The organism is Streptomyces sp. Rer75 (assembly GCF_013414305.1).
GTDB classification, from domain to species: domain Bacteria; phylum Actinomycetota; class Actinomycetes; order Streptomycetales; family Streptomycetaceae; genus Streptomyces; species Streptomyces himastatinicus.
The window spans coordinates 4,224,552-4,447,485 of sequence record NZ_CP058693.1; the positions used below are offsets into that span (position 1 = coordinate 4,224,552).

Sequence of the window (222,934 nt, forward strand, 5' to 3'; positions counted from 1 at the left end):
TGCGGCGGGGGATGAGCACCTGCGGATCCTGGCGCTGCTGTCGCGGAAGTTGATGGTTCCGGAGTTCCGGGAGCGGTTGGCGGGGGCTGCGGATGTGGGGGCGATGCTGGGGGTGTTGGGCGAGATCGAGTAGGTGGGGGGTGGGTTTTTCCCCACCCCGCCCCTTCCCGAACCGGGGCTCCGCCCCGACCCCGCCGGGGCTGCGCCCCTGGCCCCCGAGCCTGGGCGGCTGCCCCAAGGTCGGCGAGGGGCCAACCCCACCGACCGGGGCTCCGCGCCCCCGACCGCGCCGGGGCTACGCCCCTGGGATTCCGAAAATGGGCCAGGGACTGCCACCTGGGCCCGATCGCGGCGCTCGCCCCCTCGGGCCCGGGCGGCTGCGCCCGGGATGCCGACGAGGGGCCAGCCCCATGCCGGGCTGCACCCCTGGGCCCGATTCGGTGGGCGGGGCTCCGCCCGCCGGGCCCCGCCGGGGCCGCGCTCTAGGGGGCGTTTTGTCGATCAGGCTGGATCAGCGAGCGGCGTCTGGTGCGGTGCATCGCAAGCCGCGTGAGGAGAGCGGAGCGGCGCTGCGTGCGATGAGCGCGGCGCGAGATGCCGTGCCAGGCGTCGGGAGCCCGGCATGATCGGCAAGACACCCCCTAGGCCTGTCGTAGTGCTCGCCCCCGCCCTCGGGCCCCGGGCGGCTGCGCCCGGGACTCCGGCGAGGGGCCAGCCCCATGCCGGGCTGCACCCCTGGGCCCGATTCGGTGGGCGGGGCACCGCCGGGGCTGCGCTCCTGGACCTGTCGTAGTGCTCGCCCCCGCCCTCGGGCCCCGGGCGGCTGCGCCCGGGGCTCCGGTGAGGGGCCAGTCCTACGCCGGAGGCTGCGGCCCTCGGCCCGGTCCAGTGGGCGCTCCGCCCGCCGGGGCTGCGGCCCGGTCCCCGCATCCGTTCCTGTGCGGTGGGGCTGCCCTCCTGGGTCCGCTGCTACGGGCGTCGGTGCAGCTACCCGCGCGGTCTTGGGCTCCGAACCTGCGAAGGCCCGTGCAGCGTGGCTCCCCCTTAGCCACGCACCGGGCTGTGCCGCCCCCGGACGGTGTGACGGGGTTCCCTTCCGTGGGCTCCGGGCCTTCCTCCGGTGCAGCGTGGTGCGTCCTGAAGGACCGCGACGGGGCGAGCGTCGGGCTCGGGCGGCGGTGTGCGTCCGCGAGCGGGGCTGTCGGTGCCGGGCCCGTAGTGCGATCGCCCCGGCCGGGGGGCGCGGGGCGATCGGGGGGTCAGGTTGTGGCTGGGCGGAGGATGTCTGGTTCCAGGTAGATCACTCGGGCGATCGGGACCGCCTCGCGGATGCGGGCTTCCGCTGCGTCGATCGCGCGGGCCACGTCGGCCGCGCTGTCGTCGTGCTGGACCGCGATCTTGGCGGCGACCAGGAGCTCTTCGGGGCCCAGGTGGAGGGTGCGCATGTGGATCAGGCCCGTGACGGTCGTGCCGTCGACGACCGCTTCGCGGATCTTGGCGACCTGGTCGACGTCGGCTGCCTCGCCCAGCAGGAGGGACTTCGTCTCGGCCGCGAGGACGAGGGCGATCAGGACCAGCAGGGCGCCGATGCACATGGTGCCGATGCCGTCCCAGACGCCGTTGCCCGTCGCGAGGGCGAGGCCGACGCCGCCGAGGGCGAGGATGAGGCCGACCAGGGCGCCGAGGTCCTCCAGGAGGACGACCGGCAGCTCGGGGGCCTTGGCGCGGCGGACGAACTGGGACCAGGTCAGCTTGCCGCGGACCTCATTGGACTCCTTGATGGCCGTACGGAACGAGAAGCTCTCCGCGATGATCGCGAAGACGAGCACGCCGACCGGCCAGTACCAGTGCTCCAGCTCATGCGGGTGCTTGATCTTCTCGTAGCCCTCGTACAGCGCGAAGATGCCGCCGATGGTGAACAGCACGATGGAGACGAGGAAGCCGTAGATGTAGCGCTCGCGGCCGTAGCCGAAGGGGTGCTCGGGGGTCGCGGCGCGCTTGGCCTGCTTCCCGCCGAGGAGCAGCAGTCCCTGGTTGCCCGAGTCGGCCAGCGAGTGCACGCCTTCGGCGAGCATCGACGACGAGCCGCTGAAAGCGAACGCCACGAACTTGGCTGCGGCGATGGCCAGGTTGGCGCCCAGCGCGGCAACAATCGCCTTGGTTCCGCCTGATGCACTCATATGTGCCGAATGTCCCTTCCCGCTCATGGCAGTTTTGCTTGAGCTTTACTGCCGCTACGGCGGGCCATTGTTCCAGCCCGCCGCAGGAGCCTGAATTCAGGCGGTCAGTGTGGCCCGGAACACAGTGCCGTCGCCGGTCACGGTGACCTCCTCGCCCGCCCCGACGAAGGCGGATTCGCCGCGTGCCAGCCGTAGTCCATCGTCACCGCGGAGCGAAACCTCGCCCGCGACGCACAGCAGGATCTGCGGGCCGGAGGAGGACAACCGACGGGGGGCGGCGCCCTCCGCCAGGACGTAGCGGGAGAGCCGGAACTCGTCGATCGGGGTGGTGTACAGCTCCTCGCCGGAGGGGTCCTCCTCGGGGCGCAGTACGGCCGGGGCGTCGCTCTCGAAGCGGACGATGCGGAGCAGCTCGGGGACGTCGACGTGCTTGGGGGTGAGACCGCAGCGCAGCACGTTGTCGGAGTTGGCCATGATCTCGACGCCGAGCCCGTCGAGGTAGGCGTGCGGGACGCCCGCGCCCAGGTACAGCGCCTCACCGGGCTGAAGCGTCACGAAGTTGAGCAGCATCGCGGCGATCACGCCGGGGTCGCCCGGGTAGTGCCGGGCGATGGTGGCGTACGCCGCGTACGCCGGGGCGTGCGGGCCGTCGAGTGCGCCCAGCCGTTCGGCGGCGGCCGCGGCCTGGTGCACGGTCTCGGCGATCGCCTCGCGGTCGGCGGTCAGCACGGCCGTCAGCACCTCGCGCAGGGCGTGCGACTCGGGGTGGGCGTGCAGGATGTCGACGTACGGCTTGAGCGAGTCGACCTCAAGTCCGGCCAGCAGCGCGGCGGCCTCGTCGGGATCGCGGAAGCCGCACAGCCCGTTGAACGGCGTGAGGGCACAGATCAGCTCGGGCTTGTGGTTGGCGTCCTTGTAGTTGCGGTGCGGGGCGTCCACCGGGACGCCGCGGGCCTCCTCGTCCGCGAAGCCCTCCTTCGCCTGCGCGAGGTCCGGATGCACCTGGAGGGAGAGCGGCGAGGCCGCGGCGAGCACCTTGAGGAGGAACGGCAGCCGCGGCCCGAAGGCCCGTACGGCGCCCGCGCCCAGCTCGCGCTCCGGATCGGCCGCGATCACGTCGGACAGCGCGACGGAGCCCTCGCCGCGGTCGAGGCGGGACGGCGCCCCGGGGTGCGCACCCATCCACATCTCGGCCTGCGGCTCGCCGGTCGGCGGGGTGCCCAGCAGTTCGGGGATGGCGGTGAGGGAGCCCCAGGCGTAGGGGCGCACGGTGTTGACGAGGCGGTCCATGCGGTGCGGTTCCTGACTGTCCGGGCGATGGGGTGCCGATTTCCGGCGCGGGCCGCTCATGGCCTCGCGTACGGCCTCAAGTTCTATCCGCCGCAGCAAGCGCGAGGTAAACGGCGGCGAAATCCGTGATGGCGAGAAGTTCGGCCGCGCGCTCCAGCGGGCTTCCCTCGTCCGGTTCCAGCTCGCTGAACCCCGTCTCGTGCGCCAGCGCGAGTTCGCGGGCCGCCGGGACGGCCGATACGGGGCCCGCCGGCTCGTCGTGCAGCAGCACGATCCGGGCGCGCAGCGCCTCCGGCTCCTCCACCCGGTCGCGGAAGAAGTCATCCGGGTCGGCCCCGCCCGCGAAGGCCCCCGCCAGCAGCGTGCCGTGCGCGGCCAGTGCGCCGGGCAGATCGGCTGCGAGCGCGGGGCGCCCGGCGAGCGACGCGAGCAGCCCCGCGAAGCGCCGTCCGGTCGCGGCGGCCACCGGGCCCTCCGTCCACAGCAGCGGGAGCGCCCCGGCCAGCTCGGCCGCGAGCGTCTTCGCGGGGTTGGTGTACGTGGCGATGGCCGGCCCGCAGCGCTCGGCGACCCGGTCCAGCCGGTCGGCCACCTGCTGGAGCGCGGCGGGCGGCGCGGAGATCAGGCCGATCCGGTCGACGAGCATGAGCAGCGGCGTGAGCAGCGCCCACAGCGTGCCGGGCAGGGCGGGGCCGGTGACCTCGTCCGGTGCGGTACCCGGCGGCTCTATGTGCGGCGGGGTGGTGTGGTGGGGGTGCCCGCCGGAGGGGGCGGGCTCGCCCAGAGCGCCTTCGGGGGGCGGGCCCTGGGGCTGCTCTTCGGGTCGTGTGGTGGTGGCGGTCGTGTTCGGGGGCTCGTCGAGTGGGGTCGTCGCGTACCCGGGGCCGACGCCGGGAGGGCCGTACGAGGACGTGGCCAGCGGCACCATCAGGCCGCGCGCCTGCGCCACCGCGCCCGCCAGCGGCGAATGCCCCGGGGCCACCGCGACCAGCGCGCAGCCCCGGCGGTACGCCTGCTCCACGAGGCGCGGCAGCCCCGGCTCCGTACCGTCCGGCGTCGCGATGACCAGCAGGTCCAGCGGGCTCGCCCAGCCGGGCAGCGCCCAGCGCAGCGCGCCGGGAGCCGGTGCGACGCCGGTCGGGCCGATCAGGCTCACCGGGATGTTGCCGCCGCTGAGCGCGCCGAGGAGATCGGCGGTGCAGCTTCCCGCCGCCCCCGGGCCCGCGACCAGGACGGCGCGCGGCCGTCCGTCCGGCTTCAGGTCCGCGACGCCCGCCTCGGCGGCGTGCCGGGCTGCGGTACGGACCCTGGCGCCGGATTCTGCGGCCGCGCGCAGCAGCCCGCGGGTATCGGCCCGGGCGAGGGCCTCCGGGGCGTCGAGGAGGGATTCGTCGAGCATGGAGCTACGGCCTCCGATCGCCGTGGGCGGGGCGGTGCGGGCTGGATGCGGCGTGCGTCGCGTCGTCGGGCGTCGTCCGTCGCTGTCAGGCCGGGCGGCGCGCCTCGTCCACGAGCAGGACCGGGATGCCCTCCCGGACGGGGTACGCCAGACCGCATCCCTTGCCGTCCGTGCACACCAGCTCGGGGGTCTCCTCGGCCTCCTCCTCGCGGAGCGGGGCGTGGCACGCCGGGCAGGCGAGAATCTCCAGAAGACCGGCTTCGAGCGGCATGGGGTGTCCCTTCGGATGTGGTCCAGCCGGACGTGGGTCCGGCGTGGTCAGGGTACCGCCGGGGGTGGCTTCGCCGCGGCCGGTGGGCCGTGCCGGGGCCGCCTCCTGGGTTGCGGGGTGGGGATGTTTCGGGTGGCTCCGCCGACGCTCGGTGGGGGCGCTGCTGGCGCCATTTCCCCCACCCCGCCCCTTCCCGAAACCGGGGCTCCGTCCCGGACCCCGTTGCGGGGGCTCCGCCCCCTGCACCCCCGCCGGGGCTCCGCCCCTGGACCCCGCTCCTCAAACGCCGGAGGGGCTGGGGGTCACCCCCGGAGGAGCTGGGGCCCTGGAGGCACTGGCCGACCGCCCCCGCGGGGGCGCGACAGCGGCCCGGCGGGGGCCCGGGGTGCGGCTAGGCGCGGACCGTGGTCAGGACCTCGTCGCGGACGCGGTCCGCGGTCTCGGGGTCGCGGGCTTCTACGTTCAGGCGCAGCAGGGGCTCGGTGTTGGAGGGGCGGAGGTTGAACCACCAGTCGGCGCTGGTGACCGTCAGGCCGTCCAGCTCGTCCAGTTCGATGCCCTCGGCCTTGCGGCCCTCGTAGGCGGCCTTGACGGCCTCCATGCGGCCGGTCTGGTCGGCGACGGTGCTGTTGATCTCGCCGGAGGCGGCGTAGCGGTCGTACTGCTCGACGAGCTGCGACAGGGGCTGCTGCCCGCCGCCGAGGGCGGCCAGGACGTGGAGGGCGGCGAGCATGCCGGTGTCGGCGTTCCAGAAGTCGCGGAAGTAGTAGTGCGCGGAGTGCTCACCGCCGAAGATCGCGCCGGTGCGGGCCATCTCGGCCTTGATGAAGGAGTGGCCGACGCGGGTGCGGATGGGGGTGCCGCCGTTCTCCTTGACGACCTCGGGGACGGACCAGGAGGTGATGCAGTTGTGGATGATCGTCCCGCCCGGGTGCTTGGCCAGTTCGCGGGCGGCGACCAGGGCGGTGATCGCGGAGGGGGCCACCGGTTCGCCGCGCTCGTCGACGACGAAGCAGCGGTCGGCGTCGCCGTCGAAGGCGAGGCCGATGTCGGCGCCGGTCTCGCGGACGCGGGCCTGGAGGTCGACGATGTTCTTGGGGTCGAGGGGGTTGGCCTCGTGGTGGGGGAAGGTGCCGTCCAGCTCGAAGTAGAGGGCGTCCAGCTCCAGCGGGAGCCCCTCGAAGACGGTGGGAACGGTGTGGCCGCCCATGCCGTTGCCCGCGTCCACGACGACCTTCAGCGGCCGGATGGCGGTGAGGTCCACGAGGGTGCGCAGGTGGGCGGCGTAGTCGGTGAGGACGTCGCGCTGGGTGATCGTGCCGGGGTCGGCGGCGGGCTCGGGGGCTCCGGTCTCGGCCCACTCCTCCACCAGGGAGCGGATCTCGGCGAGGCCGGTGTCCTGGCCGACGGGCGCGGCCCCGGCCCGGCACATCTTGATGCCGTTGTACTGGGCGGGGTTGTGGCTGGCGGTGAACATCGCGCCGGGCAGGTCGAGGTGGCCGCTGGCGAAGTAGAGCTGGTCGGTGGAGCAGAGGCCGATCTCGGTCACGTTCACTCCGAGGGAGGCGGCCCCGCGGGCGAAGGCGCGCGACAGGCCCGGCGACGAGGGGCGCATGTCATGGCCGACGACGATCGCGGCCGCGCCGGTCACCCGGGTGAAGGCGGCGCCGAACAGCTCGGCGAGCGATTCGTCCCACTGGTCCGGGACCACACCGCGGACGTCGTACGCCTTCACGATCTGCGACAAGTCGGGCACAGCCAACCCCTTCTCGAAGTCCTTCTTGGAGGTCTCCACGGACAGGATCCGCGGACGGTGTCCACGGATCTCAAAACCTACCCTTCCGACCTGGGCGGCAACTGTGAGGCCCATCGCGCGCGGCGCGCGTCATGGGCCGCGCGTCATCGGCTCACGGCAGCATCCAGCCCAGCAGGAACGACGACTGCGCGACGACGATCAGGCACATCAACAGCAGCAGCCCCAGGCTCCACGGCAGCACCTTCCGCAACAGATCCCCCTCACGTCCCTTGAGCCCCACCGCGGCGCACGCGATGGTGAGGTTCTGCGGGGAGATCATCTTGCCGAGGACGCCGCCCGAGCTGTTGGCGGCGGCGAGCAGGTCCGGCGAGAGCCCGGACTCGCGGGCGGCGGTGACCTGGAGGGCGCCGAAGAGGGCGTTGGCGGAGGTGTCCGAGCCGGAGACGGCGACGCCGAACCAGCCGAGCACCGGGGAGAGGAAGGCGAGCCCGGCCCCGGCCGCGGCGACGAAGTGGCCGATGGTGGCGGCCTGCCCGGAGAGGTTCATGACGTACGCGAGGGCGAGCACCGAGGTGACCGTGAGGATCGCGTGCCGCAGCTCGCGCACGGTGGCCGCCCACTCCCCCAGCGCGTCGCGCGCGGCGACCCGCAGGACGCCGGCGGTGGCGATGCCCGCGAGCAGGACGAGGGTGCCGCCGGTGGCGAGCAGCGGCAGCGCGAAGAGGTTGCCGCTGACCGGCTCCCCGTCGGGGTTGGCGACGTCCAGGAACGGCCAGTCGACGGTGCGGGTGGCCTCGGCCAACAGGTCCTTGACCGGGCCGATCTGGGCGATGGAGAAGATCGCGACGATGAGCGCGTACGGGGCGTAGGCGCGCAGCACCTCGGGGCGCGGGTCCACGTGGTCCAGGTCGTCGCTGCGCACTCCTGTGAGTACGGCGGCGCGCACCGGCTCCTCGGCGGGCCGCCGGGCGGCGGGTACGGCGACGAGCGCGGCGGCGCCGATGAGCGCGGCGGCGATGTCGGCGAGTTGGACGGAGAGGTAGTTGGAGACGGCGAACTGGGCGACGGCGAAGGCGGTTCCGCAGGCGAGCGCCGGCACCCAGGTCTCGCGCAGCCCGCGCCGCCCGTCGACCAGCACGACGAGCAGCAGGGGGACGACGAGGGCGAGCAGCGGGGTCTGCCGTCCGACGACGGAGGCGACGGATTCCAGCGGCAGCCCGGTGACTTGAGCGAGCGTCACCACCGGGGTGGCCATGGCGCCGAAGGCGACGGGCGCGGTGTTGGCGACGAGCGCGACGACGGCGGCGCGCACCGGGTCGAAGCCGAGCGCCACGAGCATGACCGCGCAAATGGCCACCGGGGCGCCGAATCCCGCGAGGGCCTCCAGCAACGCGCCGAAGCAGAAGGCGATGACGAGGGCTTGGACGCGGGGGTCGTCGGAGAGCCGTCCGAAGGAGCGGCGCAGGACGTCGAAGTGATCGGTGCGGACCGTCATCCGGTACACCCAGAGGGCGTTGACGACGATCCACATGATGGGGAAGAGCCCGAAGAGCACGCCCTGTGCGGCGCTGGAGAGGGTCTGCCCGAGGGGCATCCCGTACGGGAGACAGGCGACGAGGACGGCGACGGCGAGGCCGATGGGCCCCGCGTAGTGGGCGCGCATCCGCACCCCGCCGAGCAGGGCGAGGACGGTGAGGAGGGGGAGGGTGGCGACGAGGGCGGAGAGGGTCAGCGAATCGGCGACGGGCTCCAACTGCTGCACGAACACACGGGCCTCCTGGGGAATCCTGGAAGTCCACATCCGTGATGCGGAAATGGAGGACTCGGGGTCCAGGAATGGTCTGTCCGTGACGAGTTCGCGTCAATGCCCTGGAGGGAAGTGATCGACTGGTGCCGGAAAATTGTCCGCGCGGCGGGCGGGAGATGACGGGCGAAGCGTCAGGATTCCGGTGAGCGCAGCACCCGCAGATGACCGCGGCGGGCCACCTCCCGGGGGTCGGCCTCCCGGCCGCTCTGTCCGCCCCCGCCGACCGAGCCGGACGCTCCGGATCCGCCCGCCGCTCCGGCCGCGCGCTCCTGGGGGCGGGCCGCCTCGCGCACCGCGTTGGCCAGGGCTTCGAGATCGTCGCTGCTCGGCCGGGCCGGACCGGTGTCCACGGCCAGCCGGACGACCTCCCAGCCGCGCGGGGCGGTCAGCCGCTCCGAATGCTCCGAGCACAGGTCGTAGCAGTGCGGCTCGGCGTAGGTGGCCAGCGGTCCGAGAACCGCGGTCGAGTCCGCGTAGACGTACGTCAGCGTCGCGACGGCGGGGCGGCCGCAGGCGGTGCGCGAACAGCGACGTACAGGGCTCACGACGTTGGACGGTACCGCACTCTTGAGCGGGCCGCGACGACTCTCCACCAGCTCACTCCGCCGTGTCGTCCCGGTTCGCCCCGTGCACCCGATACGTGCACTTCCCGGCTGACCAGCGCGGACATCGGGACGGCCGAGAGCCGCCGCGGATGATTCCGGTCAGCACTCGAACCGAGAGGGGTCATCCTCGAGCAGAGAAGCAAGCCAAGAGAAGTCCGTTTATGGACGCAAGCATGGCCGAAATGTTCATTAAGTGACATTGGACATGGCTGTCCAGTAAGCACGTGGCGGGGGCGGGGCGACGGCTACCCTCGTGAGTGATGACCAGGCCCGTACCGTCCGACCAGCCCGAGCCGCGTCCCCGGCGCCGCGATCGGCACGGCCGGGGTATGCGCGGTCCGATTGCGCCGCCCCAGGTACCGCTGTCGGTCAGCCGCGCCGAGTCCTTCATCGATCTTGTGCAGGACTCGGCGGAGCGGCTGGAGAGACGGTGGCCACAGCTGTCGGGAGTCGACTTCACGGTGCTGGAGGTGCCGGTCACCGGGGTCGGCGGGGGTGCCGACGCGCCGTCCGGGCACGGCCTCGACGGCCATCCGCCGCACGGCCCCGGCCTCACCGACGGGTGGGACGGTGAGTCCGTCCCCCTCGGGCGCTTCATCGCGGCGCGCGGCGACGCGCCCGACCGGATCGTGATCTACCGGCGCCCGGTGGAGATCCGCACCAAGAACCGGGACGAGCGCGCCCTGCTGGTGCACGAGGTCGTGGTCGAGCAGGTGGCCGAGCTGCTGGGGCTGGAACCGGAGTCGGTGGATCCGCGGTACGGGCAGGAGTAGGCGGTACGGGCAGGAGTGGGGCGCGAGCCGGACTCCTGCCGCGCCCCACTCACCCCCTAGCGGTTCAGGACCGAGAGGTCCTGCGTCGCGTGCGGGACCTCCACCGTCCCCCGGTCGTCCGGCAGGGACTGGATCGTGAAGGCCGGGACGTCGCCCTCCGGGAGGGACAGCATGCGGGAGGCGTGGACCGGGCCGCCCGAGAGGCGTTCCACGGTCACGGCGTACTGCCCCTTGGCACCGGACGGCTTCGGCGGGGCGACCGCCTTCGTGGTGCCTCCCTTGACCGTGTAGGTCTCACTGGCCGGGGTGCCGCCCCCGCTGCCCGCCGAGGCGGTGACGCGGACCTTCGCGGTGCCGCCCGGGGCGACCAGGGAGAGGACGGAGCCCTTGGTGCGGTTGTCGGCGGCGGTGGCGGAGCGTTCGATGGCGCCGGTGGCGGGGATGAACGCCGTCTCCTGGTCGCTCCCCTTGCCGCGGGTGACCTGGAGCCCGGCGACCACCGGGGTGGCCGGGCCCTCGCTGTCCTCGGGGGCGAGCAGCAGCGAGCCCGGTTCGCCCTTGGTGACGTCGCCGAGGTCGATGGCCGCGCTCATCCCGCTCTTGACGTGCAGGGACTCATGTCCGGCCGGGGTGATCGAGCTGGTGGGCCCCGCCAGCCGCACCTTGAGGTCCGCGTCGTTCGCGCCGGGCGCGAAGACCACCAGCCGCGCCGAGGTGGCGTCGGACGGTATGCCGGGGATCGCGACGCTCGTGGCGGGCACCGCGGAGGCCGGGATCCAGTCGCCGCCGCGCTTCTCGTCGATGGCCTGCACGGCGGCGCCGACCCGTCCGCTGCGGGCCGTCACATGGAGGGAGACATCGGTGGACCGCTGATCGGTGAGGGTGGAGAGCAGGACGGGGACGGTGGACCGGCCCGGGACCGTGATCGACTCGTCGCTGGCGGGCTTGAGGCGGCCGTTCGGGCCGTACATCGTGAGGTCCACCTCGGCCGCCCGGTCGTCCGGGTTGGTCAGATGGACGAAGTCCTGCCGGTCCTTGCCGGTGGACGCTCCGGCGAACCAGAAGTCGGTGTCCGGGGCGGTGCACGCGGTGCCCATGAGGCCGCGTCCGCTGCCCGCGTCGATCGCGGTGGTCTGCTGCACGGTCCAGCCGGGCGCGAGCGGGCCGTCGGCGGTGCCGATGAGCGCGGGGGCGCCCGAGCGGTCGGTGTCGGTGGTGACCGGCGCGCCGGGGCGCTTCAGCGGCAGGACGGGGTCGTTCTTGCCCTTCCCGCCCTGGGGATCGTCCTCCTCCGACACCTCGTCAGGGGTGCTCTCCGCGGGCAGCAGTTCGGCCTTCGCGGTCCCGCCGCCCGCCGCGCCGCCGCCGCTCCGCTTCGGGGTGTACGCGGTGTACGTCGTACGGCTCACGTCGGAGGAGCTGGGCGCCGGGCACAGCAGCGTGGAGCGCTGGACGGGCAGCCGGCTGGCGGCCTTGGCCGCCGTGCCCGCGTCGTCCGACGGGCCGCCGGTGAGGGTCGCCACGCCGGTGACGGCGGCCAGCGCCGCGGCCGTGCCGATCAGGGACAGGGTGGTGCGGTTCATCGCTGCTGATCGCTCCCGTCGCGGCGGCCCTCGGGGTCGGCGCCGCCGTACGTCGTGTCGCCCTGGGCGGGGTACGTGCCGTCGGGGTAGGGCTGCTGCTGGTCGTAGGCGTACGGATCGGCGTACTGACCGGCGGCGTACGGATCGGGGGCGTACGCGTCGGGGTACGGGCCGCCCGCGTACGGGTCCGCCGGGTACGGGGCGTCCTGGTACTGCCCCTGCGGGTACGGATAGCCGCCCGGGTACTGGTCGGCCGGGTACTGCCCGTATCCGGCGTCGGCGTACGGCGCTTGCGCGTCCCACTGCCCGTACGGCTGCGCTTGCGGCTGCTGGTCCGGCTGCGGCGGTACGAACGGCTCCGGGATGAACACCGGCGGCTCGGCGGGCGGCGCGGGCGGCGGGGGCGGCGGGGTCGCGTCGGCTTGCGCGCCGCCGTCCGCCGGAACGTCCCGCGGCGCCTCCGCGGCCTGCGCCGCATCCGCGGCGGCCCGCAGCCGCCGCGCCCGGCGCCCGTCGCCCGCCAGGTCCTCGGCGGTGATGGCGGTGGCGGCGGCCTCCGCCTCGGGCAGGTCGTCGTCCACGTCACGGCGGCGGCCCGGCAGCGCGAGCACCAGCAGGACGACCGCGAGCAGCCCCTGCGCCCAGACCCACGCGGTGTGGGCGATCGGGGTGTCGTACGTCAGGTCGAGCCGCCCGCCGTTGGCCGGGAGTTCGAAGCCCTGTGCCCAGCCGTCGAGGGTCTTCGCCGTCAGCGGCTTGCCGTCGAGCGTGGCCTTCCAGTCGGCGGTGGCCCGGTCGGCGAGCCGCAGCACACGCCCGTCCGCACCGTCCGGGATGGTGGTGTGCGCCTCGACGGGACCGGCCGCCACCGGCACCGGCGCGGCCGACGTCCCCGTCCCTCCCCTGGAACCGGGCGGGACGATGGAGACCCGCGCGACGCGTTGGTCGAGCCGCCACAGGGTGCCGTGGTCGTCCCTGCTGAGCTGGGTGAGGCCGGGCGTCGCGTTCAGCACGCGCGTCATGTCGCGCGGGGCGCCCTGCTGTGCGTACACGTAGCGCACCGCGTAGGCGCTCAGCCGGGTGGTCTGGTCGGCGCCGGAGCCCGCGACCAGATGGGCCACGACGTCGTCGAGGCGGGTGTCGGCGCCGCCCGCGGCGGCGAGTTCGCCGTCGCCGAGCCGGGCGCCGGAGCCGCGCACCAGGGCGTAGTCGGTGCGGGCGTCGCTGCCGGTGAGCACCAAGGTGCGGGCCTGGTCCCGGGTGGCGCTCTCGGCCGCCACGAACGCCGGGACCTGGGAGGGTTCGCGCCGTGACAGCGGGCCGTCCGCGCCGCTGACCATCCAGCTGACGGCGGCGTACAGCGGGGCGGCGGCCGAGGCGACGGCGATGATCAGCGCGACCGGCTGGCGCCAGCCGAAGCTCTGCGCCGCCACGCGCTCCTTGGCGCCCTCGGCGCCGACCACGGCGGCGGTCAGCAGCGCCAGGCCGTAGACGAGGGTCGCGGGCCCCGCCCAGGCGGAGCCGTTGCTGAACGCCGCGAAGAGGAACCCGGTGAGCGCCACGACCCAGGCCGTACGCACCGTCAACTGCCGTTCGCCGCGCATCAGTGCGGCCAGCGCGGCCAGTACGAAGCCGAGCAGCAGCAGCGTGCCGCCGCCCTTGGGGCCGCCGGGGCTGAGCGCGAGCAGGTCCAGGGCGGACGCGGCACCGCTGCCGCTGTCGAGCCCGGCCTCCTTCAGGAAGCGGACCGGATCGGTGAGCAGATCGACCGACCAGGGGGCGAGCACCAGCAGCGGGGTGAGGACGACGGCCAGGAACCGCAGCCCGTACGCCACGAGCGGCTCGCCCTGCCGGTACCGCAGGACGAGCACACCGGCGGACAGCAGCAGCGCGATCGGCCAGACGACCGGCGTGAACGCCATGGTGAACGTCAGCAGCAGCGCGTACGCCCATGCCGCGCGCCAGCTCGGCAGCCTGCCCTTCGTACCGCCCGCCCGGAAGCCGCCCGCGGCGGCCGCCGCCCGCGCCATCAGCGGCAGCAGGACGGCCAGCACCGCGGTGCCGAGCCGCCCGCCCGCGAGCGCCCCGGTGGCGGCCGGGAGGAAGGCGTACGCGACGCTCCCCCACGCGCGCAGCAGCCGGGACTCGACGAGCGGCCGGGAGGCGAAGTACGCGATGAACCCGGCCAGCGGCACCGAGCAGACCAGCAGCAGGGTGAGGGTGAACCCGGTGCTGCCCAGGAAGACCGTGGCCAGTGCGGCGAGGGCGGCGAGATACGGCGGTGCGCTCTGGGTGCCGCCGGTGCCGACCGGGTGCCAGCCGTCGACGTAGCTCGCCCAGAGGTCGGTGACGTGTCCGGGGGTGGGCAGCAGATCGCCGCCCGCGAGCGCGCCGGTGCCCAGCAGCTCCCGGCAGGCGACCAGCGAGACCAGCAGGAGCACGGCGAACAGCACCGGGCCCGGCTTGCGCGCGATCCGCTTGACGCGCGCGAACTGCTCGATCTCCAGGAAGTCGGCGTCGTCGCCGGTCGGCCCGGACTCCACGGCCCCGTGCCGGCCGCCCGAGGACAGCTCGGGCTCCGACCGTCCGCCGATGTTGCTGGCCACCTGCTCGACCGTCGCCCGCACGGTCGCCCCGGAGGGCGGGAAGAGCGGCCGCAGCTCGCTCGCCTCGGTCGCCGGGCGGCCGCGCCGTTTGCGCGCGGCGCTGATTCTCCCGGGCCGCAGCAGCACGCCGGACAGGCCCGTGACCTCGTCCAGTGCCTGGCCCGGCACCTTGCCGACCAGATAGGCGAGGGTGCGCAGCAGGGTGCCGAAGACGACCCGCAGCATCACATAGGGCAGCAGCGCGCCCCGGGTGTTGACCAGCAGGGTGTAGACGGCACCGGCCTTGTCGACGCGGTGCGGGCTGGCCACCGAGCGGCCCACGCAGTCGATGGGGCGCCGCTCGCGCGCGGACGCCTCGGCGTGCCGCAGGGAGGCGTCCGGCGCGATGAGCACCTGGTGGCCCGCGGCGTGGGCGCGCCAGCACAGGTCGACGTCGTCCCGCATCAGGGGCAGCCGGGAGTCGAAGCCGCCCAGCTGCTCCCATACGTCGCGGCGCACCAGCATGCCCGCGCTGGAGACCGACAGCACCGGCCGCACCTGGTCGTGCTGGCCCTGGTCCTGTTCGCGCCGCTCCAGACCGGTCCAGCGGCGGCCGCTGCGGGCGATGCTGACGCCCACTTCGAGCAGCTGCTTGCGGTCGTACCAGCCGCGCAGCTTGGGGCCGATGATCGCGGCCTCGCGGTTGGCCAGCAGCTCGGCGTCGGCGACCCGCAGCAGCTCGTGGAGCGCATCCGGGGCGGGCGCGCAGTCGTCGTGCAGCAGCCACAGCCACTGGATGGGCTCGCCGTGCGGCAGCTCCGGCATGTCGTACGCGTCGTCGCGCCAGACGCGGTTGACGGGGTCCCAGCCGCTGGGGCGCTTGAGGTACGGCAGCTCCTCGGGCCCCAGCACCGGGGCGCCGCGGACGGCCTCGGCGACGGCCGTACCGAAACCGCTGCGGCGCGCCAGGTGCAGGACCCGGTCCTCGCCGAGGGCTTCGGTCAGCAGCCGGGCCGACTCGTCGGCACTGCCGGTGTCGGCGGCGACGACGCCCTGCACGGGCCGCTCCTGGCCGAGCAGGCCGGACAGCGCGTCGGGCAGCCAGCGGGCGCCGTCGTGGGAGACGAGCACGGCGGTGACGACATGGCGCGGGAACTCAGGTGCCGGTTGCGCGGCGGCAAATCCGGCGGAGGCGGCCGGGTGTGGGGCCGCCGAGTGGCTGTGCACGGACATCGAGGTACGGGCCCCGGTTCGCTGGACTGCGGTGGACGAGCCCGCCCCAGGGGGACATTGGCGCGCCTCGGACGGGCCCCCACACTAACGGCTGCGTACGCAGGCGTCCGCCCGCCCGTCACCCGGCCACCACCCCTCATGGAGACGCTTCGCGTCACGGGGTTGATCGTCTACCGACGGGGGACGGACCGCGTGCTCCGCCGTGAGCTGTGCCGATGTGGCCGGACCGCGGCCTTCTTCGTCAGACCGCGGCCTTCTTCAGGCGGCGGCGCTCCCGCTCGGAGAGGCCGCCCCAGATGCCGAAGCGCTCGTCGTTGGCGAGGGCGTATTCGAGGCATTCGGACCGGACCTCGCAGGCCAGGCAGACCTTCTTCGCCTCGCGCGTGGACCCGCCCTTTTCCGGGAAGAACGATTCGGGATCGGTCTGGGCGCACAGTGCGCGCTCCTGCCAACCGAGCTCCTCGTCCGCCTCTTCGACCAGCAGTTGCTGGAACAACTCGGTCATGTGCGCCCCTCGTCTGTTTTTGCGTCCCCGGTGCCGTCCCCGTGCCCTGGTGCCATGGGTCAAACCGGCAGAACGACACGTGTGAAATTACAAGTGCGCCGATCCGGGCCAGTCAAGCCGAGATCTGCTATTGGGCCTCTTATTCACTCTGCGGAACCAAGGCTGCGCGGAAAGTGTTCAAATCGGCCTAAACGCGACACGTTTCCCTCAGCTGTCCCCGGCGTCCCCAGTTCCTCATCGCTCTCACCCGTGAAGGACGCCGTGAACGCCGTTCCCGTTGCACACACGTTCTCGTTGCATCGGGGGCCGATGCTGCGCCACCTCTCCGACTAACGCGGGAACAAACCTTTCTGCCTCCACATCGACCGGATGAGGTGAACGAGGGCCGCCGAACGGGAGATCAAGTTGACAGGAGGGCGGGGACCCGCTGTCCTTGTCCTCATGTCAGTGACCCACGCGCCCCAGTCGACCCGTGCCCACGGGTTCCGCTGCGCCGTGCAGGCTCGCTGTCGCTGTTCCAGCTGTTGATGCCCCTCTGAGCTCCAGCTTTCTCCTCTCGCGTCTCTTTCGCGTCTCCCTGCGTCACCCCGCACAGCTCCGCTTCGCGCACCACCGCGCTTCTCCGCCGAGGAACCCCCACATGAACAGCGACGTCCAGATCGCCGGTGACCCGCTCGCCATCCCGCATCTGCTGCCGCCCGCACCCGCGCACCCCACCACCGTCTCCGGCTTCGCCGGACTCGCCCGTGACATCGCCGCCGACCGCGACGGCTGGGCGCCGCTCGTCCGGTACGACGCCACCACCCGCTGGTACCACCGGCTGCGCACCGGCCCCGGCTATGAGGTCTGGCTGCTCAGCTGGGTGCCCGGCCAGGGCAGCGGAGCCCATGACCACGGGCGCTCCTCGGGCGTACTGACCGTGCTCCAGGGCGAGTTGACCGAGCGCGTGGGGACGAACAGCGGCGCACGGCACACGCTGCGCGCCGGCGCGCAGCGCGTCTTCGCGCCCGGATACGTGCACGACGTCGTCAACGACGCGCTCGAACCCGCCGTCAGCCTGCACATCTACTTCCCCGGCCTGACCGAGATGCCGCTGCACCCCACCCAGACCGCCGGTACGGCCGCGGAGACGGCCGCCCCCGGCCCCCTCGACGTCCTGCGCTGAGCCCGCCCCGCACGGTTCCGTTGTCCGAGCCGACTGCAAGGCCCTCCCGTCGCCCACCACCACCCTCAACGGATCAGCCTTCGGCTGACAGACTGCCCTCCCGTCGCCCACCACCACCCTCAACGGATCAGCCTTCGGCTGACAGACTGTCCTCCATGCGCATTGTGGTTCTGGCAGGCGGCATCGGCGGCGCCCGTTTCCTTCGCGGTCTGATGTCGGCGGTTCCCGACGCCGACATCACCGTCATCGGCAACACCGGTGACGACATCCACCTCTTCGGCCTCAAGGTCTGCCCCGACCTCGACACCGTGATGTACACGCTCGGCGGTGGCATCCACGAGGAGCAGGGCTGGGGCCGGGCCGAGGAGACCTTCGCCGTCAAGGAGGAGCTGGCGGCGTACGGCGTGGGGCCCGAGTGGTTCGGCCTCGGCGACCGTGACTTCGCCACGCACATCGTCCGTACGCAGATGATGAGCGCCGGTTACCCGCTCAGCGCCGTCACCGAGGCGCTGTGCGCGCGGTGGCAGCCAGGGGTGCGGCTGCTGCCGATGACGGACGACCGCGTCGAGACGCACGTCCTCATCGACGACCCCGAGGGCGAGGGCCGCAAGGCCGTCCACTTCCAGGAGTACTGGGTCCGGATGCGCGCCTCCGTGCCCGCCCACGCCGTGGTCCCCGTCGGCGCCGACCAGGCCAAGCCCGCGCCCGGCGTCCTGGAGGCCATCGCCGACTCCGACGTCGTCCTCTTCCCGCCGTCCAACCCCGTCGTCAGCGTCGGCACCATCCTCGCCGTCCCCGGGGTGCGCGAGGCCATCGCCGAGGCCGGGGTGCCCGTCGTGGGCCTCTCCCCCATCGTCGGGGACGCGCCCGTGCGCGGCATGGCCGACAAGGTGCTCGCCGCCGTCGGCGTCGAATCGACGGCCGCCGCCGTCGCCAAGCACTACGGCTCCGGGCTGCTCGACGGCTGGCTCGTCGACGAGGTCGACGCCGGGGCGGTCGACGAGGTCGAGTCCGCCGGGATCCGCTGCCGGGCCCTTCCGCTCATGATGACCGACACCGAGGCCACCGCGCGCATGGCCGCCGCGGCGCTGGCGCTGGCCGAGGAGGTCCGGGCATGAGCGGATCGCCCTCCCGGGAGACGCCCTCGTACCAGGTCTGGGCCCTCCCCGGCCTGCCCGAGGTGCGGTCCGGCGACGACCTCGCCAAGCTCATCGCCGACGCCGCGACCGCCGACGGCCTGCCGGGGCTCGCGCACGGCGACGTCCTGCTCGTCACCTCGAAGATCGTCAGCAAGGCGGAGGGGCGCGTCGTCGCGGGCGACGACCGTGAGGCCGCCATAGACGCCGAGACCGTACGGGTCGTCGCCCGGCGCGGGCGCACCCGCATCGTCGAAACCCGGCACGGCCTGGTCATGGCCGCCGCCGGGGTCGACGCCTCCAACACCCCGGCCGGCACCATCCTGTTGCTCCCCGAGGACCCCGACGCCTCCGCCCGCGCCATCCGGGCCGGACTGCGGGACGCGCTCGGCGTGGACGTCGGCGTCATCGTCACCGACACCTTCGGGCGGCCCTGGCGCACCGGGGTCACCGACGTCGCCATCGGCGCGGCCGGGGTGCACGTCCTGGACGACCTGCGGGGCGGCACCGACACGTACGGCAATGCGCTGAGCGTCACCGTCGTCGCCACCGCCGACGAGCTGGCCGCCGCCGGAGAGCTGGTCAAGGGCAAGGCGGACGGCCTGCCGGTGGCGGTGCTGCGGGGGCTGCCGCATGTGGTGGCCCTGGATGCGGACGCCGACGCCGACGCCGATGGGCCCGGCGCGGACGGGCCCGACGCCGATGGGCCCGGGGCGGGCGGGCCCGACGCGGGGGCGCGGCCGCTGGTGCGCGGTGCCGCCGACGACATGTTCCGGCTGGGCACCTCGGAGGCCGTGCGGGAAGCGGTGACCCTGCGCCGTACGGTCCGCGAGTTCACCGACGAGCCGGTGGACGGCGCGGCGGTGCGGCGCGCCGTGGCCGCCGCCGTCACCGCGCCCGCGCCGCACCACACCACGCCGTGGCGGTTCGTGCTGCTGGAGTCGGAGGAGTCGCGGGTGCGGCTGCTCGACGCGATGCGGGACGCGTGGATCGCGGACCTGCGGGGTGACGGCTTCTCGGAGGAGTCCATCGCCAAGCGGGTGCGGCGCGGTGACGTGCTGCGCAAGGCGCCGTACCTGGTGGTGCCGTGCCTGGTCGCGGACGGCGCCCACACGTATCCGGACCCCCGGCGGAACGCGGCGGAGCGGGAGATGTTCGTGGTGGCGGCCGGAGCCGGGGTGCAGAACCTGCTGATCGCGCTGGCGGGCGAGCGGCTGGGGTCGGCCTGGGTGTCGTCGACGATGTTCTGCCGACCGGTGGTGCGGGAGGTGCTGGGCCTGCCGGAGGACTGGGACCCGATGGGCGCGGTCGCCGTGGGCCACCCCGCCGCCGCGCCCCCGGCGCGGCCGGAGCGGGGCGTGGACGGCTTCGTGGTGGTGCGGTAGCGCTGCGCTCGCGTTGCCGTGGTGGGCCTGGGGTTGTGGGCCCGGGGCGCGCGGGGTGGGGGTGCGCGCCGGTGTGGGGGTTGTGCGGGTGCGTTTTCGTGGTGCGGGGGCGTGGGGGTGCGGTCGGTTCGGTGGGTGGTGCGGGTGCGGGGCCTCCGGGGCAGGGTCCTGGACTCGTATATTTTTTGGCGCCGGTGCCCGGAGACGTGGGGTGGGCCGGAATTGGGCGCCACAAATATACGGAACGTCCAGGACCCCACCCCTGCGACCCCGCCCCCTCCCGCCGTCGGCGGCCATCGGCCGGTGGCTCCGGGCCCGGTCCGGCTCCAGTTCGCCCGGCGGCGGGCGACTGGGCGGGGGTGGGAGCGCCCCCGCCCCCTCCCGCCGTCGGCGACCACCGGCCGATGGCTCCGGGCCCAGTCCGGCTCCAGTCCGCCCGGTGGCGGGCGACTGGGCGGGGGTGGGAGCGCCCCCGCCCCCTCCCGCCGTCGGCGACCACCGGCCGGTGGCTCCGGGCCCGGTCCGGCTCCAGTCCGCCCGGCGGCGGGCGACTGGGCGGGGGTGGGAGCGCCCCCGCCCCCTCCCGCCGTCGGCGACCACCGGCCGATGGCTCCGGGCCCGGTCCGGCTCCAGTCCGCCCGGTGGCGGGCGACTGGGCGGGGTGGGAGACCACCGGCCGATGGCCCCGGGCCCGGTCCGGCTCCAGTCCGCCCGGCGGCGGGCGACTGGGCGGGGGTGGGCGCGACCCCGCCCCCTCCCGCATCGTCGCCGTCACCGGCCCGGTGGCGGGCGGGGGTGGGAGCGACCCCCGCCGGGTCCCGGCCGTGGGCTACCGGGCAGGGCTTAGGGTGGCGGCGTGGTGGGACGTCGTGTGTGGGTGCCTTCCTGCGCGTACGACCTCGCGCGGAACCTCGGTGTGCTCCAGCGGGGGCCGGGGGATCCGGCATTTCGCGTCGACGCGGAGGGGGCGTTCTGGCGGGCCAGCCGGACCCCGGCAGGGCCCGGGACCCTTCGGATCGCGCGGGACGGCAATGGGGTCGAGGCCCGGGCCTGGGGGCCGGGGGCCGAGTGGCTGCTCGACCATCTGCCCTCGCTCCTCGGCGACGACGACGATCCGTCCGCGTTCACCCCACGGCACCGGCTCGTCCACGAGGCGCACCGCCGGAACCCCGGACTGCGGCTGATCCGGACCGGGCTGGTGCTGGAGTCGCTGATCCCCTCGATCCTGGAGCAGAAGGTCACCAGCGACGAGGCGTACCGGGCCTGGCGGTTGCTGCTCCAGCGGCACGGTGAGCCCGCGCCGGGGCCGATGGAGCGCCTGCGGGTCATGCCCGATCCGCGTACCTGGGCGCTGATTCCGTCGTGGGAGTGGCACCGGGCGGGCGTGGACGGCAAGCGCTCGGCGACGATCCTGCGGGCCGTGCGGGTCGCCCGGCGGATGGAGGAGGCCGCGGCCATGGATCTCGACGCCGCGTCACAGCGTCTTCAGCTCGTCCCGGGCATCGGCCCCTGGACGGCGGCGGAGACCCTCCAGCGCAGCAACGGCACACCGGACGCGATCACGGTCGGGGATCTGCATCTGCCCCGCATGGTCGGCTACGCGCTCACGGGGGAACGCGGCACGGACGACGCGGCGATGCTGGAGCTCCTCGCGCCCTACGCCGGTCAGCGGCACCGGGCGGCCCGGCTGATCCTGCTGTCGGGCCGGGCGGCGATGCCCCGGCGCGCACCGCGCTTCTCGGTACGGGACTTCCGGGCGATGTAGCGGGGCGACTCGGGCCCAGGCCAGGGGCCGGGGCCACCGGTGGGGAGTCGCCAGTCGACGGGAGGGGGCGGGGTCGCAGGGGTGGGGTCCTGGACGTTCCGTATATTTGTGGCGCCCATTTCCGGCCCACCCCACGTCTCCGGGCACCGGCGCCAAAAATATACGAGTCCAGGACCCTGCCCCGGAGGCCCCGCACCCGGCACCAGCCACCCCAGCAACCGCGCACCCCAGCAACCGCGCACCCACAAGCAGAACAGCCGCACCAAGCGGTTACTGGTCGGAGGAGAACCGCACCGCGCCCGGCGGGATGTCCACCCCGCACCACACCCGCGCCCCGTCGCGCAGTTCGTTGTCCGGGCCCACCAGCGCGCCGTCACCGACCACGGCCCCGTGCAGCACCGTACGGGCGCCGACCCGGGCCCCCGCGCCGATCAGCGAGTCGCGGACCTCGGCGCCCTCCTCGACGACGGCCCCCTCCAGCACCGTGCTGCCGTCGATGCGCGCGCCCGCGCCCACCCGGGCCTGCGGCCCGATGACCGTGCCGCCGGTGAGCTTGGCGTCGCCCGCGACGGTGGCGGTGTCCAGGACGAGGCGGTCGCCGCAGCGGCCCGGGACGGCCGGGGAGGGGGCGCGACCGAGGACGAGGTCGGCGGAGCCGCGGACGAAGGCCTGCGGGGTGCCGAGGTCGAGCCAGTACGTGGAGTCGACCATGCCCTGGAGGTGGGCGCCCGCGGCGAGGAGCCCGGGGAAGGTTTCGCGTTCGACGGAGACGGGCCGGTCGGCCGGTATGGCGTCGATCACGGAGCGGTTGAAGACGTACGCCCCCGCGTTGATCTGGTCGGTGACGATCTCCTCGGGGGTCTGCGGCTTCTCCAGGAAGGCGGTGACCCGGCCGTGCTCGTCGGTGGGCACGAGCCCGTACGCGCGGGGGTCGGTGACCCGGGTGAGGTGGAGGGAGACGTCGGCGCCGGTCCGGCAGTGGGTGTCGACGAGGGCGCGGATGTCGAGGCCGGTGAGGATGTCGCCGTTGAAGATGAGCACCGGCTCGTCGGGGCCCGAGCGCAGCCGGGAGGCGACGTTGCGGATGGCGCCGCCGGTGCCGAGCGGCTCCTCCTCCGTCACGTACTCCAGGTGCAGTCCGAGGGAGGAGCCGTCGCCGAAGTACGGTTCGAAGACCTCGGCCAGGTAGGAGGTGGCGAGCACGATGTGCTCGACCCCGGCGGCGCGGGCGCGGGCGAGTTGGTGGGTCAGGAAGGGGACGCCGGCCGCCGGGACCATCGGCTTGGGAGTGTGCACCGTCATCGGGCGCAGCCGCGTTCCCTTGCCGCCGACCAGGAGGATCGCTTCCGGCGTTGCTGGCGCTTTGGTCACGTAGTCTCTGCTTCCTGCTCTGGCTCCCCGTGGTCGGCGGCCAGTGTATGCAGAAGCCCGGACCGCGCCTCGTCAGCGCCCCTGGAGCCGGGCGGCTGTGCTGCGTACGGAGCTGAGCTTGCTGTACAGGCGCTGTCCGGGGCACTCGGTGGCGAAGCCGTCGCGGTGTCCGGAGATGACGCGCAGCTTCACCCTGACGCCCTTTTTGTACTTGTTGCCGCCGCCGGACACCAGATGGGTGGTGCCGCGTGGATTCCGGTTGAAGAGGCCGAGTTTCCACGCGGTGAGCTTGGCGATGGCTCTGACGGCCTTGGCGGAGGGCTTCTTGGCGGAGTACGTACCGAGGACGGCGACGCCCATGCTGTTCTGGTTGAAGCCGAGGGTGTGCGCCCCGAGTACGGCTTTGGTGACGCCTCCTGCGCGGCCTTCGTAGATGTTTCCGCACTTGTCGATGGTGAAGTTGTAGCCGTAGTCGCGCCAGCCCATGCTCTGGACGTGGTAGCGGTAGATACTGCGCAAAACGGAGGGAACTTGGGCGCAGGTGTAGCTGTTGCCCGTGACGGTGTGGTGGATGAAGGCGGCTTTGACGGACTTGCTGTAGGCATAACCGCTTTCGCGGATCTTCTCGTTGGCGCCCCATCCGGCGCGGGTGATGATGCGCGGCCGGGGCGCGGTGTGGCGGGCGGCGCTCGATCCGGCCTGGCCGGTGGGGAGTTGGGTGGTTGTGGACGGGCGCGGGGTCGGGGTGGCGGGCCGGGCGGTGGGGTGTGACATCCCCACCGGGGTGCGGGCCGCCGGTGGCATGCGGGATGGCGGTGGGGTGCGGGATGGCGGTGGGATGCGGGCCCGGGTGAGTGGGATGCGGGCCCGGGTGAGTGAAATGCGGACCCGGGTGAGTGGGATGCGGGCCTGGATGAGCGGGATGCGGGCCCGGGTGAATGGGGTCGGGGTGGGCCGGGGGTGGTGCGGGGGCGGCGCCGGGGTTGACGAGTTCGAGGCGCAGCCCGGCGGGGAGGGCGGCCGGTGCGGCGCCGGTGGGCCGGGCGGCGCGGACGCGGGCCTGGACGCCGTCGGAGTCGCCGACCCACAGCGGGGCGGTGCCGCCGCGCGGATGGCCCGCGCCGCCGTCGGAGGCGCCGGGGGCGGGGTCGGGCGCGTCGTCGTGGTACGCCCGGAGGTCGCGCCAGGCGGACCACACCCCGGTGCGGGCGGCACGGGTGCGCACCTGGAAGCGACCGCGGAGGTCGTCGGAGGCGTCGTTCCAGACGGCGCCGACGAGGGAGAAGGGGGGTACGTCGCGGGCGGCGAGCCCCCGGTCGCCGCCGGGTGCGGCCATGCCCCGGTCGAGTGGGAGGCCGAGCGGGCGCAGGGGCAGCGACTGGGTTCCGCCCATGAGGTGGGCGCGGTCGGCCCGGGCCTGTGCGGCACCCAGGGCGGACGGGAGGGTGAGGGCGGCGGTGCACACGACGCCGACCGATGATGCAAGGAATCCACGCATGATGAAAATCCTGTGCATATCGTGACACAAGTGTCTATTCGGACGCGCGGTGAGCGGCCGACTGGAACAGTCGGCCGACCCCCCGGCGGGGCGCGTCGGGCGCGTACCCTTGCGCGGATGAACGCCACCGATCGCACCCCCGCCGACCTGCTGCGATCCGCGCTCGCCGCGGATCCCGCGCGCCCCCTCGTGACCTTCTACGACGACGCGACGGGCGAGCGCGTCGAACTCTCCGTGGCCACATTCGCCAATTGGGTGGCGAAGACCGCCAATCTGCTCCAGGACGACCTGGCCGCGGCCCCCGGCGACCGGGTCGCGCTGCTGCTGCCCGCCCACTGGCAGACCGCGGTGTGGCTGCTGGCTTGTGCGTCGGTCGGGGTCCTCGCGGACGTCGGCGGCGATCCGGCCGCGGCCGATGTGGTGGTGAGCGGGCCGTCCACCCTGGAGGAGGCGCGCGCGTGCTCCGGGGAGCGGGTGGCGCTCGCCCTGCGCCCCCTGGGCGGCCGGTTCCCGCAGCCGCCGCAGGGGTTCGCCGACTACGCCGTGGAGGTGCCGAGCCAGGGCGACCGCTTCGCGCCGTACGCCCCGGTGGACCCGGACGCGCCCGCGCTGGCCGTGGGCGGGCTGGAGCTGACCGGCGCGGAGCTGGTGGAGCGGGCGCGCGCGGACGCGGCAGCGCACGGGCTCGCCGCGGGCTCCCGGGTGCTGTCGGGGCTGCCGTACGACGGCTGGGAGGGGCTGTCGTACGGGCTGTACGCGCCGCTGGCGGCGGGCGGCTCGGTGGTGCTGTGCCGCCATCTGGACCAGTTGGACGAGAAGGGGCTCGCGGAGCGCCGGGAGAGCGAGCGCGTCACGGTGTAGGGGCCCTTCGCCCCGGACACCCCCCGAGGAAGCCCACGGCCCGGCAGTCCGCCCGACCCCCGTCCGGCGGACTGCCGGGCCGAGCCCGCGCGCCCCGGCGTGCACCCCGCGCGATGATCGACGGATACGTACAACCATGTGCGGGGTTCGTATGTCTGTCCCAATGATCGGCCCAGCACGCGAGACCGCTCCCGTCCGCTGCCGGGCGAGAGGCGGGGTGGGAGGACGCGGACGTGACGACTGACGGCCAAGAGCCGGCGCCGAGACCAAGACGCCGCTGGCTGCGCGTGGTCGCGCTGGGCGCGACCCTGCTGGTGCTGTCGGTCGCCGCGACGGGGTGGTGGTTCTACGAGCGCCTCGACCGCAACATCCGCACCGACACCCGGACCGCGGACGAGCTGCGGAAGTACGAGGCCGAGCGGCCGGTGCCGGTGGTGCGCGACGCGCAGAACATCCTGGTGATCGGCTCCGACGACCGGGGCGGCAAGGAGAACGGCAAGTACGGTCGGGACACCGGCACCCAACGCTCGGACACCACGATCCTGCTGCACCTCCAGGCCGGGGGGAAGAGCGCCACCGCCGTCTCCATCCCGCGCGACCTGATGGTGGACGTCCCGGACTGCGACCGGCCGAAGGGCGGCGGCCGACTGGCGGCCCGGTTCACCCAGTTCAACTGGGCGTTCGAGTTCGGCGGCGCGGCCTGCACGATCCGTACCGTCGAAAAGCTCACCGGGATCCGGGTGGACCACCACGTCATCGTGGACTTCAGCGGCTTCAAGAAGCTGGTGAACGCGGTCGGCGGCGTGGAGGTGTGCCTGACCGAGCCGGTCGACGACGATGACGCACATCTGCAACTGCCCTCGGGCCGTCAGGTCCTGCACGGGGAGAAGGCGCTCGGCTATGTCCGCGCGCGCTACTCCATCGGTAACGGCAGCGACACCGAGCGCATCGCCCGGCAGCAGGAGTTCCTCAGCTCCCTTGTGAAGAAAGTGCAGAGCAATGGTGTGCTGCTCAATCCGGCGAAGCTGTATCCGGTGCTCAGCGCGGCGACCTCCGCACTGACCACGGATCCGGGTCTGGACACCCTCAAGGACCTGTACGCCCTGGTGCGTGGGGTGCGGGACATCCCACGGGAAAGGATCGGATTCCTTACGATTCCGCGACAGCCGTATACGTACAACAAGAACCGTGATGAACTCGTCCAGCCCGATGCCGACCGGCTGTTCCAGCAACTCCGCCTGGATCGCCCGGTGTCGGTGACCCGCACCGTCACGGCCACCAACGGTGAGGACCCGGGCGGTGGGGACCCCAAGGGTGTGGACCGTACTCCGTACCAAGGGACCACGGCGGCTCGCGACGTCTGTGGCTAAAGGCCGGCAAAGGCAAGGCCAGGGCTCGTGAAGAATCTCGAAAGGATTGGGCAGATTGCCCAGTTGTAGGGAAGTGGAATTTGTCACCGGCGTCGCTTGACGCGGATCCGGGCGGATAGTGTGAGCGATCCGGTGCGCTCCGAGATGTGACCGCGCACTGTATATGAAGACGGACCGAGCGCCTTGAGGGGGAGGCGCCCGCGTGGCACCGACGGAGGACACAGGCGACCGTGGACGCGCAAGGCCATGGGCGGGACGGTGACATCGACCCCGCCGATCAGTGGGTGTTCGACCCGAACACCGGCAACTATGAGCTGCGGCTGAGCCCCGCAGGGGAGACGGCCTCGGCCGCCGAGCCTCACGCGGCCCCCAGAACCACGGGCCGCCGCCGCGCCCCCGAGTCCGAGCCGCGGGGGCGCAGGCGGGCGGCGGGCAAGCGGGAGCCGGAGAAAGCGGCGACTCCCGCGAGCAGGCGTAAGCCGAAGCCGAAGAAGTCGAAGACGAAGAAGGCGCTGTACTGGGGCAGTGGCACCCTGGCCTTCCTGCTGGTGGGCGGCTCTGCCGCGGCGTACTTCGTCTACCAGCACCTCAACGGCAACATCAACAAGGTCGACATCGGCGAGAACAACGCCGCGGTCACCGACGGGCCGATGAACATCGTGCTCATCGGCACCGACCGGCGCGACGGCAAGGGCAACGAGGGCTACGGTGACGCAGGGAGCGTCGGCCATGCCGACACCACGCTTGTCATGCATGTATCCGGGGACCGGACCAACGCGACGGTGCTGTCCATTCCGCGCGACATGATCACGGACATCCCGGACTGCACGTCCGTGCAGGACGACGGTTCGAAGAAGGTCATCCCGGGCGAGCGCGAGGCGCGCTTCAACACCAGCCTGGGGCAGGAGGGGCGCGACCCCGGCTGCACCATGAAGACGGCCGAGAAGATCACCGGTCTGGACATCACCCACTTCATGATGGCGGACTTCAACGCCGTCAAGTCGATGTCCACCGCGGTCGGCGGGGTCGACGTCTGTCTCGCCAAGGACATCAACGACCCCAAGTCCCACCTGAACCTGAAGGCGGGCAAGCACAACATCAAGGGCGAGCAGGCGCTGGCGTTCGTCCGGACCCGGCACACCGTCGGCTTCGGCGGCGACCTGGACCGGATCAAACTCCAGCAGCAGTTCCTCAGTTCCATGATGCGCAAGATGAAGGGGAACGGGACGCTCAGCAGCCCGAGCAAGATGTGGAGCCTGGCCAACACCGCCACCAAGGCGCTCACCGTCGACACCGGCATCGGCAGCGTCGACAAGCTGGTCTCGCTGGGCAAGGCGCTCGGCAAGGTCGACCTGAAGAACATGACCTTCACGACGGTTCCGGTCGTCGACAACACCGACGGAGCGACGGTGCTGCTCGACAAGACCAAGGCCGAGCCGCTGTTCTCCATGGTCCAGCAGGATGTGTCGCTGACCGAGGTGAAGAAGAAGGAGAAGGCGGCCAAGGAAAAGCAGGCGGCCCGGCTCAAGGGGGCGAAGGCCGATGCGGCGGAGGTCCGGGCCACGGTGCTGAACGGCAGCGGGCAGACGGGGGCCGCCCAGGAGACCCTCGACTGGATGCAGAACACCGAGGGGATGCCGCTCACCAGCAATGGCGGAAACGCTCCGGCAGATCTGGAGAAGACCACTCTGGAGTACGCTCCCAACCAGGCGGACCAGGCGCGCCGGCTGGCCGACAGCATGGGGTTGCCCGCGTCCGCGATGAAGGAAGGTACGAAGGACGCCGCCCCGAAGGCGGAGATGACGCTGACGCTCGGCGCGGACTTCAAGGGCGCGGGCACTCCCATCTCCGCTCCGGCCCAGGCGCCGAAGGACATTCAGAAGGTCGAGGCCGACGACAAGAACGTCTGCGCCAAGTGACCACTCCCGGCCCGTCGGAGCACCCTCGCCCATCGGTCCGGACGAGCACGGAAGTACGGGGAGGGGCCCGATGCGGCAGAGCAGTGTGCGGGGGGAGGGCCGGCGACAAGCCGTGCCCGAACCCCGCAGCACCGGTGAGGATGACGGCCCGCCCGGAGCGGAAGGCCCCGCGTCAGATGGCGCGGGGCGCCGCCGTGGCGGCCGACGCGCGGCGGCCCGGCATGGCGGCCGGGGGTTACGCGTGGTGCGGTGGAGTGCGCTGGTACTCGCCGTACTCGTCCTGGGCGCGGCAGCCGGTGGCTATATCTACTACAACCACCTGAACGGCAACCTGAAGAAGGAAGCCCTCGACCTCGGCGACAGCAAGCTGGGCAAGCCCGAGCCGAACGCCAACGGCCAGACGCCGCTGAACATCCTGCTGATCGGCTCGGACAGCCGTAACACCAAGGAGAACGTGGAGCTCGGCGGCGCCAAGCAGGACGCCGACCGCAAGCCGCTGGCCGATGTGCAGATGCTGGTGCACGTGTCGGCCGACCGCAGCAACATGTCGGTGGTCAGCATCCCGCGCGACACCCGGGTGACCATCCCCCGGTGCACCGACCCGGACGACGGACGCGTCTATCCGAAGACCCAGGCGGCGATCAACCAGTCGCTCCAGCACGGCGGTCCGGGCTGCACGGTGGCCACCTGGAAGGAACTCACCGGCATATACATCGATCACTTCATGATGATCGACTTCAGCGGGGTGGTCTCCATGGCGGACGCCGTCGGCGGCGTCCCGGTGTGCGTGAAGGACAACATCTACTCGCACGACAGCAAGGGCCATGGCTCGGGGCTGCGGCTGACCAAGGGCACCCACTCCGTGAAGGGCGTCCAGGCCCTCCAGTGGCTGCGGACCCGCTACGGCTTCGAGGACAACACCGACATCGGCCGCGCCAAGGCCCAGCACATGTACATGAGCTCGATGATCCGCCAGCTGAAGAAGGGCACCAAGCTCAGCGACCCGGGCAAGCTGATGGACCTGGCGGAGGCGGCCACCGACGCGCTGACCGTCGACCACGGCCTCGGCGACGTCAAGAAGCTCTACAACCTGGGCAACGACCTGAAGCGGGTGCCGACCGAGCGCACCACCATGGTCACCATGCCCTGGCAGTACAGCGCGGACGAGCAGTTCGTGGAGCCCAAGCCCGGTGACGCCGAGCAGACCTTCTCGCTGCTGCGCAACGACACGGCGCTGGACGGCAAGGACAAGAAGAAGCCCGACAAGACCCCGGCGCCCACCGCGCCCAAGGGCGAGGTCCCGGTCGTCGTGCAGAACGGCACCGCCTCCATGGTGTACGGGCCCGTCTCCGGCCGGGCCCGCGTGATCACCAACGAACTGGTCCGGCTCGGCTACGCCAAGGCCGCCGCGAACACGGTGCTCATCTCGCAGGCCGACACCACCGTGTCCTACCCGAGCGAGGCCGAGCAGGGCGACGCGCTCGCCGTGGCCAAGGCCCTGGGGCTGCCCAAGAGCGCGGTGAAGTCCTCGAAGTCGGTGCAGGACGTGACCGTGGTGGTCGGCAACGACTGGCGCGCGGGCACGGCCTACCCGAAGGCCGGGACGACCGAGGACGACAAGACGCCGGAGAGCGCCGACGCCCTCAACGGCGAGGACAAGAAGGCGTGCATGACGGTCAACCCGGACTACACGTTCTGAGAGCACGGCGGAAGGGGCCGGACCACCTGGTCCGGCCCCTTCGTCGGGTACGTGGTGTACGTCTAGCCCTGTGCCACGACCGCCGGACGGCGGCTGGCGATGACCTTCTTGGCGAGCGCCCGGGGGCTGGTCAGAAAGCCCCAGCCCCACGACATGTGCATGGTCGCGAGCGCCAGCGGGATCCGTACCCGGGCCCCCACCGGGAGCCCCTTCCCGGCCGGGAACGAGCCCGCGACGATGGCCGCCAGATAGCCTCCCGGGATCACGAAGCCCCACGGGCTGACGGCCGCGCCCACCACGGCGCCCACCGCGATGGCCACCACGGCGGTCGGCGGGGCGAGGTAGCGCGCGTTGATCGAGCCCTGGTGGTAGCGGGCGACGACGTGCCGCCAGCGCCCGTAGTTCTTGTACTGCTTGGCCAGCTCCCGCACGTTCGGCCGGGGCCGGTACGAGACCTTCAGGTCCGGCGAGAACCAGACCAGCCCGCCCGCCTCACGGATCCGGAAGTTCAGCTCCCAGTCCTGGGCGCGGATGAATTCCTCGTTGTAGCCGCCCTGCTGCTCCAGCGCCTCGCGGCGGAAGACGCCCAGGTAGACGGTGTCGGCGGGGGCCGCCTCACCGCCGGTGTGGAAGGCGGCGTTACCGACGCCGATCTTCGAGGTCATGGCGGCGGCCACGGCCCGCTCCCAGTCGTTCTCGCCCTCGGCGTGCATGATGCCGCCGACGTTCTGCGCGCCGGTCTCCTCCAGCAGCCGCACGGCGGTCGCGATGTAGTCGGGCGAGAGCATGCCGTGCCCGTCGACCCGCACCACCACGGGGTGGCGGGACGCCTTGATCGCGGCGTTCAGCGCGGCCGGGGTGCGGCCGGTGGGGTTGGGCACGGTGGTCACCCGCGGGTCCTCGGCGGCCAGCTGGGCGGCGATCTCTTCGGTGCGGTCCGCGGACGGGCCGACCGCGATCACCACCTCCATCTCACCGTCGTACTCCTGCTCCAGGATGTGCCGCACGGCGTTGCGCAGATGGCGTTCCTCATTGAGCACCGGCATGATCACGGAGACGGCCGGGAGCTGATGCGGGGGCATGGCACCTCGGGGTTTCGGGGGCGGGGCCCCCGGGAGACTTCAGTAGCGGGCCCACGTTACCGCGAATGGCTGCACCGGAACGCGCCGCCCGGGTGGCAGCGGGCGGTACCGGCGGCGTGGGGCGCCGGGGCGCTCATCGTATGGCCCTACCGTGACAGCGGTTCCGACCCGCCAGCGCCCCGCCGGGGCCCGTTCACGGAGGTCTCCTTCGGTGAGTGCACCGGCCCGATCGACGCGCCCGCCCCTCCCCCGGTCCCGCTCCGGCCGCCGCCGTCGCCGCTGGGGGCTGCGGATCGCCCTGTTCGTCGCGTGCCTGGTGCTGGCCGTCAGCGCGATCGGGCACCTGCTGGTCCGGGAGCTGGAATCCGGCATCCACCGGGTGGATGCCTTCGGCGGCCTGGACAACCGGCCGAAGAGCGCGGGCGGCGGCGTGAACTTCCTGGTGGTCGGCACCGACGGCCGGGACCGGATCACCCCGCAGGAGAAGGCGCTGTACCGGCTCGGCGGGGCGCCCTGCCACTGCACCGACACGATCATCCTGGTCCATCTGTCGGCGGACCGCCGCCGGGCCTCGGTGGTCAGCCTGCCGCGCGACTCGTACGCCATGATCCCCGCGTACACCGACCGCGCCGGGAAGCCGCGCCGCGCCCATCCGCAGCGGCTCAACGCGGCCTACGCCGAGGGCGGGCCCAGCCTGACCGTGCGGACGGTCGAGCACGCCACCGGGGTGCACATCGACCACTATCTGGAGGTCGACTTCACCAGCTTCATGAAGACCGTCGACGTGGTCGGCGGGGTGAAGGTGTGCACGGCGAGGCGGCTCAAGGACGACCACACCGGCCTCGACCTGCCGTCCGGCAGCCATGTGCTGAACGGCGGCCAGGCGCTCCAGTACGTGCGCTCCCGCCACACCGACGGCACCTCCGACCTCGGCCGGATCCAGCGCCAGCAGCGCTTCCTGGCCTCGGTGCTCCACCAGACGACGGCGGGCGGCATCCTGCTGAACCCGGTGCGGTTCAACGCCGTCGCCACCACCCTGCTGGGCTCGGTCCGCGCCGACCACGGCTTCGGCGCGGAGGACCTGATGGCGCTCGGCCGGGCCATGAGCGGCCTCACCCCGGCGTCCTCCGAGTTCGCCTCGGTCCCGGTGATCCTGCCCGGGAAGCCGCTCAAGGGCGTCGGCTCCACACTGCACTGGGACCGGCCCAAGGCCGACCGGCTGTTCGACGCCATCCGCCATGACCAGCCGCTGACCAGGCACCACGCGCGGCCCAAGGCCACCGTGGTCGACGTGGCCCCGCAGCAGGTCCGGGTCCACGTACTGAACGGCACCGGGACGGCCGGGCTCGCCCGGCGCGCGGACCGGGCGCTGCACGCCACCGGCTTCGCCACCACCGGCTCCCCCGCAGACGCGGCCACCAAGGACCTGGCGCGCACGGTCATCACGTACGACCCGGTCTGGAACCGCTCGGTGCGCACCCTGGCCGCCGCGCTGCCCGGTGCGCAGCTGAAGCCGGTGCCGGGGCAGGGCGGGGTGATGCAGGTCACGGTCGGCGCGGACTACAAGGACGTGCACCCGGTGCGGACCGAGGACCCGCGCCGGGACCGCCCCGGCATCGCCGCCGTCACCGGCGACGAGGTCACCTGCGCCTGAGGGTGGCGTCCTGGGCCGTTGGCACACCCAGGACGGCGGCTCACTGGACACCGGAGGCGGTGGAGGACCCGTAGGACGCTCCCTACATTCGAGGGGGCGGCCGCGGAGCGGAAGTACGCAGGGCAGGATGGTCAAGTTGAGAAACGAACATGCTCGCCCCTGACGGAGCGACCGGCACGGACACCTCCGAGCTGCCGTTGCCGCCCCCACCGCTGGGCTCGGAGACATCGGGAGCAGCGGATTCAGCCTCGTGCCGCCGCTGCCGGTACAGCGCAAGCTGCTTGTCGAAGCCCTTCAGCGCAGTCCCCTGCTGCGCGAGCTGCGAGCTGACCGACTCCATGGCGTCGGCAACACTGACGCACGTCTCATCCACCCACGCGGTGACCGCGCCCATCTTCCGTGCAAGCGCCTCCCACTGCCGCACCAACGTCGTCTTGCCGACCCCAGAAGGCCCACAGACGTGGAACAAAAGCTCAGGGCCACTTCCCACCTCGGCCGCCAGATTGCTCCGGAACGCCGCTATCTCCCCGTGACGCCCGACAAACCCCTCACGGCGCTTTTCCCGGATCAGCCCCAGTCGTGAGGCACGACCCCGCCCAGCCACTGCATGCCCCCTCGCCCAGCAACGTGACGCCCGACACCGACATTCTGCCCAAGGAGCACCCTGCTGACAGTCCGCTGGCGACAAAAGCGCCCGACAACGCTTCCCTCAACGCGGTTAAGCAGACGCCGAGCGTTTCGCTCCCACCCACACGCGAACGGCCCGCCCCTGAATGCCGGGGGCGAGCCGTCGTGGCACGTGGCTCCCTTACTCGGCGCTGCCGAACTCCCCCGAGGCAGCGGCGGCGGCGAACGCGGACAACGCCCCGCGGGGGAACAGCAGCGCGGGGCCGTTCGGGCGCTTGCTGTCCCGAATGGCCACCGTCTCTGCATCGACGACGCCGCACTCGACGCACTGCGCCCCGCTGTCGCTGAACGAGGACTTCCACCACGTCACAGGGAGGGCGGAGGCGTCGTCTACATGGCTCATGTGTTCTTCCTTATCTCTGCGATCAGATCCGCCGACGACTCAACCGAGAGCGCGGCGGAGGTCAGCCGTTGCCAGGCATCCCGATGCGCGGCGACCTTGTCGCGTTCCTCGACGTACACGGCCGAGGTCAGCCCTTCCATGTGGACGACGTCGAGGTCAGCATGCGGGCCGAACCCCAGAATCGTGAAGCTGCCCAACTGCCCCACATGCAGCGACGCATTGGCGGGCAACACCTGAATGTTCACGTTCGGTCGCTGCCCCATGGCGAGCAGTCGGCCCAGCTGCTCATGCATGAGGCCGTCTACATCCGAGGTCGAACGCAGGGATTGCTCGGCGATGATCGCCCACAGGGCGAGAGGGTCATCGCGGGTGAGCACTGCCTGACGCGCAAGCCGGACCTCGACCAGCGCGTCGACGCGCGCCTCGACCGCCTCGGACATGGCCGTCGCCCGGATGATCTCGCGGGCGTACAAGCCGGTCTGGAGCAGGCCGGGAATCACGCCCAGCTGCCACGACGAGACCGATTCGGCCTCAGCCTCAAGGCTGATCAGATCCTCGTACACAGGCGTGAGGACACCCCGGTACGAGTGCCACCAACCGCGCTGAGCCCCCTCTTTGGTGAGCGTGAGCAGCGCAGCGCGAAGTTCGTCGCTCACCTCCCGGCCCAACTCGACGTACAGATCGAGCAAAGCCTCGACGTCCTTCGCCTTGGCCGGACTCTTGGCCGTCTCGATCCTCGACAACTTCGAGGAGACGAACCGGCCGTGAGACTTCTCCGCGACCTCTTCGAGGGTGAGTTCGCCCCGTAGCGCCTTCAACTTCGCACCGAGGCGCCGACGGCGCACTGTAGGCGCACTCACGTTCGCTCCCTCCGGTCCAATGGCTTGCTCGACAGTCTGCCGTGCCCTTACTTCGGCTGTCACCCGCGCACTTGCCACATCGCGCTCCCATGGCATCGCCATATGCAATTTTCTATGATGTTGTGGAATAGCTTGCATTGATGAGCACTGGGGGAGCAATCTGATGTGACGTAACGCAACTGCTTCGTCACAGCGCTACGGAATCCAGTGCGCGCTGCGGCGCTTTCCCGTGAGGGGACATGCATGATCGAACGACGGCGGGCCGATCTGCCCGCCAGCAGCTCACTGCAAGACGGTCCGCCGCCGATTCTGTTACTGGCGAAGGACCTCGAATCCCCCAAAGCCGCCCGCGAGTTCGCACGTGCGTTCATCGCCTACCACGATCCGGGCGCATCCGAGGACTACGTCGAGGCGGTCGTCCTGGTCGTGTGCGAATTGGTCACCAACTCGGTTCGGTACGGCACCGAACCAGGTGACTCGCTGCGGGTGACGCTCAGCGTCGATGACACTCGGACGCGCGTCGAGGTACGGGACCCCGTACGCCGTCGCCCGCGCCTCCGCCCCGCGTCCGTCCAACGCGACCGCGGGCGCGGCCTGATCATCCTCGACGCGCTGTGCCCCGGCTCGTGGGGAGTGGACGACGCCCCGTTCGGCAAGACCGTGTGGGCCGAGGTGAAGGGGTCATGACCGGGCCCCATCCCACCGCGCCGTCGACCGTCCCCGTCTGACCAGACGTCGAACGGGCCGCCCCGGAGTGATGTGGACCCCGGACCGGCCCGCCGCGGTCGAGCGTACAAGGCGCTCTCCGACACCACGGACGGTATGAGCCATGGCCCCACCGGCCCCCGGTTGTCCCATGACCGCTCCCGTACTGATCACCAATCCGCCCGTCACCGCACCCATCGAAGGGATGAGTATGGACGCGTTAGCCGGTATCCAATCCATCGAGCTGGAGATCACGGGCACCTGCCAACTCCGGTGTACGCACTGCTGCACGGACAGCGGCCCGCAGGCACCCGCCGGGACGATGACCCGCGAGGACTGGTCGCGCGTCATCGCGGACGTGGCCGAACTGGGCATCCCCATGGTGCAGTTCATCGGCGGCGAGCCGACCCTCTCGCCGCACCTGCCACAGTTCATCGACGAAGCCCTCGACACCGGCCTCGAGGTCGAGGTGTATTCGAACCTCACGCACGTACGGCCCTCGCTGTGGGACTCCTTCAGCCGCAAGGGTGTCTGCCTCGCCACGTCCTACTACAGCGACGACAGGGCGCAGCACGAGGAGATCACCCGCACGCGCGGAAGCCTCGACCGCACCAGGGCCAACATCGCCGAAGCGGTCCGCCGCGGGATCCCTCTGCGCGCCGGAATCGTCGAAGTGATCGAGGGGCAGCGCATCGAGCAGGCCACAGCGGAGCTGCACCGGCTCGGCATCAAGGAAATCCAGGTCGACCGCATGCGCAAGGTCGGCCGCGCGACCCAACACGACACGAGCACGCCGACCGCCGCCGAGCTGTGCGGGCACTGTTTCCGGCACCGCGTCTCCGTCTCCCCCGACGGAGCCGTATCCGGGTGCATCCTCAGCCGCTTCATGGTCGCCGGAAACGTCCGCGAACAGCGTCTCGCCGAGATCCTGTGCAGCGGCCGATGGGGCGAGATGATGGCCGCCGTGCCCGAGCCGCGCGGCGGCGCCTGCACCCCGGCCGATTCGAACGATTGCGACCCCGCCCGTACGCCCGCCTGCCTCCCGAAGCATTTCGCGCCTGCCCCTGCTCCCTCTCTTGGAGTTCACGCGTGAACTGGTCAACTCGCGCAGCCGCTCTGGCCGACGCCGCAACGCACCGGCACTCCCGATGGGCGCCGGCCCTCGCCGCCACACCACGGCACCTGTTCATCCCGCGCTGGTGGGAGCGCGGTGCGGACGGCTGGGAGCTGCACGACGGTCCCTCGGACCCGGATCGCTGGCTCGACGCGGCGTACCGCGACACGTCCCTCGTGACCCGCGTCGGCCCGTTACATGCCGACTACGCCACGGCACCCGACCGGCCCCACGGCCGGCCGACGTCCTCGGCCACCCTCCCGAGTCTGGTCGTAGGCATGTTCCAGCATGCCCGCATCGACGATGGCGACCGGCTGCTCGACGTAGGCACGGGAAGCGGGTACGGCGCCGCCCTCGCCGCTCGCCGCCTAAGCGATGAGCAGGTGACGAGCGTCGATGTCGACCGCTACCTGACCGAGGCCGCCCGCAAGCGGCTGAGCGAGGCCGGGGTCGCCCCCACGCTCGACACCGTCGACGCGACCGGGGACCTGCCGTACGACCCCGCGAGCTTCGATCGGATCGTCGCCACCGTGTCCGTGCGCACAATTCCCGCAAGCTGGCTCAGGGTGCTCCGCCCTGGCGGTCGGCTGGTGACCACCATCGCCGGTACCTCGCTCCTCGTCACGGCCGAGAAGGACGACGACGGGGGCGCGACCGGGCGCGTCGAGTGGGGTCGGGCAGGGTTCATGCAGGCGCGCCACGGCGACGACTACCCGCCCGGTGCGGCCGTTCGCCTCGCCGAGGCCGCGGAGCTGGAGGGGGACGACGTCGGCCGTGGTCCGTATCCCGTCGTCGATGTGGCGAACGCATGGGACCTCGCGTCCATGCTCGACGTCGAGACGCCCGGTATCGAGCATGAGTACCGGGAGGACGGTGAGCGGCGGGTCGCGCTCATGGCGCATGCCGACGGATCGTGGGCCCGTGCGACGGCGACCGGGAACGAGCGGCCCACGGTGCACCAGGGCGGTCCCCGCCGACTGTGGGATGCCCTCGACAAGGTCCGCGCCTCCTGGCTGAGCAACGGCGAGCTACCCGTGCGAGGGTCCCGGGTGGACATCACGCCGGACGGCCGTACCTTCCTCGGCCGCGGGAAGTGGTCTGCCGAGCTGACCTGAGCACACCCAGAAACGTCCCCGTCGGGATCTCCCCGGCGGGGCGTCCGCGCCTTACGGCTCCTCGGGGCCCTCCGCGGCGCGGCGGGCGCGGAGCTCCTTGATGGCGCGGCGGCGGGCCAGCCGGTGGGTGCGGCGGATCTCGGCCTCCTGGTAGCGCCGCTTGTCGCGCTCGGTCTCCGGTATGACCGGGGGCACGGGGCGGGGCTTGCCGTCGGCGTCGACCGCGGCGAAGACCAGGTAGGCGCTGCCGACCTGGGTGGCGGGGGTGGATTCGTTCCAGCGCTCGGCCAGGACCCGCACCCCGACCTCCATGGAGGACCGTCCGGTCCAGTTGACCTGGGCCTTCACATGGACGAGATCGCCGACGCGGACGGGCTCCAGGAAGGCCATCTCGTCCATCGAGGCGGTGACCGCGGGGCCCTCGGAGTGCCGTCCGGCGACCGCCCCGGCGGCGTCGTCGACGAGCTTCATGATCACGCCGCCGTGGACCGTGCCGAGGAGGTTGGTGTCGCTGCCCGTCATGATGTGCGACAGCGTGGTGCGGGAGGCGGACGTGGGCTTGCCCGGAAGGTCCACATCCACGCCCTGGGCCTGTTTGGTCATGCCGTCCACCATATGCGGACCAGCTTCTTATCAGCTCTGCAACAGCCATGCCCCGATCCGGCCCCCGCCCTGTATGACAGCGGGGCCGACCAGGCACACTTCCATGCATGAGCGAATGGCCCCAGGGTTGGACCGGTGACCGCAACGACCGGTACGGACGCGGCAGCGGCAGCCCCCAGCCGGAGGGGGCCCGCTCCATGCCGCAGGTACGGCGGGCGGCACCGGGCGGCGGCGGGCAGCAGCCCGCAGAGCCGCCGCTGCCCCCTGAGCTCTCGCCGCGGGGGAACGTACCGCGGCCCTCCCCGAGCTATGACGACTACGGCGGCCACGGCGACGACGGCTACAACACCGGCCAGGTCTACGGCGGCGGCCGTGGCCCCGGCGGTCCCGGCCGCGGTGGTGGACGTGGCGGCCGCGGGCGCCGGGCGGGAGGACCCGTGAACTGGAAGCGCCGGATAACCGTCACCCTGGTCACCCTGGTCGTGCTGCTGCTCGCGGTCGGTATCGGTACGTACTTCTGGGCCGACGGCAAGCTCAAGCGCGAGGTCGACCTCAGCAAGGTCGAGGACCGGCCGACCGGCGGCAAGGGCACCAACTACCTGATCGTCGGTTCGGACAGCCGCGAGGGCATGTCCGCGGAGGACAAGAAGAAGCTGCACACCGGCTCCGCCGAGGGCCGCCGGACCGACTCCATGATCCTGCTCCACGTCGGTGAGAACGGGAACACCATGGTCAGCCTCCCGCGTGACTCCTGGGTCACCATTCCGGCCTTCACCGGCTCGGAGACCGGCAACCGGATCCCGGCGAGCCAGAACAAGCTGAACGCGTCGTACTCCTCGGAGGGCCCGCAGCTGCTCGCGCGGACCATCGAGTACAACACCGGCCTGAAGATCGACCACTACGCGGAGATCGGCTTCGACGGGTTCGCCAAGATCGTCGACGGGGTCGGCGGGGTCGAGATCGACATCCCGCAGGACATGAAGGACAAGAAGTCCGGCAACGATCTGAAGAAGGGCAAGCAGACCCTGAACGGCCAGCAGGCGCTCGGCTTCGTCCGGCAGCGCTACGGCCTCGCGGGCGGCGACCTGGACCGCACCAAGAACCAGCAGAAGTTCCTGTCCGCGCTGGCCAACAAGGCGGCCTCGCCGAGCACGGTCATGAACCCCTTCAAGCTCTACCCGATGATGGGCGCCGGTCTGGACAGCCTGATCGTCGACAAGGACATGAGCCTGTGGGACCTGAAGGACATGTTCTTCGCGATGAAGAGCGTCTCCGGCGGTGACGGCAAGCAGATGAACATGCCCATCTCCAACCCCGGCCTGTCCACTCCCAAGGGCAGTGCGATCCAGTGGGACATGACCAAGGTCAAGCAGCTGGTGAGCGAGCTGAAGAACGACGAGAAGGTCACGGTCTCCAGCAACTGACCGAGGCCGACGTCAAGACGTAAAGACGACCGCCGCCGGGCCGAGCGCCCGGCGGCGGTCGTCTGTTAGGTTCGTCCCGCGCTACGCATTGAAACGGTTCAACCATCCCGGGAAGGAACCGCACCACGATGACGTACCACCGTTCCCGCAGACGCCTGATCACGCTCGCCGCCGCGACGGCCGCCGCGACCGCCACAGCCCCGGCGGCCCTCGCCACGGGCCGCCACCGGGGCTGGACCCGGATCGCCCACGACGACTTCCGCCACGGCACCCGCCAGTGGACCGCCGAGCTGGAGAGCGGCGGGACGGTGCGGGCGCGGCACGGGGTGCTCGACGTCGACGTACCGGGCGGCGCCACGGTCTGGTTCACCCGCGAGCTGACCGGTCCGTACGTGATCGAGTACACGGCCACCCCGGTCGCGGCGGGCGGCCCCAACGACCATGTGACCGACCTCAACGCCTTCTGGAACGCCCGCGACGTCCGCTCCCCCGGCGACCTCTTCGCCACGACGCGCAGCGGCGCCTTCGCCGACTACGACCTGCTGAAGACCTACTACGTCGGCTACGGCGCCAACCTCAACACCACCACCCGCATGCGCCGCTACGTCGGCGAGGCGGGCAACCGCCCGCTGCTCTTCGACCTCACCGAACCGCTGCTCACGCCGAACGCCCCGCACCGGGTGCGGCTGGTGTCCGCGGGGCGGACCGTCCAGTACTGGAGCAACGGCGAGCTGCTCTGCGACTACCGGGACCCCGAGCCGTACACCAGCGGCTGGTTCGGCTTCCGCACCGTGGCAAGCCACTTCCGGCTTGCGGACTTCTCGGTCTGGCGTCCGCGCCACTGACCGGCGGACATGACGGAGGGCGGGGCGCGTCGCGTACGACGCCCCGCCCTCCGTCATGCGTGTTACGGCAGGTTGCGCGCCATGACGACGCGCTGGACCTGGTTGGTGCCCTCGTAGATCTGGGTGATCTTGGCGTCGCGCATCATGCGCTCGACCGGGTAGTCACGGGTGTAGCCGTAGCCACCGAGGAGCTGGACGGCGTCCGTGGTGACCTCCATCGCCACGTCCGAGGCGAAGCACTTGGCGGCGGCACCCTGGAAGGTGAGGTCGCCGTCGACGCGCTCGGAGGCGGCGGCGGCCTGGTAGGTCAGGGCGCGCGCGGCCGAGATCTTCATGGCCATGTCGGCGAGCATGAACTGGATGCCCTGGAAGTCTGCGATCGCCTTGCCGAACTGCTTGCGCTCCTGGACATAGCCCTTGGCGTAGTCCAGGGCGCCCTGGGCGATGCCGAGGGCCTGGGCGGCGATGGTGATGCGGGTGTGGTCGAGGGTCTTCATCGCGGTGGCGAAGCCGGTGCCCTCGGCGCCGATCATGCGGTCGGCGGGGATGCGGACGTTGTCGAGATATACCTCACGCGTCGGCGAGCCCTTGATGCCGAGCTTCTTCTCGGGGGCGCCGAAGGACACGCCCTCGTCCTCTTTCTCCACGACGAAGGCGGAGATGCCCTTGGAGCGCTTCTCGGGGTCCGTGACGGCCATCACCGTGTAGTAGTCGGAGACCCCGGCGTTGGTGATCCAGCGCTTGACGCCGTTGAGGACGAAAGAGTCGCCGTCGCGCACCGCCTTGGTCTTCATACCGGCCGCGTCGGAGCCCGCGTCGGGCTCGGAGAGACAGTACGAGAACATCGCGTCGCCCTTGGCGAGCGGGCCCAGGTACCTCTTCTTCAGCTCCTCGGAGCCGGACAGGATGACCGGCAGCGAGCCCAGCTTGTTGACCGCGGGGATCAGGGAGGAGGAGGCGCACACCCGGGCGACCTCCTCGATGACGATCACGGTCGCGAGCGCGTCGGCACCGGCGCCGCCGTACGACTCGGGGACGTGCACCGCGTGCAGGTCATTGGCCACCAGGGAGTCCAGCGCCTCCTGGGGGAAGCGGCCCTCCTCGTCGACCTCGGCCGCGAAGGGGGCTATTTTCGCCTCGGCGAGCGAGCGGACCGAGTCGCGGAGCATGTCGTGCTCCTCGGACGGTCGGTACAGGTCGAAGTCTGCGTTTCCCGAGGACGCCAAGGTCTTCTCACTCCCCTGTGGTGCTGCCTACTGTGCTAACTACCGTTAAGTAACTGAATTCTAGGGCCGCCGCCTCTCCCCGTATACGTGCCCTATACGTGAGCTACCCGACAAGATGCCGCTGAGCCCTGTCGGGGGCGCCGACTATGCTCAGGCAGCGCATCTGAGACCGACGCTTCTGGAGCACCGCATGGCCCTCAAGATCACCGTGATCGGCACCGGCTACCTGGGCGCGACGCACGCCGCGGCCATGGCCGAGCTGGGCTTCGAGGTGCTGGGCCTGGACATCGTGCCCGAGAAGATCGCGATGCTCTCGGAGGGCCGGGTGCCCATGTACGAACCAGGTCTGGAAGATCTGCTGAAGCGGCATGTGGCGGGCGTCGAAGGCGCGACCGGGCGGCTGCGTTTCACCAGCTCCTACGAGGAGGCCGGGCAGTTCGGCGACGTCCACTTCATCTGCGTGAACACCCCGCAGAAGCACGGCGAGTACGCGTGTGACATGCGTTACGTCGACAACGCCGTGGAATCGCTCGCCCCGCATCTGCACCGTCCGGCGCTGGTCGTCGGCAAGTCCACCGTCCCGGTCGGCAGCGCGGACCGGCTCGCGGCGCGGCTCGCCGAGCTGGCCCCCGCCGGTGCGGACGCCGAGCTGGCGTGGAACCCGGAGTTCCTGCGCGAGGGCTTCGCCGTCGAGGACACGCTGCACCCGGACCGGATCGTGGTCGGGGTCACCAGCGACCGGTCCGAGAAGGTGCTGCGGGATGTGTACGCGAAGCCGGTCGCGGAGGGGTCGCCGTTCGTGGTGACCGACTTCCCGACCGCCGAGCTGGTGAAGACCTCGGCGAACTCCTTCCTCGCCACGAAGATCTCGTTCATCAACGCCATGGCCGAGGTCTGCGAGGCGGCGGGCGGCGACGTGGTCAAGCTCGCCGAGGCCATCGGCTACGACGAGCGGATCGGCAAGAAGTTCTTGCGGGCCGGGATCGGCTTCGGCGGCGGCTGTCTGCCGAAGGACATCCGTGCCTTCATGGCCCGCGCCGGTGAGCTCGGCGCGGACCAGGCCCTGACCTTCCTCCGCGAGGTCGACTCGATCAACATGCGGCGCCGCGGCCACATGGTCGAGCTGGCCCGCGCGACGTGGGACTCCCCGGGTGGCCGGGCAGATACAGCTCCAGGGCGCCCAGGTGACCGTCTTCGACCCCAAGGGCATGGACAACGCCCGCGCCCTCTTCCCGACCCTCGCCTACGCCCCGAGCGCCCTGGAGGCGGCCCGGGGCGCCCATGCGGTGCTGCACCTGACCGAGTGGCGCGAGTTCCGCGAGCTGGACCCGGTGGGCCTGGGCGAGATGGTCGCCGAGCGCCGCATCCTGGACGGCCGTAACGCCCTCGACCCCGACTACTGGCGCGACGCGGGCTGGACCTACCGCGCCCTGGGCCGCCCCATGGCGTGAGCCTCGCCCGTTTTGCCGGGTCCCGGGGCGGTAACCCGGGCCGGGACCCGAGGAGGAGCCATGGTCGTTGCCAAGCTGAACGTCGTCGCCGTCGACTGCCCCGACCCCACCGCACTCGCCCGCTTCTACCAGCAGATACTGGGCGGCGAGATCAAGAACGAGGGTGAGCCCTGGGTCGATCTCTTCCTTCCCGGCGGGGCCAGGCTGGCCTTCCAGGAGTCGCCCGGCCACGTCGCGCCGAGCTGGCCGTCGGAGACCGGAGCGCAGCAACTGCACCTCGACCTGAACGTGGCCGACATGGCGACGGCGCAGGAGCAGGTGCTGGCGCTGGGGGCGCGGGCGCTGGACCTCGACGACGACGGCGGGAAGCGGGACTTCCGCGTCTTCGCCGACCCGGCCGGGCACCCCTTCTGCCTCTGCCGGAGCTGAGCGCAGCGCCCCCGCCGGGTGACGTCCGGCGGGGGCGGCGTCCGTACGCGAGTCCGTACGCACGTCCGTACGCGAGCCGGTTCAGCGGCGGGGGCGGCGGCCCTTCTCCTGCTCCGGCGGGGTCTGGTCGGCGCCCGGGAGGGTGGGCTTGGGGAGGTTCTCCACGTCCTCCTTGGCCTTCTCCAGCTGCTCGGCCGTGTCATCCGGCAGCTTCGGCGGCCTCGTCGCGGCGTGGCCGAAGCCGAAGGCCGAGGTGAGGTCGCCGAACGTACGGCGGCGCCACTCGCTGATGTTGGGCTCCTTGACCCCCGTCAGCCGCTCCAGGAACTGGAGCACCGACGTGTGGTCGAACGCCTCGCCCGCGGCCCAGCCGCCCACCGTCCACGGCGAGACGATGAGGCAGGGCACCCGGAAGCCACCGCCGATGGGCAGGCCGCCCACGAACTCGTCCACGGTCCCGGCCTTCGGGGTGGGCGGCGGCACGTGGTCGAACAGGCCGTCGTTCTCGTCGTAGTTGAGGATGAACACGGTCTTGCGCCACACGTCCGGGTTGGACGCGATGGCCTCGATCTTGGACGCCACGTAGTCGGCACCGGCCGCCGGGAGGTAGTCCGGGTGCTCGGAGACCTCGGCGGTCGGGATGATCCAGGAGACGGTCGGCAGCCGGTCGTTGCGGGCGTCCTCCTCGAACGTCCCGGCGGGGCTGTGCACCATGCCGCGGTCGTACAGCGGGTCGCCCGGCCTGGCGTCCTGGAACTGCTGGAACTCCTCCAGGAGGTTGCAGCCGTAGTTGTCCTCCTCCTGGTAGACCTTCCAGCTGATGCCCGCCTTCTGGAGGCGCTCGGCGTACGTCGTCCAGCGGTACGGCTTGGGCGCCTTGTTCTCCAGGACCGGGCCGCCCTTGACCCCGGCCGGGTCGATGGTGCCCGTCATCCAGTACAGCCGGTTGGGCCAGGTGGGGCCGAAGACCGAGCAGAAGTAGTTGTCGCAGACGGTGAACGCCTCGGCCAGGGCGAACTGGAACGGGATGTCCTCACGGGTGTGGTAGCCCATGACGTACGGCCCGTTCTCTCCGTCGGCCTTGCGGTGGGCCGGGAGCCACTTGTCCATGGCGCCGTTGTTCCACGCCTCGTGCTGCACCGACCAGGCGTGGCTGGTGGAGGGGATGGCCTGGGCGCTGGTGGAGTGGGTGTCCAGGTGGAACGGGAGGAGGTAGCCGTCCGGGTTCTCCTCGTCCGGCTGGTGGAAGACCGACTTGCCGGTGGAGAGGGTCAGGGCGTCCGGGTCGGCGAACCCGCGCACTCCCTTGAGGGTGCCGAAGTAGTGGTCGAACGAGCGGTTTTCCTGCATGAGCAGGACGACGTGCTCGATGTCGTCGAGCGAGCCGCCCTGCGGCGGCCCGGCGGCTATCGCCTGCTGCACGCTCGGCGGCAGGAGCGTCATGGCCGCGCCCGCGCCGAGCGAACCGGCGGCGGCACCAAGGAGTCTACGGCGGGTGAAGTCGGGCATAACGCCTCTTTCCCGTTTCTATGCGTGAGAGATCGTCAGACCGCTGATGACTCTCTCGCTCCGCCGGCGACGGGGAAGAGGCGACTTACGTGAACGATGCATCAACACATCGCAAAGCCACCAAGCCCCGGTAAAGGGGGCGTTGGCGGCTCGTGCGGGGGCGGTTGGTGGCCGCGGTGGGTCAGGCGTCGGGGGCGCCGTCCAGCTGGTCGATGGTCGCGATGGACGGCCCCCGGACCGCGCGCAGCCCGCGCGCCGCGGCCTCGGCGTCACGCAGCACCCGGACGGCGTTCTGCCAGGTCAGTTTGGCGAGTTCGGCCTCGGACCAGCGGCGGTCGAGCAGTTCCGCGATGAGGTTCGGGTAGCCCGCGACGTCCTCCAGGCCGGAGGGGGTGAACGCGGTGCCGTCGAAGTCGCCGCCGATGCCGATGTGGTCGATGCCCGCCACCTCGCGCATGTGGTCGAGGTGGTCGGCGACGGTGGCCGCCGTTGCCATCGGCCGCGGATGGGCCTCCTCGAAGGCTCGCTGCACCTTCTTGGCGGCGTCCGTCAGCTCCAGCGGGTGCAGCCCGTGCGCGCGCATGTTGTCGTCCGCCGCCTTCGTCCAGTCGCCCGCCTCCGGCAGCACGAACTTCGGTACGAACGTGGCCATCGCCACCCCGCCGTTCTCCTTGAGCGCGGCCAGGACGTCGTCCGGGATGTTGCGCGGATGGTCGCAGACCGCGCGGGCGGAGGAGTGCGAGAACACGACCGGCGCCTCGGTCACCCTGAGCGCGTCGCGCATCGTGTCCGCCGACACGTGGGAGAGGTCGACCAGCATCCCGAGGCGGTTCATCTCCCGGACGACCTCCTCGCCGAAGCGGGTCAGGCCGTGCGCCCTCGGCTCGTCCGTCGCCGAGTCCGCCCAGGGGATGTTGTCGTTGTGGGTGAGCGTCATGTAGCGCACCCCGAGGTCGTACAGGGCGCGGAGGGTCGCGAGGGAACAGTTGATGCTGTGGCCGCCCTCGGCGCCCATCAGCGACGCGATCCGGCCCTCGGCGCGGGCCGCCTCCATGTCGTCCGCGGTGAGCGACAGCCGGAGGTCGTCCGGGTAACGCTCGGTCAAACGGCGCACCACGTCGATCTGTTCGAGGGTGGCGCTGACGGCCGTGTCCCCGCTGAAGTCCGAGCGCACGAACACCGACCAGAACTGGGCGCCGACGCCGCCCTCGCGGAAGCGGGGGATGTCGGTGTGGGTGCGCTGCCTCTGGTCGGTGGCGATGTCCAGTTGCTCGAGGTCGTAGCGGACCTGCTCGCGCAGAACCCAGGGGAGGTCGTTGTGGCCGTCCACGACGGGGTGGACGGACAGCAGTTCACGGGCGTGCGCGAGGTGATCGGTCATCCGGGCATTTTCGTACGGGCGGTCGCCGAAGTCACGGCTCCGCAACGCCGTGCGGCGAGCCTGTTCCCCACCCCGCCCCTCCCCGACCCCGGGGCCCCGTTGGGGGCTCCGCCCCCAAACCCCCACCGGGGCTCCGCCCCAGGACCCCGCTCCTCAAACGCCGGAGGGGCTGGGAGTTGCGGCACCTCCACCCCGGCCTCAGGACCGCACCGTCCGACGGAGCGAACGCCCGGGCCAAGGGCACAGCCGAGGGGCCGGGGCGCAGCTCCCGGGGGGGGCGGGCACAGCCCGGGGACCCGGGGGCAACCGCCAAAAGGAGGGCCGGGACCGAGCCCCAGCGGCGTCCGGGGTACAGCCCCGGCGGGGTCTGGGGCGCAGCCCCAACCAGAGGGCAACGGCGCAGCCCCGGCAGGGTCTGGGGCGGAGCCCCGCGAGGGGCCAGGGGCGCAGCCCCTCCGGCGTTTGAGGAGCGGGGGTGTGGGGGCGGAGCCCCCGCGCGGGGGCCGGGGCGGAGCCCCGGGTCGGGGAGGGGCGGGGTGGGGGACGACAGCCGCGCCGGGACGGTTAGCGGTGGGCGAAGCCGAAGGACGGGGGGCCGTCCACCTTGGCTCGGAGGCGCTTGCCCTTTTCCGTGGCCTGTTCGTTCAGCTCGTCCTGGAACTCCCGCATCCGACCCTGGAGCTCCGCGTCGTGGGCGGCGAGGATGCGGGCGGCGAGGAGGCCCGCGTTGCGGGCGCCGCCGATGGAGACCGTGGCGACGGGGACGCCCGCCGGCATCTGGACGATCGACAGCAGCGAGTCCATGCCGTCCAGGTATTTCAGGGGCACGGGGACGCCGATGACCGGCAGCGGGGTGACCGAGGCGAGCATGCCCGGGAGGTGGGCGGCGCCGCCGGCGCCCGCGATGATGGCCTTGAGGCCGCGGGGGGCGGCGTTCTCGCCGTACGCGACCATCTCGCGCGGCATCCGGTGCGCCGAGACGACGTCCACCTCGTACGGGATCTCGAACTCGTCGAGGGCCTTGGCGGCTTCTTCCATGACCGGCCAGTCGGAGTCGGAGCCCATGACGATGCCGATCGCGGGCACAGGAGCGCTCATTCGGTGATGGTCCCTCGGAGGTAGTCGGCGGCGTGGCGGCCGCGCTCGCGGACGTCGGCCAGGTCGTCGCCGTAGGTGTTGACGTGGCCGACCTTGCGGCCGGGCTTCACGCCCTTGCCGTACATGTGGATCTTCAGCGCGGGGTCGCGGGCCATGCAGTGGAGGTACGCCGCGTACATGTCGGGGTAGTCGCCGCCGAGGACGTTGGTCATCACGGTCCACTTCGCCCGGGTGTTCGGCGCGCCGAGCGGCAGGTCGAGGACCGCACGCACATGGTTGGCGAACTGGGAGGTGACGGCGCCGTCCTGGGTCCAGTGGCCGGAGTTGTGGGGGCGCATCGCCAGCTCGTTGACGAGGATCCGGCCGTCCCGGGTCTCGAACAGTTCGACGGCGAGGTGGCCGACCACGCCCAGCTCGGCCGCGATCTTCAGCGCGAGTTCCTGGGCCTGGGCGGAGAGCGCCTCGGAGAGACCGGGGGCGGGGGCGATGACGGTGTCGCAGACGCCGTTCACCTGTATCGACTCCACGACGGGGTAGGCGACGGCCTGGCCGTGCGGGGAGCGCACGACGTTGGCGGCCAGCTCGCGCGCGAAGTCGACCAGCTCCTCGGCGAGGACGGGGACCCCGGCCCGGAACGGGTCGGCGGCGTCCTCCGTGCTGCGGACGACCCACACGCCCTTGCCGTCGTAGCCGCCGCGCACGGTCTTGAGGACGACGGGGAAGCCGTCGCCCTCTTCGGCGAAGCGCGCCACGTCCTCCGGGTCCGTCACGATGCGGTGGCGGGGGCACGGCACCCCGGCCTCGCGCAGACGCTCCCGCATCACGCCCTTGTCCTGCGCGTGCAGCAGGGCCTCGATGCCGGGGCGGATGACGACGCCGTCCGCCTCCAGCGCGCGCAGATGCTCGGCCGGGACATGCTCGTGGTCGAACGTGACCACATCACAGCCTTGTGCGAACGCACGAAGCGTCTCCAGGTCGCGGTAGTCGCCGATGACGACATCGCTGACCACTTGGGCCGCCGAGTCCTGAGGAGTGTCACTGAGCAGCTTGAACCTGATGCCGAGGGGGATACCCGCCTCGTGGGTCATGCGCGCGAGCTGGCCGCCGCCGACCATGCCGACTACCGGAAATGTCACCCTCCAAGGGTAACTTCTCGCCACCACCACCCCTGACCTGCACTTGGATGATCCTCCAGATAGGCAGACCGGACTTGTGTTCGCGGCCTCCGGGCGAGCGTCCCTGCCGCTGGTTAGCATGGGGAGATGTTGTCGATGATGACGAAACGGGGCTGAACGATCACCATGAGTGAACGACGCATGCTCGGCGGGCTGAGCACCCAGGTGGGGCGGCTCGCCCGGGAGATCGCGAAGTTCGGGGTGGTCGGCGGTGCCGGCGTCTTCGTCAACCTCGCCGTCTTCAATCTGGTCCGCAGCGTCACCGAGCTGCCGGTGGTGCGGGCCAGCATCGTGGCGACGGTGGTCGCGACCTGTTTCAACTACCTGGGCTACCGGTACTTCACCTACCGCGACCGGGACAAGCGGGGGCGCACCAAGGAACTCAGCCTGTTCCTGCTGTTCAGCGCGATCGGGCTGATCATCGAGAACGGGGTGCTCTACACCGCGACGTACGGCTTCGGCTGGGACAGCTCGCTCGCGAGCAACGTCTTCAAGTTCATCGGCATCGGCATCGGCACCCTCTTCCGCTTCTGGTCCTACCGGACCTGGGTGTTCCGGGCGATGCCCGCGCGGGAGGCGGTGGAGAGCGCCGAGGCGATCCTCGCGGAGGCGCCGCCCGCCGGGACCACCCGCCGCAACGGCGAGCAGCCGGTCCGCAAGTAGCCGCTCAGACGGGGCGGGTGTCGTCCGCCACGCGGCTCAGGAACAGCGCGAACACCGGCGGATGGGGCTGGAGCAGCTCCAGCCGTCCCCCGTCCGCCTCCGCCAGATCGCGGGCGACCGCGAGGCCGAGGCCGGTGGAGTTCCGTCCGCTGACCGTCCGCTCGAAGACCCGCGCGCCGAGGTCGGGCGGTACGCCCGGGCCCTCGTCGGTGACCTCGACGACCGCCTGGTTGCCGGTGACCCGGGTGCGCAGGGCGACCGTACCGTCGCCGTGCATCAGCGAGTTCTCGATGAGCGTCGCGAGCACCTGGGCGACGCTGCCGACCGCTTGCAGCGCCGGACGCACGATCGCGGCCCTCGAGGCCGACGATCTGCTGGACGACCTGCGCGGGCGCGGCGGAGTTCGTCAGCAGCCGCTGGACGACGTCGGTGAGCCGCTCGACCTGGCCCAGCGCGATCGACGCCTCCTCCTTGACGGTCTCCGGGTCGTCGGTGAGCGTGATCTCCTCCAGCCGCATGGACAGCGCGGTCAGCGGCGTCCGCAGCTGGTGCGAGGCGTCGGCCGCCAGCCGCCGTTCGGCGGTGAGCATCCGGGCGATGCGTTCGGCGCTCGCGTCCAGGACGTCGGCGACGCGGTCCAGTTCGGGCACCCCGTAGCGGCGGTGGCGCGGCCGCGGGTCGCCGGAGCCCAGCCGCTCGGCGGTCTCGGCGAGGTCGGTGAGCGGCGCGGAGAGCCGGTGCGCCTGGCGTACGGCGAGGAAGACGGCGGCGAGGACCGCGAGCAGTGCCACCGCCAGGATGATCAGCATGGTGCGGCCGATCTCCCGGCTCACCGTCGTACGGGACGCCTCGACCCGTACCGTCTCGCCCTGTTCGCCGTGCTCCTCGGAGGAGATGACGCTGCCTTCGGGGCGCTTGCCGATCTCGACGTCCGGGTGGTTCGGGATGGTGATCAGGGCGTAGCGCCCGGGTTCGATCTGCTCGCGCAGCACCTTGTGGGTGACGCCCTCGCCGCCGAGCAGCCTGCTGTCCACGATGCTGACGAGCCGCACCGCGTCCGAGCTGACGCTCTCCTGGGCGCTGTTCTCGATGGTCCGGGTCTCGACGATGACCAGCGAGACGCCGAAGACGGCGATGACGACGAGCACCACGGCGAGCGTGGAGTTGATCAAGCGACGGCGCATGGTCCTACCGTGTCAGCCACCGTCAGCTTTTCTCGAACCTGAAGCCGACACCCCGGACGGTGGCGATGTAGCGGGGGTTGGCGGCGTCGTCCCCGAGCTTCTTGCGGAGCCAGGAGATGTGCATGTCGAGCGTCTTGGTGGAGGACCACCAGGTGGTGTCCCACACCTCGCGCATCAGTTGGTCGCGGGTGACGACCCGGCCGGCGTCGCGCACCAGGACCCGCAGCAGGTCGAACTCCTTCGCGGTCAGCTGGAGCTCCTCCTCGCCCATCCACGCGCGGTGCGACTCGACGTCGATGCGCACCCCGTGGGTGGCGGGCGCCTGGGCCTGGGTCTCGACGGCGCCGCGGCGCAGCAGGGCCCGGACGCGGGCGAGCAGTTCGGCGAGGCGGAAGGGCTTGGTGACGTAGTCGTCGGCCCCGGCGTCCAGGCCGACCACGGTGTCCACCTCGTCGGCGCGGGCGGTGAGCACCAGCACCGGGAAGCCATGGCCCTCGGTGCGCAGCCGGCGACAGACCTCGAGTCCGTCCATCCCGGGCAGCCCGAGGTCGAGGACGAGCAGATCGACGCCTCCTTGCAGACCGGCGTCGAGCGCGGTGGGTCCGTCCTCCCGCACCTCCACCTCGTACCCCTCACGGCGCAGGGCGCGGGCCAGGGGTTCCGAGATCGATGCGTCATCCTCGGCGAGCAAAACTCGGGTCATGAGGTGATGGTAGTCCGCCGGGGTTCACGCACGGGGCGCGCAGGTGACGACGCAGGGAGCACGACCGGCTGCACACCCGTTCGTGATCTATGTCTCACCCAAGAGTGTCAAGTGCGTGTCGTATGGTGAAACAACGTCTGTAGCACTCCTCCGGGACCTTTGGTGGGTTCGACGCGCCGAAGGTCTCTCTCATGCCCGGGCCCGGACATCGGGAGTCAGCGGAACGGACGGAGCCGGCAACGACCAGCACCGAGCCTCGAAAAGGGATGGCCGCCCGGCGCTCAGCCACCCCCACGGGCGCTTCTACGCGCGTCGAAGCGCGGCAGTGCACCCCTGAGCCCTCGTAAGGAACCCCCACATGGCGTCCAGTATGTCGAAGGGCGCGACCGCGCAGGATTCCCCTGCCAGCGGTGGCAAGACCTTCTTCGGCCACCCGCGCGGCCTCGCCACGCTCTTCATGATCGAAATGTGGGAGCGCTTCAGCTTCTACGGCATGAGAGCGCTCCTCGTCGTCTATCTGATCTCCGGCGGCCCGGACGCCAAGGACGGCGGTCAGGGCGGCGGCCTCGGCATGACCGAGGGCAACGCGGTGGCCATCTACTCGGTCTACCTGGCCATGGTCTATCTGCTGGCCATGCCGGGCGGCTGGTTCGGCGACCGGGTCTGGGGACCGCGGAAGACGGTCGTGGTGGCGTCCGGGATCGTGATGGCCGGGCATCTGGCACTCTCCGTCCCCGGCGAGCCGACCTTCTTCGTCGGCCTCGCGCTGGTGGCGCTCGGCTCCGGCCTGATCAAGGCCAACATCTCCACGATGGTCGGCCAGCTCTACGACGGACCGCAGGACCCGCGCCGCGACGGCGGCTTCACCATCTTCTACATCGGCATCAACATCGGCGCCTTCGCCGCCCCGCTGGTGATCGGCACCGTCGGCCAGTCGTACAACTGGCACCTGGGCTTCGCGCTCGCGGCGCTCGGCATGGCGCTGGGCCTGGTCCAGTTCCTGATCGGCACCCGCCACCTCAGCCCCGAGAGCAACACCGTGCCGACGCCGCTGGTGGCGGAGGAGCGCCGGTCCTGGGTGCGCAAGGGCCTGATCTGGACGGCCATCACCGCCGTCTTCTACACCGGCGTGGTGCTCAGCGGTCAGTGGACGCTCAACTGGGCGCTGGTCCCGATCACCCTGCTGGGCCTGATCATCCCGATCGGGGTGCTGGTGCGGATCAAGCGCGACAAGGAGCTGTCGGAGGTCGAGCAGACCAAGGTCAGCGGCTACATCTGGTTCTTCGCGGCCGCGGCCGTGTTCTGGATGATCTACGACCAGGGCGGCTCCACGATGGCCGCCTTCGCCGACACCAAGACCGCGACCACGATCTTCGGTCTGGACTTCCCGTCCTCGTGGTTCCAGTCGGTGAACCCGCTGATGATCATGGCGCTGGCCCCGGTCTTCGCCTGGCTGTGGCTGTGGCTCGCGCGGAGCGACCGGGAGCCGAACACCACGCTGAAGTTCGCCTTCGGCCTGCTCATGATCGGCCTGTCGTTCTTCGTCTTCGTACTGCCGATGCAGGCGGCCGGGGACGGGACGAAGGTCAGCCCGCTGTGGCTGGTGTCGATCTACATGATCCAGACCATGGGCGAGCTGTGCGTCTCGCCGGTCGGCCTGTCGGTGACCACCAAGATGGCGCCCGCGAAGTACGCCAGCCAGATGATGGGCGTGTGGTTCCTCGCCGTCACCGCCGGCGACTGCGTCACGGGGCTGCTGTCCATCGCCGGGGTCGACCTGAGCGGTCCGGGCGTCATCGCGTTGGAGGCGACGGCGGCGGCCCTCGCGGGCATCGCGGTCTTCATGTACCGCAAGAAGGTCGTGGCGCTCATGGCCGACGTGCACTGACACGTACGGAACAGGGCCCGGCCCCGGAACCGATGCTGTCGGTTCCGGGGCCGGGCCTTCTCCTGTCTTTACGCCTTACGCCTCTTACGCCTCTTACGCCCAGCAGCCGTTGACCGTGGCGGCCAGGCCGTCCATGGCGTCCGTGATCTCGGAGTTCTCGGCGGTGGAGTTGTTCTCCACGAAGGAGAACACCTTCCAGCGCCCGTCCTTGCCCTGGGTCACCCCGCTGAGCGCGATCGCGCCGGTCAGGGTGCCGGTCTTCGCCCGCACCTCGTTCACGGCGCACTTCGAGTTCGGGTCGTCGAAGCGCGCGTACTCCGGTCCGAGGGTGCTGCCCGCCTCACCGGCGACCGGGAGGCCCTCCAGGATCGGCCCGAGCGGATACCGATGGCGCGGTTCGGTGGCGTTGTCCAGGATGGCCGCGATGGTGGCGGCCGGTATCCGGGTGGCGCGGGAGAGGCCGCTGCCGTCGTGCAGTACGACGTTGCCGAGCGGGATGCCGTACCGCTCCAGCACCTCCCGGACGGCCTCCGTGCCGCCTTCGAACGTGGCGGGCTTGTGCGCCTTGATGGCGGTCATCCGCAGCAGCGTCTCGGCCATGTCGTTGTCGCTGGTCTTGAGCATCGTACGAACCAGCTCGGCCACCGTGGGCGACACCTTCTGCGCCACCGGCACATCGCCGACGCCCGCCGTCCCGCGCGTGACGTCGCCGTCGACGGCGACGCCCCGGTCGGCGAGCTTGGCCGCGAAGACCTTCCCGGCGTCCAGGGCGGTGTCCGCGGAGAGCTTCCCGTCGACCGACAGGGCGCGGACGGGGGCGACCTGGTGGTCGTAGTAGTAGTCCCGCCAGCCCTCGGCCAGGGTGGGCTCCGGGAAGAGGCTGTCGTCGATGCGGACCTTCACGTTCGTCACGCCCGCAGCCTTGAGCCCGTCGACGGCCGTCCGCGCCATCTCGCCGAGATCGTCGCTGCTCAGGGTGCGGTCGCCGGCGCCGACGAGGGTGAGGGTGCCGTTGCTGTAGACGACCTTGGTGGCGACCCGGTGCTCGGGACCCAGCTCGTCGAGGGCGGCGGTGGCGGTGGCGAGCTTGGCGTTGGAGGCGGGCATCAGGGCGGTCGAGGCGTTGTGGCCCCACATGACCTCGTCCGACGCGGAGTCCAGCACCACGCCGCTGACGCTGCTGCCGTCGTTGGTCAGGCTCGGGTTGTTGATGCGCTCGCCGAGCTTCGCGACCATCGCACGGTCGGCATCGCTGAGCGGCTCCGCGGCGTCCGGGGAGCCGACCGTGGCGGCCGCGGCGGTCTTGCCGGCGGCGAACGACGGCCCGGCGAACATGGCCCCGGCCACCGGCGCGGTTGCGGCGAGCACGAGGGCGCGGCGGGCGGCCGCGTTCATCGCCTTGGGCTTGCGATGCCGGTGCCGCTCGGGAGCATGGGGGGTGGAGGGGGATGCGGGAGCGGTGCGAACGGCGTCCATATGAAGTTCCTGGTGGCTCTGTGGGGGGAGCGACCGGGCGGGTCCCTGACCGGCTCCACGGTGCGCTCGTGCAGGCCACAGGCTAGACGGCGTCGGCTAACGTCCCGCTAACGCAAGCTTGTGGCACGGCGGTTCGCCCCGCCGCACGGGTGTGGGGCGGGGCGAAGCGGGGTCGGTCAGCGGGTGCCGCGCAGCTTGCGCCACGGGGTGAGGGTGAAGATCGCGCCGCCGAGCAGGATCGTCGTACCGGCGATCAGGCCGAGCGCCGTGAGTCCGCCGCGGTCGTCCGAGCCGGTCTCGGCGAGTCCGCCGCTGGTGCCGCTGCCCGAGGTGCCGGTGGATCCGGAGGCGCCGGTGCCGCCGGAAGTGGAGGTTCCGCCGGACGTGGAGGTGCCGCCCGAGGTGCCGCCGGGCTGCTGCGTGGTGTCCAGCTCCAGCGAGGCGCCGGGGTCCTTGGCGGGGGTGCAGGTGGTGGTCGTGCCGAGCGCCTTGACCGTCAGCACGCCCGGGGTGAGCGTCGACTTGCCGCTCGCGCCCGGCTTGTAGGTGCCGGTCAGATCCGGAATCTCGATCGGGGCACCGGACTTGATGGGCTCCTTGTTGGTCGGGCCCTGCACCGCGACGGTCCCCTTGTCCGCGCCACCGACCTTGACCGCCATGGACGGCTTGACCGAGTCCGCGGGGATGTCGGCCGGGCTGTCCATCACGGACTTGCCGAACTTCACGGTCAGGGCGAAGCTGCCGCCGCTCTTGGTGGCGTCGATGCGGACCGGGGAGGTCGCGGTCTTGTCGCCGATGGGTGTCTTGCAGGCGTACTCGACCTGCACCTCCTTGCCGGTGAACGAGTCGTCGCCACCGTCGCCGCCACCGGAGGTGGTGCCGCTGGTGGTGCCGCTGGTGGTGCCGGAGGTGGTTCCGGACGTCGTACCGGAGGTGGTGCCGCCCGAGGTGCTGCCCTCCGTCACCTTGATGGTGGCGGCGGCCTTCACGGTCTCCTTCGCCGTGCACTTGGTGTCGGTCGACAGCGGCTTGCTGACGTTGATGTTGTACGCACCGGGCGTCAGCGTGACCTCACCGGCCTTCGTCAGCTTCAGCTTGGCCGTCATGTCCGACAGCTTCATCGGGCTGTCCTTGGGGATCGCCGGATTCTCCCGCGGTCCCTCCATGGCCAGTTCGCCGGTCTGCGCGCCGCCCACCGTGAGCGTGCCGGTGGGTTTGACGGTGTTCTCCTCCAGGTCGAGGATCGGCGGGTTCTTGGAGGCGGCCTGGACCGTCTTCCACACCACCTCGACCTCGTCGCCGACCTTGGCCGTCGCCGGGGCCTGCACGTCCACGGTCGTGGTGCCCTGCACGGGGGGCAGTCCGGAGATGGGCGGCGGCAGGCACTCGGTCGGGTACGAGACCTCGGCGCCGTATGCGGTGCTCGCGCCGAGCAGCACGCCCGCACCGCCGAGCAGCAGTGCGACGGCCGCCGCACTCACTCTTCGTTGCGTCCTCACGTCGTTCCCTTCGGGTTCGGTCGGTTCTCCTCGGACGGTGCGGAAAGGTGGTGCGTCGGTGTCCCCGGCAGGGTGTCCGGGGTGAACCAGGGCAGTGCGGTGCCGCCCCGCGCCGCGGCGGCGGGAGCGGTGGCCGGGGTGGGCCGACCAGGCGGGGTGGTCGGGGGTGTGCGCGGCCGTACCTTGTCCACGACGGCCATGCCGATGCGGAAGACCGCCGCCGGGACGACGACGCACAGCAGGATCCAGAAGAGGGTGACGCCCCAGGGCCGTCCCACGCCCCACGGCTGTTCGACGAGCACCTTGCGCCCGTACTTGAGCGACACCTGATAGTCGCCGTGCGCGCCCGCCGACAGCTCGACGGGCAGCTTGACCTGCGCCTTCTTCCCCGCCTCGATGGTGCCCCGCCACTGCTGCTCCTCCCAGTCGGGGGCGAAGACGCCGTGCGAGGTGCCCACCTGGAAGACCGGATCGCGGGCGGCGGTCGAGCCGAGATTGCCGACGGTGACGACGAGCCGTCGCTGCGGCGGCGCGCCGAACCAGGTCAGCAGCCCGCTGGAGCCGTCGAGCCGCGCGGACAGCACGCTGAGCCGCTCACCGCCGGTGCGCTGCTCGGGCAGGGGCGCAACCGGATGCCCGGCGACCTTGAACGCCACGTCCGCGGCGGCGGCTTCGCCGGTGACGGTCGCGACATGGACGACGCACGGGCACGGCTTGGGCGGTTCGGCGACCGGCAGCTTCCGGTGGAACGTTCCGTCCGCTCCGGTGGTGACCGCCCTGCCCTCGGCGTTGGCGCAGGAGTTGGTGCCGCCGATCATGTTCTGACCGCAGATGAGCAGGGTGAGCAGGGCGCGCGGCCGCCAGCCGGTGCCCCTCACGGTGATCGTGCCGCCCGTGCCCGCCTGCTCCCGCGACACCGTCACGGCCGGGCGGTCGTCGGCCGCGGCGGCGGGTCCGGGGGGCGGTACGACGAGGGCGAGCGCGGTGAGCAGGGCGGCCAGCAGCCCGGCGTACCGACGGTGGCGCATACCGGTGTTCACGTGCTCGCTCCTGACTCGGTGCCGCCCGTCCGACTCCGTTTGCGTCTGCGGAACAGCCACGTGCCGCCACCGCCCGCCACTCCCAGCGCCGCGGCCGCCGCGGCGGCGAGCAGCCACCCGGGGGCGGCGGTGTACGTGGCCGAGGCCGCCGCGTGCGCCCCGCCGCCCGCGGTGACGGTGAGCTTCACGTCCACCGCGTCGAGGGCGGGGGCGTCCGGCCAGCGCTCGGTGAGCCGCACCCGCTCGCCCGGCGGCACCTGGACGGGGAGGGTGCGGGCGTCCCGGCGCAGCACCGCGCCGAAGAGGCCGTCGGCGCGTACGGCCAGCCGTGGCGTCAGCTCGGTGTTGCCGCGGTTGACGACGGCGTAGCGGATGGCCGCCCCGCCGCCGGACCCGGTCCGTACGACCCGTACGTCCTCGACGGAGAGCGCGGACAGCGTGGCCCCGCTGATCCGCAGGTGCATCCGTACGCCGGTCCGGTGGCCGCCTCCGGTGACGACGAGCGCACCGGAGCGGTCGCCGGGCGCCGCGTCGGGCGGCACGGTGACGGTGAAGGGAACATCGGCGCGGGTGCGGGCCGGAACCCTCACCGTGCGGTCGGCGAACGCGAGCCATGCTCCTTCGGCCCCCTCGCTCCGGAGCCGGAGGGTGTGGGGGCGCTGGTCCTTGTTGGTGACCGAGAGCTTGTCCTGGAGCACGGTGCCGGGCCGCCCCTCCAGGTAGAAGTACGGCCGGTCGGCGGCGTCCGGTGCACTGCCCGCGCCGGGTGCGGGCGCCGCCGACCAGCCGGGCCCGGCGGCAGCGGCGGGCGCCGGGGGCGCGCCCAGCAGCGCCAGGAGAACGGCCAGCGCGGCGGCGATCCGAGCCTCAAGAAAGAGGGCGGCGACCGCGCGTAAGGCGGCTCCGGTACGGGACGGCATGGCCGCGTTTAGGGGGTGGCCCGCCGGCGGCGGGTCAGCCAGAGCGCCCCGGCCGCTCCGGAGAGGAGCACCGTGCCGCCGAGGGTGCCGAGCGCGATGGCGGAGTCGGTGGGTCCGGTCTGCGGCAGCTGGCCGCCGCCGGTGCTGCCCGTCCCGCCGGTGCTGCCGGTGCCGCCCGTGCTCCCCGTACCGCCCGTGCTGCCCGTACCGCCACTGCCGCTCGTGCCGCCGCTGCCGCTCGTCCCCCCGGTGGAATCGGAGCCGCCGGAACCGCCCGCGGCCGTGACGTCCAGGGTCAGCGAGGGCTTGGGGCTGTTGCCCGGCGTACAGGTCGTGGTCGTGCCCAGCGCCTTGATGGTCAGGGTCGAGGCGGTGAAGGTGACCTTCCCGCTCTTCTTGGGGGTGTACGTGCCCGTCAGCGTGCTGATCTTGATGGGCGTATTCGCGGGAATGGCCTTGTCGTTGGGGGGACCCGACACCGACACCGTGCCGGTCTCCGCGCCGCCCAGCTTGATGAGCGCGCTCGGATGCATGGCCCCCTTGCCCAGTTCCACGGGGCTGGAGGAGACGCCCTTCTCGAAGGACATGGTCAGCTTGTAGGCGCTGCCGCTCGGAACGCCCTTGATGTCGATGGGCGATACGGCGCTTTTGTCGCCGATCGGCGTCTTGCACTGATAGTTGACGTCCACCGTGGCCGCGTGGGCGGCCGGAGCGGTGAGCAGTACCGCGGAACCGGCCACGGCCGCGGCCAACGTGAGGGCACCGCCGCGGCCGGCCGCACGGCGTTGTGGTTGGGACACCTGAGATCCCCTCTCGTCAAGCGCCGCAGTCCGAATGTAACTGACGGCACATCAGATCGGGCGCCGACAGTACGCCGGGGACCTTGTCGAGGGAAGACAAAGAGCACGCCGAATCGGCGTGACATGGATGAACGGGGTGCTGCGCCGCGGCCGGAAGAACCGGGCGGACCGGGCGCACCGGTGACGGGCCGCGCTAGAGGGCGCTCAGCACCCGGGCGGAATGGGGCCGGGGCCGTGCTCTTCAGGCGGGCGCGGCCAGCTCGGCCCAGACGGTCTTACCGGATCCCTCCGCGTTCCGCACGACCCCCCAGTCGAGGCACAGCCGCTGCACGATGAACATTCCATGACCACCCGGCCGACCGGCGCGGTGCGGGGTGCGCGGGGCGGGCGTACCGGTGCCGAGGTCCACCACTTCGAGACGGAGCACCTTCGCGTTGCAGCTGACCCGCAGTTCCTCGGGTCCGTCGGCGTGCAGGCAGGCGTTGGTGACCAGCTCGGAGACGACGAGCAGCACATCCTCCGCGGCGGCCCGCTGGTCGGCGGTCGCGGCCGGAAGCCAGCCCCAGTCACGCAGCGCCTCGCGCGTGAAGTCCCGGGCGCGCGGCACGGCGCCGCTGGCCCCGATCAGATGGAGCCTGCGGAGCTGACGGATCCGCCCAGGGGGTGGAGTGGCCGGTGGGGCAGCCGAAGCGGCAGGGCCGTCCGGATCCGGGCCGCGGTCGCCCGGCGGGTACGGCCGGGTGGTGCTCATCAGCGCTTCACCTCACCGATTCACCGATTCAGGGACAAGGGATACCTGATCTCTTCAACAGTTTCAGCCTGTCTCCTGCCCGGCCAAAGCGTGAGAACACCCACTTCTCCGGTACGGCTCGTGTGACGCGGACAACGCCTCGATGACACCCTGCCGACACACCGGAAACAGGAGTGGCGGAGATCACTCGACAAGCGCTGCGTCAAGCGATTCATGGACCGTAAAGACGGCCTCCGCGCCTGTGATCTCGAACACGCGGGCAACGACCGGCTGCATCCCGGCAAGGTGGACCGCACCGCCTTCGGCCTCGGCCTTCAGACGGGCGCCGAGCAGCACGTTGAGCCCGGTGGAGTCGCAGAACTCCAGATGCGAGCAGTCCACGACCAGCCGCACGCGACCCCCCTCCACGCACTGCTCCAGCGGCTCTCGCAGCACCTCGGCGGTGTGGTGGTCCAACTCCCCCGTCGGTGTCACGACCGCGCTCGCCCCGTGGTGCCGAACCTCGACCTGGAGTCGGCCCTTGCTGGCGCTGCCGACCATCCCGCGGTCCATGTGCGCACCTCTTCTGGCGTCTCGTTGCTTTCGATTGCGCGCAATGAACCTTACGCCTTTGACCGGTCCTCCGGTAGCCGAACATTTCGCATAGTTCGGCAAATATGGACAACGTGGACTTGCCACGCACCAGCGAATACGGGTAGGCGTAGTAGGGACACACCCGAACACGGCCCGGCTTTGGAGGCGCCGCTCACCGGAGCAGCACGTCATGGCATCGGCAGCCATATGCCGAGAACGACGGAGGAGACTATGTCACCCCAGCTCGACGACTCGCGTACCGACCCGTCTTGGAGTACCAGGGCCACCGTCTCGTCGACTCACGTACCCGAACAGTTCGTCCCTGATGCGGATGCCCAGGCGCTCGCCGGATATTCCTTCGATGAACTGACCGAATTGTCCGATCTGCCGGAAATCCCGTCGTTTGAGACGGTGAGCCCGGTCGACGCGAGGGCCCTCTCGAAGACGCTCTTCGAGCGCATCGAGGTGCTCGAAGAAGGCACCCACGAGTACGCCTACGTCCGAAACACCCTGGTCGAGCTGAACCTGGCACTGGTCAAGTTCGCCGCCTCCCGCTTCCGCTCGCGCAGCGAGCCGATGGAGGACATCGTCCAGGTCGGCACCATCGGCCTCATCAAGGCCATCGACCGGTTCGAGCCGGGCCGGGGCGTCGAGTTCCCCACCTTCGCGATGCCGACCATCGTCGGCGAGATCAAGCGCTTCTTCCGGGACACGAGTTGGTCCGTGCGCGTACCCAGGCGGCTCCAGGAGCTGCGGCTGGACCTGGCCAAGGCCGGTGACGAACTGGCCCAGCGGCTCGACCGCGCGCCGACCGTGCACGAGTTGGCCGAGCGCCTGGACATCACCACCGCCGAGGTCGTCGAGGGCATGGCCGCGAGCAACGCGTACACCGCCAGCTCGCTGGACGCCCAGCCGGAGGAGGACGACTCCGAGGGCGCGCTGGCGGACCGCATAGGGTACGAGGACCACGGGCTCGAAGGCATCGAGTACGTCGAGTCCCTGAAGCCTCTGATCGCCGATCTGCCCGCCCGGGACAAGCAGATCCTCTCCCTGCGCTTCGTCGCCAACATGACGCAGTCGGAGATCGGCGAGGAACTGGGCATCTCTCAGATGCACGTCTCCAGGCTGCTGTCGCGCACCCTCCGTCGGCTCCGCAAGGGACTGATGGTCGAGGAGTAACGCTTCCGCAGACGGATAAGGGCCCGCCCCCGCTTGCCGGGACGGGTCCTTATTCGTGCCCTCTTGCTTCTCCGGCCTGTTGCTTCTCCGGCCCGGCCTCAGACCAGGGTGCCCGCGCGCCAGACCGCCGAGACCAGCGGTACGCCGGGGCGGTAGGCGAGGTGGACGTGGGAGGGCGCGTCCAGCAGCGCGAGGTCGGCCCGGGCGCCGGGGGCGATGCGTCCCACGTCGTCGCGGCGCAGCGCCCGCGCCCCGCCCGCGGTGGCCGCCCAGACCGCCTCGTCCGGGGTCATCCCCATGTCCCGTACGGCCAGGGCGATGCAGAACGGCATCGAACTGGTGAAGGACGAGCCGGGGTTGCAGTCCGGCGACAGCGCGACCGTGGCGCCCGCGTCCAGCAGCCGGCGCGCGTCCGGATACGTCGAGCGGGTCGAGAACTCCGCCCCGGGCAGCAGCGTGGCGACCGTGTCGCCCTGCGCCAGGGCGTCGACATCGGCGTCGGTGAGATGCGTGCAGTGGTCCGCGGAGGCCGCGCCCAGTTCGACGGCGAGCTGCACACCCGGGCCGTACGAAAGCTGGTTGGCGTGGACGCGTGGGATGAGCCCGCGCTCCTTCCCCGCGGTGAGGACGGCACGGGCCTGGTCGCCGTCGAAGGCGCCCCGTTCGCAGAAGACGTCGACCCAGCGGGCGTGCGGGGCGCACATGTCGAGCATCGGCCCGGTGACGAGGTCGACGTACGCGGCGGGGTCGTCGGCGAACTCGGGGGCGACGATGTGCGCGCCGAGGAAGGTCACCTCGTCGGTGTGGGCGGCGGCGATGGACAGCGCGCGGGCCTCGTCCTCCGAAGTGAGGCCGTAGCCGGACTTGATCTCCAGGGTGGTGGTGCCCTGGTGCAGGGCCTCCACCACATAGCGGGCGACGTTGGCGTTGAGTACGTTGTTCGAGGCGGCGCGGGTGGCGGCCACGGTGGTGCGGATGCCGCCCGCGCTGTAGGCCCGGCCGGACATCCGGGCGTTGAACTCCTCGGTGCGGTCGCCCGCGAAGACCAGGTGGGAGTGGGAGTCGACGAAGCCCGGGATGGCGGCCCGGCCCGCCGCGTCGACCCGGTTGTCAGTGGCGGGTGCTTTGCTTGTTTCACCGACCCAGGCGATGCGGTCACCGTCGATGACGACCGCCGCGTCCTGGATCAGACCGAGGGGGCCTTCGCCGAGGGAGGGGTCGTTGGTGACGAGGCTGGAGATGTGGACGAGGGCGGTCGTGGTGGGCGTCGCGACCGTGTCCGTGGCGGTGGTCATGGTGGGGGTGTTCTCCTTGATCAGCCGGCTCGGCCTGGTCGGCGTGGTCAACCTGCTCGGCGTGGTCAGCCTGGTCGGCCTGGTCAGCCGTGCAGGGCCGCGATGGCTGCGGCCAGTGCTTCGGGGACGCGCGGCACGAGCTGGTGGGCCCCGTCCCGTACGACATGGCGGCCGCCGACCACGGTGTGCCGGACGTCCGCGTTGGTCGCCGCGAATATCGCCGTCTCGGCACCCAGCCGGGGTGGCGGCCCCGCCGTGCGGACCGAGTCCAGCGCGATCGTGGTGAGGTCGGCGAGCGCGCCCACCTCGATCCGGCCCGTGTCCGCGCCCCAGCCGAGCGCCGCGTGACCGTCGGTGGTGGCGGCGCGCAGCAGCTGGGCGGCGGTCCAGTGGCCGCGGGTGCGGGTGTGCAGCCGCTCGTCCAGCTCCATCGCGCGGGCCTCTTCGAGGATGTCGATCACGGCGTGGCTGTCGCTGCCCAGGGACAGCGGTGAGCCCGCCTGGCTCAGCTGGGCGGCCGGGCCGATGCCGTCGGCGAGGTCCCGCTCGGTGGTCGGGCACATGCACACACCGGTGGCCGAGTGGCCCAGCAGCCGGATGTCGCCGGGGGTGAGGTGGGTCGCGTGCACGGCGGTCGTGCGCGGGCCCAGCACCCCGTGGTCGGCGAGCAGCCGGGTGGGGGTGAAGCCGTGCGCCTCCACGCAGGCGTCGTTCTCGGCGGTCTGCTCGGAGAGGTGCACATGGAGGGGCGCGGCCTGCCCCTCGGCCCAGCCGGAGACGGTCGCGAGCTGATCGACGGGGACGGCCCGCACCGAGTGGATGGCGGCGCCGATGCGGGTGTTCCCGTCGCCCTTGAGCGCGGAGACCCGCTCGGCCCAGGCGTCCGCGGTGCCGTCCGAGAAGCGGAGCTGGTGCTGATCGGGCTCCGCGCCGAAACCGGAGGAGAGATAGCAGGTGTCGAGGAGGGTGATGCGGATACCGGCCTCGGCCGCGGCCGCGATCAGGGCCTCCCCCATGGCGTTGGGGTTGCCGTAGCGGCTGCCGCCGGGCGCGTGGTGGAGATAGTGGAACTCGCCGACGCAGGTGATGCCCGCCATGGCCATCTCGGCGTACACGGCACGGGCCAGTTCGAAGTAGCTGTCCGGGGTGAGCCGGTCGGCCACCTCGTACATCAGCGTGCGCCAGGTCCAGAAGGAGTCCGGTGCCCCGCCGTCCGACGGGTTCGCCGAGGCGCCCGACTGCACGATGCCGCGCAGGGCCCGGTGGAAGGCGTGGCTGTGGGCGTTGGCCAGGCCGGGGACGGTCAGCCCGCGCAGGGTGACGGAACCGGCCGGATGCTGTGCGGGGCTCCCGGGCCGCACGGCCTTGATCCGCCCGTCCGTGGCCACCACGATGACCACGTCCGGCACCACCTGACCGTCCAGCCAGGCGTACTCCGCCCAGTAGGTCTGCGCCGTCAGTGACACGCCAACCCCTCCAGTACCTGCGCGAGCGCGGCCACACCGGCGAGGCAGTCATCCTCGCCCGCCGTCTCCGCGGGTGAGTGCGAGACGCCGGTGGGGTTCCTTACAAACAGCATGGCGGTCGGAACCGACGCGGACAAAATGCCCGCGTCGTGCCCGGCGCCGGTGGGGAGCACCGGGACGCCGCCGAGCAGGCCCGACAGCTGGTCACGCAGGTCGTGGGCGAATTCCACGACGGGCGTGAAGGACTCCCGGGTGACCCGGACGTCCACCCCGTCGCGCTGCCCCCGCTCGACCGCCGCGCGCTCGATCTCGCCGACGACGGCGGCCAGGGTCTCCTCGTCGGGGGCCCGCGAGTCCAGCCAGCCGCGCACCAGGCTGGCGATCGCGTTCACCCCGTTCGGCTCGACGCCGACCTTGCCGAAGGTCGCCAGCGCTCCCGCGAGACGGGCCTTCTTGCGGGCCGCGAGGACGGTATTGGCGTACGTGAGCATGGGGTCGCGGCGGTCATCCAGCCGGGTCGTCCCGGCGTGATTGGCCTCGCCGTGGAAGTCGAACCGCCAGCGGCCGTGCGGCCAGATCGCGGAGGCGACGCCCACGGGGGTGTCCGTGTCGTCCAGGGCCCGGCCCTGCTCGATGTGCAGCTCCACGAAGGCGCCGATACGGGCCAGCCGCTCCGGGTCCGGCCCGATCGCCTCCGGGTCGTACCCGGCGCGCTCCATGGCCTGCGGCAGCGTGACGCCGTCCCCGTCCCGGAGCGCGTGCGCCCGCTCCGGGGCCAGCTGCCCCGCCGCGAGCCGGGACCCGACGCAGGCCAGGCCGAAGCGGGCGCCCTCCTCGTCGCCGAAGTTGACGATGGCGAGGGGTTTGGTGGGGTGCGCGCCGCGTGCCCGTAGCTCGTCCAGGGCCGCGAAGGACGAGACGACGCCCAGGGGGCCGTCGAAGGCGCCGCCGTCGGGGACGGAGTCCAGGTGGGAGCCGGTGACGACGGCGTCTCCGGCGGTGGGGTCGCCCAGCCAGGCCCACTGGTTGCCGTTGCGGTCCAGCTCGTAGGTGAGGCCGCGGGTTTCTGCTTGTGCCTGGAACCAGGCGCGGCAGTCGGTGTCCGCGGCGGTCCAGGCGTAGCGGCGGTAGCCGCCGGTTTCCGCGTGGCGGCCGATGGGGGCCAGGTCGCGCCACATCTCGTGGAACGACGCGCCGGTCGTGGGGGGTGCGCCCATTGCCGTCCGAGCCTCCGTTTCGTCGGCGGGTGCGGGCCGGTGGGTGGGTTGTGCCCACCCGTTCCGCCCAGCGGGACGATTGCCCACAACCATTACTCGGATTCCCTCATCGGTACGCGGACGTCTCGCGTCTCCGCTACCTCGTCCGCGCGGTCGTAGCCTGCGTCCACGTGGCGGATCACGCCCATGCCCGGGTCGTTCGTCAGGACGCGGCGGATCTTCTCGGCCGCCAGCGGCGTGCCGTCGGCCACCGTCACCTGGCCCGCGTGGATCGAGCGGCCCATGCCGACCCCGCCGCCGTGGTGGACCGAGACCCAGGAGGCGCCCGAGGCGACGTTGACCATGGCGTTCAGCAGCGGCCAGTCGGCGATCGCGTCCGAGCCGTCCAGCATGGCCTCGGTCTCGCGGTACGGGGAGGCCACCGAGCCGCAGTCCAGGTGGTCGCGGCCGATGGCCAGCGGCGCTGCGAGCGTCCCGTCGGCCACCATCTCGTTGAACCGCTCCCCCGCCTTGTCGCGCTCGCCGTAGCCGAGCCAGCAGATGCGGGCGGGCAGCCCCTGGAAGTGGACCCGCTCCCCCGCCATCTTGATCCAGCGGGCCAGGGACTCGTTCTCCGGGAAGAGGTCGAGGATCGCCTTGTCCGTGGCCGCGATGTCCTTCGGGTCGCCGGACAGCGCCGCCCAGCGGAACGGGCCCTTGCCCTCGCAGAACAGCGGCCGGATGTACGCGGGGACGAAGCCGGGGAAGGCGAAGGCGCGCTCGAAGCCCGCGAGCTTGGCCTCGCCGCGGATCGAGTTGCCGTAGTCGAAGACCTCGGCGCCCGCGTCCATGAAGCCGACCATGGCCTCCACGTGCCGGGCCATCGCCTCGCGCGCCCGCTGGGTGAAGTCGGCGGGCTTCTCGGCGGCGTACGACGCCATCTCGTCGAAGTCCACGCCGATCGGCAGGTACGACAGCGGGTCGTGGGCGCTGGTCTGGTCGGTGACGATGTCGATCGGCGCGTTCATCGCGAGCAGCTGGGGGACCAGCTCGGCCGCGTTCCCCAGCACGCCGATGGACAGCGGGCGGCGGGCGTCGCGCGCCTCGGTCGCGAGCTGGAGGGCGTGGTCCAGGCTGTCGGCGCGCACGTCCAGATAGCGGTGCTCGATGCGGCGCTCGATGGCGCGCGGGTCGCAGTCGATGCAGATCGCGACGCCGTCGTTCATGGTGACCGCGAGCGGCTGGGCGCCGCCCATGCCGCCGAGACCGGCGGTGAGGGTGATCGTCCCGGCGAGGGTGCCGCCGAACTTCTTCTCCGCGACGGCCGCGAACGTCTCGTACGTGCCCTGGAGGATGCCCTGCGTGCCGATGTAGATCCACGAGCCCGCGGTCATCTGGCCGTACATGGTCAGGCCCAGCGCCTCCAGGCGGCGGAACTCCTCCCAGTTCGCCCAGTCGCCGACCAGGTTGGAGTTGGCGATCAGGACGCGGGGCGCCCACTCGTGGGTCTGCATGACGCCGACCGGACGGCCCGACTGGACGAGCATCGTCTCGTCCTGCTTCAGCGTTCGCAGCGTACGGACCATGGCGTCGAACGAACGCCAGTCGCGGGCCGCCTTGCCGGTGCCGCCGTAGACGACGAGCTTGTCGGGGTGCTCGGCGACCTCCGGGTCCAGGTTGTTCTGAAGCATCCGCAGGGCGGCTTCCTGCTGCCACCCCCGGGCACTCAGCTCCGTACCTCGCGGGGCCCGTACGGGTCGCGGTCCTGACATGGGCCGTGCCTCCCTGCCATCGACTGGATCGAGTTATTCACATCATGGCTTTGATGAATATAGCTAGTCAATAGGGGTGGCGGCGGCATACACCCGGGTGGTTCCCCCGGAGAGGCGTGCGCGGAGCGCGGGCGCCAGGACTTAGCGTCCTGCCGTGCCCCTCCCCGCCACCCATCGCGAAGTGCGCCTCGCCGCCCTGCCCCGGCCCGAAGGTCCGCTCACCACCGACCACTTCGAGGTCGTCCACGCCCCGCTCCCGACCCCCGGCCGCGGCCAGGTGCTGGTACGGAACCGGCTGATGAGCGTCGCCGCCGCCATGCGCCCGCTCGCCTCGGCCGACCCCGGCGCCCTCGGCCTGCCGCAGCTGCGTCACCGGGTCGGCGACGTCATGCGGGGCCCCGCCATCGGCGAGGTTCTCAGCGCCCCGCCGGACACCGGCCTCGCCTCCGGCGCCCTCGTACGCCACCACTCCGGCTGGCGCGAGTACGCCGTCCTCGACGCGGACGATGCGCCCCCGCTCGACCCCGACGCGCTGCCCGACCCCGCCGCACACCTCTCCCAGGGCTTCACCGCCTGGCTGGGCGTGGCGCGGGGCGCCGGGGTGCGGCGCGGCGACACGGTGTTCGTCACCGGCGCGGCGGGCGGCGTCGGCACCCTGGCCGGGCAGTTCGCGCGGCTCCACGGCGCCGCGCGGGTCATCGGCTCCACCGGCTCCCGCGAGAAGGCCGAACGGCTCGTCGACGAGCTGGGCTACGACGCCGCCGTGATCCGCGGCGCGAGCCCCATCGAGGAGCAGCTGCGCGCGGCGGCCCCGGACGGCATCGACGTCCTGTTCGACACCGTCGGCGGCGAGCAGCTGCGCGCCGCCCTCGCCCTGGCCCGCCGCAAGGCCCGCTTCGCCATCGTCGGCGCGCTCGCCGCCCAGCTGTCCGACGACGCCCTCGCCACCACTCCGATCAGCACCCTCGCCCTCATCGCCCGCGGCGTCACCCTCCGCGGCATCAGCGGCTACGACCACGCGGACGCAGCTCCGACGTACCTGCGCGAATTCGGCCGCGCGCTACGCGAGGGCGCCATCACCTACCCGCACACCCGCCTGACCGGCATCGCCCAAGCCCCCCGAGCCCTGGTCGAGTTGCTGGAGGGCCGCCACCTGGGCGCGGTGCTGGTGGAGCTGTGACCCGCCGGCCTGGCCCGGGGCGCGGGTCGGGTGGTTGGCTGAGGGCATGACTGCGAACCCGGCTTCGGCTCCGACCCCGGTCCCGGACAGCGCCGCCGAGCGGCGTGAGCGGGCCGTGCGCGCCGCCGTCGAGCAGGGCCTGATCGGCCCCGAGCACCCCGTCGTCGGGCTGCTCGACGTCACCGGCATCCGCGCCGCCGCGGCAGAGCTGCGGGCGGCCTTCGACGAGGTCGTGGCACCCGGTACGCCCGTTCTGCACGCCTTCGCGGTGAAGGCCGCCTCGCTCGTCCCCGTCCTGCGGCTGCTGACCGACGAGGGGCTGGGCTGCGAGGTGGCGAGCCCCGGCGAGCTGGCCCTCGCCCGGGCCGCCGGGGCGGGGCCCGACCGCATCGTCCTCGACTCGCCCGCCAAGACCCCCGCCGAACTGCGCGAGGCCCTCGACCTGGGCATCGCCCTCAACGCCGACAACCCGCAGGAGCTGGCCCGCCTCGACGCGCTCGTGGCCGGGACCCCCACCCGTTCCCCGCTGGGCCTGCGGGTCAACCCGCAGGTGGGCGGCGGCAGCATCGGCGCGCTCAGCACCGCCACGGCGACCTCCAAGTTCGGGGTCGCGCTGCGCGACGTAGGGGCGCGCGACTGGGTCGTACGCGCCTTCGCCGAGCGCCCCTGGCTGACCCGGCTGCACGCCCACGTCGGCTCGCAGGGGTGCCCGCTGGACCTGATGGCGGCGGGCGTCCAGGCCGCGTACGAACTCGCCGAGGAGATCAACGCGTCCATCGGCCGCCGCCAGATCGACACCCTCAACATCGGCGGCGGCCTGCCGGTGAACTTCACGTCCGACGAGATCACGCCCAGCTACCGCGAGTACGCACGGCTCCTCCAGGCCACCGTGCCGGGGCTCCTCGACGGGCGGTACGGCCTGGTCACCGAGTTCGGGCGGTCACTCCTCGCCAAGTCGGGGATGGTGCTGGCGCGCGTCGAATACGCGAAGTCGGCCGGTGGCCGCCCGATCGCCGTGACGCACGCGGGCGCGCAGCTGGCCACCCGTACGGTCTTCGCCCCCACCGCCTGGCCCCTGCGGGTCGCCCCGTACGACGCGGACGGCCGCCCCAAGCGCACGGGCCCCGACGGGCCGGTCACCCAGGACATCGCGGGCCCGTGCTGCTTCGCGGGCGACCTGGTGGCCGAGAACCGGGCCCTGCCGGAGCTGGCGGCGGGCGACCTGGTGGGCCTGCTGGACACGGGGGCGTACTACTTCTCGAACCACTTCGCCTACAACAGCCTGCCGAGGCCGGGCGTGTACGGATACGGCTTCGCACCCGACGGCGATGGGATCCGCTTCGCGGAGGTGCGGAAGCCCCAGACGGTGGCGGAGATCGTGGCGGAAAGCGGAGGCGCGGAGGCCGAGGGCCTGACGGGCCTGTAGCCAGGGTGCGGGTGGGTGCGCCGGGGTTCGGTGGTGGGTGCGGGTGCGGGGCCTCCGGGGCGGGGCCCTGGACCGTATATTTTTGGCGCCGCTGACGTAGAACGTGTGGTGAACGATGAATTGGCGCCACAAATACACGTCAGCGTCCAGGGCCCCACCCCTGCGACCCCGCCCCCTCCCGTCGAGTCGCGGCTCCCCACCGGTGGCCGACGGCCCCCTGTCCACCCCCGCCCGGCGGCGGCCGGCTTCGGCCCCTTCCGTCGTGTGGTGGCCATTGGCCCGGTGGCGGGACCTTGGGGGTGTGGCGGCGAATCCCGCCCGGTGGGGTCGACCCGCGACCGGCCGGGGCTGGTGCCGCCGGGGTGCGGGCGCCGACGAGGCGGAGGGGCGGGGTCGCAGGGGTGGGGTCCCGGACGCTGACGTGTATTTGTGGCGCCAATCGCTCGACGTGCACCACACGCTTCCGACCAGCGGCGCCGTAAATATACGGTCCGGGGCCCCGCCCCGGAGGCCCCGCACCGGCACCACCCACCGGACCAACCGCGCACCCACCCGAGACGGAAAGCCGCACCGGCACCACCCACCGCGCCCCACCCCACGCGGAAAGCCGCCCCGAGGGGCTACTCCACGAACAGCCCGCGCGCGGCCGCCCGCGCGTCGAACTCCTCCAGCCGCGCCTGGGCATCCGGCAGCGCGTCGCACATGGCCTCCAGCAGCACCCGCCCCAGCAGCATCGGCGCGCAGGCGGTGTCGAAGGCCAGCCCGGTCCCGACGGCCGCGGGCAGCAGCAGATCGCTGTGGCGGGCGACCGGGGCGAAGGCGCTGTCGGCGACGGCGACGACGGTCAGGCCGGTTTCGCGCGCGTACTCCAGGCCCTCCACGACCTCCCGCGGATGGCGCGGCAGGGCGAAGCACAGCAGGGCGGTGGCGCCCGCGCGGTGGGCCGCGTCGATGCGGTCGGCGAGCATGGTGCCGCCCTCGTCCAGCAGCCGGACGTCGGGGTGGACCTTGCGCGCGAAGTAGGTGAAGCCCCTGGCCTGGGCGGAGGCGGCGCGCAGGCCGAGGACCGGCAGCGGGCGGGACGCGGCGAGCAGCCGGCCGGCCCGCAGCACCGGCTCGGGGTCGGCGAGCAGGGTGGCGAGGTGGCGCAGGTTGTCGATCTCGGACTGCACGGCCTGCTGGTACTCGTTGTACGCCCCCTCCCCGGCGGCCCGTTCGTCGGCGGCGGGGGCGACGTCGCGCAGGTGCTTGCGCAGCGCGGGGTAGCCGTCGAAGCCGAGCGCGACCGCGAAGCGGGTCACGGAGGGCTGGCTGACACCGGCGAGTTCGGCGAGTTCGACGCTGGAGAGGAACGGCGCGTCGGCCGCCCGCCGCACCATGCAGTGGGCGATGCGGCGCTGGGTGGGGGTGAGGCGGTGGCCCTCGAACAGGGCCTGGAGCCGCGCGGTGCTCCCCGCGCTCGCCGTGCCCGGCGTGTCTCCCGAGGCCGCCGCACCGGCCACGTCCGCCACCCCGTTGTCCGTACCCATCAGTCCTCCTGACCCTCAGCACCATCACGAGCCTCAGCAGACTCAGCAGGCTCGACGCCCTCGCACACCTCGGCCAGCGGGTCCAGCAGACCCACCGCGTCGGCCACATCCTCCGTCAACGGCCGGTCCTCCATCCGCGGATCGAGAACTTCCGCCGCCAGCGCGTAGGCGGCGGCCGCCGGTACCCCGGGCTCCGGTTCCATGCCGCGCTGCCGCAGCGCCCGGACCGCCGCGACCAGTTCGCAGGCCAGCACCTGCCGGTAGTGGTCGGCCACCCGTAGCGTCTGGCGGGCGCCGAGCGAGGCGAAGCTGGCCTGTTCCTCGACGCCGCGGGAGAGCACGGCGTGGCCGAGGGAGGCGGGGTGGGAGACGGCCCGCATCTCGCCGAGGGCCGCGCCCGCGGCGTACTCCAGGATCATCACGCCGGAGCTGGCGGGCGCGGGGTCGCCGAGGAAGGGGCGCAGCCGGGTGAAGTCGGGTTCGCTGAGCGCGGCGAGCCGGGCGGTGGACAGCCGGGCGGTCTGGAGGGCGGCGAGCCGGAAGTGGTCGAGGGCGAGGGCGGCGTGCGCGGCGTAGAAGTTGCCGTGGTGGTACGCGGCCTCGTCGGCGGAGCTGATCAGCGGGTTCTCGGCGGCGGCGTTGACGTCGACGGTCAGCACCCGCTCCAGCGCGTCGGCGGCGTCCAGCGCCGGGCCGTGGATCTGCGGCAGGCAGCGGAAGCCGTACGGGTCCTGTATGCGGCCGAGCGGCGGGGTGGGCCGGGCCGGGGCGCCGATGAGGGCGCGTATGCGGGCGGCGGCGCGGATGGAGCCGGGGTGCGGGCGGGCGAGCTGGACGGGTTCGGCGTACGCCTCGTACGAGCCGCCGACCGCGATCAGCGAGAGCGCGGCGACGGCGAGCGAGGCGGACAGCAGTCGCCGCAGGTCGGCGAGGGCGAGCGCGGACTGGCCGAGGGTGAGGGCGTTGCTGCTGATGAGCGCGAGGGCGTCGTTGCTGTCGAGGGTGATGGGTTCGGGGGCGCGGCGGCCGGGGGCGGCGTCGGTGAGGTCCCAGGGGTGTTCGCCGACGAGGGCGAGCCCGGCCTGGGCGAGCGCGGCGAGGTCGCCGGTGCCGACCGCGCCGAACTCGTTGACCACGGGGTGGACACCGGCGTCCAGTGCCTGGACGAGGGAGGTGACGACGGAGGGGCGCAGCCCGGCGCCGCCCGCGAGCACCTGGTTGGCGCGGACGGCCATCATGGCGCGGACCTCGCGGCCGGGCAGCGGGGCGCCGATGGCACCGGCGTGGCTGCGCAGCAGCCGCAGGCCGTGGTCGGCGTCGGGGCCGACGTCCTCGGTGCGGTTGGCGCCGACGCCGGTGGAGCGGCCGTAGACCCGCCCGGTGGCGGCGAGCCGGTCCGCGGTCTCCCAGGCGCGCTCGGCGAGGGCGAGGGCGCCGGGGTCGGGGGCGGCGGGTAGGTTTCTGCGGTCGGCCAGACGTACGACGTCGGCGACGCGCAGGCTGTGGCCGTCGAGCGCGATGCGCGGTGCGGCGGGGCCGGGGCCGCTCGCCGCGGCGCGCGCCGCACCGGCCGCAGCGCCGAACGCCGTCGAATCCAGCATGTGAGACACCATCCAGGGCAACCCCTCTCGAACCCACCCTTTTCGGGTTAGCCGCCAAGCGCTTTCGTCCCATATTGCGAGCAGAAGTAACCGGCGATTAACGCACACCTATTGACTTCTATTCACTCGACTATGACTGTGCATGACTATATGCAGACAGGGCAAGGGGAAGCGGATGATCAGCTTCAAGCACGTCAGCAAGCACTACCCGAACGGCACGACAGCCGTCGACGATCTCAGTCTCGAACTCCCCGAGGGAGACATCACCGTCCTGGTCGGTTCCTCCGGCTGCGGCAAGACCACCACCCTTCGGATGGTCAACCGCATGGTCGAGCCGAGCAGCGGCACGGTGAGCGTCGGCGGCCGTGACATCCTCGAGGCCGACGCCGCCGAGCTGCGGCGCGGCATCGGCTATGTGATCCAACAGGCGGGACTCTTCCCGCACCGCACGATCCTCGACAACATCGCGACCGTCCCACTGCTGCTGGGCTGGGGCCGCCGCAAGGCGCGGGCGCGCGCCGCCGAGCTGCTGGAGCTGGTCGGGCTGCCCGCGGGGTCCGGCAAGCGCTATCCGCACCAGCTCTCCGGCGGTCAGCAGCAGCGCGTCGGGGTGGCCCGGGCGCTGGCCGCCGATCCACCGGTGCTGCTGATGGACGAGCCGTTCGGGGCGGTCGACCCGGTCGTCCGCACCCAGCTCCAGAACGAGCTGTTGCGGCTCCAGAGCGAGCTGCGCAAGACGGTCGTCTTCGTCACCCACGACATCGACGAGGCGGTCCGTCTCGGCGACCGGATAGCGATCTTCCGCACCGGTGGCCACCTGGTCCAGTGCGCGCCCCCGGCCGAGCTGCTGGCCTCCCCCGCCGACGACTTCGTGGCGGGCTTCCTCGGCGCCGAGCGCGGGCTGAAGCTGCTCTCGCTGTCCACCCTCGCCGACGTGCCGCAGGAGCCCGCCCCCGCCGACGACGGCACGGGCCGCTGGCGGCTGGTCACCTCCGGCCGCGGCGAGCCGCTGGGCTGGCGCGACACCGAGGGCCCGGACGGCGACGAGGCCCCGCTGCTGCCGGTGCGCCCGCTGCGCGACACCGACTCGCTGCTGTCCGCCCTCGACGAGTCGCTGGCCTCCCCCGCCGGGCTGGTCGCCCGGGTGGACGCGGACGGCGTGCTGACCGGGGTCACCGGGCGCGACCGGATCCACGAGCACGCGGGCCGCCGCCACGCCGAGGCGGCTCGTACCGACGCCCAAGCGGCCCGTACCGACGCCTCCGAGACCCCGGACCCCGACGCGAGCGTGACCGCATGACCGTCGACTGGGACTGGTTCCCCGACCACCGGGACGACCTCACCACGCTCACCCTCGACCACCTCTCCACCGCCGTCCCAGCCGTCCTCTTCGGCCTGCTGATAGCGGTGCCGCTGGCGGTCATCGCGCATCGCGTACGGCCGCTGCGCGGCGTCCTCCTGGGCCTGTCGAACGTCCTCTTCACCATCCCCTCCATCGCGATCTTCGTGCTGCTGCTGCCGATCACCGGCCTCACCCGCACCACCGCGATCACCGGCCTCACGATCTACACCCTGACCGTGCTGCTCCGGAACACCGTCGAGGGCCTGGACAGCGTCCCCGCCAAGGCGCGCGAGGCGTCCACCGCCATGGGCGCGCGCCCGCTGCGCACCCTGCTCACGGTCGAGCTGCCGCTCGCCTTCCCGGTGATCATGGCGGGCGTACGGGTCTCCACCGTGATGGCGATCTCCCTCGTCAGCGTCGCCAGCTACATCGGGTACGGCGGCCTCGGCCAGCTGTTCACCGACGGCTTCCAGCGCAACTACCCCACCCCGGTCGTCGCCGGAGTCGTCCTGTCCCTGCTGCTCGCACTGGTCGCGGACGCCGTCCTGGTCGCCATCCAGTGGCTGGGCACCCCCTGGCTGAGGAGGCGTGCCTGACATGATCGAACTGCTACGGAACCTCGGCCGCTGGCTGACCAGCGGCGCCCAGTGGTCCGGGCCCGACGGCATCGCGACCCGCCTCCTGGAACACCTCCAGTACTCGGCCCTCGCCACCCTCGTGGCCGCCCTCCTCGCCCTCCCCGTCGGGCTGCTCATCGGCCACACCGGGCGCGGCGCGTTCCTCGCCATCAACCTCTCCGGCTTCGGCCGCGCGCTGCCCACCGTCGGCCTGGTCACCCTGGTCTTCCTGGCCAGCGGCCTCAGCATGTGGCCCGTCTACGTCTCGCTGGTCGCCCTCGCGGTCCCGGTCATCGTCACCAACACCTACGCGGGCATGGCCGCCGTCGACCCCGAGGTCAGGGACGCGGCACGCGGCCAGGGCATGCGCTGGCACCAGGTCCTCTTCCAGGTCGAACTCCCCCTCGCCCTCCCCCTGATCATGACCGGGCTGCGGCTGGCCTGCACCCAGGTCGTGGCCACCGCCACCATCGCCGCGTACGTCAGCTTCGGCGGCCTCGGCCGCTACGTCTTCGACGGGCTGGCCCAGCGCGACCTGGTGCAGGTCCTGGGCGGAGCGGTGCTGGTCGCCATCCTGGCCATCGCCCTGGACCTGGCCCTGGCCGCCGTACAACGCCTGCTCTTCCGCAACCGCCCCGCCCCCTCCCAAGCGCACTGACGACAGCCCCCAAGGAGACCCATGAACCGCAGGAAACTGCTCGGCGGCCTGCTCGCCGGAGCCTCCGTGCCCACCCTCGCCGCGTGCAGCGGCGGCATCACCTCCCTGAAGGGCGACGGCGCCGGAGGCGGCGAGGGCGGCGGCAGCAGCGCGGGCGGACTCGTCATCGGCACCGCCAACTTCACCGAGAACCAGCTCCTCGGCTACCTCTACGCCGAGGCCCTGAGCGGCGCGGGCATCAAGACGAGCGTCCGCCCCAACCTCGGCTCCCGCGAAATCGTCCTCCCCGCCCTCCGCCAGGGCGACATCGACCTGCTCCCCGAGTACCAGGGCAACCTGCTCCTCCACTTCGACGACAAGGCCCCCCAAACCCAGGCGGGCGACCTCCAGAACGCCCTCACCGTCGCCCTCCCCACCGGCCTCGAAGCCCTCTCGTACGCGGCCGCCGAGGACAAGGACGTCTTCTGCGTCACCCGCGAAACCGCCGACAAGCACGGCCTGCGCAGCTTCTCCGACCTCAAGAAGCAGAACGGCAAACTCGTCTTCGGCGGCCCCGCGGAGGACAAGAACCGGGTCGTCGGCCTGGTCGGCCTCAAGAACCGCTACGGCGTCACCTTCAAGGAGTTCAAGGCCCTCGACGCCTCCGGCCCCCTGGTCAAGGGCGCCCTGAAGAAGGGCGACGTCGACGTCGCCAACCTCTTCTCCACCGACCCCGACATCGAGGCCAACGGCTGGGTCGCCCTCGCCGACCCCAAGGCCCTCATCCCCGCCCAGCACATCGTCCCCGTCATCCGCAGCGCCAAGGCCGACACCAAGGTCCGCAAGGCCCTGGCCAAACTCGGCGTCGCGCTCACCACCCACGAACTGGCCCGGCTCAACAAGCTGGTCGACAAGGAGAAGAAGGACCCGGACGAGGTGGCCGCCGACTGGGCCGCCGACCACGGCCTCACCAACAAGTAGCGGCGGGAGGGTCCGTATGCCCACGTCCCTGATCGAGCAGCGCTCGATCGACGTCGTCCCCGACGCGGAACGCCATGGCACCGCCTTCAGCCAGTTCACCCTGTGGCTCGGCGCGAACCTCCAGATCACCGCCGTCGTGACCGGCGCCCTGGCCGTCGTCTTCGGCGTGGGCGCCTTCTGGTCGGTCATCGCCCTGCTGGTCGGCAACGTCCTCGGCGGAGCCGTCATGGCGCTCCACTCCGCCCAGGGGCCACGGCTCGGCCTCCCCCAGATGATCTCCTCCCGGGCCCAGTTCGGGGTCCGTGGCGCGATCGTCCCGCTGCTGCTGGTCATCGTCATGTACGTGGGCTTCTTCGCCAGCGGCAGCGTGCTGGCGGGCCAGGCCGTCGGCGAACTCACCCACCTCGGCGACACGACCGGCATCATCCTCTTCGCCCTGGTCACCGCCGTGGCCGCGGCCGTCGGCTACCGCCTGATCCACACCCTGGGCCGGATCGCGGGCGTGGTCTGCGCCCTGGCCTTCGTCTACCTGGGCATCCGGCTGCTGGACCGCGCCGACCTGGCCGCCCTCCTCCACGACCGGAGCTTCGACTTCCCGCTCTTCCTCCTCGCGGTGTCGCTCTCCGCCTCCTGGCAGCTCGCCTTCGGCCCGTACGTCGCCGACTACTCCCGCTACCTGCCGCGCACCACCTCCGCCCGAGCCACCTTCTCCTGGACCCTCGCGGGCACCGTCCTCGGCTCCCAGTGGTCCATGACCTTCGGCGCCCTCGCGGCCGCCGCGGCCGGCGACGCCTTCGTCGGCCACGAGGTCTCGTACGTCGTCGGCCTCGGCGGCGGCGCGACCCTGATCACCTCACTGCTCTACTTCGTCATCGCCCTCGGCAAGCTGACGATCAACGTCCTCAACACCTACGGCGGCTTCATGTCGATGGTGACCAGCGTCAGCGGCTTCCGCGGCCGCGCCACCCTCTCCCCGCGCGGCCGGACCGCCTACATCGCCGGAATCATGGTCGCGGGCACGGCGGTCGCCCTCCTGGGCAAGGACAGCTTCCTGTCCTCCTTCAAGGACTTCCTGCTGTTCCTGCTGACCTTCTTCACCCCGTGGAGCGCGATCAACCTCGTCGACTACTACGCCATCGCCAAGGAGCGCTACGACATCCCGGCCCTCAGCGACCCCCACGGCCGCTACGGCGCCTGGCGCTGGAAGGCCCTCACCGCCTACGCCCTCGGCGTCCTCGCCCAACTCCCCTTCCTGTCCACCCACTTCTACACCGGCCCCTTCGTCACCCCCCTGGGCGGCGCCGACATCTCCTGGCTCATCGGCCTCGCCATCCCCGCCGCCCTCTACTGGCTCCTGGCCCGCCACGACACCACCCACGTCCCGGACCGCATGATCCTCACCCCGGAACCGGACCGCCAGGCTCCAGCGCGCTGACGATGCGCTCACGCAGTCCCGCTGCCCGGGGGTCGTCGTAGGAGGCGAGCGCGCGCAGGGCCTCCGCCCAGTGCCGACGCGCCTCCTCCTCCGCCTCTTCCGTCTCGCGCAGCGCACCGGCGAGGCCGTCGAGGGCGAGCGCCGCGTGCCACAGGTCGCCCAGCTCCCGGTGGGCCGCCGCGGCCTGACGGTGGAAGTCGGCCGCCTCGCCGGGGCGCCCGAGCCGCCGGTACGTCTCCCCCGCGCCGTCCCACGCCCGCGCCTCCCGTGCCCGGTCGCCGAGGCGGCGCTGGAGCGAGGCGGCCCGCTGGAACGAGACCAGCGCCTCGTGCAGTTCACCGTTCGCCTGCTGCGCCCGGCCCAGCTCCAGCAGCCAGTACCCCTCCCACATGTGGTTGCGGTGGGTGAGGGCGATGTCCAGCGCGTCCTGTGCGGAACGCAGCGCCTCCTCCGGCTGCCCGCTCTCGCGCTGGACGGCGCTCAGGATGCGCAGCGCGTTGCCCTCGCCGCCCTGGTTGCCCAGCTCGCGGTGCATCTCCAGGGTACGGTGGACGAAGGCCGACGCCTCCTCAGGCCGGGCCAGTTCGTACGTCACCTCGGCGAGGTTCGCCGTCACCACGGCTTCCCAGTGGGCGGTGCCCAGTTCCCGGAAGTGTGCCGCGGCCTGCTCGAAGTGGTCCTTCGCCGCCTCCAGCCGACGCCCCCGCAAATGGATCAGCCCGATGTCGTTCAGCGACAGCGCCTCCCCGAGCCGGTCGCCGCTCTCTCGCCGGGCGGCGAGGGCGCCCTGATGGTACTCCGCACCCTCGGCCAGGCGATGAGACTGCGTGTACGCCATCCCCAGACTCTCCAGAAGCTCGGCCTCCGCCGTACGGTCACCCACCCGACGCGCCGCACTCAGCCCGATCCGGCTCATGGCGATCCATTCCTCGAACGGGTTGAGGAGCATGTGCACGCTCCGCAGTACCGCGGGCAGCTGCCAGGCGATCACATCGAGGCCGGCGTCCTCGGCGGCCCGCGTCGCGGCGAGCAGGTTGCCGCGCTCCGCCTCGTACCACCGCATGGCCTCCTCGTAGCCCCCGAAGGACGCCGGAGTGACGCCCTCACTCAGAGGCGCGAGCGGGATATGGGCCTCCTGCGGGTTGATCCAGGTCTGGGCCGCGTCCGCGGAGTGGAGATACCAGAGCAACACTCGGCGCAACGCCGCCTCGCGGTCCTCGGGCGGCTCCTCGTTCCGCGCCTGGTCGGCCGCGTAGGCGCGCAGCAGGTCGTGGAATTCGTAGCGGTCGGCCCCGGTCTGCTCCAACAGGTGGGCACCGGCCAGAACGTCCAGCAGATGCCGCACTCGCCCGGAGCCCGCGCCCCCGCCCAGTGCGGCGGCGGCCCCGGTGCCGAACTCGGCGCCCGGATGCAGCCCGAGCAGCCGGAAGAGACGCGCCGCCTCCGCGGGCAGCGCCCTATAGGACCAAGCGAACACGGTACGCACCGCCTCGGCTTCCTCGTCGTCCCCCACACTCAGGGCGTCCCACAGGGCTGATTCGTCGCGCAAATCTCTTATCAGGTCGTCCAGCCCCATTCTCGGGTGGCTGGCGGCCCGCTCCGCCGCTATGCGCAGCGCCAGCGGAAGGCGGGCGCAGAGCCGCGCCAGCTCGATGAGCTGATCCCGGTCGTCTTCAGGCCGGTAGGCAGCGGTGACGACGCTCAGCAGAGCGACGGCCTCCGGTTCGTCCAACGTGCTCAGGGTCAGTGTGTGCGCCCCGTCGCGGATGGCCAGCCCGGACAGCCGACTCCGGCTGGTCACGATGACCAGGCAGCCGGGGGCGCCCGGCAGTAGCGGCCGGACCTGGCCCGCGGTGGCCGCGTTATCCAGGATGACCAGCACTCTGCGCCCGGCCAGGAGCGACCGGTAGAGCGCCGCGCCCGCCTCCAGGTCTGCCGGGATCGCCGTCGCCGGTACGCCCAGGGCCGAGAGGAACCGGTGCAGCGCCTCCTGCGGGGTGACCGGCGCGCCCGGGTCGTAGCCACGCAGGTTCACATATAACTGGCCGTCCGGGAAGCGGTCCTGCGCACGGTGCGCCCAGCGCAGCGCAAGGGAGGTCTTGCCGACGCCCGCGGTCCCGGCGAGGACACAGATCCGAACGGATACGGGGTCACCGCCGCCGTCGGTCAGGATGGCGTCGAGCCCTCCCAGCTCTTGACCCCGGTTGACGAATCCCCGGACATCCCCGGGAAGTTGCCGGGGCTTGGGACTGTCGGGGCGGCCGCCGGTGTGGAAGTGGATGCCTCCGCTGATGTCCCGGGCCTGGACCACGTCCCCTGCGGACCCGGACAGTTCGGAATGCGTCCCATGATCCTCGTTGATCTGCTACTCCGGATTCGGTGGTGGCAAATGCGCTACTTCGCGGGCGAAAAAGGACACCATGTCCTCGCCCACGTCGTAGAGGTCTCTGGTGAGCGCGCGGCATCGTGCGGTGGTGGCCTCGTCCAGGTATCGCACCGCGCCGTCGAGAATTCCCTGATCCGAATAGCGGATCCGATACGTCGTGCGGTCGCCGAGCGTCAGCAGCTCCGGCAGTGGTTCGGGGCTCTCCAGCTCGCCGAGGTGCTCGGGGCCCACTACCCGGATCTTCTCCCCGCATTCGGCGCGCAGCCGCAGCAGATGCAGCTCCCATTGCAGATACGGGGCGATCGGCTGCTCCACCACCCGCACCCGGAACAGGGTGATCCGGTGACGTTCGACATCCTGCGAGAATTCCCGCAGATAGTCGCGCTCCTCCTCGATGAGGCGGAGGGATTCCTGCCAGTCGCCTCGGGCGAACGCCTCCCAGCTGGCGAATCCCGGCTCCCTGAAGTGCTGTTGGCGCTCCAGTTTCCATGAGTCCTGGCCGTCGATCGTCCATTGCCGCTCGCGGAAGTCGCGGCGGTAGGCGTCGAGGGAAAGCACTTCGCCCTGGGCGGATTCGAGGCGGGGGCCGTCAAGTCCGAGCATCGGGGATGTCCGGTTTCGCCGCGCTCAGGGTGCTGCCCGGAATGACGACCAGCCGCTCGTCCGGGGCGATGCTGGCGTCCTGGGGGAGTCTCGCCCGGTAGGCCTCGGTGAGATCGCGGCCGATGACCGCGATGTCACCGTTGTCGAGCTGCCAGATGTCGGGACACCCGTCACGCCCTCCGGTGTTCCCCAGTTCGCGCGCCGATTTTCCTAATCGGCGCGCGAACGATGCGGAGGGGTCGGCTTCCCATGCGCGAGCCATCGTCTCTCCACTCATCCGTCGTGGTCACCGAGTGTAGGAACGGCTGTCACTGATGGCAACGGCGAGAGGGCGGCCGAAGATCGGGATCAGGCCGGGGGCAGGAGTTTCTTTTGGGGCTTGCCCATGGCGTTTCGGGGGAGGGCGTCCAGGAAGCGGACCTTGCGGGGGCGTTTGTGGACGGAGAGCTGGGTGGCGACGAAGTCGATCAGGTCCTGTTCGCCGATGCCGTCGGCGACGACGTACGCGACGATCTGCTGGCCGAGGTCGTCGTGGGGGGCGCCGACGACCGCGGCCTCGTGGACGGCGGGGTGGTCGAGGAGGGCGTTCTCGACCTCGCCGGCGCCGATGCGGTAGCCGCCGGACTTGATCATGTCGGTGGAGGCGCGGCCGACGATGCGGTGGAAGCCGTCCGGGTCGACGGCGGCGATGTCGCCGGTGCGGAACCAGCCGTCGTCGGTGTAGGAGCCGGCGGTGGCCTCGGGGCGGCCCAGGTAGCCGTCGAAGAGGGTGGGGCCGGTGAGCTGGAGTTCGCCGATCTCGGCGCCCTCCTCGGCGACGATCCGGGTGTGGATGCCGGTGAGCGGGGTGCCGACGGAGCCGGGGCGGCGTTCGCCGTTCGCGCGGGTGGAGATGGTGATGAGGCTTTCGGTCATGCCGTAGCGCTCGACCGGGCGCTGGCCGGTGAGCTGCTCCAAGTCGCGGAAGACCGGGGCGGGCAGCGGCGCGGAGCCGGAGACCAGGAGGCGGGCGGCGGACAGGGCGCGGGCGGACTCGGGGTCCTGGACGATGCGGTTCCAGACCGTCGGGACGCCGAAGTAGAGGCTGCCGCCCGCCGCCGCGTAGGCCGCCGGGATCGGCTTGCCGGTGTGGACGAGGCGGCTGCCCGTCCGCAGCGCGCCCAGGACGCCCAGCACCAGGCCGTGTACGTGGAACAGCGGCAGCCCGTGGACCAGGGTGTCGTCCGCCGTCCAGGCCCAGGCCTCGGCCAGCCCGTCCAGGTCGGCGGCGACCGCGCGCCGCGAGATCAGGGCGCCCTTGGGCGCGCCGGTGGTGCCGGAGGTGTAGAGGATGAGGGCGGTGGACTCCGGGTCGGGCTCCGGCTTCGTCCAGGCCGCCCGCTCGGTCAGGTCCACGGGCACCGTCTCGATCGGCGCCTCGACGCCGGTGTCGGCGGTCAGCAGCAGGGTGGCGCCCGAGTCGCGCAGGATGTGGTCCCGTTCGGCGGGTCCGGAGTCCGGCGGTACGGGGACCACGGGCACCCCGGCGAGCAGCGCGCCGACCACCGCCGTCACCGTCTCCGCGGTCGCGGTCGCCCGGACCGCGACGACCGGCGCCCCGGCCACCCGGGCGGCCACTGCGCCCGCGGCGCCCAGCAGGTCCTCGCGCGAGAGGTCACGGCCGCCGACGGTGAGCGCGTCGGGGCGGTCACCACCCGGCGCGGCGAGGGAGGTGAGGAGAGGTGCGGTCACGGAACTGACTCCTTTCACCAAGGGCCAGTGGTGCTACCTGTGGCCCCTCTTCCTTTCGGGGGGCTGGCCCTACCGACTTCAGCGTCCCCGAGACCGTACCTTCGGAAGCATGGACGCCCATGACCCGGAGCTGAAAAGGGAACTCGACGCGACCCTCCAGGCCCGCAAGGAGCTGGGCGCGGAGTACGAGTCCGAACTGATCGACGCCTTCCTGGAGAAGGTCCAGCAGCGCTTCAACGATACGGCGGACCGGGATCTGCGGCGGCAGCAGGCCGAGCGTCAGATGGCCGCCGCGCGGGGCGCGCGCCCGTACGCGGGCGGGGACGGGGAGGCGGCGGGCGTGGGGCTCGGCGAGCGGTTCGCCTTCGTCGGGGTCTCCCTGGTGCTCGCGATACCGCTGTCGGCGATCGGCGCGGTCAACGCCGGGGAGTCCGGGCTGCTGATCACCTGGGCCGGGATCGTGGGCGTCAACGCGGTCCACTCGCTGGGCTTCTTCTCCCGGCTCCGGCGCGAACACCGGGACCACCGGGACCGCCGGGAACACCGGAAGTGAAGAGAAAGCGCGGGAACCGCCGCACCCCGGCGTATGCCGAGGGCGGGACGACGGCGGTTCCCGCGAGGGACGCGGTAGGCCGCGTCCCGGGCGACTGTGGAGGTCCGGGAGCCGCTCCGGATGTCCTGGTCGCCGCATCCTTGGGTGTCGGTGTCGTCCTTTCCGACATCCCCTAATCTGCCGGGGCAGTGTTAACGCTGTGCTGCGTGCGCGTGACGCTCACGTACCACTTCGCCGAAGCCCGAACTCCGGCGTCACTTCGTGCCGTTGGCGAGGTACGCGAGCAGGTCCTGACGGCTCACGACGCCCTTGGGCTTGCCCTCCACCAGCACGACCGCCGCGTCCGCCCGGCCCAGGACGGCCATCAGGTCCTCGACCGCTTCGCCCGAGCCGACGTGCGGCAGGGGCGGGCTCATGTGCTTCTCCAGGGAGTCGCCGAGGGAGGCGCGCTGGGCGAACAGGGCGTCCAGCAGCTCGCGTTCCACGACCGAGCCGATGACCTCGGCGGCCATCACGTCGGGGTGTCCGGCGCCGGGCTTGACGATGGGCATCTGCGAGACGCCGTACTCCCGCAGGACCTCGATGGCCTCCCCGACCGTCTCGTCGGGATGCATGTGGACGAGCGACGGCAGCCCGCCCGCCTTGCCCTGGAGGACGTCGCCGACGCGCACGGACGGGCCGTCCTCCTCCAGGAAGCCGTAGTCGGCCATCCACTCGTCGTTGAAGATCTTGGAGAGGTAGCCGCGGCCGCTGTCCGGGAGCAGCACGACGACCACGTCGTCCGGGCCGAGGTTTTCTGCGACCTTGAGCGCGCCGACGACCGCCATGCCGCAGGAGCCGCCGACCAGCAGCCCTTCCTCCTTGGCGAGCCGCCGGGTCATCTGGAAGGCGTCCTTGTCGGAGACGGCGACGATCTCGTCGGCGACGGTCCGGTCGTACGCGCTGGGCCAGAAGTCCTCGCCGACGCCCTCGATGAGGTACGGGCGCCCGGTGCCGCCGGAGTAGACCGAGCCCTCGGGGTCGGCGCCGATGACCTTGACCCGGCCGTCGCTCACGTCCTTCAGATAGCGGCCGGTGCCGCTGATGGTGCCGCCGGTGCCGACGCCCGCCACAAAGTGGGTGATCTTCCCCTCGGTCTGCTCCCACAGCTCCGGGCCGGTGCTCTCGTAGTGGGAGCGCGGGTTGTCGGGGTTGCTGTACTGGTCGGGCTTCCAGGCACCGGGGGTCTCGCGCACCAGGCGGTCGGAGACGTTGTAGTACGAGTCGGGGTGCTCGGGGTCGACGGCCGTCGGGCAGACGACGACCTCGGCGCCGTACGCCCGCAGCACGTTGATCTTGTCGGTGGAGACCTTGTCCGGGCACACGAAGACGCACTTGTAACCCTTGCGCTGGGCCACCATCGCGAGGCCCACGCCGGTGTTGCCGGAGGTCGGCTCGACGATCGTGCCGCCGGGCTTCAGCGCACCGGACGCCTCCGCCGCCTCGATCATCCGGACCGCGATGCGGTCCTTCACCGAGCCGCCGGGGTTGAAGTATTCGACCTTGGCCAGGACGGTCGCCCGGATGCCCTCGGTCACCGTGTTGAGCTTCACCAGCGGGGTGTTGCCGACCAGCTCAATCATCGATTCGTAGTACTGCACGCCTGCTCCTGGTCCGGAATCCGCGGGATCTCCGCGTCGGGACGGCCGCGTCGCGGGCCCTTACCGCCAGCTTATTGCGCGGACCCGCCCTCCGACCCGTGCGGTTGTGGTCGAGCACGCAGGGGGCACCAAGTGGTTAGCAAGGCGTACAAAGGTACAGAAGGCGTTCGGACGGAGGTGGGCTGGACCCATGTCGATGTCGAGGGCGAGGGTTGCGCGGCGGATCGCGGCCGCGGCGGCGTACGGGGGCGGCGGGATCGGGCTGCTGGGCGGGGTGACCGCCGTGCTGTTGCTCACCGAAGTCTCACTGGCGAAACGGATCGTGGGCGGGTCGGAGGAGGCTCCGCCGCGCGCGGACGGCCGCTACGGCTTCGCCTTCGCCCGAAGGACCGGCCAGCCACCTCTGCGGCTGGCCTTTCTCGGCGACTCCACGGCCGCCGGACAGGGCGTCCACCGCCCTAGTCAAACGCCGGGCGCGCTGCTGGCCTCCGGGCTCGCGGCGGTGGCGGAGCGCCCGGTGGACCTGCGGAACGTGGCGCTCCCGGGAGCGCAGTCCAGCGACCTGGAGCGGCAGGTCACGCTGGTGCTGGAGGACCCGGAGCAGCTGCCGGACGTCTGCGTCATCATGATCGGCGCGAATGACGTCACCGGGCGGATGCCGCCCGCGCAGTCCGTGCGGCTGCTGTCGGAGGCGGTGCGGAGGCTGCGCGAGGCCGGGTGCGAGGTCGTGGTGGGCACCTGCCCCGACCTGGGCACCATCGAACCCGTCTACCAGCCCCTGCGCTTCGTCGCCCGCCGCCTCAGCCGCCAGCTGGCGGCGGCGCAGACGATCGGGGTCGTCGAGCAGGGCGGCCGTACGGTGTCGCTGGGCGACCTGCTGGGGCCGGAGTTCGCGGCCAATCCGCGGGAGCTGTTCGGCCCGGACAACTACCACCCCTCGGCGGAGGGGTACGCCACGGCCGCGATGGCCGTGCTGCCGACGCTGTGCGACGCGCTCGGGCTGTGGCCGGAGGAGGCGCCGGAGACGCGCGACGAGGGCATCCTGCCGGTGGCCACGGCGGCGGCCGAGGCGGCGGCGGAGGGTGGTACCGAGGTGACGGCTGCCCGTGGGCCGTGGGCCCGTCTGTTGCGGCGGCGGCAGCCGGCTGGGGAGGGTGCGGCGGAGGGCACCGCCCCTGTCCCCCCGGTGACGCACTGAGAGGGGTTGTTCCCCACCCCGCCCCTTCCCGAACCGGGGCTGCGCCCCGGGCCCCGTTGCGGGGGCTCCGCCCCCTGCACCCCCGCTCCTCAAACGCCGGAGGGGCCGGGATGTGCCGACCCGGGCTGGGGGTGGGGCATCTCCGCCCCGCACCCCGCGCCTCGCTGGGATGTCCCGGCCGGGGCCAGGCGGGGGGGCATCTCCGCGCCCCGGAATCGCGATTCCGGTGGGTGGTGGCGGCGGCTGAGCGTACGCTTAGAAAAAAGAGTTCCGCGTCACAGCACTCGCCCCGTGACCCCCGCTCTACGTGCGGGTAACTTCCCTCACAGTCCGACGTCGCACCCCCGATCCGCCCCCATGGAGCCGTGATGCCCGAAGCCGTGATCGTCTCTGCCGCCCGTTCGCCCATCGGCCGTGCCTTCAAGGGGTCGCTCAAGGATCTGCGGCCCGACGACCTGACCGCCGAGATCATCCAGGCCGCCCTCGCCAAGGTTCCCCAGCTGGATCCGCGGGAGATCGACGATCTGATGCTCGGGTGTGGTCTGCCGGGTGGGGAGCAGGGGCACAACCTGGGGCGGATCGTGGCCGTTCAGATGGGGATGGACCATCTGCCGGGGTGCACGATCACCCGTTACTGTTCGTCGTCCCTCCAGACCTCGCGGATGGCGCTGCACGCCATCAAGGCGGGCGAGGGGGACGTGTTCATCTCGGCGGGCGTCGAGATGGTGTCGCGCAGCGTCAAGGGCTCCTCGGACGGGCTGCCGGACACCCACAACCCGGTGTTCGCCGATGCCGAGGCCCGTACCGCCGCGCGTGCCGAGCAGGAGGGCACCGACTGGCACGACCCGCGCGAGGACGGGCTGATCCCCGACGCGTACATCGCGATGGGGCAGACCGCCGAGAACCTGGCCCGGCTCAAGGGGATCACCCGCGAGGACATGGACGCGTTCGGCGTACGGTCCCAGAACCTCGCCGAGGAGGCCATCAAGAAGGGCTTCTGGGAGCGCGAGATCACCCCTGTGACGACCCCGGACGGCACGGTGGTGGCCACGGACGACGGGCCGCGCGCGGGGACCACGCTGGAGGGCGTACAGGGCCTCAAGCCGGTGTTCCGCCCCGACGGACTGGTCACCGCGGGCAACTGCTGCCCGCTCAACGACGGCGCCGCCGCGCTCGTGATCATGTCCGACACCAAGGCGCGCGAGCTGGGCATCACCCCGCTGGCCCGGATCGTGTCCACGGGCGTCTCCGGCCTCTCCCCCGAGATCATGGGGTACGGACCGGTCGAGGCGTCCAAGCAGGCGCTGGCCCGGGCCGGGCTGGCGATCGGCGACATCGACCTGGTGGAGATCAACGAGGCGTTCGCCGCCCAGGTCATCCCGTCCTACCGGGACCTGGGCATCGACCTGGACCGGCTCAACGTCAACGGTGGCGCGATCGCGGTGGGCCACCCGTTCGGCATGACCGGCGCCCGCATCACCGGCACGCTGATCAACTCGCTCCAGTTCCACGACAAGCAGTTCGGTCTTGAGACCATGTGCGTGGGCGGCGGCCAGGGCATGGCGATGGTCATCGAGCGGCTGAGCTGAGCCGCGTTCCGCGCGGATACACGGCCCGAGCGCGAGTTGTGACCCAATCTCCCCCAGGATGTGACCAACGTCCTGGGGGAGCCCCGTCTCCCCAGCTCAGGGACGGTGGACGGCCCCCTTCCGGGCATGGACTTCGGTCCGCTCCGTAGTGTCCTGCACTGACGCCGAGAGGCGAACCGAGTCAAGCTGAGGTAGGAATTCGGGGGATCGACAGCAACCGGGAGTTACGTCAGTGAGCCCCATGACCCTTGCCCTCCTGCTGGCCGCGCTGGCCGCCACGGCCACCGGCGCCGCCGCGCTGCACACCGCGCGCGCTGTGCGGCGGCAGATCACGGAGCTGCGCGCCGAGCTGGCCGCCGCGGCCGGTCGGGCGGACCGGTCCGGGGAGGACGCCGTCACGGTGCCCGCCGCCCGCGCCACCCCCGCCGCCGAGATACGGGCGGCCGTCGCCGACGCGCTCGCCGAGGAGCGGGAGCGCGAGCTGGCCGAGGCCCGGGCGTTCTGGGCCGCCCAGGAGGCCCGGGACTCGGCCGGGTCGTCCGACGCCCCCTCGCTGCTCGGCGGGATGGCCGGGCTGGGCGAGGACTCCCCGCACGACGCACCGCACGACGCGCAGCTCTTCGTGCCCCGCCAGGCCGATCTGGCCGGTCTGGAGCCCCTGCTCGGCCTGGACGCGCTGGGCCCGGACGCCCGCGACTCCGCCGGGGAGCAGGAGCCGGACGAGCCGATGGAGCTGGAGGTGGGCGCCGAGATCGGCGCGGAGGTCGGCGTCGAGACGGACCAGGAGGCCGAGGCCGTCGAGTCGCCCGAGCTGGCCGCCGCGCGCCGCCGCCACCCCTCGCACCCCGACTTCACGCCCTCGTCGCCGGTCGCCGACCACGACCGGACCGTGGCCCGGCTGACCGAGCTGGCGGACGCCCGTACCCCGCTGGCGGACGTACGCCCCGGCCCGCTCGGCACGCTCGATGTGTACGTCTTCGCCGACGGCACCACGATCTGCATGACCCCCGGCCACCGGGAGACGGCCGAGCGGCTGGCGGACGCGCTCCGCGAGGGCACCGCCCCGGTGCTGCTCGGCGGCTCGGGCGTCTCGGGCGCGTACGCGCTCACGTTCGGCTGCGGGGACGAGAACGTGTACGTCCTCGCCGACCGCGTCATCGCCTCGCTTTAGCGCTCGCAGGCCGGTTGCCTACAGGCCGCAGCGTCCGGCCGCCGCCTCGACGAGCGCCACCGCCTCCGCGGCCCCCGCCTCCGCGGCGCCACCCGGCGCGCGCTCCAGCGCGTGCACCAAATCATGACCGGCCACCGCGACCTGGTCGGCGATCATGAAAATCCCCGCATCCGGCATGATCCGCGGCGGGTTCCCGGGCTCCTCCAGACGCTGGGCCCGCACCGACAATTCCCTCGCCAGAGCCAGTCCTTCGGCCGCCGCGCCCTGGCGCAGCCGGGACTGCGGGAGGGCGCGCAGCCGGTCGGCGAGACGGTCGACGGCAGTCAGCAAAGGGGTCGCATCATCCACGCCGTGAGCGTATGCGCCACCCACGGACTGTTGCCAACGGCCGAACACTCAGGCACGGTGAGCTGAAGGACCCCACCCGGGTGATGGAATCCGGGTCCGGAATGGACGCGTCCGGAGGCGCCGATGTCCCAGATCTTCTCCGACGAGACTCACCGGAACCTACTCTCCCGCATCCCCCAATGCACCGGCCGTGAGATTGCCGACTGGCTGCGCACGGTAGACGAAGGTCCCGCCTTCTTCCGCTTCGAGGAGAAGGTCAGCTGGCTGCGGGGCGAGCACCAGCTCGCCTATGGGCACGCCAAAGCGATCATCCACGAACACGACCTGAGGCGTGCGGCGCGCAAGCTGCTGTAGCCCGCCGCCCGGAGGCAGAGCGTGTACCACAGAGGGGCACGACACGAGAGCGGCTTATGCCGCAGACAGCGAAGGGCCCGTGGAGGCAATTGCCTCCACGGGCCCTTCGGCTGTTACGGGGTCGGCGGGGGCAGTCTGAGGCCCCCGCAGGCCAGTCCCCCGCGCTAGTCCCTGAAGATGGAGATCAGCCGGAGCAGCTCCAGGTAGATCCACACCAGCGACAGCGTCAGACCGAACGCGGCCAGCCAGGACTCCTCGCGCGGAGCGCCGTACCGGACGCCGTCCTCGACCTGCTTGAAGTCCATCGCCAGGAACGCGGCACCGATCACGACGCCGATGATCCCGAAGACGATGCCGAGGCCACCGCTGCGGAAGCCCAGGCCGTCACCGCCACCGAAGGCGGCGAACAGCAGGTTGACCGCCATCAGCAGGATGAAGCCGATGGCCGCCGCCAGCACGAAGCGCTGGAAGCGCGCGTTCACCCGGATGAGCCGGGTCTTGTACGCGGCGAGCACACCGATGAAGACGGCCATCGTGCCGAGGACCGCCTGCATCGGGGCGCCGGCCCAGCGCTCGTTGTACACCTGGCTGATGACGCCGAGGAAGAGCCCCTCGAAGAGGGCGTACCCCATGATGAGCGCGGGCGAGGGCGTGCGCTTGAACGCCTGCACCAGACCCAGCACCATCGCGACCAGCGCGGCGCCGATGCCCGCACCGATGGGAAGGTGCGCGATCCAGGCGACGGCGGCGGCGACGACCACGGTGCCCAGCGTCATACCGGTGCGCATGACGACGTCGTCCATCGTCATCCGGCCGGTCTGCTGACCGGCCGGGGGCGCTCCGTACATCTGCTGGAGCTGTTCGGGCGTCAGGTTCTGCTGGGCACCGGCCGCATAGGGGTTGGCCGGTGCCTGCGTCTGCGCGTACGGATTGGTGCCCGCGTACGGGTTGCCCTGGACTGCGGCGGGGCCCCCGGCCTGCTGGGCCGCGCCGAAGCCGGCGTAGCCGCCGCCGCGGCTGAACCCCCGTCGCGAGAAGACCGGGTTGCTGCTCCTCATCTCACTCCTCCATGGCCGCCCTGCGCGACCTTGACTCAAGAGTAATGGGTAAGCAAAGAAAGCACCCTAGTGCCCAAGGAGGATCTTTTCACGCGTGCCCGGACAGCGCGAGGTCCCCCCGGGAGCCGGTGGGGGGCCGGGCGCGGGCCCTGGTCGCACGGTGGGCGACCGGCCACGCACGCAGAGTGCGCCCACGAGATCTGGAGGTGCCCGGAACCGGACTTGAACCGGTACGCCCGCGAGGGGCAGCGAGGTTTAAGCTCGCCGTGTCTGCATTCCACCATCCGGGCAGCGGCTCACCCTGGGACGTACGAGGTGCGTACTTCCCTCCCCATAGGAGAGCAGCACGAGCCTATCCGGGCCGATGGACCCGAACAGCGAACCACCGGACCGAGGTTGTCTTATTTTATTGGCAACTGAGGGCCCATCAGCAGTGGGTCAGGGTACCCGCCGATGCCGGCGCCCGCCGGACCTGCTTATATGCCCTGTGACCCCTTTGACGGCGGATTGACGCAATCTCGATGCCCCCATTCGGGGGTCCTCTCCTACCCAAGGAGGACTCCGGTCGGGCGCGCGTACGACCCGAGTCGCGCGCAGAACCGGAGGAGCGAGGGATCCCGTCCCCCTTTATGGCAAGGACGATGGAGGGACGTCCCCGGCCGACCGCACCGCACGACAGGAGCTCCGCACCGTGACCACCACCACCTCCGGCGTCGAGACCGCCGCCCGTCCCGCGACGGCGGCGGCCCGAGCAACGGACCTCTCCAAGGTCTACGGACAGGGCGAGACGCAGGTCGTCGCCCTGGACGCCGTCTCCGTCGAGTTCCGGCAAGCCGAGTTCACCGCGATCATGGGCCCCTCGGGTTCGGGCAAGTCGACGCTGATGCACTGCATGGCGGGCCTGGACTCCGTCTCCAGCGGTTCGGCCCGCATCGGTGACGTCGAGCTGACGGCCCTGAAGGACAAGAAGCTCACCCAACTGCGCCGCGACAAGATCGGGTTCATCTTCCAGGCGTTCAACCTGCTGCCGACGCTGAACGCGCTGGAGAACATCACCCTGCCGATGGACATAGCGGGCCGCAAGGCCGACCCGGCGTGGCTGGACCAGGTCGTGGAGACGGTCGGTCTGGCCGGGCGGCTCAAGCACCGCCCCAGCCAGCTCTCCGGCGGCCAGCAGCAGCGCGTCGCCGTGGCCCGCGCGCTGGCCGGCAAGCCCGAGATCATCTTCGCGGACGAGCCCACCGGAAACCTCGACTCCCGCTCCGGCGCCGAGGTGCTGGGCTTCCTGCGCAACTCGGTGCGCGAACTGGGCCAGACCGTGGTCATGGTGACCCACGACCCGGTCGCCGCGTCCTACGCCGACCGGGTGGTCTTCCTCGCCGACGGCCAGATCGTGGACGAGCTGCTGGACCCGACCGCCGACTCGGTGCTGGACCGCATGAAGCGGTTCGACGCCAAGGGCCGTACGAGCTGACGCGAGGCGCGCGTCCGTCACCGCACGCCGCTCACGCCTCCGTACCTCTCACTTCCTCCCCAGGACTGACTTCCATGCTCCGTACCGCCCTGCGCAACGTGCTTGCGCACAAGGCCCGGCTGCTGATGACCGTCCTCGCCGTCATGCTCGGCGTGGCCTTCGTCTCCGGCACCCTGGTCTTCACCAACACCATCTCCGCCGCCTACCAGAAGAGCTCCGAGAAGGGCTTCGACGGCGTCGACGTCGCCATCACCCCGCACAAGTCCGACACCGGCTCCGGCGTCCCCGGCCCCACGCCGCGGCTCAGCCAGCAGGTGCTCGACAAGGCGGCCAAGGTGCCCGGCGCCGCCTCCGCCACCGGTGTCGTCAAGGGCTACACCGCCCTCGCCGACCGGAAGGGCGAGCTGCTCGGCGGCGGCTTCTCCACCCTCGGCGGGAACTACTACCCGGGCCCCGACGGCAAGGACCCGCGGTACACGATGACCGAGGGCCGCGCGCCCAAGGCCGCGGGCGAGATCGCGCTCGACTCCAAGTCCGCCGAGAAGGGCCACTACAAGGCCGGTGACACCATCCGGGTGTCCGTGAACGGCCCGGTGCGCACCGAGAAGATCTCCGGCGTCTTCACCACCGACGACGGCAACGTGGCGGCGGGCGGCAGCCTCGCGCTGTACGACAACGCCACCGCGCAGAAGCTGTTCGCCAAGCCCGGCCAGTTCGACGAGATCGACGTGAAGGCCGCCGCCGGGACCTCGCAGGCCGCCCTGAAGTCCGCGGTCGACAAGGTCCTGCCGAAGGACGCCGAGGCCGCCACCGGCCAGAAGCTCGCCGACGACCAGGCCGAGCAGATCAAGCAGGGCATGAGCAGCATGCAGACCGCCATGCTGGTCTTCGCCGGGATCGCGCTCTTCGTCGGCATCTTCATCATCGCCAACACCTTCACCATGCTGGTCGCCCAGCGGACCAAGGAGCTGGCCCTGATGCGGGCGGTCGGCGCGAGCCGCCGTCAGGTGACCCGCTCGGTGCTGATCGAGGCCACCGCCGTCGGCGCCGTCGCGGCCGTCGTGGGCATGGCCGCCGGTGTCGGCATCGGCGCCGGGCTGCGCTCGCTCCTCAGCTCCACCGGGGCCGTCGTCCCGGACGGACCGCTGATCATCGAGCCCACCACCGTGGCGGCGTCGCTGCTCGTCGGCGTCGTGGTGACCGTGCTCGCCGCCTGGCTGCCGGGCCGCCGCGCCGCGAAGATCCCGCCGGTCGCCGCCATGAGCAGCGTGCACGCCACGCCGACGACCCGCGGCCTGGTGGTGCGGAACACGATCGGCGCGCTGCTCGGCGCGGCCGGTGTGGCGCTGGTGCTGTACGGCTCCGGCCAGGGCATGGACGGCAAGGGCCCGATGGCGTTCGGCGCCGCGGTCCTGGTGATCGGCGTGTTCGTGCTCACCCCGCTGCTGTCCCGGCCGCTGATCGCGGCCGCCGCCCCGGTGCTGCGGCTCTTCGGGATGTCCGGCAAGCTCGCCCGGCAGAACGCGGTGCGCAACCCGCGCCGTACCGCCGCCACCGCCTCCGCGCTGATGGTCGGCCTCACCCTGATCACCGGCATGACAGTGATCGCGGGCAGTGTCCAGAAGGGCATCGACCAGATGGCCTCGGACGGCCTGAAGTCCGACTACGTCGTCAGCATGGGCGGCGCCGGCGGGGCGCCGCGGCCGCTGTCCCCGGACGTGGCCAAGAAGCTGGAGAAGCAGCCCGAGGTCACCGCGGTCAGCCCGCTGCGCAACGCCCCCGCCAAGATCGGCGGCCAGACCGACTCCCTGACGGGCGTCAACCCCAAGGCCATCAAGCAGCTGGTCGGCGTGGACTTCCTCCACGGGTCGTTCTCCGGCTTCGGCGGGCAGAAGGTCGTCGTCGACGACAAGACCGCCGACAGCAACCACTGGAAGGTCGGTTCGGCCATCCCGGTGACGTACCAGGACGGCCGCAGCGCCAAGCTGACCGTCGGCGGTGTGTACGAGGGCAACCAGATGATCCGCGGGGTCATGGTCGACGCCGCCACCATCACCCCGCACATGGCCACCGTCACCGACTTCCAGGTGATGCTGAAGACCAAGGGCGGGGCGACCGAGGCCAACAAGGACGCGCTGACGAAGGCGCTGGGCGAAAACCCGGCCCTCCAGGTCCAGAACAAGAAGGACATCTCCGACAGCATCGCCAAGCTGTTCACCCTGATGCTGAACATGCTCTACGGCCTGCTGGCCATGGCCGTGATCGTCGCCGTGCTCGGGGTCATCAACACCCTGGCCATGTCGGTCTTCGAGCGGTCGCAGGAGATCGGCATGCTGCGGGCCATCGGCCTGGACCGGCGCGGCATCAAGCGGATGGTGCGGCTGGAGTCGCTGGTCATCTCGCTCTTCGGCGGGGTGCTCGGCATCGGCCTCGGCGTCTTCTTCGGCTGGGCGGCCGGTGAGCTGATCGCCACCGGTCTTTCGACCTACGAACTGGTCCTGCCGTGGGGCCGGATGGGCCTGTTCCTGGCGATGGCCGCGGTCGTGGGCATGCTGGCGGCCCTGTGGCCCGCGCGCCGGGCGGCCAAGCTCAACATGCTGGAGGCCATCAAGGCCGAGTAGACCGGCTTGGAGTGACACGAACGGGCCTGATGCGCTTCCCGCGCATCAGGCCCGTTCTGTGTTCGGTCAGCCGCGCCAGTCCCGGGTCCGCAGCGGCAGCCCGGACGCGCCGCTCTCCGGCGTACGGACGGCGAGGATCTGGTTGACGCCGATCCGGTTGCGTTCGAACGACAGGGCCGAGGCGGCCATGTAGAGCCGCCAGACCCGCGCCCGGCCCGGGGAGGTCAGCCGGACGGCCTCCGGCCAGGACCGCTCCAGGTTGGCGACCCAGCGGCGCAGGGTGAGCCCGTAGTGCTCACGGATCGCCTCCATGTCGCGCACCTCGAACCCGGCCTCCTCCAGCTGGGTCACGGTCCGGCCGACGGGGGCCAGTTCGCCGTCGGGGAAGACGTAGCGGTCGATGAACTCGTCCACGTGGTACGCCTCCTCGTCCGGCTCGGGGCGCCGGGCGATCTGGTGGTTCAGCAGCCGCCCGCCGGGGGCCAGCAGCCGGTGCAGGATGGCGGCGTACTCGGCGTACCGCACGGCACCCACGTGCTCGGCCATGCCGATCGAGGAGATCGCGTCGTACGGACCGTCGTCGATCTCGCGGTAGTCCTGCACCCGGATCTCGATCTTCTCGGTCAGCCCGGCGTCCGCGATGCGCTTACGGGCGTACGACGCCTGCTCCTCGGAGAGCGTGATGCCGACCGCCCGCACCCCGTACTCGCGCGCCGCGTGCAGCACCATCGAGCCCCAGCCGCACCCCACGTCGAGCAGCCGCTGCCCGGGTTCCAGCGCGAGCTTGTGGCAGACCAGGTCGAGTTTGGCCCGCTGCGCCTCTTCCAGCGTGGTGTCCGGTCTCTCCCAGTACGCGCACGAGTAGACCATCGAGGGGCCGAGCACCAGCTCGTAGAAGTCGTTGCCGACGTCGTAGTGGTGGCTGATGGCCTGCTTGTCGCGGCGCAGGGTGTGCAGCGGCCCGCGGGTCGCCCCGGCCTCCTCGCGCGGCGGGGCCGGCGGCAGTCCGGGTCCGGCGAGGGCGACCAGATCGCGGACGGCGGTGCGCACCTTCGGGTCGCGCGCGGCCTTCAGGGCCGCGGCGAGGCGGGTCCGGCGCGGGGCCGCGGGTTCGTCCCGCTCCCAGAGCAGCCCGGCCAGCTGGTCCAGCGCCTCGTAGAGATCGCCCTCGACCTCGAGGTCACCCGCCACCCAGGCCCGGGCCAGGCCGAGTTCGCCCGGCTTCCACAGCATCCGGCGCAGCGCCCGGCGGCGCCGCAGGACGAGGACGGGAGCACCGGGCGGACCGGTCTCGCTGCGGTCCCAGGCCCGGATGCGGAGGGGGAGCGGGGCTCCCAGCGCCTCCTCGGCCAGGGCGGCGAGTCGCGCGGCGGCGTGGGTCATCTCGGCACACCTCCATGATGGCAAGTCAGGGAAGATACTCACCACGTAAACACCATGGAACCGCCCATACAGTCCCGCCGACACGTCTGGAAACGGTAAAAAGCGCGCACGCGAAGGGCGCCCGCCCCACGGATGGCGGACGCCCTCGGCGTTTTCTCGGTATTCAGATGTGCCGGATGTTCGGCTGCCCGGTGCCGGGGTCCTGGATCAGGACGCCTTGGCCTTCTCCGCGGCGACCTCGGCGGAAGCCTTCGCGGCGGCGGCCGCGGAGACCGGGGCGGCGGCCTCGTAGAACTCCTCGCGGGGGTTCTCCATGGCGCCGAGCGAGACGACCTCGCGCTTGAGGAACATGCCCAGCGTCCAGTCGGCGAAGACCCGGATCTTGCGGTTGAAGGTCGGCATCGCCATGCCGTGGTAGCCACGGTGCATGTACCAGGCCAGCCGGCCCTTGAGCTTGATCTTCATCTTGCCGAGGACGATCATCGCGACGCCCTTGTGGAGGCCGAGACCCGCGACGGCGCCCTTGTTGGCGTGCTTGTACTCGCCCTGCGGGAAGCCCCGCATGCCCGAGATCACGTTGTCGCCGAGGACCTTGGCCTGGCGCAGCGCGTGCTGGGCGTTCGGCGGGCACCAGGCGCCCTCGCCGCTGGCGAGGTCCGGCACCTGGGCGTTGTCGCCCGCGGCCCAGATGTAGTCGGTTCCCTTCACCTGGAGGGTCGCACCGGTGTCCACGTGGCCGCGCGGGCCGAGCGGGAGGCCGAACCGGGCGAGCGCCGGGTTGGGCTTGACGCCCGCGGTCCACACGATGGTGTTGGAGTCGACCTCGAGGCCGTTCTTGAGCACCACGTGGCCGTCGACGCAGGAGTTCATCGAGGTGTTGAGGTAGATCTCGACACCGCGGTTCTGGAGGTGCTCCAGGCCCCACTGGCCGAGCTTCGGGCCCACCTCGGGGAGGATCTTGTCGGCCGCGTCGACGAGCACGAAGCGCATGTCCTCGCGCTTCACGTTCGGGTAGGACTTGGCCGCGTCGCGGGCCATGTCCTCGACCTCGCCGATGGTCTCCGCGCCCGCGAAGCCACCGCCGACGAAGACGAAGGTGAGCGCCTTGCGGCGGATGTCCTCGTCCGTGGTGGAGTCGGCCTTGTCGAGCTGCTCGAGAACGTGGTTGCGCAGGCCGATGGCCTCTTCTATGCCCTTCATCCCGATGCCGTTCTCGGCCAGGCCGGGGATCGGGAAGGTGCGGGAGACCGCGCCCATCGCGATGACGAGGTAGTCGAAGGGCAGCTCGTACGACTCGCCGACGAGCGGCTGGACGACGGCGACCTTGCGGTCCTGGTCGATGTTCGACACCCGGCCGGTGAGGACCTCCGCCTTGGGGAGCACACGCCGCAGCGGAACCACGACGTGGCGCGGAGAGATGCTGCCGGCCGCAGCTTCGGGGAGGAAGGGCTGGTACGTCATGTACGAGCGGGGGTCGACGACCGTGACAGTCGCCTCGCCGTACCGCATCTTCTTGAGGATGCGGCGCGCCGCGTACAGGCCTACGTACCCACCGCCTACAACGAGGATCCTGGGACGCTCCGTGGTGCTCATGATTCGAGTATCCAGCACCCCCCGAGGGGGACCTCGTGAGCCCCTTCACAAGCAATGTGGGGGTATCTGCTACACTCCGCCGCCCCCGTGACGGACGCCATAGCGCCGCGGGGGAACCGGGAACCGGATCAAGACGTTCCCAGCCCCGCTGAGCAGCGATAGCCGTTGAACGCGTGAGTAGACCACGGGGTTCCCGGGCGGCCCGGGGAGCGGGCCGATCGGCCATGATCGGGCCCGAGTTGATGAACACCGTCACCAATAGCGGCCCCGAGGCGGCCCGGAAGGCGGCCACCAGGCACCTTTTTCATGTGAAGAGTTTCACGAACTCTTTTTGCGGCGGTCCGTGGAAGGCCCCCGAAGGGCCCTCCACAGCCGCTCAGACGATAGCGAACCCGCTCAGGCGATGCTCCAGGCGATGCCGTCGAGGATGTCGTGTTCGCTCACGACGACCTCCTCCGCACCGGTCCGATTCATGATCGACAGCAGCACCAGGGCGCCCGCGGTGATCACGTCGACCCGGCCCGGATGCATCGCCCCGATCGCCGCCCGCTCCGCGTGGGTCGAGGTCAGCAGCTTGGCCGTGATCTCGCCGACCTGGCCGGCGTGGACCCGGGCGTGGTGGATCGCGGCCGGGTCGTACTCCGTGAGCCCCAGCGCGATGGCGGCGACGGTGGTGACCGTACCGGCCAGCCCGACCAGGGTGTGGCCGCCCTCACCGGGGCGGCAGCCGCCGGTGAGCGGCACCGTCTCCTCGGCGAGGTCCAGCGCCCGTTCGATGTCCGCCCTGACGGCCGAGATCTGATCCTCCGTCGGCACCTCGGCGACCTGGCCGTCCACGACGAGATGGCGCTCCGTCAGCCGCACACAGCCGATGTCGACGCTGCGGGCCGCCCGCACCCCGTCGTCGCCGCTGACGAACTCGGTCGAGCCGCCGCCGATGTCCACCACCAGGAACGGACCGCTCAGATGCTCATGGCCGGTCAGCTCCTTGGTCGCCCCGGTGAAGGAGAACGCCGCCTCCTGATCGCCGGTGATCACCTCGGGCTCGACGCCGAGGATGTCCACGACGCCGCGCACGAACTCCTCGCGGTTCTCGGCGTCCCGCGAGGCCGAGGTGGCGACGAAGCGGACGCGCTCGGCGCCCAGCTCGCGTATGACCTCCGCGTACTCCCGGCACGCGGCGAAGGTGCGCTCCAGCGCCTCGGGGGCCAGCCGCCCGGTGCGGTCCACGCCCTGGCCCAGCCGGACGATCGTCATCCGGCGGTCCAGCTCGGTCAGCTCACCCGTGGCCGGGTCGGCGTCGGCGACCAGCAGCCGGATCGAATTGGTGCCGCAGTCCACGGCCGCGACGCGGGTCATGCGGTCTCCTCCCGCTCCGCCCCGACGGCTCCGCAGGGGCTGACGCACGGGCCCTTGCGCCACCACTCGGGCAGCAGCGCGATCGCCTCGTCGCCGAGCGGATTGACCCCGGGACCGGCCGCGAGGGAGTGGCCGACCAGGACGTGCAGGCACTTCACCCGGTCCGGCATGCCACCCGCGCTCGGGAAGCCCTCCAGCACCTCGATGGCGTCGCGGCGCGCGATGTAGTCCTCGTGGGCGGCGCGGTAGGCGGCGGCGAGCTCGGGGTCCTCGCCCAGCCGGGCCGTCATCTCCTTCATCACGCCCTCGGCCTCCAGCGTGCCGATCGCGGACGCGGCGCGCGGGCAGGTCAGGTAGTACGTGGTGGGGAACGGCGTGCCGTCCTCGAGGCGCGGCGCGGTCTCGACGACATCGGGGTTGCCGCAGGGGCAGCGGTGCGCGACGGCGCGCAGGCCCCGCGGGAGGCGGTTCAGCTGCTCCTTGACGGCGGCGATGTCCGCGTCGGTGGGCGCGGTGGGCTCCGTCTGCGGAGGGGGCGTGTCCATGAGGGGAAAGTTCTCTTCGATCGGTATCGGGCCGGGTGCGACCGTAACGAGCGCCGGGCGCGGCGCGTCAGCGGTCCGCGGCGGCGGCCGCCTTCGGCGTGTCCGCCGTGTCCACGGCGTCCCAGAGGTCGGTGTACCAGGGGCGGTCGGCCGCGCCCCGGTCGGTGGAGCGCTCGGCCCGGGCGCCGGGGTCCACCATGCTGAAGCCGGTCTCGCCGGGCATCAGATAGTGCAGGTGCTCGCGGGCCTGCCGCTCGATGTACGCGGGGTCGCGCAACCGGGCCTTCTGCTCGCGCAGCTTGGCCACCTCGGCGCGCTCGCGCTGGGCCTGGCGCCGCTGGTCGGCGATCTCCGAGCGCTGGGAGATGTACTGCCGCATGGGATAGGCCAGCGCGACCACCAGGGAGCAGACGACCAGTGCGAGGAGGGCGGCCCGGCCGGTGAGCCGGCTGCGGCGGCGCTTGATCCGGGCACGGTAGACCCGGGCGGCGGCGTGTTCGCCGAGCGCCTTGAGCCTGGTCGCGGTGGAGAACCGATCCGCCGGCACGTCGCCTCCCCGGTGATGACTTCGCTTAAGTAACGCCGTCCCCGGCCCACGGTACGGGACCGCGGCCGGGGACATGCGTCAGACGTGTCCGCTCCTCGAGGATCGAGAAGCGGTCAGCCCTTGAAGCGCGGGAAGGCGGAGCGGCCCGCGTACACCGCGGCGTCGTCGAGGATCTCCTCGATGCGCAGCAGCTGGTTGTACTTGGCCACCCGCTCGGAGCGGGCCGGGGCGCCGGTCTTGATCTGGCCGCAGTTGGTGGCGACGGCCAGGTCGGCGATCGTGACGTCCTCGGTCTCACCGGAGCGGTGCGACATCATGCACTTGAAGCCGTTGCGCTGGGCCAGCTCGACGGCGTCGAGGGTCTCGGTCAGCGAGCCGATCTGGTTGACCTTGACCAGCAGGGCGTTCGCGGTGTCGTTCTCGATGCCGCGGGCCAGCCGCTCGGGGTTGGTCACGAACAGGTCGTCGCCGACCAGCTGGACCTTGTCACCGAGCTGCTCGGTGATCGTCTTCCAGCCGTCCCAGTCCTCCTCGTTCAGCGGGTCCTCGATGGAGACCAGCGGGTACGCCTCGACCAGCTCGGCGTAGTACGCGGTCATCTCGGACGCGGTGCGGGCCTTGCCCTCGAACTGGTAGACGCCGTCCTTGTGGAACTCGGAGGCGGCGACGTCGAGCGCGAGCGCGATGTCCTGGCCGGGCTGGTAGCCGGCCTTCTTGATGGCCTCGACGATGAGGTCCAGGGCGTCCCGGTTGGAGTCGAGGTTCGGCGCGAAGCCGCCCTCGTCACCGAGACCGGTCGACAGGCCGCGCTCCTTCAGCACGCCCTTCAGGGTGTGGTAGACCTCGGCACCCCAGCGCAGGGCCTCGGAGAAGGACTCCGCGCCGACCGGCGCGATCATGAACTCCTGGATGTCCACATTGGAGTCGGCGTGCGAGCCGCCGTTGAGGATGTTCATCATCGGGACCGGCAGCAGGTGCGCGTTCGGGCCGCCGAGGTAACGGAAGAGGGGCAGGTCGGACGCCTCGGAGGCGGCGTGCGCCACGGCGAGGGAGACGCCGAGGATGGCGTTGGCGCCGAGCGAGGACTTGTCCGGAGTGGCATCCAGATCGAACATCGCCTGGTCGATCAGGCGCTGCTCGGTGGCGTCATAACCGACCAGCTCGGGGCCGATCTGCTCGATGACGGCGAGGACGGCCTTCTCCACGCCCTTGCCGCCATAGCGGTTCTTGTCGCCGTCACGGAGTTCGAGGGCCTCGAAGGCGCCGGTGGAGGCGCCGGACGGGACGGCGGCACGGCCGGTGCTGCCGTCGTCGAGGCCGACCTCGACCTCGACCGTGGGGTTGCCTCGCGAGTCGAGGATCTCGCGAGCTACGACGACGTCGATGGACGGCACGAGGTTCTCCTTCGTATGTGTCTGCGGTAGCAGCATGAGCCTAACCGCACCGAAGCCCCGGCGGGGTGCACCGTGGGGGCGGCGCACCCAGCCGGGGCTCGTTGACTACGGTGTGGCTGATCAGCTCAGGTGGAGCTGCTGGCCGGGGAAGATCAGGTCGGCCTTCTGGATGATGTTCTTGTTCAGCTCGAAGAGCTTCTTCCAGCCGCCCTTGACGTCCTCCGCCTTGGCGATCTTGCCAAGGGTGTCACCGGACTTGACCTTGTACTCGCCGTCGCCCTTCTTGATCGGGCCGCGGGCCTCGTCACGCGCGGCGTGCTCGGGCGCGCTGCGGGGCGCGGCCTTCGGCTTGGCGGACGGGGCCGACTGCGAGGAGTCGGACTGGCTCTGCGACGGGGTGGACGGGGCCGGGGCGGACGGGGCGCCGCCGCTGGTCAGGCCCTTGCCGCAGACCGGCCAGGCGCCCTTGCCCTGGCTGGCCAGGACCTTCTCGGCCACCTGGATCTGCTGGGCCTTGCCGGCCTTGTCGGCGGTGGGTGCGAAGGCGGTACCGCCGTACGCGGCCCAGGTGGAGGAGGAGAACTGAAGGCCGCCGTAGTAACCGTTGCCGGTGTTGATCGACCAGTTGCCGCCGGACTCGCACTGCGCGACCTGGTCCCACTGGGACGTGGTGGCGGCAGAGGCGGACGTCGCACCGATGAGCGGAGTGGCCACAGCGGCTCCGGCGAGGCCGGCGAGCGCGGCGATACGAGTGGCCTTGGAAGGACGACGGTGCTTGCCCTGAGCGTTGGACATGTTCGTTCGTTTCCTCACCGACGCCTACGAGGTGAGCTGTCGGGTTCGGGCGTGAGTTGCCCGGCTGGGTGCGGGGGTCCGCACCCTGCTTCACCCCTAGCCGCTCGGCCGATTCCGCTGGCCTCCCGGCACTTACCTTGGGTCCCCCGCTCCTGCCTTCGGCGCTGGCGCGTCGGTACCGGACGACCGCCGGCAGGACTCGGCGTGACGGTCGACGGTGCTCGCGGTGGCGAGCGGAAAGACGTTAAACACACCTCCGGGAAACGTTCAAACACCCTTATCGCAGCGAAGAGGGCTGTTATCGATCTCACCCGGCCCACATCGGCGCAGGTGGGGCCGGGTGCGGAGAGACCGGACACCTCGGACGCCCCGGAAAATGTGACGAGAGGTATGTCTCACCGGCGCCAGACCGGGCAAATCACCCCGAACTACTGGCTCCTGATGGTGAGATCAAGCCGCTGACCAGGAAGAATGAGATTTGGGTCGGTTCCGATGAGGTTTTCGTTGGACTCGTAGAGCCGACGCCAATCGGCGCCCAATTCCTGCTTTTCGGCGATTGCTGAAAGGTTGTCACCCGGACGCACTGTGTAGCCGCCATCCGTGGGGTTTTCGGCCCTGCCGGCACCGCCGCGCGAGGCATGGTCGCTCGGCCGCTCCCCCGCGTCCCGTTCGCCCCGGTGCTTGCCGGAGGAGCCTTCGGAGCCGCCCTCGGTGGAGGAGGGGGTCGGCGAGGGGTCGGGCGCGCCGGAAGAAGGCGCGCTGGAGGAGGGGGACGGTGAGGGCGCGTCGTCGCCCGGGCCGTCCGCCTCGTCCGAGTCGCCCGGCGTGGCCGGGTCCTGGGGCCGCTCCGGCTCGGTGGACGCGTCGGAGGGCTCCGATGCGTCCGGCGCCTCGCCGGCCGCATCGCCACGGTCCCGGGCGTCGGATCCGTCACGGTCCTCGCGCTCCGCGTCGCCCTGCTGGGAGGGGCGTGCCGTGCTGCCGGGGTTCACGTCCGGGGCGTCGCCGCCGTCGGTCAGCCCGGCGTTCAGCGCGCAGCTGGGCCAGGCGTCCGGGCCGCGGTCGCCGAGGATCGACTCGGCGACGGCTATCTGCTGGGAGCGGCTGGCGAGGTCGGGGCGCGGGGCGTAGCTGGTGCCGCCGTACTTCTTCCACATGTCGAGGGTCAGCTGAAGGCCGCCGTAGAAGCCGTTGCCCTCGTTGGCGCTCCACATCCCGGCGCTCTCGCACTCGGCGACCTGGTCCCACGTGGAGGCGGGGGCGGCCTGGGCGCCGGTCGCTCCGAGGAGCGGAAGGGCGAAGCTCGCACCGGTCACCCCCGCCGCGACGACGATGGCCGGAGCCTGGCGGGGGCGGCGGTGACGTCCGTTCCCGGAAAGCATGCGAATCGCCTCTCGTGTGGGGGCTCGGTTTGTCGGTTGAACATAGCGACGCCACACGATCATCACAAGCCGGTGTATCCCAGGTCACGCCAAGGTCACATGACTGACCGGATGTCACTTTCCCCAGGTCACCGGAAGGGTGCGCAGTCCGCGCATGATGAGCCCGCCGCGCCAGCGCAGGTCGTCCGGCTCCACCGCGAGCCGGAGGTCGGGGATGCGGCGCAGCAGGGTGGCGAGCGCGGTCTGCGCCTCCAGGCGGGCCAGCGGGGCGCCCAGACAGTAATGGATGCCGTGGCCGTAGCCGAGGTGCTGGTTGTCGGTGCGGGAGAGGTCGAGGACGTCGGGGTCGGCGAAGCGCTCGGGGTCGCGGTCGGCGGCGGCGAGCACCACCAACACCGGTTCTCCCTCGGCGATCTGCTGCCCGCCGATGGTCACCGGCTCGGTGGCGAACCGCCAGGTGGCCATCTCCACCGGGCCGTCGTAGCGCAGCAGTTCCTCGACGCCGGTGGCGAGCAGTTCCTCATCCCCTTCTTCTGCTTCTTCCCCTTCTCCCAGGGAACGTTGCAGCCGGGCCCGCTGCTCGGGATGGCGCAGCAGCGCGTAGAGGCCGTTGCCGATCAGATTGACGGTGGTCTCGAAACCCGCGAACAAAAGGATGAAGGCCATCGCGGCGGCCTCGTTCTCGGTGAGATGGTCACCGTGGTCGCTGGCCCGGATCAGATCGGACATCAAGTCGTTGCCGAGCGCGGCGCGCTTACGGTGAATCAACTCGGCCAGATACGCGCGGATTTTCTTCACCGCGCGGGCCACTCCCCCGCGCGGGCCCCCGCCGTGCCGGATCATCGTCCCGGCCCAGTCCCGGAAGTCGTCCTGGTCCTCGCGCGGGACGCCGAGCAGATCGCAGATCGCGTAGATGGGGAGAGGAAAGGCGAACTCATGGATGAGGTCCGCCTCTCCCCGGTCCGCGAAGGCGTCGATGAGGTCGTCGGTCAGCTCGCGCACCCGCGGGGCGAACGCGGCGACGCGGCGCGGGGTGAACGCCTTGGACACCAGCCGCCGCAGCCGGGTGTGGTCCGGAGGGTCGATATTGAGCAGATGTGTCATCAGATCCGCGCGCTGCTCGCCCGGGATGCCCACTTTGCCCCGGGCGTGAGCGGACTCACTATGCCGCTGGGGGTTCTTCGACAGCCGGGCGTCGGCGAGGGCCAGCCGGGCATCGGCGTAGCGAGTCACCAGCCAGGCTTCGACCCCGCTGGGGAGCGTGGTCCGATGCACCGGGGCATGCTCGCGTAGCCAGGCGTAGGCGGGGTAGGGATCAGTAGCGAACTCCCAGGTGAAGAGGGTGGGAGCGGGGGTAGGACAAGGCTGATCGGGCACGCCCCGACGATACCGGCCGCGACCCATGGATTCCGATACGCCACTTATCGGAAGTAAATCCATAAAGCGCAAGTAAAGCCGATTAATGTCGAAGCAATTCGACGACCTTCTCCACACACTCTCCACGATGCGCTCACAGCGCGAGGCGAATGCCCGATATCTGATGCCTGTGGCCATCGCCCGGAACGGCCCTCGGCGCGCACCACTCCGACCTGCGGAACATGCGCTGACGTCGCCCAATGAGGCAAAATGCGGGGATGGCTGAAACAGTGTCAGGTGGTTGAATGGGACTCCGGCACATGCACGGGGCCACCTGCCCCTGGTGATACGATCACCGCGCTTGCCAGGCGAGCCAAGGGCCCGTAAGACACACGGCGATCCGGTAAATCAGCCGAGAGGGTTACCACTCTGAGGAGCACTATGCCGCCAGTTGGGCATATGGAGCCGTGCCGGCGCACCCCTGCCTGTGCGCTGCCCGCGGCAGGGCGAGTGCGGTGCGCCCGGTCCCCTCGGGCGCCGTACGGGCGCTGACTTACCGCCGCCTCTCCATATCACCCGGATTCTTCCACGCACCAACCCTTCAGTCCCTGGCGGTCTAGTCGTTTAAAGAGAGTCTTATGACGCATTACATACAGGATCCTGCGCTCTGGGCCCTGATCGCTGGCACGCCTCTCGCCGCAACCGCCATTATCCGCGGGCGAAAAGCGAGAGCGAAGCTCAGTACCGAGAAGGCGGAACTTGAGAACCGCACCGCCGAACTCGAAAACAACTACGCGGCAGCGGTTCAGGATGCTCAGATACGCTCCGAGGAAGCCACCAAGAGCGCACTGAAGTCCGCCATGCGGACGCTTCAGGGTCTTGCCAACGAACAGCAGCTGGCGATCTCGAAGCTCCAGGACCGCTACGGCGAGCACCACATTCTCCAGGACCTGCTGGAGATCGACCACATGAACTCGCAGTTCGGCCGCCGTGCGCAGTCGATCGCCGTTCTGTGTGACGGCTGGCTGGGCCGTCAGCGGGCCGTCGCCTCCGTCTACGACGTGGTGCGCAGCGCCAAGGGCCGGATCCGCCACTACACGCGCGTCGAGATCCGCTCCCAGAGCAACTTCGCCCTGGTCAGTCGGGCCGTCGAACCGGTCGCGCTGGCCCTCGCCGAGCTGCTGGACAACGCGACCAGCTACTCCGCCCCCGACTCCCCGATCGACATCACCATCCGCACCGTCCCCAAGGGCGTCTGCATCATCATCGACGACGCCGGCGTCGGTATGAACGAGGAGGAGAAGAACCGGGCCGACGAGCTGCTCTCCGCCCAGCGCGCAGCGGGCGTCACGGGTCTGGGGAATCCGCCGCAGTTCGGTTTCGCGGTGATCGGCGTGCTCGCCTCCCGCTACGGATTCACCGTCTCCGTCGACTCGGCCTCTCCCTACGGTGGAGTGCGCGCGGTAGTGCTTCTTCCCGAGGACCTCCTGACCAACATGCCCGAGCCGGAAGAACAGCCCGCACCCCGTACGTCCCCGGCGGACGCCGCCCCCGAAGAGAGCGATTCCACCGCGGGCGGTCTGCCGAAACGCCGACGCAAGGGGTCCATCTCCATCGTGCCGCGATCAGATGAGGCGAACGCCCCTGCCCGGACGAGCGAGGAAACCGCTTCGATCATGGGCGCGTTCCAGCGCGGCACACAGTCCGGACGCTCCGCAAACCCGAACAGGGAAGGGCATGATCCTCAGTGAACAACGACCTGTCATGGATGCTTGACAGCGCCCTGGAAGTACCCGGGGCACGTCACGCGATCCTGGTATCCGCCGACGGTCTGCTGATGGCCCGATCTCAAGAGGTCAAGAAGGACGAGGCCGACACCGTCGCCGCCGCGATGAGCGGCATCCAGTCGCTGAGCCGCACCATGGCCGGCTTCTGCGGTGGCCCTCATATGAACTGGCGTCAGACCCTGGTGGAGTTCGACGGCGGCTGGGTCTTCCTGATCTCGGCCGGCGAGGGCGCGTACCTGGCGGTCTCCTCCGCGCCCGATGTCGACATGGCCGACATCACCTTCCGTATGCAGCAGCTCGTCGGTCAGCTCGGCAAGGCGCTGACCACTCCGCCCCGCGAAACGGGCGTTCAGGCATGACTGCCCCGGAGGAGCAGGAGCCCGAGTCCGCCGGATTAGTGCGACCGTACGTCATCACCAACGGCCGCGGGCTCCCGGACACCGACCAGTTCAATCTGATCACCCTGGTCACCGCTTCCGAACAGAGACGTTCGCAGACGCTCGACCCGGAGAAGCGGAGCCTGCTGGACCTGTGTTCAGGGGGCTATCTCTCGGTTGCCGAGATCGCGGGCCACATGGGGCTGCCGATCGGCATCGTCAAGGTCCTGCTGTCCGACCTGTCGTCGGACGGCTATCTGGTCACGCGTGCCCCGGCGCCTCCCGCCCAGCTCGTCGACGTTTCACTCCTTCAGGAGGTACTGGATGGTCTCCAGGCCCGCTTCGGATGAGGACGTCTATCTGGACGACGCGGTGCAGATCGCGGCCAAGATCCTGGTCGTGGGGCACTTCGCGGTCGGAAAGACGACGTTCATCGGCACCATGTCCGAAATCCCCCCGCTGCGCACCGAGGAACGGATGACGCAGGCCGGTGCGCACGTCGACGATCTGATGGGCACCCGGGGCAAGACCACGACCACCGTGGCCATGGACTTCGGCCGCCTCACGCTCAGCGAACGCCTTGTCCTCTATCTCTTCGGAACACCCGGACAGGAGCGCTTCGTCCAGGTGTGGGAGGACATGACGCGGGGTGCGCTCGGAGCGCTGATCCTGGTCGATCCGGAACGCCTCAAGGAATCCTTCCCGGTGATCGACCTGGTGGAACAGTACGGACTCCCCTATGCGATTTCCGTCAACCACTTCGATGGCACACCTGTCCGTCCCGATGAGGAACTGCGCGAGGCACTGGATCTGCTGCCCGACACACCTGTCGTCACCTGTGACGCGCGTGACGAGAAGTCATCGGCCAATGCGCTGATGGCGCTTGTTCGTTACCTACAGGAACGTACCCGCTAGGAGCACGTAATGGAGACACAATCGGACTTCCCGGTTCCGCCACCGGGCTGCCCTGCCCACCACGGCGGCGAGCGGGTGCCGCTGTACGGGCCCGAGTTCGCGGCCGACCCGGACGCCTTTTACGCACACCTCCGGTCGTACGGGCCGATCGCCCCGGTCGAGCTGTCCCCCGGCGTGGAGGCCAACCTCGTCACGGACTACTCGGCGGCCCTCCAGGTGCTACAGAACCCGGATGCCTTCGCCAAGGATGCCCGCAGATGGCGTGATTTCAACGAAGGCAAAGTACCGCAGAACAGTCCGGTTGTGCCCATGCTGGGATATCGCCCGAACTGCCTGTTTACCGACGGAGCGGAGCATCTGCGGCTGCGCCAGGCGGTGACGGACAGCCTGGCGGGGGTGGACCCGCACTGGCTGAGCCGGCATGTCGAGCAGGTCGCCTCTTATCTCATCGCCCAATTCAGCGCCCGCGGCACGGTCGATCTCCTCAACGACTACGCCAAGATGCTGCCGCTGCTGGTCTTCAACGAGCTTCTCGGCTGCCCGCCGGAAATCGGCGACCGACTGGTCTTCGGTACCTCGGGGATTTTCGACGGCGGAGTCGACGCGGAAAAGGCCAACGAGGAGCTGACCCAGGGCCTGCTCGAACTGGTCGCGCTCAAGCGGCGACAGCCGGGGAACGATGTCACCTCCCGGCTGATGCAGCACGACGCGAAGCTGAGCGACGAGGAGATGATTCATCAGCTCGTCATGCTCATCTCGGCCGGCACGGAACCGCAGCGGAACCTCATCGCCAACGGGCTCTACCTCATGCTGTCCGACGAGCGGTATTCGGGCGGCGGGCTGCTGGTGGAGGACGCCATCGACGACGCCCTCTGGAATCAGGCCCCGATGGCGAACTACGCCCCGCACTATCCCGTGCAGGACACGGAATTCGGCAATGCGCGACTGGCCGCGGGCGATTTGATTCTGATTAGCTTCGCTGCGGCAAATACGGACCCCAAGCTCTCCTCGTCCCGCCAGCTCCTGAGCAAGCGGGCCCACCTCGCGTGGAGCGCCGGACCGCACGCCTGCCCGGCCAAGGACCCCGCTCAGCTCATCGCCGTGGCGGCCATCGAGAAGCTGCTCAACCAGCTCCCCGACATCGAGCTTGCGGTGCCCGCCGACAGCCTGACCTGGCGTCCCGGCCCGTTCCACCGGGCGCTCGCCGCGCTGCCCGCACGCTTCGCCCCGGCGCAGCCCCGGCGGACCGCCGCACCGCCGGCCGGACAGCAGCAGACCCCCTCGGCCACTCCTTCGGTCACCCCTCGGAGCCGCCCCCAGGAAAAGCCGGAGAAGGGTAGCTGGTGGAGCTCCTTCTTGGCGTGGTGGAAGGTGTGACGTTGTCCACAATTCGAACCTATTTCACCCTGAATGAATGTTCAAACAAGGGGGTAGAACCTATCGCGAATTCGCGTGACCCACACATCACTCTCGGTAATTCGCGCGAAAAGAGATAAGCATGCCCGGGGTGTTGGACTTGAAGGAGTCATTGTGGAATCTGTCGCTGCCGGCAGCATTGTCGACCGACGTTCCGTAGTTTCACTCATGTCCCGCCTTCGCTCATCGCGAGGACAGTCGAACCCCTACCCGATCTACGCGGAACTCAGGGCGATGGGAGATGTTGTGCCCGCGCCCTGGGGCGGCTATCTACTACTCTCCCACGATATCTGCGACCACGTGTTGCGCAGCAAGAAATGGGCAACCTTCGACGCTGAATGGCGGGCCCGGCAGGGCGACGTAAATCGCTGGAACGCACCGGCCGCTCGACAGCTCAGCCAAACCCTTCAGGGACTGAATCCGCCGGTGCACACCTTGCAGCGGCGGTCCCTGGGCAACATATTCGACCGATTCACCCTCGACTCCCTCGAGGAACCGGTCTCACGCATCGCCGACACGCTGCTCGACCGGCTCGCCGAGCAGCTGCGCACCACCAAGGAAGCGGATTTCGCTACCACGGTCGGCGAGGAAATGCCAGCGGCCACAATCAGCCACTGGCTGCGCCTTCCGGAATCGGATCACGACCTCCTCAAGTCCCTGACCCACGGTCAGGGACTCGCCCAGGAACTCCTGCCCTCCAAGAGCCAGCTCGTCCAGGCGAACGAGGCCGCCGAGGGCCTGCGCACGTACTTCACCGAGGTCATCCGGGAGCGCCGGCAGGCCCTCGGGGACGATGTCATCTCCGACTGGATCCGCACCTGGGACGAGATCGAGCCGGACCGCGCCGTCGCCGACGAAACCCTCTACCACCTGGTGATGTTCATCGTCATCGCCTCGATGGAGACCACCTCGACCCTGCTCTCCAACATGGTGTGGCTGCTCGATCAGCACCCCGGGAGCATGGCCTGGCTGCGGTCCCACCCCGAGCAGGTGCCGCAGGCCGTCGAGGAGGTGCTCCGCTACGACCCGCCGATCCATCTGACGACCCGGGTCGCCACCGAGGACACCATTCTCTCCGGCTTTCGAATATCGAGGGACGAGGTGGTTCACGTGATGCTCGGCGCCGCCAACCACGATCCGGCACACCACACGGACCCGGACACCTTCGACATCCTCCGCACGGGAAGTCATCTCGGTTTCGGTGGCGGAATCCACTACTGCATCGGAGCGGCCCTGGCCCGGCTGGAGGCCATCGTTCTGCTGAAGTCCCTCGTCAGGCGTTTTCCGACCCTCCGCGTCACCGCTCCCCCGGTTTGGGAGCCGCGCGTCGCCTTCCGGCGGCTCACCGCGCTGAACGTGACCGAGCGCTGAATCCCGCCGAATACGAGGAACCCATGTTCAACGACCTGAAGACCCTGCGCATCACCTGCGACGGACCCGAACTCCGAGTGGAACTCAACGCTCCGGAAACCGGTAACGCGATCAGCGAGGAGATCCTCGACGATCTCCTCGCGGTGCTGGAAGAAGTGCACAACCGGCCGGACATCCGGGTGTTGGTGCTCTCCGGCGCCGGACCCGATTTCTGCCGGGGCGGGGACCGTCATGAATTCGCCGGTCAACTTGACCACGACCCCACCGGATCGGGGCTGCGGACCATCGGCGGGAAGGCACGGAGAGTATGCGACGCGCTCGCCACGACCTCCGCCGTCACCATCGCCCGGCTGCACGGACAGGTCATCGGGGCGGGTCTGGCGCTCGCCCTCTTCTGCGATCTGCGCATCGGCGCGTTCGACAGCCGCTTCCGGCTGCCCGAACTCGCCCTCGGCATCCCGGCCGCCTGGGGCGGCTCCCTGCCGCGGCTGCTGCACGAGGTGGGCGCCGCCAGGATCCGCGAGCTGATCCTGACCGGGAACAGCTTCGACGCCGCCCGCGCGGAACAGCTGTCCGTGCTGCACCGGGTGGTCCCCGAATCCGAACTGGACGACGCGATCAGGGAGTGGTCAAAGCCCGTGCTGCGGCGCTCGGCGGCGGCCCTGCGCACCACCAAGGCCCTGCTGAACTCCTACGCGGCCGCCTCCCGGCTCGGTGACACCACCTTGCTGGACGCCGAGGTGCTGTCGGCCGTGGTCGCTGCGGGGCAGCGGCGCTAGGAGGCACGTCGCCCAGCGGTCAGCCGCCGCCGAACGATCCGCTGCTGCCCTCGCTCCAGGTCTTCCGGCCCTCGTTGCCGCCCGAGCCGGAGGCCCTGGTGCCCGAGCCGCCCAGCTGGTGCGGGCGGCGCCGGACGCCGTCCGGGGACAGCTCCTCGGGCTCCCGGTTCTGCGTCTGGTAGCCGACCCGGTCCTGATCGTCCTGATGTCCGGGACCGTGACCCGCCTGCCGGGCCTCGCGCTCGCTCTCGTTCACCTGCTGCCAGGCACCGGAGCGGGGCTTCGGCTCCTGGGACGGGACCGGTTCGCGGGCCCGCAGCCGTATGCCCCACCAAATGGCCACGATGAGGATCACGACCACCACGATGCCGACGACCAGCGGTGCCGTCCCGACCACCAAGTCGTGGGGCACGGCGAAGTCCATGGCGTACGTATCCATGGCGGCCGGGTACCCCCGTCCGCCCGGTTAACCCGTCCCGCTCAGGCCGTGCCCTCCGCCGCCAGGATCGCGTCCCGGTAGGCGCGGGCCGCGACGCGCAGCGCCGTCTCCGGCTCCACGCCCGCCTCCTTGGCGCGGATCGCCAGCGCGAGCAGCTCGTAGCCGAAACCCTCGCCCTCCGGCAGGGCGACCGCGAGCCCGGCGGTACGGGCGCGGGAGGCGAGCTGGGCGGCGAGGGCGAGCGAGGGCTGACCGAGCGGCACCCCTTCGGTGACCGAATCGCGCTGCTTCTCGGCCGCCTTGGTGCGCAGCCAGTGCTCCTTGACGTCCTCGGCGGTCTCCGCGGCCTCCTCGCCGAAGACATGCGGATGGCGCCGGATCAGCTTGTCCACGATGGCCCCGGCCACATCGTCGACCGAGAACGGCTCGTCCTCGTGCTCCTGCGCGATCCGGGCGTGGAAGACGACCTGGAGCAGCACGTCGCCCAGCTCCTCGCGCAGCGCCTCCCGGTCGCCCTCCTCGATGGCCTCGACGAGTTCGTACGCCTCCTCGATGCCGTACTTGACCAGCTCCTCGTGGGTCCGCGCCCCGCTCCACGGGCACTCCGCGCGGATCCGGTCCATCACCTGGACCAGGTCCAGCAGCCGGGCGCCCGGCAGGTCGTACGAACCGGGCAGCAGCTCCAGGTCCGGCATCGCCTCGCGGCCCGAACCCGCCAGCCGGGCCAGCCCGTCGGTCAGCGCGGACTCGCCGTCGGCCGAGGTGATCACGACGGCGCTGCGGCCGCCCTCCGCGACGCAGTAGTCGACCAGCTCGCGCGCCGCCGGGACCGCGTGCTCGACCTCGATGCCCGCCTCGCGCAGATACGGCAGCTGCGGATGATCGGGGTCCCCGCACAGCACCCGGTCGGCGCCGCGCAGCGCCTGCCAGGCGGGCCAGGAGAGCAGCCCGGGCGCCACCCGGTGGCTGGTGGTGAGGAGGACGACGCGGCCGGTGGCGAGGTCGGCCGCGGGGGCGGCGGAGTCAGGCGTGGTCACCCTTGAAACGTAACCTACGCCGGTTGCTGCGAGGCGGTGGAGGTGCGCAGCCAGGCCTCCTTGGCGAGGACCGCGGTGCCCTTGGTGTCGTCCCAGCTGCCGTAGCGCGGGTTGACCTTGATGGCGAGGTCCTTGGAGGTGCGGGTGAAGACCGCGTTGACCTTGGCGACGCCGAGCTTGCGCAGCAGCGCGGTGCGGGTCAGCTCCATGCGGACGGCGCCGTCGATCTGGTCCGGGGCGATGCCCTGCTCCAGGTAGGCGGCGCGCAGCGCGGCGGCCCCGCCGGACTGCTGCTCGGCGGCGGCGCGGGCGCGCTGCACCGCGCGGCGGCTGACGCCGATCCCGTTGTCCTGGCCGGCCCGCTCGATGACCTTGAACTGGATCATGCGGATGAGGGTGTTCTGGGTCAGCTGGCCGCTGGCGGCCACCAGCTGGTCCGCCCTCGGGGAGCCGCGCTGCGCGTCCCGCACGTCCTTCACCTGGGCCTGGAGCTGCGACTCGGTGATCCGGCCGTCGTCCAGGACGGCGGCGGAACCGGCCCGCGGGGTGCCGCCGCAGGCGGTGAGCAGGGGAGCGCAGACCAGCAGGGCGGACGCGGCGGAGACGGAGAGCGCAGTACGGCGGCGGATCATTGAGCCTCCCGGCAGAGATCGTGCGGCGCGACAAACGATCTGGCGTTGATCGATGGTATGGAGTCGGCGCGGCCTAGGCCACTGCTTGGACAACGATTCACCGGGGTCTTGGTCAGCCTCCGGTCGTGAACAGCCGTAAACAGCCCGTGAACCCGCGCCCGGACCCGCTCCGGACCCGCTTCGGACCGCTCAACGGCGGCATCCCCGGCGACGGTGCAACCGCCCCGCCCCTGTCGCGTATCTTTTCGACCGGGCCGCCCCGCCCCCATGACCCTCACAGGACAAGGACCCCGGATGGACACGGCAGCGACAGCCCCGCCCGGCACCACCGCCGAAGGGGCGACCGCCGCCACGGGCCGTGAACGGCTGCGCACCCGGGCGGCCGCGCTGCGCCACCCTCGGCTGGATCCGTACTGGCTGGCCCTCGCCCTGTTCGCCGCCTTCGCGACCCTGTCGATCTGCCGCTACCGCCGCATGGCCACCATGTCGTGGGACCTGGGCATCTTCGAACAGGCGATACGGGCGTACGCGCACCTCCAGGCCCCGATAGCGGACCTCAAGGGCCCCGGCGCCAACATCCTCGGCGACCACTTCAGCCCCATCACCGCCCTCCTCGCCCCGCTCTACCGGATCTTCCCGAGCCCGGTCACGCTGCTCGTCGCGCAGGCCGCCCTGTTCGCGCTCTCCGCCGTCCCCGTCACCCGGACCGCCGCCCGGCTGCTGGGCCGGGCCCGGGGGCTCGCGATCGGCATCGCGTACGGCCTGGCCTGGGGCCTCCAGCGCGCCGTGGACTTCGACTTCCACGAGATCTGCTTCGCCATCCCGCTCATCGCCTTCTCCCTCGAAGCGGTCATACTCCGGCGCTGGTACGCGGCGATGCTGTGGGCCGCCCCGCTGGTCTTCGTCAAGGAGGACATGGGCGCCACGGTCGCCGCGATCGGCGTCGTCATCGCGATACGCGCCCTGCGCGAGCGGGTTCCGGGCATCGCGCCCCTCGCCGTCGCCCTCATGGGCTTCGGCGTCCTGGGGTCGGCGCTCGCGCTCGGCGTCGTCATCCCCGGCTTCAACGGGGCCGGTTCGTACGACTATTGGGACAAGGTCGGCAGCGGGGGCGGCTCGGACGCCACCATCCCCTTCGTCACCGCGCTGCGCACCCTGCTGTGGGTTCTGCTGCCGACCACCGGGCTGCTCGCGCTGCGCTCCCCGCTGCTGCTGGCCGCCCTGCCCACCCTCGGCTGGCGCTTCGTCTCCCACGACGAGCACTACTGGGGCACGGACTGGCACTACAGCGCGGTGCTGATGCCGGTCGTCTTCCTGGCCCTGGTAGACGCGCTCGACCGGATCGGGGAGAGCCGCCGCGGCTGGCTCGTCCGTTACGCCCGTCAGATACCCGCCGCGGTCTGCGCCGCGGCCCTGGCCCTGACCACCTCACTGCCGCTGGGCGGGCTCGCCGAAGGGGCCACCTACCGCAAGCCGCCCCACGTCGACGCGGTGGAGCGGCTGCTGGACCGGATACCCGACGGCGCGACCGTCGAGGCCAACGTCGGGCCGATAGCCCGCCTCACCAGCCGCTGCCGGGTCTTCTGGGTCGGCTCCACCCAGGGCGTCACCCCGCAGTACCTGGCCCTTGCGGAGCCGCCGGGGCGCACGGTGCGGCAGGAGCTGGCGTACGCCAAGCAGCTGCACCCGCAGGCGCGGTACGAGGCGCTGGCGACCGCCGGGGGCTACTTCCTGCTCCGGCTCAAGAGCCCATCGGCTGCGGGGCGATGACCGCGAACGGTGCGCCCTGCGGGTCCTGCACCAGGGCCATCCTCCCGGCCACCATGTCGAACGGCGGCTTGAGGACCGTCCCGCCCTCCGCCGACAGCTTCGCGACCGTCCGGTCGGTGTTCTCGACGGAGAAGTAGACCAGCCAGTGCGAGGGCGTCCCGGCCGGGGCCTCTTCGCGCAGCGGCTGGAGACCGCCGACCGTGCGGCCGTTCACCGTGAGCCCGTAGTAGCCCGTGGCGTCGCCCTCCATGGCGGTCGTCTCGATGCCGAGCGCCTCCGCGTAGAACGTGCTCGCCGTCTCGCGGTCGCTGGTGTTCAGCTCGTTCCACACCAGCGTGCCCGGTTCGTTGACGATGCCCGCCCCGGGGAACTCCCGCGCCTGCCAGACGCCGAAGACGGCCCCGGTGGGGTCGGCCGCCACCAGCATCTTCCCGAGGTCCATCACGTCCATGACGGGCAGCAGCACGGTGCCGCCGTTGCGGCTGATCGCCTCCGAGGTGGCCTGGGCGTCGGTGGAGCAGAAGTAGGTGGTCCAGACGGTCGGCGGCGCGGGCTGGTCGTCCATCGCCTGCGCGGCCATCACCCCCGCCACCGGCCGGTCCTTCAGCGTGCAGACCGTGTAGCCGCCGACCTCGGCCGGGCCGATCTCCCCGGACCAGCCGAACAGCCCGGAGTAGAAGTCGAGGGCGGCCTGCTGGTCGGGGGCCATCAGATCGACCCAGCAGGGCGTGCCGGGCTCATAGGGAGTGGTGATTTCGGCCATCGGTGCCTCCCGGTCAGACCTCTGCGGTCAATTCTCCCCGGGTACGGCGGGAGCGCCACTCGGCGGGGAGGGCGCCGCCGGGCTCCGCCATGGGCCTTGGCAAGATCTTGACCATGAGTGATCCACGGGGGCAGCACCAGCCCATTCCGCATTCCCCTCCGCCCCAGCCCGGCAACCCCTACGCCCAGCGGTACGGACAGCCGCACGCACAGCCGCACAATCAGCCGTACGGCCAGCCGTACGCGCCGCCCTACGGACAGCCCGCACCGCAGCCCCAGCCGCCCCAGCCGGTGCGCGTCCCGGAGCCGGCCGGTGACGAGCGGCGCATGTTCGCGGCGGCGGTGGACTGCGTCCTCGCCCTCGGCGGCGGTTTTCCCCTCGGCATGGACGTCCTCCCGAAGTTCACGGCCGGGGTCGAGCCCCTGCTCCTGGCCGTGGCCTGCATCTTCGGGCTGTCGATCGTCAACCAGGTGCTGGGCGCCTGGATCTTCCGGGCCTCCCTCGGCAAGTGGATGCTGCGGATGCGCGTCGTGCGCGAAACCGACGCCGGGCGGCCGGGGTTCTGGCGGCTGGTCCACCGCTGGCTGCTCGGGATGACCTGGCTGCCGATGCAGCCGGTGCGCTACCTGGCCTGCGCGGACGGCGATCCGTACGAGGACCACTGCAAGATCCGGTACGTGCGCGTCAAGGACCTGCGGCGGCTGCGCCACCTGCACTGACGGCCCGCCACAGGGCCCCGAAAAGCCGGGCGGCGGCCGGCCCGAAGGCCGACCGCCGCCCGGCGGTGAAGGTCAGACGTGGCGTCAGGCGCCGGTCGCGCTGCCCGCCACCCACTGGCTCCAGTCCATGTTCCAGCCGTTGAGGCCGTTGTCCGGCGACACGGTCTTGTCGTTGGAGTTCTTCACCACCACGACGTCACCGAGCTGGGAGTTGTTGTAGAACCAGGCGCCGTCCGTGTTCGGGTCGTTCGCGCCCTTGGTGTCCGACAGGCCCACGCATCCGTGGCTGGTGTTCTGGCTGCCGAAGATGGACTTGGCGCCCCAGTAGTTGCCGTGGATGAACGTGCCCGAGGTGGACAGCCGCATGGCGTGCGGCACGTCCTTGATGTCGTACTCGCCCTTGCCGTCGTCGTCCGTGAAACCGACCGTCGCACCGTTCATCCGGGTCTCCTTGAACTTCTCGGAGATCACCATCTGACCGTTGTAGGTCGTGTTGTCGGGGCTTCCGGCCGAGATCGGAATGGTCTTGATCAGCTTGCCGTCGCGCACGACCTTCATGGTCTTGGCCTTGGCGTCGACCGTGCTGACCTGCGAGTGACCGACCTTGAACGTGACGGTCTTCTCCTGGACGCCCTTCACGCCCGGCGACGCCTCGACGCCGTCCAGGTCCAGCTTCAGGGTGACGGTGGAGTTGGCCTTCCAGTAGTCCTTCGGGCGCAGGTCCAGCCGGTTGCCGTTGAACCAGTGGCCGACGACCTCCTGACCGGTGCTGGAGGTGACCTTGATGTGGGACTGGACGTCCTTCTTGTTGGTCACCGCCTTGTCGAAGTTGATCGACACCGGCATGCCCACGCCGACCGTCGAGCCGTCCTCCGGCGTGAAGTTGCCGATGAAGCTGTTGGCCGGGGAGACGGTGGTGAAGGACGAGTGCTCCGTGGCCTTGCGGCCGTCGGAGTCCTTGGCGGAGGCGCTGATCTTGTACTGGGTGGACCGCTCCAGCTGCCCGTCCGGCTTCCAGGACTTCCCGTCGGACGATATGGATCCGGCCACGGTGGAGCCGTCGGCCTTGGAGATCATGGTCACCGAGGTGAGCTTGCCCCCGGCGACGGTGACCTTGGTGTCGCGGTTGATGCCCGCGTTGGTCGCACCGGACTTCGGCGTGATCTTGATACGGGCGTCGGAAGCGTCCTTGGCCGCCGCCTCGTCAACCTGCGACTGCCCCTTGCCACCGCCCTTGCTGTCGCTGCTGTCGCCGTCCCCGCCACAGGCGGCGAGAGTCAGTACCCCACTGAGCACGGCGGCCGCTGCCGCCAGCCCCCTACGGCGCTTGCCGTACGTCATCACACGCTTCTCCATTTGCGACTGGACCCCAGAAACCCAAGACCGAACCAGCAAGACCTATCCACCAAGAACGCCTGTACCTTTTGGTCGGTTCCACGCCCAGTAAAACTGTGCGCGAGGCCACTTAGCAAAGACGCTGGTCCAGCTTATGACGCAGCGCTGCGAATCCGGACAAACCATGACAGTCCGGGATTAGTCATATGGTGCGGAGCAGGCTGCCGTACCGGATCGCTACCACCCGGCCCCTCCAGGTCACTACGATCGGGCACACGGGGTCAATTCCCCGCAGCCGCAAGGAGGATGCCGTTGTGTCCGCACGCCGACCGCTGCTGACCGCTGCCGCAGCCGGTTCGCTGCTGTGCGCCCTGTGGTTCGTCCCCTCCGCCAACGCGACGGTCGAGACCGACGGCCCCTCGTCGTCCTCCGGTGCGGCACGGGGCGAGGCCCCGTCCCAGCCCCGGACCGAGGCCGTCCCGGACGAACACCTCGCCGACACCGGCAGCGTGGACGTCACCCCGTACCTCGCCGGAGGCACGGCCTTCCTGGGGCTCGGGGTCACGATGGTGACCGCCTCCGCGCGCCGTACGCGCACGGAGACGTCCTGACCGAGCCGCCCTGACCGTGCCGTCCCGACCATGCACCGTCAGCCGAGCATGCACCGTCAGCCGGCCGTTGCCGTCCTGACCATGCTCCGTCAGGCCAGCGGCCCCGTCACCGATTCGACCGCCTCGGCCAGCCCCCCGGACCGTACGAACGCCTCGGCCGCCGCCAGGTCCGGCGCCAGATAGCGGTCCCCGCCCGGGCCCTCGACCCCCGCCCCGCGCACCGCCGCCAGCACCGCCCGGGTCGCCGGAGCGGGCACCAGGCCCTCCCGCAGCTCGACCGCGCGGGCCGCCGCGACCAGTTCGATCGCGAGGACCCGGGTCAGGTTGTCCACCACCGTGCGCAGCTTGCGCGCCGCCGACCAGCCCATGGAGACGTGGTCCTCCTGCATCGCGGAGGACGGGATCGAGTCGACCGACGCGGGCACCGCGAGCCGCTTCAGCTCGCTCACCAGCGCCGCCTGGGTGTACTGCGCGATCATCAGCCCCGAGTCCACGCCCGGGTCACCGGCCAGGAAGGGCGGCAGCCCGTGCGAACGGTTCTTGTCCAGCAGCCGGTCGGTACGGCGCTCCGCGATCGAGGCGAGGTCGGCCGCCGCCACGGCGAGGAAGTCCAGGACGTACGCGACGGGCGCGCCGTGGAAGTTGCCGTTCGACTCCACCCGGCCGTCCCGCAGCACCACCGGGTTGTCCACGGCGGACGCCAGCTCCCGGTCCGCGACCAGGCGGGCGTGCGCGAGCGTGTCCCGGCCCGCGCCCGCCACCTGCGGGGCGCAGCGGATCGAGTACGCGTCCTGGACGCGCGGCGCGTCGTCCTGGTGGTGCCCGGTGAGCCCGGAACCGTCCAGCACCCGCAGCATGTTGTCCGCGCTGGCCGCCTGGCCGGGGTGCGGGCGGATGGCGTGCAGCTCGGGCGCGAGCACCCGGTCCGTGCCGAGCAGCGCCTCCAGCGACAGGGCGGCCGTCACATCGGCCACGGTGTACAGCCGGGCCAGGTCGGCGCAGGCCATGATCAGCATGCCGAGCATCCCGTCGGTGCCGTTGAGGAGCGCCAGGCCCTCCTTCTCCCGCAGCTCCACCGGCTCGATGCCGTGCGCGGCCAGCAGCTCGGCCGCGGGCCGCACCTCCCCGTCGGGCCCCTCGGCCTCGCCCTCCCCCATCAGCGCGAGCGCGCAGTGGGACAGCGGCGCGAGGTCGCCGGAGCAGCCGAGGGAGCCGAACTCGTGCACCACGGGCGTGATCCCCGCGTTCAGCAGGGCCGCCATCGTCTCCACGACCACGGGCCGCACCCCGGTGTGGCCGGACGCCAGCGTCTTCAGGCGCAGGAACATCAGCGCCCGCACCACCTCGCGCTCCACCCGCGGCCCCATCCCGGCCGCGTGCGAACGGACGATGTTGCGCTGGAGCTGGGCGCGGAGGTCGGGGCTGATGTGGCGTACGGCGAGGGCGCCGAAGCCGGTGGAGACGCCGTACACGGGCTCGGGCTTGGCGGCCAGGTCGTCGATGACCCGCCGCGCGGCGGCCACGGCCGCCAGCGCCTCCCCCGCCAACTCGACCCGAGCCCCGCCACGCGCCACGGCGACGACGTCCTCGGCGCTCGTCCCGGACGTCCCCACCACCACAGTGTGCATATCCATATTCAGGCACCCTAGAGAGTGAATCCCCACGTGTCACCCCGGCCGCCTTTCCCCACCCCGCTCCTCCCCGAACCGGGGCGCCACCCCGACCCCGCTCCTCAAACGCCGGAGGGGCTGGGGGCGGGGCATCTCGGCCAGCGTCCGGGGGAGGGCAGGGCCGACGACGCGGCGCACCGGACGAGACGGGGCGAGGTGCGGGCGAACGCCCGGCGGGACGTGGCTCGGAGCGAAGCCAGGCAGGGCCCGGGAAGCCGGGGGCGGAGCCCCGGTTCGGGAAGGGGCGGGGCGGGGAACAAAGCGCGGCGCGGCAGACCACGGACGCCCGCGGAACGGCGAAAGGGGCGCGGGGCACAACCCCGGTTGGGCGCGGGCCGCAGCCCCGCGGGTGCGGGGGCGGTGCGCCCGGTTCAGGGGACGCGCGGCGCGGTGCGCTATGGGCGGCGGCCGCGGAAGCGGCGGCGTTCCGGGCGGCGGTCCGAGGGGGTGTCGGCCAGGCGGATCACCGGGTCGTCCGGGCCGCCGTCCCGGCCCGCGACCACCGGCTTGAGCGACCGCGCCGCCTTCGCGCGGTACTGGGCCGCGTCCGCGAGGCGGAAGAGGCGGCGGGCCGAGGCCACCGGCCCGATCGGATCGCCCGTCGAGGCGACCCCGCAGGCGACCCCCTCGCCCATCTCCAGCTCCGCGGCCCGCCGGCACAGCTCATCGGCCACCCGCACCACCTCGTCCGCCGGGGGCCCGACCCCCAGCAGGCAGAACTCATCGCCGCCCAGCCGCGCCACCAACGCCCCCGGCAACATCGCCCCGCACAGCGACAACACCGTGCCGAAACGTTCCAGCAGGCGGTCCCCCACCGCGTGCCCCAGCGTGTCGTTGACCCGCTTGAGGCCGTTCAGATCGCACACCACCAGGGTCACCACCGTGCCCTGCTCGCGGTACGCCTCCAGCGCCTCATCCAGCCGTATGTCCACCGCCCGCCGGTTGCCCAGCCCGGTCAGGGGGTCGGTGAAGGCCAGACGGCGGGCCTCCTCCAGACGTTCGGTCTGGGCGAGCCCGGCCGCCGCCACCGAGGCCAGGACGGTCGCGAAGTCCGCGTCACCCCGGTCGAACACCGGACTCCCTGCCGCCCGCGCCACATACAGCTCGCCCCACGCCCGCCCGTGCAGCACCAGCGGCGCGACCACGCACGAGCCGCGCCCGCGCCGCCGCAGGGCGGCGACGCGCTGGTGGCAGTACGAGGCCGGGCCCGGCCCGGTGCCCTCCGCGGTCTCCACCCACGCGTGCGGCTCGCCGCCCGCGGCCCACCGCTCGTGCAGGAACTCCGCGATCTCCGGGAAGTCGTGCACCGGATACGACTCGTCGTCCGGCACCGGCTCCTCCCCCGGCATCAGCTCGCCCACGTTCACCAGAACCCGCAACCGGCCCCGCTCCCGCTCCCACACCGAAACCGCCGCGAAGGTGCCGTCCAGCGCGCGGCGCGCGCTCTCGGCGGCTGCACCCACCGACTCGCGCGGCGTGAGGGCCGCCGCCATCGCCTGCGCGAGCCCCACCACCGCCCGCAGCCGCCGGTCGACCCCTCGTCCCCCGTCGTCCCCGTTGTCGCTCACGTCGGCCTCGCATTCCTCACCGCGCGCACCCACCGGAGGCGCGCGCGTCCGCTCTGCACTCAAGGGTAAGAATGTCGAGGACAATCCGCTTTAGACCGTTCACCCCTGGTATCGGCCGGAGGCGCGGGACCCTGCGGCCCTTACGCCCTGCGGCCCTTACACCCCGGGCCACTCCGGCTTGCGCTTCTCGTTGAAGGCCGCCACGCCCTCCGCACGGTCGCCGGAGAAGGCGATCGTCCGCCACCCCGCGTCCTCGACCTCCAGCCCGGCCGGGAGGTCCAGGCCGTGCCCGAGCCGGAGGGCCCGCTTGGCGGCGCGCAGCCCGACGGGCGAGTTCGCGGCGATCCGCCCGGCCAGCTCCAGCGCGGCCGTACGGTCCTCACCCGGCGCGACCAGTTCGTCCACCATCCCCAGCGCGTGGGCCTCCTCGGCGGGCACCCGGCGGGCGGAGAAGATCAGCTCGGCGGCGCGGGCGGCACCGACCCGGCGGGGCAGCAGCTGCGTACCGCCGCCGCCCGGGATCACGCCGACGGACACCTCGGGCAGCCCCACCACGGCCGTGCGGTCGGCGACGATCACGTCGCAGGACAGGGCCAGCTCGTAGCCGCCGCCGAGGGCGAAGCCGTGCACGGCGGCGATGGCGGGCACGGGCAGCTCCAGCACGCCCGTGTAGGCGGCGCGGGAGACCGGGCGGTGGCGCATCATCTCGGCGTCGGAGAAGGAGTTCCGCTCCTTGAGGTCCGCGCCGACGCAGAAGGCGCGCTCGTGGGTGGAGGTGAGCACGACGGCCCGCACCGAAGCGTCGTCCGCGAGCGCCGCGCACGCCGCCGCGATGCCCCGGGCCATCTCGGACGACACCGCGTTCATGGCCTTGGGCCGGTCCAGCACCAGCTCGGCCACGAAGCCGTCCCGCCGGACCGCGACCCACTCCCCGTACCGCTGCTCACCCATCTCGCACCCTCCCGGTTAACGACCGTGAACCGTTGCCCGGGCTACGTTACCGGCGCCGCCGCCACCGCATCAGGAAGGCCGGCATCGACGGCCGAGGCCGGTCGCCGCCCCCGTCCGCCCCGCCCTCCTCATCGGCGGCCGAGGCCCACGACGGCACCGGCGCGGGCGTTGAGCCCGCCCCCGCGCCTGGGGCCCCGCCGGGGCTCGGGGCCGCACCCGGACTCGGGGCCGCGCCGGGAGCCGGGGCTGCGTCCGCACCGGCGCCCCCGCCCGGGGGCGAACCGGGGCCGGGAGGGGTGGGCTCGCTCGCCGGGGGCCGGGGCGGCAGGTCCCGGTCCTGGGGGGTGGGTGGGAAGCGGACGGGGAGGGAGGTGAGGCCGCGTTGGTAGATGCCGGGGCGCCAGCGGAGGTCGTCCTCCGGGGCCGCGAGTTCCACCTCCGGGAGGCGGTCCAGGAGTTTTTCTATGGCCACGGAGGCGATGAGGCGGGCCGAGCTGCGGCCGGGGCACATGTGGGGCCCGGCGCTGAAGGCCAGGTGGCCGCGGTTGCCGCGGTTGCGGTCGGAGACCCGTAACGCGTCCTGGTTGGCGGCGGCGAAGCTGATCACGATCGGCTCGCCCTCGCGCAGCCGCACCCCGGCCAGGGTGACGTCGTGGCGCGGGAAGTGGACCGCGAGGTTGGCCAGCGGCGGGTCCGTCCACAGCACCTCGTCCAGGGCGTCCTCGACGAGGATGCTGCCGCCGGAGAGGCCGCCCGCGAAGCGGTCGTCGGTCATCAGCACGCGCAGGGCGTTGCCGATCAGGTTGATCACCGGGTCGCTGCCGGAGGCGGTCAGGAGCATCAGCTGCTCGACGAGTTCGTGGTCGGCGAGCCGTTCGGGGTGGGCGATCAGCCAGGAGGTGACGTCGGCGGCGGGCCGGGCGCGCTTGAGGGCGACGAGTTCCTGGAGCGCCTCGGTGATCGTACGGTCGGCTTCCGCCACGTCCGTACCGTCGAACAGGTGCGCGAGCCCGGTGAAGAGCCGGTCCGCGATCTCGCGCGGGCAGCCGAAGAGTTCGCCGAGGACGAGCAGCGGCAGCAGCGCGCAGTACTCGCCGATCAGGTCGGCCTCGCCCGCGTCGCAGAACTGGTCGATCAGGGAGTCGGCGATCCGCTCGACGTAGCCGCGCAGTGCGCCGTGGTCGATGCGGCTGGTGGAGTCGTCGATGGCGTTGCGGTACCGCTGGTGCTCCTCGCCGTCCACCGCGGTGGGCTGCGGCCGGTAGCGGATGATCTGCCCGGCGTGGCTGGTGTCGGGGACCCGGCCCTCGTTCTTCGCCCGCCAGCGCCGCGGGTCCTTGGAGAACGTCTCGGGGCGGCGCAGGATCTCCAGCGCGGTGTCGTAGCCGACGCACAGGGTCGCGGTGACGCCCGGATCCAGCTCCACGGGCGCCAGCGGGCCGTACGTCTCGCGCAGTCGCCGGTAGACGGCGGACGGGTCCTTGGCGAACTCGGGCGTATGGAGGGGCACTGCCGCCCCGGGGCCCGCTTCAGCCGGGTCGTCGATCATGCCGACGTACGCTAGCGGACCGGTTTTCCGCCTCGTGCCGACTTCACCGATTGGTGAGATTCATCAACCGCGGCGGCTCAGCAGCCACGGCTCCACGACCCCGAGCCCACGCACCGGCCGCTGCCACATCGGCTGGAGCGCGAAGCGGTACGAGGGCGGCTCCAGGCCCTCCTTCTCGGCCTTGGCGGCCGCCTCCGCGGCCTCCGCCTCCGACACCGGGGCCTCCCCGGTGTGGCTCAGCTCCTCCGCGAACGCGCCGTCCACCAGGACCGCGTTCTTGGGGGCTATGGAGGTCAACCGGCTCGCCAGGTTCACCGTCGTCCCGAAGACGTCGCCCATGCGGGTCGCGACCGTGCCGAAGGCGATGCCGACGCGCAGCTCGGGCATCGTCTCGTCATGGGTCAGGGTCTCGATCAGCCGCAGCCCGATCTCGGCGGCGATGCCCGCGTCGTCGGCCGCGTACAGCACCTCGTCGCCCAGCGTCTTGATCAACCGGCCGCCGTGCGCGGCCACCAGGTCGGCGGCCGTGGTCTCGAACGCCTCGACCAGCTCGCCCAGCTCCTCTTCCTCCAGCCGCCGGGTCAGCCGGGTGAAGCTCACCAGGTCCGCGAAGCCGACCGCGAGCCGCCGGTCCACCATCTCCGCGTCGTCCGCGGCCTGCACCACCCGGCCGGTCGCGGCGGCGAGCTGCCGCCGGTAGACGTACACCAGGAACTCTTCCAGCTCCGGCAGCAGCAGCTCGACCAGCGGGTAGGTGATCTCGGTCCGGGTCATCCCGGACTCCTGGGGTTCGGTGAGCCCCTCCAGGAACGAGTCGATCTGCCAGTCCGCGAGCCGTGCGGTGGTCTGCCCGGTGGACCGGGCCACCTGGATCGCCATGGGCTCGCTCAGCAGGCCCGCCTCGACCAGACCGGACAGCCGCCGCAGGGCGAGGACGTCCGCCTCGGTGAGCGCCTTGGCCTGGCCGATGTCGGCGAAGCCCATGGCCCGCCAGAAGCGGGTGGCCAGTTCGACGGAGACGCCCGCGCTGCGGGCGGCCTGGAAGGGGGTGTAGCGCCGCTCGGCGCCGAGGATCAGCTGTTCCAGCCGGAGCGCGATGGGGTCCGGGGCGTCGGCGCCGTCCTCCTCGGCTGCTTCGGGGTCCTCGGTGGCCCCGGTGGCGGTGGCGTCGGCGGCCTCGGCGGCCGAACCGTCGGCGGCCGAACCGCCCGCCCGCGCCCCGGCGTCCCGTACGGCCGTCTCCCGTACGGCGGCGTCCTGCCCGGCACCATCCTGTCCGGCGGTGGCTTCTCCGGCGGCGGTTTCCGCGGCGGCGTCCCGGGCACCGTGCCCCTCGGCCGTGCCGGAACCCGCTTCGTCGGCGGTCACCGCCCGCCCCCTGTCCGATCCGTGCGCACTGCCCTTACGTTCCTTCTTCCGGTTCGGCCCGCGGCCGCCCCGAACTGGACGGACCGCCACCACGATACGTCAGGTGTGCCCTAGCTCACTCTCCCCTTCTCTCCGTTCGCCTCCGGGGCGCCTCCAGCCCCTGTCGACGGTCGACCGTGCTCGGCCCCTCGTCCCTCGGAGTCTCCGCGCGCTCTCCCTTACGACAGCGGCGCGCCCCTTCGGCTCACTCTGCACTCCGCCCCTTACTCCTCCCGTGACTACTCCTCCGGCGACGCGGGACGCAGGTGCACGATGTCCCCGGCCGAGACCGGTTCCTGCACCCCGGCGTCCGAGGCCAGCACCAGCCGCCCGTCGCCGTCGATCGCGACCGCCTCGCCGACGGTCGCCCCGCCGCCCGGGAGTTCCGCGCGGACCCGTCGTCCCAAGGTCGCACAGCCCGCCGCGTACGCCTCCTGGAGCCCGCACGCCGCGGGGTCGCCCTCGAACCGTCGCCACTCCCCGTACCACTGCTCGATGGACCGCAGGACGGCCCGCAGCAGCGGGTCGCGGTCGGTGGAGATCGCGTTCGCGAGGGCCAGCGAACCGGCCGTCGGCACGGGAAGTTCACCGGCACGCAGGGAGACGTTCAGGCCGACACCGATCACCACGGCGTCATCAGCCCTTTCGGCGAGGATCCCGCCGAACTTCCGCTCCTCGCCGCCAACCGTCACCAGCAGGTCGTTCGGCCACTTCAGCGCGGTGTCCACGCCCGCCGCCCGGCTCAGCGCCGCGGCGCTCGCCACCCCGGCGAGCAGCGGCAGCCAGCCCCAGCGGGACGTGGGGACGCCGGCCGCGCCGGGCCGCAGCAGAATGGAGAAGAACAAGCCGGACCGGGCCGGGGCGGTCCAGGTGCGGTCGAGGCGGCCGCGCCCGGCGTTCTGCTCCTCGGCGACGAGGACGACGCCCTCCGGGGCGCCTGTTCCTGCCCGGGCCACCAGATCGGTGTTGGTCGAGCCGGTCGCCTGCACCACCTCCAGCTCGGCCCACAGCCCGCCGGGGCGTACCAGGGCGCGGCTCAGGGCGGCCGCGTTCAGCGGCGGCCGTTCCAGGTCCGTCCAGCGGCCGCGTGGATCTCCTGGGCCCCCGGGGGTGTCAGATGGCGTCATACGGGCCAGCCTAGGACCAGGAGGTGTGGCCAACGACGCAGTGCCACCCAGCGGTGGCGCCGATACGCTACGGACCGGTAGCCCAGCCGGCACAAACCCCACCAACCCCGCCCACCACACCGCTATCGCCCCGATCCACAGCGTCACGACCCACAGCGTCACGGTCCCAGAATCCACCCCCAGGACGAGCAGGAGCCGCATCCCGATGTCCGAGCCGGAGATTGCCCCCGAGATTCCAGATCGTCACACCACCGCGGGGAAGCTCGCGGATCTGAAGCGCCGCATCGAAGAAGCGACACACGCGGGCTCCGCGCGGGCGGTCGAGAAGCAGCACGCCAAGGGCAAGCTGACCGCGCGCGAGCGCATCGACCTGCTCCTCGACGAGGGGTCCTTCACGGAGCTGGACGAGTTCGCCCGGCACCGCTCCACCAATTTCGGCATCGAGAAGAACCGGCCCTACGGGGACGGCGTCGTGACCGGCTACGGCACGGTCGACGGGCGCCCGGTGTGCGTCTACTCCCAGGACTTCACGATCTTCGGCGGCTCGCTGGGCGAGGTCTACGGCGAGAAGATCGTGAAGGTGATGGACTTCGCGCTGAAGACCGGCTGCCCCATCGTCGGGATCAACGACGGCGGCGGCGCCCGGATCCAGGAGGGCGTGGTGGCGCTCGGCCTGTTCGCCGAGATCTTCCGCCGAAACGTTCACGCCTCCGGGGTGATCCCGCAGATCAGCCTGATCGTCGGGCCGTGCGCGGGCGGCGCGGTCTACTCGCCCGCGATCACCGACTTCACGGTCATGGTCGACCAGACGTCACACATGTTCATCACCGGACCGGATGTGATCAAGACGGTCACCGGTGAGGACGTCGGCTTCGAGGCGCTGGGCGGCGCCCGCACCCACAACACCACCTCCGGTGTCGCGCACTACATGGGCGGCGACGAGAAGGACGCCATCGAGTACGTCAAGACGCTGCTGTCGTACCTGCCGTCCAACAACCTCTCCGAGCCGCCCGCCTTCCCCGACGAGGCCGACCTGGAGACCTCGGACGAGGACCGGGAGCTGGACGTCCTCATCCCGGACTCGGCGAACCAGCCGTACGACATGCACCGGGCCATCGAGCACGTCCTGGACGACAACGAGTTCCTGGAGACCCAGGCGCTCTTCGCGCCCAACATCATCACCGGCTTCGGACGGGTCGAGGGCCACCCGGTGGGCATCGTGGCCAACCAGCCGATGCAGTTCGCCGGTTGCCTGGACATCGGCGCCTCCGAGAAGGCCGCGCGCTTCGTCCGCACCTGCGACGCGTTCAACGTGCCCGTGCTGACCTTCGTGGACGTGCCCGGCTTCCTGCCCGGCACCGACCAGGAGTACAACGGCATCATCCGGCGCGGCGCCAAGCTGATCTTCGCGTACGCGGAGGCCACCGTCCCGCTCATCACCGTCATCACCCGCAAGGCCTTCGGCGGCGCGTACGACGTGATGGGCTCCAAGCACCTGGGCGCCGACCTCAACCTGGCCTGGCCCACCGCGCAGATCGCCGTCATGGGCGCCCAGGGTGCGGTCAACATCCTGCACCGCCGTACGATCGCGGCCGCCGACGACCCCGAGGCGACCCGCTCCGAACTCATCGCGGACTACGAGGACACCCTGCTCAACCCGTACACGGCGGCCGAGCGCGGCTACGTCGACGCGGTCATCATGCCGTCCGAGACCCGCCGCCACATCGTCCGGGGGCTGCGCACCCTGCGGAACAAGCGCGAGCAACTGCCCCCGAAGAAGCACGGCAACATCCCGCTCTAGGTTCAGGAAGGGCTGTTTCCATGATCCGAATCGTCCGGGGCAATCCCACCCCAGAGGAGTTGGCAGCCGCACTGGCGGTCGTACAAGCACGCGCGGCGGCCGCGTCGGCCGCCGCGCAGGGCGAGGGCGTACCGGAGGAGTGGTCCGATCCGGCCCGCACCATCCCGAGCCGCCGCGTCCCGCAGCCCGGCCCCAAGGCGTGGCGCACGACGTACTGGCCCGCCTGACGGAAATGGTTCTCCGCGCCGTGGCGCCTGAGTACGCGTACTCAGGCGCCACGCGACCATCCGGGCGCACTATCGGTCGCATGCTGTGGTCCGAGCCGCCCGATGAGCCGCCAGAAGATCTACGGCGCGCCCAGGCGATGCTCCGCCGCGCCCGAGCCGTCCTGGCGATCGCCATCATGATCGCCACCTGCCTGCTCACGCTGCACCCCTGAGCCGGGCCCCTGAGCCGGGCCCCTGAGCCCGGCCCCCTGACCGGGGCCGTGGCAGCGCCTACTCTGGGCGCATGACTGCCCAGCGCACCCTGATCCTCGCCTCCGCCTCCCCCGCCCGCCTCGGCCTGCTGCGGCAGTCCGGATTCGCGCCGGAGGTGATCGTCAGCGGAGTGGACGAGGACGCGCTGAGCGCCGAGACACCCGCCGACCTGGCGCGGGTGCTGGCCGAGGCCAAGGCGACGGCCGTGGCCGGTCTTGCGGAGGCCGACGGGGCGATCGTCGTCGGCTGCGACTCGGTGCTGGAGCTGGACGGGCAGGCGCTCGGCAAGCCCGCGGACGCCGAGGAGGCCACCGCCCGCTGGAAGTCGATGCGCGGCCGTGCGGGCGTCCTGCGCACCGGCCACTGCGTGATCGACACCGCGAGCGGCCGCCGCACCTCGGCCACCGCCTCCACCACGGTCCACTTCGGCGAGCCGACCGACGCCGAGGTCGCCGCGTACGTGGCGAGCGGCGAACCGCTGCACGTGGCGGGCGCGTTCACGCTCGACGGGCGTTCGGCGCCGTTCATCGAGGGCATCGAGGGCGACGCGGGCAATGTGATCGGGCTGTCGCTGCCGATGCTGCGCACACTGCTGGCCGAGATCGGCGTGGGCATCACCGACCTCTGGGCCTGAGAGCCTGAAAGAACCTCAGACGGTTCGGACGGCTCAGGCGGTTCAGACAGCTCAGGCGGTTCAGACAGCTCAGGCGGTTCAGGCGGGGCTGGGGGCGTCCTGGCCGCCCTCGGCCTCGGCGGCCCCGCCCCGGGGCGCGCCCTCCGGCTCGTACGCCAGCAGGCTGAGCACCACCAGCCCCAGCACCACCATCAGACACGCGAACGCGGGCCAGCCCACCAGGCCGACCGAGAACGCACCCACCACTCCGTGTGTCACCGCGCAGGTGACGAGGAGGATGCGGCCGAGACGGCCGGGCGCGCGGTCGCGCATCGCCATGCGGAGCAGCACCACGCCGCACAGCAGCAGATAGGCGCCGAAGAGGCCGCCGCCGACCCAAGTGCCCACGGACATCGCGTCGGTGTCCATGCCGCCCAGGGACATCTGCTGCCGGTCCACGACCAGGCCCAGGATCCAGTTCAGCAGTGCTATGCCGACCGCTTCCAGCATCAGCGTCACGGCCGCCACCGCGGCCACTGGTCTGCGTGCCACCCCGCCCACCTCTTCCGGTTCGACATCGCGAACGCTACTAACGGGTAAGCCGCCCCACAAGAGGTGCGCGAGGGGCTCTCGCGCGCAGGACGGTGCGGCAAAGTTTCCGCCCCTCGTTCGTAGGGATCCCACAAAGAAACGTGAAGCTCCCCAGCACGGCGGGGCGGAGATCCTGCCCACAGCACGGACTCCGCCGCGGCCCGGAAAACCGGGCGTACCGTGGAGCGACGGGGGATTCGGCTGTCTGCCCTGGGCAGGGTTAACGCTCCGTGTGGTCAAGCTCACGCCCGAGTCCTTCTCGGCGTGGGGTGTCGCCTGTACCTAAACTCGGCTTGTTTCAAGGAGGGAGCCATCGTGCGCAAGGTGCTCATCGCCAATCGTGGCGAGATCGCTGTCCGTGTTGCCCGTGCCTGCCGGGATGCCGGGATCGCGAGCGTTGCCGTCTACGCCGATCCGGACCGGGACGCCGTTCATGTGCGCGCGGCGGACGAGGCCTATGCGCTGGGCGGTGACACCCCGGCCGCCAGCTATCTGGACCAGGCCAAGGTGCTGGCCGCGGCCGCCGAGTCCGGCGCCGACGCCGTCCACCCCGGCTACGGCTTCCTCTCGGAGAACGCCGACTTCGCCCAGGCCGTCCTGGACGCCGGGCTGACCTGGATCGGCCCGCCCCCGCAGGCCATCCGCGACCTCGGCGACAAGGTCGCAGCGAGGCACATCGCCCAGCGCGCCGGAGCCCCCCTGGTCGCGGGCACCCCCGACCCGGTCTCCGGGGCGGATGAGGTCGTGGCGTTCGCCGAGCAGCACGGGCTGCCGATCGCGATCAAGGCCGCCTTCGGCGGCGGCGGGCGTGGTCTGAAGGTCGCGCGCACGATGGAGGAAGTGCCCGAGCTGTACGACTCGGCCGTCCGCGAGGCCGTCGCCGCCTTCGGCCGCGGCGAGTGCTTCGTCGAGCGCTACCTGGACAAGCCCCGCCACGTGGAGACCCAGTGCCTGGCCGACACCCACGGCAACGTGGTCGTGGTCTCCACCCGTGACTGCTCCCTCCAGCGACGCCACCAAAAACTCGTCGAGGAGGCCCCGGCGCCGTTCCTGACCGAAGAGCAGAACGCCGACCTCTACCGCGCCTCGAAGGCCATCCTCAAGGAAGCCGGATACGTCGGCGCGGGCACCGTCGAGTTCCTCGTCGGCCTCGACGGCACGATCTCCTTCCTTGAGGTCAACACCCGCCTCCAGGTCGAGCACCCGGTCACCGAAGAGGTCACCGGCATCGACCTCGTCCGCGAGATGTTCCGCATCGCCGACGGCGAGGAACTGGGCTACGACGACCCGCAGATCCGCGGCCACTCCTTCGAGTTCCGCATCAACGGCGAGGACCCGGGCCGCAACTTCCTCCCCGCCCCCGGCACCGTCACCACCTTCGCCCCGCCCACCGGCCCGGGCGTCCGGCTGGACGCGGGCGTGGAGTCCGGCAGCGTCATCGGCCCGGCGTGGGACTCGCTGCTGGCGAAGCTGATCGTCACCGGCGCCACCCGCACCCAGGCCCTCCAGCGCGCCGCCCGCGCCCTGGCGGAGTTCCAGGTCGAGGGCATGGCCACCGCGATCCCCTTCCACCGGGCCGTGGTCGCGGACCCGGCCTTCACCAGCGACCCGTTCGCGGTCCACACCCGCTGGATCGAGACCGAGTTCACCAACACCATCGCCCCCTACGCCGCAGCCCCGGCCGCCACCGACGAGGACGAGACCGGCGCCCGGGAGACCGTGGTGGTCGAGGTCGGCGGCAAGCGGCTGGAGGTCTCCCTGCCCGCCTCCCTCGGCGTGGCCTCCGCCCCGGCGGCCGGTGGGTCGAAGAAGCCCAAGCGCAAGGCGGTCAAGAAGGGCGGCTCCGCCGCCTCCGGCGACGCCCTGGCCTCCCCGATGCAGGGCACCATCGTCAAGGTCGCCGTCGCCGAGGGCGACACCGTGGCCGAAGGCGACCTCGTCGTCGTCCTCGAAGCCATGAAGATGGAACAGCCCCTCAACGCCCACCGCGCGGGCACCATCAAGGGCCTGAGCGCCGAGGTCGGCGCCTCGATCACCTCGGGCTCGGTCATCTGCGAGATCAAGGACTGACGCCCCGCCGTACGGCGCAACGTCGTACCGCGTATCCGGGCCCCGGCCGTCCTCCCGACGGCCGGGGCCCGCGCGTTCCTACCCGCGCGCCACGTCCTGCGGGAAGGTCAGCTGCCCGCTCATCCAGCGCAGCGCCGTGGGCAGTTCGCGCCGCCAGGTGCGGAAGTTGTGGCTGCCCCGGTCGAGGATGATCGACTCGGCGCGCATCGGCGGCCTGACGGCGGCCAGGAACGACCGGGTCGCGCCGTAGTTCGACTCGCCCCGGCGGCTGGAGGCCACCAGCACCGACACCTCGGGCCGCGGCAGGTTCCGCAGCCGCCACATCAGATCGTGCTCCCGCATCCGCCGCTCCCCCGCCGGGCCGCCGCCGAACAGGTCCCCGGTGGTCGGGTCGTTGACCACGCGGTAGTCGGGCGAGAGCGCGGCCGCCGCGGAGTAGACCCGCGGATGGCGCATGGCCAGCTGAAGCGCGCAGGTGCCGCCCGAGGAGTAGCCCAGGACGCCCCAGGCGCTGGGGTCATGGCCGATCCGGTAGTGGCGCGCCAGCGCCTCGGGCAGATCCTTCGCGAAGTACGTCTCGGCCCGCGGCCCTCCGGGGACGTCCACGCACTGGGTGTCCCGCGGCGGGGCGATGGTGGGCCGGACCATCACGATCACGGCGGGCTGCACCGCCCCCCGGCGGATCAGATCGCCCGCGGTCTGCGGCACCCGCAGATGCTGGGCCAGCAGGAAGGACCCGCCGGGGTAGCCGCTGATCGCGACGATCACGGGGAAGCGCTGGCGGGCGTACTGACGCTGGAAGTACTGCGGCGGCAGGGCGACGTACGCGGGGTTGGCGACCTGGCTGCGGCGGCCCAGGATCCGCACCGACTCGACCTTGCCGGTCCGCTCCGGCGGCCCGGCGGGCAGCCCGTGCACCCGGTCAAGACCCTGCGGCGGCGCGGGCTGCACCAGGGCCCCGGACGGACCGTTAGGGCCCGTCCCGCCGCCGTGCTCGTCCGAGAGGGCGGCGGGGGCCTCGTCGCCCCGGCCCAGCAGCTCGTCCCACGACCCGTAGAACTGGAAGTGGGCGTTGACCGTGAGCGCCAGCGCGGCGACCATCGCGCACTGGGTCACCGCCAGCGAGCCGAGCCTGCCCAGCCACGCCCGTACGCCCCGCCCGGCGAAGCGCGGCCACAGCCACGTCGTGAGCGCGACGCACACCACGGCGGTGGCGATCGTCACATACTCCAGCGGTCGGCTGGTCAGTCCCATGGGCGTTGCCCGGCGCGGGCGTTGATCCGCATCCGTTTCCCCCTCCTCGCTCGCCGGAGATGACGGTCTCCGTCACCTCGATGTCACCTCATGCCATGCTTGACTTACAGGCAGGTACCGCAAGGCACAGCAGGGAGGACCGCGATGGCGACCGAGACAGCCCCGGCGCACACGCCACCGCTCCCCCGCCCCATGCGCGCCGACGCGCGCCGCAACTACGAGCGGCTGCTGGCCGAGGCGCGCACCGCCTTCACCCAGCACGGCACCGACGCCTCGCTGGAGGACATCGCGCGCCGCGCGGGCGTCGGCATCGGCACGCTCTACCGGCACTTCCCCAACCGCACCGCGCTCATGGGAGCCGTCTTCCAGGGCGAGATGAACGCCCTGCTGACGCGCTCCCGCGAGCTGGCGAAGGCGCCCCAGGCGTGCACCGCGCTGGTCGACTGGCTGCGGGCGATCGTCCACCACGCGAGCACCTACCGCGGACTCGCCCAGGCCCTGATGGCGTGCTCGGGCGACGAGAGCTCGGAGCTGTCCCGCGGCTGCCGGCTGCCGCTGCGCGAGGCGGGCAGCGAACTGCTCGCCCGCGCCCAGCGGACCGGGGCCGTACGGCCGGACGTGGTGATCGCCGACCTGATGCAGCTGACCAACGCCATCGCGCTGGCCGTCGAGCAGTCGCCGGACGACCCGGAGCTGGCGGACCGGCTCCTCGCCTTGACCTTCACCGGTCTCAAGGCGCACTGAACCAGTCCCCCGGCGATGCCCGTCCGGTCCCGGTGACCCGCCCGGTCCCGGTGACCCGCCCGGTCAGCGCCGCCGTGGCGCCAGATCCGCCACCCGGCCACCGCCCGACGACTGCTGCTCGGGCAGCGATGCCGCGCTGCGCAGCTGGGAGGCGCCGGGACCCTGGCCGTGCGGATTGCGGCGCGGCCCGGGCAGCGGCAGCCCGTCCTCACCGGTCCGCGGGGCCGATGAGCCCAGCCGCCCCGCCTGGCGCCCCGCGCCCGACGGGCCGCCGCCCTCGCCACCGGCCGGGCCGGACCCCGCGCCCGGCCCCGTCACCGCGATCTGCACGCCCTGGTCGGCCAGGGCCTGCAACTCGGTCAGCGCGCGGTCGTCCTGGGCGGGTGGCTCGTCGGTCACCAGCCGCGTGATCACATCGGTGGGCACCGTCTGGAACATGGTGTCGGTGCCCAGCTTGGTGTGGTCGGCGAGCACCACGACCTCCGCCGCGGCCTGGACCAGCGCCCGGTCGACGCTGGCCGACAGCATGTTGGACGTGGACAGCCCGCGCTCGGCGGTCAGCCCGCTGCCGGACAGGAAGGCGCGCGAGACCCGCAGCCCCTGGAGGGACTGCTCGGCGCCGCTGCCGACCAGCGCGTAGTTGGAGCCGCGCAGGGTGCCGCCGGTCATCACGACCTCGACCCGGTTGGCATGCGCCAACGCCTGCGCGACGAGCAGGGAATTGGTGACCACGGTCAGCCCGGGGACCCGCGCGAGCCGGCGGGCCAGCTCCTGCGTGGTCGTACCGGCGCCGACCACGACGGCCTCGCCCTCTTCGACGAAACCGGCCGCGAGATCGGCGATCGCCGTCTTCTCCGCGGTCGCTAGATGGGATTTCTGCGGGAAGCCGGACTCCCTGGTGAATCCGCCCGGCAGCACCGCACCGCCGTGCCGGCGGTCGAGCAGTCCTTCTGCCTCCAGCGCCCGCACATCACGCCGTACGGTCACTTCGGAGGTCTGGACGACGCGGGCGAGCTCACGGAGCGACACCGCTCCGTTCGCACGCACCATTTCAAGGATCAATTGGCGACGTTCTGCAGCGAACACGAAACTGACAGTAACGCCAACGACTGTCTGTTTTCAGCAGCTTGCACTAATTAGCAGAAGTTGTTCATCTGCGCGGGCGCAAGCTGCTATAAGGGGCGCACCTCACGCCCCGACGGCCCGTGCGGACTATCCCTCGGACGACTTGCGGGTGTGCAACTGCCGTGCCACCTCGGCGATCGAGCCGGACAGCGAGGGGTACACGGTGAACGCCTTGGCGATCTGCTCCACCGTCAGGTTGTTGTCGACCGCGAGCGCGATCGGATGGATCAGTTCGCTCGCGCGCGGCGCGACCACCACACCGCCGACCACGATGCCGGTGCCCGGGCGGCAGAAGATCTTCACGAAGCCGTCCCGGATGCCCTGCATCTTCGCCCGCGGGTTGCGCAGCAGCGGCAGCTTCACCACCCGGGCGTCGATCTTCCCCGTGTCCACATCGGCCTGCGAGTAGCCGACCGTGGCGATCTCGGGGTCGGTGAAGACGTTCGCCGACACCGTCTTCAGGTTCAGCGGCGTCACCGCGTCCCCCAGGAAGTGGTACATCGCGATCCGGCCCTGCATCGCGGCCACCGACGCCAGCGCGAACACGCCGGTGCAGTCACCGGCCGCGTACACGCCCGGCGCGCTGGTGCGCGACACCTTGTCGGTCAGGATGTGGCCGGACTCCTTCATCCGGACCCCGGCCTCCTCCAGGCCCATGTCCTCGGTGTTCGGAATCGAGCCCACGGCCATCAGACAGTGGCTGCCGGTGATGACCCGCCCGTCCGCGAGCGTGACCTCCACCCGGTCGCCGACACGCTTCACCGCCGCGGCCCGCGAGCGGGACATCACGTTCATCCCGCGCCGCCGGAAGACGTCCTCCAGCACCGCCGCCGCGTCCGGGTCCTCGCCCGGCAGCACCCGGTCCCGGCTGGAGACCAGCGTGACCTTGGACCCCAGCGCCTGGTACGCGCCCGCGAACTCGGCGCCCGTGACACCGGACCCGACCACGATCAGTTCCTCGGGCAGCTCGTCGAGGTCGTACACCTGCGTCCAGTTCAGGATGCGCTCGCCGTCCGGCTGCGCGTCCGGGATCTCCCGGGGGTGCGCGCCGGTCGACACCAGCACCGCGTCCGCGATCAGGGTCTCCTCGGAGCCGTCCGCCGCCCGGACGATCACCTTCCGCGATCCGTCCGGCGCCTGCGCGGGCTCCAGCCGCCCGCGCCCCCGCATGACCCGCGCGCCGGCGCGCGTGACGGAGGCCGTGATGTCGTGCGACTGCGCGAGCGCCAGCCGCTTCACCCGCCGGTTGACCTTGCCCAGGTCCACGCCCACCACCTTGGCCGCCTGCTCCAGCGGCGGGGTGTCATCGGCGACGATGATCCCCAACTCCTCGTACGAAGAGTCGAACGTCGTCATCACCTCAGCCGTGGCGATCAACGTCTTCGACGGCACGCAGTCGGTCAGCACCGACGCCCCGCCCAGACCGTCGCAGTCGACGACGGTCACCTCCGCACCGAGCTGCGCGGCGACCAGCGCCGCCTCGTACCCGCCGGGTCCGCCACCAATGATCACGATCCGAGTCACATGCTCCATTGTCCCGTACCCACACGCTAGGCTCCCGCCCGGGGGTTCGAGTGCGCATCCCGCCACGAACCCGCCACCCCAAGAGCGCTTCCACCCCTCTCCCGTACCCTCTGATCCATGTCGCTCTACGCCGCGTACGCCGGCAACCTCGACGCGCGGCTGATGTCCCGCCGCGCACCGCACTCACCCCTGCGCGGCACAGGCTGGATCACCGGCTGGCGCCTGACCTTCGGCGGGGAGCAGATGGGCTGGGAAGGCGCCCTCCCCACCATCGTCGAGGCCCCGCGCTCCCAGGTCTTCGTCGCCCTCTACGACATCGCCCCCATGGACGAGGACTCCATGGACCGCTGGGAGGGCGTCGGCCTGGACATATACCGCCGTATGCGGATCCGCGTCCACACGCTGGACGGCGAGGAACCCGCCTGGCTGTACGTCCTCAACGGCTACGAGGGCGGCCTGCCCTCCGCCCGCTACCTCGGCGAGATCGCCGACGCCGCCGAATCCGCCGGCGCGCCCCACGACTACGTCATGGAGCTACGTAAACGGCCCTGCTGACGTCCGCTTGCGCGCGGCTGGTGAATTCATCGTGCCGATTGTGGCCGTGCCCCTGTTCTCCCCCGCGGGCCCCGGTTGAGGATGCGGATTGATCTCGATCACCACCACCGAAAGCCGACCTCTATGCCCGTCTTCAGGCGCCGCAAGGGCAGCCGTCCTCGTCTGGTCCCCGAACTCGACGACACCGCCCTCGGCCGGGTCCGGCAACGCCTCGAGACGAGCTGGGTCCGCGGCGAACTCGACACCACGGTGATCGCCCAGGTCTCCCGGGTGGTCGAGGACGCCGGTCAGGACTGGGACCGCAAGGCCCACCGCCTCTCCGTCCTCGCCGCCGCCGCGGGGCGGGCGCTGCCCGGGATCTGGCGGCGCCACCACCCCCGCGACCAGGGAGCCCTGCTGCTGCACGCCTGGTCGGACCTGCTCCAGGCCCAGTCCGACCTGAGCGACGCCCGCGACGCCTGCCGCCTCGCCGCCGAGCTGGTCCCCGCCGACCCCACCCCGTACGTCGTGCACCTGGCCACACTGCGCCGCGAGCGGCGCCCCCACCGCGAGCTGTCGGCCATCTGGCAGGAGATCATGGCCCGCGACCCGTGGAACCGCGAGGCATACCTCCAGGTCCTCGGCTATCTCTCCCCCGACGAGTGCGGCTCCGCCGTACAGCTCCTCGACCTGCTGGACTCGGTCCGGGGCCGCATGCCCGCCGACGCCCCCGCCGCCGCCCTGGAGCTGACCTCGATCGTCCGCGGCCACCAGCGCGCCATGGCCACCGGCGGCATGGAGGCCATCAGCGCCGGGGAGCACTGGCGGCGCGAGCAGGTCGCCTCGGTCCTCGACCAGGCCGCCCAGCACTGGCCCCACCCCGGCTTCCTGCGCCACGCCGCGGCCCTCGCAGACCTCAACGTCCTGGCCTACGCCCTGGTCAAGTCCGGCCGCATGGCCGAAGGCGCGACGGCCCTGCGCGCCACCGGGGGCGTGGTGACCCCCTGGCCCTGGAACGCCGACGGCGACCCCCTGGAACGGTTCTCCCAGTCCTTCGACCGCCTCGCCGCCCCCGCGTAGCGCGCCCGGTTCGCAACGATCCGAACACCACCCATGGACGCCGTCTACGCGCGTAGGCCAGGAGGGGCTACCCTCGTGCGCGTGAACGCATCTGTTACTAGGGACAGCCAAGGCGACCCCGCCGACCCCCACGCCGCCGCCGACGCCGCCGCCACGCGCCTGCGCGAGCTGACCGGCGCGGAGACCCACGACGTCGCCCTGGTCCTGGGCTCCGGCTGGGTCCCCGCCACCGACGCACTCGGCAGCCCCGAGCACGAGTTCCCCGTCACCGAGCTGCCCGGCTTCCCGCCGCCCGCCGTCGCGGGCCACGCGGGCACCATCCGCTCGTACAAGCTCGCCGACAAGCGGGCCCTCGTCTTCCTCGGCCGCACCCACTACTACGAGGGCCGCGGCGTCGCCGCCGTCGCCCACGGCGTACGCACCGCCGTCGCCGCCGGCTGCAAGACCGTCATCCTCACCAACGGCTGCGGCGGCCTCCGCGACGGCATGCGCCCCGGCCAAGCGGTCCTCATCAGCGACCACATCAACCTCACCGCCGCCTCCCCCATCGTCGGCGCCAACTTCGTCGACCTCACCGACCTCTACTCCCCCCGGCTGCGGGCCCTCTGCCAGCAGATCGACCCCACGCTGGAAGAGGGCGTCTACGCCCAGTTCCCCGGCCCCCACTACGAAACCCCGGCCGAGATCACCATGGCCCGCACCATCGGGGCCGACCTCGTCGGCATGTCCACCACCCTCGAGGCGATCGCTGCGCGCGAGGCGGGCGCCGAGGTGCTGGGCATCTCCCTGGTCACGAACCTCGCCGCGGGCATGACGGGCGAACCCCTCAACCACGAGGAGGTCCTCCAGGCGGGCCGCGACTCGGCCACCCGGATGGGCACGCTGCTGGCCCAGGTGCTGGACCGCCTCTGATTTCCGGGGGCTCCGCCCCCGGACCCCCGCCGGGGCTCCGCCCCGGGCCCCGGGTTCCGCTGCGTGGTGGGTGCGGGTGGGTGCGCGGTCGGTGCGGTGGTGGGTGCCGGTGCGGGGCCTCCGGGGCGAGGTCCCGGACCGTATATTTACGGCGCCGCTGACGTGGAGCGTGAAGTGACCGTCGGACGATCGGCGCCACAAATACACGTCAGCGTCCGGAACCCCACCCCTGCGACCCCGCCCCTCCCGCCGTCGGCGGCCACCCGGCCCGAGGCCACGCACCGGCCCTCCCCACGCCGCCGCACCGGTCGGTGACGACCCGACGCCCTTCGACAGGAGGAGACGGCATCGCGCCCGGAACCGGACCGGAGGCCGCAAGCGCCAGCGGGGCCACTCCCACCCCCACCAGCACCACCCCACCGGCCGGTGGCCCCGTACTGCGGGCGCGGGGCGAGGCCGCCCACCGGGCGAACCGGGGCGAGGGTTGGGGCCACCGGCGGGGAGCCGCCGTACGACGGGCGCGGGACGGGGACCACTCCGCGAACCGGAACCGGACCGGAGCCCGGAGCCACCGGCGGGGAGCCGCCGCTCGACGGGAGGGGACGGGGCCGCACCCACCCCCGCCCAGCACCTGCCCCACCGGACCGAACCCCGGGGCCCCGCCAATGGCCGCCGTACCACCGGCGCGAGACGGGAGCCGCCCCGACCGGGCGAGCCGGGACCGGACCGGGGCCCGGAGCCCTGGGCCACGCGCCTGTAGTCGCCAACGATGCTGGAGGGGGCGGGGTCGCAGGGGTGGGGTCCTGGACGCTGACGTGTATTTGTGGCGCCGTGGACTTCCGGCCCACCTCACGTTCTACGGCAGCGGCGCCGTAAATATACGGTCCAGGGCCCCGCCCCGGAGGCCCCGCACCCGCACCCACCACCGAACCCCGGCGCACCACCCACAAAGCCGCACCACACAACAACAGACCGCACCCCCACCCAGGAGGCCCCCCAATGGCGCCCGACCTCATCGACCAGGCCAGCACCTGGCTGGCCGAGGACCCCGACCCCGACACCCGGGACGAGTTGCGCGCCCTGCTCGACGCGGCCAAGCGGGCCAAGCGGGCCGACGCGGCCGAGGGGGGCGACCCCGAGGCCGGGCGCGCGCTCGCCGAGCGTTTCTCCGGCACGCTTCAGTTCGGCACCGCGGGCCTCCGCGGCGAACTCGGCGCGGGCCCCATGCGGATGAACCGCGTCGTCGTCATCCGCGCCGCCGCCGGGCTGGCCGCGTACCTCGCACGGCAGCCGCAGCACGCCTCCGGCCTCGTCGTCATCGGCTACGACGCCCGCTACAAGAGCGCGGACTTCGCCCGCGACACGGCGGCCGTCATGACCGGCGCCGGTTTCCGCGCGGCGCTGCTGCCCCGGCCGCTGCCGACGCCGGTGCTGGCGTTCGCCATCCGTCATCTGGGGGCCGTCGCGGGGATCGAGGTGACGGCGAGCCACAATCCGCCGCGCGACAACGGCTACAAGGTGTACTTGGGCGACGGCTCGCAGATCGTTCCGCCCGCCGACGCGGAGATCGCGGCCGAGATCGCGGCGGTCGGCAGCCTGAACGACGTACCGCGGCCGGACACCGGCTGGGAGACGCTGGACGACGGCATCCTCGACGCGTACCTGGCCCGCACGGACGCCGTCCTGACCCCCGGCTCCGCGCGGGACGCCCGCGTCGTCTACACGCCCCTGCACGGCGTGGGCCGGGAAACGCTGACGGCCGCGTTCGCGCGGGCGGGCTTCCCGGCGCCCACGGTGGTTCCCGAGCAGGCGGATCCGGACCCGGCGTTCCCGACGGTGGCGTTCCCGAACCCGGAGGAGCCGGGGGCGATGGATCTGGCGTTCGCGACGGCCCGCGAGGCGGCGCCCGACATCGTCATCGCGAACGACCCGGACGCGGACCGCTGCGCGGTTGCGGTCCCCACGACCGGCACCGGCTCCGGCACCGGCTGGCGGATGCTCCGCGGCGACGAGGTCGGCGCGCTGCTCGCCACCCACCTCGTGCACAAGCGCGCCCGCGGCACCGTCGCGACGACGATCGTGTCCTCGTCGCTCCTGTCCCGCATCGCGGCCGACGCGGGCCTGCCGTACGCGGAGACGCTGACCGGCTTCAAGTGGCTGGCCCGGGTGGACGGTCTGCGGTACGCGTACGAGGAGGCGCTGGGCTACTGCGTGGACCCGGACGGGGTGCGCGACAAGGACGGGATCACGGCCGCGCTGCTGGTGGCGGAGCTGGCGTCGGAGCTGAAGGGGCAGGGGCGTACCCTCACCGACCTGCTGGACGACATCGCCGTCGCGCACGGCCTGCACGCCACGGACCAGTTGTCCGTACGGGTCGAGGATCTGTCCCTGATCGCGGCGGCGATGCGGCGGCTGCGCGAGCAGCCCCCGGCCGAACTGGCGGGTCTGGAGGTCGGCTCGGCCGAGGATCTGACCCGGGGCTCGGACGCGCTGCCCCCGACGGACGGCCTGCGCTATCAGCTCGCCGGGAGGGACACGGTCCGCTCGGCACGGGTGATCGTGCGCCCGAGCGGCACGGAGCCCAAGCTGAAGTGCTACCTGGAGGTGGTCGTGGACGTGCCCGCGGCCGAGCACCTGCCCCGGGCCCGGGCCACGGCGGAAACGGTTCTGGCGGCCCTGAAGAAGGACCTCTCGGCGGCGGCCGGGATCTAAGCCGTCGGTTCGTCCGGTACGAACGGCATGAACGGTACGAACCGGCTCAGCCGGTACGTCGTCGGCCGCGTCGAGCGCCCGCACAGCGTGTCCACGCGGACCGACGACCAGTCGACGGGTTCACGCCAGGCATGCCCGCACCGCCCTGAGAGCATCGGCCCTCAGATCAGCAGCATGATCACCAGCAGCACCGCCCCGGCCAGCGTCGGCGCGATGACCTCGAACGCCCAGCGCACCTCGGGCTCGCCCTGCGCGCCGTCGCGGCCCGCGTTGGACTCGGCCAGTTCGCGCAGGTCGTCCATGGTCTGGTCGGCCTGGGCGCGGCGGTCCGCCGTCGCGCCTGGGCCGGGCGTACGGCCGAGTGTCGTCGGCGACGCCGCCGCGCGGTTCTGCTGGCGGGCGGCGCGCTTGCGCTGGCGCAGCGAGACGGGGACGGCCCACAGCTGGTACGTCGCGCCGCCCGCCAGCACTTCGCTGGTGTAACTCGCGCGCAGGGTGTCGACGGAGGCCCAGGGGAGGGTGATGGTGCGGAAGGGGTTGCGTACGAGAAGCCGGTCCGCGCCCGCGTACACCGCCGGGCGCACGGTGAAGGCGATCACCACCGGCACCGCGAACAGCAGCCCGGCGAGGGCGAGCCACGGCGTCCGGCCCTCGCCGCGCAGGATGGCGTCGATGCCGAGCCAGCCGCCGAGTCCGAGCAGCAGCACGCCGCCCACGATGCCGCCCGGGGAGCGGTAGACGCGGTCGGCGTACGGGGTGGGCCCCCCATCGGGTCCCCCGTCGGGCTCGCCGTCGGGCTCCCCGTCGGGCTGCGGGGCGGGGGCGGGGTCGTCCGGGCTCGTCATGGGGCCGATTGTGCCCCACGGTTCGGGGCGTTGGGCCTCGGGATCAACACGGTACGAGTACGGATCGTGATCGGACCGGGGCCGGGCCCGATCACGGCCGGGGGGTGACATACCGCTACGCGCGTAGATATGCTCAGGTGGTGACCATGCCCACCACAGTTCCCGCATACGGCAAAGAGGCCGCGGAGCGACTGGCGTCGATGGCGGACGTGACCGCCACCGACAGCGCGCTGCGCCGCTTCCTGCACGGCCTGCCGGGCGTCGACGCGGTTGGCCTCCAGGCCCGTGCCGCGACCCTCGGCACCCGCTCGATCAAGACCACGGCGAAGGCGTACGCCATCGACCTGGCGATCTCGATGATCGACCTGACGACCCTGGAGGGCGCGGACACCCCGGGCAAGGTCCGGGCGCTGTGCGCGAAGGGGATCAACCCCGACCCCACCGACCGCACCGTCCCCGAGGTCGCGGCGATCTGCGTCTACGGCGACATGGTGGCGACCGCGAAGGAGGCCCTCCGGGGCAGCGGCATTCATGTGGCGGCCGTGGCGACCGCGTTCCCGTCCGGCCGGGCCGCGCTGCCGGTGAAGCTGGCCGACACCCGGGAGGCGGTGGCCGCCGGCGCGGACGAGATCGACATGGTGATCGACCGCGGGGCCTTCCTCTCCGGCCGCTATCGGGAGGTCTTCGAGGAGATCCGGCAGGTGAAGGAGGCGTGCGTCCGCCAGGACGGGAGCGCCGCGCACCTGAAGGTCATCTTCGAGACCGGCGAGCTCCAGACGTACGACAACGTGCGCCGCGCGTCCTGGCTGGCGATGCTCGCGGGCGCCGACTTCATCAAGACGTCCACCGGCAAGGTGTCCGTCAACGCCACGCCGCCGGTCACCCTGGTCCTCCTGGAGGCGGTCCGCGACTTCCGGGCCGCGACCGGGGTGCAGGTGGGGGTGAAGCCCGCGGGTGGCATCCGTACGTCGAAGGACGCCCTCAAGTACCTGGTGATGGTCAACGAGACGCTGGGCGAGGAGTGGCTGACCGCGGAGTGGTTCCGCTTCGGCGCGTCGAGTCTGCTGAACGATCTGCTGATGCAGCGCCAGAAGCTGAGCACCGGCCGGTACTCCGGTCCCGACTACGTGACGGTGGACTGATACGCCATGCCCGTTTTCGAGTACGCCCCCGCTCCCGAGTCCCGCGCGGTCGTCGACATCGCCCCGTCGTACGGGCTGTTCGTCGACGGCGAGTTCCGCGAGGCGGGCGACGGCAAGGTCTTCAAGACCCTCTCCCCCTCCTCCGAGGAGGTCCTCTCCGAGGTCGCCCAGGCCAACGCCGAGGACGTCGACCGCGCGGTGAAGGCCGCCCGTAAGGCGTTCGAGTCCTGGTCGGCGCTGCCCGGCGCCGAGCGCGCCAAGTACCTGTTCCGCATCGCGCGGATCATCCAGGAGCGCTCGCGGGAGCTGGCGGTCCTGGAGTCGCTGGACAACGGGAAGCCGATCCGCGAATCGCGGGACGCCGACCTGCCGCTGGTCGCCGCGCACTTCTTCTACTACGCGGGCTGGGCGGACAAGCTCGCGTACGCGGGCTATGGCGCCGATCCGCGCCCCTTGGGCGTGGCGGGCCAGGTCATCCCCTGGAACTTCCCCCTCCTGATGCTGGCGTGGAAGATCGCCCCGGCGCTGGCGACCGGCAACACGGTCGTGCTGAAGCCCGCCGAGACGACCCCCCTGAGCGCCCTCTTCTTCGCGGACATCTGCCGCCAGGCGGGCCTGCCCAAGGGCGTGGTCAACATCGTCACCGGCGACGGATCGACCGGCGCCGAGCTGGTCGCCCACCCCGGGATCGACAAGGTGGCCTTCACGGGGTCGACCGAGGTCGGCAAGGCGATCGCCCGCACGGTGGCCGGTACGAAGAAGAAGGTCACCCTGGAGCTGGGCGGCAAGGCCGCGAACATCGTCTTCGACGACGCGCCGATCGACCAGGCGGTCGAGGGCATCGTCGGCGGCATCTTCTTCAACCAGGGCCACGTCTGCTGCGCGGGCTCCCGCCTGCTGGTCCAGGAATCCATCCAGGACGAACTCCTCGACGCCCTCAAGCGCCGGATGCGCACCCTGCGCGTCGGCGACCCGCTGGACAAGAACACCGACATCGGCGCGATCAACTCCGCCGAGCAGCTGGCCCGTATCCGCGACCTGGCCGACGCGGGCGAGGCCGAGGGCGCCGAGCGCTGGGCCCCGGAGTGCGAACTGCCCAGCTCCGGCTACTGGTTCGCGCCCACCCTCTTCACCGGCGTCACCCAGGCCCACCGGATCGCCCGCGAGGAGATCTTCGGCCCGGTCCTGTCCGTGTTGACCTTCCGCACCCCCGACGAGGCCGTCGCCAAGGCGAACAACACCCCGTACGGCCTCTCGGCGGGCATCTGGACGGAGAAGGGCTCGCGCATCCTGGAGATGGCGAGCAAGCTGCGCGCCGGGGTGATCTGGTCCAACACGTTCAACAAGTTCGACCCCGCCTCGCCGTTCGGCGGCTACAAGGAGTCGGGCTACGGCCGCGAGGGCGGCCGCCACGGCCTGGAGGCATACCTCAATGTCTGAACGACTCTCCGTGCTCAAGACCTACAAGCTCTTCGTAGGCGGCAAGTTCCCGCGCTCCGAGAGCGGACGGGTGTACGAGGTGACCGACTCTCACGACCGGTGGCTGGCCAACGCCCCCCTGGCCTCCCGCAAGGACGCCCGCGACGCGGTGACCGCCGCGCGCAAGGCGTTCGGCGGCTGGTCCGGCGCCACCGCCTACAACCGCGGCCAGATCCTGTACCGCATCGCCGAGATGCTGGAGGGCCGCCGCGACCAGTTCGCGGCCGAGGTCTCGGCCGCCGAGGCGCTGTCCAAGCCCAAGGCCACCGCGGCGGTCGACGCGGCGATCGACCGCTGGGTCTGGTACGCGGGCTGGTCCGACAAGGTCGCCCAGATCGCGGGCTCCGCCAACCCCGTCGCCGGGCCGTACTTCAACCTCTCCACCCCCGAGCCGACGGGCGTCGTGGCGCTCCTCGCCCCCCAGGACTCCTCCTTCCTGGGCCTGATCTCGGTCCTCGCCCCGGCGATCGTCACCGGCAACACGACCGTCGTGGTAGCCGCCGAGCGCGCCCCGCTCCCCGCCCTCTCCCTCGCCGAGGTCCTGGCCACCTCCGACCTCCCGGGCGGCGTGGTCAACATCCTCTCGGGCCGCACCCCCGAACTGGCCACCCCGCTCGCCGCCCACCAGGACGTCAACGCGATCGACCTGGCAGGCGCGGACCCGGCCCTCGCGACCGACCTGGAGAGGTCCGCCGCGGACAACCTCAAGCGCGTGGTCCGTCCACACCCTGTGGACTGGACGGCCGACCCCGGCACCGACCGCCTCCTCTCCTTCCTGGAAACGAAAACGGTCTGGCACCCCATGGGCGTCTGAGCCCGGGGGGCTGGGATGGCGCCCTAAAGGATCATGCAGGTAGTGGTGGCGTGGGCGATCAGGTTGCCCTGGTCGTCCAACACCTTGCCCTCGGCGGTCGCGGTGCGGCGGCCCGCGTGGATGACGGTGCCTTCGGCGGTGAGGGTCTGTCCGTCCGTGCGGGCGGCGCGGATGTAGTTGACCTTGAGTTCGAGGGTGGTGTAGCTCGTGCCGGCCGGGAGGGTGGTGTGGACGGCACAGGCCATGGCGGAGTCGAGGAGGGTGGCGGCGATGCCGCCGTGGACGGTGCCGAGGGGGTTGGCGAAGTCGGGGCGGGTGTCGAGGGAGATGACGATGCGGCCGTGCTCGACCTCGTCGAAGCGCATGCCGAGCAGGCGGCCGATGGACGGGATGTCGGTGGGGCGTTCTGTCTGCACCCAGCGCATCAGTTCCAGACCGGTCATGGCTGCGAGGTCGGTGGTGGTCATGGTCGTTCTCCTTGGTGGTGCCGGGTGCGCGGGCATCGGTGCGGTGCTGGTCAGCCGAGCGGGGTGGCGGTGTCGCGCAGGGTGGCCAGGGTCGGGGCGTACATGCGGGCCTTGATGGTGCCGAGGGTGTCGCCGGTCTTGTTCACCTGGGCCTGGGCGATCGCGATGGCGGTGGAGCGCACGGCGTCCTCGGCGACCGCCTGGTCGACGATGCCGACGGCCGCGGCGTCGGACCCGCCGTAGCGGCGGGCGGTGACCATGGCCTCGTGCGCGGTCTGTGGTGTCAGCCGGGACTGGATGAGGGCGGACATGCCGGGGGTGAAGGGGATGTTGATGTCCGCTTCGGGCAGGCACCAGTAGCCGCGGTCGGCGCGCATGACGCGGAAGTCGTGGGCCAGGGAGAACATCGCGCCCGCGGCGAACGTGTGGCCCTGGAGCGCGGCCACCGTGATGACCGGCAGCGACAGCATCCGCGCGAACAGCTCGTGGACGGAGACGACGTAGTCCTGGTGCTGGTCGGCGTGGGCGAACAGCCAGTCCAGGTCGAGCCCGTTGGAGTAGAACTTGCCCGTGGCGGCGGTGACCAGAGCGCGGGGGCCTTCCGCCTTCTCCACCTCGTCCAGGGCGGCACCGACGGCGGCGATCCAGTCGGGGTGGAAGCGGTTCTCGCCGTCTCCCAGATCGAGGACGAAGACGTTTTCCTGACGGTCGAGCGAGGGCATGACGACTCCTTCGAACTGCGCGGGGATGGCCTTGAGCAGCAGGTCGTGGATCTCGGCGGCGGCAGCCTCCAGCGGAGCGGTGCTCCGTTCGGCCCGGCACATGATCACCGCGCCTTCGACCGCCGCGATGATGAAGGCGCCGAGGCGTCGGCCGCGCTCCTCGGTCAGACCGTGCCGGACGAGCAGTTCGGCGAGGGCTTCCCGCCAGCGGGCGAAGACGGCGGCGGCGGAGCGGGCCAGCTGAGGTGCGTCGTCGTTGGTCTCCACGGCGACCGCCACGATCGGGCAGCCCGCCCGGAAGCCGCTGTCCACCAGCCGGTCGCGCCACAACGCGAAGAACGCGTCGACTGCCTCCACCGGATCATCGGCCTGCGTGGCGGCGTCGATCAGTCCCGCGATGACGTCGCCCGCCAGCGCCACCGCCTCGTCGATGAGCTGCGTCCGCCCGCCGGGAAAGTGGTGATACACCGAGCCCCGCGGGGCCCCGCTGTGGACGAGCACCCGGTCGATACTGGTCGCGCTCGCGCCGTACTCGCGCAGCAGGGCAGCAGCGCTGAGGACCATCCGGTCACGGCTGTCACTCCTGCGCGGACTCACCGCTCACCACCCTCCGAGCTACCTGCCGGTAACTTATGGTGTGCGGCATAGAACCCGCAAGAGGGGTCCAGCGATCCGTCCGAAGGCAGGCCCGCGCGCTCATGGGCGAGGAGGCCGACTTCGTTCCGTGTATCCCTCGCGCAGTGGGCCGCCGAGCAGGGCGAGCACCTGCTCGGCCGCCGCCGCCAAGGGGGCGGGATCGCCGTCTTCGGCCACGGTTCGGTGGCCGTCCAGCAGGGCGCCGCCCCGCGCCGGGTCGGCGCCGAGCAGTCTGCGGGGGAGCCATTTGCCGATGCCGGTCCACGCGGCGTGGTGGTCGGTGAGCAGGTGCGCGGCCTCGCGCAGGGTGGCGTCGGCGAGGGAGAGCTGTTCGATCGCGCCCAGGGCGTCCGGACAGCGGCTCGTGACCAGCCGCAGTGCCTGCGCCACCGGGTCTGCTTGCCGCTTCATCGGCGCACATCCCGCCGGTACGACAGGCCGGGGCGGCCGTCGAGCCTCGTCTCGCCGACGACGGTGAAGCCGGTGCGGATGAGTACGGCCCGTGATGCCGCGTTGTCGAGGGTGGTCGCGGCCCGCAGCGTGGTCAGCCCGTAGCTGTCGGCGGCACGGTCGCACATCGTCCGCACGGCCCCGGTGGCCAACCCCCGGCCCGCGGCACGCTCGGCGATCCGATATCCGAGTTCGGCGCCGCCGTCCGCCACATCCACGAGGTTGATCCGCCCCAGCACCTCGCCCTCGGCGCCGACCAGCAGGTGGAAGTAGCAGAGACCGGCCTCCTGCTCGGCGAGCAGGGCGCGGAGGCGCTCGTCGAAGCGGTGGAAGAAGTCGTCGCCCCGGTCGGGGATGGACGCGGCGAAGTAGGCACGGTTCTCCCGCTCGAACGCGAGGAGCGCGGGGGCGTGGTCCGGGCGGAGCAGCTGTAACTCGGGCATGGAGGGACTGTACGCAACGCCGTGCGCGGCCACGGCGCCCCAAGGGTGCCTCCTCGCCCACACACTCATGGGCGAGGAGGCTCCTTTCAATACCGCTCCCGACCACCGGAATACCGGACCGGCTCCCGGCACCCCGGCGCATCCCCGGGCAACGGCTCACCGTCAAGCGCGTAGCACAGAGCCGCGTGCAACTGCTCCGCCTCCAGCCCAGTCAGCACAAGCGTGACGGGCGCGGCCTGCCCGGGACGGACGGCCCAAAGCGGCAGCTCAAAGCGCCCGTCCCGGCCACGGCGCAGACCGCGCCCCGGTACGGGCCCGGCGCGCACCTCATCCTCGTAGGCGCTCATTCGCCCACCCCCAGCCGCCCGCCCCGGCTCTCGGCGACCCGTAGCGCATCCCGCAACGCCTCACACAGGCACTTGACCAGGAACCGCAGCTCCCGGACACGCACCCGCCGTTCGTCGACCATCGCGCCCACATGCCCCAGGAGTTCGGTCCCCGCCTTGAGCTGCACGGCCTCCATCTCATCGGCAAGCCGCGACAACGGACCGTCGCCGTCCTCGTCCGCCACGAGATAGCACCGCTTTCCTTCCGTTCCCGGCCAGGGCAACAGCCGGGGCCGCACGCTCACCTGATCACCACCACGCCGTGCGGCGGACACAGCAGTACGACGCGGGGGCGAGGCTCCTCCACCGGTCCGCTCTGCATGTCTGCAATCGGCCCGCCCTTCTTGGCGGGCAGCACCAGCCGTAACAGCCATTCCATGGACCGAGCGGTCATCTTCCGCACAGTGGCCTCCTCTTGCCGGTCACGAGGTTCCTCTTGACCGGCAAGCGTCACCGTTCATACGGCCGGGCGTTAGCCCATCATGGGTAGACCCACCGTGGTCGGGAGGAGAGCATCACGTGACGCCACCCACCGCATTAGCGCCCCGCGTACTCGAACGCGACGACGTACGGAGCGCACTCGCCGAACGGGACTTCGGCACGGTGTTTCGGCTGGCCCGGAAGTGGGGCGGCATCAGCTACAACCAGATCGGCGAGGCGTGCGGCATCAAGTCCGAACGCGTGGGAACCGTTGCCCGCGACGATGCGCGCATCACCTCCCTGGCCAAAATCGAGGAGATCGCGGACGCCTTGCGCATTCCCGGCGCGATGATCGGGCTGGCCGCGCGCCCTTGGGAGGCGTCCCCCGCGCCGAGCGCGGCTGCTCCGGCATTGAGGCGCCCCGACACCTCGGGCATGCTGACCCCAGAGCCCGCGCTGTGGGAGGTCGCAGAATTGGCACGCCGCACGCACGCCACCGATGTGGGACCGGCAGATCTGGAAATGATCGCCGAGGGGATCGACCAGCTGTGCCGCGCCTATCCGTTCATGCCCGCCGATCAACTCCACCACCAGACGCGTGCGGGCATCCGCCACGTCACCGACATGCTCCAGGGCCGCACCACCCTGGCCCAGCACCGGGAACTCCTCGTCTCCACAGGCTGGTTATTTCTCCTCGGCGGCTGCCTCGAATACGACATGGGTCAGCGCCAGGCCGCGGAGCTGAGCCGCGCCGCGGCGCTGCGTATCGGGCAGGAGGCCGGGCATGGCGAGATCACGGCGTGGTCGTGGGAACTCGGGGCATGGTTCGCCCTGACCCAGGGGCGGTACGCGGACGTGATCGACTGCGTGAACGCGGGGCACCGTTCCGACTCGACGCACAGCATCGGCGTACAGCTCTACGCCCAGAGCGCCAAGGCGTACGCCCGGATGGGCGACGCACGGCAGGTCCGCGCCACGCTCGACGCGGGCCGGGCCCGCCTGGAGCGGCTGCCCCGGCCGGAACACCGCGAGCACCACTTCGTCATCGACCCCGACAAGTGGGACTTCTACGAGATGGACGCGTACCGCCTGCTCGGCGACGACGAGCGCGCGGCCACTCACGCGCAGGAGGTCGTCCGGCTGGGCACCGCCCCGGACGGTACGGAGATCTCCCCCATGCGCATCGCCGAAGCCCGCCTCACCCTCGGCGTCACCGCCGCCCGCTCCGGCGAGCTGGAGGAGGCCGTCTCGATCGGGGGCCGCGCGCTGGAGACTTCGCGGAGGTCCCTTCCGTCGCTGCTGATGGTCGCCGGAGAACTCACCGGCGAACTGGAGCAGCGATACCCCCACGAGCCGCTGTCCCGGGACTTCCGCGCACACGTGACCCACATCTCCGCAGGCGGTGCGCAGCCGCCCCTTGAAGCCCAGTAGGCCATGCACGAGTTCACTCCGGCATCGGGTGGCCCGTCTCCAGCAGGGTCTTGAGGTTGGACAGCACGACGGCCCAGCCCTCGTTGACCTGTTGCCGCATGTCGGTGCGCGGGTCGGTGCTGTGCACGGTCAGCTTCACCTGGGCGCCGCCCGTCTCTTCGAGGTGGAAGTCGGCGGTGGCGCTGCGGGGGTCCGGGGTGGGGTTGTCGGGGGTGGGGATGAAGCCGACGGTGTACGTGAGGCGGCTCGGCGGGTCGGCATCGATCACCTCTCCGCGCATGAACGGGGCGTCCGCGCCGGCGAATCGGTGGGTGACGGGAGACCCGGGCTGCCAGTCGGACTCGACGGCCACGGCGCCTTCGCCGGAGCCCCACCAGCGCCGGGTGAACTCGGGGTCGGTCAGGGCCTTCCAGAGTTCTTCGCGGGTGGTGGCGATGTAGATGGTGTAGACGAAGTCGGGGCCGGGCGGGGGCGTGTCGTCGGTCATGGTTCTCTCCTCCAGTGCGCTCTTGAGCGAGGTGAGGGCGCCGAGGCGGGCGTGCTCGTACTGGCTGATCCAGCGTTCGTGGATGAGCTGGATGGGCACCGGATTGAGGTAGTGCAGCTTCTCCCGGCCCCTGCGGACCGTGCTCACCAGATGGGCGCCTTCGAGGACGGCCAGATGCTTGGAGACGGCCTGCCGGGTCATGTCGAGGTCTTCGCACAGGCCCTTGAGGGTCTGGCCGTTGCGCTCGCGCAGCCGGTCGAGGACGCGTCGGCGCGTCGCGTCGCCGAGCGCCTTCAGCACCTGGTCCAGGTCCATGGTCACGTCAGGAAAATAGGCAACCATATGGTTGCCTGTCAAGAATGGCCGGAGCGATCCCATGGGTTCATGCGGGGGTGGGGAATGGTTCAGACTGGTGTTCCGTGACCCTTCATCCCGCCTCCGCGCGCGTCGTCCTGCTCACCGGGCCCTCCGGCTCGGGAAAGTCGTCCCTCGCGGCCCGCACCGGGCTGCCCGTGCTGAACCTCGACGACTTCTACAAGGAGGGGGACGATCCGACGCTCCCGCAGCTCGCCGGGGGTGAAGGGGCCGACTGGGACTCGCCGTTGTCGTGGGACGCGGATGCGGCGGTGGGAGCGGTCGAGGGGTTGTGCCGTACGGGGCGGACGACCGTGCCGGTGTACGACATCGCGTCCAGCTCCCGGGTGGGCGAGGAGCCGATGGACATCGGGCGGGCGCCGCTGTTCGTGGCGGAGGGGATCTTCGCGGCGGACATCATCGACCGGTGCCGGGCGCAGGGATTGCTGGCGGACGCGATCTGTCTGCGGGGGCGGCCCTCGACCACGTTCCGGCGGCGGCTGGTGCGCGATCTGCGGGAGGGGCGCAAGTCGGCGCCGTATTTGGTGCGCAGGGGCTGGCGGCTGATGCGGTCGGAGCGCGGCATCGTGGAGCGGCAGACGGCGCTGGGCGCGCACGCGTGCGGCCGGGACGCAGCCTTGGAGCGGATAGCGGCGGCGGGCGCGGCGGATCGCGCCCCCGAGGGCGCACGGACGTAAAGGCGCCTGAAGGGACACGCGAAACGGCGGAGCGCCGCGCAATTGCGGCGCTCCGCCGTGGCATTCAGCCCGCAGCCGGATAAGGCCACCGAAAGGAGCTGTTTACCAGGGGTACATGACGACCCAGCTGCCCTGCTTGACACACTTGAATCCGTCCAGCTGACCCTGCTGCGCCGCCTTGTTGCCCAGCGTCTGGCACTCGAGGAAGGAGTGCGTGTAGTGCGGCAGGAGGTTGGTCTCGGCGGAGGCCGTGCCCGCCGAGACGAGGGGCAGGGCGAGGGCCGCCGTGACGACGCCGGCCGCGGCGAGCGCCTTTGCCCGTCGGGTCTTCTTCATTCGACTCTCCAATTGAGCGCGGGATACACAATTGAGTCATTCCCGCCCCTGCCCGACCACGCTTTTCGCAACGAGATTCCACTGCCGGAATGCGGGCCGACCGGGGCGACGCGGAAGACAGTAGCAGCGCGCTTTACACCGCGAGTGGGGACATCGGAGAGACTAGGGAAATCAAAGAAATGCCGCGCTTTTTGGAACCGGAACTCCCCCGATACGCTCAGGCGCTGCGCGCCGTGCGGGCCAGGAGGGTGATCGCGGTGGCGTTGAGCACGGCTGCCACCGTGACCAGGCCGAAGTAGGAGCCCTCGGTGCCCTCCGGGAGGAGGACGAAGAGCAGGCTGGCCGGTGCCGTGAACAGGGCGGGCACGACCGCCGCGAACGAGGCGTCGTCGTACGGGAAGAAGCTGGCGTCCATCCAGGCCCAGGCCAGCAGTGCGAAGACCACGGCGAGATAGCCGCGGGACAGCCAGTCACCCGCGACCACATCGAGGACGCGTCGCAGGACGTCGCGTGTTTTCATGCGGATCAGCCTGCCGAAACGGGCGATACGGGGGCATGAGTATCCGTACTCAAACCGCTCCGTACGAGCGCACGCGCGAACGAGCCCGGACAGACCGTTCCTACAGACTGAGCGGAGGTGAGTCCTGATGCCAGAACCCACGCTCAGCCGCATGCCCCGAACGGTGTTGGGCATGCTGGTCGCCCGCTTTCGCTCCGCTGCCGGGCGGCACGGATCTCGTCCGTGGTCCGGGAATGCGGGGGCGGGGTCCCTCACGCCGTCGGGCATCCGGTCGGGCCTGGACGGTCCGATGCCCCGCGCGATCGCTCCGGTCGTGCGGGGGCGGTGCCGTCCGTCGCCGGATCGGATGCCCGAGGGCGCGTCGCCCGATCGCGATGCTCGCCGCATCGTGCCGGGAAACCTTGCGCTTGCTGGTGCTCAGGGGCTGCTGCCAGTGCTGGGCGCCCCACCGGGAGGTGTAGGCCGGATCGACCGCGACGATCGCGATGTCCTGCTCGGCGGCCATCGCCACCAGTCGCGCCTTCAGCTTCGCGGTGGGAAAGCGGGAGATCAGGCGGCGGAAGCGCTTGTTGCGGCCGTACTTCTCCCGGCACCGGCCGTCGGTGAAGTCCAGGTCCTCGACCGCGATCGCCCCCGCCCCGGTGGCCCGAGTGTGGTGCAGCAGCCGGGTCAGGGCGTGCCGGATCTGCGCATCCCGGTGCTGGGCGCTACCCGCCAGGTCGTAAAAGAAGCGGCGGGGTTCACCGACCGGGTTGCCGTGCCGGTCCAGGCGCCAGGCGGCCAGGTGATCGTCGTTCATGTCGACGGCAACCACACCCCGGGCCAGCGCGGCTTCCAAGGGCAGGACGAAGGCGGGGGTGCGCTGCCAGGAGGCGGTCACATACCAGCGGCCCCGGAGCACATCGTGGTGGATGCGGTAGGCCACCGCCCGGTTGTTCGTGATCCGGTCCAGCCACTCCTCACGCCGGTGGCGGAACACCACAGTAGCGTCCAGCACATACCGGCCGTGCGGTGCGTTGGCCAGACGGGCCAGCGCGGCCGGGAGTTTGATCGAGAGCCGTCCGGTGGCGGTGATGCGAATGGTTTCGTTGCCCAAGCCCTTGCCGGACTCGCCGTCCGCGGCCAGGAACATCCGCGCCGCTCGCCACTGCTCCCGCCACGCCCGCTCGCTCAGTCCGGCCTGGTCCAAGTGGTGGCGCAGGCGCGCGAGTCTCTTCCCGCCGCGCACCACCCGCACGCGACCCGCCGCCCAGTCCGCCTCCACCCCGGCCAGCCGACCCCGCAGCGCGTGCACGCGACGGGACTTGGCATGCCACTCGGCCCGCGAGTCGTAGCCGCGCGGCAGCCCTTCCCGCTTGTCCGCCTTCGCGCCCAGTGGACGGGCCAGCCGCTCCTGGATCGAGGCGATCTGCTTGCGCAGCCACGCCACCTCAGCTGTCTGCCCGCGCCGGGCCAAGGCCCACTGATCGTGGGTGGCCTTGGTGATACTGCCCGCCCACCGCGCCGACGAGACCCCCGTCAGCTCCCGCTTGCGCACCGCCCAGGTCTGACCGCCGTGCTCCAGGCCCTGCCGGGAACGCACCACGAAATCACCCGCGGCCAGCCCGCCGAGGAACACCCCCACCTCGGCCAGTACCGCCGTATCGGTGTCCGACACGCGTAACCGGGCGCGGATGGCCGTCCCCGTTGGGCCGGGCACCACGAACGGCGCCGCCACCTCCCGCACCCCGCCCAAACCCCTCGCCCCCAGCCGCCATCGAAGACCCTCTCGCCCCGTCCAACGACCTCCACCCGCAGAGGTCACGCATTCGACAGGCGCACTTTCGTTCCCTTGGATCCGAGGCCCGCACGCACGTCGCGGGCCCAGACAGCCTCCCCGGCCGTCCGGACCCGCTCACCCCCGTTGGGATCCCCCGATCCCGTTTCCCCGTTACCCCCCGATTTCCCCCGTTTCTCCCTATTCCCCGTTTCCCCTTGCTCCCGGCGCTCCCCCGAGCACCGGCCCCCGTTTTCCCCTTGCCCTCAGGCGACGAGTTCGCCGAAGGACTCTTCCTCGTCACGGCCGAAGCTGAGGGTGTCGTCCTCGCGCATCCGGCGCAGTGAACGCCAGATGCTGCTCTTGACCGTTCCGACACTTATGTTGAGTATGTCCGCGATCTCCGGGTCCGTCCGGCCCTCGTAGTACCGCAGCACCAGCATCGTGCGCTGGAGTTCGGGGAGCCGGGCCAGGGCCTGCCAGAGCACGGCGCGCAGTTCGGTGCCGCGCATCGCGTCCTGGTCGCCGACCGTCTCCGGCAGCTCCTCCGTCGGGTACTCGTTGAGCTTGCGCCGACGCCAGGCGCTGATGTGCAGGTTGGTCATGGTGCGGCGCAGATAGCCGCCGACCGCGGCCTTGTCGCTGATCCGGTCCCAGGCCCGGTAGGTCGAGAACAGCGCGCTCTGGAGCAGGTCCTCGGCCTCGAACCGATCGCCGGTCAGGTGGTAGGCGGTTGCGTACAGGGAGGCGCGGCGCTCCTGGACGTACGCGGTGAATTCCGCTTCCGCCCCGCTCTGCGTGCGCCGCTCCCCCTCTGCCTCCCTGTACGAGCTGCCCCCGTGATCCCCCCCGGGACCCCCGTTCCCCCCGGGGCCCTCCCCGGCCCCCGAGTTCGCGTCAATGGCCACCATGTACGGCGGCCGCTGACGCCCGGTGCCGCGAGCGCACCCCCGCCCGCTCACGGCACCGGACTTCTCTCCGCTCCGGCCGGCGTCGTGGAGACGCGTGCGAATGACTGCGCTGTTGTGGGTGTAGTGCAGTGTGCTCATGTCGCGCCCCCCGTCGGTGGAGCCTGCTCGGTCGTCTGCTGGCTGCCCGGCCGCTCGTTCCGGCCGGTGCACAGAAGACTTTGCCGAACCAGTTTCATGGCGCTGTCTGCCGACTGTCACAGGCTCGTCACAGGCGATCAAGCTGTTGAATACCCGACGGTCGAACTACAGGCCCCTTGTAGGCCAGAATGACCAACGTGCCTTTCCTGTTGCTGATCGAGGACGACGACGCCATCCGCACGGCCCTCGAACTCTCCCTGTCCCGCCAGGGCCACCGTGTGGCGACCGCGGCGACGGGTGAGGACGGTCTGAAGCTGCTGCGCGAGCAGCGGCCGGATCTGATCGTGCTGGATGTGATGCTGCCCGGGATCGACGGCTTCGAGGTGTGCCGCCGTATCCGCCGCACCGACCAGTTGCCGATCATTCTGCTGACGGCCCGCAACGACGACATCGACGTGGTCGTGGGGCTGGAGTCGGGCGCGGACGACTATGTGGTGAAGCCCGTGCAGGGGCGGGTGCTGGACGCCCGTATCCGCGCGGTGCTGCGCCGCGGCGAACGGGAGGCGAACGACGCGGCGTCCTTCGGCAGCCTGGTGATCGACCGGGCCGCCATGACGGTGACCAAGAACGGCGAGGATCTTCAGCTCACCCCCACCGAGCTGCGGCTTCTGCTGGAGCTGAGCCGGCGGCCGGGGCAGGCGCTGTCGCGGCAGCAGCTGCTGCGACTGGTGTGGGAGCACGACTATCTGGGTGACTCCCGGCTGGTGGACGCGTGCGTTCAGCGGCTGCGCGCCAAGGTGGAGGACGTGCCGTCGTCGCCGACGCTGATCCGCACGGTGCGTGGGGTCGGGTACCGGTTGGACGCTCCGGCGTGAGGGTCGCGGCCGCGTACGCCGGTGCGCACGGGTGGGGCGGAGAGTCGCGGAATTGAGCGGTGTGAGCGAGGAGCCCGGCCGGGCGCGGGGCTGGGCCGCGGGGATTCTGCGGTGGCTCAGCCTGAGGCTGCGGCTGATGCTGGTCTTCGGTCTGGTGGCGCTGGCGGCCGCGGCGTCCGCGTCGGCGATCGCGTACTGGCTGAACCGTGACGCGGTGCTGACGCGCACCCAGGACGCGGCGCTGGACGAGTTCCGCAAGGCGCTGAAGGACGACACCGATCCGCTGCCGGTCACGCCGACCTGTCCCGAGCTTCAGGACGCGGCGGACCGCATGGCGGACAACACGCAGAAGTACGAGGTGCTGCTGGTCACCCGGACCCGGGGCAGCGGCGGCTGTACGGCGGCCTCGGCGCCGGATCTGTTCACCATGAAGGCCGTGCCGGGGGTGCTGCGGAGCGCGGTGGACGAGCGGCGCGCCGCCGAAGGGTCGCAGGCCGCCCCGTACCACCTCTACTGGCAGCGGATCACGCTGGACGGCACCCCGTACCTGGTGGGCGGGGCGAAGGTGAACGGGGGCGGGCCGACCGGCTACATGCTCAAGTCCCTGGACACCGAGCGCCAGGACCTGAACTCGCTCGCCTGGTCGCTGGGCATCGCCACCGCCCTGGCGCTGATCGGCTCCGCGCTGCTCGCGCAGGCGGCCGCGGCCACCGTGCTGCGGCCGGTGCAGCGGCTGGGCGAGGCGGCGAACCGGCTGGGCGAGGGGCATCTCGACACCCGGCTCCAGGTCTCCGGCTCGGACGAGCTGGCCAATCTGTCGCACACCTTCAACCGGGCCGCGGAGCGGCTCCAGAAGCGGGTGGCGGAGCTGAGCGCGCGGGAGGCGTCCAGCCGTCGCTTCGTCGCGGACATGTCGCACGAGCTGCGGACCCCGCTCACCGCGATCACGGCCGTCACCGAGGTGCTGGAGGAGGAGGCCGACGCGCTCGACCCGATGATCGCCCCGGCGGTGCAGCTGGTGGTCAGCGAGACCCGACGGCTGAACGACCTGGTGGAGAACCTGATGGAGGTGACCCGCTTCGACGCGGGCACCGCCCGGCTGGTGCTCGACGACGTCGATGTCGCGGACCAGGTGACGGCGTGCATCGACGCGCGCGCCTGGCTGGACGCGGTGGAGCTGGACGCGGCGCGCGGGATCGTGGCCCGGCTGGACCCGCGGCGGCTGGACGTCATCCTGGCGAACCTGATCGGGAACGCGCTCAAGCACGGGGGCTCCCCCGTGCGGGTGTCCGTGGTGCCCGAAGGTCCGGAAGACGGGGATCTGCTGATCAAGGTGCGGGACCACGGTCCGGGCATTCCGGAGGACGTGCTGCCGCATGTCTTCGACCGCTTCTACAAGGCGAGCGCCTCCCGGCCCCGCTCGGAGGGCAGCGGGCTGGGGCTGTCGATCGCGATGGAGAACGCGCACATCCACGGCGGTGACATCAGCGCCGCGAACTCGCCGGAGGGCGGGGCCGTCTTCACCCTGCGGCTGCCCATGGACGCCTCGCGCCTCGCCTCGATCGAGGACCGGGAGGGCAAGGATCGGAAGCGCGAGCCCGGCAAGGATGACGACGGTGCCGAGGGCAGCCGTAAGAACGAAGGGGGCGCGCCATGAGCCCGCGAGCGACCCGGCGGCCCGCCGCCCTGCTGCTGACCGTCGTGGTCGCGCTGCTGGCGGCAGGGTGCGGCATACGCGGCACCTCGGTGCCGGTGGACGCCGGGGCCGCGCCGTCGCGCGCGTCGTGCCGGGCGCCGGAGACGGGGCGGGCCGCCGAGGGGGCGGGCCGGGTGTCCGTACGGATCTACCTGCTGTGCACCTCACGGATCCTGTCGGTGAACCGGAACGCGCAGCTGTCGGAGAAGAAGGCGCCGATCGAGCGGGTGGAGGCGGCCCGGTCGCTGCTGGAGCAGCTGCGGCAGCCGCCCTCGGCGTCCGAGTCCTCGGCCGGGTTCTCCACCGCGGTGGAGGACTGGGTCTCGGTCGCCGGTCCGGCGAAGGGCGACCCGGACGGGGCGTTGCGGCTGAACCGGCCGCCGGAGGAGCTGCCGTCGTACGCGCTCGCGCAGATCATCTGCACGTTCGCGGGCTCGGCGGCGGCGGACGAGGAGCACAAGGTGGTGCTCGGCGGTCCGGACAGCGACCGGGACCCGCTGAAGCGGTACGAGTGCACCGAGGAGATGCGGAGCCGTCCGGAGGTCGCGGTGAACTCCGGGGTGCTGGTGTCCTGACGGGGTGCTGGTGTCCTGACCGGGTGCGGGTGTCCTGAGACGCCGCTGGTGTCCTGACCGGCGGACTGACCGATTCCCTGTGGTTCGCCGCCTGTTCCCGGACCGTTTCCCGTGACGATCCAGTAACCGACCAGTCGGTAACCCGTTACTGACCAGCGCGGCGCGCGCGGAACCGCGAGCCCGGCCGGTCGCGTCCTGAGATACGTGCAGGGTCGTTTCGGCCGCCGGGCCGCCTTCCGCTACCGCGCCGCGGGTTTCGTTCTCCTCGTCGCTCACCTTGCGTTCGTCTGCTGGCTGACCCTGCGCCCGCTGACCGTGCCGTGGGTGACGGCCGAGACCCTGGAACCGCTGGGCGCCATCCGCGCCGATCTGGCGCTCACCCCGTGGGCCGCGGCCCGTTCCATCGGCGGGGGGCTGCTGCTGCTCGCGCCGCTCGGGGTGCTGCTGCCGCTGGCCGGGGGCCGGGTGGACGCATACCCGTTCGCCTCGTTCGTGCGGACGACCTTCACCGGGGCGATGACGGCCATGGCGATCGCCCTGCTGCGCAGCGAGGTGACCGGCCAGATCGTGAGCGTGGACGCGCTGCTGCTGAACACCCTCGGGGTCGCGCTCGCGCATCTGCTGGTGGTGCCCGCCGTACGGACCCTGGTCCGCCGCCGGGCCGACCGGGTCGGGGGCGCCGCCCTCCCCCGGGAGGAGAGCGGCCGGACGGTGACCCCGACGATGACCAGGGTCGGCTTCGCCCCCTGGAGCGACGCCTCGTCCGGCTCGCGGACCTAGCGTAGAGGTATCAACTCGGGCAAGACGCACCGAGACGGTACGAACCCGATACGCCGAGGAGCCGCCATCATGGCCGCCGCACTGGTACGCCCCCGCAACCACAAGATGATCGCCGGTGTCTGCGCCGGGCTGGCCCGCCGGTTCGGGACGACCCCGACCACGATGCGGGTGATCTTCCTGGTCTCCTGTCTGCTGCCGGGACCGCAGTTCCTGCTCTATATCGCGCTGTGGATCCTCCTACCGGCGGAGGACTCCTACCGCGAGGCCTGGTGACGGCAGTCCGCCGCTGACGACGCGGCCGGGCCGCACACCCGAGGCGGGTGTGCGGCCCGGCCGGGTGCCGGACGGAGGATCAGCCCAGTCGCATGAGGTTGTTGGTCGGCAGGTTCTTGAGCCCGCCGAGCCCGCTGAGGTTGCCCAGCAGGCCCTGCGCCTCGGGCTGGCTGGGCCGGTTGGCGGCGGGGGCGGCGGGCTTGCCGGGGGCCGCCTTGCCGGGGAGTGCTTGCGGGGCGGCGACGCCGACGCCCTGGCCGCCGACGCCGGCTGACGCGCCGTGGCCGTGGGGGCCGGGGGCGCCGGCCGCGGACGCGACGCCGCCTCCGGCCACGAGGGCGGCAGCGCCGAGGGCCATCACGCCGAGGGTCTTGAGGGTTCCCTGCTTCATCAGAAATCTGTCCTTGCAGACGGGGGGCTTGACCGATACGGAAACGTAGCCCTGGCTTTCGGACGCCCGCAAACAGGGAAAAGCGGCCACTGAACGGCCACTGAACCCTTTCCCCGGCCTTTTCTTCCGTCCGTACGATCAGCTGCCCTCGACCGCAGAATCCCTGGTCACAGGGGTGGTCGAGCCCACCTGCCGGAACAGCCATTCGGACTTCAATTCAGCATACCCAGGCTTGATCACGTCATTGATCATCGCCAGACGTTCACCGAAAGGAATGAAGGCCGACTTCATCGCATTAACGGTGAACCACTGCATGTCGTCCAGCGTGTACTGGAACGTCGAGACCAGGTGCTGGAATTCGACGCTCATGCTCGTACCGCTCATCAGACGATTATCCGTATTCACGGTGGCCCGGAAATGCAGGCGGCGCAGCAGCCCGATGGGGTGGTCGGCGTACGAGGTGGCCGCACCCGTCTGGAGGTTGGAGGTCGGGCACAGCTCCAGCGGGATGCGCTTGTCCCGGACGTACGAGGCGAGGCGGCCCAGCGTGATGGAGCCGTCGTCGGCGATCTCGATGTCGTCGATGATGCGCACCCCGTGGCCCAGCCGGTCGGCGCCGCACCACTGGAGCGCCTGCCAGATGGAGGGCAGCCCGAACGCCTCGCCCGCGTGGATCGTGAAGTGGTTGTTCTCCCGCTTCAGGTATTCGAAGGCGTCCAGGTGGCGGGTGGGCGGGAAGCCCGCCTCGGCGCCCGCGATGTCGAAGCCGACGACGCCGAGGTCGCGGTAGCGGTTGGCGAGTTCGGCGATCTCCAGGGCGCGGGCGGCGTGGCGCATCGCGGTGAGGAGGGCGCCGACGCGGATCCGGTGGCCGTTGTCGCGGGCCCGCCGCTCACCCTCGCGGAAGCCGTCGTTCACCGCCTCGACGACCTCCTCCAGGGTGAGCCCCTGGGTGAGGTGCTGCTCGGGGGCGTAGCGGATCTCGGCGTAGACGACGCCGTCCTCGGCCAGGTCCTCGACGCATTCGGCGGCGACCCGGACCAGCGCGTCCCGGGTCTGCATGACGGCGCAGGTGTGGGCGAACGTCTCCAGGTACCGCTCCAGCGAGCCGGAGTCGGCCGCCTCGCGGAACCAGAGGCCGAGCTTGTCCGGTTCGCTCTCCGGCAGCGCCTCGTACCCGGTCTCCCGGGCGAGGTCGATGATCGTGCCGGGGCGCAGGCCACCGTCGAGGTGGTCGTGCAGCAGCACCTTGGGGGCACGGCGGATCTGTTCGGGGGTGGGCTGGTGGGTGTGCTCGCTCGTCATCTGCGCACCATAGCCCCTACGCGCGTAGACCGTCGCGGATAGATACGGAACAGTGACCCGCACGGGTAGTGGACTCCACCCGCCGTTCTGCGATCGTTTTGCCATGGCTCAGCAAGCGTTGCCCGAACGGGGCGCCCGGCTGGGGCGGCCGATGGGCGCGGCCGCCTCGCGGAGGACCGTGCACGGTGTGGTGTTGCTGCTTCCGGGCGGCGATCCGGACGGCGGCACCCGGCGGCCCACCCGGATGTCCGCCGCGGCCGTGCTGCCGCTGGCCCGGCGGCTGGTCCGGGCGGGCCAGGAGGAGGGGCTGGCCGCCCATGTCGTCCACTACCGGTGCCGCGGCTGGAACGGGCCCGACGCGGCCGCGGCCGCCGACGCCGAATGGGCCACCCAGGAGGTCGTACGGCGCTACGGCGACGTACCGGTGTGCCTCGCGGGCCACGGCATGGGCGCCCGTGCCGCGCTGCGCGCCGCCGGGCATCCCGCCGTCGCCTCGGTGGTGGCCCTGGCGCCCTGGCTCCCGGAGCCGGACACGCTGGAGCCCGAACCGGTCAAGCACCTGGTGGGACGGCAGGTGCTGATCGCCCACGGCACGAACGACGAGCGCGTCGACCCCGAGCTGTCGTACCGGTTCGCCGAGCGGGCCAAGAAGGTCAACCGCGATGTGTGCCGCTTCGAGGTGCACACCGACGGGCACGGGCTGAACCAGCACCGCTCCGAGGTCCAGGCGCTGGCCATCGACTTCCTCCTCGGTTCCCTCTTCGCCACCGGCTACTCCCGCCCGGTGGCCGACGCCCTGGCCGCGCCGCCCCCGCTGGGCCTGCGCATGCCGCTGGCCGCGGGCTTCGGCTCCACGCTGCGGCGCTGAGCCGCCGCCGGGCGGGCGCGCGGCAGGCCCGGAGGCCCTGGCCTGAGTTGCGGTGGCCCGTCAGCGGCGTGACGGTGGATGAGGGGGGCGCCCGCGAGGCGACCGCGACACGGCCGTGGGACGACCGCCTCGAAGTGGGCGATGGCACCGCGCCGGTCCGCGGCGGACCGCCCCGTCAGCCTTGAGGCCCGACTCCGCGCATCGGCGCGCGCCCCCACAGCACGGGGGAAGCGCACAGAAGCGGAGGATCCCCATGACGAACGGACCCATGGGCAGGCAGCCCAATGGCGAACATCCCGAGCGGGCCGATGTTCCGCTCATGCCCCACGCCACCGAGTACACCGGCCGGTATGTGGTGCTGCTCGACCAGCGGGAGACGGAACGCGGACTGGACGCGCTGCGCTCGTCCGCAGGGATAGCGTCCGTCGAACGCGTCCGCGGGACCGAGCCCGCCGGCGCCGCCGAGCTGCTCCAACGCCCCGATGTGTCGGTGCTGTTCGACGAACTCGGCGCCGCCGTCGTCGAAGTGCAGCCCGACCAGCGGCACACGCTGGTGACCACGGCCCAGACCGAGCCCACCATCATCGCCGCCGAGCCGGAACGGGTGGTGTACGCCTCGGTGATCACCGAGCCGCAGCGGACGCTGACCGGGTTCTTCCCGACCTATCGCAGCGACGAGGACGAGGTCGACCGGCACACCCGGGCCGAACTCGCCTCCTCGCAGGGCCCGGCCTGGGACGAGCACCAGACCGCCTGGGGCCAGCAGGCGATCCGGGCCAATCTCTCCCATCTGACCGGGCGCGGAGTGAAGGTCGCCGTCCTGGACACCGGAGTGGCCACCGGCCATTCGGACCTGGCCGGGTGCATCGAGCTGGCGGCATCCTTCGTGCCCGGTGAGAGCGTGGAGGACGGCCACGGCCACGGTACGCACTGCATCGGCACCGTCGCCGGCCCCGTCAAGCCCGAGCACGCGCCCCGCTACGGTGTGGCGGGCGAGGCGAGGATCCTCGCCGCCAAGGTGCTCAACAACCACGGCGTCGGCACCGACGGCCGGATCCTGGCGGCCCTTGCCTGGGCCGTCGCCCACGGCGCGCGGGTGGTCTCGATGTCGCTCGGCGCCCAGGTCCAACCGGGAGAACTCTTCCCGCAGACGTACGAGAACGTGGCCCGGCGCGCGCTCCAGCGCGGGACGGTCATCGTCGCGGCGGCGGGCAACGAGAGCCGTCGGCCGGGGTTCGTCGCCCCCGTCGGACGGCCCGCCAACTGCCCCTCCATCCTGGCGGTCGCCGCGCTCGGCAAGGACCTGGCCACGGCGTTCTTCTCGTGCGGCGCCATCAACGGCGAGGGCGGCGAGGTCAACATCGCGGCGCCCGGCGTCGATGTGTTCTCGGCCGCCCCGGGCGATACGTACCAGACCATGAGCGGCACCAGCATGGCGTGCCCGCACGCCGCCGGTGTCCTCGCGCTGATCGCCCAGGGGCATCCGGAGGCGTCGGGGTCCGGTCTGCGGTCCCGGCTGCTCTCCGGGGCGTACCCGCTGCCGCTCCCCGCCGCGGACGTCGGCGCGGGCCTGCTCCAGGCGCCGTGACGGGCCCCGGGCACGAGGCGTCCGGACCGGTCGGGGTGATCGTCTCGGTCGACCCCGACCGGTTCGCGGAGGTCGTACGCGCCGCCCGCGCGGCCGGTCTCGCGGTCACCGGCGAACAGCCCCTGCTCGGCTCGCTGTCCGGCACCATCGCCGAGGACCGCATCCCGGTGCTGGAGGCGGTGGACGGGGTGGAGGCCGTCGACCGGGAACGCATCATCGGCATTCCGCCGCCGGACTCGCCGATCCAGTGAGCGGCCTGACTTTCTGTCGTGAGACGGAGGGTCAGGCCCCCGGGCCGATCCGCCCGCCGGTGGTGTGCCGAAGTGCGGACTCCAGCCGGTCGCGGGCCTCGGTCTGGGCGGCGATCCGTTCGTTGAGGACCGCCAGCCGTTCCCACGCGACGCGCAGACCCTTGTCCGACGGCGGTGCGGCCGCCACATCGCCGTCCAGGCAGGGCAGGAACGCCTGGACGTCGTCGAGGGTGAGTCCGGAGGCCAGCAGGTAGCGGATGTTGCGGACCCGCACCACGGCGCGTTCGTCGTAGACGCGGTAGCCGTTGGGCGCCCGCTCGGAGGAGATCAGCCCGGCCTGTTCGTAGTGCCGCAGCGCACGAGGGGTCGTCCCGGTCGCCTTGGCCAGCTCGCCGATCCTCACCCGTGCCACCTCCGGGGCCACTTCTATCACACGCCACGACTCACGCCACGACCGCTCCGCCGTCGACCGGGAGCACGACTCCGGTGACGAACGACGCCTGGGGCGAGGCGAGTTGGGTGATGGCCCAGGCCACCTCCTCGGGACGGCCGATGCGACCCAGCGGGGTGTGGGCCAGCTGCCATTCCCGCACCGCGGCCCTCCGCTCCGGCGTCAGGCCCTGGTGTTCGCCGATCGGGGTCTCGATCGCGCCGGGGGCGACCGCGACCACGCGGATCCCCAGGGGCGCCAGTTCGACCGCCCAGCTGCGGGTCAACAGTTCCAGCGCGGTCTTGGTCGCCGCGTAGACCGAGCTGCCGGGCCAGGCCCGCTGCCCCACCGAGGTGCTCACATTGACGATCACCCCGCCGGTCGCCTCCAGCAGGGGCAGCGCGGCCTGGGCCAACAGGATGGGGGCGATCACGTTGGTGGCGATCTGCGGGTCGATCATCTCCGGTGTGAGGGTGCCGAGGGCGCCGCTGCGCACGATGCCCGCGTTGTTGACCAGCACGTCCAACCGGCCGTGCGAATCCCGTGCGGTGTGGACGATGCGCTCGGGCTCTCCCTCGGCGGTGATGTCCGCGGCCAGCGGGGTGATCCGCTGGTGACCGGCGGCTGTCTCGTGGAGCGGTTCGGCCCGCCGTCCGACGGCGAGCACATGGGCGCCCTCGGCGGCGAAGGCCCGGGCGGTGGCACGGCCGATCCCGGTCCCGGCCCCGGTGACGACGACGATCCTGCTGCTCTGGGGTGCGGTGCTGGTGTCCATGCCGTGATCGTTCAACCCTGCCGCCAGCGGCAAGGTCAAGCGGCGCCCGCTGCGTCTGAAGTGGCTACTCGTCGGACAGCGTCAGGTCCGGCACCCGCCAGGCGGCGATCAGGAAGGCCAGCAGGATCACGGCGGCGCCGGTGAGGAACACGATCCGCAGGGAGCTGACGTAGCCCTCCAGGAAGGGCTGGGCGACCCGGGGGTCGAGGGTGTGCAGGAAGGCGGAGTCCTCCAGGTTGACCTTGCCGCCGGGGCCGACGGCCGCCTTCAGGGCCTCCGCGTTCGCGGGCTGTTCGGCGAGCTTGCGGTACGCGGGCTGCTGGAGCGCCTCGGTGAAGCGGTCGCCGATCCGCGTCCCCGCGAACGAGAAGAGGATGGAGACGAAGGCGGCGGCGCCCACCGTGCCGCCGTTGGAGCGGAAGAAGTTCACCCCCGCGGTCGCGGCGCCCATGTCCTTCCGGGGCACCTCGCTCTGGGCGAGGGTGGTGAGCGTCTGCATGGCCGCGCCCAGTCCGGCGCCCATGAACACCATGCCGAGGGAGACGTGCCACAGCGGGCTGTCCACGCCCAGCGTGGCGTAGACGACCATGGCGGCCGCGAACGAGCCGATGCCCGCCACCAGGTAGACCTTGAACCGCCCGGTCTTGGCGATCAGTCGGCCGACGACGAGCGTCACCGTCAGGTTCGCCGCGACGGTGGGCAGCGTGGCGAGACCCGCCTCGATCGGGCTCATGCCCTTGACCAGCTGGAGATACAGCGGCAGCGTCGTCATCGCGCCGAACATGCCGATGCCGACGATGAAGTGGAGCGTCGTGCCGAGCCGGAACGACGTGATGCGGAACATCCGCGGCGGCAGCAGGGCCGCGTCCCCCATCCGCCGCTCCACCAGGACGAACCCGGCCAGGCCCAGCACCCCGATCGCGTACATGGCCAGCGACAGCGGCGCGCCCCAGCCCCAGCTGCGGCCCTGTTCGGCCACGGTGAGCAGCGGGACCAGACCGACGGCGAGGGCGGCCGCGCCGCCGTAGTCCAGGCGGTGCCGCACCGGGCGGTGCGGGACCAAGTGCAGCACACGCAGGATCACGGTGATGGCCAGGATCGCCAGCGGCACGTTGATCAGGAAGATCCAGCGCCAGCCGTCGATCCCCAGCAGGGTTTCGCTGCCCGCCAGCGCCCCGCCGACGAGCGGGCCGACGATGCTGGCGCCGCCGAAGACCGCCATGAAGTAGCCCTGGTAGCGGCCGCGTTCCCGGGGCGAGGTGATGTCGGCGACGATCGTCATGGCGAGCGACATCAGCCCGCCGCCGCCCAGGCCCTGCACCGCCCGGAACGCCGCCAGCTCGTACATCGAGGTGGCGATCCCGCACAGCAGCGAGCCGATGGTGAACAGCACGATCGCGGCCAGGTAGACCGGGCGGCGGCCGTGGATGTCGGAGAGCTTGCCGTACAGCGGGGTCGCGAGGGTGGCGGTGATCAGGTAGGCCGTGGTGACCCAGGCCTGGGCGGTGAGGCCGTGGAGGTCGTCCGCGATGGTGCGCAGCGCGGACGACACCACGGTCCCGTCGAGCGCCCCCAGGAACATCCCGAGCACCAGACCCGACATGACGGTGGTGATCTGGCGGTGGGTGAGCCGTACGGGCGGGCCGTCCGCGTCGGGGGCCGCGCCCCGCTCGGTCGTGTCGGAGGTGGTCACGAGGAGGTCCGTCTCTTCCCGGGGGTCGCGTCGTACCGTTCAGCGTGCGGGGCAGGGTTATCCGGCGAGCTTCTCCAGATCGCCGACGGCGGTCTCGATGCCCGGCGTGGCCAGCATCGCCAGCCGTGCCGTACGGGCCCGTGCGGTGATGGCGTCGTCGGCGAGGACGTCCCGGCAGACGGCGGCGATGCCCTCGGGGGTGGTGTCGGTGACGTGGCGGCCGAGGCCCAGTTCCTCGACCCGCCGCGCGTTGGCGTGCTGGTCGCCGAACTGCGGCAGGACGGCCAGCGGGGTGGCGGTGCGCAGCGACTCACGGATGCTGTTGAAGCCGCCGTGGGTGAGGAACACGTCGACGGACTCCAGCAGGATCGGCTGCGGCAGCCGCTCGGTGACGTGGACGTGCGGCGGGAGGCCGTCGGTGTCCAGGGGGACGCCCGAGGTGGTGAGGACGACGGTGCAGTCCTCCAGCCGCGACACGGCGTCGGCGATGCTGCGCAGCGTGGCCGTGGGGTCCGGGAACCCGGGCGGAAGCTCCAGCCCGCCTTCGGCGCCGCCCATCTCCAGCATCTTCGGCATGGCGGTGCCGATGGCGGCGTACACCAGCGGCCGGTCGGTGGGGAGTTCGGCGACCCAGCGCGGGAGGACGGAGGCCCGCTCGACGTCCACGGTCTGCCGGTACGAAAACGTCGGCGGCAGGTTCCGGGCGAAGGTGAACTCCGGCGGTACGCAGTCGACGCGCCCGTGCGGTGCGATGGACAGCGGGTCGTCGTGGGTGGGCAGCCCCACTTCCTCGCGGGTGCCGTTGAGGTACGGCAGCACATCGGCCGGGTCGAGGATGTTGACGGCGCCGGAGGGGGTGGGCAGATGGGGTATGCCCAGCCGCTCGGCGATCAGGCAGGCGCCCATGTCCATGCCGTCGCGCAGGATGAGGTCGGGCTGGAATTCCTTCGCCGTCGGGAAGACGGCCTCCAGGGAGATCTTCGCCCCGGCGCCGGCCATGCCGCGGAACATCAGCCGTCCCATCGCGGAGTGCAGCGCGGCCGTGTCGCCCTGCGGCAGGTTGGCCATCTCGTCGGCGTGCTCCTGCATCCGGGCACGGGGGTCGAGGTCGGGCATGACGGTGCTCACGCGGACGTCGTCATCCTGGAAGACATGTGCCAGGCCGGAGTTGGTGACCACCAGCACCTCGTGTCCGGCCGCGGCGAGCGCGCGGAGCAGGGGCAGCTGGGCGCGCCCGTGGGAGGCACTGCCGGTTGTGGTGCACAGGACCCGCATGGGGTGAACCTTTCTGTTCGGTCGGTTCGGTTACGTGGTCGGGCTGCGTCGCGTACGGAGTCGGGGCGTCGCGTGACGCTCAGCCGCGCGGCGCCAGGGCGGGCGTGCGGCCGACGCCGTACCACCGCAGCCCGGCCCGCTCCAGCCGGACCGGGTCGAGGAGGTTGCGGAAGTCGTGGACGGTGGGGCTGGCGAGCCGCCCGGCGATGGCCTCCCAGTCGAGGTCCCGCAGCTGTGGCCACTCGGTGAGGACGACGCACGCGTCCGCACCGGCCGCCGCGTCCAGCGGGTCGTCCACGACGGTGAGCAGATCGCTGAGGTCGGGGCGGCGGGTGCCCTCCAGCGCCGGGTCGTAGGCGAGGAGTTCGGCGCCGCGCTCCTTCAGGAGCCGGGCGATGGCCAGGGCCGGTGAGTCGCGCAGGTCGGAGGTGCCCGCCTTGAAGGTCAGGCCGAGCAGGGCGAGCCGTACGCCGTGCAGCGAGCCGTCCGCGGCCGCGGACTCGGCGACGATGCGCTCGACCAGCCGGTACTGGTGCTCGACGTTGGTCTCGATGGTGGCCCGCAGCAGCGGGAAGTCCACCCCGGCCTCCTGGCAGATCGTCAGCAGGGCGTGGGTGTCCTTGGGCAGGCAGGAGCCGCCCCAGCCGGGGCCGGGCCGCAGGAACGCGGGGCCGATGCGGGGGTCGTGGCCGATGCCGTCGGTGACGTCGCCGATGTCGGCGCCGAAGTGTTCGCAGAGGGTGGCCAGGTTGTTGGCGAAGGACAGCTTCATGGCCAGGAAGAAGTTGGCCGCGTACTTGGCGAGTTCGGCGCTGGCGGCGTCGGTCAGCACGACGGGCGCGTCCAGCGTGCCGTACAGGTCGGCCACGCGCTGCCCGGCCTCCTGGTCCGCGGCGCCGATGACGATGCGGTCCGGGTGCAGGAAGTCGTGCACGGCCCGGCCCTCGCGGAGGAATTCCGGATTGCTCACCACCGTCACGTCCGGGCGGCCGAGCAGGTCCGCGACGCGCTGCGCGGTGCCGACGGGCACGGTGGACTTGTTGACGACCACGCTCCCCTGCGGCAGGACGGTCCGGATCTCCCCGGCCACCGTCTCGACGGCGGCCAGGTCGGCGGCGCCGCCTGCGCCCATGGGCGTGGGCAGGCAGAGGAACACGACGTCGGCGTCGGCCACGGCGGCCGCGGTGTCCTGGGTGAACTCCAGGTGGCCGGAGGCCACGGTGTCCCGGACGAGGTCCGGGAGGCCGGGTTCGAGGATGTCGACCTCGGCCCGCCGCAGCCGCTGGACCTTCTGGGAGTCGGCGTCCGCGCACACCACGTGGTGGCCCAGGGACGCCAGGCAGGCGCCGGTGGTCAGTCCGACATAGCCGGTTCCGATCACGGCGACACGTCGATCAGACACAGTTGATCTCCCAACCCCTAAGTCATCGATCGTTGACTTATCGATCATCGTGCATGTGCGTTCGACGGAAAGTCAACAATCGATGACAACGATCGGTGACTTTGAGACAGTCGGCAGAGCCTGGAGGATGGGCGACCGGCGACGGGCCGTACTGCGCGAGGAGTTATGGGTGAACGAACCAGCGAACGACCGGACTTCGGGGGCGCCTGCCACGCCCGCTTGCACGCCCGCGCGCAAGCGCAGTGCCGAGCGGACGCGCACCGCCCTGATGTCCGCCGCCGCCTTCCGTTTCGGCCGGTACGGCTACGACGGCACCAGCGTGCGCGACATCGCCGGGGACGTCGGCGTGGACGCCGCGCTCGTCTACCGGTACTTCGGCTCAAAGGAGGCGCTGTTCGAGACGGTGTCGAGCAACTCCAAGGTGTTCGAGCCACTGCTCGACGTCCCCTTGGACTGCGTCGCGGACTGGTTCAGCGCCCTGATCGCCGGGGAGCCCAAGGACGCCGACTTCCCCCACCCCGTGCTCACCGTGCTCCGCTCCTCCAGCCGCGACGAGGCCATCGGACGGCTGCGAGAAGAGCTGACCGACATGTTCAGCAAGCGGTTCGCCGCCCGCCTGGCGGGTCCGCACGCCGAGGTGCGGGCCGAGCTGCTGGTGGCGTGGGTGCTCGGCACCAGCCTGATGCGCGGCACCATCCAGTCCCCCGCACTGGCCTCGGCGGAGAACCAGGATGTCTTCGAGCAGTTCCTGCGGGCCGGGATAGACGTCCTGATCAGCCCGGACGCCGCGAACTTGAGCCGGGAGAACGCCGGTCGGGAAAGCGCCGGCTGCGAGAACGCCGGCCAGGAGGAGGTCAGTCGAGAAGCTGACCGCGACGGCTCAGCAGAAACCGTTTGAAGGCGGCCACCGGAGGCGTGTCGGGGTGGCCGTCCAGCCAGGCCACGCCGATCTCACGGACCGCTCGCGGCGCCGTGACCGTCAGCTCCGCGACCCCCGGGCGGGGCACGGCGGGCGGCGGCAGCAGCGCCACGCCGAGACCCGCGGCGACCAGACCGCGCAGCGTCTCCGCCTCCTCCCCCTCGAAGGCGATCTTCGGGGTGAAGCCCGCCTCCGCGCACAGGGCGTCGGTGATCCGGCGCAGCCCGTACCCCGGCTCCAGCGTCACGAACAGCTCCGCCGACGCCTCGGCGAGCCGGACCCGGCGGCGCCCGGCCAGCCGGTGGTCGTCCGGCACCACCAGCCGCAGCCGCTGCTCGTCCAGGCGGCGGGCGACCAGGTCGGGGGCGTCGGGAACGGGCGAGGTCAGACACAGGTCGAGGCCGCCCGCCCGCATCCGCTCGATCATCGCCTGGCCGTAGTTCTGGACCAGCTGGAAGCGGACCCGGGGGTGGTCGGCGCGGAAGGCGCGGATCAGGCCGGGTACGGTCTCCGAGCCCAGCGTGTGCAGAAAGCCGAACGCGATGCGGCCCGCCGCCGGGTCCGCGTCGGCCCGTACGGACTCGGCGGCCCGGTCCACCTCGGCCAGCGCCCGTTCCACCGAGCGCAGGAACGTACCCCCCGCCGGGGTGAGCGCCACCGTACGGCCGCGGCGGGCGAACAGCGCCACGCCCAGGTCCTCCTCCAGCCGCACCATCGCCCGGCTGAGCGTCGACTGCGGCACCCCCAGCTCCTGGGCGGCGCGGGTGACATGCTCGTGGCGGGCGACCGCGGCGAACTGCGCGAGGCGGGGCGTCAGGGCCGCCGCCCAGGACTCGGCCTCGACCTCGACTGTCACCGGAATGTCGTTTTGGTTGCGGATGCGTGACATAAACGCCCCTGACCTCTGCTCATGCTGTCGTGGATCGATTATCGCGATTTCGTGCATTGGACGCATCAACCCCCGGGTCCTTACCTTCGAACCATGCCTCCCGCTGATACCGGGGCGTCCACCCACAGCCGCGTGGACGCCTCCGCACCGCCCGTCTCTTCTGCACCCGAGCGCATGGCCCCCGGCCGCCCCGGCTACATCCGGATGAGACTCGCGCTCTTCACGGCCGGACTCGCCACCTTCGCCCTGCTCTACTCGACCCAGGCGCTGCTCCCCGCGATCTCCGACGATCTGCACGTCCAGGCCGACCAGGCCAGCTGGAGCGTGTCCGCGGCCACCCTGGCGCTGGCGCTGATGGTCGTCCCGCTGAGCGCCCTGTCCGAGCGGTTCGGCCGCCGCACGATGATGACCGTCTCGCTGACGGTCGCGGTGGCGGTCGCGCTGGTCGTGCCGTATGCCCCCGACCTGGGCTGGCTGATCGCGCTGCGCGCCGTCCAGGGCGCGGCGATCGCCGGAATCCCGGCCTCCGCGATGGCGTACCTCTCCGAGGAGGTCGAACCGCGGGCGCTGGTCGGCGCGATCGGGCTGTTCGTGGCGGGCAACAGCGTCGGCGGTATGAGCGGCCGCCTCATCACCGGCTGGGTCGCCGACGGCCACGGCTGGCGGATGGGCCTCGCGGCGGTCGGCGCCATGGCGCTGGTCTGCGGGATCGCCTTCCGGCTGCTGATCCCCAAGGCCCGGAACTTCTCCCCCGCCGCGGTCAGCCCGCGGGCCCTGGCCCGCACCGTGACCCGGCACCTGTCCGACCCGCTGCTGTGCCGCCTGTACGCCATCGGCGCGCTCTTCATGACCGTCTTCGGCGGCGTCTACACGGTGATCGGCTACCGGCTGGTGGGCGAGCCCTTCGGGCTCTCGCAGAGCATGATCGGCTCGATCTTCCTGATCTACCTGGTCGGCACGGTCTCCTCCGCCGCCACCGGCAAGCTGGTCGGCCGCCTCGGGCGGCGCGGCGCCCTGTACGTCGCGGTGAGCACCACCGCCGCCGGGCTCCTGCTGAGCCTCGCCGACTCGCTGGCACCCGTCCTGCTCGGCCTGGTCCTGATCACCGCGGGCTTCTTCGCGGGCCACGCCGCCGCCTCCTCGGCGGTCAGCCGCACCGCGAAGACGGGCCGCGCCCAGGCCGCCGCGCTCTACCAGACCGCGTACTACGTCGGCAGCAGCGCGGGCGGCACGCTCGGCGCCATGGCCTTCCACGCGGGCGGCTGGACCGGCACCGTCGCCCTCGGCCTGCTGGCCGTCGTCGGCGCCACGGCCATCACCCTGTACGGGACGCGCAAGGCCCGGGTCGAGCAGCGGATGGCTCCCGCCCCGGCCCACGCCTGACACACCTCTCAGCCCGAAGGGGCCGCGCCCGCCACTGTCCGGCGGGGGCGGCCCCTTCGCCCGTTCGGCCTGCGGAAACTCCCCAACCTGAAGACAGCTTCAGGACTTCAGGCTGCGTTCAGGTTCGGTTCGGCAACGTAGTGGGTGTCGGAAGGGCGCGACAGGGCCCACCGGCGGAAGCGAAACCGCGAAACGAACCGGAGGAACGTCCCTCATGAAGGCCACCGCCAAGCGCACCCTCACCCCCCGCGCCGTCGTCCTCGGCACGGCCGCCGCCATCGCCCTGATCGGCGGCACGGGCGCGGCCAGCGCCTTCGCGGACGACGACGGCCCGGCCCCGAAATCCTCGGTCCAGCTGAACCAGAGCGAGCGCCACCTGGACGACACCGCCCAGGACCGCACCCAGGTCAAGGCGGACAAGGTCAGCTACGACCAGGCCACCGCCGCGGCGCTGAAGGCCGTCCCCGGCACCGCGACCTCCGCCGAGCTCGACACCGCCGACCGCAACGGCTCCCTCATCTGGGAGGTCGACGTCTTCGGCAAGGACCACAAGAGCCACGACATCACCGTCGACGCGGGCAACGGCAAGGTCCTGGGCCAGCACACCGACCGCGACGACGACGCCGCCGAGGACGCCCGCGAGACCCAGGCCCTGATCAAGGGCGACAAGACCGGCTACGGCAAGGCCACCGACCAGGCCCTGAACGCCGTCCCCGGCACCGTCACCTCCTTCGGCCTGGACGACAACGACCGCACCGGCGCCACCGTCTACGAGGTCGACGTCCTCGGCAAGGACCACAAGAGCCACGACATCACCGTCGACGCCGCCAGCGGCAAGGTCCTGGGCCAGCACGTCGACCACGACGACAACGACCAGGACGACAACGACGGCGACGACGACTGAACAGCACGCGCCTGACACCTCATGAGCCCGAAGGGGCCGCACCCGCCACTGTCCGGCGGGGGCGGCCCCTTCGCCCGTTCCGGGGGCCGGAATGCGTAAGGCGCCTGGCTTAAGCCGCCTCAGGCCTCATCGGTGGTGTTGAAGCAGCTGACACTGATGACGACGGTGTTGTTGGCAACCGGAGAGTTGTCCCCGACGTTCCCGGCGGTGACGTCACCGTTGATGATGTTGATGTCGCCGGTGGTGACGCTACAGGTCTGGACGCTGACCGGGGGAGGCGGAACATCGTTGCCCGTGCCATTGTGGGCGGCCGCGGTGCCGGTCCCGAGGAGCGCCAGGCTGCCGACGGTCGCGGCCAGGAAGGCCGCCTTCTTCACGATCTGCATGATTCCTCCAGATGAAGCGCAGTCGGATGTCGACTGTCAGTTCAGATTTAAGGAAGAAAATCGTGAAAGGTCATGAGCAAGACGCCGGGATTGATCCACACGGCCCAAGAACTGTCCTTCAGTCACCTCCAATGGCGCAGTGACGCCCGCGGCACGGCGGCCTACCGGTCCTTGGCGAGGGCGACCAGCTCCGCGAAGAGCCCGCCCGCGTGGATGAGTTCGTCGTACCCGCCCTGTTCGATGATGCGGCCGTGCCGCATGACGATGATCCGGTCCGCGAGGCGGGTGTTCTCCAGCTGGTGCGTCACCACGATCGTCATGCGCTCGGCGGCGATGCGCTTGACCTCCAGGAAGATCTGGTGCTCGCCGCGCGGGTCCATCTGCGACGTCGGTTCGTCCAGGATCAGCAAGGGGGTCCGGCGGTACAGGGCGCGGCCGCAGGCGAGGCGCTGCCACTGTCCTCCGGACAGTTCGGCGCCGCCGAAGAGTTCGCGGGCGAGCAGGGTGTCGAGCTGCCGGGGCAGCTTCTCGACGGCCTCCCGCATGCCGACGGCGTCGACGGCCTCCCACACCGGGGTGTCGTCGTAGGTCTTGGGCTGGCCGAGGGTGATGTTCTCGCGGGCGCGCAGGGGCCAGCAGGCGAAGTTCTGGGGGACGAGGGCGGTCCGCGCCCACACCGCGTCGGAGTCGGCGTGGGCCAGATCGGTGTCGTCCCACAGGACGCGGCCCTTGTCGGGGAGGAGGATTCCGGTGAGGAGCTTGGTCAGGGTGGACTTGCCCGAGCCGTTCTCGCCCACGACGGCGAGGATCTCGCCGCGCCGCAGGGTGAGGGAGACGCCGTCGACCGCGGGGTCGTCCTTGCCCGGGTAGTGGTAGACGACCTCGTCGAGGCGGATCTCGTCCACCCGCTCCGGGATGGTCAGCTCCCCGCGCTTCGGGGCGCGGTCGGCGGCCATGTCGAGGAACGACCTCATGTCGGCGAGGTAGAGCGAGGTGTGGAACATCGCGGCGCCGTGGATGACGAGTTGGGAGAGCGCGGCGAGCGTGGCCTGGACGGCGACGACCGCGGTGGCCGCGACGGGCAGGGCGACCCGGCCGGTGGTGGCCAGCCAGGCGAGGGCGGCCCAGGTGCCGAGGAGGAACAGGCCGCCGAGGGCGGAGGTCGCGAGCGCGATGCGGAGCATGCGGGGCGCGGCGGTCAGGGTGCGCTGGTCGATGCGCTCGGACAGGGCCCGGTACCAGTAGACGAGATAGCCGGTCATGCCGTTGGCGCGCACCTCGTCGCCGTACCGGGAGTACGTGGCCCACCAGCGCATCATGCCGCGGACGTTGCGGTCGCCGACGTTGGCGTAGTGGGTCTCGTAGTCGACGCGGGCGGACAGCACGGCGCCCAGACCGGCGGGCAGCACGGCGAGCAGGAGCAGCGGGAGCATCAGCCAGTGCAGGACGGTGATGACACCACTGGCGGCGATCATCCGGACCAGTGCGGCCATGAAGCGCTGCGCGTCCTGGACCATCAGCCGGGTGCGGGTGACGCCGACCTCGGCGGCCTCCTGGCGGTCGGCGAACCCCGGTTCCCCGTACGCGGATGCCTCGACCCGGCACACGGCGGTGACGAGGGCGGTGTCCGCCTCGGACATCAGGCGCGGGGTGATCCGACCGTCGGCGTACGAGGACAGCGCACCGCTGATTCGGCCTGCGGCGGCGGCCACGGCCACGACGACGAGGGCGGGCAGCGCGGCGTGCAGACGTATCGACACGGTGCCCGCGCCGAGGATGTGCGACATGGCCCGCGCGGTGAACCCGAGCACGCAGGCGGCCGCGGCGCCGGTGAGGACCTGACAGGAGAGGAGCAGGACGACCGCGGCGCGGTCGACGGCCCACGCCATGCGCGCGGTCTTCGTCAGCACCGAGGGAAGCCGCGAGCACATCGTGGCGAAACTCGCCTCTTCCAGCGGGTTCTTGCCGTGCTTCCCCTCGAAGCTGATGACCGCCGGTGGTGGAGGGGGTGGCGCTGCGGAGCGTTCGGTCGAGGTGTCGGTCACGGTCACCTGGATCCCTCCTCGTGTCGCCGCCGCACCTGGGTGGTCCGGCGATGCCAGGCTCAACGAGGCAGGGGCTCACTCGAACGCGCGCGATTCCGGACGAAGCGATGGCCCGGGAATGCGGGGCCATCGAACGCGTGGTCGCCCGCCGCAAGGCTTCCGGCCCGGCCGGGGGTGGCCGAAACGCCGGTGGTGGTGACGTGGGTGGCGTACGAGGTTCCGCGGGCGCCGACATCACCTTCACGGTCACCGACCCCCGCTACCTGAAGCACCTCACCCCCGGCCTCCGCCGGCGCACGGCGGTCTGGCGGTAGGGGCCCGCCCGCCCGGGACCGGACAATGGCGCGCATGGTCGTCTTCCGCTGCCGCCGCTGCCACGGCGATGTCACCGCGCCCGTACGGGAGGTGCCGCTGCCCGACGCGGACAGCGCCCCTGCGCCGTACGCGCTGCCGAAGGGCGAGGAGTGCCCGCCGCGGATGCGTCCGGGCACCTTCGCCTACGATCCGCCGGAGGCCGGGGAGCGCGTCTTCCGGCCACAGTTCGCGGGGGCGGCCCTGGGCCTCCGGCGCGCGGGGCTGACCGGCATCGTCCTGGCCCGGGCCGATGTGCGCGGCACCGAATTGATCTCGCTGCGCGGACGGCGGAACGGCTGCTGCGGCCTGGACGGCTGCGACGGCCCGAACCTCGTGTGCCGCGGGTGCTCGGCCGAAGTGGCCACCGAGCGTTCGGACTGCTGGACCCCGCAGGAGGTCGTGCTCGTCCCCGCCGCGGTGGAGGCCGTCGACGGCGAGGGCTAGTGCTTGCGGCCCGTCGCCGCGAGGACTATTCCTTGCGGCCCGTCGCGGCGGCCGTGACGCCGAGGCCGATCATCGTGAGGCCGCCGGCGCCGCCGACCAGGGCGAGGCGCCCGGGAGAGCGGGTGAACCAGCCCCGGGCGGTGGCGGCGGGCAGGGGGTGTCTTGTCGATCAGGCCGGATCAGCGAGCGGCGTCTGGTGCGGTAGCTCGCAAGTCGCGTGAGGAGAGCGCAGCGGCGCTGCGTGCGACGAGCGCGGCGCCGCGAGGTGCCGTGCCAGGCGTCGGGAGCCCGGCATGATCGGCAAGACACCCCCTACGCCCCAGATGCTGTCGGAGGCGAGGGCGATGGCGTTGAAGACCAGGCCGAGCAGCAGCATCTGGAGCGCCACGTGGCCGTCGCCGCGGTCGACGAGCTGCGGGAGGACCGCGGCGAAGAAGACGATGGTCTTGGGGTTCGCCACGCCGACGGCGAACCCCTCGCCCAGGGTGCGCAGGCTGCCGTGGGCGGCGGGGCCGCCGCCGGTGAGGGCGGCGGGGAGGGCGTGGCGTCGGCGTATGGCCTTCACGCCCAGGTACACCAGGTACGCCGCACCCGCCAGCTTGAGCGCCGTGAAGACGAGGACCGAGCGCTCCACGAGCGTCCCGACTCCGAGCGCCACTGCCACGACGAGGGTGTACGCGCCGAGGGTGTTGCCGAGGACCGAGGTCAGGGCGGCGCGGCGGCCCTGCGCCAGCGCGCGTCCGATCACGAACAGCACGCTGGGGCCGGGGACGACGATCAGCAGGAACGACATGGCCGCGAAGGCGAGCAGTCGGTCGGTGGGCGGCATACGGGTCAGCGTAATGACGGACACCGCTGCCGCCCATCGATTTAGCCCGGTGTGAGGTGCAGGCGCGGCCAGGGCGCCAGGTCGGTGAGGAGCTGGCGGTCGTGGGTGGCGACGATGACGGCGGCCGGGGTGCCGAGCAGGGCCGTGGTCAGTTCGTCGACGAGCACGGCCGAGAGGTGGTTGGTGGGCTCGTCGAAGATGATCAGGTGGGGGCGGGTGGCCAGGCGCAGGGCCAGGTCGAGACGCCGCTGCTGGCCCAGGGACATGCGGGCGACCGGGGTGCGCATCGCCTCGCGGTCCAGCACGCCGGTCGCGCCCAGCGGCACCAGGTCGCGCTCGGGCACCGCGCCGCGGACGGTCAGCCGCCCCACGTGCCGGTCGTACACCTGCCGGGCGGTGAACTCCCCCGGCCAGGACGGGACTTCCTGGGCGACCATGGCCACCCGCGCACCGGCGAGGTGGCGCACCGTGCCGCTCGTCGGGGTGAGGGCGTCGGCGAGCACCGAGAGCAGGGTGGACTTTCCGGACCCGTTTTCGCCCGTGATGAGCAGCCGGTCCCCGCCGTCGACGGAGAGCGTGACCGGGCCGGTGAGCCGCCCGGCGACCGCCACGTCCTGGGCGCGGACCAGCGCCGATCCGGGGCGGGTGGACAGCTCGGGCCACCGCAGCGACAGCGGCGGCTCGGGCACGGTGATGCGGTGTGCTTCCAGCGCCTCCCGCTCGCGGTTGAGCGCCTGCACCACCCCCGGCGCCCGCGACTGGCGCTGGTGCTTGCCGGTGCCCTTCGCGGGGCGCCAGCCGGTGCTGAGGCGGTCACGGGCCTGATCGACGGCGACGGTCAGCCTGCGGTGTTCCGCCTGCTGTTCCTCGTAGTCCTGGATCCACCGCTCGCGGTCCCGGCGGCGGCCGTCCTGCCACGCCTCGTAGCCACCGGCGTACGCGCGGGGGCGCCCGTCCTGGGTGGGGTCCAGGTCGAGGAACTCCCTGGCGACGTCGCGCAGCAGGGCGCGGTCATGGCTGACCAGGGCGACGCCCCCGCCGTGGCCGCGCAGGCGGTCGGTGAGGAAGGCCAGGCCGTCGGCGTCGAGGTGGTTGCTCGGCTCGTCGAGCAGCAGGATGTCGTGCCAGGCGCCCAGCAGGCAGGCCAGCCGCACCCGGTAGCGCTGCCCCACGGACAGGGTGGACAGCTCACGGGTCCGGTCGGTGCACGCGTGCAGCGCCTCCAGGGCCATGTCGACGCGCCGGTCGGCGTCCCAGGCGTCCAGCCGTGTGGCGGCCTCCAGCGCGTCGGCGTACCGGTCGTCGGCGCCGTCGGCGCCCCGGGCGAGGTCCGCGGAGGCCAGGTCCAGTGCGCGCAGGGCGGCGTGGGCGCTCCGCAGCGCGTCGGCCGTCAGCGTGCCGACGGTTTCGCCGGAGCGGGAGTGCAGGGCTTGCCGTGCGAGCCCGAAGGTGCCCGCCCGGTGCACCGTGCCGCTGTCGGGCGTGAGGAGACCGGCGAGCACATGCAGCAGCGTGGTCTTGCCGCGGCCGTTCTCGCCGACGATGGCGAGCCGGGAGCGGGCGGAGACGGTGACGGACACGCCCCGGAGGATCTGCCGTGCGCCACGGGTGACGGTGATGTCGTCCGCGCGCAGATGGGCACGGTCACCGACCGGGGCCTGGGAGTGGAGTTCGGTTCGGGGCAGGCTCGAAGAGCCCGCGGGGGGAAGGGAAGACACAGGGTGCTCCGCAGCTCGGGATGGAGCCGGGCAGCATGCGAGCGGCCGCCCGGCGGAGGGCCGGAACGGCGGGCAGGGAGAAGGCTCGGTGCGCCGCCGTCAGCGGCGGGTGCGGAGCTTCAGAGATCCAGTGCCTGTGTACATGCGTACGAGGATACGGGGAAGGGCGCGGCGCGATCAAACCAATTACGCGCCGCGCCCTCCCAGTTGAGGACCTCCGCAGGTCAGGCGATGCGCTCCAGGACGATCGGCTTCGACGTGAACGCGGTGCCCTCCGGGGCGTAGTCGGTGGCGCCGTCCAGGGCCTCCAGCGCGTACGCGAACGCGGCGGGGGTGTCCGTGTGGAGGGTCAGCAGGGGCTGCCCGGCGGTGACGTGGTCGCCCGGCTTGGCGTGGATCTCGATGCCCGCGCCCGCCTGCACGGGGTCCTCCTTACGGGCCCGGCCCGCGCCCAGCCGCCAGGCGGCGACGCCCACCGCGTAGGCGTCGAGGCGGGTGAGGACGCCGGTGGACTCCGCGGTGACGACGTGCTGTTCGCGGGCCACCGGCAACGACGCCTCGGGGTCGCCGCCCTGGGCGGTGATCATGCGCCGCCAGTGGTCCATGGCGGTGCCGTCGGCGAGCGCCTTGGCGGGGTCGGCGTCGGGGAGTCCGGCCGCGTCGAGCATCTCGCGGGCCAGGGCGAGGGTGAGTTCGACGACGTCGGCGGGGCCGCCGCCCGCCAGGACCTCGACGGATTCGCGGACTTCGAGCGCGTTGCCCGCGGTCAGCCCGAGCGGGGTGGCCATGTCGGTGAGCAGGGCGGTGGTGCGGACGCCGTGGTCGGCGCCGAGGCCGACCATGGTGGTGGCCAGTTCGCGGGCGGCGTCGATGTCCTTCATGAAGGCGCCGGAGCCGACCTTGACGTCCAGGACCAGGGAGCCGGTGCCCTCGGCGATCTTCTTGGACATGATCGAGGAGGCGATGAGCGGGATCGACTCGACCGTGCCGGTGACGTCGCGGAGGGCGTACAGCTTCTTGTCGGCGGGCGCGAGGCCGTCGCCCGCCGCGCAGATGACGGAGCCCACGGAGCGCAGCACGTCGAGCATGTCGTCATTGGACAGCGAGGCCCGCCAGCCGGGGATGGACTCCAGCTTGTCGAGGGTGCCGCCGGTGTGGCCGAGTCCCCGGCCGGAGAGCTGCGGTACGGCGGCCCCGCAGGCGGCGACCAGGGGCGCCAGCGGGAGGGTGATCTTGTCGCCGACGCCACCCGTGGAGTGCTTGTCGGCGGTCGGGCGGGGCAGCGCGGAGAAGTCCATCCGCTCGCCGGAGGCGATCATCGCGGCGGTCCAGCGGGCGATCTCCGCGCGGTCCATGCCGTTCAGGAAGATCGCCATCGCGAGGGCGGACATCTGCTCGTGGGCGACCTCGCCGCGCGTATAGGCGTCGATGATCCAGTCGATCTGGGCGTCGCTCAGACGGCCGCCGTCGCGCTTGGCTCGGATGACGGAGATGGCGTCCATGTGCGGAGGGGCCTTTCGTAAAGCGGGCGTGCCGGGCGCTCGTGCGAGGTGTTCCGTGCGAGGCGCCCGGACGTGGTTACGGGGCGCTGATGCGGGCCAGGTCGGCCGGGCCGAACGCGTCCGGGAGGAGTTCGGCGAGCGGGCGGATGCCGGACGCCGTGTCCATCTGGAGCTCGGGGCCGCCGTGCTCCCACAGCAGCTGGCGGCAGCGGCCGCACGGCATCAGCACGGCACCGTCGCGGTCGCAGCAGGTGAACGCGGTGAGGCGGCCGCCGCCGGTGGCGAAGAGGGCGGAGATCAGGCCGCACTCGGCGCACAGCGCGACGCCGTACGCCGCGTTCTCCACGTTGCAGCCGCTGACCGTGCGGCCGTCGTCGACGAGGGCGGCGGCGCCCACGGGGAAGCGGGAGTAGGGGGCGTACGCCCGGGACATGGCGTCCCGGGCCGCCGTGCGCAGCGACTCCCAGTCGGGGTTCCGGCCGGAGGCCGCTGCGGCGGGTGGGGTCATGTGCCCTGTCCCTTCCGGTAGGGCTTGTTGTTGGCCTTGGGCATCCGCAGCCGCTGGGCGGCGAGTCCCATGACCAGCAGGGTGACGATGTACGGGGTCGCCGGGACCAGGTCGTTGGCCACGGTGTCCGTCAGGGCGTACCACAGCACCAGCAGTACCGCGGCGCCGCCGCACACCGCGCCCGCGACGTAGCTCTTTCGGTAGAGGCGCCAGCCCGCCAGGAGGGCGAGTCCGAGGGCCACCAGGAGCAGCAGCGCGTGGACGGTGGCGCCGCCGTTGCGCAGCTGGAGGGCGTCGGAGTAGCCGAAGAGGCCCGCGCCCATGGCGAGGCCGCCGGGCCGCCAGTTGCCGAAGAGCATGGCGGCGAGGCCGATGTAGCCGCGGCCGCCGGTCTGGCCCTCGTTGTAGATGTGGGAGCGGACGAGGGCGAGGAAGACGCCGCCGAGTCCGGCGAGGCCACCGGAGATGACGACGGCCGCGTACTTGTAGAGGTAGACGTTGACGCCGAGGGACTCGGCGGCGGTGGGGTTCTCGCCGCAGGACCGCAGCCGCAACCCGAACGAGGTCTTCCACAGGACGAAGAAGGTGCCCGCGAAGAGCAGGATCGAGACGATGGTCAGCGCGGAGATGTCGGTGACCAGGCCGCCGAGCAGGCCCGCGAGGTCGGAGACCAGGAACCAGTGGTGGTTCTCGACGGTGGCCAGCCCGTCGGACAGGCCCGGCACGGTGAACGACGCGATGTCGTCGACCTGCGGGGACTGCTTGGGGCTGCCGCCGATGTCGGAGAGCGGTTCGAACCAGCGCTTGGCGAGGTAGGTGGTGGCGCCGAGCGCGAGGATGTTGATCGCGACACCGGAGATGATGTGGTCCACGCCGAAGGTGACGGTGGCGATCGCGTGCACCAGACCGCCGACCGCGCCGCCGAGGACCCCGGCGAGGACGCCCACCCAGGGGTTGGTCTGGTAGCCCGCCCAGGCACCGAAGAAGGTGCCGAGGATCATCATGCCTTCGAGGCCGATGTTGACGACGCCCGCCCGCTCGGCCCACAGCCCGCCGAGCCCGGCGAGCCCGATGGGCACGGCCATGGAGAGGGCGGCGCCGATCTGGCCGGAGGAGGTGATGTTCTCGAAGGCGGACGCTTGCGTGGCACCGGCCAGGGCGCGCAGCACGGACAGCGCGACCAGCGTCCCGGCGATGATCAGCAGCACCGTGGCGACGGACATCCGGGGCCCTCGCTTCGGGGCCTTCCCGGGCGCGGTGCCGTCCTTGGTGGCGGTAGCCGTGGCGCTCATACCGCCACCTCCTTCGTGTCGCTCTTCTTCTCGCCCTTACGGGCCTGAGCGGCGAGTTCCGCGCCGACCCGCTGCTGCTGGCGCTTGAGGCCGTAGCGGCGCACCAGTTCGTACGCGATGACGACGCACAGGACGATCACGCCCTGCATGACGCCGACGATCTCCTTGTCGTAGCCCTCGAACTCCAGCCGGTTGGCGCCGCGCTCCAGGAAGCCCCACAGCACCGCGGCCAGCGCGATGCCGACCGGGTTGTTGCGGCCGAGCAGGGCGATGGCGATGCCGGTGAAGCCGATACCGGCCGGGAAGTCGGCGGTGAACTGGTGGGTGTCGTTGAGCAGGGTCGGCATGCCGATGAGCCCGGCCATCGCGCCGGAGAGCAGCATGCTGGTGAGCACCATGCGCTTGACGTCGACGCCGCTGGCCTGGGCGGCGGACTCGGATCGGCCCACCGCGCGCAGGTCGAAGCCGAAGCGGGTGCGGCCGAGGAGGAACCAGAAGCCGACGCCGGCGAGCGCGGCGACGACGATGAAGCCGAAGACGGGGTCGAGGCCGCCGCCGGCCGGGATGGTGAAGAAGTGGCTGGAGGAGGGCAGCGGCTCGGTGGACACGATGTTGGTCTGCTTGTCCAGCTCGGCCAGCCGCCCGTCGACCAGCAGATAGCTGATGAGGATGCCCGCGAGGGAGTTCAGCATGATGGTGCTGATCACCTCGCTGACGCCGCGGTAGACCTTGAGCAGTCCGGCGATGGACGCCCACATCGCGCCGACCAGCATGGCGACGAGGATGATCAGCGGGATCTGCACCAGGCCCGGCAGCTTGAGCGCCCCGCCGACGACGGCGGCGAAGAAGGCGGCGAGCCGGTACTGGCCGTCGACGCCGATGTTGAACAGGTTCATCCGGAAGCCGATGGCCACCGCGAGACCCGCCAGGTAGTACGTCGTCGCCTTGTTGAGGATGTAGACCTGGCTGTCCGCCTTGATGCCGTAGTCGAACATGATGCCGAAGGCATTGAACGGCGCCTTGCCGGTGGCGGCCAGCACCAGGGCGGTCAGGAGGAACGCGGCGACGAGCGCGAGCAGCGGGGCCGCGACCGCGAGGAGCACCCGCTCCTTGTCGAACTTCTTCATCGGTCCTCTCCCCCGGTCGTCTCCGCCGCAGGCTCTTCCGCGGGCTCTTCCGCGGGGTCTTCCGCAGGGGCTTCCGCGGGCTCTTCCGCAGGGTGTTCCAGGTGGCCGGACGCCGCGCCGGTCATGGCCGAGCCCAGCTCCTCCGGGGTGATCGTGGCGGGGTCGGCGTCGGCGACCAGCCGGCCCCGGTACATGACCCGCAGGGTGTCGGACAGGCCGATCAGCTCGTCCAGGTCGGCCGAGATCAGCAGCACGGCCAGGCCCTCGCGACGCGCGGTGCGGATCTGGTCCCAGATCTGCGCCTGCGCGCCGACGTCCACGCCGCGCGTCGGGTGCGCGGCGATGAGCAGCTTGGGGTGGTGGCTCATCTCGCGGCCGACGATCAGCTTCTGCTGGTTGCCGCCGGACAGCGAGGCCGCGGTGACCTCGATGCCGGGGGTGCGGACGTCGTACGCGGCGACGATGCGCTCGGTGTCACGCCGGGCGGCGGCCGGGTTGAGCAGTCCGCCCTTGCTGTTGGGCGTCTCGGTGACATGGCCGAGGATGCGGTTCTCCCACAGCGGGGCCTCCAGCAGCAGGCCGTGCCGGTGGCGGTCCTCGGGGATGTAGCCGATGCCGTCCTCGCGCCGCTTGCGGGTGGGGGCGTGGGAGATGTCGGCGCCGTCGAGGGTGATGGTGCCCGCGTCGGGGTCGCGCATGCCCATGATGGCCTCGACCAGTTCGGCCTGGCCGTTGCCCTCGACCCCGGCGATGCCGAGGACTTCGCCCTTGCGGATGGTGAAGCCGATGTCGTCCAGGACGGCCCGCTCGACGCCGTCCACGTCGGTGGCGGTGAGCCGCACCCCGTCGAGGGTCAGCATCTCGGTGTCGGTGACGGTGGATTCGCGGGTCTCCGGCGAGGGCAGTTCGCTGCCGACCATCAGCTCGGCGAGCCGCCGCGGGTCGGTCTCGGACGGGACGACCGAGGCCACCGTCGTACCGCGCCGGATGACGGTGATGTCGTCGGCCACGGCGAGGACTTCGCCCAGCTTGTGGGAGATGAACAGGACGGTCAGGCCCTCGGCCTTGAGGTCGCGGAGGTTGGCGAAGAGCGCGTCGACCTCCTGCGGGACGAGGACCGCGGTGGGCTCGTCGAGGATGAGGGTGCGGGCGCCGCGGTAGAGGACCTTGAGGATCTCCACGCGCTGGCGGTCCGCCACGCCCAAGTCCTCGACCATGACGTCGGGGCGGACGCCCAGCCCGTACGCGTCGGAGATCTCCTTGATGCGGGCGCGCGCCTTGCCGCCGATGCCGTGCAGCTTCTCCGCGCCGAGGACGACGTTCTCCAGCACGGTGAAGTTGTCGGCGAGCATGAAGTGCTGGTGCACCATGCCCACGCCACGGGATATGGCGTCCGCCGGGGAGTGCAGTTCTACGGGTGCGCCGTCGAGGGCGATGGTGCCCTCGTCGGGGCGCTGCATCCCGTAGAGGATCTTCATCAGGGTGGACTTGCCCGCGCCGTTCTCGCCCACGAGGGCGTGCACGGTGCCGCGTCGCACGGTGATGTCGATGTCGTGGTTGGCGACGACTCCGGGGAACCGCTTGGTGATTCCGCGGAGTTGGACGGCAACGTCTCCGACGTCACCGGCGGGGGCGCCCTTGGGTGGGCTGGCGGCTTTGATGGCGCACTCCTGAGGGGCGGGGGCGTGTAGTCAAGGGGGCGCGCCCAACGGCACGCCCCCCAGGTCCGTCGTCGACGGGGACCGGTTTACTTGTAGGTGTCCGCGACCTTGATCTTGCCGTCGATGATCTTCTTCTTCGCCGCCTCGATCTTCGGCTTGATGTCATCGATGAAGCCGCCGGAGTACGAGAGGCTGACGCCGCCGCGCTTGAGGTCGTAGGACTGCACGCCGTGTTCGGACTTCTTGGTCTTGACGACGCTCTTGATGAAGTCGTAGACCGAGCCGTCCACGTTCTTGACCATGGAGGTCAGGATCGCGTTCTTGTACGGGGCCAGGCCCTTGTCGTAGTACTGGTCGCCGTCGACGCCGATCGACCAGGTGCCCTTCTTCTTGCCGGTCGCCTCGATGGCGCCCGCGCCGGAGCCGCCGGCCGCGGAGAAGATCACGTCGACCTTGTTGGAGAGCATGCCCTCGGCGATGTCCTTGCCGCGGTCCGGCATGCCGAAGCCCTTGGGCGAACCGACCTGGACCCACTGGACGTCGAGGGACGCCTTGGGGTTGGTGTCCTTCAGGCCCTGCTGGAAGCCGCCCGCGAACTTCTTGATCAGCGCGCTGTCGGTGCCGCCGATGAAGCCGACCTTGTCGGACTTGGTCTTGAGCCCGGCGGCCACCCCGGCGAGGTACGAGCCCTCGTGCTCGGCGGAGACCAGGCTGGCGACGTTCTTGGCGTCGACGACGGAGTCGACGATCCCGAAGTCCGTGTCGGGGTACTTCTTGGCGGCCTTGGCCAGCGAGGGGGTCCACGCGTAGCCGACGCCGACGACCGGGTTGTAGCCCGCCTCGGCGAGACTGGACAGCTTGTCGTAGCGGTCGGCGTCGGTGTCGCCGTCCTTCGCGGTCAGCTCCTTGCCCTTGATCTTGAAGTCCTTCAGGGCGCGGTCGTAGCCCTTGGCTGCGGAGTCGTTGAAGGAGTGGTCGCCGCGGCCGCCGACGTCATAGGCGAGGCCGACGCCGGCGTTCTTGCTTCCCTCTTCGGAACTGCTGCCACAGGCGGTGACGGACATTGCGAGAGCCGCGGTGGCGATGCCCGCGACAGCTATCGTGGATACCCGGCGCACGAGGGTCCCCTCTGAATCTCGAAGCGCCTCTCTGCGGCGCTGGCTCCGCCGCATCGTAACGCGCGTAGATCCCAGATAAAGGCCCGCTCCGAAGCCGTTATCGGATCGTCGCGAACCTCTCGTGAAGACTGGATCTACAGGACGTTTCGGTCGAGCAAAGCCGCGGCGGTGAACAGCTCGACGCCCACCGCGATGGCGCCCTCGTCCACGTCGAAGTCGCCCGCGTGCAGGTCGCGCCGGGTGGTGTCGCCGACCCTGCGCACGCCGAGCCGGGCCATCGCGCCGGGCACCTTCTCCAGGTACCAGGAGAAGTCCTCGCCGCCGAGGCTCTGTTCGGTGTCCTCGACCGCGTACGAGCCGCGGCGGGCCACCATCGCGTCGCGCAGCAGCTCGGTGGAGGTCTCCTCGTTGACCACCGGCGGGACCCCGCGGATGTAGTTGATCTCCGACTTGGCGCGGTGGAGGGTGGCGATCTCGTCGATCGCGGCGTGCACCAGGTCGGGGGCGGCGTACCAGGCGGGCAGGTCCAGGCAGCGGACCGTGGCGGACAGCTCGGCGTGCTGCGGGATGACGTTGCACGCGTGGCCGGACTCGACCCGGCCCCAGGTGACGGCGAGGCCGGAGCGGGCGTCGACCCGGCGGGCCAGCAGCGCGGGCACCTCGGTGATCACCTTGGCGGTCGCGGTGACCAGGTCGGTGGTGAGGTGGGGGCGGGCGGTGTGGCCGCCGGGACCGTCGAGGGAGACCTCCAGCCGGTCGCAGGCGGAGGTGATGGGGCCGGTGCGCAGCCCGATCCGGCCGACCTCGACCTTGGGGTCGCAGTGCAGGGCGAGGATGCGGCCGACGCCGTCCAGGACGCCGCCGTCGATCGCGTCGACGGCACCGCCCGGCAGGACCTCCTCGGCGGGCTGGAACAGCAGCCGCACCGGGCGCCGCAGCCGTCCCTCGCGGGCCAGCTCGGCGAGGACCAGACCGGCGCCGAGGACCACGGTGGTGTGGACGTCATGGCCGCAGGCGTGCGCGCGGTCGGGGACGGTCGAGCGGTACGGGACGGTCTTGGTGTCCGGGATGGGCAGGGCGTCGATGTCGCCGCGCAGGGCCAGGGCCGGGGTCACCCCGTCCCAGGGGCCGATGTCACAGATGAGGCCGGTGCCACTGGGCAGGACGCGGGGTTCGAGGCCCGCCTTCTCCAGCCGCGCCTTGAGGGCGGAGGTGGTACGGAACTCGCAGTTGCCCAGCTCGGGGTGCATGTGCAAGTCCCGCCGGAAGGCGATCAGTTCGGCGCGCAGCTCATCGGGGAGCGCGCCGGGCAGTGCCGCGTCGGCGGAAGGTGTGGCATCGGTCTCGTCGAGGGACATCAATTGCTTCACCCAATGAAGCGTAGAACGACCTTGGGGTGGAGCGAATGTCGATCAACAAAAGTTCAACCCGTTCGGGGCGGGAAAGTACCCCGGCCGGTGCATGATCTGCCTAGTCAGGGGGTATAACCCTCCGCTTCTCGGCGAGCGTGTGATCGTTTCGTGAGAAGCGCCACATGGGGTACCCGCCGGCGTTACGACATGGCCAGCGGGGTGTCGGGGGCCGCGGCGGGCGGTACCGAGCCGGGCCGCTGGACGTCCCGGGCGGTGCCGGTGACGCCCGACAGGAACCCCTGGGCGCGCGGGGACGCGTCGCTGGTCAGCCAGGCGGGGTCGACGTCGTACACGGCGACCTTCACCTCGGTGCCCGCGAGCGCGAGCGGCAGGGTGTGCACCACGGTGGACGGGAAGCTCACGATGGTGTGCCCGATCGGGCCGCGCCGCGCTATCAGCTCCAGCGGCAGGTCGGGCCGTACGATCTCCAGCCCCACCTCGTGCGCGACCCGGCTGAGCTTCTCGGCGCTCTCCCGGCGGTGGGCGAAGTAGCGGGTCGCGCCGTGGGCCTCGGCCAGCCCGGCGACCGCCTCCAGGTAGCGCTCCAGGTCGACCACGCCCGTCTCGACCAGCGAGGTGCCGACCAGGTCGGTGCCGCGGGTGAGCCGCGGCGGGCCGAAGCGGGCCCGGGTCCAGGCGAAGTCGTTGGCGGTGACGGTGACCCCGGGGGGCGGTTCGACCGGCATCGAGCTGAACACCTCGACCCGGCGCTTCTGGCCCGGGGTGAGCTTGCGGCGCGCGGTGGCGGAGACCGGCGCGAACGCCCTGTCGAGCGCCCCGCGGCTGTTGCCGCGCCGGTGCCAGCGCACCAGGCGCTCCCCGTTGGCCAGCTGGGAGATGAACTCCATGGTGGCCGTGCCGTCGTCCACCACGACCAGGTCCTTGGCCCGGGTGAGGGTCAGCAGCAGCTGGACGTAGCGGGAGAACGGGTCCCCGATCACGACCCGGGCCGCCCGGCGCAGCGGCCCGCGCAGCCCGCCGATGGTCTTCAGCGGTGCGCCCGCCCCGCCCCGCGCGTCCTCCCAGCGCACCGTGACGCCCTCGTCGCGCGCCAGCTCGGCCATCCGGCGCAGCTGGCCGCGGGTCATCGGATCGTGCGGCGAGAGCACGACGACGGTGAGATCGGTGGGCCTGGTATCCGGTCCCGGGGCGCGCAGGGCGTCCGTGTACGCCCACTCCAGCACGTTGAGGAGCTGGACCGGGCTTTCGACGAAGGCGAGGGTGGTGGCGGACTTCGCGCCGCTCCCGGTCATCACACCGTCCACAGTTGCACCGTCCACAGACCTCTCACCGTCCACAGACATCACACCGTCCAAAGGCAGGGCCCGGAAGCGGCGGGTGTCCCCCGAGAAGTCGAGGGATCCCGCCGCTTCCGGGCGCGGGCCGGTCCGACCGGCCAGGGGCATCACGGAGATGAACCTCAGACCGCGACGGGCTCGCGGTCGGCGGCCTCGGCCTCGGCGACCACACCGGAGACCCGGCGCAGCTTCTTCATCGGGCCCAGCTCGCTCTCGTAGACCTTCTTGACGCCGTCGCCCAGCGACTCCTCGACCACGCGGATGTCACGCACCAGGCGGGCGAGACCCTGCGGCTCGACGGAGGCGGCCTGGTCCGAGCCCCACATGGCGCGGTCCAGGGTGATGTGGCGCTCGACGAACGCGGCACCGAGCGCGACGGCGGCCAGGGTGGTCTGGAGACCGGTCTCGTGGCCGGAGTAGCCGATCGGCACGTTGGGGTACTCGGCCTGGAGCGTGTTGATCACGCGCAGGTTGAGCTCCTCGGCCTTGGCCGGGTACGTGGAGGTGGCGTGGCACAGCAGGATGTTGTCGCTGCCGAGCACCTCCACCGCGTGGCGGATCTGCTTGGGGGTGGACATGCCCGTCGACAGGATGATCGTGCGGCCGGTCGCCCGCAGGGCGCGCAGCAGCTCGTCGTCGGTCAGCGAGGCGGAGGCCACCTTGTGCGCCGGGACGTCGAACTTCTCCAGGAAGGCGACGGCCTCGGTGTCCCACGGGGAGGCGAACCAGTCGATGCCGCGCTTCGTGCAGTGCTCGGAGATGGCGCGGTACTCGTCCTCGCCGAACTCCACGCGGTGGCGGTAGTCGATGTAGGTCATCCGGCCCCAGGGGGTGTCCCGCTCGATGTCCCACTGGTCACGCGGGGTGCAGATCTCCGGGGTTCGCTTCTGGAACTTGACCGCGTCACACCCGGCTTCGGCGGCGGCGTCGATCAGCTTGAACGCGTTCTCCAGGTCGCCGTTGTGGTTGATGCCGATTTCACCGGTGACGTAGACCGGGTTGCCGGGGCCGGCGGTCTTCGCGCCGAGGGTGCGGAGGCGAGAGTTGGAGCTCACTTAAGACAGTTCCTTTCCGAGAATCCACGAGGCGATCTCGCGGATCGCGCCGTCTCCTCCGGGGGTGGAGGTGACCGCACGTGCAGCGCCGCGCACGACGTCGTGCGCACCTGCGACCGCCACGGGCCAGCCGACGAGGCCGAAGCACGGGAGGTCATTGACGTCGTTGCCGACGTAGAGCACGCGCTCCGGCGCGATGCCCTGCTCCTCGCACCACTGCTTCAGTGCGAGATCTTTTCGGTCGATGCCGTGGAGCACGGGGACCTGGAGCTTGCGGCCCCGTGCGGCGACGACCGGGTTCTTCTCCGTGGACAGGATCAGCAGTGCCAGCTCCGCTCGGCGCAGTGCGGCGATCCCGAGCCCGTCGCCGCGGTGCACGGCGACGAGTTCGCGTCCTTCGGAATCGATCAGCACCCTGTCGTCGGTCTGGGTGCCGTCGAAGTCGAGTACCACCGCGTCGATGTCGTCGCGGGTGGGGAGGGCGCCCGGGCGCTCCGCGTCCAGCAGCGGGGCGAGGGCGCGGGCGCGGGCCAGGTCGTGCGGGTCGTCGACCTCCAGCACCCGGGCGGCGTCGGTGCGCACCAGCTCGGTGCGGCCGAAGAAGCGGTGCCCGGCCTCGCGGAAGCCGCGCGCGTCCATGGCGTAGGCGGCGCCGGTCTCCAGGAAGTCCTGGGGGCGGTCCTGGCGGCGCGGGCGGTACGACTTGTCGTGGTTGACGCCGTCGCCGCCGTCCGCGGCAGGGTCGTCGCCCTCGCGCCAGACAAAGCCGTGGAACGGGGCCACGGTCAGCGCGCTGTCCGCGCCCTGCTCGGCGACCGCGCCGGCCACCCCGTCGATGTCCTCGCGGACGATGAACGGGCTGGTGCACTGCACCAGGAGCACGACGTCCACGGGGATGCCGTGCATCGCCTCGTACGCGTCCATCGCGTGGATGACCGCGGCCTCGCTGGTGGCGGTGTCGCCCGCGATGTCGGTGGGCCGCTGGATGACCACGGCGCCCGCACCGCGCGCCGCGGCGGCGATGCCCGCGTCGTCGGTGGACACGGCCACGTCGGTCACCAGGCGGGAGGCCCGGCACTCCATGACGGCACGGGCGACCAGCGGCACACCTCCGACGGCGGCGAGGTTCTTGGCGGGCACGCCCTTCGACCCGCCGCGGGCGGGGATCACGGCGAGCACACGGGGGCTCGATACGGGCATGGCGGCTCCTTCAGCGGATTCGGACATGACGCTCACAGCTCCCCCATCCGCCGGATGACCGGGGCCACGCGCTGGACGCCATGCCGGTAGGCGCCGCGCGCCGCGTCCCGCATGGTGTTGCGTACGACCCGCCGCAATCCGCTGACCTCGGCCTCGTCCGCGGAAGCCGCGCCCGGGCGGGGGCGGCCGTCCGGCTCGAAGCCGTACCGCTCGAGGATTCGGGGCAGATAGCCGGGCGCGGTGGCCCGGGTGTAGTAGGGGGCGAGCGCCGGGAGGGTTTCGGCGGCGGCCAGGGCGGAGACCTTGTGCCGGGCGGCGTCGAACGCGGTCTCGTACGACCCGTCGGCGGCCACGCCCTGGCGGGCGAGCCACTCCGGGTCGGGCTCGGGCCGGTATCCGGCGTCCAGCTCGTCCCACGAGGCCAGACAGCCGGAGCCCAGGAAGTGGTGGTTGCCCAGCGGCTCACGGATCCCGAGGTCGGTGAGGATCGCGGTCGGGATGGAGCGGTGCAGGGACTCCAGGGCGGCCGTGGAGCTGATGGTGACCAGCAGGTCGGTGGTGTCCAGGACCTCGCCCATGTTCCCGTACGCGAGGCGGAAGTTGGGCGGCAGCCCGTCACCGAACTTGGCGATCAGCTTCTGGTACGGCAGTTCCTCGATGTGCGTGGTGTGCTCGCCCGGCTTGGAGCGCAGCTTGACCACGACCTCGCGGTCCGGGTGGCGGCGGGCGTGGTCGACGGCCCGGCGCAGCAGGTACGTACGGTCGGCGCGGTTGTCCGGGACGGACGGCTGGACGGCGAACACCACCGTGCCACCGGGGTACTTGCGCCCCTGCCGGGCCTTCTCGTCGTAGCGGGCGCCGCCGAGGAAGGGCAGCGCGCATTCGGTGACGCTGTCCCCCGTGGTGCCGACGCCGGTGTACACGTCGCGGAACCGGTCCGCGTCATGGCGGGAGTTGGCGAGCACCACATCGGCGCCGTGCCGCAGCAGCAGCCCGTCGGCGAGCTTCTCGTAGACGACGCCCACATAGCCGGTGACGATCACCGGGCGGCGGGTGGCGCCCTGCCAGGCGTGCGCGAGACCGTGCAGCATGGCCTGGACGCCGCCGCCCACCAGGGACAGCACGATCACGTCGTACCGCTCGCGGTCCATGGACCGGACGAACTCGATGCCCGTCACCTCGCGCAGCGAGTCCGTGCGCACCCCGACCTCGGCCAGCTGCCGGACGGTCGGCGTGGCGCGGCCGCGCAGCAGGTAGCCGTCCAGGCGTCGGCCCGAACCCGCTGAACCTGCGGAACCCGCTGTACCCGCGTCCGAAGAATCCGAGCTGTCGGGGACGAGGCGCTGCGCTGTGAGCGCGCCCCATTTCCACCGGGTGTCGGAGTCGGCGAGCACGGCTACTCGCACGGGGGATTTGATACGTGAGGACACGTCGGAGACGCTAGGAAGGGATTCCGATTCACGGCCCAACGCAGAAGCAACAAAGGGTTAACAGCGCGTCGACGAATGGCGAATCGGCTGGCCGGAGCAGCGGGTTAACCGTTCCGACGTACTTCGTTCACCTTGACGTACACCTGCGGTCAAGACGAATGCCGCCCGGCGACCTAGCGTCACCCGCGTGGTTAAGCTCTCCGTCATCGTGCCGTTCTACAACGTGCAGACCTATGCCCCTGACACGCTCAGAAGTCTTCGTGCGAACGCGCGTGAAGATTTCGAATTCATTCTCGTCGACGACCATGCCACCGACGGGACACCGGAGATCCTCGAACGCGCCGAGCGCGAACTCCCGGGGGCCGTCTACATCCGTCATGAGCAGAACGGCGGGCTCGCCACCGCGCGCAACACCGGCCTGGACGCGGCCACCGGCGAGTACATCACGTTCCTCGACGGCGACGACTGGCTCGCGCCCGGCTATTACGAGCAGCTGCTCGCGGCCATGGAGGACCTGGGGTGCGACTTCGTCCGCACCGACCATGTCCAGTGCACCGGCCGCAAGCGCTCGGTCACCCGGGTGCCGCACGGCCTGCGTAACCAGGTGATGAACCCGCGGGACGTGATCCTCCCCGCCGACCGCTCCACCTCGGTCGACTACGCCTTCGCCTGGGCCGGCATGTACCACCGCCGCCTCGCCGACGAGGGGCTTCTCCACTTCACCCACGGGCTGCGCACCGCCGAGGACCGGCCCTGGATCTGGCGGCTGCACCGCGAGGCGCGCAGCTTCGCCGTCCTCGGCCTGCACGGCGTCTTCTACCGGCGCGGTGTCTCCTCCTCGCTCACCCAGATCGGCGATGTGCGGCAGCTCGACTTCATCCGCGCCTTCGACCAGGTCATCGAGGAAACGGCGCGGGACCGCGACGCGGACACCCTGCTCCCCAAGGCCGTGCGCACCTACTGCGCGATCATTTCCCACCATCTCGGAAACATCGAACGCTTCGAGCCGCAGGTGGCCCGCAAGCTGCGTTCGATGTCGGCGGCTGCGCTGAGGCGCATGCCCCAGGACGTACTGAAGGACGCGCTGGATTCCATGGACTACGAGCGTGCCGCGCGGCTGCGGCGAGTGAAGCGCCGCGGGGCGGGTACGGAGGTGGCGGCCTGATGTCCGCGACCCTGACGTACACCCCGCGCAGCGAACGCAAGCGCACCCAGATCTTCATGGCCTCCACCCTGTACGGGGCGGCCACCCTCGCCGCCGCGATCGACGCGGGCAGCGTCGGTCCGGCCGACCGCAGGCTGCTGCTGGTCAGCAACAACGCCGCGACGCCGGAGACCACGCCGGCCGTCGACGACATGCCGGGCTTCGAGCGGCTGCGGCCGCGCTTCGACCGGGTGCTGTCCTGGAACGAGACCATCAGCCCCTTCCACCCCGGCGGCTGGGGCCCGCGCCAGGACGACGCCCCGCTGTGGGAGCGCCATCTGCGGCTGCTGTGGAACCTGGGCGAGGACGACATCGAGCTGGTCCTGGAGTCCATCCAGGTCAACCCGGCGATGGCGATCGCCCAGGTGTTCCAGGGCGCGCCCATCGACGTCTACGCGGACGGGCTGATGAGCTACGGCCCGACCCGCAACAAGCTCCACCCGCTGGTCGGCACCCGCATCCGCCGACTGCTCCACCTCGACCTGGTGCCGGGGCTGAAGCCGCTGCTGCTCACCGAGTTCGGGGTGCCCGCGGAGGTGCTGCCGACCGAGACGTTCACCAAGGTGCTCGCCGAGATCGCCGAGGCCGCCCCGCGCACCGTCGCCTCCGCGGCTGCTTCTTCGACTGAGCGTGTCGGCACCGGCACCGGGCCCGCCCTGATGCTGGGGCAGTACCTGTCCGCGCTGGACATCCTCACTCCGGAGGAGGAGGAAGAGCTGCACGTGCGGATGTTGCGGGGCGCGGTGGCGCTCGGCCACCGCACCGTCGTCTTCAAACCGCACCCCACCGCCCCGGCGCGCTGGTCGCGGATGCTGGAGAAGAAGGCCGCCGAGCTGGGCGCGGAGCTGACCGTCATGGACACCCCGGTCCTCGCCGAGGTGCTCTACCAGCGGATGGAACCGGGCCTGGTCATCGGCTGCTTCTCCACCGCGCTGCTCACCGCGAGCGTCTTCTACGGGCTGCCGGTGGCGAGGATCGGCACCGACACGCTGCTGGAGCGGCTCACCCCGTACCAGAACAGCAACCGGATGCCCGTCACCATCGTGGACGCGCTACTGCCGGACCTGGAGGACCACAAGGCGGTGGCCGCTGGTGCGGGGGCGGTGGACGAGCGGTCCGGCCAGAAGCTGACCGGGCTGGTCGCCGCCGTCGGCTTCTGCATGCAGGCGAAGATCTACCCCGGTCTGCGGCCCGCCGCGGAGCGCTATCTCGCCGCCCATCTGGACGCCCACACGTGGCGCTACTTCAAGCGCCGCCGACTGACCGCGCTCGCCCTGCCCGGGGCGGTCCCGTCCCAGCTCGGCTTCATCCCGCGCAACGAGACGGTGCGGCGGGTCGCGCGCCGGGCGCGGGCGCTGAAGAAGGCCGCGCTGAAGAAGACCGCAACGGGCTGACTCATCCACATACCGTCCCCCGACCGCGAAGGAGCCACGGCGTGACCGCCGACCACGGGGTAAGCCACATACGCACCGGCGCCTCGGGGGTGGCGTCATGACCGCGGGCGCGCCGCCCGCTCCCGGAGCGGGCCCGATGCCCCCGGCCCCGGTGCCCGTCACGGTTCCGTCCCAGCGTGACCCTCAAGGGAATCCGGGACAGCCCGAACCGGGGCAGGGGCCGGGACAGCCGGTCCCGGGCCGCAAGGGGCAGCCGGTGCGGCTGCGCGCCCTGGACGGGCTGCGGCTGCTGGCCGCGCTCATGGTCGCCGCGTACCACTACGGCGGCCGCGACGGCGAGATCGCCGAGGCGTGGGGCGCCTCCCCGCGCGAGATCTTCCCCACCGCCTCGCCGTACTTCTCGTACGGCTGCCTGGGCGTCCAGATCTTCTTCGTCATCAGCGGCTTCGTCATCTGCATGAGCGGCTGGGGGCGCCCGCTGCGCTCCTTCTTCGCCTCCCGCGTCTCGCGGCTCTTCCCCGCCTACTGGGCCGCGATCCTGCTGGTCACCGCGGTCTTCGCGCTCCCCTGGGTGGCGTTCGAGACGGTCTCGCCGAGCGACACCCTGGTCAACCTGACCATGCTCCAGCAACCGCTGGGCGCCGACCGCGTCCTCGGCGTGTGCTGGACCCTCTGGGCGGAGCTGCGCTTCTACGCCCTCTTCGCGCTGTTCGTCGTCCTGCCGGGCGCCAGCCGCCAGCGCGTCGTCCTGTTCTGCGCGGTGTGGACGCTGGCCGCGGCCCTCACCGACGCGGCCGACCAGCCGCTGCTGGACCTGGTCCTGATGCCGAACTACGCCCCGTACTTCATCGGCGGCATCGGCCTCTACCTGATCCACCGCTACGGCCACGACGCCACCGCGTGGGGCATCGTCGCCCTCAGCTTCCTCATCGGCCAGCACTACGCGGTCGCCGAACTCTGGCACCGCCCCAACCCGGACTTCTTCTCCTACCGCTCCACCCTCGGCATCGTCGCGATCGTCGCGTTCGGCTACCTCGCCGTCGCCCTGGTCGCGCTGGGCAAGCTGAACTGGGCCAACTGGCGCTGGCTGACGGTCGCGGGCGCGCTGACGTACCCGTTCTACCTGGTCCACGAGCACCTGGGCTGGGTCGTCGTCCAGCACCTCCACCGCACCCTGGACCTCCCCTCCTACGTCACCTTCGCCCTGACGGTGCTGCTGATGCTGACCCTGGCCTGGCTGCTCTACCGCTTCGTGGAACAGCGCCTCACGCCCGTGCTGAAACGCTCCCTCTCTGCGGCCCGGGTGCGCTGAAAATGTGTGGCCCCGGGGCCCGTCGATCCATACCGTCACTCCCATGAAGCTGCTCTCCGTGAACGTCGGCAAGCCCCGGTCCAACCCGTGGAAGGGCCTCAGCGCGACGGGCATCGACAAACGCCCCGTCGACGGCCCGGTCACCGTCACCGCCCCCGGCCCCAAGGGCACCGGCGCGGTCGGTCTCGACGGCGACCGGGCGTACGACGTCAAGCACCACGGCGGCCCCGACCAGGCCGTCTACGCCTACGCCCGCGAGGATCTCGACGGCTGGGAGGCCGAGCTGAACCGGCCGCTGGCCAACGGCGTCTTCGGCGAGAACCTCACCACCACCGGCCTGGACGTCAACGCCGCCCTGATCGGCGAGCGCTGGCGCATCGGATCCGATGTGGTCCTGGAGGTGTCGTGCCCCCGGATCCCGTGCGCGACCTTCCAGGGCTGGCTGGAGCGCGACGGCTGGATCAAGCGCTTCACCGAGGCCGCGCTCCCCGGCGCCTATCTGCGCGTCATCGCCCCCGGCGCCCTGCGCACCGGCGACCCGGTCGAGATCGTGCACCGCCCGGACCACGACGTGACCATAGCCCTCGCCTTCCGCGCCCTGACCCGCGAAGCCGCCCTGCTCCCGCGGCTGCTGGCCGCGGACGCGCTGCCGGCGGAGATCACGGCCCTGGTCCACAAGCGCACGACCCCTGTCACGCCTGCTGCCGACGCACCATCTCCGTGATCCAGACGGGCGCGAACGGTGAGGTGCAGCCCGGGGACGTCGGATAGTCCTTGAGCACCTCCAGGCGCTCACCGATGCCGATCGCACGGGTGCGGTGCTGGGGGTGCTCGATCCCGATCTGAGCCAGGCAGTGGTTCATCGCCCACTGCAAGCGGTCCGGGGCGTCCTTCATCTCGGCCTCGATGACGTCGAGCAGTCCCGCGAGGTCGAGGCCCTCGGGCCGCTTCGCCACGCGTTCGGTGGTGAGCGCCCAGCCCGCGCTCGCGACCACGGGATCCGGATCGGCGAACCAGGCCGAGCGCAGCTCTTCGGCGTGCGCGTTCTTCTTCACCACGTAGTTCACGAGCCAGTCGTGCACCTTGGGCGTGCGCGCCTCGCGCAGCATGACGTCCAGCTCGTCCCGCTCGAACGCCTTCGGGCGGCAGATCAGGAGCGCCAGCAGTCGCGCCGCGGTGTCGTCCGTCTCCCAGAGCTGACGCGCGAGCTCCTGCTGCGTCTTCAGCCGCTTCGCGAGCGCGCGCAGCTTGCTGAGGTTCACACCGTGATCGTCACCGTGCTTCTCGTTCACCGCGCGTGTCTTCGGGTCCTCGAGCCGGGCCAGCTCGGCCCTCACCTCGGTCAGCGTCGTCTCGGCCACGTCAGCCTCCTGTCCCTCAGGCGCGCGTTTCAGCCTACGGCGGATGCCGGACTCCTGCCGTAGATCCGCATCCGCTCAGCAGCCGGACTCAGGCGCCAGCGCCTGCTCGTCGAGGTCGGAGAGCAGACGACGCACCTCAGCGACGGAAATGGCGGTCCTAGACCAGGTCAACGCGCGAGGCCGGGCGGGCGAGCCCGACGAGATCGCCGACGGCGCGCGGGGCACGGTCAGGCCGCCAGGCCGGGGTCGAGCGAGGCCGCCGTCGACGGCCCGAGCCACACAAGCTGCGCGGTGACCGCACCCCGCGAGAACCATGCCTCCACCCGCTCCGGCGAGGAGAGCACCAACCGCTGCCCAGGCCCGACCACTTCGGTGCGCCCATCGTCGTAGGCCATGCCCCACGCCGCGATCTCCACGTCCACCTCGACCAGGAGCAGTCCCGCGAATTCATCCATGGCCTCATCCGCGAACTGTGACAAGGAGCAGCACATGAACGTGGTCTCGTGGCGCCAGTCCTCGCACTGCCAGGAGTTCATACGCGCCGCCAAGGCCGGCCAGTTGGATCACGTCGCCGACGCCTGATGCGGGAGTCACGGACGTTCGCTGGTTCGTAGGCCGTCCTGCCGCCTTGGTACCTAGACCGGTTCGCCGATCCATTCAAGACGGCGAAGATGGCCATCTAAGGCCGCCAAGCTCGGCCTCCCGGAGATTCCCAGTCGCCGATCGATGTGCCCGCTGGACTTCCTGAATTCCCTCCCCGCCCCTGTCGCGAGGGGCCCGTCCTGACTCTGGGCCAGGCGGGGGGGCTTTTGTCGCGCCCGGGGTCAGTACAGGGCCTCGATTGCCTTCAGAATCAACGCCCGCGCCTCCGCCCCGTACACGGCCATGTCGCGCAACTGCTCGAACACCTTCAGGTACAGGGCGATCTCGGAAGGCTGGGTGATGTTGACCTCCGCCGAGACGAACTCCACCGACACGAGGGCGTCGTCATACACGTGGAACGTCTCGACCGGCCACTGCCGCCGCTCCCGTGTGGCCATGGGGATAATGCCCAGCGAAACCTGGGGCAGTGCGCCGGCGGTGAGCAGATAGCCAAGCTGTGCCGCCATCGCGTCCCCGTCGCCCAACTGGGCGTATAGGACTGCCTCCTCTATGAGCATCACGAACCGATGGCCTCGCTCATGAACGATGTGGGACCGCTCAACGCGCGCGGCTGCGGCCTCGGCGCCATCGTTGAACGGGATGCCGCGAAAGTCTGCGATGTTGCTCAGGAGCGCGGCCGCATACCCCTCGGTCTGCAACAGCCCCGGGACCATCGTCGAGGAGTAGATGCGGAACAGCTCGGTGTTGTGGAAGAGCTGCACCGCGCTGTCCTGTAGTTGTTTCATCCCTCGGAGGACCTGGTGCCGCCACTCCGTGTACATCGACTCGGCGTGCAGGGACTGGGCAATGAGATCTTCCGCCTGATCGCTTGCCGCGCAGGCGTTGGTCCACGCACGGATGTCCTTTGCTGACGGACCGGTCTGGGCGTTCTCGATGCGGGAGGTCTTGGAGTGGTGCCAGTCGCACCGGTTGGCCAGCTCGACGACCGTCAGCCCGGCGCTCTTGCGGAGGTCGCGAAGCCTCCGCGCGACGACTGCGCGTGCGGCTTGGGCGGACGAGGACGGGGAGATGGGCATGAGCTGGCCTGTCCGGTGCGCGCTGTCAGTGGATGTCGTACTGGTCGTGCGGGGTGGCGCGTGTCCACACCGTGTCGAATGCTTCGGCACACAGCTTGGCTGCGGCCGGGTCGTCGGTGATCTCCTCGCCGGTCCACGATCCGTCACCGGCGAAGTGATTCCAGTGGATCCACTGGCCGTCGAACAGCCAGAAGTCGTTGCCCGGCAACGCGATGTCGGAGGCCCGTCGGCGAGGCAGCCACCGCACATGTTCGCCAGCCGCGACGTTCGTGAACGTGCCGTCGTACAGGAAACGGGTGTACTCGCTGACCGGCTCGGACACGATACGGGCCCGGCGCACCACGATGCCGCGGCTCACGGTCTCCTGGATCAAGTCGAGCCACGGACGCCACCAGGACGCACGGTCCGCCGGGTCGTGGCGGAAACCGTTCCTCCATGCGGCGAACGGGCCCTCTTCGTAGTCGACGGCGTAGGCGTCACGCATCTCCAGGTGCACGGCAGAGCGCGTGCAGTTGGCGATCAGCTCATCGAATGTCGGCGCGCTCGACGGCATCACAAGTCTCCCTGATCATGTGCACCATCCTGGCGGGGATACGGATCACGGCCTCGTTCTCCGGGATGCCCTTGGCGTGGCCCGGCGCCTCGAACGCGGCGCATTGTGCTTCAAGCTCGGGGCCGGGCTTCCAGCCCTGGAAGACGAGTTCCTGTTTCACCTGGTCAACCCACACCGTAGGACTCTGTTTGTCCCCGGTGTTGGGGTCGATGCCGATGAACACTAGCGATGACATGACCGCCTCCGTCAATGAGTTGTGCAGTTGTGTGCACCACGGTCATGCGCTGTGAGTAGGTAGTCAAGAGGGCGAGCAGCATGCCACCCGTCCGGGCACACCTGGTGCACAGATCTGCACATCGCTGGAGATGCCATACGCCGCGTTCCTAGCGTCGAGGCATGGCCCCTTCTACCCCCCGTCCGCCGACCGGCGAAGAGCGGGACCGGCGCCCCCTCGACCCGCAGACGATGCGCGCCAGCACGCGCCGTCTGCTCGCCGAAGGCGCCGAACTCCTCTCCGTGGAGGAGGTGGAGACGCTCACCCTCCGGCTGCGCGGGCACATCATGGTCGCCGTCCCCGAAATCGAGCAGATTGCTGCCCAACTCCCCGGGGCACGCCCAGCGGCTCGCTCGGCTGAGATTCCTCAGCAGCTTCGAGCAACGTCGTTGAGCAGGCATTGATTCGCTCCGTAACGACTCCGTCACTCACTCTTGCGGGGAGCTACGTGCCATGAAGATCACCGAGGAACACATCGACGCCATGCGTTCCGCGCGCCACCGGGCGGCCAGAGCCGAGGCAAGGGCCGTCGCCGAATTACTGCGCGAGGCGCTGGGGCGCCTCGGCTTCACGCCCGACGTAGCCGTACCCCACGGCGTAGAGAACCAGGACCTGTTCTGGCCGGTCCTGCGGGGAGAGGTAACGGTCTCTGGGCACCCCATGGTCGCACTCGGCCGCATTCCGCTCGACAGCGCGAACCGCCTCGCGGAAATCGTCATGCGCGCCGCGTTGGAGGAGCAGACCAAGAAGGCCGCCACGAGTTGAGCGGCCCCTTTAAAACCCCCGTCCCGGCTGGACCGGAGCCCTGGCAGGTCGAGCCCAGCGCGGAACGGGTGCACGTGCACGGCGGCGCGAGGAGAGCCCCCGCGTCCGACAGTACCGAGAGGAATCATCCCGATGCACTTACGCGGACACAAGGCCGTCGTCCTCCGGCAGGACCCCGAGGACGACGAGCCGACCGAGGGCGGGCAGCAAGGCGGCTGCGGCGACGGCGACGGCTGCGGCCGCCAGTAGCAGGTGAGACAGCACGCGGCCCCCGCTCCTCGGGGGGGCCGCAGTGCACCGAGAGAGCGAGCACATGCACCACCACGGCTACACCTGGCTCGGATCCGCCCACGACTTACACAAGGACGGCCCCCGACGCCCACTGCACCCCGAATTCAGATCCAGCAAAGTCGTCCCCCTGGAACTGGCCCACTGGCTGCTCAAGCCGCCCTCATTTATCCAGGGCACGTGGAAGGACGCGCAGGAGGCAGCGGAATGGTTCGGCGGACAAGCGCGGGCCTCTTCGGCCTCGTTCGCATCGGAACACGAACGCGCCTGCCTCGCCGACAGGGCCAACCGGGCCGTCGAGCGGATCGCGCAGGGCGAGGACGTGGTCGGCGGCTGGTACCTCACCGGGCAGCGATTCCTGTCCGTGTGCCTGATCGCATGCAGTCCGCACCGTCTGCGGCCGGACATTCCTTGCCCTCAGGAGGGGAGGAGTCACCCTTCATGAAGGAGGTCAATCTCGATGGTGACAGCGGTACGTGAGGCATTGGGCAGGGCCCAGCGCTCGGCTGTGCATCTGGAGATGCGGGACATCTACACACCCGACGACCCTGATTTCGCCGACTGGCGCGCCGGCGTCCGCTTCGACCCTGCCGAGCGGTGGCAGGGCTGGTTCGACCTCGTCGTGGCAACCGTTTCGCGCGGTGTGCGGATGAGGCGTGCCCGGGTCGTCTCGGAACCCGTCAGCGAGTACATCAGGTTCGAGTACGACGTGACGGAGCGCCATAACGTGGCCGCCGGAGAAGAGGTGCGCTGGTTGCCCCGCAGGCGCGCGGCAGACCTCGCGCTTCCGGGCGCGGACTGCTGGCTGGTCGACGAGGAGATCGTCATCTTCAACCACTTCGATGGCAACGGGAACTGGGATCCCGCCACGGGCATGGAGGTGCGGTCCGACCCTGACACGGCAAGGATGGTCGCCTCAGCCTTCGAATTTGTCTGGTAGCGGGCAGTTCCGCACGCGGCGTACCGGCCAGGAGGGGAGGTATGAAGAACTCGGTGAGCTGTTCGACACCTTCGAGCGGGAGGCGTTTCGACTGGAAACGCTGGACGATTACGGCGGGGCGGGCAACACGGGCGCGTACGGGAGGTTCCTCGCAGGAGATCCTCCGCCGGAGGACTACAACGCCGAATGGGTGACAGAGCTTCGCTCTCACACCAGTCTGGGGAAGCGCATCTACCGGGTGCACATCCTTCACGGCCGCTCACGCCCTACCTCCGTTTCGAACTCGGCTGGGGGTACCGGACGAACCAGGCCGGCGGTGAGGAATTCTTCATCCTCGACACCACCGATAAGGCCAACCCACTCGAAGGGGTGGGAGACTTCTGGCTCTTCGACGCTCAGGCCCCGGTCGTCATGCACTACGACGCCTCGGGGGCTGTCACCGGGCGTGGAACGCTGTCCGAAGACCCGGCGCAAGAGTTCATCGGCTACCGGGATACGGCTCTCGCTCATGCGGAGCCGTTCTCTGAATGGTGGTCGAAGCACGGGGATTGAATAGAGGAGAGCTGGGAGCGGCACTGCGGGCGCTTCGGTTGGCAGCCATGGTCGGGCTGCTGCCCCGGCAGCACGGTGCGGTGTTCGCCGCCTCAGTCCTCTGGGCAGGCGGCCAGCAGCCGCTCCGTGTGTTCGCGCAGCCGCCGCGCATCCTCGATCGCGAAGCCGGGACCGTGCGGGGCGAGCGGCTCCCCCCGCACCATGGCGCTGAGCGGCGCGGCCGGTGGGGCGTCCAGCACCTTCAGGATCGGCGCTATGGCCTCGTCGACCGGCTGGGCGGATCGCCGCATGGCTTCGATCTGCGTCGCGACGGCCGGGGTGTACTGCCCGGAGAAGCTGGTACTGACCGTTCCCGGGTTGAGCAGTACGTACCGGACCGTCGTCTCCGGTCGGCTGTCCGTGAAGCCGACGCCGAGCAGGTCGTTGAGTCGTCCACCTTGAGCGAGCGCCCGTTGGCCGTCGTACGCCCGTTCGAGTTGCAGGTCCGCCCAGTGGATTTCACCATCGCCGCCGGGTCCGGCGACGTTGAGGATGACCGGCGTATTGGCTGCTTCGAGCACGTCGGCGAGTTCGTGGCACAGGACGAAGCGGCTCAGGTAGAAGTGCGCGAAGGTGTTCTCGAAGCCTTCGGCGGTGACCAAGCGGGTGGTCCGGAAGTGCCGGGCGCACAGCACCAGGGCGTCGATTTTCGTAAAGGCCGTCCGGATACGGTCGATCACCGCTCTGGTCTCGGACACCAGGCTCAGGTCGGCCCGCACGAAGTGCGCCCGCGTGGCCGCACCATGGTGCCGCGCGGCCTCCAGCCACGCCTCGCCCTTCTCCGCGCTGCGCCCGACGACCATCACCTCATGCCCTCGTTCCAGGTAGGTGAGGGCCAGGGCCTTGCCGATGCCGTCCGTGCCTCCGGTGATGACATAGGTCTTCATCGTTCGGCTCATAGGAAGCGGGCCGCGATCTTTTCGGGGGTGAGGCGGACGGTGACCAGTTCCGGGAGGGTGGCGTACGACTCCGGGTGGTGCTCTGCGTACGTCATGCCGGTGTACTTGACGGCCAGTTCGTCCATCCGCTCCCGGCTGCCCGCGCTCTCGAATCGCGCGGTGCCACTGATGACCGCGTACCCGTAGGGCTCGTCGGGCGGGTTGACCGTCACGCTCAGCCGCGGATCGCGCCGCAGATTGCGGACCTTGAGCTTGTCGACACCCGTCACGAAGAACAGGTCGTCACCGTCGCGCCCCACCCAGACCACCGACTGGTGCGGGCTGCCGTCGGGTTGGAGGGTCGCCACGGTGACGAAGACCTGGGCATCGAGGGCCTTTTTCAGCTTTTCAGACATATGGACCGAGCTCACGCATGACTCCAGAGCGAGGAACGGCGCGACGGCGCACGCCCGACGGATCAACCACCACAACTATGTGACACTTAACGAGAGATAAGCAAGAGCGATGTGGCACCTTCTGGCCTGTCAGCACCACTCCCGCATATGCTCCGGTCACGATGAGAGCTGACGCGGCACGCAACCTGGACGCGGTCCTCCAGACCGGAGCACGCCTGCTCGCGCGGGACCCCGGCACGAGCATCGCGACCATCGCCCAGGCGGCAGGCGTCGACCGCCGCACCGTCTACCGCCGCTTCAAGACCCGCGAGGCTCTCATGGCCGCCGTCCACACGGCCAAGCTCGACGCCTGCGAGGAAGCCCTCTCCCGGGCCCGGCTGGACGAGGCGCCCGTGGTCGCGGCGCTGCACCGGTACGCGGAGGGCATCATCACGGCCAGCAGGCGGTGGCCGGTGGACGTGCAGCAGGCACAGGACGAAGCGGCGGCCGCCCGCCTCGGCCGGCTGATCGAGCAGCTCGACGCCTTCATGGCCCGCGCGGTCCGCGAAGGATTCATCCGCCCGGGCCTTCCGGACCGCTGGGCCCGCTCCCTGCTGGTTCATCTCACCAACATGGCTTCGCACGAGATGCCCGAGCTGACCCCCGCGCAGGGAGCCGACATGGTGACCCAGTCCCTGTTCACCGGACTCGGCCCCGCCTGACCGGGCCCCGGGGCCGGGGCTCAGCAGCCGGACTCAAAGGGCTAGTCGGCCCTCCCGGCGTCGAAGGCCTGGGCGACGGCGAGGCTGTCCTCGTAGACGTGGTGTCGGGTGACCAGGCCATCCTCGACCGTGAGGTGCAGAGCGAACCGGGCGCGGTAGGCACGGCCGGTGGGGCGGGCGGTTTGGCGGATCTCGCCCAGTACGACGGCGTCGTTGCCGTCGATGAGGATGCGCTCGATCTCGGTGGCCGCCTGCCCGGGCACGTGGTGTTCGGCGAGTTCGCGGTAGTGGGCGGCGGCGTCGGCGCGGGTGGAGCGGTGGCGGATCCACGGGGTGGCGGTACGGCCGTGCTCGGTCTCCGGCCAGGCCAGCTTCCAGTCGCCCCGCTCGGCGTACAGCTCCGCGATGCGCTCGGGGTCGCCCTCGCCGATCCGGCGCAGCAGCTCCTCCACCACGGCGCGGGTGGTCGCACATGTGGCTGATGACACGGCTGATCACTCCCTCTCGAAGGTGCGTCCTACTGTCGCGGAGAGATCACCAGTCCCGCGATTACCTCCCGGGTCATCAGCGCCATGCCGGGGCGTCGGTGCCCCAGTGGCCGGGTGGGTGGGTCCAGTCGCGGGGAGCGCCGTCGTACGCGATCGGGGGGAGGGCGTAGCGGAGGTGGCCGTATGCGGAGGGGCGCTCGGTCAGCCAGGGGTCGGGGGCGTACGTCCCGTCGGGCGGCGGGGTGGGGGTGATGCCGTGCATCAGCCACGATGCCGTTCCGGCCAGGGAGAAGCGCAGGTGGCGGCCGGTGCCGGTGTCGGCGCGGTCGGTCAGGGCGCGGAGGACACCGGCGGCGATCAGGTAGCCGGTGCCGTGGTCGAGGGCCTGGGCGGGGAGGACGCCGGGGTGGCCGTCGGCGGTGGCCTCGGTCAGGGCGATGCCGGTTCCGGCCTGGACCAGGCTGTCGAAGCCGCGGCGGTCGGCCCAGGGGCCGGTCCAGCCCCAGGCGTTGAGCTGGGCGACGATCAGGCCGGGGTGGTGGGTGAGGTAGCGGTCGAGGGCGCCGGGGCGGTAGGCGGTGACCACGGCGTCGGCCTGGGCGAGGAGTTCGTCGAAGGTGCGGCGGTCGTGCGGGTCGGCGAGGTCCAGGCGGGTCGAGCGCTTGCCGAAGCCGGTGTCGGCGTGGGCGTCGGGGTCCTCGGGGAGGTGCGGGGAGTCGACGCGCAGGACGTCCGCGCCCAGCAGGGCCAGGGTGCGGGTGGCGACCGGACCGGCGATGACCCGGGTCAGGTCCAGGACGCGGATTCCCTCGGCGGGCAGCGCCGCGGGCGGGAGGGGGCGGGGAGTGCCACCTTCGGCCTGCCATGACTCCGCCAAGGGGAGGGTGGGCAGGGGGAGTTCGCCTTCGCCGGGCCGTACGGCGGCCACGGCCAGGGCGCCCGCCGCGTACGCCGTCTCCTGGATCTCGCGAGCCGGGCGCTGCGCCAGTTCGGCCGCGAGGGCATCCGGGCCGACGTGTTCCGGAAGGTCCAGGGCGGTCAGCAACCGGGCGCGGTGGTGGGGGTAGTTGGCGTGGGTGCGTACCCAGCCGTCGGCCGTGCGCCAGAAGCCGGACAGCGGGGCGAAGGTGGTGGGGCGGCGGCCGTCGATGCGCAGGTGGCGTTCGCTGATGAACGCCGTGGCGACCGCGCCCTCCTCCACCCGTACGCCGGGGATCGCACCGCCACCGCGCCGCGCGGCCAGTTCGGCGGCGGCCAGCGAGCACACCCCCACGGTGGCCCGGGCGAGTTGGCGTACCGGCAGCCGGGCGGGGAGCACCTCGCCCGCCGGGGCGTACGTGATCCGCTCGGCGAGGGCGGGTGGGCCGCCGAGGGCCTCCCAGGCGTGGGCGGTCGCGGCATCTTCCCCGGTGCTCGTCATGCGGTCATTGTGCCGCCGGGCCCAGCGTGGATTCGATGCCCGCGACGATCGTGCGCAGCCCCTCCTCGAAGCGGGCATCGTAGTCCAGGAAGAGGTCCGCGCCGACGGCGGCCGCGAGCGGGTAGTCGGGGCCGATGAGGTCGGCCCGTTCCGCGACGTCGTAGCCGGGGGTGCGTTCGCCCGCCATGGGCTCGACGGCCTGCTCCTCGGTCACGAACCCGAGGGTGAACGCGTACGCGATGAACGAGGCGCGGGCCGCGGCGCCCGGGGGGAAGCCCGCGGCCACGAAGGCGCGCAGGTGGGCCTCCATGGTGACGGCGTGGTCGGTGCGGGTGAAGCGGGTGCCGCTGAAGACCTTCGCCCCGTCGCGGTAGCGCAGCAGGGCTCGGCGCAGGGCGTGCTGGCCCGCGATGAGACGTTCCTGCCAGGTCATCTCCTCATCGAGGTTCCCCGGCTCTTCGGCCAGCCGCAGGAAGATCGTGGTGGCCATCTCGTCGAGCAGCGCCTGCTTGTTCTTGAAGTGCCAGTAGAGGGCGGGCGCCTGGACGTTCAGCTCCTTGGCGATGCGGCGCAGGGTGAGCCCTTCGAGGCCCACCTCGTTGAGCAGCCGCAGCGCGGCGTCCACCACCTGGTCCCGGTCCAGTCGCGTTGTCGCCATGGGGTCATCCTCGCAGCTCAGCCTCGCCCCCCTTGACAATTTAACAATGTTAAGCGCATTCTCGACCGCATGGAACTTAACAACGTTAAGGACACAGACGTACTGATCGTCGGGGCGGGCCCGGCCGGGCTGACCCTGGCCATCGACCTCGCCCGGCGCGGCGTCACGGCGCAGATCGTGGAGCGCGGCGAGCGACTGTTCCCGGGGTCGCGCGGCAAGGGGCTCCAGCCGAGGACGCAGGAGGTCTTCGACGACCTCGGGGTCATGGCCGCGGTCCGCGCGGCGGGCGGGCCGTATCCGCCGATGATGGGGTGGGAGGACGGGCGGCGGCTCGGCGCGTTCGAGATGATCGTCCGTACCGGCCCGACCCCGGGCACCCCGTACCACGACATCTGGATGCTGCCGCAGTGGCGGACCGCGGAGATCCTGTACGCGCGGCTGCGGGAGCTGGGCGGCGAGGTCGAGTTCGGCACGGCGTGCACGGGGCTGGCGCAGGACGCGGACGGCGTCACCGCGCGGCTCTCGTACGCCGACGGCTCCACCGGGGCCGTACGGGCGGCCTACGCCGTGGCCGCCGACGGCGGCCGCAGCACGGTGCGCAAGGCGCTCGGCATCGGCATGGCGGGCGAGACCGTCGACCCGCATCCGCTGCTGGTCGCGGACGTCACGCTGACCGGCCTGACCGGCCTGGACCGCGACCACTGGCACGTGTGGCAGCACGCCAAGGGCGGCGTCCTCGCGCTGTGCCCGCTCGCCGGGACCGGCCTCTTCCAGGCGGTGGCCCAGTACGAGGACGAGAGCGCCGTACCCGACCCGGACCCGGAGGCGGTGCGGCGGCTGATCGTCGACCGGACGCATCTGGCGGAGTCCGAGGTGGGCGAGGTGCGGTGGGCGTCACCGTTCCGGGCGCGGGCGGCGATGGCGGAACGGTTCCGGGAGGGGAGGGTCTTCCTGGTGGGCGACGCCGCGCACATCCACTCCCCCGCGGGCGGCCAGGGCCTCAACACCAGCGTCCAGGACGCGTACAACCTCGGCTGGAAGCTGGGCGCCGTACTGCGCGGCTCCGCCGGTCCCGTACTGCTGGACACCTACGAGGAGGAGCGGATGCCGGTCGCCGCCGGGGTGCTGGGCATCAGCACCCGCATCCACCGCGCCGAGGCGGAGGGCGTGACGGAGGGCGACGCGGACGCGAAGGAGCCCCGGCGCACCGCGGAGGTGCACCAGCTGGGGCTGACGTACCGCGGCGCGGCGCTCGCGGTCGAAAAAAGGCGACATGCGACCGCGCTGCGGGCGGGCGACCGCGCGCCCGACGCCCCCTGCACGCTCCCCGACGGCACCCCGTTCCACCTCTTCGACGCCTTCCGCGGCCCGCATGTGACGGTGCTCGCACTCGGCGGCGCGGAACCGCCCGCCCCCGACCGCGCGTCCGTGGTTGCGTATCGTGTCGGCGGCCCGGCACCCGATCTGCTCGACCCGGACGGACACCTCCGCGCCGGGTACGGGGATCAGGGCGTCTTCGTCATCCGGCCGGACGGGTACGTGGGGTGCGCGGCCGACCGGGCGGACGAGGTGACCGGATATCTGACCACCTTGGGCACGTAGGACGATACGACGGGAAATCGCACAGCGGGTACGGCTACCATCGCGGAGCGCACATCCATTGACCGCTCTCATGCGTCCCCGGCTCGACGGCTTTCCCTCTGGACGGCCGCGCCGACGCCGATGGGACATTTGGAGTATTCATTTGAAAACCACCACCAAGCGCATGCGTCGCCTCTCCGCGCTGAGCGTTCTCGCCGCGGGATCCGTGCTGGCCTCCGGGGCGTACGTCCCGGCGCAGGCCGCCACCGCCGCTGCGCCCACGATCACCGCCAAGGGCGGGTACGTGATGAACAACGGGACGGGCAAGGACCTTTACAAGAAGGCCGCCGACACCCGTCTCTCCACCGGCTCCACCACCAAGATCATGACCGCCCGGGTGGTTCTGGCCCAGCCGAACCTCAACCTCAACTCCAAGGTCACGATCCAGAAGGCGTACAGCGACTACATCGTCGACAACAACTGGGCCTCCTCGGCCCGTCTGATCGTCGGCGACAAGGTCACCGTCCGCCAGCTGCTCTACGGGCTGATGCTGCCGTCCGGTTGTGACGCCGCGTACGCCCTGGCCGACAAGTTCGGCAGCGGCTCGACCCGCGCCGCGCGGGTGAAGTCGTTCATCGGCAAGATGAACGCCACCGCCAAGAGCCTCGGCCTGAAGAACACGAACTTCGACTCGTTCGACGGCATAGGGCACGGCAAGAACTACTCCACGCCGCGCGACCTGACGAAGCTCGCGAGCAGCGCGATGAAGTACTCGACGTTCCGCTCGGTCGTGAAGACGAAGAAGACGACCCAGAAGACCGTCACCAAGAGCGGTGGCTACCGCAACATGACGTGGGAGAACACCAACCCGCTGCTCGGCACCTACTCGGGCACCATCGGCGTGAAGACCGGCTCGGGCCCGGAGGCCAAGTACTGCCTGGTCTTCGCCGCCACCCGCAGCGGCAAGACGGTCATCGGCACCGTCCTCGCCTCGTCCTCGGTCCCCACGCGCACCTCGGACGCGAAGAAGCTGCTGAACTACGGCTTCAAGAAGTAAGCACGTACGCGTACGGGGCCTGCTCGCGAACCGCGCGAGCAGGCCCCTTCGTCATGCGGGGGGAATGGCCGGGTGGCATCACTCCGGGGCGGCGGGCAGCTGTCGACAGGTCAGGCTTCGAAGTCCAGCAGCACCTTGCAGGACTCTCGGCGGTCGGCCGCCTGGGCGAACGCCTCCACCGCCTCCCCCAACGGCCGCACCCCGCTGATCAGCGCGTCGAACGACGGCTCCGTCGCCAGCAGCCGCAGCGCGTCGTCGAACTCCTCGTGGAAGCGGAACGCGCCGCGCAGGTCGATCTCCCGGGCGACCAGCAGGTTTCCGGCGAACGGGCTCTGCCCCGGTGGCAGCATGCCGAGCTGGACGATCACTCCGCCGCGCCGCACCCGGTGCAGACAGGTGTCGAGCCCGGCGGCCACGCCCGACGCCTCGATCGCGACGTCCACCTCGTCGGAGGGCCAGTTCGGGTCGTCCGGGTCGTCGGCCCGTACGCACGCCGTCGCACCGGCCGCCGCCGCGAACTCCAGGGCCCGGGGCAGCACATCGGTCGCCGTGATGCTCGCCGCGCCCGCAGCCCGGGCGGCGGCGACGGCCAGACAGCCGATCGGCCCGGAACCGGTGATCAGCACGTGGCGTCCCGTCAGGTCGCCCGCGCGGCACACCGCGTGCAGGGCGACGGACAGCGGTTCGGCGAGCGCCGCCCGGCGCGGCTCCAGCCCCTCGGGCAGGACCCGCAGCTGCCCGGCCGGGACGGCGATACGGGACGCGAACCCGCCCTGTACGTGGGGAAAGCGCGCCGCGCTGCCCAGGTAGCGGGTGTCGCGGCAGATATTGGCGCGGCCGCCGGCACATTCGGGGCACACCCCGCACGGCGTCGCCGGGTGCACGGCGACCGGGGTGCCGGGTGCGGGCCCGCTCGCGCCCTCGCCGTACGACACGACCGTGCCGACGACCTCGTGCCCCAGCACCATGGGCTGCTTCAGCCGGAAGTCGCCCACGCCACCGTGCTGGTGGTAGTGGAGATCCGACCCGCAGATCCCGCCGTAGCGGATCGCCACCAGCGCCTGTCCGGGCGCCGCCTCCGGCTCGGGGAGTTCGTCGACCCGCAGGTCGCCCTGTCCATGGATCACACAGCCCAGCACCATCCGCCCTGCCTCCTCTGTCATGTGCTTCACAGCTGGCTCGTCATGCCGCCGTCGACGTACAGCACCTGCCCGCTGACGAAGTCGGCGGCGGGCGAGGCGAGGTAGAGCAGCGCCCCGATCAGGTCCTCGGTGCGGCCCCAGCGGCCCGCCGGGGTCCGGCCGCGCACCCAGGTGCTGAACTGCTCGTCCTCGACGAGCGGCCGGGTCAGCTCGGTCTCGATGTATCCGGGGCCGACCCCGTTGACCTGGATGCCGTACGGGCCCCAGTCGGCGCACATGCCCTTGGTGAGCATCTTCAGCGCGCCCTTGGTCGCCGAGTAGGGGGCGATGCCGGGGCGGACCACCTCGCTCTGGAGCGAGCAGATGTTGACGATCTTGCCGTGGCCGCGTGCGGTCATGCGCCGCGCGGTCTCCCGGCCCACCAGGAACGCGCTGGTCAGGTTGGTGTCCACGATCTGCCGCCAGGCCTCGTCGGTGAACTCCAGCAGCGGTGCGCGGTTCTGCATCCCGGCGTTGTTGACCAGGATGTCGAGCGGGCCGACCCGCTCCTCCACGTCGGCGATCCCGGCGGCGACGGCCGGGCCGTCGGTGACGTCGAAGGCGGCGGTGTGCACACCCGCCTCCGTGCCGCCGAGTTCGGCCGCGGCCTTGTCCAGGGCCTGCTGGTCACGGCCGTTGAGGACCACCGTGCAGCCCGCCTCCACCAGGCCGCGGGCGAGCGCATGGCCGATGCCGCGGCTGGAGCCGGTGACCAGGGCGGTGCGGCCCGTGATGTCGAAGAGCGGATGTGTCGTCATGGCGTTCGTACCCTCTCGGTTCTCAGAATCCCCGGTGCTAGATCACCAGTGACAGCAGCAGGACGAAGCCGAGCGCGACGACCGAGATGACCGTCTCCATCACGGACCAGGTCCGCACCGTCTGCCCCACGCTCATCCCGAAGTACTCCTTGACCAGCCAGAATCCCGCGTCGTTGACATGGCTGAAGAAGAGCGACCCGGCACCGATGGCCAGCACCAGCAGCGCCACGTGTGTGGTGGACATGTCCGCGGTGAGCGGCGCCATCAGCCCGGCGGCGGAGATCGTGGCCACGGTCGCCGAGCCGGTCGCCAGCCGGATCAGGACCGCGATCAGCCAGGCGAGCAGCAGCGCCGAAACGTTCCACTCCTTCGAGATGTCCATGATCATGTTGCCGACGCCGATGTCGATGAGCGTCTGCTTGAAGCCGCCGCCCGCCGCGACGATCAGCAGGATTCCGGCGATCGGCGCGAGCGAGGTCTCCACGGTGGTGGCGATGCGGTCCCGGGTGAAGCCCGCCGCGCGGCCGAGGGTGACCATGCCCACGATCACCGCCGCCAGCAGCGCGACGAGGGGGTTGCCGATGACGTCGGCGATCCGCTGGACGGTGTTCTCCGGGTCGTCCACGGCGATGTCGACCAGCGCCTTGATGAGCATCAGCACGACCGGCAGCAGCACGGTGCACACGGTCGCGGCGAATCCGGGCCGCCGCTCCAGGTCCTCCGAGGGACGCGTCGGCATCAGCCGGTCCGGCGGGGTGACGTCGACCCAGCGGTCGGCGACGCGCGAGAAGACCGGGCCCGCGATGACGGCGGTCGGTATCGCGATGAGGACGCCGAGCGCCAGGGTGACGCCCAGGTCGGCGTGGACCGCGTCGATCGCGGCGAGCGGGCCGGGGTGCGGCGGTACCAGGCCGTGCATCACGGACAGACCCGCGAGCGCCGGTATGCCGATCCGCATCAGGGAGAGGTTGCCGCGCTTGGCGACCAGCAGCACCACCGGAATCATCAGCACCATGCCGACCTCGAAGAAGAGCGGCAGGCCGATGATCCCCGCGATGAGCACCATCGCCCAGGGCATCGTCCGGGTGCTCGCCTTGGCGAGGATCGTGTCCACGATCTGGTCGGCGCCCCCGGAGTCGGCCAGCAGCCGCCCGAGGATCGCGCCGAGGGCGATCAGCACGCCGACGCCCGCCACCGTGTCGCCCAGCCCGCCCGAGAAGCTGGTGATGACCTTGTCGAGCGGCGCCCCCGCGACGGCGCCCAGCGCCAGCGAGCCGATCGTCAGCGACAGAAACGCATGCAGCTTGGTCTTGGTGATGAGCAGGACGAGAACGGCTATGCCGACGAGGACGGCTATGCCCAGCTGTGCGTGACCGGCCGACGTGATCGGGTCGACGGTGTCCGCTGCCAGCATCTCGACGCTGAGTCTGGTCACGGAGGGTTCCTAACGTGAAGCTACTGGTGTCCGGGCTGCCGCTGCCGCAGTGCGGCGACGGCCCGCTCGGTGATGGTCTCGGGGCCGGGCGCGATGTCCACGGCGACGCCGTGCTCGTCCGGCTGGAGCGGCTCCAGGGTGGCGAGCTGCGAGTCGAGCATCCCCCCGGAGAAGAAGTGGCCCTTGCGCTCCTTCATCCGGTCGGCGATCAGCTCGCGCTCACCGGTCAGGTGCAGGAAGACGACCCCGGGCTCTGCGGCGCGCAGCCGGTCCCGGTAGATCCGCTTGAGCGCGGAGCAGCTGACCACGCCACCGTGACCGACGTGCTCATGGGCCCAGGCGCCGATGGCGTCCAGCCACGGCCTGCGGTCCTCGTCGTCCAGCGGGGTCCCGGCCGACATCTTGGCGATGTTGGCCGGCGGGTGGAAGTCGTCGGCCTCGGCGTACGGCACACCGAGCGCGTCCGCCAGCAGGGGGCCGATCGTGGTCTTGCCCGTGCCGGACACTCCCATGACGACGACCAGGGGGGCATGCATGTGGAAAACCTCGCTGTCTGCTCCGGTGCTGTCTTCCTCGACTGTCGTTCTCGACCTCGGCACCGCTGGCAGCACACTCAACCCCACTGATACGACGTATTCAAGAGTTCGTGATTTAAAAGTCATACTTAAATCGAGAGCGGCTGCCACGTAGTCTGACTCCATGGACAACCAGGGGCCCATCACGGGGCGGGGACTGCACGCTCGGTTGCTGGCGTCCCTCGGGCCCGCGATCACGGCGGGCGACTACCCGCCGGGAACGGTGCTGCGCACCGACGAGCTGGAGCGGCGCTTCGACGTCTCACGCACCGTGGTCCGCGAGGCGGTGCGGGTCCTGGAGTCCATGCACCTGGTCCGCTCCCGCCGCCGCGTCGGCGTGACCGTCCTCCCCCCGGAGGAGTGGGACGTCTTCGACGCACAGGTCATCCGCTGGCGGCTGGCGGGCCCCGACCGCCCCCGCCAGCTGCGCTCCCTGACCTCCCTGCGCTCGGCCATCGAACCAGCCGCCGCCGCCCTGGCCGCCGAGCACGCCACCGCCGCCCAGTGCGCCGAGCTGACCGAGCACGCGCTCAACATGGTCGCCACCTCCCGCGGCCAGCAGCTCCCCGCCTACCTCGTCCACGACGTCGCCTTCCACCGGACGATCCTGCGCGCCTCGGGCAACGAGATGTTCGCGCGGCTCGGCGACGTGGTCGCCGAGGTCCTGGCGGGCCGCACCGAGCACCGGGTGATGTTCAGCGACCCGGACCCGGAGGCGGTCACCCTCCACGTCCGGGTCGCCGAAGCGGTCCGCGCGAGGGACGCGGAGCGCGCCGAGCGCTACACCCGGGAGATCACTGTGGGCGCCCTGCGCGAGCTGGACATCCTGGCGCCGTAGCGCCCTTGCCCTGTGGTCTTGATCGTCTTTCGGGCGGCGCCTACGCTCCGATGTCCATGGGCATGGGGGGACCGGACGGCGGCCGACGGGCGTGGCTCGCGGGACTGGGCGTGGCGACGGGGCTGGTCGCCTTGGGGGCGATGTTCGTCCTCCTGCCCGGGATGATCGTCGACCACGATCTGGCCGGGGCGGGCGTCGCCCCGAAGGACCGGCTCGGCGCGGTGAACGCTGTCCGTACGACGCTGCTCCAAGCAGTCGGCGGCCTGGTCGTGCTCTTCGGCGCGTACGCCACGTGGCGGCAACTGCGTGTCAGCCAGGACAGCCTGCGCGCCGCTCAGGAGGGATACGTCACCGACCGCTTCAGCCGGGGCGTCGACCAGATCGGCGACGACAAGCTGGACGTCCGTATCGGCGGGCTGCACGCCTTGTGGCGCCTCGCCGAACACTCGCCCCGTGACCGCGAGGCCGTCATCTCGATCCTCGCGGCCTTTCTCCGTACGCATCTGCCCTGGCCGCCCACCGCCGGAACGGACGCGCCCGCCGCGGACGCGTCCATCAACGACGTCGCGCCGCTGGAGACCCGCGCCGCCGACGCACAAGTGGCGCTGACCGCACTCGGCGTGTTGTGCCGGCACCGGGAACAGTCCTGGGTCAACCTCAGCGCCACCGATCTGCGCCGGGCCGACTGCGACGGGCTATGGCTGCCCGAGGTCAACCTCGACCGCGCCTGCATGGAGGCGGCCGGGCTGTACGAGGCCAACCTCACCCAGACCTCGCTGGTCTCGGTCAATCTGCGCCATGCCGACCTCAACAGGGCCACCCTGCGCCGCGCCCGCTGCGTGCTGGCCGACCTCCGGGGCGCGCGGCTGCCCCAAACCGACCTGTGCGACACCGACTTCACCGAGGCCGACCTGCGCGAGGCCAACCTGCGCAAGGCCGACGCGGCCGACGCGGTCTTCCACCGCGCCGACCTGCGCCTGACCGACCTGCGCGGCACCGACCTGAGCGCGGCCGACCTCACCGAAGCCCGGCTGACCGGCGCCCTGGCCAGCGACCGCACCCGCTGGCCCACCGGCTTCGACCCCATCGCCGCGGGCGTCACCTCCACCGACGACCCCGGACCCGAGCCCGGCCCGCTGCTCCAGCCGCCCGGCATCACCACCCAGGCACCGCCGCTGCGGTCGATGCCCTGAGGCGGCTACGGCCGGACGTAGGGCCGGGTCATGATCTCCATGTTGTGGCCGTCCGGGTCGTCGAAGTAGGCGCCGCGGCCCCCGAAGAGGGTGTTGATCCGGCCGGGGTCGGTGTGGCCGGGGTCCGCGTAGTAGGTGACCCCGGCCGACTCCAGGCGGGCGATCATGGCGTCGAAGCGCTCCTCGGGGACGAGGAACGCGTAGTGCTGCGGCTGGATCGGCTCGTCCCGCTTCTCGTAGTAGTCGAGCGTGACGCCGTTGCCGAGGTCGACGGGAAGGAACGGGCCGAACGGGGCGCCGACCTCCAGGTCCAGGACCGTGGCGAGGAACTCGGCCGACCAGTGCCGGTCCGAGGCGTAGACGGCGGTGTGGTTCAGGTGGATGTCGTGTGCGTGGGGCATGGGAGATGTCTCCGGTGTTGTCGTGGTCGCGGTGGTCGCGGTTGTCGCGGTGCGGACGAAGAACACGGAGATGGAGGGGCGGGGCTCTGGCCCGCCCCGGCCTCACGCCGAGGCCGGGCGCCTCACTCGTGCATGGCCCTCGTGGGCCGACCCGGCAGTCACCCGGCTGAACCTAGCGGTCGCCACCAGGAACATCAACAGGATTCCCGGGCGCGCGAGTTGCCGTCAGCGGCGACGCAGGGACGGGTCCAGCAGCGCGGGCGGGGTGTCGTGCTTCTCGTGCGGGGCGAGGTCGGTGCCGGGGGCGACGATGGCGTCGATCGCGTCGAGTACGTCGGCCGGGAGCACGGTGTCGGCGGCGGCGAGTTGCGCGTGGAGGTGGTCCAGGGTGCGGGGGCCGATGAGGGCGCTGGTGACGGCGGGGTGCGCGGTGACGAAGCCGAGCGCGAGCTGGATCATCGTCAGACCGGCGTCGTCGGCGACCTTGGCCAGCTGCTCGACGGCGTCGAGCCGGGCCCGGTTGACGGGGAGGGTGACGTCGAAGCGTTCCGGCATGAACGCCGAGCGGTTGGTGGCGATGTCCCGGCCCGCGCGGACCGCGCCCGACAGCCAGCCCGAGGCCAGCGGGCTCCACACCAGCACGCCGAGGCCGTACTGCTCGGTCACGGGCAGGACGTGCGTCTCGATGCCGCGCTGGAGGATCGAGTAGCTGGGCTGTTCGGTGACGTAACGGCTCAGGTGGTGCTCGCGGGCGGCCCACTGGGCCTGTACGAGGCGGTAGGCGGGGAAGGTCGAGGAGCCGAAGTACCGGATCTTGCCCGCGCGCTGGAGGTCCGTCAGCGCCGACAGCGTCTCCTCGTCGCTGGTGTTCGGATCCCACCGGTGGATCTGGTAGAGGTCCACGTGGTCGACGCCGAGGCGGCGCAGGCTGTTGTCCAGCGCGGTGACCAGCCAACGGCGCGAACTGCCCCGGTGGTTGTGCTCGTCCCCCATGGGCATGCCCGCCTTCGTGGCCAGCACGATGTCGTCGCGGCGGCCCGCGATGGCCTTGCCGACCATCTCTTCCGACTGGCCGCCGCTGTACATGTCGGCGGTGTCGATGACATTGATCCCGCCTTCGAGGGCGGCGTCGACGATGGCGGTGGCCTCCTCCTGGGTGGTGCGCCCGATCGCGCCGAAGTTCATCGCGCCGAGCGCGAGGGTGCTGGCCTGTACGCCGGTGCGGCCCAGGGTGCGGTAGAGCATGACCGTGTTCCTCCATTACGGGTGGAGCTGACATCATGAACAAACGGAACCTCGTTCCGTTTGACAATACGGAACACTGTTCCGTTTTAGCAAGCGCGACGGTGAAAGGGAGCGGCACGGTGAACGACGGCGGCAAGGGCGAGGACTGCGCGGGGCGCGCGGCCCCGTCCAAGCGGAAGGACGCCCGGCGCAACAAGGAGACGCTGCTCGACGCGGCCGCCACGGTCTTCGTCCGATCAGGCGTGGAGGCGCCCGTACGCGACATCGCGGCCGAGGCGGGCGTCGGCATGGGCACGATCTACCGCCACTTCCCCACCCGGGCGGACCTCATCATCGCCGTCTACCGGCACCAGGTCGAAGCGTGCGCCGAGGCCGGACCGGCCCTGCTGGCGTCCAGCGCGAGCCCGCACGCCGCGCTGGGGCAATGGATCAACCTCTTCGTCGACTTCCTGGTCACCAAGCACGGCCTCGCCGCGGTGCTCCAGTCCGACAGCTCCGGCTTCGACACGCTGCACGCCTATTTCATCGACCGTCTCCTGCCGGTGTGCACCCAACTGCTCGACGCCGCGGCCGAGTCCGGCGAGATCCGGTCCGGGGTGGAGGCGTACGAGCTGATGCGCGGCGTCGGAAACCTCTGCATCGGCGCGGACAGCGATGCCCGCTACGACCCACGCCGCCTGGTCGACCTCCTCATCGCGGGCCTGCGCCACCCGCAGTGAGCGGTTTACGCGGCCGCGCCCCCTGCCCGGTCGAGCCGGTCGCGCTGGGCCGGGGTCAGGGGCAGGTCCGCCGCCACCACGTTCTCCTCCAAGTAGTCGATCCGGGCGGTACCCGGGATCGGGAGGATGACCGGCGAGTGGCCGAGGAGCCAGGCCAGGGACACCTGGGTGGGCGTCGCGCCGGTCTCGGCCGCCACGGCGGCGATCTCGGACGTCTCGTCCCACGCGCCCGCCGCGACGGGCCGCCACGGCAGGAACGCGATCCCCGCCTCCGCACAGGCCGCGAGCACCGGCTCATGCTCGCGGTCGAGCACGTTGTAGCGGTTCTGCACGCTCACCACATCGATGATCTCCCGCGCCTGATCGAGTTCGGCGACCGTGATCTCCGACAGCCCGATACGGCCGACCTTGCCGTCGGCCTGGAGGTCCCGCAGCGTGCCGAGCTGATCCGCGAGCGGTGTCTCCGGATCGATGCGGTGCAGCTGAAGCAGCTCGATCCGCTCGACCCGCAGCCGCCGCAACGCCTGCTCCACCTGATCCCGCAGCACGTCCGGCCGCCCGTCCAGCTTCCACTCGCCGCCGGGCCCCGTCCGCGCGACGCCCAGCTCCACGGCCCGCCGGGCGACCGCGAGGGCTGCCCGACGGTCGGCGGCCGGCGCACGGTCACTGAGAGCGAGCGGGCGGGCTGACACAGAGCGAGCAACAGGGCATCTCTTGGTGGGTCCCCCTTACCGCGCTACGGTGAAGGAGGTGTGCTTCCGGCGTCGGGGCCGGTGGAGGTCAGAACGTGGCCTCAGACCGGTCGGGCACATGGCTGGCCGCCGAGAAAAAGAGTGAGCGCTGAAGTTCCGCCCGCTCACGGACCGGACTGGGATAGCGTCTCCGGCGAGGTCACCGACCGGACTGGGATAGCGTCTCCGGCGAGGTCACCCAAACCACCGGGCCTCGTGGGAGCAGGCACTCAAAGATGTTGTCCGCGGAAGTGGCAAGCGGCGCTTGGCCATGAAGGGGCCGACGCTGCTGCGCACATCGGCTGCCTTCTTGCCCGACCTGGTGGCGATCGAGGCGATGACCTATGCGCGCCGCTGAGCCTTTCGCCCATCCGGCCTTGTTCTACCGAGGCGTCCAGGAGTATGTGGCCGGGACGGTCCCGTTCATCGAGGAGGGTCTGGCTGCGGGCGAGCCGGTGGCGGTGGCTGTTCCCGCGAGTAACCTCGGGCCACTGCGCGCGGCGCTGGGCGCAAGCGCCGAACAGGTGCAGTTCACCGACATGAGCCGGGCAGGGCGGAACCCGGGGCGGATCATTCCCCAGGTGCTGCGGGAGTTCGCCGACGCGTATCCCACCGAGCGCGTACGGATCATCGGTGAGCCGATATGGCCCGCCCGTACACCAGCCGAATATCCGGCCTGTGTCCAGCACGAGGCACTGATCAACAGGGCCTTCCGCGGTCGGAATGTCATCATCCTGTGCCCCTACGACGCCGTACGGCTCAACGCCGGATGGCTTGCCGACGCGTACACCACACATCCCGTTGTCGTCGTCGACGGCAGGGAGCAGCGCAGTACGGCCTACGACGTCGACGGCGCTGTCTCTGCTTTCAATGAACTCCTCGTGCCACCACCATGGGCCGTCGTCTTCGCGTTTGGCGTCGACCGCCTGTCCGGCGCGCGGGACCTCGCTGTCGAGTTGGCCAAGCGCCTCGGTCTGACAGGTGAGCGATTGGACGACTTTTCGCTTGCCGTCACCGAGTTGGCCACCAACAGCGTGCAGCACGGTGGTGGCTCGGGCACCGTCTCGGTCTGGGACGACGGCACGCAGATCGTGTGCGAGGTGAGAGACCGAGGATGGCTGCGAGACCCGCTGGCAGGCCGTCGCCCGCCCCAGCGCGACAAGGCCGGAGGCCGGGGTCTGTTGACGGTCAACAACCTCGCCGATCTCGTCCGTGTCCACACCGGCCCAGAGGGCACGACCGTCCGCTTCTACATGTGACCCCCAACGGCCAACGGGCCCCTCGGCCCATAGGGCGGGCAGTGCTACGTTCCGAAGGACTGACCCGCGCCCGCCCTCGCGAGCAATGCGTCAGCCGCGAGATCAAGGAACTGTTCACCGCCGACGAGGTCCCCGGCTTGCGGATGCCCGATGGGTACAAGGCATCGGTCGCCGCCTGGCACCGGCAGCACGACGGGAGGT

Annotated in this window: 205 protein-coding genes, 1 tRNA gene, 6 pseudogenes and 1 riboswitch (2 of these 213 only partly in view); of the genes and pseudogenes, 89 read left to right on the plus strand and 123 right to left on the minus strand. The window is 71.4% G+C overall.

The window, feature by feature from the left end; genetic code table 11:
* Positions 1-133 carry the 3' portion of a fructose-specific PTS transporter subunit EIIC gene (locus HYQ63_RS17555; RefSeq protein ID WP_179934805.1) on the plus strand. 2,021 nt of this gene lie to the left of the window's left edge, so 133 of the gene's 2,154 nt are visible here — the last part of the coding sequence; its start codon lies off the left edge, out of view; it ends in the stop codon at positions 131-133.
* Between the two features lie 1,126 nt (positions 134-1,259).
* Here HYQ63_RS17555 and HYQ63_RS17560 read toward each other — a convergent pair.
* From HYQ63_RS17560 to HYQ63_RS17590, 7 genes are all read right to left on the minus strand, one after another.
* Positions 1,260-2,180 carry a cation diffusion facilitator family transporter gene (locus HYQ63_RS17560; RefSeq protein ID WP_179934806.1) on the minus strand — a complete coding sequence of 307 codons (921 nt, stop codon included), beginning with the start codon at positions 2,178-2,180 and terminating at the stop codon, positions 1,260-1,262.
* A 96-nt stretch (positions 2,181-2,276) separates the two neighbouring features.
* A complete protein-coding gene (gene manA / locus HYQ63_RS17565; RefSeq protein ID WP_179934807.1) occupies positions 2,277-3,470 on the minus strand; it encodes a mannose-6-phosphate isomerase, class I in 1,194 nt (397 codons plus the stop codon).
* Positions 3,471-3,546: 76 nt separating this feature from the next.
* The gene (locus HYQ63_RS17570; protein WP_179934808.1) at positions 3,547-4,869 is read right to left on the minus strand and encodes an SIS domain-containing protein; all 1,323 of its coding nucleotides are present in this window, start codon (positions 4,867-4,869) and stop codon (positions 3,547-3,549) included.
* Between the two features lie 85 nt (positions 4,870-4,954).
* Complete coding sequence (locus tag HYQ63_RS17575; RefSeq protein ID WP_009717411.1) at positions 4,955-5,140, minus strand: Trm112 family protein; 186 nt, start codon at positions 5,138-5,140, stop codon at positions 4,955-4,957.
* A gap of 391 nt (positions 5,141-5,531) precedes the next feature.
* Positions 5,532-6,896, minus strand: a complete 1,365-nt coding sequence (locus tag HYQ63_RS17580; RefSeq protein WP_179940216.1) for a phosphomannomutase/phosphoglucomutase — start codon at positions 6,894-6,896, stop codon at positions 5,532-5,534.
* Between the two features lie 151 nt (positions 6,897-7,047).
* The gene (locus HYQ63_RS17585) at positions 7,048-8,664 is read right to left on the minus strand and encodes an L-lactate permease (RefSeq protein WP_179934809.1); all 1,617 of its coding nucleotides are present in this window, start codon (positions 8,662-8,664) and stop codon (positions 7,048-7,050) included.
* 170 nt (positions 8,665-8,834) lie between these two features.
* Positions 8,835-9,296, minus strand: a complete 462-nt coding sequence (locus HYQ63_RS17590; protein WP_179934810.1) for a DUF3499 domain-containing protein — start codon at positions 9,294-9,296, stop codon at positions 8,835-8,837.
* Positions 9,297-9,568: 272 nt separating this feature from the next.
* Here HYQ63_RS17590 and HYQ63_RS17595 point away from each other — a divergent pair, with 272 nt between their 5' ends.
* The gene (locus tag HYQ63_RS17595) at positions 9,569-10,081 is read left to right on the plus strand and encodes a metallopeptidase family protein (protein ID WP_373689106.1); all 513 of its coding nucleotides are present in this window, start codon (positions 9,569-9,571) and stop codon (positions 10,079-10,081) included.
* Positions 10,082-10,137: 56 nt separating this feature from the next.
* Here HYQ63_RS17595 and HYQ63_RS17600 read toward each other — a convergent pair whose 3' ends face one another.
* The 3 genes from HYQ63_RS17600 to HYQ63_RS17610 form a co-directional block, all read right to left on the minus strand.
* Positions 10,138-11,664 carry a DUF5719 family protein gene (locus tag HYQ63_RS17600; RefSeq protein WP_179934811.1) on the minus strand — a complete coding sequence of 509 codons (1,527 nt, stop codon included), beginning with the start codon at positions 11,662-11,664 and terminating at the stop codon, positions 10,138-10,140.
* Positions 11,661-15,482 carry a glycosyltransferase family 2 protein gene (locus tag HYQ63_RS17605; protein ID WP_179934812.1) on the minus strand — a complete coding sequence of 1,274 codons (3,822 nt, stop codon included), beginning with the start codon at positions 15,480-15,482 and terminating at the stop codon, positions 11,661-11,663. Before HYQ63_RS17605 ends, HYQ63_RS17600 begins: the two co-directional genes overlap by 4 nt.
* 241 nt (positions 15,483-15,723) lie before the next feature.
* On the minus strand, positions 15,724-15,987 hold the full coding sequence (locus tag HYQ63_RS17610) for a WhiB family transcriptional regulator (protein ID WP_004952403.1): 264 nt from the start codon (positions 15,985-15,987) through the stop codon (positions 15,724-15,726).
* Between the two features lie 640 nt (positions 15,988-16,627).
* On the opposite strand from HYQ63_RS17610, the gene HYQ63_RS17615 reads away from it, so the two are divergent.
* From HYQ63_RS17615 to HYQ63_RS17630, 4 genes are all read left to right on the plus strand, one after another.
* The gene (locus HYQ63_RS17615; RefSeq protein WP_179934813.1) at positions 16,628-17,152 is read left to right on the plus strand and encodes a cysteine dioxygenase family protein; all 525 of its coding nucleotides are present in this window, start codon (positions 16,628-16,630) and stop codon (positions 17,150-17,152) included.
* Positions 17,153-17,307: 155 nt separating this feature from the next.
* Positions 17,308-18,270 carry a 2-phospho-L-lactate transferase gene (cofD, locus tag HYQ63_RS17620; RefSeq protein ID WP_179934814.1) on the plus strand — a complete coding sequence of 321 codons (963 nt, stop codon included), beginning with the start codon at positions 17,308-17,310 and terminating at the stop codon, positions 18,268-18,270.
* Entirely contained in the window at positions 18,267-19,673 is a 1,407-nt protein-coding gene (locus HYQ63_RS17625; RefSeq protein WP_179934815.1) for a coenzyme F420-0:L-glutamate ligase, read from the plus strand. Before cofD ends, HYQ63_RS17625 begins: the two co-directional genes overlap by 4 nt.
* A gap of 856 nt (positions 19,674-20,529) precedes the next feature.
* On the plus strand, positions 20,530-21,438 hold the full coding sequence (locus tag HYQ63_RS17630) for a DNA-3-methyladenine glycosylase (protein ID WP_179934816.1): 909 nt from the start codon (positions 20,530-20,532) through the stop codon (positions 21,436-21,438).
* 270 nt (positions 21,439-21,708) lie between these two features.
* On the opposite strand, the gene HYQ63_RS17635 is transcribed toward HYQ63_RS17630, so the two are convergent.
* Both HYQ63_RS17635 and HYQ63_RS44750 read right to left on the minus strand, forming a co-directional pair.
* Positions 21,709-22,809, minus strand: a complete 1,101-nt coding sequence (locus HYQ63_RS17635; RefSeq protein ID WP_179934817.1) for a sugar phosphate nucleotidyltransferase — start codon at positions 22,807-22,809, stop codon at positions 21,709-21,711.
* A gap of 72 nt (positions 22,810-22,881) precedes the next feature.
* Positions 22,882-24,307, minus strand: a pseudogene (locus tag HYQ63_RS44750) (peptidoglycan recognition protein).
* A gap of 117 nt (positions 24,308-24,424) precedes the next feature.
* Between HYQ63_RS44750 and HYQ63_RS17650 the strand changes: the two are divergent.
* The 4 genes from HYQ63_RS17650 (at position 24,425) to HYQ63_RS17665 (ending at position 30,156) form a co-directional block, all read left to right on the plus strand.
* Complete coding sequence (locus HYQ63_RS17650; protein WP_179934820.1) at positions 24,425-25,168, plus strand: TIGR03089 family protein; 744 nt, start codon at positions 24,425-24,427, stop codon at positions 25,166-25,168.
* 233 nt (positions 25,169-25,401) lie between these two features.
* Entirely contained in the window at positions 25,402-26,538 is a 1,137-nt protein-coding gene (locus HYQ63_RS17655; protein WP_179934821.1) for an LCP family protein, read from the plus strand.
* 230 nt (positions 26,539-26,768) lie between these two features.
* Positions 26,769-28,457: an LCP family protein gene (locus HYQ63_RS17660; RefSeq protein WP_179934822.1), complete on the plus strand. Its 1,689-nt coding sequence runs from the start codon at positions 26,769-26,771 to the stop codon at positions 28,455-28,457.
* A 70-nt stretch (positions 28,458-28,527) separates the two neighbouring features.
* On the plus strand, positions 28,528-30,156 hold the full coding sequence (locus HYQ63_RS17665; RefSeq protein ID WP_179934823.1) for an LCP family protein: 1,629 nt from the start codon (positions 28,528-28,530) through the stop codon (positions 30,154-30,156).
* Between the two features lie 62 nt (positions 30,157-30,218).
* Here HYQ63_RS17665 and HYQ63_RS17670 read toward each other — a convergent pair whose 3' ends face one another.
* Positions 30,219-31,238, minus strand: coding sequence for a glycosyltransferase family 2 protein (locus HYQ63_RS17670; RefSeq protein WP_179934824.1), 1,020 nt, complete (start codon positions 31,236-31,238; stop codon positions 30,219-30,221).
* 211 nt (positions 31,239-31,449) lie between these two features.
* Between HYQ63_RS17670 and HYQ63_RS17675 the strand changes: the two genes are divergently transcribed.
* The gene (locus tag HYQ63_RS17675; protein WP_179934825.1) at positions 31,450-32,892 is read left to right on the plus strand and encodes an LCP family protein; all 1,443 of its coding nucleotides are present in this window, start codon (positions 31,450-31,452) and stop codon (positions 32,890-32,892) included.
* Between the two features lie 82 nt (positions 32,893-32,974).
* Here HYQ63_RS17675 and HYQ63_RS17680 read toward each other — a convergent pair whose 3' ends face one another.
* From HYQ63_RS17680 to HYQ63_RS17690, 3 genes are all read right to left on the minus strand, one after another.
* Positions 32,975-33,496, minus strand: a complete 522-nt coding sequence (locus tag HYQ63_RS17680) for an ATP-binding protein (protein ID WP_257231915.1) — start codon at positions 33,494-33,496, stop codon at positions 32,975-32,977.
* A gap of 204 nt (positions 33,497-33,700) precedes the next feature.
* Positions 33,701-33,922 carry a DUF397 domain-containing protein gene (locus tag HYQ63_RS17685; RefSeq protein WP_179934826.1) on the minus strand — a complete coding sequence of 74 codons (222 nt, stop codon included), beginning with the start codon at positions 33,920-33,922 and terminating at the stop codon, positions 33,701-33,703.
* Positions 33,919-34,782, minus strand: coding sequence for a DUF5753 domain-containing protein (locus tag HYQ63_RS17690; RefSeq protein WP_179934827.1), 864 nt, complete (start codon positions 34,780-34,782; stop codon positions 33,919-33,921). Before HYQ63_RS17690 ends, HYQ63_RS17685 begins: the two co-directional genes overlap by 4 nt.
* Before the next feature lie 243 nt (positions 34,783-35,025).
* Between HYQ63_RS17690 and HYQ63_RS17695 the strand changes: the two genes are divergently transcribed.
* From HYQ63_RS17695 to HYQ63_RS17705, 3 genes are all read left to right on the plus strand, one after another.
* On the plus strand, positions 35,026-35,469 hold the full coding sequence (locus tag HYQ63_RS17695) for an ATP-binding protein (protein ID WP_179934828.1): 444 nt from the start codon (positions 35,026-35,028) through the stop codon (positions 35,467-35,469).
* Positions 35,470-35,638: 169 nt separating this feature from the next.
* Positions 35,639-36,580, plus strand: coding sequence for a radical SAM/SPASM domain-containing protein (locus HYQ63_RS17700; protein ID WP_306664829.1), 942 nt, complete (start codon positions 35,639-35,641; stop codon positions 36,578-36,580).
* Positions 36,577-37,716: a methyltransferase domain-containing protein gene (locus HYQ63_RS17705; RefSeq protein ID WP_179934829.1), complete on the plus strand. Its 1,140-nt coding sequence runs from the start codon at positions 36,577-36,579 to the stop codon at positions 37,714-37,716. Before HYQ63_RS17700 ends, HYQ63_RS17705 begins: the two co-directional genes overlap by 4 nt.
* Before the next feature lie 51 nt (positions 37,717-37,767).
* Here HYQ63_RS17705 and HYQ63_RS17710 read toward each other — a convergent pair whose 3' ends face one another.
* Positions 37,768-38,319, minus strand: coding sequence for an acyl-CoA thioesterase (locus HYQ63_RS17710; RefSeq protein WP_257231916.1), 552 nt, complete (start codon positions 38,317-38,319; stop codon positions 37,768-37,770).
* A gap of 107 nt (positions 38,320-38,426) precedes the next feature.
* On the opposite strand from HYQ63_RS17710, the gene HYQ63_RS17715 reads away from it, so the two are divergent.
* Both HYQ63_RS17715 and HYQ63_RS17720 read left to right on the plus strand, forming a co-directional pair.
* On the plus strand, positions 38,427-39,743 hold the full coding sequence (locus HYQ63_RS17715; protein WP_179934831.1) for an LCP family protein: 1,317 nt from the start codon (positions 38,427-38,429) through the stop codon (positions 39,741-39,743).
* 128 nt (positions 39,744-39,871) lie between these two features.
* Positions 39,872-40,588: a DUF6250 domain-containing protein gene (locus tag HYQ63_RS17720; protein WP_179934832.1), complete on the plus strand. Its 717-nt coding sequence runs from the start codon at positions 39,872-39,874 to the stop codon at positions 40,586-40,588.
* Positions 40,589-40,650: 62 nt separating this feature from the next.
* Here the strand turns inward: HYQ63_RS17720 and HYQ63_RS17725 are convergent, their stop codons facing one another.
* Positions 40,651-41,814, minus strand: coding sequence for an acyl-CoA dehydrogenase (locus HYQ63_RS17725; protein WP_257231917.1), 1,164 nt, complete (start codon positions 41,812-41,814; stop codon positions 40,651-40,653).
* Positions 41,815-42,004: 190 nt separating this feature from the next.
* Here HYQ63_RS17725 and HYQ63_RS17730 point away from each other — a divergent pair.
* Positions 42,005-43,265: pseudogene (locus tag HYQ63_RS17730) on the plus strand (UDP-glucose/GDP-mannose dehydrogenase family protein).
* Between the two features lie 60 nt (positions 43,266-43,325).
* Complete coding sequence (locus HYQ63_RS17735) at positions 43,326-43,694, plus strand: VOC family protein (RefSeq protein WP_179934834.1); 369 nt, start codon at positions 43,326-43,328, stop codon at positions 43,692-43,694.
* A gap of 81 nt (positions 43,695-43,775) precedes the next feature.
* On the opposite strand, the gene HYQ63_RS17740 is transcribed toward HYQ63_RS17735, so the two are convergent.
* The 4 genes from HYQ63_RS17740 to HYQ63_RS17755 form a co-directional block, all read right to left on the minus strand.
* Complete coding sequence (locus tag HYQ63_RS17740) at positions 43,776-45,203, minus strand: alkaline phosphatase family protein (RefSeq protein ID WP_179934835.1); 1,428 nt, start codon at positions 45,201-45,203, stop codon at positions 43,776-43,778.
* Positions 45,204-45,384: 181 nt separating this feature from the next.
* Complete coding sequence (locus HYQ63_RS17745; protein ID WP_179934836.1) at positions 45,385-46,584, minus strand: dipeptidase; 1,200 nt, start codon at positions 46,582-46,584, stop codon at positions 45,385-45,387.
* 564 nt (positions 46,585-47,148) lie between these two features.
* On the minus strand, positions 47,149-47,682 hold the full coding sequence (purE, locus tag HYQ63_RS17750) for a 5-(carboxyamino)imidazole ribonucleotide mutase (protein ID WP_123101294.1): 534 nt from the start codon (positions 47,680-47,682) through the stop codon (positions 47,149-47,151).
* Complete coding sequence (locus tag HYQ63_RS17755) at positions 47,679-48,818, minus strand: 5-(carboxyamino)imidazole ribonucleotide synthase (protein WP_179934837.1); 1,140 nt, start codon at positions 48,816-48,818, stop codon at positions 47,679-47,681. The genes purE and HYQ63_RS17755 overlap by 4 nt, the downstream gene beginning before the upstream one ends.
* A gap of 165 nt (positions 48,819-48,983) precedes the next feature.
* Between HYQ63_RS17755 and HYQ63_RS17760 the strand changes: the two genes are divergently transcribed.
* Positions 48,984-49,520 (plus strand): GtrA family protein, encoded by a 537-nt coding sequence (locus HYQ63_RS17760; RefSeq protein ID WP_179934838.1) that lies wholly within the window; start codon positions 48,984-48,986, stop codon positions 49,518-49,520.
* Between the two features lie 4 nt (positions 49,521-49,524).
* Here the strand turns inward: HYQ63_RS17760 and HYQ63_RS17765 are convergent.
* Both HYQ63_RS17765 and HYQ63_RS17770 read right to left on the minus strand, forming a co-directional pair.
* A pseudogene (locus HYQ63_RS17765) lies at positions 49,525-50,704 on the minus strand (ATP-binding protein).
* A gap of 22 nt (positions 50,705-50,726) precedes the next feature.
* Complete coding sequence (locus HYQ63_RS17770; RefSeq protein ID WP_055557617.1) at positions 50,727-51,407, minus strand: response regulator transcription factor; 681 nt, start codon at positions 51,405-51,407, stop codon at positions 50,727-50,729.
* A 358-nt stretch (positions 51,408-51,765) separates the two neighbouring features.
* Here HYQ63_RS17770 and HYQ63_RS17775 point away from each other — a divergent pair, with 358 nt between their 5' ends.
* Complete coding sequence (locus tag HYQ63_RS17775) at positions 51,766-53,295, plus strand: peptide MFS transporter (RefSeq protein ID WP_179934839.1); 1,530 nt, start codon at positions 51,766-51,768, stop codon at positions 53,293-53,295.
* Between the two features lie 93 nt (positions 53,296-53,388).
* On the opposite strand, the gene dacB is transcribed toward HYQ63_RS17775, so the two are convergent.
* From dacB to HYQ63_RS17810, 7 genes are all read right to left on the minus strand, one after another.
* Complete coding sequence (gene dacB, locus HYQ63_RS17780) at positions 53,389-54,771, minus strand: D-alanyl-D-alanine carboxypeptidase/D-alanyl-D-alanine-endopeptidase (RefSeq protein ID WP_179934840.1); 1,383 nt, start codon at positions 54,769-54,771, stop codon at positions 53,389-53,391.
* Positions 54,772-54,947: 176 nt separating this feature from the next.
* Positions 54,948-56,252 carry a hypothetical protein gene (locus HYQ63_RS17785; protein ID WP_179934841.1) on the minus strand — a complete coding sequence of 435 codons (1,305 nt, stop codon included), beginning with the start codon at positions 56,250-56,252 and terminating at the stop codon, positions 54,948-54,950.
* Positions 56,253-56,266: 14 nt separating this feature from the next.
* Positions 56,267-57,298, minus strand: a complete 1,032-nt coding sequence (locus HYQ63_RS17790) for a neocarzinostatin apoprotein domain-containing protein (RefSeq protein ID WP_179940224.1) — start codon at positions 57,296-57,298, stop codon at positions 56,267-56,269.
* An 8-nt stretch (positions 57,299-57,306) separates the two neighbouring features.
* Positions 57,307-58,230 (minus strand): FixG Ig-like domain-containing protein, encoded by a 924-nt coding sequence (locus HYQ63_RS17795; RefSeq protein ID WP_179934842.1) that lies wholly within the window; start codon positions 58,228-58,230, stop codon positions 57,307-57,309.
* Positions 58,231-58,238: 8 nt separating this feature from the next.
* Entirely contained in the window at positions 58,239-59,030 is a 792-nt protein-coding gene (locus HYQ63_RS17800) for an LPXTG cell wall anchor domain-containing protein (RefSeq protein ID WP_179934843.1), read from the minus strand.
* A gap of 241 nt (positions 59,031-59,271) precedes the next feature.
* Positions 59,272-59,781 (minus strand): ATP-binding protein, encoded by a 510-nt coding sequence (locus tag HYQ63_RS17805; protein ID WP_009717369.1) that lies wholly within the window; start codon positions 59,779-59,781, stop codon positions 59,272-59,274.
* Between the two features lie 183 nt (positions 59,782-59,964).
* Complete coding sequence (locus tag HYQ63_RS17810) at positions 59,965-60,333, minus strand: STAS domain-containing protein (RefSeq protein WP_009717368.1); 369 nt, start codon at positions 60,331-60,333, stop codon at positions 59,965-59,967.
* Between the two features lie 252 nt (positions 60,334-60,585).
* Between HYQ63_RS17810 and HYQ63_RS17815 the strand changes: the two genes are divergently transcribed.
* The gene (locus HYQ63_RS17815; protein ID WP_179934844.1) at positions 60,586-61,533 is read left to right on the plus strand and encodes an RNA polymerase sigma factor SigF; all 948 of its coding nucleotides are present in this window, start codon (positions 60,586-60,588) and stop codon (positions 61,531-61,533) included.
* A 98-nt stretch (positions 61,534-61,631) separates the two neighbouring features.
* Here HYQ63_RS17815 and hutI read toward each other — a convergent pair whose 3' ends face one another.
* The 4 genes from hutI to hutU form a co-directional block, all read right to left on the minus strand.
* Entirely contained in the window at positions 61,632-62,828 is a 1,197-nt protein-coding gene (gene hutI / locus HYQ63_RS17820) for an imidazolonepropionase (RefSeq protein WP_123100594.1), read from the minus strand.
* Positions 62,829-62,911: 83 nt separating this feature from the next.
* Positions 62,912-64,294 carry a formimidoylglutamate deiminase gene (locus HYQ63_RS17825; RefSeq protein WP_179934845.1) on the minus strand — a complete coding sequence of 461 codons (1,383 nt, stop codon included), beginning with the start codon at positions 64,292-64,294 and terminating at the stop codon, positions 62,912-62,914.
* Entirely contained in the window at positions 64,285-65,472 is a 1,188-nt protein-coding gene (locus tag HYQ63_RS17830; protein ID WP_179940226.1) for an allantoate amidohydrolase, read from the minus strand. The genes HYQ63_RS17825 and HYQ63_RS17830 overlap by 10 nt, the downstream gene beginning before the upstream one ends.
* Before the next feature lie 131 nt (positions 65,473-65,603).
* Complete coding sequence (hutU, locus tag HYQ63_RS17835) at positions 65,604-67,262, minus strand: urocanate hydratase (protein WP_179934846.1); 1,659 nt, start codon at positions 67,260-67,262, stop codon at positions 65,604-65,606.
* 154 nt (positions 67,263-67,416) lie between these two features.
* Here hutU and HYQ63_RS17840 point away from each other — a divergent pair, with 154 nt between their 5' ends.
* Positions 67,417-68,442: an NADP-dependent oxidoreductase gene (locus HYQ63_RS17840; protein ID WP_179934847.1), complete on the plus strand. Its 1,026-nt coding sequence runs from the start codon at positions 67,417-67,419 to the stop codon at positions 68,440-68,442.
* Between the two features lie 46 nt (positions 68,443-68,488).
* A complete protein-coding gene (locus tag HYQ63_RS17845) occupies positions 68,489-69,868 on the plus strand; it encodes a diaminopimelate decarboxylase (protein WP_179934848.1) in 1,380 nt (459 codons plus the stop codon).
* A 620-nt stretch (positions 69,869-70,488) separates the two neighbouring features.
* Here the strand turns inward: HYQ63_RS17845 and HYQ63_RS17850 are convergent.
* Entirely contained in the window at positions 70,489-71,397 is a 909-nt protein-coding gene (locus HYQ63_RS17850) for a MurR/RpiR family transcriptional regulator (RefSeq protein WP_257231919.1), read from the minus strand.
* Complete coding sequence (locus HYQ63_RS17855; RefSeq protein WP_179934849.1) at positions 71,397-73,010, minus strand: aromatic amino acid ammonia-lyase; 1,614 nt, start codon at positions 73,008-73,010, stop codon at positions 71,397-71,399. Before HYQ63_RS17855 ends, HYQ63_RS17850 begins: the two co-directional genes overlap by 1 nt.
* A 163-nt stretch (positions 73,011-73,173) precedes the next feature.
* Between HYQ63_RS17855 and HYQ63_RS17860 the strand changes: the two genes are divergently transcribed.
* The 5 genes from HYQ63_RS17860 to HYQ63_RS17880 are packed head-to-tail and all read left to right on the plus strand — an operon-like array spanning position 73,174 to position 78,010.
* Positions 73,174-74,298, plus strand: a complete 1,125-nt coding sequence (locus HYQ63_RS17860) for an ABC transporter ATP-binding protein (RefSeq protein ID WP_179940230.1) — start codon at positions 73,174-73,176, stop codon at positions 74,296-74,298.
* Complete coding sequence (locus HYQ63_RS17865; protein WP_179934850.1) at positions 74,295-74,936, plus strand: ABC transporter permease; 642 nt, start codon at positions 74,295-74,297, stop codon at positions 74,934-74,936. The genes HYQ63_RS17860 and HYQ63_RS17865 overlap by 4 nt, the downstream gene beginning before the upstream one ends.
* Position 74,937: 1 nt before the next feature.
* The gene (locus HYQ63_RS17870; RefSeq protein WP_179934851.1) at positions 74,938-75,615 is read left to right on the plus strand and encodes an ABC transporter permease; all 678 of its coding nucleotides are present in this window, start codon (positions 74,938-74,940) and stop codon (positions 75,613-75,615) included.
* Between the two features lie 21 nt (positions 75,616-75,636).
* The gene (locus HYQ63_RS17875) at positions 75,637-76,575 is read left to right on the plus strand and encodes an ABC transporter substrate-binding protein (protein ID WP_179934852.1); all 939 of its coding nucleotides are present in this window, start codon (positions 75,637-75,639) and stop codon (positions 76,573-76,575) included.
* Between the two features lie 16 nt (positions 76,576-76,591).
* Positions 76,592-78,010, plus strand: coding sequence for a cytosine permease (locus HYQ63_RS17880; RefSeq protein ID WP_179934853.1), 1,419 nt, complete (start codon positions 76,592-76,594; stop codon positions 78,008-78,010).
* Here HYQ63_RS17880 and HYQ63_RS17885 read toward each other — a convergent pair.
* From HYQ63_RS17885 to HYQ63_RS17900, 4 genes are all read right to left on the minus strand, one after another.
* Positions 77,973-80,321: a tetratricopeptide repeat protein gene (locus HYQ63_RS17885; protein ID WP_257231921.1), complete on the minus strand. Its 2,349-nt coding sequence runs from the start codon at positions 80,319-80,321 to the stop codon at positions 77,973-77,975. The genes HYQ63_RS17880 and HYQ63_RS17885 overlap by 38 nt on opposite strands.
* A 54-nt stretch (positions 80,322-80,375) precedes the next feature.
* The gene (locus HYQ63_RS17890) at positions 80,376-80,999 is read right to left on the minus strand and encodes a DUF6879 family protein (RefSeq protein WP_257231922.1); all 624 of its coding nucleotides are present in this window, start codon (positions 80,997-80,999) and stop codon (positions 80,376-80,378) included.
* Positions 80,986-81,261 carry a hypothetical protein gene (locus HYQ63_RS17895; RefSeq protein WP_179934854.1) on the minus strand — a complete coding sequence of 92 codons (276 nt, stop codon included), beginning with the start codon at positions 81,259-81,261 and terminating at the stop codon, positions 80,986-80,988. Before HYQ63_RS17895 ends, HYQ63_RS17890 begins: the two co-directional genes overlap by 14 nt.
* A gap of 86 nt (positions 81,262-81,347) precedes the next feature.
* The gene (locus HYQ63_RS17900) at positions 81,348-82,730 is read right to left on the minus strand and encodes an acyl-CoA synthetase (RefSeq protein ID WP_179934855.1); all 1,383 of its coding nucleotides are present in this window, start codon (positions 82,728-82,730) and stop codon (positions 81,348-81,350) included.
* A 109-nt stretch (positions 82,731-82,839) separates the two neighbouring features.
* On the opposite strand from HYQ63_RS17900, the gene HYQ63_RS17905 reads away from it, so the two are divergent.
* The gene (locus HYQ63_RS17905; RefSeq protein ID WP_179934856.1) at positions 82,840-83,283 is read left to right on the plus strand and encodes a hypothetical protein; all 444 of its coding nucleotides are present in this window, start codon (positions 82,840-82,842) and stop codon (positions 83,281-83,283) included.
* A gap of 254 nt (positions 83,284-83,537) precedes the next feature.
* Here HYQ63_RS17905 and HYQ63_RS17910 read toward each other — a convergent pair whose 3' ends face one another.
* Positions 83,538-84,923, minus strand: coding sequence for a cystathionine beta-synthase (locus tag HYQ63_RS17910; protein ID WP_179934857.1), 1,386 nt, complete (start codon positions 84,921-84,923; stop codon positions 83,538-83,540).
* A 190-nt stretch (positions 84,924-85,113) separates the two neighbouring features.
* Between HYQ63_RS17910 and HYQ63_RS17915 the strand changes: the two genes are divergently transcribed.
* The 3 genes from HYQ63_RS17915 to HYQ63_RS17925 all read left to right on the plus strand — a co-directional run bounded on the left by HYQ63_RS17915 (position 85,114) and on the right by HYQ63_RS17925 (position 88,881).
* The gene (locus HYQ63_RS17915) at positions 85,114-86,121 is read left to right on the plus strand and encodes an SGNH/GDSL hydrolase family protein (protein WP_179934858.1); all 1,008 of its coding nucleotides are present in this window, start codon (positions 85,114-85,116) and stop codon (positions 86,119-86,121) included.
* 368 nt (positions 86,122-86,489) lie between these two features.
* A complete protein-coding gene (locus tag HYQ63_RS17920) occupies positions 86,490-87,710 on the plus strand; it encodes an acetyl-CoA C-acetyltransferase (protein WP_179934859.1) in 1,221 nt (406 codons plus the stop codon).
* Positions 87,711-87,942: 232 nt separating this feature from the next.
* Entirely contained in the window at positions 87,943-88,881 is a 939-nt protein-coding gene (locus HYQ63_RS17925) for a hypothetical protein (protein ID WP_179934860.1), read from the plus strand.
* An 18-nt stretch (positions 88,882-88,899) separates the two neighbouring features.
* Here HYQ63_RS17925 and HYQ63_RS17930 read toward each other — a convergent pair whose 3' ends face one another.
* Positions 88,900-89,229 (minus strand): hypothetical protein, encoded by a 330-nt coding sequence (locus HYQ63_RS17930; RefSeq protein WP_179934861.1) that lies wholly within the window; start codon positions 89,227-89,229, stop codon positions 88,900-88,902.
* Positions 89,230-89,352: 123 nt separating this feature from the next.
* Here HYQ63_RS17930 and HYQ63_RS17935 point away from each other — a divergent pair, with 123 nt between their 5' ends.
* Positions 89,353-89,583: a DUF4287 domain-containing protein gene (locus HYQ63_RS17935; RefSeq protein ID WP_009717330.1), complete on the plus strand. Its 231-nt coding sequence runs from the start codon at positions 89,353-89,355 to the stop codon at positions 89,581-89,583.
* A gap of 164 nt (positions 89,584-89,747) precedes the next feature.
* Here the strand turns inward: HYQ63_RS17935 and HYQ63_RS17940 are convergent, their stop codons facing one another.
* Both HYQ63_RS17940 and HYQ63_RS17945 read right to left on the minus strand, forming a co-directional pair.
* The gene (locus HYQ63_RS17940; protein ID WP_179934862.1) at positions 89,748-90,641 is read right to left on the minus strand and encodes a Bax inhibitor-1/YccA family protein; all 894 of its coding nucleotides are present in this window, start codon (positions 90,639-90,641) and stop codon (positions 89,748-89,750) included.
* Between the two features lie 207 nt (positions 90,642-90,848).
* Positions 90,849-90,931: transfer RNA gene (locus HYQ63_RS17945), tRNA-Leu, on the minus strand.
* A gap of 401 nt (positions 90,932-91,332) precedes the next feature.
* Here HYQ63_RS17945 and HYQ63_RS17950 point away from each other — a divergent pair.
* Positions 91,333-92,115 (plus strand): ABC transporter ATP-binding protein, encoded by a 783-nt coding sequence (locus tag HYQ63_RS17950; RefSeq protein WP_179934863.1) that lies wholly within the window; start codon positions 91,333-91,335, stop codon positions 92,113-92,115.
* 74 nt (positions 92,116-92,189) lie between these two features.
* Positions 92,190-94,736: an ABC transporter permease gene (locus tag HYQ63_RS17955; RefSeq protein WP_179934864.1), complete on the plus strand. Its 2,547-nt coding sequence runs from the start codon at positions 92,190-92,192 to the stop codon at positions 94,734-94,736.
* 66 nt (positions 94,737-94,802) lie between these two features.
* Here the strand turns inward: HYQ63_RS17955 and HYQ63_RS17960 are convergent, their stop codons facing one another.
* The 9 genes from HYQ63_RS17960 to HYQ63_RS18000 form a co-directional block, all read right to left on the minus strand.
* The gene (locus HYQ63_RS17960; RefSeq protein ID WP_179934865.1) at positions 94,803-96,119 is read right to left on the minus strand and encodes a cyclopropane-fatty-acyl-phospholipid synthase family protein; all 1,317 of its coding nucleotides are present in this window, start codon (positions 96,117-96,119) and stop codon (positions 94,803-94,805) included.
* Positions 96,120-96,326: 207 nt separating this feature from the next.
* Entirely contained in the window at positions 96,327-97,712 is a 1,386-nt protein-coding gene (locus HYQ63_RS17965; RefSeq protein ID WP_179934866.1) for an NAD(P)/FAD-dependent oxidoreductase, read from the minus strand.
* A 396-nt stretch (positions 97,713-98,108) separates the two neighbouring features.
* Positions 98,109-99,071: a Ppx/GppA phosphatase family protein gene (locus tag HYQ63_RS17970; protein ID WP_179934867.1), complete on the minus strand. Its 963-nt coding sequence runs from the start codon at positions 99,069-99,071 to the stop codon at positions 98,109-98,111.
* Positions 99,068-99,616: a DUF501 domain-containing protein gene (locus tag HYQ63_RS17975; RefSeq protein WP_179934868.1), complete on the minus strand. Its 549-nt coding sequence runs from the start codon at positions 99,614-99,616 to the stop codon at positions 99,068-99,070. The genes HYQ63_RS17970 and HYQ63_RS17975 overlap by 4 nt, the downstream gene beginning before the upstream one ends.
* Positions 99,617-99,683: 67 nt before the next feature.
* Positions 99,684-100,163, minus strand: coding sequence for a septum formation initiator family protein (locus HYQ63_RS17980; protein WP_179934869.1), 480 nt, complete (start codon positions 100,161-100,163; stop codon positions 99,684-99,686).
* Positions 100,164-100,276: 113 nt separating this feature from the next.
* Entirely contained in the window at positions 100,277-101,593 is a 1,317-nt protein-coding gene (eno, locus tag HYQ63_RS17985) for a phosphopyruvate hydratase (RefSeq protein ID WP_179934870.1), read from the minus strand.
* An 84-nt stretch (positions 101,594-101,677) separates the two neighbouring features.
* The gene (locus HYQ63_RS17990) at positions 101,678-102,352 is read right to left on the minus strand and encodes a transglycosylase family protein (RefSeq protein ID WP_179934871.1); all 675 of its coding nucleotides are present in this window, start codon (positions 102,350-102,352) and stop codon (positions 101,678-101,680) included.
* 6 nt (positions 102,353-102,358) lie between these two features.
* Positions 102,359-102,526, minus strand: a riboswitch (cyclic di-AMP (ydaO/yuaA leader).
* Between the two features lie 254 nt (positions 102,527-102,780).
* Entirely contained in the window at positions 102,781-103,734 is a 954-nt protein-coding gene (locus HYQ63_RS17995; protein ID WP_179934872.1) for a transglycosylase family protein, read from the minus strand.
* Positions 103,735-103,848: 114 nt separating this feature from the next.
* Positions 103,849-105,138: a cytochrome P450 gene (locus tag HYQ63_RS18000; protein ID WP_179934873.1), complete on the minus strand. Its 1,290-nt coding sequence runs from the start codon at positions 105,136-105,138 to the stop codon at positions 103,849-103,851.
* Between the two features lie 590 nt (positions 105,139-105,728).
* Between HYQ63_RS18000 and HYQ63_RS18005 the strand changes: the two genes are divergently transcribed.
* The 7 genes from HYQ63_RS18005 (at position 105,729) to HYQ63_RS18035 (ending at position 111,735) form a co-directional block, all read left to right on the plus strand.
* Positions 105,729-106,841, plus strand: a complete 1,113-nt coding sequence (locus HYQ63_RS18005; protein WP_179934874.1) for a sensor histidine kinase — start codon at positions 105,729-105,731, stop codon at positions 106,839-106,841.
* The gene (locus HYQ63_RS18010) at positions 106,838-107,236 is read left to right on the plus strand and encodes a roadblock/LC7 domain-containing protein (RefSeq protein ID WP_179934875.1); all 399 of its coding nucleotides are present in this window, start codon (positions 106,838-106,840) and stop codon (positions 107,234-107,236) included. The genes HYQ63_RS18005 and HYQ63_RS18010 overlap by 4 nt, the downstream gene beginning before the upstream one ends.
* Positions 107,233-107,604, plus strand: a complete 372-nt coding sequence (locus HYQ63_RS18015) for a DUF742 domain-containing protein (RefSeq protein ID WP_179934876.1) — start codon at positions 107,233-107,235, stop codon at positions 107,602-107,604. The genes HYQ63_RS18010 and HYQ63_RS18015 overlap by 4 nt, the downstream gene beginning before the upstream one ends.
* Positions 107,579-108,169 carry an ATP/GTP-binding protein gene (locus HYQ63_RS18020; protein WP_179934877.1) on the plus strand — a complete coding sequence of 197 codons (591 nt, stop codon included), beginning with the start codon at positions 107,579-107,581 and terminating at the stop codon, positions 108,167-108,169. The genes HYQ63_RS18015 and HYQ63_RS18020 overlap by 26 nt, the downstream gene beginning before the upstream one ends.
* A gap of 9 nt (positions 108,170-108,178) precedes the next feature.
* Positions 108,179-109,546 carry a cytochrome P450 gene (locus HYQ63_RS18025; RefSeq protein WP_179934878.1) on the plus strand — a complete coding sequence of 456 codons (1,368 nt, stop codon included), beginning with the start codon at positions 108,179-108,181 and terminating at the stop codon, positions 109,544-109,546.
* Positions 109,547-109,753: 207 nt separating this feature from the next.
* Complete coding sequence (locus tag HYQ63_RS18030; protein ID WP_257232621.1) at positions 109,754-110,956, plus strand: cytochrome P450; 1,203 nt, start codon at positions 109,754-109,756, stop codon at positions 110,954-110,956.
* Positions 110,957-110,979: 23 nt separating this feature from the next.
* Positions 110,980-111,735, plus strand: a complete 756-nt coding sequence (locus HYQ63_RS18035; RefSeq protein WP_179934880.1) for an enoyl-CoA hydratase/isomerase family protein — start codon at positions 110,980-110,982, stop codon at positions 111,733-111,735.
* Positions 111,736-111,754: 19 nt separating this feature from the next.
* Here HYQ63_RS18035 and HYQ63_RS18040 read toward each other — a convergent pair whose 3' ends face one another.
* The 3 genes from HYQ63_RS18040 to HYQ63_RS18050 are packed head-to-tail and all read right to left on the minus strand — an operon-like array spanning position 111,755 to position 113,843.
* Positions 111,755-112,174: a DUF6479 family protein gene (locus HYQ63_RS18040; protein ID WP_179934881.1), complete on the minus strand. Its 420-nt coding sequence runs from the start codon at positions 112,172-112,174 to the stop codon at positions 111,755-111,757.
* Between the two features lie 41 nt (positions 112,175-112,215).
* A complete protein-coding gene (locus HYQ63_RS18045; RefSeq protein ID WP_179934882.1) occupies positions 112,216-113,211 on the minus strand; it encodes a nucleoside triphosphate pyrophosphohydrolase in 996 nt (331 codons plus the stop codon).
* 14 nt (positions 113,212-113,225) lie between these two features.
* Positions 113,226-113,843 carry a SurA N-terminal domain-containing protein gene (locus tag HYQ63_RS18050; protein ID WP_179934883.1) on the minus strand — a complete coding sequence of 206 codons (618 nt, stop codon included), beginning with the start codon at positions 113,841-113,843 and terminating at the stop codon, positions 113,226-113,228.
* Positions 113,844-114,137: 294 nt separating this feature from the next.
* Here HYQ63_RS18050 and HYQ63_RS18055 point away from each other — a divergent pair, with 294 nt between their 5' ends.
* A complete protein-coding gene (locus HYQ63_RS18055) occupies positions 114,138-115,613 on the plus strand; it encodes a DUF2079 domain-containing protein (protein ID WP_179934884.1) in 1,476 nt (491 codons plus the stop codon).
* Here HYQ63_RS18055 and HYQ63_RS18060 read toward each other — a convergent pair.
* Complete coding sequence (locus HYQ63_RS18060) at positions 115,585-116,376, minus strand: VOC family protein (protein WP_179934885.1); 792 nt, start codon at positions 116,374-116,376, stop codon at positions 115,585-115,587. The two genes, HYQ63_RS18055 and HYQ63_RS18060, sit on opposite strands and share 29 nt — an antisense overlap.
* A gap of 113 nt (positions 116,377-116,489) precedes the next feature.
* On the opposite strand from HYQ63_RS18060, the gene HYQ63_RS18065 reads away from it, so the two are divergent.
* Positions 116,490-117,095: an RDD family protein gene (locus HYQ63_RS18065; protein ID WP_179934886.1), complete on the plus strand. Its 606-nt coding sequence runs from the start codon at positions 116,490-116,492 to the stop codon at positions 117,093-117,095.
* 84 nt (positions 117,096-117,179) lie between these two features.
* Here the strand turns inward: HYQ63_RS18065 and HYQ63_RS18070 are convergent, their stop codons facing one another.
* Positions 117,180-118,436, minus strand: coding sequence for an Ig-like domain-containing protein (locus HYQ63_RS18070; RefSeq protein ID WP_179934887.1), 1,257 nt, complete (start codon positions 118,434-118,436; stop codon positions 117,180-117,182).
* Positions 118,437-118,744: 308 nt separating this feature from the next.
* On the opposite strand from HYQ63_RS18070, the gene HYQ63_RS18075 reads away from it, so the two are divergent.
* Complete coding sequence (locus tag HYQ63_RS18075; RefSeq protein ID WP_179934888.1) at positions 118,745-119,041, plus strand: hypothetical protein; 297 nt, start codon at positions 118,745-118,747, stop codon at positions 119,039-119,041.
* Positions 119,042-119,130: 89 nt separating this feature from the next.
* Here the strand turns inward: HYQ63_RS18075 and hutH are convergent, their stop codons facing one another.
* The 6 genes from hutH to HYQ63_RS18105 form a co-directional block, all read right to left on the minus strand.
* Complete coding sequence (gene hutH / locus HYQ63_RS18080) at positions 119,131-120,675, minus strand: histidine ammonia-lyase (RefSeq protein ID WP_179934889.1); 1,545 nt, start codon at positions 120,673-120,675, stop codon at positions 119,131-119,133.
* Positions 120,676-121,106: 431 nt separating this feature from the next.
* Positions 121,107-122,204 (minus strand): sensor domain-containing diguanylate cyclase, encoded by a 1,098-nt coding sequence (locus HYQ63_RS18085; RefSeq protein WP_179940235.1) that lies wholly within the window; start codon positions 122,202-122,204, stop codon positions 121,107-121,109.
* Positions 122,205-122,435: 231 nt separating this feature from the next.
* On the minus strand, positions 122,436-123,230 hold the full coding sequence (locus HYQ63_RS18090; RefSeq protein ID WP_179934890.1) for an enoyl-CoA hydratase/isomerase family protein: 795 nt from the start codon (positions 123,228-123,230) through the stop codon (positions 122,436-122,438).
* Positions 123,231-123,276: 46 nt separating this feature from the next.
* Positions 123,277-124,779, minus strand: coding sequence for a cytochrome P450 (locus HYQ63_RS18095; RefSeq protein ID WP_179934891.1), 1,503 nt, complete (start codon positions 124,777-124,779; stop codon positions 123,277-123,279).
* Between the two features lie 63 nt (positions 124,780-124,842).
* The gene (locus HYQ63_RS18100; RefSeq protein WP_179934892.1) at positions 124,843-126,147 is read right to left on the minus strand and encodes an adenylate/guanylate cyclase domain-containing protein; all 1,305 of its coding nucleotides are present in this window, start codon (positions 126,145-126,147) and stop codon (positions 124,843-124,845) included.
* Positions 126,148-126,425: 278 nt separating this feature from the next.
* Complete coding sequence (locus tag HYQ63_RS18105) at positions 126,426-127,313, minus strand: biotin--[acetyl-CoA-carboxylase] ligase (RefSeq protein ID WP_179934893.1); 888 nt, start codon at positions 127,311-127,313, stop codon at positions 126,426-126,428.
* Positions 127,314-127,518: 205 nt separating this feature from the next.
* Here HYQ63_RS18105 and HYQ63_RS18110 point away from each other — a divergent pair, with 205 nt between their 5' ends.
* From HYQ63_RS18110 to HYQ63_RS18120, 4 genes are all read left to right on the plus strand, one after another.
* Complete coding sequence (locus HYQ63_RS18110; RefSeq protein WP_179934894.1) at positions 127,519-129,114, plus strand: acyl-CoA carboxylase subunit beta; 1,596 nt, start codon at positions 127,519-127,521, stop codon at positions 129,112-129,114.
* A 20-nt stretch (positions 129,115-129,134) separates the two neighbouring features.
* Complete coding sequence (locus HYQ63_RS18115) at positions 129,135-129,341, plus strand: acyl-CoA carboxylase epsilon subunit (RefSeq protein ID WP_123105403.1); 207 nt, start codon at positions 129,135-129,137, stop codon at positions 129,339-129,341.
* Positions 129,342-129,421: 80 nt separating this feature from the next.
* Positions 129,422-129,553 (plus strand): morphogenic membrane protein MmpB, encoded by a 132-nt coding sequence (mmpB, locus tag HYQ63_RS44755; RefSeq protein WP_257231925.1) that lies wholly within the window; start codon positions 129,422-129,424, stop codon positions 129,551-129,553.
* Positions 129,554-129,624: 71 nt separating this feature from the next.
* On the plus strand, positions 129,625-130,227 hold the full coding sequence (locus HYQ63_RS18120; protein ID WP_179934895.1) for a nucleoside triphosphate pyrophosphatase: 603 nt from the start codon (positions 129,625-129,627) through the stop codon (positions 130,225-130,227).
* A gap of 78 nt (positions 130,228-130,305) precedes the next feature.
* On the opposite strand, the gene HYQ63_RS18125 is transcribed toward HYQ63_RS18120, so the two are convergent.
* Positions 130,306-130,758 (minus strand): hypothetical protein, encoded by a 453-nt coding sequence (locus HYQ63_RS18125; protein WP_179934896.1) that lies wholly within the window; start codon positions 130,756-130,758, stop codon positions 130,306-130,308.
* Between the two features lie 354 nt (positions 130,759-131,112).
* Here HYQ63_RS18125 and HYQ63_RS18130 point away from each other — a divergent pair, with 354 nt between their 5' ends.
* Positions 131,113-132,867 carry a biotin carboxylase N-terminal domain-containing protein gene (locus HYQ63_RS18130; RefSeq protein WP_179934897.1) on the plus strand — a complete coding sequence of 585 codons (1,755 nt, stop codon included), beginning with the start codon at positions 131,113-131,115 and terminating at the stop codon, positions 132,865-132,867.
* A gap of 78 nt (positions 132,868-132,945) precedes the next feature.
* Here the strand turns inward: HYQ63_RS18130 and HYQ63_RS18135 are convergent, their stop codons facing one another.
* Positions 132,946-134,121 carry an esterase family protein gene (locus HYQ63_RS18135; RefSeq protein WP_179934898.1) on the minus strand — a complete coding sequence of 392 codons (1,176 nt, stop codon included), beginning with the start codon at positions 134,119-134,121 and terminating at the stop codon, positions 132,946-132,948.
* Between the two features lie 144 nt (positions 134,122-134,265).
* On the opposite strand from HYQ63_RS18135, the gene HYQ63_RS18140 reads away from it, so the two are divergent.
* Positions 134,266-134,865, plus strand: a complete 600-nt coding sequence (locus tag HYQ63_RS18140; RefSeq protein WP_257231926.1) for a TetR/AcrR family transcriptional regulator — start codon at positions 134,266-134,268, stop codon at positions 134,863-134,865.
* Between the two features lie 63 nt (positions 134,866-134,928).
* Here HYQ63_RS18140 and HYQ63_RS18145 read toward each other — a convergent pair whose 3' ends face one another.
* Positions 134,929-135,927 (minus strand): DeoR/GlpR family DNA-binding transcription regulator, encoded by a 999-nt coding sequence (locus HYQ63_RS18145; RefSeq protein WP_257232622.1) that lies wholly within the window; start codon positions 135,925-135,927, stop codon positions 134,929-134,931.
* Positions 135,928-136,077: 150 nt separating this feature from the next.
* Positions 136,078-137,523: an NAD(P)H-quinone dehydrogenase gene (locus HYQ63_RS18150; RefSeq protein WP_179934900.1), complete on the minus strand. Its 1,446-nt coding sequence runs from the start codon at positions 137,521-137,523 to the stop codon at positions 136,078-136,080.
* A gap of 108 nt (positions 137,524-137,631) precedes the next feature.
* On the opposite strand from HYQ63_RS18150, the gene HYQ63_RS18155 reads away from it, so the two are divergent.
* The 4 genes from HYQ63_RS18155 to HYQ63_RS18170 all read left to right on the plus strand — a co-directional run bounded on the left by HYQ63_RS18155 (position 137,632) and on the right by HYQ63_RS18170 (position 142,752).
* Complete coding sequence (locus HYQ63_RS18155) at positions 137,632-138,069, plus strand: gamma-glutamylcyclotransferase (RefSeq protein ID WP_123100215.1); 438 nt, start codon at positions 137,632-137,634, stop codon at positions 138,067-138,069.
* A 123-nt stretch (positions 138,070-138,192) separates the two neighbouring features.
* Positions 138,193-139,128, plus strand: a complete 936-nt coding sequence (locus HYQ63_RS18160; RefSeq protein ID WP_179934901.1) for a hypothetical protein — start codon at positions 138,193-138,195, stop codon at positions 139,126-139,128.
* Positions 139,129-139,209: 81 nt separating this feature from the next.
* Positions 139,210-140,040 carry a purine-nucleoside phosphorylase gene (locus HYQ63_RS18165; RefSeq protein WP_179934902.1) on the plus strand — a complete coding sequence of 277 codons (831 nt, stop codon included), beginning with the start codon at positions 139,210-139,212 and terminating at the stop codon, positions 140,038-140,040.
* 999 nt (positions 140,041-141,039) lie between these two features.
* Positions 141,040-142,752, plus strand: coding sequence for a phospho-sugar mutase (locus tag HYQ63_RS18170; protein WP_179934903.1), 1,713 nt, complete (start codon positions 141,040-141,042; stop codon positions 142,750-142,752).
* A 161-nt stretch (positions 142,753-142,913) separates the two neighbouring features.
* Here HYQ63_RS18170 and HYQ63_RS18175 read toward each other — a convergent pair whose 3' ends face one another.
* Positions 142,914-143,597, minus strand: a complete 684-nt coding sequence (locus HYQ63_RS18175) for a PH domain-containing protein (protein WP_179934904.1) — start codon at positions 143,595-143,597, stop codon at positions 142,914-142,916.
* 146 nt (positions 143,598-143,743) lie between these two features.
* On the opposite strand from HYQ63_RS18175, the gene deoC reads away from it, so the two are divergent.
* From deoC to HYQ63_RS18190, 3 genes are read left to right on the plus strand one after another with little or no spacing between them, the layout of a single operon-like run.
* Entirely contained in the window at positions 143,744-144,739 is a 996-nt protein-coding gene (deoC, locus tag HYQ63_RS18180; RefSeq protein WP_179934905.1) for a deoxyribose-phosphate aldolase, read from the plus strand.
* Between the two features lie 6 nt (positions 144,740-144,745).
* Positions 144,746-146,179 (plus strand): aldehyde dehydrogenase family protein, encoded by a 1,434-nt coding sequence (locus HYQ63_RS18185; protein WP_179934906.1) that lies wholly within the window; start codon positions 144,746-144,748, stop codon positions 146,177-146,179.
* Entirely contained in the window at positions 146,172-147,032 is an 861-nt protein-coding gene (locus tag HYQ63_RS18190) for an aldehyde dehydrogenase (RefSeq protein ID WP_179934907.1), read from the plus strand. Before HYQ63_RS18185 ends, HYQ63_RS18190 begins: the two co-directional genes overlap by 8 nt.
* 23 nt (positions 147,033-147,055) lie before the next feature.
* Here HYQ63_RS18190 and HYQ63_RS18195 read toward each other — a convergent pair whose 3' ends face one another.
* The 7 genes and pseudogenes from HYQ63_RS18195 to HYQ63_RS18225 all read right to left on the minus strand — a co-directional run bounded on the left by HYQ63_RS18195 (position 147,056) and on the right by HYQ63_RS18225 (position 150,530).
* Positions 147,056-147,499: a PaaI family thioesterase gene (locus HYQ63_RS18195; protein WP_123100221.1), complete on the minus strand. Its 444-nt coding sequence runs from the start codon at positions 147,497-147,499 to the stop codon at positions 147,056-147,058.
* Between the two features lie 50 nt (positions 147,500-147,549).
* Positions 147,550-148,221 carry an enoyl-CoA hydratase-related protein gene (locus HYQ63_RS18200; RefSeq protein WP_179940239.1) on the minus strand — a complete coding sequence of 224 codons (672 nt, stop codon included), beginning with the start codon at positions 148,219-148,221 and terminating at the stop codon, positions 147,550-147,552.
* Positions 148,222-148,287: 66 nt separating this feature from the next.
* Positions 148,288-148,785: pseudogene (locus tag HYQ63_RS45645) on the minus strand (TetR/AcrR family transcriptional regulator); the annotation flags it as partial.
* Positions 148,786-148,917: 132 nt separating this feature from the next.
* Entirely contained in the window at positions 148,918-149,268 is a 351-nt protein-coding gene (locus HYQ63_RS18210) for a hypothetical protein (RefSeq protein ID WP_373689109.1), read from the minus strand.
* Positions 149,265-149,750: a GNAT family N-acetyltransferase gene (locus HYQ63_RS18215; RefSeq protein ID WP_179934908.1), complete on the minus strand. Its 486-nt coding sequence runs from the start codon at positions 149,748-149,750 to the stop codon at positions 149,265-149,267. Before HYQ63_RS18215 ends, HYQ63_RS18210 begins: the two co-directional genes overlap by 4 nt.
* Positions 149,751-150,093: 343 nt before the next feature.
* Positions 150,094-150,321, minus strand: coding sequence for a hypothetical protein (locus tag HYQ63_RS18220; RefSeq protein WP_306664830.1), 228 nt, complete (start codon positions 150,319-150,321; stop codon positions 150,094-150,096).
* 56 nt (positions 150,322-150,377) lie between these two features.
* Complete coding sequence (locus HYQ63_RS18225) at positions 150,378-150,530, minus strand: hypothetical protein (protein WP_179934910.1); 153 nt, start codon at positions 150,528-150,530, stop codon at positions 150,378-150,380.
* A 125-nt stretch (positions 150,531-150,655) separates the two neighbouring features.
* On the opposite strand from HYQ63_RS18225, the gene HYQ63_RS18230 reads away from it, so the two are divergent.
* Entirely contained in the window at positions 150,656-151,987 is a 1,332-nt protein-coding gene (locus HYQ63_RS18230) for a tetratricopeptide repeat protein (RefSeq protein ID WP_179934911.1), read from the plus strand.
* 13 nt (positions 151,988-152,000) lie between these two features.
* Here the strand turns inward: HYQ63_RS18230 and HYQ63_RS18235 are convergent, their stop codons facing one another.
* The gene (locus tag HYQ63_RS18235; protein ID WP_257232623.1) at positions 152,001-152,789 is read right to left on the minus strand and encodes a metalloregulator ArsR/SmtB family transcription factor; all 789 of its coding nucleotides are present in this window, start codon (positions 152,787-152,789) and stop codon (positions 152,001-152,003) included.
* Between the two features lie 44 nt (positions 152,790-152,833).
* Here HYQ63_RS18235 and HYQ63_RS18240 point away from each other — a divergent pair, with 44 nt between their 5' ends.
* Complete coding sequence (locus HYQ63_RS18240) at positions 152,834-153,526, plus strand: uridine kinase (protein ID WP_179934912.1); 693 nt, start codon at positions 152,834-152,836, stop codon at positions 153,524-153,526.
* Positions 153,527-153,628: 102 nt separating this feature from the next.
* On the opposite strand, the gene HYQ63_RS18245 is transcribed toward HYQ63_RS18240, so the two are convergent.
* From HYQ63_RS18245 to HYQ63_RS18260, 4 genes are all read right to left on the minus strand, one after another.
* Complete coding sequence (locus HYQ63_RS18245) at positions 153,629-153,862, minus strand: hypothetical protein (RefSeq protein WP_179934913.1); 234 nt, start codon at positions 153,860-153,862, stop codon at positions 153,629-153,631.
* Positions 153,863-154,079: 217 nt separating this feature from the next.
* A complete protein-coding gene (locus HYQ63_RS18250) occupies positions 154,080-154,382 on the minus strand; it encodes an SCO4225 family membrane protein (protein ID WP_179934914.1) in 303 nt (100 codons plus the stop codon).
* Between the two features lie 100 nt (positions 154,383-154,482).
* On the minus strand, positions 154,483-156,099 hold the full coding sequence (locus tag HYQ63_RS18255; RefSeq protein ID WP_257231927.1) for a transposase: 1,617 nt from the start codon (positions 156,097-156,099) through the stop codon (positions 154,483-154,485).
* A 305-nt stretch (positions 156,100-156,404) separates the two neighbouring features.
* Positions 156,405-157,187 (minus strand): SigE family RNA polymerase sigma factor, encoded by a 783-nt coding sequence (locus tag HYQ63_RS18260; protein ID WP_179934916.1) that lies wholly within the window; start codon positions 157,185-157,187, stop codon positions 156,405-156,407.
* A 197-nt stretch (positions 157,188-157,384) separates the two neighbouring features.
* On the opposite strand from HYQ63_RS18260, the gene afsQ1 reads away from it, so the two are divergent.
* From afsQ1 to HYQ63_RS18285, 5 genes are all read left to right on the plus strand, one after another.
* Positions 157,385-158,062 (plus strand): two-component system response regulator AfsQ1, encoded by a 678-nt coding sequence (afsQ1, locus tag HYQ63_RS18265; protein ID WP_009717259.1) that lies wholly within the window; start codon positions 157,385-157,387, stop codon positions 158,060-158,062.
* Between the two features lie 136 nt (positions 158,063-158,198).
* Positions 158,199-159,719, plus strand: coding sequence for a HAMP domain-containing sensor histidine kinase (locus tag HYQ63_RS18270; RefSeq protein WP_179940243.1), 1,521 nt, complete (start codon positions 158,199-158,201; stop codon positions 159,717-159,719).
* On the plus strand, positions 159,716-160,333 hold the full coding sequence (locus HYQ63_RS18275) for a hypothetical protein (RefSeq protein WP_179934917.1): 618 nt from the start codon (positions 159,716-159,718) through the stop codon (positions 160,331-160,333). The genes HYQ63_RS18270 and HYQ63_RS18275 overlap by 4 nt, the downstream gene beginning before the upstream one ends.
* A gap of 204 nt (positions 160,334-160,537) precedes the next feature.
* On the plus strand, positions 160,538-161,113 hold the full coding sequence (locus HYQ63_RS18280; RefSeq protein ID WP_179934918.1) for a VanZ family protein: 576 nt from the start codon (positions 160,538-160,540) through the stop codon (positions 161,111-161,113).
* 69 nt (positions 161,114-161,182) lie between these two features.
* The gene (locus HYQ63_RS18285) at positions 161,183-161,386 is read left to right on the plus strand and encodes a PspC domain-containing protein (protein WP_055546981.1); all 204 of its coding nucleotides are present in this window, start codon (positions 161,183-161,185) and stop codon (positions 161,384-161,386) included.
* Positions 161,387-161,465: 79 nt separating this feature from the next.
* Here the strand turns inward: HYQ63_RS18285 and HYQ63_RS18290 are convergent, their stop codons facing one another.
* Together HYQ63_RS18290 and HYQ63_RS18295 are read right to left on the minus strand one after the other, a co-directional pair.
* Positions 161,466-161,777 (minus strand): ATP-binding protein, encoded by a 312-nt coding sequence (locus HYQ63_RS18290; RefSeq protein ID WP_179934919.1) that lies wholly within the window; start codon positions 161,775-161,777, stop codon positions 161,466-161,468.
* Positions 161,778-161,915: 138 nt separating this feature from the next.
* The gene (locus HYQ63_RS18295; RefSeq protein ID WP_179934920.1) at positions 161,916-163,082 is read right to left on the minus strand and encodes an adenosine deaminase; all 1,167 of its coding nucleotides are present in this window, start codon (positions 163,080-163,082) and stop codon (positions 161,916-161,918) included.
* Between the two features lie 103 nt (positions 163,083-163,185).
* Here HYQ63_RS18295 and HYQ63_RS18300 point away from each other — a divergent pair, with 103 nt between their 5' ends.
* From HYQ63_RS18300 to HYQ63_RS18310, 3 genes are all read left to right on the plus strand, one after another.
* Positions 163,186-163,950 carry an alpha/beta hydrolase gene (locus tag HYQ63_RS18300; protein WP_179934921.1) on the plus strand — a complete coding sequence of 255 codons (765 nt, stop codon included), beginning with the start codon at positions 163,186-163,188 and terminating at the stop codon, positions 163,948-163,950.
* Positions 163,951-164,203: 253 nt separating this feature from the next.
* Complete coding sequence (locus tag HYQ63_RS18305) at positions 164,204-165,538, plus strand: S8 family serine peptidase (RefSeq protein ID WP_179934922.1); 1,335 nt, start codon at positions 164,204-164,206, stop codon at positions 165,536-165,538.
* Complete coding sequence (locus tag HYQ63_RS18310; protein WP_179934923.1) at positions 165,535-165,789, plus strand: hypothetical protein; 255 nt, start codon at positions 165,535-165,537, stop codon at positions 165,787-165,789. The genes HYQ63_RS18305 and HYQ63_RS18310 overlap by 4 nt, the downstream gene beginning before the upstream one ends.
* A gap of 31 nt (positions 165,790-165,820) precedes the next feature.
* Here HYQ63_RS18310 and HYQ63_RS18315 read toward each other — a convergent pair whose 3' ends face one another.
* The 5 genes from HYQ63_RS18315 to HYQ63_RS18335 all read right to left on the minus strand — a co-directional run bounded on the left by HYQ63_RS18315 (position 165,821) and on the right by HYQ63_RS18335 (position 171,364).
* Complete coding sequence (locus HYQ63_RS18315) at positions 165,821-166,192, minus strand: MerR family transcriptional regulator (RefSeq protein WP_218929573.1); 372 nt, start codon at positions 166,190-166,192, stop codon at positions 165,821-165,823.
* Positions 166,193-166,232: 40 nt separating this feature from the next.
* The gene (locus HYQ63_RS18320) at positions 166,233-166,994 is read right to left on the minus strand and encodes an SDR family NAD(P)-dependent oxidoreductase (protein WP_179934924.1); all 762 of its coding nucleotides are present in this window, start codon (positions 166,992-166,994) and stop codon (positions 166,233-166,235) included.
* Between the two features lie 64 nt (positions 166,995-167,058).
* Entirely contained in the window at positions 167,059-168,687 is a 1,629-nt protein-coding gene (locus HYQ63_RS18325; RefSeq protein WP_179934925.1) for an MDR family MFS transporter, read from the minus strand.
* Between the two features lie 57 nt (positions 168,688-168,744).
* On the minus strand, positions 168,745-169,962 hold the full coding sequence (locus HYQ63_RS18330; RefSeq protein ID WP_179934926.1) for a glycosyltransferase: 1,218 nt from the start codon (positions 169,960-169,962) through the stop codon (positions 168,745-168,747).
* A 79-nt stretch (positions 169,963-170,041) separates the two neighbouring features.
* A complete protein-coding gene (locus HYQ63_RS18335) occupies positions 170,042-171,364 on the minus strand; it encodes a UDP-glucose/GDP-mannose dehydrogenase family protein (RefSeq protein ID WP_179934927.1) in 1,323 nt (440 codons plus the stop codon).
* Between the two features lie 169 nt (positions 171,365-171,533).
* Between HYQ63_RS18335 and HYQ63_RS18340 the strand changes: the two genes are divergently transcribed.
* Entirely contained in the window at positions 171,534-172,262 is a 729-nt protein-coding gene (locus HYQ63_RS18340) for a TetR/AcrR family transcriptional regulator (RefSeq protein WP_257231928.1), read from the plus strand.
* On the opposite strand, the gene HYQ63_RS18345 is transcribed toward HYQ63_RS18340, so the two are convergent.
* Entirely contained in the window at positions 172,219-173,172 is a 954-nt protein-coding gene (locus HYQ63_RS18345; RefSeq protein ID WP_179934929.1) for a LysR family transcriptional regulator, read from the minus strand. The genes HYQ63_RS18340 and HYQ63_RS18345 overlap by 44 nt on opposite strands.
* A 93-nt stretch (positions 173,173-173,265) precedes the next feature.
* Here HYQ63_RS18345 and HYQ63_RS18350 point away from each other — a divergent pair, with 93 nt between their 5' ends.
* Both HYQ63_RS18350 and HYQ63_RS18355 read left to right on the plus strand, forming a co-directional pair.
* Positions 173,266-174,555 (plus strand): MFS transporter, encoded by a 1,290-nt coding sequence (locus HYQ63_RS18350; RefSeq protein WP_179934930.1) that lies wholly within the window; start codon positions 173,266-173,268, stop codon positions 174,553-174,555.
* 214 nt (positions 174,556-174,769) lie between these two features.
* Positions 174,770-175,459 carry a PepSY domain-containing protein gene (locus tag HYQ63_RS18355; RefSeq protein ID WP_179934931.1) on the plus strand — a complete coding sequence of 230 codons (690 nt, stop codon included), beginning with the start codon at positions 174,770-174,772 and terminating at the stop codon, positions 175,457-175,459.
* Between the two features lie 119 nt (positions 175,460-175,578).
* On the opposite strand, the gene HYQ63_RS18360 is transcribed toward HYQ63_RS18355, so the two are convergent.
* Together HYQ63_RS18360 and HYQ63_RS18365 are read right to left on the minus strand one after the other, a co-directional pair.
* The gene (locus HYQ63_RS18360) at positions 175,579-175,845 is read right to left on the minus strand and encodes a hypothetical protein (protein WP_179931900.1); all 267 of its coding nucleotides are present in this window, start codon (positions 175,843-175,845) and stop codon (positions 175,579-175,581) included.
* 161 nt (positions 175,846-176,006) lie between these two features.
* Positions 176,007-177,896, minus strand: coding sequence for an ATP-binding cassette domain-containing protein (locus HYQ63_RS18365; protein ID WP_179934932.1), 1,890 nt, complete (start codon positions 177,894-177,896; stop codon positions 176,007-176,009).
* 342 nt (positions 177,897-178,238) lie between these two features.
* Between HYQ63_RS18365 and HYQ63_RS18370 the strand changes: the two genes are divergently transcribed.
* The gene (locus tag HYQ63_RS18370; RefSeq protein ID WP_179934933.1) at positions 178,239-178,688 is read left to right on the plus strand and encodes a hypothetical protein; all 450 of its coding nucleotides are present in this window, start codon (positions 178,239-178,241) and stop codon (positions 178,686-178,688) included.
* A 25-nt stretch (positions 178,689-178,713) separates the two neighbouring features.
* Here HYQ63_RS18370 and HYQ63_RS44765 read toward each other — a convergent pair.
* From HYQ63_RS44765 to HYQ63_RS18435, 14 genes and pseudogenes are all read right to left on the minus strand, one after another.
* A pseudogene (locus HYQ63_RS44765) lies at positions 178,714-178,842 on the minus strand (LysE family translocator); the annotation flags it as partial.
* A 15-nt stretch (positions 178,843-178,857) separates the two neighbouring features.
* Positions 178,858-179,517: a LysE family translocator gene (locus HYQ63_RS18375; RefSeq protein WP_257231929.1), complete on the minus strand. Its 660-nt coding sequence runs from the start codon at positions 179,515-179,517 to the stop codon at positions 178,858-178,860.
* Between the two features lie 41 nt (positions 179,518-179,558).
* Complete coding sequence (locus HYQ63_RS18380; protein WP_257231930.1) at positions 179,559-181,235, minus strand: ABC-F family ATP-binding cassette domain-containing protein; 1,677 nt, start codon at positions 181,233-181,235, stop codon at positions 179,559-179,561.
* Between the two features lie 224 nt (positions 181,236-181,459).
* Positions 181,460-182,737, minus strand: coding sequence for a thymidine phosphorylase (locus tag HYQ63_RS18385; protein WP_179934934.1), 1,278 nt, complete (start codon positions 182,735-182,737; stop codon positions 181,460-181,462).
* A gap of 76 nt (positions 182,738-182,813) precedes the next feature.
* On the minus strand, positions 182,814-183,245 hold the full coding sequence (locus HYQ63_RS18390) for a cytidine deaminase (protein ID WP_179934935.1): 432 nt from the start codon (positions 183,243-183,245) through the stop codon (positions 182,814-182,816).
* Entirely contained in the window at positions 183,242-184,537 is a 1,296-nt protein-coding gene (locus HYQ63_RS18395; protein WP_179934936.1) for an ABC transporter permease, read from the minus strand. Before HYQ63_RS18395 ends, HYQ63_RS18390 begins: the two co-directional genes overlap by 4 nt.
* The gene (locus HYQ63_RS18400; protein ID WP_179934937.1) at positions 184,534-185,664 is read right to left on the minus strand and encodes an ABC transporter permease; all 1,131 of its coding nucleotides are present in this window, start codon (positions 185,662-185,664) and stop codon (positions 184,534-184,536) included. Before HYQ63_RS18400 ends, HYQ63_RS18395 begins: the two co-directional genes overlap by 4 nt.
* Complete coding sequence (locus HYQ63_RS18405) at positions 185,661-187,325, minus strand: ABC transporter ATP-binding protein (RefSeq protein WP_257232624.1); 1,665 nt, start codon at positions 187,323-187,325, stop codon at positions 185,661-185,663. Before HYQ63_RS18405 ends, HYQ63_RS18400 begins: the two co-directional genes overlap by 4 nt.
* A gap of 86 nt (positions 187,326-187,411) precedes the next feature.
* A complete protein-coding gene (locus HYQ63_RS18410; protein ID WP_179934938.1) occupies positions 187,412-188,443 on the minus strand; it encodes a BMP family protein in 1,032 nt (343 codons plus the stop codon).
* A gap of 134 nt (positions 188,444-188,577) precedes the next feature.
* Positions 188,578-189,801, minus strand: a complete 1,224-nt coding sequence (locus HYQ63_RS18415) for an amidohydrolase (protein WP_179940251.1) — start codon at positions 189,799-189,801, stop codon at positions 188,578-188,580.
* Between the two features lie 194 nt (positions 189,802-189,995).
* On the minus strand, positions 189,996-191,108 hold the full coding sequence (locus HYQ63_RS18420) for a hypothetical protein (protein ID WP_179940253.1): 1,113 nt from the start codon (positions 191,106-191,108) through the stop codon (positions 189,996-189,998).
* 167 nt (positions 191,109-191,275) lie between these two features.
* Positions 191,276-192,208 carry an N-acetylneuraminate synthase family protein gene (locus HYQ63_RS18425; RefSeq protein ID WP_179934939.1) on the minus strand — a complete coding sequence of 311 codons (933 nt, stop codon included), beginning with the start codon at positions 192,206-192,208 and terminating at the stop codon, positions 191,276-191,278.
* A complete protein-coding gene (locus tag HYQ63_RS18430) occupies positions 192,209-193,408 on the minus strand; it encodes an acylneuraminate cytidylyltransferase (protein ID WP_179934940.1) in 1,200 nt (399 codons plus the stop codon). It lies immediately after the preceding gene.
* A 32-nt stretch (positions 193,409-193,440) separates the two neighbouring features.
* Positions 193,441-194,838, minus strand: coding sequence for a DUF6716 putative glycosyltransferase (locus HYQ63_RS18435; protein ID WP_373689111.1), 1,398 nt, complete (start codon positions 194,836-194,838; stop codon positions 193,441-193,443).
* A 187-nt stretch (positions 194,839-195,025) separates the two neighbouring features.
* On the opposite strand from HYQ63_RS18435, the gene HYQ63_RS18440 reads away from it, so the two are divergent.
* The 4 genes from HYQ63_RS18440 (at position 195,026) to HYQ63_RS18455 (ending at position 199,472) form a co-directional block, all read left to right on the plus strand.
* Positions 195,026-196,003: a glycosyltransferase family 2 protein gene (locus tag HYQ63_RS18440; protein WP_179934941.1), complete on the plus strand. Its 978-nt coding sequence runs from the start codon at positions 195,026-195,028 to the stop codon at positions 196,001-196,003.
* The gene (locus tag HYQ63_RS18445) at positions 196,003-197,436 is read left to right on the plus strand and encodes a polysialyltransferase family glycosyltransferase (protein ID WP_179934942.1); all 1,434 of its coding nucleotides are present in this window, start codon (positions 196,003-196,005) and stop codon (positions 197,434-197,436) included. The genes HYQ63_RS18440 and HYQ63_RS18445 overlap by 1 nt, the downstream gene beginning before the upstream one ends.
* A gap of 97 nt (positions 197,437-197,533) precedes the next feature.
* Complete coding sequence (locus HYQ63_RS18450; RefSeq protein WP_257231932.1) at positions 197,534-198,748, plus strand: acyltransferase; 1,215 nt, start codon at positions 197,534-197,536, stop codon at positions 198,746-198,748.
* Positions 198,749-198,791: 43 nt separating this feature from the next.
* Entirely contained in the window at positions 198,792-199,472 is a 681-nt protein-coding gene (locus HYQ63_RS18455) for an MOSC domain-containing protein (RefSeq protein WP_179934943.1), read from the plus strand.
* Here HYQ63_RS18455 and HYQ63_RS18460 read toward each other — a convergent pair.
* The 5 genes from HYQ63_RS18460 to HYQ63_RS18480 all read right to left on the minus strand — a co-directional run bounded on the left by HYQ63_RS18460 (position 199,441) and on the right by HYQ63_RS18480 (position 202,576).
* On the minus strand, positions 199,441-200,109 hold the full coding sequence (locus HYQ63_RS18460) for a DNA alkylation repair protein (protein WP_179934944.1): 669 nt from the start codon (positions 200,107-200,109) through the stop codon (positions 199,441-199,443). The two genes, HYQ63_RS18455 and HYQ63_RS18460, sit on opposite strands and share 32 nt — an antisense overlap.
* Before the next feature lie 227 nt (positions 200,110-200,336).
* Positions 200,337-200,564, minus strand: coding sequence for a hypothetical protein (locus HYQ63_RS18465; protein ID WP_179934945.1), 228 nt, complete (start codon positions 200,562-200,564; stop codon positions 200,337-200,339).
* 369 nt (positions 200,565-200,933) lie between these two features.
* A complete protein-coding gene (locus HYQ63_RS18470) occupies positions 200,934-201,788 on the minus strand; it encodes a helix-turn-helix transcriptional regulator (RefSeq protein WP_123100266.1) in 855 nt (284 codons plus the stop codon).
* Between the two features lie 25 nt (positions 201,789-201,813).
* Entirely contained in the window at positions 201,814-202,341 is a 528-nt protein-coding gene (locus HYQ63_RS18475; protein WP_179934946.1) for a DUF6879 family protein, read from the minus strand.
* Positions 202,313-202,576 (minus strand): hypothetical protein, encoded by a 264-nt coding sequence (locus HYQ63_RS18480; protein ID WP_179934947.1) that lies wholly within the window; start codon positions 202,574-202,576, stop codon positions 202,313-202,315. The genes HYQ63_RS18475 and HYQ63_RS18480 overlap by 29 nt, the downstream gene beginning before the upstream one ends.
* Before the next feature lie 161 nt (positions 202,577-202,737).
* Here HYQ63_RS18480 and HYQ63_RS18485 point away from each other — a divergent pair, with 161 nt between their 5' ends.
* The 5 genes and pseudogenes from HYQ63_RS18485 to HYQ63_RS18505 all read left to right on the plus strand — a co-directional run bounded on the left by HYQ63_RS18485 (position 202,738) and on the right by HYQ63_RS18505 (position 205,160).
* Positions 202,738-203,019 carry a DUF6415 family natural product biosynthesis protein gene (locus HYQ63_RS18485; RefSeq protein WP_179934948.1) on the plus strand — a complete coding sequence of 94 codons (282 nt, stop codon included), beginning with the start codon at positions 202,738-202,740 and terminating at the stop codon, positions 203,017-203,019.
* Between the two features lie 49 nt (positions 203,020-203,068).
* Positions 203,069-203,380: a hypothetical protein gene (locus tag HYQ63_RS18490; RefSeq protein WP_179934949.1), complete on the plus strand. Its 312-nt coding sequence runs from the start codon at positions 203,069-203,071 to the stop codon at positions 203,378-203,380.
* Positions 203,381-203,693: 313 nt separating this feature from the next.
* On the plus strand, positions 203,694-204,113 hold the full coding sequence (locus HYQ63_RS18495) for a hypothetical protein (protein WP_179934950.1): 420 nt from the start codon (positions 203,694-203,696) through the stop codon (positions 204,111-204,113).
* 15 nt (positions 204,114-204,128) lie between these two features.
* Positions 204,129-204,608: a DUF6879 family protein gene (locus HYQ63_RS18500; protein ID WP_179934951.1), complete on the plus strand. Its 480-nt coding sequence runs from the start codon at positions 204,129-204,131 to the stop codon at positions 204,606-204,608.
* Positions 204,598-205,160: pseudogene (locus HYQ63_RS18505) on the plus strand (DUF6879 family protein). The gene HYQ63_RS18500 and the pseudogene HYQ63_RS18505 overlap by 11 nt, the downstream one beginning before the upstream one ends.
* Before the next feature lie 92 nt (positions 205,161-205,252).
* Here the strand turns inward: HYQ63_RS18505 and HYQ63_RS18510 are convergent.
* Both HYQ63_RS18510 and HYQ63_RS18515 read right to left on the minus strand, forming a co-directional pair.
* Positions 205,253-206,086 (minus strand): SDR family NAD(P)-dependent oxidoreductase, encoded by an 834-nt coding sequence (locus HYQ63_RS18510; protein WP_179934952.1) that lies wholly within the window; start codon positions 206,084-206,086, stop codon positions 205,253-205,255.
* Between the two features lie 8 nt (positions 206,087-206,094).
* On the minus strand, positions 206,095-206,493 hold the full coding sequence (locus HYQ63_RS18515; RefSeq protein ID WP_179934953.1) for a PPOX class F420-dependent oxidoreductase: 399 nt from the start codon (positions 206,491-206,493) through the stop codon (positions 206,095-206,097).
* A 161-nt stretch (positions 206,494-206,654) separates the two neighbouring features.
* Here HYQ63_RS18515 and HYQ63_RS18520 point away from each other — a divergent pair, with 161 nt between their 5' ends.
* Complete coding sequence (locus HYQ63_RS18520; protein ID WP_179934954.1) at positions 206,655-207,194, plus strand: TetR/AcrR family transcriptional regulator; 540 nt, start codon at positions 206,655-206,657, stop codon at positions 207,192-207,194.
* 41 nt (positions 207,195-207,235) lie between these two features.
* Here the strand turns inward: HYQ63_RS18520 and HYQ63_RS18525 are convergent, their stop codons facing one another.
* From HYQ63_RS18525 to HYQ63_RS18535, 3 genes are all read right to left on the minus strand, one after another.
* Positions 207,236-207,682 carry a nuclear transport factor 2 family protein gene (locus HYQ63_RS18525; RefSeq protein ID WP_179934955.1) on the minus strand — a complete coding sequence of 149 codons (447 nt, stop codon included), beginning with the start codon at positions 207,680-207,682 and terminating at the stop codon, positions 207,236-207,238.
* A 76-nt stretch (positions 207,683-207,758) separates the two neighbouring features.
* Complete coding sequence (locus HYQ63_RS18530; RefSeq protein ID WP_179934956.1) at positions 207,759-209,102, minus strand: CoA transferase; 1,344 nt, start codon at positions 209,100-209,102, stop codon at positions 207,759-207,761.
* 4 nt (positions 209,103-209,106) lie between these two features.
* Positions 209,107-209,760 (minus strand): TetR/AcrR family transcriptional regulator C-terminal domain-containing protein, encoded by a 654-nt coding sequence (locus HYQ63_RS18535; RefSeq protein WP_179934957.1) that lies wholly within the window; start codon positions 209,758-209,760, stop codon positions 209,107-209,109.
* Positions 209,761-209,829: 69 nt separating this feature from the next.
* Here HYQ63_RS18535 and HYQ63_RS18540 point away from each other — a divergent pair, with 69 nt between their 5' ends.
* Positions 209,830-211,362, plus strand: coding sequence for an FAD-dependent monooxygenase (locus HYQ63_RS18540; RefSeq protein WP_179934958.1), 1,533 nt, complete (start codon positions 209,830-209,832; stop codon positions 211,360-211,362).
* Positions 211,363-211,525: 163 nt separating this feature from the next.
* The gene (locus HYQ63_RS18545) at positions 211,526-212,398 is read left to right on the plus strand and encodes a D-alanyl-D-alanine carboxypeptidase family protein (RefSeq protein ID WP_373689112.1); all 873 of its coding nucleotides are present in this window, start codon (positions 211,526-211,528) and stop codon (positions 212,396-212,398) included.
* Between the two features lie 110 nt (positions 212,399-212,508).
* Here HYQ63_RS18545 and HYQ63_RS18550 read toward each other — a convergent pair whose 3' ends face one another.
* Genes HYQ63_RS18550 through HYQ63_RS18565 form a run of 4 tightly spaced genes read right to left on the minus strand, consistent with a single transcriptional unit; the run spans position 212,509 to position 216,308 of the window.
* Positions 212,509-213,540 (minus strand): L-idonate 5-dehydrogenase, encoded by a 1,032-nt coding sequence (locus HYQ63_RS18550; protein WP_179940259.1) that lies wholly within the window; start codon positions 213,538-213,540, stop codon positions 212,509-212,511.
* A gap of 26 nt (positions 213,541-213,566) precedes the next feature.
* Positions 213,567-214,337: a glucose 1-dehydrogenase gene (locus tag HYQ63_RS18555; RefSeq protein ID WP_179934960.1), complete on the minus strand. Its 771-nt coding sequence runs from the start codon at positions 214,335-214,337 to the stop codon at positions 213,567-213,569.
* Between the two features lie 37 nt (positions 214,338-214,374).
* Positions 214,375-215,772, minus strand: coding sequence for a gluconate:H+ symporter (locus tag HYQ63_RS18560; protein WP_179934961.1), 1,398 nt, complete (start codon positions 215,770-215,772; stop codon positions 214,375-214,377).
* Positions 215,773-215,792: 20 nt separating this feature from the next.
* Complete coding sequence (locus HYQ63_RS18565; protein ID WP_179934962.1) at positions 215,793-216,308, minus strand: gluconokinase; 516 nt, start codon at positions 216,306-216,308, stop codon at positions 215,793-215,795.
* Positions 216,309-216,471: 163 nt separating this feature from the next.
* On the opposite strand from HYQ63_RS18565, the gene HYQ63_RS18570 reads away from it, so the two are divergent.
* Positions 216,472-217,185, plus strand: coding sequence for a FadR/GntR family transcriptional regulator (locus tag HYQ63_RS18570; protein WP_179934963.1), 714 nt, complete (start codon positions 216,472-216,474; stop codon positions 217,183-217,185).
* Between the two features lie 56 nt (positions 217,186-217,241).
* Positions 217,242-218,378, plus strand: a complete 1,137-nt coding sequence (locus tag HYQ63_RS18575; protein WP_179934964.1) for a pentapeptide repeat-containing protein — start codon at positions 217,242-217,244, stop codon at positions 218,376-218,378.
* Positions 218,379-218,383: 5 nt separating this feature from the next.
* Here HYQ63_RS18575 and HYQ63_RS18580 read toward each other — a convergent pair whose 3' ends face one another.
* Together HYQ63_RS18580 and HYQ63_RS18585 are read right to left on the minus strand one after the other, a co-directional pair.
* Positions 218,384-218,779 carry a VOC family protein gene (locus tag HYQ63_RS18580; RefSeq protein ID WP_179934965.1) on the minus strand — a complete coding sequence of 132 codons (396 nt, stop codon included), beginning with the start codon at positions 218,777-218,779 and terminating at the stop codon, positions 218,384-218,386.
* 225 nt (positions 218,780-219,004) lie between these two features.
* Positions 219,005-220,024 (minus strand): aldo/keto reductase, encoded by a 1,020-nt coding sequence (locus HYQ63_RS18585; protein ID WP_179934966.1) that lies wholly within the window; start codon positions 220,022-220,024, stop codon positions 219,005-219,007.
* Positions 220,025-220,143: 119 nt separating this feature from the next.
* On the opposite strand from HYQ63_RS18585, the gene HYQ63_RS18590 reads away from it, so the two are divergent.
* Positions 220,144-220,743 (plus strand): TetR/AcrR family transcriptional regulator, encoded by a 600-nt coding sequence (locus HYQ63_RS18590; RefSeq protein WP_179934967.1) that lies wholly within the window; start codon positions 220,144-220,146, stop codon positions 220,741-220,743.
* Between the two features lie 5 nt (positions 220,744-220,748).
* Here the strand turns inward: HYQ63_RS18590 and HYQ63_RS18595 are convergent, their stop codons facing one another.
* Positions 220,749-221,435, minus strand: a complete 687-nt coding sequence (locus HYQ63_RS18595; protein ID WP_179934968.1) for an aldo/keto reductase — start codon at positions 221,433-221,435, stop codon at positions 220,749-220,751.
* A 383-nt stretch (positions 221,436-221,818) separates the two neighbouring features.
* Here HYQ63_RS18595 and HYQ63_RS18600 point away from each other — a divergent pair, with 383 nt between their 5' ends.
* Positions 221,819-222,733, plus strand: coding sequence for a sensor histidine kinase (locus HYQ63_RS18600; protein ID WP_179934969.1), 915 nt, complete (start codon positions 221,819-221,821; stop codon positions 222,731-222,733).
* 41 nt (positions 222,734-222,774) lie between these two features.
* On the plus strand, positions 222,775-222,934 hold the 5' portion of the coding sequence (locus HYQ63_RS18605; protein WP_179934970.1) for a hypothetical protein. Its footprint extends 2 nt past the window's final position; the window shows 160 of its 162 coding nt (coding positions 1-160); its start codon is at positions 222,775-222,777; its stop codon straddles the right edge of the window (only 1 of its three bases is visible, at position 222,934).

What these genes read in the sequence shown, in the direction of transcription:
- HYQ63_RS17560 (WP_179934806.1), bottom strand. Translation starts at nt 2,180, where the DNA reads ATGAGTGCATCAGGCGGAACCAAGGCGATTGTTGCCGCGCTGGGCGCC.
- manA (WP_179934807.1), bottom strand. Translation starts at nt 3,470, where the DNA reads ATGGACCGCCTCGTCAACACCGTGCGCCCCTACGCCTGGGGCTCCCTC.
- HYQ63_RS17570 (WP_179934808.1), bottom strand. Translation starts at nt 4,869, where the DNA reads ATGCTCGACGAATCCCTCCTCGACGCCCCGGAGGCCCTCGCCCGGGCC.
- HYQ63_RS17575 (WP_009717411.1), bottom strand. Translation starts at nt 5,140, where the DNA reads ATGCCGCTCGAAGCCGGTCTTCTGGAGATTCTCGCCTGCCCGGCGTGC.
- HYQ63_RS17595 (WP_373689106.1), top strand. Translation starts at nt 9,569, where the DNA reads ATGACCAGGCCCGTACCGTCCGACCAGCCCGAGCCGCGTCCCCGGCGC.
- HYQ63_RS17600 (WP_179934811.1), bottom strand. Translation starts at nt 11,664, where the DNA reads ATGAACCGCACCACCCTGTCCCTGATCGGCACGGCCGCGGCGCTGGCC.
- HYQ63_RS17605 (WP_179934812.1), bottom strand. Translation starts at nt 15,482, where the DNA reads ATGTCCGTGCACAGCCACTCGGCGGCCCCACACCCGGCCGCCTCCGCC.
- HYQ63_RS17610 (WP_004952403.1), bottom strand. Translation starts at nt 15,987, where the DNA reads ATGACCGAGTTGTTCCAGCAACTGCTGGTCGAAGAGGCGGACGAGGAG.
- HYQ63_RS17615 (WP_179934813.1), top strand. Translation starts at nt 16,628, where the DNA reads ATGAACAGCGACGTCCAGATCGCCGGTGACCCGCTCGCCATCCCGCAT.
- cofD (WP_179934814.1), top strand. Translation starts at nt 17,308, where the DNA reads ATGCGCATTGTGGTTCTGGCAGGCGGCATCGGCGGCGCCCGTTTCCTT.
- HYQ63_RS17625 (WP_179934815.1), top strand. Translation starts at nt 18,267, where the DNA reads ATGAGCGGATCGCCCTCCCGGGAGACGCCCTCGTACCAGGTCTGGGCC.
- HYQ63_RS17650 (WP_179934820.1), top strand. Translation starts at nt 24,425, where the DNA reads ATGAACGCCACCGATCGCACCCCCGCCGACCTGCTGCGATCCGCGCTC.
- HYQ63_RS17665 (WP_179934823.1), top strand. Translation starts at nt 28,528, where the DNA reads ATGCGGCAGAGCAGTGTGCGGGGGGAGGGCCGGCGACAAGCCGTGCCC.
- HYQ63_RS17670 (WP_179934824.1), bottom strand. Translation starts at nt 31,238, where the DNA reads ATGCCCCCGCATCAGCTCCCGGCCGTCTCCGTGATCATGCCGGTGCTC.
- HYQ63_RS17685 (WP_179934826.1), bottom strand. Translation starts at nt 33,922, where the DNA reads ATGAGCCATGTAGACGACGCCTCCGCCCTCCCTGTGACGTGGTGGAAG.
- HYQ63_RS17695 (WP_179934828.1), top strand. Translation starts at nt 35,026, where the DNA reads ATGATCGAACGACGGCGGGCCGATCTGCCCGCCAGCAGCTCACTGCAA.
- HYQ63_RS17700 (WP_306664829.1), top strand. Translation starts at nt 35,639, where the DNA reads ATGACCGCTCCCGTACTGATCACCAATCCGCCCGTCACCGCACCCATC.
- HYQ63_RS17710 (WP_257231916.1), bottom strand. Translation starts at nt 38,319, where the DNA reads ATGACCAAACAGGCCCAGGGCGTGGATGTGGACCTTCCGGGCAAGCCC.
- HYQ63_RS17715 (WP_179934831.1), top strand. Translation starts at nt 38,427, where the DNA reads ATGAGCGAATGGCCCCAGGGTTGGACCGGTGACCGCAACGACCGGTAC.
- HYQ63_RS17720 (WP_179934832.1), top strand. Translation starts at nt 39,872, where the DNA reads ATGACGTACCACCGTTCCCGCAGACGCCTGATCACGCTCGCCGCCGCG.
- HYQ63_RS17735 (WP_179934834.1), top strand. Translation starts at nt 43,326, where the DNA reads ATGGTCGTTGCCAAGCTGAACGTCGTCGCCGTCGACTGCCCCGACCCC.
- HYQ63_RS17740 (WP_179934835.1), bottom strand. Translation starts at nt 45,203, where the DNA reads ATGCCCGACTTCACCCGCCGTAGACTCCTTGGTGCCGCCGCCGGTTCG.
- HYQ63_RS17745 (WP_179934836.1), bottom strand. Translation starts at nt 46,584, where the DNA reads ATGACCGATCACCTCGCGCACGCCCGTGAACTGCTGTCCGTCCACCCC.
- purE (WP_123101294.1), bottom strand. Translation starts at nt 47,682, where the DNA reads ATGAGCGCTCCTGTGCCCGCGATCGGCATCGTCATGGGCTCCGACTCC.
- HYQ63_RS17760 (WP_179934838.1), top strand. Translation starts at nt 48,984, where the DNA reads ATGAGTGAACGACGCATGCTCGGCGGGCTGAGCACCCAGGTGGGGCGG.
- HYQ63_RS17770 (WP_055557617.1), bottom strand. Translation starts at nt 51,407, where the DNA reads ATGACCCGAGTTTTGCTCGCCGAGGATGACGCATCGATCTCGGAACCC.
- HYQ63_RS17775 (WP_179934839.1), top strand. Translation starts at nt 51,766, where the DNA reads ATGGCGTCCAGTATGTCGAAGGGCGCGACCGCGCAGGATTCCCCTGCC.
- dacB (WP_179934840.1), bottom strand. Translation starts at nt 54,771, where the DNA reads ATGGACGCCGTTCGCACCGCTCCCGCATCCCCCTCCACCCCCCATGCT.
- HYQ63_RS17790 (WP_179940224.1), bottom strand. Translation starts at nt 57,298, where the DNA reads ATGCGCCACCGTCGGTACGCCGGGCTGCTGGCCGCCCTGCTCACCGCG.
- HYQ63_RS17795 (WP_179934842.1), bottom strand. Translation starts at nt 58,230, where the DNA reads ATGCCGTCCCGTACCGGAGCCGCCTTACGCGCGGTCGCCGCCCTCTTT.
- HYQ63_RS17805 (WP_009717369.1), bottom strand. Translation starts at nt 59,781, where the DNA reads ATGAGCACCACCCGGCCGTACCCGCCGGGCGACCGCGGCCCGGATCCG.
- HYQ63_RS17810 (WP_009717368.1), bottom strand. Translation starts at nt 60,333, where the DNA reads ATGGACCGCGGGATGGTCGGCAGCGCCAGCAAGGGCCGACTCCAGGTC.
- HYQ63_RS17815 (WP_179934844.1), top strand. Translation starts at nt 60,586, where the DNA reads ATGTCACCCCAGCTCGACGACTCGCGTACCGACCCGTCTTGGAGTACC.
- hutI (WP_123100594.1), bottom strand. Translation starts at nt 62,828, where the DNA reads ATGACCACCGCCACGGACACGGTCGCGACGCCCACCACGACCGCCCTC.
- HYQ63_RS17830 (WP_179940226.1), bottom strand. Translation starts at nt 65,472, where the DNA reads ATGTGGCGCGACCTGGCCCCCATCGGCCGCCACGCGGAAACCGGCGGC.
- hutU (WP_179934846.1), bottom strand. Translation starts at nt 67,262, where the DNA reads ATGTCAGGACCGCGACCCGTACGGGCCCCGCGAGGTACGGAGCTGAGT.
- HYQ63_RS17845 (WP_179934848.1), top strand. Translation starts at nt 68,489, where the DNA reads ATGACTGCGAACCCGGCTTCGGCTCCGACCCCGGTCCCGGACAGCGCC.
- HYQ63_RS17850 (WP_257231919.1), bottom strand. Translation starts at nt 71,397, where the DNA reads ATGGGTACGGACAACGGGGTGGCGGACGTGGCCGGTGCGGCGGCCTCG.
- HYQ63_RS17855 (WP_179934849.1), bottom strand. Translation starts at nt 73,010, where the DNA reads ATGGTGTCTCACATGCTGGATTCGACGGCGTTCGGCGCTGCGGCCGGT.
- HYQ63_RS17860 (WP_179940230.1), top strand. Translation starts at nt 73,174, where the DNA reads ATGATCAGCTTCAAGCACGTCAGCAAGCACTACCCGAACGGCACGACA.
- HYQ63_RS17865 (WP_179934850.1), top strand. Translation starts at nt 74,295, where the DNA reads ATGACCGTCGACTGGGACTGGTTCCCCGACCACCGGGACGACCTCACC.
- HYQ63_RS17870 (WP_179934851.1), top strand. Translation starts at nt 74,938, where the DNA reads ATGATCGAACTGCTACGGAACCTCGGCCGCTGGCTGACCAGCGGCGCC.
- HYQ63_RS17875 (WP_179934852.1), top strand. Translation starts at nt 75,637, where the DNA reads ATGAACCGCAGGAAACTGCTCGGCGGCCTGCTCGCCGGAGCCTCCGTG.
- HYQ63_RS17880 (WP_179934853.1), top strand. Translation starts at nt 76,592, where the DNA reads ATGCCCACGTCCCTGATCGAGCAGCGCTCGATCGACGTCGTCCCCGAC.
- HYQ63_RS17890 (WP_257231922.1), bottom strand. Translation starts at nt 80,999, where the DNA reads ATGCTCGGACTTGACGGCCCCCGCCTCGAATCCGCCCAGGGCGAAGTG.
- HYQ63_RS17895 (WP_179934854.1), bottom strand. Translation starts at nt 81,261, where the DNA reads ATGGCTCGCGCATGGGAAGCCGACCCCTCCGCATCGTTCGCGCGCCGA.
- HYQ63_RS17905 (WP_179934856.1), top strand. Translation starts at nt 82,840, where the DNA reads ATGGACGCCCATGACCCGGAGCTGAAAAGGGAACTCGACGCGACCCTC.
- HYQ63_RS17915 (WP_179934858.1), top strand. Translation starts at nt 85,114, where the DNA reads ATGTCGATGTCGAGGGCGAGGGTTGCGCGGCGGATCGCGGCCGCGGCG.
- HYQ63_RS17920 (WP_179934859.1), top strand. Translation starts at nt 86,490, where the DNA reads ATGCCCGAAGCCGTGATCGTCTCTGCCGCCCGTTCGCCCATCGGCCGT.
- HYQ63_RS17935 (WP_009717330.1), top strand. Translation starts at nt 89,353, where the DNA reads ATGTCCCAGATCTTCTCCGACGAGACTCACCGGAACCTACTCTCCCGC.
- HYQ63_RS17940 (WP_179934862.1), bottom strand. Translation starts at nt 90,641, where the DNA reads ATGAGGAGCAGCAACCCGGTCTTCTCGCGACGGGGGTTCAGCCGCGGC.
- HYQ63_RS17955 (WP_179934864.1), top strand. Translation starts at nt 92,190, where the DNA reads ATGCTCCGTACCGCCCTGCGCAACGTGCTTGCGCACAAGGCCCGGCTG.
- HYQ63_RS17960 (WP_179934865.1), bottom strand. Translation starts at nt 96,119, where the DNA reads ATGACCCACGCCGCCGCGCGACTCGCCGCCCTGGCCGAGGAGGCGCTG.
- HYQ63_RS17965 (WP_179934866.1), bottom strand. Translation starts at nt 97,712, where the DNA reads ATGAGCACCACGGAGCGTCCCAGGATCCTCGTTGTAGGCGGTGGGTAC.
- HYQ63_RS17970 (WP_179934867.1), bottom strand. Translation starts at nt 99,071, where the DNA reads ATGACCCGCGTCGCGGCCGTGGACTGCGGCACCAATTCGATCCGGCTG.
- HYQ63_RS17975 (WP_179934868.1), bottom strand. Translation starts at nt 99,616, where the DNA reads ATGGACACGCCCCCTCCGCAGACGGAGCCCACCGCGCCCACCGACGCG.
- eno (WP_179934870.1), bottom strand. Translation starts at nt 101,593, where the DNA reads ATGCTGCTACCGCAGACACATACGAAGGAGAACCTCGTGCCGTCCATC.
- HYQ63_RS17990 (WP_179934871.1), bottom strand. Translation starts at nt 102,352, where the DNA reads ATGTCCAACGCTCAGGGCAAGCACCGTCGTCCTTCCAAGGCCACTCGT.
- HYQ63_RS17995 (WP_179934872.1), bottom strand. Translation starts at nt 103,734, where the DNA reads ATGCTTTCCGGGAACGGACGTCACCGCCGCCCCCGCCAGGCTCCGGCC.
- HYQ63_RS18000 (WP_179934873.1), bottom strand. Translation starts at nt 105,138, where the DNA reads ATGGGTCGCGGCCGGTATCGTCGGGGCGTGCCCGATCAGCCTTGTCCT.
- HYQ63_RS18005 (WP_179934874.1), top strand. Translation starts at nt 105,729, where the DNA reads ATGACGCATTACATACAGGATCCTGCGCTCTGGGCCCTGATCGCTGGC.
- HYQ63_RS18015 (WP_179934876.1), top strand. Translation starts at nt 107,233, where the DNA reads ATGACTGCCCCGGAGGAGCAGGAGCCCGAGTCCGCCGGATTAGTGCGA.
- HYQ63_RS18020 (WP_179934877.1), top strand. Translation starts at nt 107,579, where the DNA reads ATGGTCTCCAGGCCCGCTTCGGATGAGGACGTCTATCTGGACGACGCG.
- HYQ63_RS18025 (WP_179934878.1), top strand. Translation starts at nt 108,179, where the DNA reads ATGGAGACACAATCGGACTTCCCGGTTCCGCCACCGGGCTGCCCTGCC.
- HYQ63_RS18030 (WP_257232621.1), top strand. Translation starts at nt 109,754, where the DNA reads ATGTCCCGCCTTCGCTCATCGCGAGGACAGTCGAACCCCTACCCGATC.
- HYQ63_RS18035 (WP_179934880.1), top strand. Translation starts at nt 110,980, where the DNA reads ATGTTCAACGACCTGAAGACCCTGCGCATCACCTGCGACGGACCCGAA.
- HYQ63_RS18040 (WP_179934881.1), bottom strand. Translation starts at nt 112,174, where the DNA reads ATGGATACGTACGCCATGGACTTCGCCGTGCCCCACGACTTGGTGGTC.
- HYQ63_RS18050 (WP_179934883.1), bottom strand. Translation starts at nt 113,843, where the DNA reads ATGATCCGCCGCCGTACTGCGCTCTCCGTCTCCGCCGCGTCCGCCCTG.
- HYQ63_RS18055 (WP_179934884.1), top strand. Translation starts at nt 114,138, where the DNA reads ATGGACACGGCAGCGACAGCCCCGCCCGGCACCACCGCCGAAGGGGCG.
- HYQ63_RS18060 (WP_179934885.1), bottom strand. Translation starts at nt 116,376, where the DNA reads ATGGCCGAAATCACCACTCCCTATGAGCCCGGCACGCCCTGCTGGGTC.
- HYQ63_RS18065 (WP_179934886.1), top strand. Translation starts at nt 116,490, where the DNA reads ATGAGTGATCCACGGGGGCAGCACCAGCCCATTCCGCATTCCCCTCCG.
- HYQ63_RS18070 (WP_179934887.1), bottom strand. Translation starts at nt 118,436, where the DNA reads ATGACGTACGGCAAGCGCCGTAGGGGGCTGGCGGCAGCGGCCGCCGTG.
- hutH (WP_179934889.1), bottom strand. Translation starts at nt 120,675, where the DNA reads ATGGATATGCACACTGTGGTGGTGGGGACGTCCGGGACGAGCGCCGAG.
- HYQ63_RS18085 (WP_179940235.1), bottom strand. Translation starts at nt 122,204, where the DNA reads ATGGCGGCGGCCCTCACGCCGCGCGAGTCGGTGGGTGCAGCCGCCGAG.
- HYQ63_RS18090 (WP_179934890.1), bottom strand. Translation starts at nt 123,230, where the DNA reads ATGGGTGAGCAGCGGTACGGGGAGTGGGTCGCGGTCCGGCGGGACGGC.
- HYQ63_RS18095 (WP_179934891.1), bottom strand. Translation starts at nt 124,779, where the DNA reads ATGATCGACGACCCGGCTGAAGCGGGCCCCGGGGCGGCAGTGCCCCTC.
- HYQ63_RS18105 (WP_179934893.1), bottom strand. Translation starts at nt 127,313, where the DNA reads ATGACGCCATCTGACACCCCCGGGGGCCCAGGAGATCCACGCGGCCGC.
- HYQ63_RS18110 (WP_179934894.1), top strand. Translation starts at nt 127,519, where the DNA reads ATGTCCGAGCCGGAGATTGCCCCCGAGATTCCAGATCGTCACACCACC.
- HYQ63_RS18115 (WP_123105403.1), top strand. Translation starts at nt 129,135, where the DNA reads ATGATCCGAATCGTCCGGGGCAATCCCACCCCAGAGGAGTTGGCAGCC.
- mmpB (WP_257231925.1), top strand. Translation starts at nt 129,422, where the DNA reads ATGCTGTGGTCCGAGCCGCCCGATGAGCCGCCAGAAGATCTACGGCGC.
- HYQ63_RS18120 (WP_179934895.1), top strand. Translation starts at nt 129,625, where the DNA reads ATGACTGCCCAGCGCACCCTGATCCTCGCCTCCGCCTCCCCCGCCCGC.
- HYQ63_RS18135 (WP_179934898.1), bottom strand. Translation starts at nt 134,121, where the DNA reads ATGGGACTGACCAGCCGACCGCTGGAGTATGTGACGATCGCCACCGCC.
- HYQ63_RS18140 (WP_257231926.1), top strand. Translation starts at nt 134,266, where the DNA reads ATGGCGACCGAGACAGCCCCGGCGCACACGCCACCGCTCCCCCGCCCC.
- HYQ63_RS18150 (WP_179934900.1), bottom strand. Translation starts at nt 137,523, where the DNA reads ATGGAGCATGTGACTCGGATCGTGATCATTGGTGGCGGACCCGGCGGG.
- HYQ63_RS18155 (WP_123100215.1), top strand. Translation starts at nt 137,632, where the DNA reads ATGTCGCTCTACGCCGCGTACGCCGGCAACCTCGACGCGCGGCTGATG.
- HYQ63_RS18160 (WP_179934901.1), top strand. Translation starts at nt 138,193, where the DNA reads ATGCCCGTCTTCAGGCGCCGCAAGGGCAGCCGTCCTCGTCTGGTCCCC.
- HYQ63_RS18170 (WP_179934903.1), top strand. Translation starts at nt 141,040, where the DNA reads ATGGCGCCCGACCTCATCGACCAGGCCAGCACCTGGCTGGCCGAGGAC.
- HYQ63_RS18175 (WP_179934904.1), bottom strand. Translation starts at nt 143,597, where the DNA reads ATGACGAGCCCGGACGACCCCGCCCCCGCCCCGCAGCCCGACGGGGAG.
- deoC (WP_179934905.1), top strand. Translation starts at nt 143,744, where the DNA reads ATGCCCACCACAGTTCCCGCATACGGCAAAGAGGCCGCGGAGCGACTG.
- HYQ63_RS18185 (WP_179934906.1), top strand. Translation starts at nt 144,746, where the DNA reads ATGCCCGTTTTCGAGTACGCCCCCGCTCCCGAGTCCCGCGCGGTCGTC.
- HYQ63_RS18190 (WP_179934907.1), top strand. Translation starts at nt 146,172, where the DNA reads ATGTCTGAACGACTCTCCGTGCTCAAGACCTACAAGCTCTTCGTAGGC.
- HYQ63_RS18195 (WP_123100221.1), bottom strand. Translation starts at nt 147,499, where the DNA reads ATGACCACCACCGACCTCGCAGCCATGACCGGTCTGGAACTGATGCGC.
- HYQ63_RS18200 (WP_179940239.1), bottom strand. Translation starts at nt 148,221, where the DNA reads ATGCCCTCGCTCGACCGTCAGGAAAACGTCTTCGTCCTCGATCTGGGA.
- HYQ63_RS18210 (WP_373689109.1), bottom strand. Translation starts at nt 149,268, where the DNA reads ATGAAGCGGCAAGCAGACCCGGTGGCGCAGGCACTGCGGCTGGTCACG.
- HYQ63_RS18215 (WP_179934908.1), bottom strand. Translation starts at nt 149,750, where the DNA reads ATGCCCGAGTTACAGCTGCTCCGCCCGGACCACGCCCCCGCGCTCCTC.
- HYQ63_RS18225 (WP_179934910.1), bottom strand. Translation starts at nt 150,530, where the DNA reads ATGACCGCTCGGTCCATGGAATGGCTGTTACGGCTGGTGCTGCCCGCC.
- HYQ63_RS18235 (WP_257232623.1), bottom strand. Translation starts at nt 152,789, where the DNA reads ATGGACCTGGACCAGGTGCTGAAGGCGCTCGGCGACGCGACGCGCCGA.
- HYQ63_RS18240 (WP_179934912.1), top strand. Translation starts at nt 152,834, where the DNA reads ATGGCCGGAGCGATCCCATGGGTTCATGCGGGGGTGGGGAATGGTTCA.
- HYQ63_RS18245 (WP_179934913.1), bottom strand. Translation starts at nt 153,862, where the DNA reads ATGAAGAAGACCCGACGGGCAAAGGCGCTCGCCGCGGCCGGCGTCGTC.
- HYQ63_RS18250 (WP_179934914.1), bottom strand. Translation starts at nt 154,382, where the DNA reads ATGAAAACACGCGACGTCCTGCGACGCGTCCTCGATGTGGTCGCGGGT.
- HYQ63_RS18260 (WP_179934916.1), bottom strand. Translation starts at nt 157,187, where the DNA reads ATGAGCACACTGCACTACACCCACAACAGCGCAGTCATTCGCACGCGT.
- HYQ63_RS18270 (WP_179940243.1), top strand. Translation starts at nt 158,199, where the DNA reads ATGCTGGTCTTCGGTCTGGTGGCGCTGGCGGCCGCGGCGTCCGCGTCG.
- HYQ63_RS18275 (WP_179934917.1), top strand. Translation starts at nt 159,716, where the DNA reads ATGAGCCCGCGAGCGACCCGGCGGCCCGCCGCCCTGCTGCTGACCGTC.
- HYQ63_RS18285 (WP_055546981.1), top strand. Translation starts at nt 161,183, where the DNA reads ATGGCCGCCGCACTGGTACGCCCCCGCAACCACAAGATGATCGCCGGT.
- HYQ63_RS18290 (WP_179934919.1), bottom strand. Translation starts at nt 161,777, where the DNA reads ATGAAGCAGGGAACCCTCAAGACCCTCGGCGTGATGGCCCTCGGCGCT.
- HYQ63_RS18295 (WP_179934920.1), bottom strand. Translation starts at nt 163,082, where the DNA reads ATGACGAGCGAGCACACCCACCAGCCCACCCCCGAACAGATCCGCCGT.
- HYQ63_RS18300 (WP_179934921.1), top strand. Translation starts at nt 163,186, where the DNA reads ATGGCTCAGCAAGCGTTGCCCGAACGGGGCGCCCGGCTGGGGCGGCCG.
- HYQ63_RS18305 (WP_179934922.1), top strand. Translation starts at nt 164,204, where the DNA reads ATGACGAACGGACCCATGGGCAGGCAGCCCAATGGCGAACATCCCGAG.
- HYQ63_RS18320 (WP_179934924.1), bottom strand. Translation starts at nt 166,994, where the DNA reads ATGGACACCAGCACCGCACCCCAGAGCAGCAGGATCGTCGTCGTCACC.
- HYQ63_RS18330 (WP_179934926.1), bottom strand. Translation starts at nt 169,962, where the DNA reads ATGCGGGTCCTGTGCACCACAACCGGCAGTGCCTCCCACGGGCGCGCC.
- HYQ63_RS18345 (WP_179934929.1), bottom strand. Translation starts at nt 173,172, where the DNA reads ATGTCACGCATCCGCAACCAAAACGACATTCCGGTGACAGTCGAGGTC.
- HYQ63_RS18350 (WP_179934930.1), top strand. Translation starts at nt 173,266, where the DNA reads ATGCCTCCCGCTGATACCGGGGCGTCCACCCACAGCCGCGTGGACGCC.
- HYQ63_RS18355 (WP_179934931.1), top strand. Translation starts at nt 174,770, where the DNA reads ATGAAGGCCACCGCCAAGCGCACCCTCACCCCCCGCGCCGTCGTCCTC.
- HYQ63_RS18360 (WP_179931900.1), bottom strand. Translation starts at nt 175,845, where the DNA reads ATGCAGATCGTGAAGAAGGCGGCCTTCCTGGCCGCGACCGTCGGCAGC.
- HYQ63_RS18370 (WP_179934933.1), top strand. Translation starts at nt 178,239, where the DNA reads ATGGTCGTCTTCCGCTGCCGCCGCTGCCACGGCGATGTCACCGCGCCC.
- HYQ63_RS18375 (WP_257231929.1), bottom strand. Translation starts at nt 179,517, where the DNA reads ATGCCGCCCACCGACCGACTGCTCGCCTTCGCGGCCATGTCGTTCCTG.
- HYQ63_RS18385 (WP_179934934.1), bottom strand. Translation starts at nt 182,737, where the DNA reads ATGGACGCCATCTCCGTCATCCGAGCCAAGCGCGACGGCGGCCGTCTG.
- HYQ63_RS18390 (WP_179934935.1), bottom strand. Translation starts at nt 183,245, where the DNA reads ATGACCCCACCCGCCGCAGCGGCCTCCGGCCGGAACCCCGACTGGGAG.
- HYQ63_RS18395 (WP_179934936.1), bottom strand. Translation starts at nt 184,537, where the DNA reads ATGAGCGCCACGGCTACCGCCACCAAGGACGGCACCGCGCCCGGGAAG.
- HYQ63_RS18400 (WP_179934937.1), bottom strand. Translation starts at nt 185,664, where the DNA reads ATGAAGAAGTTCGACAAGGAGCGGGTGCTCCTCGCGGTCGCGGCCCCG.
- HYQ63_RS18415 (WP_179940251.1), bottom strand. Translation starts at nt 189,801, where the DNA reads ATGTCCCTCGACGAGACCGATGCCACACCTTCCGCCGACGCGGCACTG.
- HYQ63_RS18420 (WP_179940253.1), bottom strand. Translation starts at nt 191,108, where the DNA reads ATGACCGGGAGCGGCGCGAAGTCCGCCACCACCCTCGCCTTCGTCGAA.
- HYQ63_RS18430 (WP_179934940.1), bottom strand. Translation starts at nt 193,408, where the DNA reads ATGCCCGTATCGAGCCCCCGTGTGCTCGCCGTGATCCCCGCCCGCGGC.
- HYQ63_RS18445 (WP_179934942.1), top strand. Translation starts at nt 196,003, where the DNA reads ATGTCCGCGACCCTGACGTACACCCCGCGCAGCGAACGCAAGCGCACC.
- HYQ63_RS18450 (WP_257231932.1), top strand. Translation starts at nt 197,534, where the DNA reads ATGACCGCGGGCGCGCCGCCCGCTCCCGGAGCGGGCCCGATGCCCCCG.
- HYQ63_RS18455 (WP_179934943.1), top strand. Translation starts at nt 198,792, where the DNA reads ATGAAGCTGCTCTCCGTGAACGTCGGCAAGCCCCGGTCCAACCCGTGG.
- HYQ63_RS18465 (WP_179934945.1), bottom strand. Translation starts at nt 200,564, where the DNA reads ATGGATGAATTCGCGGGACTGCTCCTGGTCGAGGTGGACGTGGAGATC.
- HYQ63_RS18470 (WP_123100266.1), bottom strand. Translation starts at nt 201,788, where the DNA reads ATGCCCATCTCCCCGTCCTCGTCCGCCCAAGCCGCACGCGCAGTCGTC.
- HYQ63_RS18475 (WP_179934946.1), bottom strand. Translation starts at nt 202,341, where the DNA reads ATGCCGTCGAGCGCGCCGACATTCGATGAGCTGATCGCCAACTGCACG.
- HYQ63_RS18480 (WP_179934947.1), bottom strand. Translation starts at nt 202,576, where the DNA reads ATGTCATCGCTAGTGTTCATCGGCATCGACCCCAACACCGGGGACAAA.
- HYQ63_RS18485 (WP_179934948.1), top strand. Translation starts at nt 202,738, where the DNA reads ATGGCCCCTTCTACCCCCCGTCCGCCGACCGGCGAAGAGCGGGACCGG.
- HYQ63_RS18490 (WP_179934949.1), top strand. Translation starts at nt 203,069, where the DNA reads ATGAAGATCACCGAGGAACACATCGACGCCATGCGTTCCGCGCGCCAC.
- HYQ63_RS18495 (WP_179934950.1), top strand. Translation starts at nt 203,694, where the DNA reads ATGCACCACCACGGCTACACCTGGCTCGGATCCGCCCACGACTTACAC.
- HYQ63_RS18500 (WP_179934951.1), top strand. Translation starts at nt 204,129, where the DNA reads ATGGTGACAGCGGTACGTGAGGCATTGGGCAGGGCCCAGCGCTCGGCT.
- HYQ63_RS18510 (WP_179934952.1), bottom strand. Translation starts at nt 206,086, where the DNA reads ATGAAGACCTATGTCATCACCGGAGGCACGGACGGCATCGGCAAGGCC.
- HYQ63_RS18515 (WP_179934953.1), bottom strand. Translation starts at nt 206,493, where the DNA reads ATGTCTGAAAAGCTGAAAAAGGCCCTCGATGCCCAGGTCTTCGTCACC.
- HYQ63_RS18520 (WP_179934954.1), top strand. Translation starts at nt 206,655, where the DNA reads ATGAGAGCTGACGCGGCACGCAACCTGGACGCGGTCCTCCAGACCGGA.
- HYQ63_RS18530 (WP_179934956.1), bottom strand. Translation starts at nt 209,102, where the DNA reads ATGACGAGCACCGGGGAAGATGCCGCGACCGCCCACGCCTGGGAGGCC.
- HYQ63_RS18535 (WP_179934957.1), bottom strand. Translation starts at nt 209,760, where the DNA reads ATGGCGACAACGCGACTGGACCGGGACCAGGTGGTGGACGCCGCGCTG.
- HYQ63_RS18540 (WP_179934958.1), top strand. Translation starts at nt 209,830, where the DNA reads ATGGAACTTAACAACGTTAAGGACACAGACGTACTGATCGTCGGGGCG.
- HYQ63_RS18545 (WP_373689112.1), top strand. Translation starts at nt 211,526, where the DNA reads ATGCGTCGCCTCTCCGCGCTGAGCGTTCTCGCCGCGGGATCCGTGCTG.
- HYQ63_RS18550 (WP_179940259.1), bottom strand. Translation starts at nt 213,540, where the DNA reads ATGGTGCTGGGCTGTGTGATCCATGGACAGGGCGACCTGCGGGTCGAC.
- HYQ63_RS18555 (WP_179934960.1), bottom strand. Translation starts at nt 214,337, where the DNA reads ATGACGACACATCCGCTCTTCGACATCACGGGCCGCACCGCCCTGGTC.
- HYQ63_RS18565 (WP_179934962.1), bottom strand. Translation starts at nt 216,308, where the DNA reads ATGCATGCCCCCCTGGTCGTCGTCATGGGAGTGTCCGGCACGGGCAAG.
- HYQ63_RS18570 (WP_179934963.1), top strand. Translation starts at nt 216,472, where the DNA reads ATGGACAACCAGGGGCCCATCACGGGGCGGGGACTGCACGCTCGGTTG.
- HYQ63_RS18575 (WP_179934964.1), top strand. Translation starts at nt 217,242, where the DNA reads ATGGGCATGGGGGGACCGGACGGCGGCCGACGGGCGTGGCTCGCGGGA.
- HYQ63_RS18580 (WP_179934965.1), bottom strand. Translation starts at nt 218,779, where the DNA reads ATGCCCCACGCACACGACATCCACCTGAACCACACCGCCGTCTACGCC.
- HYQ63_RS18585 (WP_179934966.1), bottom strand. Translation starts at nt 220,024, where the DNA reads ATGCTCTACCGCACCCTGGGCCGCACCGGCGTACAGGCCAGCACCCTC.
- HYQ63_RS18600 (WP_179934969.1), top strand. Translation starts at nt 221,819, where the DNA reads ATGCGCGCCGCTGAGCCTTTCGCCCATCCGGCCTTGTTCTACCGAGGC.